At 66.6% G+C, this 214,376-nt stretch carries 240 protein-coding genes, 5 tRNA genes, 1 pseudogene and 2 riboswitches (2 of these 248 only partly in view); of the genes and pseudogenes, 124 read left to right on the forward strand and 122 right to left on the reverse strand.

What is annotated here, in order from left to right; all coding sequences use genetic code 11:
• Window positions 1-655, reverse strand: partial view of a M20/M25/M40 family metallo-hydrolase gene (locus ACFSCW_RS01525; RefSeq protein WP_380886174.1) — the 5' portion only. Its footprint begins 641 nt before the window's first position; the window shows 655 of its 1,296 coding nt (coding positions 1-655); it begins with the start codon at window positions 653-655; its stop codon lies beyond the left edge, outside the window.
• Window positions 656-758: 103 nt separating this feature from the next.
• On the opposite strand from ACFSCW_RS01525, the gene ACFSCW_RS01530 reads away from it, so the two are divergent.
• The 3 genes from ACFSCW_RS01530 to ACFSCW_RS01540 all read left to right on the forward strand — a co-directional run bounded on the left by ACFSCW_RS01530 (window position 759) and on the right by ACFSCW_RS01540 (window position 5,118).
• On the forward strand, window positions 759-1,580 hold the full coding sequence (locus ACFSCW_RS01530; RefSeq protein ID WP_380886176.1) for a tetratricopeptide repeat protein: 822 nt from the start codon (window positions 759-761) through the stop codon (window positions 1,578-1,580).
• Window positions 1,581-1,799: 219 nt separating this feature from the next.
• Window positions 1,800-3,101 (forward strand): DEAD/DEAH box helicase, encoded by a 1,302-nt coding sequence (locus ACFSCW_RS01535; RefSeq protein WP_380886178.1) that lies wholly within the window; start codon window positions 1,800-1,802, stop codon window positions 3,099-3,101.
• 94 nt (window positions 3,102-3,195) lie between these two features.
• The gene (locus tag ACFSCW_RS01540) at window positions 3,196-5,118 is read left to right on the forward strand and encodes a hybrid sensor histidine kinase/response regulator (RefSeq protein WP_380886180.1); all 1,923 of its coding nucleotides are present in this window, start codon (window positions 3,196-3,198) and stop codon (window positions 5,116-5,118) included.
• Here the strand turns inward: ACFSCW_RS01540 and ispH are convergent.
• Window positions 5,087-6,034 carry a 4-hydroxy-3-methylbut-2-enyl diphosphate reductase gene (ispH, locus tag ACFSCW_RS01545; protein WP_380886182.1) on the reverse strand — a complete coding sequence of 316 codons (948 nt, stop codon included), beginning with the start codon at window positions 6,032-6,034 and terminating at the stop codon, window positions 5,087-5,089. The genes ACFSCW_RS01540 and ispH overlap by 32 nt on opposite strands.
• A gap of 108 nt (window positions 6,035-6,142) precedes the next feature.
• On the opposite strand from ispH, the gene ACFSCW_RS01550 reads away from it, so the two are divergent.
• The 8 genes from ACFSCW_RS01550 to ACFSCW_RS01585 all read left to right on the forward strand — a co-directional run bounded on the left by ACFSCW_RS01550 (window position 6,143) and on the right by ACFSCW_RS01585 (window position 14,149).
• Window positions 6,143-6,790 carry a hypothetical protein gene (locus ACFSCW_RS01550; RefSeq protein ID WP_380886184.1) on the forward strand — a complete coding sequence of 216 codons (648 nt, stop codon included), beginning with the start codon at window positions 6,143-6,145 and terminating at the stop codon, window positions 6,788-6,790.
• A gap of 140 nt (window positions 6,791-6,930) precedes the next feature.
• A complete protein-coding gene (locus ACFSCW_RS01555) occupies window positions 6,931-7,404 on the forward strand; it encodes a DUF2231 domain-containing protein (protein WP_380886186.1) in 474 nt (157 codons plus the stop codon).
• A gap of 20 nt (window positions 7,405-7,424) precedes the next feature.
• Window positions 7,425-7,516, forward strand: a riboswitch (glycine riboswitch).
• Window positions 7,517-7,625, forward strand: a riboswitch (glycine riboswitch).
• A 42-nt stretch (window positions 7,626-7,667) separates the two neighbouring features.
• Window positions 7,668-8,798 carry a glycine cleavage system aminomethyltransferase GcvT gene (gcvT, locus tag ACFSCW_RS01560; RefSeq protein ID WP_380886188.1) on the forward strand — a complete coding sequence of 377 codons (1,131 nt, stop codon included), beginning with the start codon at window positions 7,668-7,670 and terminating at the stop codon, window positions 8,796-8,798.
• Window positions 8,798-9,169, forward strand: coding sequence for a glycine cleavage system protein GcvH (gcvH, locus tag ACFSCW_RS01565; RefSeq protein WP_380886190.1), 372 nt, complete (start codon window positions 8,798-8,800; stop codon window positions 9,167-9,169). Before gcvT ends, gcvH begins: the two co-directional genes overlap by 1 nt.
• 189 nt (window positions 9,170-9,358) lie before the next feature.
• Window positions 9,359-10,123: a class I SAM-dependent methyltransferase gene (locus ACFSCW_RS01570; protein WP_380886192.1), complete on the forward strand. Its 765-nt coding sequence runs from the start codon at window positions 9,359-9,361 to the stop codon at window positions 10,121-10,123.
• Window positions 10,124-11,482, forward strand: coding sequence for an aminomethyl-transferring glycine dehydrogenase subunit GcvPA (gcvPA, locus tag ACFSCW_RS01575; RefSeq protein ID WP_380886194.1), 1,359 nt, complete (start codon window positions 10,124-10,126; stop codon window positions 11,480-11,482).
• A 2-nt stretch (window positions 11,483-11,484) separates the two neighbouring features.
• Window positions 11,485-13,152: an aminomethyl-transferring glycine dehydrogenase subunit GcvPB gene (gene gcvPB, locus ACFSCW_RS01580; protein WP_417766390.1), complete on the forward strand. Its 1,668-nt coding sequence runs from the start codon at window positions 11,485-11,487 to the stop codon at window positions 13,150-13,152.
• A gap of 121 nt (window positions 13,153-13,273) precedes the next feature.
• Window positions 13,274-14,149 carry a Cif family virulence factor gene (locus tag ACFSCW_RS01585; protein WP_380886197.1) on the forward strand — a complete coding sequence of 292 codons (876 nt, stop codon included), beginning with the start codon at window positions 13,274-13,276 and terminating at the stop codon, window positions 14,147-14,149.
• A 58-nt stretch (window positions 14,150-14,207) separates the two neighbouring features.
• Here ACFSCW_RS01585 and ACFSCW_RS01590 read toward each other — a convergent pair whose 3' ends face one another.
• The 6 genes from ACFSCW_RS01590 to argH form a co-directional block, all read right to left on the reverse strand.
• Window positions 14,208-14,873 (reverse strand): hypothetical protein, encoded by a 666-nt coding sequence (locus ACFSCW_RS01590; protein WP_380886199.1) that lies wholly within the window; start codon window positions 14,871-14,873, stop codon window positions 14,208-14,210.
• An 89-nt stretch (window positions 14,874-14,962) separates the two neighbouring features.
• A complete protein-coding gene (locus tag ACFSCW_RS01595; protein ID WP_380886201.1) occupies window positions 14,963-15,919 on the reverse strand; it encodes a zinc transporter ZntB in 957 nt (318 codons plus the stop codon).
• A complete protein-coding gene (locus ACFSCW_RS01600) occupies window positions 15,916-16,674 on the reverse strand; it encodes a precorrin-2 dehydrogenase/sirohydrochlorin ferrochelatase family protein (RefSeq protein WP_380886203.1) in 759 nt (252 codons plus the stop codon). Before ACFSCW_RS01600 ends, ACFSCW_RS01595 begins: the two co-directional genes overlap by 4 nt.
• A 126-nt stretch (window positions 16,675-16,800) precedes the next feature.
• Window positions 16,801-18,063 carry a diaminopimelate decarboxylase gene (gene lysA / locus ACFSCW_RS01605; RefSeq protein WP_380886205.1) on the reverse strand — a complete coding sequence of 421 codons (1,263 nt, stop codon included), beginning with the start codon at window positions 18,061-18,063 and terminating at the stop codon, window positions 16,801-16,803.
• A 5-nt stretch (window positions 18,064-18,068) separates the two neighbouring features.
• Window positions 18,069-18,305, reverse strand: a complete 237-nt coding sequence (locus tag ACFSCW_RS01610) for a hypothetical protein (protein ID WP_380886207.1) — start codon at window positions 18,303-18,305, stop codon at window positions 18,069-18,071.
• Complete coding sequence (argH, locus tag ACFSCW_RS01615; protein WP_380886209.1) at window positions 18,302-19,681, reverse strand: argininosuccinate lyase; 1,380 nt, start codon at window positions 19,679-19,681, stop codon at window positions 18,302-18,304. Before argH ends, ACFSCW_RS01610 begins: the two co-directional genes overlap by 4 nt.
• A 16-nt stretch (window positions 19,682-19,697) precedes the next feature.
• Here argH and ACFSCW_RS01620 point away from each other — a divergent pair, with 16 nt between their 5' ends.
• Window positions 19,698-20,267, forward strand: a complete 570-nt coding sequence (locus ACFSCW_RS01620; protein WP_380886211.1) for a TlpA family protein disulfide reductase — start codon at window positions 19,698-19,700, stop codon at window positions 20,265-20,267.
• A gap of 50 nt (window positions 20,268-20,317) precedes the next feature.
• Here ACFSCW_RS01620 and ACFSCW_RS01625 read toward each other — a convergent pair whose 3' ends face one another.
• The 3 genes from ACFSCW_RS01625 to ACFSCW_RS01635 form a co-directional block, all read right to left on the reverse strand.
• Window positions 20,318-20,653 carry a DUF2185 domain-containing protein gene (locus ACFSCW_RS01625; RefSeq protein ID WP_380886213.1) on the reverse strand — a complete coding sequence of 112 codons (336 nt, stop codon included), beginning with the start codon at window positions 20,651-20,653 and terminating at the stop codon, window positions 20,318-20,320.
• Window positions 20,654-20,886: 233 nt separating this feature from the next.
• Window positions 20,887-21,735, reverse strand: a complete 849-nt coding sequence (gene dapD / locus ACFSCW_RS01630) for a 2,3,4,5-tetrahydropyridine-2,6-dicarboxylate N-succinyltransferase (protein ID WP_380886215.1) — start codon at window positions 21,733-21,735, stop codon at window positions 20,887-20,889.
• Window positions 21,732-22,403 (reverse strand): pyrimidine 5'-nucleotidase, encoded by a 672-nt coding sequence (locus tag ACFSCW_RS01635; RefSeq protein ID WP_380886216.1) that lies wholly within the window; start codon window positions 22,401-22,403, stop codon window positions 21,732-21,734. Before ACFSCW_RS01635 ends, dapD begins: the two co-directional genes overlap by 4 nt.
• A 158-nt stretch (window positions 22,404-22,561) precedes the next feature.
• Here ACFSCW_RS01635 and ACFSCW_RS01640 point away from each other — a divergent pair, with 158 nt between their 5' ends.
• Entirely contained in the window at window positions 22,562-24,811 is a 2,250-nt protein-coding gene (locus ACFSCW_RS01640; RefSeq protein ID WP_380886218.1) for a S8 family peptidase, read from the forward strand.
• Here ACFSCW_RS01640 and ACFSCW_RS01645 read toward each other — a convergent pair.
• From ACFSCW_RS01645 to ACFSCW_RS01670, 6 genes are all read right to left on the reverse strand, one after another.
• Window positions 24,808-25,257 (reverse strand): FKBP-type peptidyl-prolyl cis-trans isomerase, encoded by a 450-nt coding sequence (locus ACFSCW_RS01645; RefSeq protein ID WP_380886220.1) that lies wholly within the window; start codon window positions 25,255-25,257, stop codon window positions 24,808-24,810. The two genes, ACFSCW_RS01640 and ACFSCW_RS01645, sit on opposite strands and share 4 nt — an antisense overlap.
• Window positions 25,227-25,577, reverse strand: coding sequence for a HesB/IscA family protein (locus ACFSCW_RS01650; RefSeq protein ID WP_380886221.1), 351 nt, complete (start codon window positions 25,575-25,577; stop codon window positions 25,227-25,229). The genes ACFSCW_RS01645 and ACFSCW_RS01650 overlap by 31 nt, the downstream gene beginning before the upstream one ends.
• Window positions 25,577-26,041: an SUF system Fe-S cluster assembly protein gene (locus ACFSCW_RS01655; RefSeq protein WP_380886223.1), complete on the reverse strand. Its 465-nt coding sequence runs from the start codon at window positions 26,039-26,041 to the stop codon at window positions 25,577-25,579. Before ACFSCW_RS01655 ends, ACFSCW_RS01650 begins: the two co-directional genes overlap by 1 nt.
• The gene (locus ACFSCW_RS01660; protein WP_380886225.1) at window positions 26,038-27,252 is read right to left on the reverse strand and encodes a cysteine desulfurase; all 1,215 of its coding nucleotides are present in this window, start codon (window positions 27,250-27,252) and stop codon (window positions 26,038-26,040) included. Before ACFSCW_RS01660 ends, ACFSCW_RS01655 begins: the two co-directional genes overlap by 4 nt.
• A complete protein-coding gene (map, locus tag ACFSCW_RS01665; protein WP_380886227.1) occupies window positions 27,252-28,055 on the reverse strand; it encodes a type I methionyl aminopeptidase in 804 nt (267 codons plus the stop codon). Before map ends, ACFSCW_RS01660 begins: the two co-directional genes overlap by 1 nt.
• 59 nt (window positions 28,056-28,114) lie before the next feature.
• A tRNA-Gly gene (locus ACFSCW_RS01670) sits at window positions 28,115-28,188 on the reverse strand.
• A gap of 29 nt (window positions 28,189-28,217) precedes the next feature.
• On the opposite strand from ACFSCW_RS01670, the gene tilS reads away from it, so the two are divergent.
• Window positions 28,218-29,141, forward strand: a complete 924-nt coding sequence (gene tilS / locus ACFSCW_RS01675; RefSeq protein ID WP_380886229.1) for a tRNA lysidine(34) synthetase TilS — start codon at window positions 28,218-28,220, stop codon at window positions 29,139-29,141.
• Here the strand turns inward: tilS and ACFSCW_RS01680 are convergent.
• On the reverse strand, window positions 29,138-29,434 hold the full coding sequence (locus tag ACFSCW_RS01680; RefSeq protein WP_380886231.1) for a hypothetical protein: 297 nt from the start codon (window positions 29,432-29,434) through the stop codon (window positions 29,138-29,140). The two genes, tilS and ACFSCW_RS01680, sit on opposite strands and share 4 nt — an antisense overlap.
• Before the next feature lie 99 nt (window positions 29,435-29,533).
• Here ACFSCW_RS01680 and ACFSCW_RS01685 point away from each other — a divergent pair, with 99 nt between their 5' ends.
• Window positions 29,534-29,779, forward strand: coding sequence for a hypothetical protein (locus ACFSCW_RS01685; RefSeq protein WP_380886233.1), 246 nt, complete (start codon window positions 29,534-29,536; stop codon window positions 29,777-29,779).
• Here ACFSCW_RS01685 and ACFSCW_RS01690 read toward each other — a convergent pair.
• Window positions 29,776-30,711 (reverse strand): ribose-phosphate pyrophosphokinase, encoded by a 936-nt coding sequence (locus ACFSCW_RS01690; protein WP_380886235.1) that lies wholly within the window; start codon window positions 30,709-30,711, stop codon window positions 29,776-29,778. The two genes, ACFSCW_RS01685 and ACFSCW_RS01690, sit on opposite strands and share 4 nt — an antisense overlap.
• A gap of 97 nt (window positions 30,712-30,808) precedes the next feature.
• Between ACFSCW_RS01690 and ACFSCW_RS01695 the strand changes: the two genes are divergently transcribed.
• From ACFSCW_RS01695 to ACFSCW_RS01705, 3 genes are read left to right on the forward strand one after another with little or no spacing between them, the layout of a single operon-like run.
• Window positions 30,809-32,464, forward strand: a complete 1,656-nt coding sequence (locus ACFSCW_RS01695; RefSeq protein WP_380886237.1) for an NAD+ synthase — start codon at window positions 30,809-30,811, stop codon at window positions 32,462-32,464.
• Window positions 32,464-33,801 carry a glutamate--tRNA ligase gene (gene gltX, locus ACFSCW_RS01700; protein WP_380886239.1) on the forward strand — a complete coding sequence of 446 codons (1,338 nt, stop codon included), beginning with the start codon at window positions 32,464-32,466 and terminating at the stop codon, window positions 33,799-33,801. Before ACFSCW_RS01695 ends, gltX begins: the two co-directional genes overlap by 1 nt.
• Window positions 33,794-34,372 (forward strand): thymidine kinase, encoded by a 579-nt coding sequence (locus ACFSCW_RS01705; protein ID WP_380886241.1) that lies wholly within the window; start codon window positions 33,794-33,796, stop codon window positions 34,370-34,372. Before gltX ends, ACFSCW_RS01705 begins: the two co-directional genes overlap by 8 nt.
• Window positions 34,373-34,381: 9 nt before the next feature.
• Here ACFSCW_RS01705 and ACFSCW_RS01710 read toward each other — a convergent pair whose 3' ends face one another.
• Window positions 34,382-34,552, reverse strand: coding sequence for a hypothetical protein (locus ACFSCW_RS01710; protein WP_380886243.1), 171 nt, complete (start codon window positions 34,550-34,552; stop codon window positions 34,382-34,384).
• A gap of 200 nt (window positions 34,553-34,752) precedes the next feature.
• On the opposite strand from ACFSCW_RS01710, the gene ACFSCW_RS01715 reads away from it, so the two are divergent.
• Together ACFSCW_RS01715 and typA are read left to right on the forward strand one after the other, a co-directional pair.
• On the forward strand, window positions 34,753-35,109 hold the full coding sequence (locus ACFSCW_RS01715) for a hypothetical protein (protein WP_380886245.1): 357 nt from the start codon (window positions 34,753-34,755) through the stop codon (window positions 35,107-35,109).
• A gap of 103 nt (window positions 35,110-35,212) precedes the next feature.
• Entirely contained in the window at window positions 35,213-37,033 is a 1,821-nt protein-coding gene (typA, locus tag ACFSCW_RS01720; protein ID WP_380886247.1) for a translational GTPase TypA, read from the forward strand.
• Here typA and ACFSCW_RS01725 read toward each other — a convergent pair.
• The 5 genes from ACFSCW_RS01725 to ykgO all read right to left on the reverse strand — a co-directional run bounded on the left by ACFSCW_RS01725 (window position 37,030) and on the right by ykgO (window position 40,095).
• On the reverse strand, window positions 37,030-37,488 hold the full coding sequence (locus tag ACFSCW_RS01725; protein ID WP_380886249.1) for a DUF3828 domain-containing protein: 459 nt from the start codon (window positions 37,486-37,488) through the stop codon (window positions 37,030-37,032). The genes typA and ACFSCW_RS01725 overlap by 4 nt on opposite strands.
• Entirely contained in the window at window positions 37,485-37,886 is a 402-nt protein-coding gene (locus tag ACFSCW_RS01730) for an EVE domain-containing protein (RefSeq protein WP_380886251.1), read from the reverse strand. The genes ACFSCW_RS01725 and ACFSCW_RS01730 overlap by 4 nt, the downstream gene beginning before the upstream one ends.
• Before the next feature lie 5 nt (window positions 37,887-37,891).
• The gene (locus ACFSCW_RS01735; RefSeq protein ID WP_380886253.1) at window positions 37,892-39,259 is read right to left on the reverse strand and encodes a serine hydrolase domain-containing protein; all 1,368 of its coding nucleotides are present in this window, start codon (window positions 39,257-39,259) and stop codon (window positions 37,892-37,894) included.
• A 97-nt stretch (window positions 39,260-39,356) separates the two neighbouring features.
• On the reverse strand, window positions 39,357-39,965 hold the full coding sequence (locus tag ACFSCW_RS01740; RefSeq protein ID WP_380886255.1) for an HAD family hydrolase: 609 nt from the start codon (window positions 39,963-39,965) through the stop codon (window positions 39,357-39,359).
• 4 nt (window positions 39,966-39,969) lie between these two features.
• Window positions 39,970-40,095: a type B 50S ribosomal protein L36 gene (gene ykgO, locus ACFSCW_RS01745; protein ID WP_095998341.1), complete on the reverse strand. Its 126-nt coding sequence runs from the start codon at window positions 40,093-40,095 to the stop codon at window positions 39,970-39,972.
• Between the two features lie 142 nt (window positions 40,096-40,237).
• On the opposite strand from ykgO, the gene ACFSCW_RS01750 reads away from it, so the two are divergent.
• The 3 genes from ACFSCW_RS01750 to gpmA all read left to right on the forward strand — a co-directional run bounded on the left by ACFSCW_RS01750 (window position 40,238) and on the right by gpmA (window position 42,741).
• Entirely contained in the window at window positions 40,238-40,816 is a 579-nt protein-coding gene (locus tag ACFSCW_RS01750; protein WP_380886258.1) for a DUF4136 domain-containing protein, read from the forward strand.
• Entirely contained in the window at window positions 40,813-41,931 is a 1,119-nt protein-coding gene (locus ACFSCW_RS01755; RefSeq protein ID WP_380886260.1) for a M14 family metallopeptidase, read from the forward strand. The genes ACFSCW_RS01750 and ACFSCW_RS01755 overlap by 4 nt, the downstream gene beginning before the upstream one ends.
• Before the next feature lie 123 nt (window positions 41,932-42,054).
• Complete coding sequence (gene gpmA, locus ACFSCW_RS01760) at window positions 42,055-42,741, forward strand: 2,3-diphosphoglycerate-dependent phosphoglycerate mutase (RefSeq protein ID WP_380886263.1); 687 nt, start codon at window positions 42,055-42,057, stop codon at window positions 42,739-42,741.
• Between the two features lie 33 nt (window positions 42,742-42,774).
• Here gpmA and ACFSCW_RS01765 read toward each other — a convergent pair whose 3' ends face one another.
• Entirely contained in the window at window positions 42,775-43,281 is a 507-nt protein-coding gene (locus ACFSCW_RS01765) for a hypothetical protein (protein ID WP_380886265.1), read from the reverse strand.
• A gap of 3 nt (window positions 43,282-43,284) precedes the next feature.
• A complete protein-coding gene (purD, locus tag ACFSCW_RS01770; RefSeq protein ID WP_380886268.1) occupies window positions 43,285-44,544 on the reverse strand; it encodes a phosphoribosylamine--glycine ligase in 1,260 nt (419 codons plus the stop codon).
• On the opposite strand from purD, the gene xseA reads away from it, so the two are divergent.
• Genes xseA through ACFSCW_RS01785 form a run of 3 tightly spaced genes read left to right on the forward strand, consistent with a single transcriptional unit; the run spans window position 44,543 to window position 46,991 of the window.
• Window positions 44,543-45,925, forward strand: coding sequence for an exodeoxyribonuclease VII large subunit (gene xseA, locus ACFSCW_RS01775; RefSeq protein WP_380886270.1), 1,383 nt, complete (start codon window positions 44,543-44,545; stop codon window positions 45,923-45,925). The two genes, purD and xseA, sit on opposite strands and share 2 nt — an antisense overlap.
• Window positions 45,926-45,942: 17 nt before the next feature.
• Window positions 45,943-46,143 (forward strand): DUF2093 domain-containing protein, encoded by a 201-nt coding sequence (locus ACFSCW_RS01780; protein ID WP_380886272.1) that lies wholly within the window; start codon window positions 45,943-45,945, stop codon window positions 46,141-46,143.
• Entirely contained in the window at window positions 46,140-46,991 is an 852-nt protein-coding gene (locus ACFSCW_RS01785) for a M23 family metallopeptidase (protein ID WP_380886274.1), read from the forward strand. The genes ACFSCW_RS01780 and ACFSCW_RS01785 overlap by 4 nt, the downstream gene beginning before the upstream one ends.
• Here ACFSCW_RS01785 and ACFSCW_RS01790 read toward each other — a convergent pair.
• From ACFSCW_RS01790 to pyrE, 6 genes are read right to left on the reverse strand one after another with little or no spacing between them, the layout of a single operon-like run.
• Window positions 46,988-48,007, reverse strand: a complete 1,020-nt coding sequence (locus ACFSCW_RS01790) for an AI-2E family transporter (RefSeq protein WP_380889981.1) — start codon at window positions 48,005-48,007, stop codon at window positions 46,988-46,990. The two genes, ACFSCW_RS01785 and ACFSCW_RS01790, sit on opposite strands and share 4 nt — an antisense overlap.
• A 38-nt stretch (window positions 48,008-48,045) precedes the next feature.
• Window positions 48,046-48,933 (reverse strand): signal peptidase I, encoded by an 888-nt coding sequence (lepB, locus tag ACFSCW_RS01795; protein ID WP_380886276.1) that lies wholly within the window; start codon window positions 48,931-48,933, stop codon window positions 48,046-48,048.
• Entirely contained in the window at window positions 48,930-49,331 is a 402-nt protein-coding gene (gene acpS, locus ACFSCW_RS01800; RefSeq protein ID WP_380886278.1) for a holo-ACP synthase, read from the reverse strand. Before acpS ends, lepB begins: the two co-directional genes overlap by 4 nt.
• Complete coding sequence (locus ACFSCW_RS01805; RefSeq protein WP_380886281.1) at window positions 49,328-49,636, reverse strand: hypothetical protein; 309 nt, start codon at window positions 49,634-49,636, stop codon at window positions 49,328-49,330. Before ACFSCW_RS01805 ends, acpS begins: the two co-directional genes overlap by 4 nt.
• Window positions 49,633-50,352, reverse strand: coding sequence for a pyridoxine 5'-phosphate synthase (locus ACFSCW_RS01810; RefSeq protein WP_380886283.1), 720 nt, complete (start codon window positions 50,350-50,352; stop codon window positions 49,633-49,635). Before ACFSCW_RS01810 ends, ACFSCW_RS01805 begins: the two co-directional genes overlap by 4 nt.
• On the reverse strand, window positions 50,352-50,933 hold the full coding sequence (pyrE, locus tag ACFSCW_RS01815) for an orotate phosphoribosyltransferase (RefSeq protein ID WP_380886285.1): 582 nt from the start codon (window positions 50,931-50,933) through the stop codon (window positions 50,352-50,354). The genes ACFSCW_RS01810 and pyrE overlap by 1 nt, the downstream gene beginning before the upstream one ends.
• A gap of 164 nt (window positions 50,934-51,097) precedes the next feature.
• Here pyrE and coxB point away from each other — a divergent pair, with 164 nt between their 5' ends.
• The 11 genes from coxB (at window position 51,098) to ACFSCW_RS01870 (ending at window position 60,536) form a co-directional block, all read left to right on the forward strand.
• The gene (coxB, locus tag ACFSCW_RS01820; RefSeq protein ID WP_380886287.1) at window positions 51,098-52,180 is read left to right on the forward strand and encodes a cytochrome c oxidase subunit II; all 1,083 of its coding nucleotides are present in this window, start codon (window positions 51,098-51,100) and stop codon (window positions 52,178-52,180) included.
• A 4-nt stretch (window positions 52,181-52,184) separates the two neighbouring features.
• Window positions 52,185-53,858: a cytochrome c oxidase subunit I gene (gene ctaD / locus ACFSCW_RS01825; protein WP_380886289.1), complete on the forward strand. Its 1,674-nt coding sequence runs from the start codon at window positions 52,185-52,187 to the stop codon at window positions 53,856-53,858.
• Window positions 53,859-54,108: 250 nt separating this feature from the next.
• Window positions 54,109-54,552, forward strand: a complete 444-nt coding sequence (locus ACFSCW_RS01830; protein WP_380886291.1) for a response regulator — start codon at window positions 54,109-54,111, stop codon at window positions 54,550-54,552.
• A 58-nt stretch (window positions 54,553-54,610) separates the two neighbouring features.
• Window positions 54,611-55,144, forward strand: coding sequence for a manganese efflux pump MntP (locus ACFSCW_RS01835; RefSeq protein WP_380886293.1), 534 nt, complete (start codon window positions 54,611-54,613; stop codon window positions 55,142-55,144).
• A gap of 58 nt (window positions 55,145-55,202) precedes the next feature.
• Window positions 55,203-56,108: a heme o synthase gene (locus tag ACFSCW_RS01840; protein WP_380886295.1), complete on the forward strand. Its 906-nt coding sequence runs from the start codon at window positions 55,203-55,205 to the stop codon at window positions 56,106-56,108.
• Entirely contained in the window at window positions 56,105-56,245 is a 141-nt protein-coding gene (locus ACFSCW_RS01845; protein WP_380886297.1) for a hypothetical protein, read from the forward strand. The genes ACFSCW_RS01840 and ACFSCW_RS01845 overlap by 4 nt, the downstream gene beginning before the upstream one ends.
• Window positions 56,242-56,796, forward strand: a complete 555-nt coding sequence (locus ACFSCW_RS01850; protein WP_380886299.1) for a cytochrome c oxidase assembly protein — start codon at window positions 56,242-56,244, stop codon at window positions 56,794-56,796. The genes ACFSCW_RS01845 and ACFSCW_RS01850 overlap by 4 nt, the downstream gene beginning before the upstream one ends.
• A 32-nt stretch (window positions 56,797-56,828) precedes the next feature.
• Window positions 56,829-57,674 carry a cytochrome c oxidase subunit 3 gene (locus ACFSCW_RS01855; RefSeq protein ID WP_380886301.1) on the forward strand — a complete coding sequence of 282 codons (846 nt, stop codon included), beginning with the start codon at window positions 56,829-56,831 and terminating at the stop codon, window positions 57,672-57,674.
• 30 nt (window positions 57,675-57,704) lie between these two features.
• Entirely contained in the window at window positions 57,705-58,277 is a 573-nt protein-coding gene (locus ACFSCW_RS01860; protein WP_380886303.1) for an SURF1 family cytochrome oxidase biogenesis protein, read from the forward strand.
• A gap of 11 nt (window positions 58,278-58,288) precedes the next feature.
• A complete protein-coding gene (thrC, locus tag ACFSCW_RS01865) occupies window positions 58,289-59,680 on the forward strand; it encodes a threonine synthase (protein ID WP_380886305.1) in 1,392 nt (463 codons plus the stop codon).
• Complete coding sequence (locus tag ACFSCW_RS01870) at window positions 59,673-60,536, forward strand: class I SAM-dependent methyltransferase (RefSeq protein WP_380886307.1); 864 nt, start codon at window positions 59,673-59,675, stop codon at window positions 60,534-60,536. The genes thrC and ACFSCW_RS01870 overlap by 8 nt, the downstream gene beginning before the upstream one ends.
• On the opposite strand, the gene ACFSCW_RS01875 is transcribed toward ACFSCW_RS01870, so the two are convergent.
• The 3 genes from ACFSCW_RS01875 to ACFSCW_RS01885 are packed head-to-tail and all read right to left on the reverse strand — an operon-like array spanning window position 60,533 to window position 62,128.
• Window positions 60,533-61,171 carry a heme exporter protein CcmB gene (locus tag ACFSCW_RS01875; RefSeq protein WP_380886309.1) on the reverse strand — a complete coding sequence of 213 codons (639 nt, stop codon included), beginning with the start codon at window positions 61,169-61,171 and terminating at the stop codon, window positions 60,533-60,535. The two genes, ACFSCW_RS01870 and ACFSCW_RS01875, sit on opposite strands and share 4 nt — an antisense overlap.
• Window positions 61,164-61,730 (reverse strand): heme ABC exporter ATP-binding protein CcmA, encoded by a 567-nt coding sequence (ccmA, locus tag ACFSCW_RS01880; RefSeq protein WP_380886312.1) that lies wholly within the window; start codon window positions 61,728-61,730, stop codon window positions 61,164-61,166. The genes ACFSCW_RS01875 and ccmA overlap by 8 nt, the downstream gene beginning before the upstream one ends.
• The gene (locus ACFSCW_RS01885; protein WP_380886314.1) at window positions 61,727-62,128 is read right to left on the reverse strand and encodes a metallopeptidase family protein; all 402 of its coding nucleotides are present in this window, start codon (window positions 62,126-62,128) and stop codon (window positions 61,727-61,729) included. Before ACFSCW_RS01885 ends, ccmA begins: the two co-directional genes overlap by 4 nt.
• Before the next feature lie 35 nt (window positions 62,129-62,163).
• Between ACFSCW_RS01885 and ACFSCW_RS01890 the strand changes: the two genes are divergently transcribed.
• The 4 genes from ACFSCW_RS01890 (at window position 62,164) to ACFSCW_RS01905 (ending at window position 63,974) form a co-directional block, all read left to right on the forward strand.
• A complete protein-coding gene (locus ACFSCW_RS01890; RefSeq protein ID WP_380886316.1) occupies window positions 62,164-62,454 on the forward strand; it encodes a 4a-hydroxytetrahydrobiopterin dehydratase in 291 nt (96 codons plus the stop codon).
• 54 nt (window positions 62,455-62,508) lie between these two features.
• The gene (locus ACFSCW_RS01895) at window positions 62,509-62,910 is read left to right on the forward strand and encodes a hemerythrin domain-containing protein (protein ID WP_380886318.1); all 402 of its coding nucleotides are present in this window, start codon (window positions 62,509-62,511) and stop codon (window positions 62,908-62,910) included.
• A 295-nt stretch (window positions 62,911-63,205) separates the two neighbouring features.
• Window positions 63,206-63,382 (forward strand): PspC domain-containing protein, encoded by a 177-nt coding sequence (locus tag ACFSCW_RS01900; RefSeq protein ID WP_380886320.1) that lies wholly within the window; start codon window positions 63,206-63,208, stop codon window positions 63,380-63,382.
• Between the two features lie 64 nt (window positions 63,383-63,446).
• Complete coding sequence (locus ACFSCW_RS01905; RefSeq protein ID WP_380886322.1) at window positions 63,447-63,974, forward strand: peroxiredoxin; 528 nt, start codon at window positions 63,447-63,449, stop codon at window positions 63,972-63,974.
• Between the two features lie 151 nt (window positions 63,975-64,125).
• On the opposite strand, the gene ACFSCW_RS01910 is transcribed toward ACFSCW_RS01905, so the two are convergent.
• From ACFSCW_RS01910 to ACFSCW_RS01920, 3 genes are read right to left on the reverse strand one after another with little or no spacing between them, the layout of a single operon-like run.
• Window positions 64,126-64,584, reverse strand: coding sequence for a RidA family protein (locus ACFSCW_RS01910; protein WP_380886324.1), 459 nt, complete (start codon window positions 64,582-64,584; stop codon window positions 64,126-64,128).
• Complete coding sequence (locus tag ACFSCW_RS01915) at window positions 64,581-65,234, reverse strand: HAD family hydrolase (RefSeq protein ID WP_380886326.1); 654 nt, start codon at window positions 65,232-65,234, stop codon at window positions 64,581-64,583. The genes ACFSCW_RS01910 and ACFSCW_RS01915 overlap by 4 nt, the downstream gene beginning before the upstream one ends.
• Window positions 65,231-65,500, reverse strand: coding sequence for a DUF3572 domain-containing protein (locus ACFSCW_RS01920; RefSeq protein ID WP_380886329.1), 270 nt, complete (start codon window positions 65,498-65,500; stop codon window positions 65,231-65,233). Before ACFSCW_RS01920 ends, ACFSCW_RS01915 begins: the two co-directional genes overlap by 4 nt.
• Before the next feature lie 42 nt (window positions 65,501-65,542).
• Between ACFSCW_RS01920 and ACFSCW_RS01925 the strand changes: the two genes are divergently transcribed.
• Window positions 65,543-65,905 (forward strand): response regulator, encoded by a 363-nt coding sequence (locus tag ACFSCW_RS01925; RefSeq protein WP_380886331.1) that lies wholly within the window; start codon window positions 65,543-65,545, stop codon window positions 65,903-65,905.
• Window positions 65,906-66,013: 108 nt separating this feature from the next.
• On the opposite strand, the gene rpmG is transcribed toward ACFSCW_RS01925, so the two are convergent.
• On the reverse strand, window positions 66,014-66,181 hold the full coding sequence (gene rpmG, locus ACFSCW_RS01930) for a 50S ribosomal protein L33 (RefSeq protein ID WP_380886333.1): 168 nt from the start codon (window positions 66,179-66,181) through the stop codon (window positions 66,014-66,016).
• Window positions 66,182-66,362: 181 nt separating this feature from the next.
• Between rpmG and ACFSCW_RS01935 the strand changes: the two genes are divergently transcribed.
• The gene (locus ACFSCW_RS01935) at window positions 66,363-66,662 is read left to right on the forward strand and encodes a hypothetical protein (RefSeq protein WP_380886335.1); all 300 of its coding nucleotides are present in this window, start codon (window positions 66,363-66,365) and stop codon (window positions 66,660-66,662) included.
• Between the two features lie 36 nt (window positions 66,663-66,698).
• Here ACFSCW_RS01935 and ACFSCW_RS01940 read toward each other — a convergent pair whose 3' ends face one another.
• Window positions 66,699-67,397, reverse strand: coding sequence for a PEPxxWA-CTERM sorting domain-containing protein (locus tag ACFSCW_RS01940; protein ID WP_380886337.1), 699 nt, complete (start codon window positions 67,395-67,397; stop codon window positions 66,699-66,701).
• Window positions 67,398-67,468: 71 nt separating this feature from the next.
• Here ACFSCW_RS01940 and ACFSCW_RS01945 point away from each other — a divergent pair, with 71 nt between their 5' ends.
• On the forward strand, window positions 67,469-67,864 hold the full coding sequence (locus ACFSCW_RS01945; RefSeq protein ID WP_380886339.1) for a ribose-phosphate pyrophosphokinase: 396 nt from the start codon (window positions 67,469-67,471) through the stop codon (window positions 67,862-67,864).
• Entirely contained in the window at window positions 67,861-68,706 is an 846-nt protein-coding gene (locus tag ACFSCW_RS01950; protein ID WP_380886342.1) for an SDR family NAD(P)-dependent oxidoreductase, read from the forward strand. The genes ACFSCW_RS01945 and ACFSCW_RS01950 overlap by 4 nt, the downstream gene beginning before the upstream one ends.
• Before the next feature lie 10 nt (window positions 68,707-68,716).
• On the opposite strand, the gene ACFSCW_RS01955 is transcribed toward ACFSCW_RS01950, so the two are convergent.
• Window positions 68,717-68,869 carry a hypothetical protein gene (locus ACFSCW_RS01955; protein ID WP_380886344.1) on the reverse strand — a complete coding sequence of 51 codons (153 nt, stop codon included), beginning with the start codon at window positions 68,867-68,869 and terminating at the stop codon, window positions 68,717-68,719.
• 133 nt (window positions 68,870-69,002) lie between these two features.
• On the opposite strand from ACFSCW_RS01955, the gene ACFSCW_RS01960 reads away from it, so the two are divergent.
• Window positions 69,003-69,299, forward strand: coding sequence for a glycine zipper 2TM domain-containing protein (locus tag ACFSCW_RS01960; protein WP_380886346.1), 297 nt, complete (start codon window positions 69,003-69,005; stop codon window positions 69,297-69,299).
• A gap of 6 nt (window positions 69,300-69,305) precedes the next feature.
• Here ACFSCW_RS01960 and ACFSCW_RS01965 read toward each other — a convergent pair whose 3' ends face one another.
• The gene (locus tag ACFSCW_RS01965) at window positions 69,306-69,737 is read right to left on the reverse strand and encodes an MAPEG family protein (protein ID WP_380886348.1); all 432 of its coding nucleotides are present in this window, start codon (window positions 69,735-69,737) and stop codon (window positions 69,306-69,308) included.
• A gap of 185 nt (window positions 69,738-69,922) precedes the next feature.
• Here ACFSCW_RS01965 and rpmF point away from each other — a divergent pair, with 185 nt between their 5' ends.
• The 5 genes from rpmF to ACFSCW_RS01990 all read left to right on the forward strand — a co-directional run bounded on the left by rpmF (window position 69,923) and on the right by ACFSCW_RS01990 (window position 72,885).
• A complete protein-coding gene (rpmF, locus tag ACFSCW_RS01970) occupies window positions 69,923-70,102 on the forward strand; it encodes a 50S ribosomal protein L32 (RefSeq protein ID WP_380886350.1) in 180 nt (59 codons plus the stop codon).
• 28 nt (window positions 70,103-70,130) lie between these two features.
• Entirely contained in the window at window positions 70,131-71,180 is a 1,050-nt protein-coding gene (gene plsX, locus ACFSCW_RS01975) for a phosphate acyltransferase PlsX (RefSeq protein WP_380886352.1), read from the forward strand.
• Window positions 71,177-72,136, forward strand: coding sequence for a beta-ketoacyl-ACP synthase III (locus ACFSCW_RS01980; RefSeq protein WP_380886354.1), 960 nt, complete (start codon window positions 71,177-71,179; stop codon window positions 72,134-72,136). Before plsX ends, ACFSCW_RS01980 begins: the two co-directional genes overlap by 4 nt.
• 75 nt (window positions 72,137-72,211) lie before the next feature.
• Window positions 72,212-72,535 carry an integration host factor subunit alpha gene (locus ACFSCW_RS01985; RefSeq protein WP_380886356.1) on the forward strand — a complete coding sequence of 108 codons (324 nt, stop codon included), beginning with the start codon at window positions 72,212-72,214 and terminating at the stop codon, window positions 72,533-72,535.
• A gap of 2 nt (window positions 72,536-72,537) precedes the next feature.
• A complete protein-coding gene (locus ACFSCW_RS01990) occupies window positions 72,538-72,885 on the forward strand; it encodes a MerR family transcriptional regulator (protein WP_380886358.1) in 348 nt (115 codons plus the stop codon).
• Window positions 72,886-73,044: 159 nt separating this feature from the next.
• On the opposite strand, the gene ACFSCW_RS01995 is transcribed toward ACFSCW_RS01990, so the two are convergent.
• Both ACFSCW_RS01995 and ACFSCW_RS02000 read right to left on the reverse strand, forming a co-directional pair.
• A complete protein-coding gene (locus tag ACFSCW_RS01995; RefSeq protein ID WP_380886360.1) occupies window positions 73,045-73,581 on the reverse strand; it encodes a SixA phosphatase family protein in 537 nt (178 codons plus the stop codon).
• Window positions 73,578-76,298 (reverse strand): ATP-dependent DNA helicase, encoded by a 2,721-nt coding sequence (locus ACFSCW_RS02000; RefSeq protein ID WP_380886362.1) that lies wholly within the window; start codon window positions 76,296-76,298, stop codon window positions 73,578-73,580. Before ACFSCW_RS02000 ends, ACFSCW_RS01995 begins: the two co-directional genes overlap by 4 nt.
• 451 nt (window positions 76,299-76,749) lie before the next feature.
• Between ACFSCW_RS02000 and ACFSCW_RS02005 the strand changes: the two genes are divergently transcribed.
• Genes ACFSCW_RS02005 through ACFSCW_RS02015 form a run of 3 tightly spaced genes read left to right on the forward strand, consistent with a single transcriptional unit; the run spans window position 76,750 to window position 79,682 of the window.
• Window positions 76,750-78,327, forward strand: a complete 1,578-nt coding sequence (locus ACFSCW_RS02005) for a lysine--tRNA ligase (protein WP_380886364.1) — start codon at window positions 76,750-76,752, stop codon at window positions 78,325-78,327.
• A gap of 53 nt (window positions 78,328-78,380) precedes the next feature.
• A complete protein-coding gene (locus ACFSCW_RS02010) occupies window positions 78,381-78,827 on the forward strand; it encodes a DUF805 domain-containing protein (protein ID WP_380886366.1) in 447 nt (148 codons plus the stop codon).
• Window positions 78,828-78,881: 54 nt separating this feature from the next.
• Window positions 78,882-79,682, forward strand: a complete 801-nt coding sequence (locus tag ACFSCW_RS02015; protein ID WP_380886368.1) for a class I SAM-dependent methyltransferase — start codon at window positions 78,882-78,884, stop codon at window positions 79,680-79,682.
• Here ACFSCW_RS02015 and ACFSCW_RS02020 read toward each other — a convergent pair.
• Window positions 79,679-80,512: a TauD/TfdA dioxygenase family protein gene (locus tag ACFSCW_RS02020; protein WP_380886370.1), complete on the reverse strand. Its 834-nt coding sequence runs from the start codon at window positions 80,510-80,512 to the stop codon at window positions 79,679-79,681. The genes ACFSCW_RS02015 and ACFSCW_RS02020 overlap by 4 nt on opposite strands.
• Window positions 80,513-80,568: 56 nt before the next feature.
• On the opposite strand from ACFSCW_RS02020, the gene ACFSCW_RS02025 reads away from it, so the two are divergent.
• On the forward strand, window positions 80,569-81,234 hold the full coding sequence (locus ACFSCW_RS02025) for a Crp/Fnr family transcriptional regulator (protein ID WP_380886372.1): 666 nt from the start codon (window positions 80,569-80,571) through the stop codon (window positions 81,232-81,234).
• Here the strand turns inward: ACFSCW_RS02025 and ACFSCW_RS02030 are convergent.
• Window positions 81,220-81,816 carry an AraC-like ligand-binding domain-containing protein gene (locus tag ACFSCW_RS02030; RefSeq protein ID WP_380886374.1) on the reverse strand — a complete coding sequence of 199 codons (597 nt, stop codon included), beginning with the start codon at window positions 81,814-81,816 and terminating at the stop codon, window positions 81,220-81,222. The genes ACFSCW_RS02025 and ACFSCW_RS02030 overlap by 15 nt on opposite strands.
• A gap of 69 nt (window positions 81,817-81,885) precedes the next feature.
• A complete protein-coding gene (gene soxR, locus ACFSCW_RS02035) occupies window positions 81,886-82,338 on the reverse strand; it encodes a redox-sensitive transcriptional activator SoxR (RefSeq protein WP_380886375.1) in 453 nt (150 codons plus the stop codon).
• A gap of 70 nt (window positions 82,339-82,408) precedes the next feature.
• Here soxR and ACFSCW_RS02040 point away from each other — a divergent pair, with 70 nt between their 5' ends.
• On the forward strand, window positions 82,409-83,449 hold the full coding sequence (locus tag ACFSCW_RS02040) for a questin oxidase family protein (protein WP_380886377.1): 1,041 nt from the start codon (window positions 82,409-82,411) through the stop codon (window positions 83,447-83,449).
• A gap of 59 nt (window positions 83,450-83,508) precedes the next feature.
• Here ACFSCW_RS02040 and ACFSCW_RS02045 read toward each other — a convergent pair whose 3' ends face one another.
• From ACFSCW_RS02045 to ACFSCW_RS02055, 3 genes are all read right to left on the reverse strand, one after another.
• Window positions 83,509-84,138, reverse strand: coding sequence for a hypothetical protein (locus tag ACFSCW_RS02045; protein WP_380886379.1), 630 nt, complete (start codon window positions 84,136-84,138; stop codon window positions 83,509-83,511).
• Window positions 84,139-84,267: 129 nt separating this feature from the next.
• A complete protein-coding gene (locus ACFSCW_RS02050) occupies window positions 84,268-86,070 on the reverse strand; it encodes a DUF885 domain-containing protein (RefSeq protein WP_380886381.1) in 1,803 nt (600 codons plus the stop codon).
• A 107-nt stretch (window positions 86,071-86,177) separates the two neighbouring features.
• Window positions 86,178-86,657, reverse strand: a complete 480-nt coding sequence (locus ACFSCW_RS02055) for an RcnB family protein (RefSeq protein ID WP_380886383.1) — start codon at window positions 86,655-86,657, stop codon at window positions 86,178-86,180.
• Window positions 86,658-86,806: 149 nt separating this feature from the next.
• Between ACFSCW_RS02055 and pheS the strand changes: the two genes are divergently transcribed.
• The 6 genes from pheS (at window position 86,807) to ACFSCW_RS02085 (ending at window position 94,179) form a co-directional block, all read left to right on the forward strand.
• Complete coding sequence (pheS, locus tag ACFSCW_RS02060; protein ID WP_380886385.1) at window positions 86,807-87,889, forward strand: phenylalanine--tRNA ligase subunit alpha; 1,083 nt, start codon at window positions 86,807-86,809, stop codon at window positions 87,887-87,889.
• A complete protein-coding gene (gene pheT / locus ACFSCW_RS02065; protein ID WP_380886387.1) occupies window positions 87,886-90,270 on the forward strand; it encodes a phenylalanine--tRNA ligase subunit beta in 2,385 nt (794 codons plus the stop codon). The genes pheS and pheT overlap by 4 nt, the downstream gene beginning before the upstream one ends.
• A 181-nt stretch (window positions 90,271-90,451) precedes the next feature.
• Window positions 90,452-91,882 carry a S41 family peptidase gene (locus tag ACFSCW_RS02070; protein WP_380886389.1) on the forward strand — a complete coding sequence of 477 codons (1,431 nt, stop codon included), beginning with the start codon at window positions 90,452-90,454 and terminating at the stop codon, window positions 91,880-91,882.
• 48 nt (window positions 91,883-91,930) lie between these two features.
• Window positions 91,931-92,620: a ferritin-like domain-containing protein gene (locus tag ACFSCW_RS02075; RefSeq protein WP_380886391.1), complete on the forward strand. Its 690-nt coding sequence runs from the start codon at window positions 91,931-91,933 to the stop codon at window positions 92,618-92,620.
• Window positions 92,621-93,061, forward strand: a complete 441-nt coding sequence (locus tag ACFSCW_RS02080; RefSeq protein ID WP_380886393.1) for a GtrA family protein — start codon at window positions 92,621-92,623, stop codon at window positions 93,059-93,061.
• Window positions 93,061-94,179, forward strand: a complete 1,119-nt coding sequence (locus ACFSCW_RS02085; RefSeq protein WP_380886395.1) for a glycosyltransferase family 4 protein — start codon at window positions 93,061-93,063, stop codon at window positions 94,177-94,179. Before ACFSCW_RS02080 ends, ACFSCW_RS02085 begins: the two co-directional genes overlap by 1 nt.
• An 86-nt stretch (window positions 94,180-94,265) precedes the next feature.
• Here the strand turns inward: ACFSCW_RS02085 and ACFSCW_RS02090 are convergent, their stop codons facing one another.
• Window positions 94,266-96,701: a TonB-dependent receptor gene (locus ACFSCW_RS02090; RefSeq protein WP_380886396.1), complete on the reverse strand. Its 2,436-nt coding sequence runs from the start codon at window positions 96,699-96,701 to the stop codon at window positions 94,266-94,268.
• A 101-nt stretch (window positions 96,702-96,802) separates the two neighbouring features.
• On the opposite strand from ACFSCW_RS02090, the gene ACFSCW_RS02095 reads away from it, so the two are divergent.
• Window positions 96,803-97,429 (forward strand): TetR/AcrR family transcriptional regulator, encoded by a 627-nt coding sequence (locus tag ACFSCW_RS02095; RefSeq protein WP_380886399.1) that lies wholly within the window; start codon window positions 96,803-96,805, stop codon window positions 97,427-97,429.
• Here the strand turns inward: ACFSCW_RS02095 and metW are convergent.
• The 3 genes from metW to ACFSCW_RS02110 are packed head-to-tail and all read right to left on the reverse strand — an operon-like array spanning window position 97,415 to window position 100,215.
• Entirely contained in the window at window positions 97,415-98,002 is a 588-nt protein-coding gene (metW, locus tag ACFSCW_RS02100; RefSeq protein ID WP_380886401.1) for a methionine biosynthesis protein MetW, read from the reverse strand. The genes ACFSCW_RS02095 and metW overlap by 15 nt on opposite strands.
• Window positions 98,002-99,111 carry a homoserine O-acetyltransferase MetX gene (metX, locus tag ACFSCW_RS02105; RefSeq protein WP_380886403.1) on the reverse strand — a complete coding sequence of 370 codons (1,110 nt, stop codon included), beginning with the start codon at window positions 99,109-99,111 and terminating at the stop codon, window positions 98,002-98,004. The genes metW and metX overlap by 1 nt, the downstream gene beginning before the upstream one ends.
• The gene (locus ACFSCW_RS02110) at window positions 99,112-100,215 is read right to left on the reverse strand and encodes an alanine racemase (protein ID WP_380886405.1); all 1,104 of its coding nucleotides are present in this window, start codon (window positions 100,213-100,215) and stop codon (window positions 99,112-99,114) included.
• Between the two features lie 57 nt (window positions 100,216-100,272).
• Between ACFSCW_RS02110 and hisC the strand changes: the two genes are divergently transcribed.
• From hisC to ACFSCW_RS02125, 3 genes are all read left to right on the forward strand, one after another.
• Complete coding sequence (hisC, locus tag ACFSCW_RS02115; RefSeq protein WP_380886407.1) at window positions 100,273-101,373, forward strand: histidinol-phosphate transaminase; 1,101 nt, start codon at window positions 100,273-100,275, stop codon at window positions 101,371-101,373.
• Entirely contained in the window at window positions 101,373-102,281 is a 909-nt protein-coding gene (locus ACFSCW_RS02120; protein ID WP_380886409.1) for a prephenate/arogenate dehydrogenase family protein, read from the forward strand. Before hisC ends, ACFSCW_RS02120 begins: the two co-directional genes overlap by 1 nt.
• A 277-nt stretch (window positions 102,282-102,558) precedes the next feature.
• Window positions 102,559-103,080, forward strand: coding sequence for a PilZ domain-containing protein (locus ACFSCW_RS02125; RefSeq protein ID WP_380886412.1), 522 nt, complete (start codon window positions 102,559-102,561; stop codon window positions 103,078-103,080).
• 12 nt (window positions 103,081-103,092) lie between these two features.
• Here the strand turns inward: ACFSCW_RS02125 and ACFSCW_RS02130 are convergent, their stop codons facing one another.
• Window positions 103,093-103,836 carry a proteasome-type protease gene (locus ACFSCW_RS02130; protein WP_380886414.1) on the reverse strand — a complete coding sequence of 248 codons (744 nt, stop codon included), beginning with the start codon at window positions 103,834-103,836 and terminating at the stop codon, window positions 103,093-103,095.
• Between the two features lie 122 nt (window positions 103,837-103,958).
• Here ACFSCW_RS02130 and ACFSCW_RS02135 point away from each other — a divergent pair, with 122 nt between their 5' ends.
• A complete protein-coding gene (locus tag ACFSCW_RS02135; RefSeq protein WP_380886416.1) occupies window positions 103,959-104,120 on the forward strand; it encodes a hypothetical protein in 162 nt (53 codons plus the stop codon).
• Between the two features lie 49 nt (window positions 104,121-104,169).
• Here ACFSCW_RS02135 and ACFSCW_RS02140 read toward each other — a convergent pair whose 3' ends face one another.
• From ACFSCW_RS02140 to ftsE, 4 genes are read right to left on the reverse strand one after another with little or no spacing between them, the layout of a single operon-like run.
• Window positions 104,170-104,847 (reverse strand): lysophospholipid acyltransferase family protein, encoded by a 678-nt coding sequence (locus ACFSCW_RS02140; RefSeq protein ID WP_380886418.1) that lies wholly within the window; start codon window positions 104,845-104,847, stop codon window positions 104,170-104,172.
• A 2-nt stretch (window positions 104,848-104,849) separates the two neighbouring features.
• A complete protein-coding gene (locus ACFSCW_RS02145) occupies window positions 104,850-105,380 on the reverse strand; it encodes a YdcF family protein (protein ID WP_380886420.1) in 531 nt (176 codons plus the stop codon).
• A complete protein-coding gene (locus ACFSCW_RS02150) occupies window positions 105,377-106,258 on the reverse strand; it encodes a cell division protein FtsX (protein ID WP_380886422.1) in 882 nt (293 codons plus the stop codon). The genes ACFSCW_RS02145 and ACFSCW_RS02150 overlap by 4 nt, the downstream gene beginning before the upstream one ends.
• Window positions 106,255-106,959, reverse strand: a complete 705-nt coding sequence (ftsE, locus tag ACFSCW_RS02155) for a cell division ATP-binding protein FtsE (RefSeq protein WP_380886424.1) — start codon at window positions 106,957-106,959, stop codon at window positions 106,255-106,257. The genes ACFSCW_RS02150 and ftsE overlap by 4 nt, the downstream gene beginning before the upstream one ends.
• A gap of 134 nt (window positions 106,960-107,093) precedes the next feature.
• Here ftsE and ACFSCW_RS02160 point away from each other — a divergent pair, with 134 nt between their 5' ends.
• Window positions 107,094-107,789: an MJ0042-type zinc finger domain-containing protein gene (locus ACFSCW_RS02160; RefSeq protein WP_380886426.1), complete on the forward strand. Its 696-nt coding sequence runs from the start codon at window positions 107,094-107,096 to the stop codon at window positions 107,787-107,789.
• Window positions 107,790-107,869: 80 nt separating this feature from the next.
• Window positions 107,870-107,956, forward strand: a tRNA-Leu gene (locus ACFSCW_RS02165).
• An 18-nt stretch (window positions 107,957-107,974) separates the two neighbouring features.
• Here the strand turns inward: ACFSCW_RS02165 and ACFSCW_RS02170 are convergent.
• The 3 genes from ACFSCW_RS02170 to ACFSCW_RS02180 form a co-directional block, all read right to left on the reverse strand.
• Window positions 107,975-108,853 (reverse strand): ROK family protein, encoded by an 879-nt coding sequence (locus ACFSCW_RS02170; RefSeq protein WP_380886428.1) that lies wholly within the window; start codon window positions 108,851-108,853, stop codon window positions 107,975-107,977.
• Window positions 108,854-108,927: 74 nt separating this feature from the next.
• Window positions 108,928-109,003, reverse strand: a tRNA-Phe gene (locus ACFSCW_RS02175).
• 28 nt (window positions 109,004-109,031) lie between these two features.
• Window positions 109,032-109,214, reverse strand: a complete 183-nt coding sequence (locus tag ACFSCW_RS02180) for a DNA gyrase inhibitor YacG (RefSeq protein WP_380886430.1) — start codon at window positions 109,212-109,214, stop codon at window positions 109,032-109,034.
• 86 nt (window positions 109,215-109,300) lie between these two features.
• Between ACFSCW_RS02180 and ACFSCW_RS02185 the strand changes: the two genes are divergently transcribed.
• Window positions 109,301-111,049 carry a PHA/PHB synthase family protein gene (locus ACFSCW_RS02185; RefSeq protein WP_380886433.1) on the forward strand — a complete coding sequence of 583 codons (1,749 nt, stop codon included), beginning with the start codon at window positions 109,301-109,303 and terminating at the stop codon, window positions 111,047-111,049.
• Window position 111,050: 1 nt separating this feature from the next.
• Here the strand turns inward: ACFSCW_RS02185 and ACFSCW_RS02190 are convergent, their stop codons facing one another.
• Window positions 111,051-111,722 (reverse strand): DUF4893 domain-containing protein, encoded by a 672-nt coding sequence (locus tag ACFSCW_RS02190; protein ID WP_380886435.1) that lies wholly within the window; start codon window positions 111,720-111,722, stop codon window positions 111,051-111,053.
• A gap of 84 nt (window positions 111,723-111,806) precedes the next feature.
• Here ACFSCW_RS02190 and ACFSCW_RS02195 point away from each other — a divergent pair, with 84 nt between their 5' ends.
• Window positions 111,807-112,142, forward strand: coding sequence for a DMT family protein (locus ACFSCW_RS02195; RefSeq protein ID WP_380886437.1), 336 nt, complete (start codon window positions 111,807-111,809; stop codon window positions 112,140-112,142).
• A 31-nt stretch (window positions 112,143-112,173) separates the two neighbouring features.
• Here ACFSCW_RS02195 and ACFSCW_RS02200 read toward each other — a convergent pair whose 3' ends face one another.
• Window positions 112,174-112,575, reverse strand: coding sequence for a glycine zipper 2TM domain-containing protein (locus ACFSCW_RS02200; RefSeq protein WP_380886439.1), 402 nt, complete (start codon window positions 112,573-112,575; stop codon window positions 112,174-112,176).
• 102 nt (window positions 112,576-112,677) lie between these two features.
• Here ACFSCW_RS02200 and ACFSCW_RS02205 point away from each other — a divergent pair, with 102 nt between their 5' ends.
• Window positions 112,678-113,277 carry a YdeI/OmpD-associated family protein gene (locus ACFSCW_RS02205; protein ID WP_380886441.1) on the forward strand — a complete coding sequence of 200 codons (600 nt, stop codon included), beginning with the start codon at window positions 112,678-112,680 and terminating at the stop codon, window positions 113,275-113,277.
• A gap of 140 nt (window positions 113,278-113,417) precedes the next feature.
• On the opposite strand, the gene ACFSCW_RS02210 is transcribed toward ACFSCW_RS02205, so the two are convergent.
• Window positions 113,418-114,869, reverse strand: a complete 1,452-nt coding sequence (locus tag ACFSCW_RS02210) for a M23 family metallopeptidase (protein ID WP_380886443.1) — start codon at window positions 114,867-114,869, stop codon at window positions 113,418-113,420.
• A 181-nt stretch (window positions 114,870-115,050) separates the two neighbouring features.
• Here ACFSCW_RS02210 and ACFSCW_RS02215 point away from each other — a divergent pair, with 181 nt between their 5' ends.
• From ACFSCW_RS02215 to purH, 8 genes are all read left to right on the forward strand, one after another.
• Window positions 115,051-117,546, forward strand: a complete 2,496-nt coding sequence (locus ACFSCW_RS02215; RefSeq protein WP_380886445.1) for a helicase-related protein — start codon at window positions 115,051-115,053, stop codon at window positions 117,544-117,546.
• Window positions 117,543-117,836, forward strand: coding sequence for an RNA-binding S4 domain-containing protein (locus ACFSCW_RS02220; RefSeq protein WP_380886447.1), 294 nt, complete (start codon window positions 117,543-117,545; stop codon window positions 117,834-117,836). The genes ACFSCW_RS02215 and ACFSCW_RS02220 overlap by 4 nt, the downstream gene beginning before the upstream one ends.
• 35 nt (window positions 117,837-117,871) lie before the next feature.
• On the forward strand, window positions 117,872-118,210 hold the full coding sequence (fdxA, locus tag ACFSCW_RS02225) for a ferredoxin FdxA (RefSeq protein ID WP_380886449.1): 339 nt from the start codon (window positions 117,872-117,874) through the stop codon (window positions 118,208-118,210).
• Between the two features lie 377 nt (window positions 118,211-118,587).
• On the forward strand, window positions 118,588-119,133 hold the full coding sequence (locus ACFSCW_RS02230) for a CarD family transcriptional regulator (RefSeq protein ID WP_380886451.1): 546 nt from the start codon (window positions 118,588-118,590) through the stop codon (window positions 119,131-119,133).
• A gap of 153 nt (window positions 119,134-119,286) precedes the next feature.
• A complete protein-coding gene (locus ACFSCW_RS02235) occupies window positions 119,287-119,472 on the forward strand; it encodes a hypothetical protein (RefSeq protein WP_380886453.1) in 186 nt (61 codons plus the stop codon).
• 79 nt (window positions 119,473-119,551) lie between these two features.
• The gene (locus ACFSCW_RS02240; protein WP_380886454.1) at window positions 119,552-120,268 is read left to right on the forward strand and encodes a head GIN domain-containing protein; all 717 of its coding nucleotides are present in this window, start codon (window positions 119,552-119,554) and stop codon (window positions 120,266-120,268) included.
• Window positions 120,269-120,282: 14 nt separating this feature from the next.
• Complete coding sequence (locus ACFSCW_RS02245) at window positions 120,283-120,942, forward strand: GIN domain-containing protein (RefSeq protein ID WP_380886456.1); 660 nt, start codon at window positions 120,283-120,285, stop codon at window positions 120,940-120,942.
• A 39-nt stretch (window positions 120,943-120,981) separates the two neighbouring features.
• On the forward strand, window positions 120,982-122,547 hold the full coding sequence (gene purH / locus ACFSCW_RS02250; protein WP_380886458.1) for a bifunctional phosphoribosylaminoimidazolecarboxamide formyltransferase/IMP cyclohydrolase: 1,566 nt from the start codon (window positions 120,982-120,984) through the stop codon (window positions 122,545-122,547).
• A gap of 119 nt (window positions 122,548-122,666) precedes the next feature.
• Here purH and ACFSCW_RS02255 read toward each other — a convergent pair whose 3' ends face one another.
• From ACFSCW_RS02255 to ACFSCW_RS02270, 4 genes are read right to left on the reverse strand one after another with little or no spacing between them, the layout of a single operon-like run.
• The gene (locus ACFSCW_RS02255; protein WP_380886460.1) at window positions 122,667-124,205 is read right to left on the reverse strand and encodes a lipopolysaccharide biosynthesis protein; all 1,539 of its coding nucleotides are present in this window, start codon (window positions 124,203-124,205) and stop codon (window positions 122,667-122,669) included.
• Window positions 124,206-124,246: 41 nt separating this feature from the next.
• Window positions 124,247-126,994, reverse strand: coding sequence for a DNA polymerase I (gene polA / locus ACFSCW_RS02260; RefSeq protein WP_380886462.1), 2,748 nt, complete (start codon window positions 126,992-126,994; stop codon window positions 124,247-124,249).
• A gap of 43 nt (window positions 126,995-127,037) precedes the next feature.
• A complete protein-coding gene (locus tag ACFSCW_RS02265) occupies window positions 127,038-127,838 on the reverse strand; it encodes an agmatinase family protein (RefSeq protein WP_380886464.1) in 801 nt (266 codons plus the stop codon).
• A complete protein-coding gene (locus tag ACFSCW_RS02270; RefSeq protein WP_380886466.1) occupies window positions 127,820-128,872 on the reverse strand; it encodes a hypothetical protein in 1,053 nt (350 codons plus the stop codon). The genes ACFSCW_RS02265 and ACFSCW_RS02270 overlap by 19 nt, the downstream gene beginning before the upstream one ends.
• Before the next feature lie 163 nt (window positions 128,873-129,035).
• Between ACFSCW_RS02270 and ACFSCW_RS02275 the strand changes: the two genes are divergently transcribed.
• Entirely contained in the window at window positions 129,036-129,239 is a 204-nt protein-coding gene (locus ACFSCW_RS02275) for a hypothetical protein (RefSeq protein ID WP_380886468.1), read from the forward strand.
• A gap of 55 nt (window positions 129,240-129,294) precedes the next feature.
• Here the strand turns inward: ACFSCW_RS02275 and ACFSCW_RS02280 are convergent, their stop codons facing one another.
• Window positions 129,295-129,783 (reverse strand): PEPxxWA-CTERM sorting domain-containing protein, encoded by a 489-nt coding sequence (locus ACFSCW_RS02280; RefSeq protein ID WP_380886470.1) that lies wholly within the window; start codon window positions 129,781-129,783, stop codon window positions 129,295-129,297.
• Window positions 129,784-129,948: 165 nt separating this feature from the next.
• Here ACFSCW_RS02280 and ACFSCW_RS02285 point away from each other — a divergent pair, with 165 nt between their 5' ends.
• The 4 genes from ACFSCW_RS02285 to ACFSCW_RS02300 all read left to right on the forward strand — a co-directional run bounded on the left by ACFSCW_RS02285 (window position 129,949) and on the right by ACFSCW_RS02300 (window position 132,660).
• Window positions 129,949-130,239 (forward strand): hypothetical protein, encoded by a 291-nt coding sequence (locus ACFSCW_RS02285; RefSeq protein ID WP_380886472.1) that lies wholly within the window; start codon window positions 129,949-129,951, stop codon window positions 130,237-130,239.
• Window positions 130,240-130,333: 94 nt separating this feature from the next.
• Window positions 130,334-131,527, forward strand: coding sequence for a toxic anion resistance protein (locus ACFSCW_RS02290; RefSeq protein ID WP_380886474.1), 1,194 nt, complete (start codon window positions 130,334-130,336; stop codon window positions 131,525-131,527).
• A 25-nt stretch (window positions 131,528-131,552) separates the two neighbouring features.
• Window positions 131,553-132,239: a hypothetical protein gene (locus tag ACFSCW_RS02295; protein WP_380886476.1), complete on the forward strand. Its 687-nt coding sequence runs from the start codon at window positions 131,553-131,555 to the stop codon at window positions 132,237-132,239.
• Window positions 132,240-132,264: 25 nt separating this feature from the next.
• A complete protein-coding gene (locus ACFSCW_RS02300) occupies window positions 132,265-132,660 on the forward strand; it encodes a DoxX family protein (protein ID WP_380886478.1) in 396 nt (131 codons plus the stop codon).
• Here ACFSCW_RS02300 and ACFSCW_RS02305 read toward each other — a convergent pair.
• From ACFSCW_RS02305 to ACFSCW_RS02325, 5 genes are all read right to left on the reverse strand, one after another.
• A complete protein-coding gene (locus ACFSCW_RS02305) occupies window positions 132,657-132,863 on the reverse strand; it encodes a hypothetical protein (RefSeq protein WP_380886480.1) in 207 nt (68 codons plus the stop codon). The two genes, ACFSCW_RS02300 and ACFSCW_RS02305, sit on opposite strands and share 4 nt — an antisense overlap.
• 96 nt (window positions 132,864-132,959) lie before the next feature.
• Window positions 132,960-133,361 carry a hypothetical protein gene (locus ACFSCW_RS02310; RefSeq protein WP_380886482.1) on the reverse strand — a complete coding sequence of 134 codons (402 nt, stop codon included), beginning with the start codon at window positions 133,359-133,361 and terminating at the stop codon, window positions 132,960-132,962.
• 106 nt (window positions 133,362-133,467) lie between these two features.
• A tRNA-Gln gene (locus ACFSCW_RS02315) sits at window positions 133,468-133,541 on the reverse strand.
• Window positions 133,542-133,597: 56 nt separating this feature from the next.
• On the reverse strand, window positions 133,598-134,566 hold the full coding sequence (locus ACFSCW_RS02320; protein ID WP_380886484.1) for an isopenicillin N synthase family dioxygenase: 969 nt from the start codon (window positions 134,564-134,566) through the stop codon (window positions 133,598-133,600).
• A gap of 39 nt (window positions 134,567-134,605) precedes the next feature.
• Window positions 134,606-135,028 carry a DUF3597 domain-containing protein gene (locus tag ACFSCW_RS02325; protein ID WP_380886486.1) on the reverse strand — a complete coding sequence of 141 codons (423 nt, stop codon included), beginning with the start codon at window positions 135,026-135,028 and terminating at the stop codon, window positions 134,606-134,608.
• A gap of 109 nt (window positions 135,029-135,137) precedes the next feature.
• Between ACFSCW_RS02325 and ACFSCW_RS02330 the strand changes: the two genes are divergently transcribed.
• Window positions 135,138-136,358, forward strand: coding sequence for a multidrug effflux MFS transporter (locus ACFSCW_RS02330; RefSeq protein WP_380886489.1), 1,221 nt, complete (start codon window positions 135,138-135,140; stop codon window positions 136,356-136,358).
• Here the strand turns inward: ACFSCW_RS02330 and ACFSCW_RS02335 are convergent.
• Window positions 136,355-136,783, reverse strand: a complete 429-nt coding sequence (locus ACFSCW_RS02335; protein ID WP_380886491.1) for an OsmC family protein — start codon at window positions 136,781-136,783, stop codon at window positions 136,355-136,357. The two genes, ACFSCW_RS02330 and ACFSCW_RS02335, sit on opposite strands and share 4 nt — an antisense overlap.
• 72 nt (window positions 136,784-136,855) lie before the next feature.
• Here ACFSCW_RS02335 and ACFSCW_RS02340 point away from each other — a divergent pair, with 72 nt between their 5' ends.
• Entirely contained in the window at window positions 136,856-137,140 is a 285-nt protein-coding gene (locus ACFSCW_RS02340; RefSeq protein WP_380886493.1) for a DNA primase, read from the forward strand.
• Between the two features lie 3 nt (window positions 137,141-137,143).
• On the opposite strand, the gene ACFSCW_RS02345 is transcribed toward ACFSCW_RS02340, so the two are convergent.
• From ACFSCW_RS02345 to purE, 3 genes are read right to left on the reverse strand one after another with little or no spacing between them, the layout of a single operon-like run.
• The gene (locus ACFSCW_RS02345) at window positions 137,144-139,255 is read right to left on the reverse strand and encodes a PQQ-dependent dehydrogenase, methanol/ethanol family (RefSeq protein ID WP_380886496.1); all 2,112 of its coding nucleotides are present in this window, start codon (window positions 139,253-139,255) and stop codon (window positions 137,144-137,146) included.
• 51 nt (window positions 139,256-139,306) lie between these two features.
• Window positions 139,307-140,386, reverse strand: coding sequence for a 5-(carboxyamino)imidazole ribonucleotide synthase (locus ACFSCW_RS02350; protein WP_380886498.1), 1,080 nt, complete (start codon window positions 140,384-140,386; stop codon window positions 139,307-139,309).
• On the reverse strand, window positions 140,383-140,871 hold the full coding sequence (gene purE, locus ACFSCW_RS02355; protein WP_380886500.1) for a 5-(carboxyamino)imidazole ribonucleotide mutase: 489 nt from the start codon (window positions 140,869-140,871) through the stop codon (window positions 140,383-140,385). Before purE ends, ACFSCW_RS02350 begins: the two co-directional genes overlap by 4 nt.
• A 92-nt stretch (window positions 140,872-140,963) precedes the next feature.
• Between purE and ACFSCW_RS02360 the strand changes: the two genes are divergently transcribed.
• On the forward strand, window positions 140,964-141,515 hold the full coding sequence (locus ACFSCW_RS02360; RefSeq protein ID WP_380886502.1) for a GGDEF domain-containing protein: 552 nt from the start codon (window positions 140,964-140,966) through the stop codon (window positions 141,513-141,515).
• Window positions 141,516-141,519: 4 nt separating this feature from the next.
• Here ACFSCW_RS02360 and ACFSCW_RS02365 read toward each other — a convergent pair whose 3' ends face one another.
• The 6 genes from ACFSCW_RS02365 to ACFSCW_RS02390 all read right to left on the reverse strand — a co-directional run bounded on the left by ACFSCW_RS02365 (window position 141,520) and on the right by ACFSCW_RS02390 (window position 146,841).
• Window positions 141,520-141,681, reverse strand: coding sequence for a hypothetical protein (locus tag ACFSCW_RS02365; RefSeq protein WP_380886503.1), 162 nt, complete (start codon window positions 141,679-141,681; stop codon window positions 141,520-141,522).
• Between the two features lie 95 nt (window positions 141,682-141,776).
• Window positions 141,777-144,317 carry a bifunctional lysylphosphatidylglycerol flippase/synthetase MprF gene (gene mprF, locus ACFSCW_RS02370; RefSeq protein ID WP_380886505.1) on the reverse strand — a complete coding sequence of 847 codons (2,541 nt, stop codon included), beginning with the start codon at window positions 144,315-144,317 and terminating at the stop codon, window positions 141,777-141,779.
• Window positions 144,308-145,036 carry an AcvB/VirJ family lysyl-phosphatidylglycerol hydrolase gene (locus tag ACFSCW_RS02375; protein WP_380886506.1) on the reverse strand — a complete coding sequence of 243 codons (729 nt, stop codon included), beginning with the start codon at window positions 145,034-145,036 and terminating at the stop codon, window positions 144,308-144,310. The genes mprF and ACFSCW_RS02375 overlap by 10 nt, the downstream gene beginning before the upstream one ends.
• 34 nt (window positions 145,037-145,070) lie before the next feature.
• Window positions 145,071-146,018, reverse strand: coding sequence for a cation diffusion facilitator family transporter (locus ACFSCW_RS02380; RefSeq protein ID WP_380886508.1), 948 nt, complete (start codon window positions 146,016-146,018; stop codon window positions 145,071-145,073).
• A 24-nt stretch (window positions 146,019-146,042) separates the two neighbouring features.
• Window positions 146,043-146,576, reverse strand: a complete 534-nt coding sequence (locus tag ACFSCW_RS02385) for a hypothetical protein (protein WP_380886510.1) — start codon at window positions 146,574-146,576, stop codon at window positions 146,043-146,045.
• Between the two features lie 190 nt (window positions 146,577-146,766).
• Window positions 146,767-146,841, reverse strand: a tRNA-Gly gene (locus tag ACFSCW_RS02390).
• 142 nt (window positions 146,842-146,983) lie between these two features.
• Here ACFSCW_RS02390 and ACFSCW_RS02395 point away from each other — a divergent pair.
• From ACFSCW_RS02395 to ACFSCW_RS02405, 3 genes are read left to right on the forward strand one after another with little or no spacing between them, the layout of a single operon-like run.
• On the forward strand, window positions 146,984-147,880 hold the full coding sequence (locus ACFSCW_RS02395) for a tetratricopeptide repeat protein (RefSeq protein ID WP_380889984.1): 897 nt from the start codon (window positions 146,984-146,986) through the stop codon (window positions 147,878-147,880).
• Window positions 147,880-148,503, forward strand: a complete 624-nt coding sequence (locus ACFSCW_RS02400) for an LON peptidase substrate-binding domain-containing protein (RefSeq protein ID WP_380886512.1) — start codon at window positions 147,880-147,882, stop codon at window positions 148,501-148,503. Before ACFSCW_RS02395 ends, ACFSCW_RS02400 begins: the two co-directional genes overlap by 1 nt.
• Complete coding sequence (locus tag ACFSCW_RS02405) at window positions 148,500-148,691, forward strand: Trm112 family protein (RefSeq protein ID WP_380886514.1); 192 nt, start codon at window positions 148,500-148,502, stop codon at window positions 148,689-148,691. Before ACFSCW_RS02400 ends, ACFSCW_RS02405 begins: the two co-directional genes overlap by 4 nt.
• A 74-nt stretch (window positions 148,692-148,765) precedes the next feature.
• Here the strand turns inward: ACFSCW_RS02405 and ACFSCW_RS02410 are convergent, their stop codons facing one another.
• On the reverse strand, window positions 148,766-149,971 hold the full coding sequence (locus tag ACFSCW_RS02410) for a UbiH/UbiF/VisC/COQ6 family ubiquinone biosynthesis hydroxylase (protein WP_380886516.1): 1,206 nt from the start codon (window positions 149,969-149,971) through the stop codon (window positions 148,766-148,768).
• A 96-nt stretch (window positions 149,972-150,067) separates the two neighbouring features.
• Here ACFSCW_RS02410 and ACFSCW_RS02415 point away from each other — a divergent pair, with 96 nt between their 5' ends.
• From ACFSCW_RS02415 to ribA, 4 genes are all read left to right on the forward strand, one after another.
• Window positions 150,068-152,392, forward strand: coding sequence for an FtsK/SpoIIIE family DNA translocase (locus ACFSCW_RS02415; RefSeq protein WP_380886518.1), 2,325 nt, complete (start codon window positions 150,068-150,070; stop codon window positions 152,390-152,392).
• A gap of 64 nt (window positions 152,393-152,456) precedes the next feature.
• Window positions 152,457-153,068 carry a LolA family protein gene (locus ACFSCW_RS02420; RefSeq protein WP_380886520.1) on the forward strand — a complete coding sequence of 204 codons (612 nt, stop codon included), beginning with the start codon at window positions 152,457-152,459 and terminating at the stop codon, window positions 153,066-153,068.
• 192 nt (window positions 153,069-153,260) lie between these two features.
• On the forward strand, window positions 153,261-154,052 hold the full coding sequence (locus tag ACFSCW_RS02425) for an exodeoxyribonuclease III (RefSeq protein WP_380886522.1): 792 nt from the start codon (window positions 153,261-153,263) through the stop codon (window positions 154,050-154,052).
• A 2-nt stretch (window positions 154,053-154,054) separates the two neighbouring features.
• Window positions 154,055-155,092, forward strand: a complete 1,038-nt coding sequence (gene ribA, locus ACFSCW_RS02430) for a GTP cyclohydrolase II (RefSeq protein WP_380889986.1) — start codon at window positions 154,055-154,057, stop codon at window positions 155,090-155,092.
• A 747-nt stretch (window positions 155,093-155,839) separates the two neighbouring features.
• Here ribA and ACFSCW_RS02435 read toward each other — a convergent pair.
• The 3 genes from ACFSCW_RS02435 to ACFSCW_RS02445 are packed head-to-tail and all read right to left on the reverse strand — an operon-like array spanning window position 155,840 to window position 157,964.
• Window positions 155,840-156,631, reverse strand: coding sequence for a hypothetical protein (locus tag ACFSCW_RS02435; RefSeq protein WP_380886524.1), 792 nt, complete (start codon window positions 156,629-156,631; stop codon window positions 155,840-155,842).
• A gap of 23 nt (window positions 156,632-156,654) precedes the next feature.
• Window positions 156,655-157,317 carry an HAD family hydrolase gene (locus tag ACFSCW_RS02440; RefSeq protein WP_380886526.1) on the reverse strand — a complete coding sequence of 221 codons (663 nt, stop codon included), beginning with the start codon at window positions 157,315-157,317 and terminating at the stop codon, window positions 156,655-156,657.
• Complete coding sequence (locus ACFSCW_RS02445; RefSeq protein WP_380886529.1) at window positions 157,314-157,964, reverse strand: YggS family pyridoxal phosphate-dependent enzyme; 651 nt, start codon at window positions 157,962-157,964, stop codon at window positions 157,314-157,316. Before ACFSCW_RS02445 ends, ACFSCW_RS02440 begins: the two co-directional genes overlap by 4 nt.
• Window positions 157,965-157,986: 22 nt before the next feature.
• Between ACFSCW_RS02445 and ACFSCW_RS02450 the strand changes: the two genes are divergently transcribed.
• Complete coding sequence (locus tag ACFSCW_RS02450; RefSeq protein WP_380886531.1) at window positions 157,987-158,511, forward strand: thiamine phosphate synthase; 525 nt, start codon at window positions 157,987-157,989, stop codon at window positions 158,509-158,511.
• Here ACFSCW_RS02450 and ACFSCW_RS02455 read toward each other — a convergent pair.
• Both ACFSCW_RS02455 and ACFSCW_RS02460 read right to left on the reverse strand, forming a co-directional pair.
• Window positions 158,508-158,909, reverse strand: coding sequence for a DUF1801 domain-containing protein (locus ACFSCW_RS02455; RefSeq protein WP_380886533.1), 402 nt, complete (start codon window positions 158,907-158,909; stop codon window positions 158,508-158,510). The two genes, ACFSCW_RS02450 and ACFSCW_RS02455, sit on opposite strands and share 4 nt — an antisense overlap.
• Complete coding sequence (locus ACFSCW_RS02460) at window positions 158,909-159,634, reverse strand: hypothetical protein (protein WP_380886535.1); 726 nt, start codon at window positions 159,632-159,634, stop codon at window positions 158,909-158,911. The genes ACFSCW_RS02455 and ACFSCW_RS02460 overlap by 1 nt, the downstream gene beginning before the upstream one ends.
• Before the next feature lie 188 nt (window positions 159,635-159,822).
• Between ACFSCW_RS02460 and ACFSCW_RS02465 the strand changes: the two genes are divergently transcribed.
• From ACFSCW_RS02465 to holA, 4 genes are read left to right on the forward strand one after another with little or no spacing between them, the layout of a single operon-like run.
• Window positions 159,823-160,305: a DUF3576 domain-containing protein gene (locus tag ACFSCW_RS02465; RefSeq protein WP_380886537.1), complete on the forward strand. Its 483-nt coding sequence runs from the start codon at window positions 159,823-159,825 to the stop codon at window positions 160,303-160,305.
• Between the two features lie 9 nt (window positions 160,306-160,314).
• On the forward strand, window positions 160,315-162,900 hold the full coding sequence (gene leuS / locus ACFSCW_RS02470) for a leucine--tRNA ligase (RefSeq protein WP_380886539.1): 2,586 nt from the start codon (window positions 160,315-160,317) through the stop codon (window positions 162,898-162,900).
• Window positions 162,897-163,379 carry an LPS assembly lipoprotein LptE gene (lptE, locus tag ACFSCW_RS02475; RefSeq protein WP_380886541.1) on the forward strand — a complete coding sequence of 161 codons (483 nt, stop codon included), beginning with the start codon at window positions 162,897-162,899 and terminating at the stop codon, window positions 163,377-163,379. The genes leuS and lptE overlap by 4 nt, the downstream gene beginning before the upstream one ends.
• Window positions 163,376-164,386 (forward strand): DNA polymerase III subunit delta, encoded by a 1,011-nt coding sequence (gene holA / locus ACFSCW_RS02480; protein ID WP_380886543.1) that lies wholly within the window; start codon window positions 163,376-163,378, stop codon window positions 164,384-164,386. Before lptE ends, holA begins: the two co-directional genes overlap by 4 nt.
• Before the next feature lie 58 nt (window positions 164,387-164,444).
• Here holA and rpmB read toward each other — a convergent pair whose 3' ends face one another.
• Window positions 164,445-164,729: a 50S ribosomal protein L28 gene (rpmB, locus tag ACFSCW_RS02485; RefSeq protein ID WP_380886545.1), complete on the reverse strand. Its 285-nt coding sequence runs from the start codon at window positions 164,727-164,729 to the stop codon at window positions 164,445-164,447.
• Window positions 164,730-164,883: 154 nt separating this feature from the next.
• On the opposite strand from rpmB, the gene ACFSCW_RS02490 reads away from it, so the two are divergent.
• From ACFSCW_RS02490 to ACFSCW_RS02510, 5 genes are read left to right on the forward strand one after another with little or no spacing between them, the layout of a single operon-like run.
• Window positions 164,884-165,165 carry a hypothetical protein gene (locus tag ACFSCW_RS02490; RefSeq protein ID WP_380886548.1) on the forward strand — a complete coding sequence of 94 codons (282 nt, stop codon included), beginning with the start codon at window positions 164,884-164,886 and terminating at the stop codon, window positions 165,163-165,165.
• A gap of 13 nt (window positions 165,166-165,178) precedes the next feature.
• Window positions 165,179-165,319, forward strand: a complete 141-nt coding sequence (locus ACFSCW_RS02495) for a YqaE/Pmp3 family membrane protein (RefSeq protein ID WP_380886550.1) — start codon at window positions 165,179-165,181, stop codon at window positions 165,317-165,319.
• Window positions 165,320-165,357: 38 nt separating this feature from the next.
• Window positions 165,358-165,786, forward strand: a complete 429-nt coding sequence (locus tag ACFSCW_RS02500; RefSeq protein ID WP_380889988.1) for a nucleoside deaminase — start codon at window positions 165,358-165,360, stop codon at window positions 165,784-165,786.
• Between the two features lie 27 nt (window positions 165,787-165,813).
• Window positions 165,814-167,007 (forward strand): acyl-CoA dehydrogenase, encoded by a 1,194-nt coding sequence (locus ACFSCW_RS02505; protein ID WP_380886552.1) that lies wholly within the window; start codon window positions 165,814-165,816, stop codon window positions 167,005-167,007.
• Window positions 166,994-168,157, forward strand: a complete 1,164-nt coding sequence (locus ACFSCW_RS02510) for a CaiB/BaiF CoA transferase family protein (RefSeq protein WP_380886554.1) — start codon at window positions 166,994-166,996, stop codon at window positions 168,155-168,157. Before ACFSCW_RS02505 ends, ACFSCW_RS02510 begins: the two co-directional genes overlap by 14 nt.
• On the opposite strand, the gene ACFSCW_RS02515 is transcribed toward ACFSCW_RS02510, so the two are convergent.
• The 5 genes from ACFSCW_RS02515 to ACFSCW_RS02535 form a co-directional block, all read right to left on the reverse strand.
• Window positions 168,154-169,002: an acyl-CoA thioesterase gene (locus tag ACFSCW_RS02515; RefSeq protein WP_380889990.1), complete on the reverse strand. Its 849-nt coding sequence runs from the start codon at window positions 169,000-169,002 to the stop codon at window positions 168,154-168,156. The genes ACFSCW_RS02510 and ACFSCW_RS02515 overlap by 4 nt on opposite strands.
• A gap of 139 nt (window positions 169,003-169,141) precedes the next feature.
• A complete protein-coding gene (locus tag ACFSCW_RS02520) occupies window positions 169,142-170,278 on the reverse strand; it encodes an acyl-CoA dehydrogenase family protein (protein ID WP_380886556.1) in 1,137 nt (378 codons plus the stop codon).
• Between the two features lie 6 nt (window positions 170,279-170,284).
• Complete coding sequence (locus ACFSCW_RS02525; protein WP_380886558.1) at window positions 170,285-171,475, reverse strand: acyl-CoA dehydrogenase family protein; 1,191 nt, start codon at window positions 171,473-171,475, stop codon at window positions 170,285-170,287.
• A gap of 3 nt (window positions 171,476-171,478) precedes the next feature.
• Window positions 171,479-172,786 (reverse strand): amidase family protein, encoded by a 1,308-nt coding sequence (locus tag ACFSCW_RS02530; RefSeq protein WP_380886560.1) that lies wholly within the window; start codon window positions 172,784-172,786, stop codon window positions 171,479-171,481.
• On the reverse strand, window positions 172,780-174,012 hold the full coding sequence (locus tag ACFSCW_RS02535; protein WP_380886562.1) for a serine hydrolase domain-containing protein: 1,233 nt from the start codon (window positions 174,010-174,012) through the stop codon (window positions 172,780-172,782). Before ACFSCW_RS02535 ends, ACFSCW_RS02530 begins: the two co-directional genes overlap by 7 nt.
• A gap of 116 nt (window positions 174,013-174,128) precedes the next feature.
• On the opposite strand from ACFSCW_RS02535, the gene ACFSCW_RS02540 reads away from it, so the two are divergent.
• Window positions 174,129-175,844: a class I adenylate-forming enzyme family protein gene (locus tag ACFSCW_RS02540; protein WP_380886564.1), complete on the forward strand. Its 1,716-nt coding sequence runs from the start codon at window positions 174,129-174,131 to the stop codon at window positions 175,842-175,844.
• Between the two features lie 3 nt (window positions 175,845-175,847).
• Here ACFSCW_RS02540 and ACFSCW_RS02545 read toward each other — a convergent pair whose 3' ends face one another.
• A complete protein-coding gene (locus tag ACFSCW_RS02545; protein WP_380886566.1) occupies window positions 175,848-176,765 on the reverse strand; it encodes an ABC transporter ATP-binding protein in 918 nt (305 codons plus the stop codon).
• Between the two features lie 61 nt (window positions 176,766-176,826).
• Here ACFSCW_RS02545 and ACFSCW_RS02550 point away from each other — a divergent pair, with 61 nt between their 5' ends.
• Both ACFSCW_RS02550 and tldD read left to right on the forward strand, forming a co-directional pair.
• Entirely contained in the window at window positions 176,827-177,030 is a 204-nt protein-coding gene (locus tag ACFSCW_RS02550; protein ID WP_380886568.1) for a zinc-finger domain-containing protein, read from the forward strand.
• Between the two features lie 16 nt (window positions 177,031-177,046).
• Window positions 177,047-178,477, forward strand: coding sequence for a metalloprotease TldD (tldD, locus tag ACFSCW_RS02555; RefSeq protein WP_380886570.1), 1,431 nt, complete (start codon window positions 177,047-177,049; stop codon window positions 178,475-178,477).
• A 17-nt stretch (window positions 178,478-178,494) separates the two neighbouring features.
• Here the strand turns inward: tldD and ACFSCW_RS02560 are convergent, their stop codons facing one another.
• A complete protein-coding gene (locus tag ACFSCW_RS02560) occupies window positions 178,495-178,989 on the reverse strand; it encodes a hypothetical protein (protein WP_380886572.1) in 495 nt (164 codons plus the stop codon).
• Window positions 178,990-179,126: 137 nt separating this feature from the next.
• On the opposite strand from ACFSCW_RS02560, the pseudogene ACFSCW_RS02565 reads away from it, so the two are divergent.
• A pseudogene (locus ACFSCW_RS02565) lies at window positions 179,127-179,402 on the forward strand (metallopeptidase TldD-related protein); the annotation flags it as partial.
• Between the two features lie 138 nt (window positions 179,403-179,540).
• Window positions 179,541-180,176: a PEPxxWA-CTERM sorting domain-containing protein gene (locus ACFSCW_RS02570; protein WP_380886574.1), complete on the forward strand. Its 636-nt coding sequence runs from the start codon at window positions 179,541-179,543 to the stop codon at window positions 180,174-180,176.
• A gap of 51 nt (window positions 180,177-180,227) precedes the next feature.
• On the opposite strand, the gene ACFSCW_RS02575 is transcribed toward ACFSCW_RS02570, so the two are convergent.
• From ACFSCW_RS02575 to ACFSCW_RS02585, 3 genes are read right to left on the reverse strand one after another with little or no spacing between them, the layout of a single operon-like run.
• Window positions 180,228-183,569: a polysaccharide deacetylase family protein gene (locus tag ACFSCW_RS02575; protein ID WP_380886577.1), complete on the reverse strand. Its 3,342-nt coding sequence runs from the start codon at window positions 183,567-183,569 to the stop codon at window positions 180,228-180,230.
• A gap of 57 nt (window positions 183,570-183,626) precedes the next feature.
• Entirely contained in the window at window positions 183,627-185,147 is a 1,521-nt protein-coding gene (locus ACFSCW_RS02580) for an ABC transporter permease/substrate-binding protein (RefSeq protein WP_380886580.1), read from the reverse strand.
• Window positions 185,144-185,890 (reverse strand): ATP-binding cassette domain-containing protein, encoded by a 747-nt coding sequence (locus ACFSCW_RS02585; RefSeq protein ID WP_380886582.1) that lies wholly within the window; start codon window positions 185,888-185,890, stop codon window positions 185,144-185,146. Before ACFSCW_RS02585 ends, ACFSCW_RS02580 begins: the two co-directional genes overlap by 4 nt.
• A 27-nt stretch (window positions 185,891-185,917) precedes the next feature.
• Here ACFSCW_RS02585 and ACFSCW_RS02590 point away from each other — a divergent pair, with 27 nt between their 5' ends.
• Window positions 185,918-186,703, forward strand: coding sequence for an SDR family oxidoreductase (locus ACFSCW_RS02590; RefSeq protein ID WP_380886584.1), 786 nt, complete (start codon window positions 185,918-185,920; stop codon window positions 186,701-186,703).
• Between the two features lies 1 nt (window position 186,704).
• Here ACFSCW_RS02590 and pdeM read toward each other — a convergent pair whose 3' ends face one another.
• The 6 genes from pdeM to ACFSCW_RS02620 form a co-directional block, all read right to left on the reverse strand.
• Window positions 186,705-187,367 carry a ligase-associated DNA damage response endonuclease PdeM gene (gene pdeM, locus ACFSCW_RS02595; protein WP_380886586.1) on the reverse strand — a complete coding sequence of 221 codons (663 nt, stop codon included), beginning with the start codon at window positions 187,365-187,367 and terminating at the stop codon, window positions 186,705-186,707.
• A gap of 130 nt (window positions 187,368-187,497) precedes the next feature.
• The gene (locus ACFSCW_RS02600) at window positions 187,498-188,673 is read right to left on the reverse strand and encodes a dipeptidase (protein ID WP_380886588.1); all 1,176 of its coding nucleotides are present in this window, start codon (window positions 188,671-188,673) and stop codon (window positions 187,498-187,500) included.
• A complete protein-coding gene (locus ACFSCW_RS02605; RefSeq protein WP_380886589.1) occupies window positions 188,673-190,085 on the reverse strand; it encodes a M20/M25/M40 family metallo-hydrolase in 1,413 nt (470 codons plus the stop codon). The genes ACFSCW_RS02600 and ACFSCW_RS02605 overlap by 1 nt, the downstream gene beginning before the upstream one ends.
• A 109-nt stretch (window positions 190,086-190,194) precedes the next feature.
• Entirely contained in the window at window positions 190,195-191,100 is a 906-nt protein-coding gene (locus ACFSCW_RS02610; protein ID WP_380886591.1) for an aspartyl protease family protein, read from the reverse strand.
• Window positions 191,101-191,146: 46 nt separating this feature from the next.
• Window positions 191,147-193,561, reverse strand: a complete 2,415-nt coding sequence (locus ACFSCW_RS02615; RefSeq protein WP_380886593.1) for a ligase-associated DNA damage response DEXH box helicase — start codon at window positions 193,559-193,561, stop codon at window positions 191,147-191,149.
• Window positions 193,562-193,665: 104 nt separating this feature from the next.
• Window positions 193,666-193,851: a hypothetical protein gene (locus ACFSCW_RS02620; RefSeq protein ID WP_380886595.1), complete on the reverse strand. Its 186-nt coding sequence runs from the start codon at window positions 193,849-193,851 to the stop codon at window positions 193,666-193,668.
• Between the two features lie 83 nt (window positions 193,852-193,934).
• Here ACFSCW_RS02620 and ACFSCW_RS02625 point away from each other — a divergent pair, with 83 nt between their 5' ends.
• From ACFSCW_RS02625 to ACFSCW_RS02640, 4 genes are all read left to right on the forward strand, one after another.
• The gene (locus tag ACFSCW_RS02625) at window positions 193,935-194,375 is read left to right on the forward strand and encodes a hypothetical protein (protein WP_380886597.1); all 441 of its coding nucleotides are present in this window, start codon (window positions 193,935-193,937) and stop codon (window positions 194,373-194,375) included.
• Window positions 194,372-195,370: a ligase-associated DNA damage response exonuclease gene (locus ACFSCW_RS02630; protein WP_380886599.1), complete on the forward strand. Its 999-nt coding sequence runs from the start codon at window positions 194,372-194,374 to the stop codon at window positions 195,368-195,370. Before ACFSCW_RS02625 ends, ACFSCW_RS02630 begins: the two co-directional genes overlap by 4 nt.
• 132 nt (window positions 195,371-195,502) lie before the next feature.
• Entirely contained in the window at window positions 195,503-196,357 is an 855-nt protein-coding gene (gene thiL, locus ACFSCW_RS02635; protein ID WP_380886601.1) for a thiamine-phosphate kinase, read from the forward strand.
• Between the two features lie 99 nt (window positions 196,358-196,456).
• The gene (locus ACFSCW_RS02640) at window positions 196,457-198,628 is read left to right on the forward strand and encodes a sodium-translocating pyrophosphatase (RefSeq protein WP_380886603.1); all 2,172 of its coding nucleotides are present in this window, start codon (window positions 196,457-196,459) and stop codon (window positions 198,626-198,628) included.
• 57 nt (window positions 198,629-198,685) lie between these two features.
• Here ACFSCW_RS02640 and ACFSCW_RS02645 read toward each other — a convergent pair whose 3' ends face one another.
• A complete protein-coding gene (locus tag ACFSCW_RS02645; protein WP_380886604.1) occupies window positions 198,686-199,081 on the reverse strand; it encodes a PilZ domain-containing protein in 396 nt (131 codons plus the stop codon).
• Window positions 199,082-199,218: 137 nt separating this feature from the next.
• Here ACFSCW_RS02645 and infA point away from each other — a divergent pair, with 137 nt between their 5' ends.
• The 7 genes from infA (at window position 199,219) to ACFSCW_RS02680 (ending at window position 204,418) form a co-directional block, all read left to right on the forward strand.
• Window positions 199,219-199,437: a translation initiation factor IF-1 gene (infA, locus tag ACFSCW_RS02650; RefSeq protein ID WP_003049127.1), complete on the forward strand. Its 219-nt coding sequence runs from the start codon at window positions 199,219-199,221 to the stop codon at window positions 199,435-199,437.
• 56 nt (window positions 199,438-199,493) lie between these two features.
• Complete coding sequence (locus ACFSCW_RS02655; RefSeq protein ID WP_380886606.1) at window positions 199,494-200,069, forward strand: Maf family protein; 576 nt, start codon at window positions 199,494-199,496, stop codon at window positions 200,067-200,069.
• Complete coding sequence (locus ACFSCW_RS02660; protein ID WP_380886609.1) at window positions 200,062-200,997, forward strand: Rne/Rng family ribonuclease; 936 nt, start codon at window positions 200,062-200,064, stop codon at window positions 200,995-200,997. Before ACFSCW_RS02655 ends, ACFSCW_RS02660 begins: the two co-directional genes overlap by 8 nt.
• Before the next feature lie 68 nt (window positions 200,998-201,065).
• Complete coding sequence (locus tag ACFSCW_RS02665; RefSeq protein WP_380886611.1) at window positions 201,066-202,274, forward strand: LL-diaminopimelate aminotransferase; 1,209 nt, start codon at window positions 201,066-201,068, stop codon at window positions 202,272-202,274.
• 8 nt (window positions 202,275-202,282) lie between these two features.
• Window positions 202,283-203,059 (forward strand): sulfite exporter TauE/SafE family protein, encoded by a 777-nt coding sequence (locus ACFSCW_RS02670; protein ID WP_380886612.1) that lies wholly within the window; start codon window positions 202,283-202,285, stop codon window positions 203,057-203,059.
• 97 nt (window positions 203,060-203,156) lie between these two features.
• Window positions 203,157-203,897 carry a class I SAM-dependent methyltransferase gene (locus ACFSCW_RS02675; RefSeq protein ID WP_380886615.1) on the forward strand — a complete coding sequence of 247 codons (741 nt, stop codon included), beginning with the start codon at window positions 203,157-203,159 and terminating at the stop codon, window positions 203,895-203,897.
• 38 nt (window positions 203,898-203,935) lie between these two features.
• Complete coding sequence (locus ACFSCW_RS02680) at window positions 203,936-204,418, forward strand: DUF2721 domain-containing protein (RefSeq protein ID WP_380886618.1); 483 nt, start codon at window positions 203,936-203,938, stop codon at window positions 204,416-204,418.
• 286 nt (window positions 204,419-204,704) lie between these two features.
• Here ACFSCW_RS02680 and ACFSCW_RS02685 read toward each other — a convergent pair whose 3' ends face one another.
• From ACFSCW_RS02685 to uvrB, 5 genes are all read right to left on the reverse strand, one after another.
• Window positions 204,705-205,208 carry a hypothetical protein gene (locus ACFSCW_RS02685; protein ID WP_380886621.1) on the reverse strand — a complete coding sequence of 168 codons (504 nt, stop codon included), beginning with the start codon at window positions 205,206-205,208 and terminating at the stop codon, window positions 204,705-204,707.
• Between the two features lie 99 nt (window positions 205,209-205,307).
• On the reverse strand, window positions 205,308-205,982 hold the full coding sequence (locus ACFSCW_RS02690) for a 2OG-Fe(II) oxygenase (RefSeq protein ID WP_380886624.1): 675 nt from the start codon (window positions 205,980-205,982) through the stop codon (window positions 205,308-205,310).
• Window positions 205,983-206,177: 195 nt separating this feature from the next.
• Entirely contained in the window at window positions 206,178-206,411 is a 234-nt protein-coding gene (locus ACFSCW_RS02695; RefSeq protein ID WP_380886626.1) for a type II toxin-antitoxin system HicB family antitoxin, read from the reverse strand.
• Window positions 206,408-206,659, reverse strand: coding sequence for a type II toxin-antitoxin system HicA family toxin (locus ACFSCW_RS02700; RefSeq protein ID WP_380886628.1), 252 nt, complete (start codon window positions 206,657-206,659; stop codon window positions 206,408-206,410). Before ACFSCW_RS02700 ends, ACFSCW_RS02695 begins: the two co-directional genes overlap by 4 nt.
• A gap of 69 nt (window positions 206,660-206,728) precedes the next feature.
• Window positions 206,729-208,915 (reverse strand): excinuclease ABC subunit UvrB, encoded by a 2,187-nt coding sequence (gene uvrB / locus ACFSCW_RS02705; RefSeq protein WP_380886631.1) that lies wholly within the window; start codon window positions 208,913-208,915, stop codon window positions 206,729-206,731.
• Window positions 208,916-208,980: 65 nt separating this feature from the next.
• Between uvrB and ACFSCW_RS02710 the strand changes: the two genes are divergently transcribed.
• Window positions 208,981-209,541 (forward strand): DUF3617 domain-containing protein, encoded by a 561-nt coding sequence (locus tag ACFSCW_RS02710; RefSeq protein WP_380886633.1) that lies wholly within the window; start codon window positions 208,981-208,983, stop codon window positions 209,539-209,541.
• Window position 209,542: 1 nt separating this feature from the next.
• On the opposite strand, the gene ACFSCW_RS02715 is transcribed toward ACFSCW_RS02710, so the two are convergent.
• Both ACFSCW_RS02715 and ACFSCW_RS02720 read right to left on the reverse strand, forming a co-directional pair.
• Window positions 209,543-210,523: a serine hydrolase domain-containing protein gene (locus tag ACFSCW_RS02715; protein WP_380886635.1), complete on the reverse strand. Its 981-nt coding sequence runs from the start codon at window positions 210,521-210,523 to the stop codon at window positions 209,543-209,545.
• A 95-nt stretch (window positions 210,524-210,618) separates the two neighbouring features.
• Window positions 210,619-211,434, reverse strand: a complete 816-nt coding sequence (locus ACFSCW_RS02720) for a formate/nitrite transporter family protein (protein WP_380886637.1) — start codon at window positions 211,432-211,434, stop codon at window positions 210,619-210,621.
• Window positions 211,435-211,611: 177 nt separating this feature from the next.
• Here ACFSCW_RS02720 and ACFSCW_RS02725 point away from each other — a divergent pair, with 177 nt between their 5' ends.
• Window positions 211,612-211,956, forward strand: coding sequence for a hypothetical protein (locus tag ACFSCW_RS02725; RefSeq protein ID WP_380886639.1), 345 nt, complete (start codon window positions 211,612-211,614; stop codon window positions 211,954-211,956).
• Between the two features lie 281 nt (window positions 211,957-212,237).
• Here the strand turns inward: ACFSCW_RS02725 and ACFSCW_RS02730 are convergent, their stop codons facing one another.
• The 5 genes from ACFSCW_RS02730 to mnmA all read right to left on the reverse strand — a co-directional run.
• Window positions 212,238-212,465 carry a hypothetical protein gene (locus ACFSCW_RS02730; protein ID WP_380886641.1) on the reverse strand — a complete coding sequence of 76 codons (228 nt, stop codon included), beginning with the start codon at window positions 212,463-212,465 and terminating at the stop codon, window positions 212,238-212,240.
• Window positions 212,466-212,507: 42 nt separating this feature from the next.
• Window positions 212,508-212,894: a hypothetical protein gene (locus tag ACFSCW_RS02735; RefSeq protein WP_380886644.1), complete on the reverse strand. Its 387-nt coding sequence runs from the start codon at window positions 212,892-212,894 to the stop codon at window positions 212,508-212,510.
• A 586-nt stretch (window positions 212,895-213,480) separates the two neighbouring features.
• Complete coding sequence (locus tag ACFSCW_RS02740) at window positions 213,481-213,711, reverse strand: hypothetical protein (RefSeq protein ID WP_380886646.1); 231 nt, start codon at window positions 213,709-213,711, stop codon at window positions 213,481-213,483.
• 55 nt (window positions 213,712-213,766) lie between these two features.
• Window positions 213,767-214,066, reverse strand: coding sequence for a hypothetical protein (locus ACFSCW_RS02745; RefSeq protein WP_380886648.1), 300 nt, complete (start codon window positions 214,064-214,066; stop codon window positions 213,767-213,769).
• Between the two features lie 59 nt (window positions 214,067-214,125).
• Window positions 214,126-214,376, reverse strand: partial view of a tRNA 2-thiouridine(34) synthase MnmA gene (mnmA, locus tag ACFSCW_RS02750; protein ID WP_380886651.1) — the end only. 859 nt of this gene lie beyond the right edge of the window; the window shows 251 of its 1,110 coding nt (coding positions 860-1,110); the start codon falls outside the window, past its right edge; its stop codon occupies window positions 214,126-214,128.

Here is a 214,376-nt window from a genome sequence, read left to right on the forward strand (position 1 = left end):
AGCTCGTCGAGCTGCGCCGCGCGATCGAGCCCCAGTCCTGGCCGTCGATCACCGACAGGCCTTCGAAATCGAGCGCGGCGTCGGCGCGCTTGCCGGCGGCGATCAGGTCGCGGCGGGAAATGGTGTGCGGATCGCCCGAATCCTCTTCGTCGCCGGTCAGCACGATTTCGATGTCGGCGTCCTTCAGCGTGCCCGCCGCCTGCATCGCGCGCAGTGCCGCGACGATCACCACCATGCCGCCCTTGTCGTCGCCGGCGCCCGGCCCTTCCGCGCGCTCGCCCTTGCGCACGAAGCGCTGGAACGGCGAATCCTTCTCGAACACCGTGTCGAGATGGCCGATCAGCAGCATCCGCTTGCCGCGGCCATTGCCCTTGTGGACCGCGACGATGTGGCCGGCGCGCTTGACCTCGGCCATGGGGATCCAGCTCACCTGAAAGCCGAGCGGCTCCAGTTCGGCGCGCATCATCTCGCCGACCCTGGTCACGCCTTCGATATTGAGCGAGCCCGAGTTCTGGTTGACCAGCTTTTCGAGCAGGCCGACCGACCGCTCATATTCGGCGTCGACCGTCGCCGTCATCTTTTTCTCGGCCGGACTGAGGGCGGCAAAGGCGGGCGAGGCGGCGGCAAGCAGCAGGCCGGCAAGCAAGGTTTTCAAAGGGCTATCTCTCAACTGGGTTCGCGGCCCGTTTGCAGGAGCGCTCCTGGATCGACAAGCCCTGCCGCCAACCCTAACGGTTGCGTCGAAAGGGGAGGCGCGCATGCGCAAATTGGTCCTTGGCGTCGCCTTGCTGGTGCTGTCACAGCCGGCGGCTGCCGCTCGGCCACAGGATGACGCGCGGCAGATCGCGGCGGTTTGGACGGACGAGCAACGGGCCGCGTTCGATGCCGAGCAGCGCGGGGACGCTGCAGCCGCGCTTGCCGCTGCGGCCCGGCTGGAGGCGTTGGCAGCATCCTCGCGTCCGCGAGGACCGGCCTATGTCCAGGCTTTGCTGTCGACCGCGTGGCAGGTGCGGTCGCAATTCTCGACGCCGGCAGAGCTGCTCGCCCGCCCGGAGCCGACCTCGGACCAGCTTGCCGTGCACGCATTGTGGCGCGCGCTCAGGATCGAGGCGATGGCGCGGGGCGGCGAGACCGGGCAGGCCCACGACGAGCTGTTGCTGATGCGCAAGGAAGCGTTGCGCGACAAGCTGGCGGACAGCGACCTCCCGCTGCTCCGCATCGCCGAGCATGTCGCCGTCGCCCGGATCGAGTTGGCGAACAGGAATTACCGCGGGGCCGCGCAGCGCTTTTCGCGCGCGGCGGAGATAGAAGCGAAAGTCGGCGCCAGCGAGCCGCCCGTGTGGCACCAGCCTTTGGATTCTTCGCTAGGCGCCGCGCTGTTGAAGGCCGGCGACGCACGCCCGGCTTTAGAGGCGTTAACTCGTGCACTCGCGCGCCGGCCCGACAATGTGTGGGCGCTCTGGGGTCGCGGCCAGGCTCAAAAGGCGTCGGGCAATGTCGCCGGTGCTGACGCGAGCATGAGGGAAGTCGACAAGCGTTGGAGCGGCGACCGGAAATGGCTGACGCTCGACCGGCTTTGACGTCCGCCTTGCTTCCGCCGCATTCCATCGCCATATGGCCGCTGCGCACGGGGCTTGTCCCCGATGGTCCGGCAGCGTGAACAGCTCTCTAGAGCCCGGCCGCACCGCTTAGCGCTCCTGCCAACAGGCTTCCCTTTTCACGCGGGTTGTCAAACCAACCCCGCGTTTCCGCGGCCGCGCAAGGTGCGCGCCGTCGATCCGCATCTTTGCGAGTAATTCATGACGAAATTCACAGACCTCGGCCTGGCCGAGCCGATTCTCAAGGCTCTGTCGGCCAAGGGCTATAACGATCCCACGCCGATCCAGGTCAAAGCGATCCCGCCGGTGCTGGAAGGCCGCGACCTGTGCGGCATCGCGCAGACCGGCACCGGCAAGACGGCGGCGTTCGCGCTGCCCAGCCTCGACCATTTCGCCCGCCACCCGAAGCCGACCCCCATCGGCGGCTGCCGCATGCTCGTCCTCTCGCCGACCCGCGAGCTGGCCGCTCAGATCGCGCAGTCGTTCCGCGACTATGCCCGCTTCATGCGCTTGTCGGTCGAAACCGTGTTCGGCGGCGTGCCGATCGGCCGCCAGATCAACAAGATGCGCCCCGGCGTCGACATCGTCGTCGCGACGCCGGGCCGGCTGCTCGACCTGATCGACCAGCGCGCCCTCACTTTGCGTGACGTCGAAGTCTTCGTGCTCGACGAAGCCGACCAGATGCTGGACCTGGGCTTCATCCACGCGCTGAAGCGGATCAGCCAGATGCTGCCGAAGCAGCGCCAGACCCTGTTCTTCTCGGCGACCATGCCGAAGGCGATTGCGGAGCTGGGCGACCGCTTCCTGACCGATCCGGTCAAGGTCGCGGTGACGCCGGTCGCCTCGACCGCCGAGCGCGTCCGCCAGTTCGCGACCTTTGTAAACCAGGCCGAGAAGCAGGCACTGCTGACGCTGACGCTCAAGTCCGAGCCGATCGACCGCGCGCTCGTCTTCACCCGCACCAAGCATGGCGCCGACAAGGTCGTGCGCAACCTGCAGGCGGCGGGCATCGGCTGTGCGGCGATTCACGGCAACAAGTCGCAGCCGCAGCGTACCCAGGCGCTGCAGGCGTTCCGTTCGGGCGAGATCAAGATCCTCGTCGCGACCGACATCGCCGCGCGCGGCATCGACGTGTCGGGCGTCAGCCACGTCTTCAACTTCGAGCTGCCGAACGTGGCGGAGCAATATGTCCACCGCATCGGCCGCACCGCGCGCGCCGGGCGTGACGGCATCGCGATCAGCTTCGTCGATGGCGAGGAGCGCGCATACCTGAAGCAGATCGAGCGGCTGACGCGCGTGCAGCTCGAGCCGGTGCCGCTGCCTGAGAATTTCGAGAAGGCCAAGGCGTCGCTGCCTAAGCCGACCCAGGCCAAGCCGACCGCCCAGCGCCGTCACGAAGAGCAGCGCGCGCGGCCGGCGGGCGACCGCCCGCATCGTCCCTTTCGCCGCCGGTCGTCCGGGGTTGGGACACATAAGGGCGCGGTGCGGCGCGCGGGCGCATAAGCGCTTGATCTGGCGAGAGTAGGAGCTAGGAACGGCGTCTGGGCGGGGGGAACGTCCCGGCCGGGCGCGGTTCCGGCCCGTTAGAAGGTTTGCAATGCCCGAAACCGGCACCTCGTCTGCCGTTCCGATCGACGATCGTTTCCAGCTGCTCGTCAACGCTGTCACCGATTACGCGATCTACATGCTGGACGCCGACGGCCGGATCGCGACCTGGAACCCGGGCGCACGCCGGTTCAAGGGCTATGAAGCCGACGAGGTCATCGGCGAGCATTATTCGCGTTTCTTCACGCCCGAAGACCGCGAGGCGCGCCTACCCTGGCGCGCGCTCGAGATCGCGGCGGCGGAGGGACGGTTCGAATCGGAAGGGTGGCGTGTCCGCAAGGACGGCACGCGCTTCTGGGCGCATGTCGTGCTCGATCCGGTCCGCACGCACGATGGCGCGCTGATCGGCTTTGCCAAGATTACGCGCGACATCACCGAAAAGAAAAAGGCGGAGAGGGCGCTTTACGAGAGCGAGCAGCAGTTCCGCATGCTGGTCCAGGGCGTAAAGGACTATGCGATCTACATGCTCGACCGCGACGGGCGGGTGACCAACTGGAACGCGGGCGCGCAGGCGATCAAGGGCTATTCCGCCGACGAGATCGTCGGCGAGCATTTCTCGCGTTTCTACACCGAAGAAGACAAGGGCAATGGCGAGCCCGAACGTGCGCTCCAAACCGCGCTACGCGAAGGAAAATACGAGCGCGAAGCGCTGCGCGTCCGCAAGAATGGCGAGCGCTTCTGGGCCAATGTGACGATCGATCCGATCTATAACGAGGCCGGCGAACATGTCGGCTTTGCCAAGATCACGCGGGATGTGACCGACCGAAAGCGCCGGGAGGAGGAGCTTGAAGAAGCGCGTGCGGCGCTCGCCCAGTCGCAGAAGCTGCAAGCCCTGGGCGCGCTGACCGGCGGCATCGCGCACGACTTCAACAATCTGATGACGGTGATCCGCGGCTCGGCCGAGCTGCTGCAGCGTGGCGGCCTGAGCGAGGAGCGGCGCCTGCGCTATCTCGACGCGATCACCGATACGGCGGATCGCGCGGCGACGCTGACGAGCCAGCTGCTCGCCTTCAGCCGCCGCCAGCCGCTGACCCCCGAAGTGCTGGACGTGAATGTCCGACTCGACGCCTGGGCCGAAGTGCTCGGGCGCACGCTCGGCAGCACGATCGAGGTGAAACTGGACCTGGCTCCCGGCCTGTGGCGCGTGGAAGCCGACCCCACCCAGCTCGAGATTGCCTTGCTCAACGCCGCGATCAATGCGCGCGATGCGATGCCCGACGGCGGCCGGCTGACTATCGCCACGGCCAACAAGGAGGCGGAGGGCCTGGTCTGCATCGCGCTCACCGATACCGGCCAGGGCATGCCGCGTGAGATCATCGACCGCGCGTTCGAGCCGTTCTTCACGACCAAGCCGGTCGGCAAAGGCACAGGCCTGGGCCTTTCCCAGTTCCACGGCTTCGCGGCTCAGACCGGTGGTCGCGCCGAAATCGAATCGGAGCCGGGCAAGGGAACCACGCTGCGGCTGCTGCTGCCGCGCACGGACAAGCCTCTGTCCTCTAACGCCACCGGCAATCAGCAACACGAGCTGCCGCAGGGCCTGCGCGTGTTGCTGGTCGAGGATAATGAGCGGGTCCGCGACTTCGCGCGCCACTTGCTGGACGATCTCGGCTGCACGGTGCTGAACGCGGCCAATGGCGAGGAAGCGCTGGCGATCTTGCAGCAAGAGCGGGTCGATCTGGTCTTCACCGATGTCGTGATGCCGGGGCTGAGCGGCGTCGAGTTGGCGAAACGCCTGCGTGACACTCACCCGAACCTGCCGGTGATCCTGACCAGCGGCTATAGCGACGAAGTGGTGCAGGGCCGCGCCGGCAGCCTGGAAGTCGTCCGCAAGCCTTACCGGCGGGACACGATTGCCGCCGCCATTGCCCGCGCGGTCGGGCCGGTCACGCCGCCTGCAACGCGCGCGGAAGCTTGAAGACCATATTCTCCGCAGCCGTCGCGATCTGCTCCTCTTCGATCGCATAGCGCTCGGAAAGCTTCGCCACCACTTCGCGGACGAGCTGTTCGGGGGCCGAAGCTCCGGCGGTCAGTCCCAGGGTGCGCACGCCGTGCAGCCAGGCGAAATCCACATCCTCGCCGCGCTGCACCAGCATCGCTTTCGCGCCGGCACGTTCCGCCGCTTCCACCAGCCGCAGCGAGTTGGAGCTGTTCGGGGCGCCGATCACCAGCATTGCGTCGCACAGCGGCGCGATCGCCTTGACGGCCGCCTGTCGGTTCGAGGTCGCGTAGCAAATGTCCTCGCCGCGCGGACCTTGGATCGCTGGGAATCGATGCTTCAGCGCGCAGACGATCGCGGCAGTGTCGTCCACCGACAAGGTCGTCTGGGTCAGGAACGCCAGATTGTCAGGATCGGCAGGCGCAAGGGTTTCGACGTCGGCCAGCGTTTCGACCAAGGTGATCCGCCCATCCGGCACCTGACCGAACGTGCCGATCACTTCCGGATGGCCGCCATGCCCGACGAACAGGATGTGCTTGCCGGCATCGACCAGTTTCTCGGCCTGGCTGTGCACTTTGGAAACCAGCGGGCAGGTCGCGTCGAGATAATGCAGGCCCCGCGCTTCGGCTTCCGCGGGCACGGATTTCGGCACGCCGTGCGCGGAGAACACCACCGGGGCATCGTCCGGCACTTCGTCCAGCTCTTCGACGAACACCGCGCCTTTCGCCCTGAGCGCATCGACGACGAAACGGTTGTGCACGATCTCGTGGCGCACATAAACGGGCGCGCCATAGCGTTCGAGCGCGAGTTCGACGATCCGGATCGCCCGGTCGACGCCCGCGCAAAAGCCGCGGGGCGCCGCTATCAGCAGCTTCAGGACAGGCAACGATGTCATGTTGCCTGCGCAGATAGGCGATCGGTGTTCATGATACCAGCGTCGCTTGCCTGATTTGGGGCAGCTTCCTATGCTCCGCGCCTTCCTGCCCAGACCGAGGTTCCCGTCTTGTCGCTTCGCCTTGCCATTGCCGCCGCTGCCCTCGCTCTGACGCTCGGCGCCTGTTCCCGCGCCGGCGAGCTCGATCCGGCGGGCGGCATCCGCGTCGCGCGCTCGGCCTGCCCGGCGGCGGGCGTGCCTGCCTATACCGGCGACGTCACGCTGTTCGATCCGCCGCAGAGCCGCGACGCGCGCGCGATCGACGTTACGGCGACGATCACCAACCTGCGCCTGACCTGCGACGATACGGCGGAAGGACCGGAAGTGGCGGCGACCGTCACGTTCGACGTGCTCGCTCGCCGCCGCGATGCGACTGCGCCGCGTCAGGTGGTGCTGCCTTATTTCGTGACCGTGATGCGCGGCGGCAACGTCGTTTATTCGAAGCGCGTCAGCCGGGTCGCGATCGACTTCGCCGCTGGTCAGGACCGTGCCCAGACGTCGGCGCAGGGCTCGGCGACGATCACGCGTTCGGCGGCAACGCTCCCTGAAAACGTCCGCGCGCAAATCCTCAAGAAGCGCAAGGCGGGCCGCGAGGACGCCGCGGTCGATCCGATGTCGGAGCCGGGCGTCCGCTCGGCGGTGGCGCGCGCCAGCTTCGAACTGCTCGTGGGTTTTCAGCTCACGCCCGACCAGCTCCAGTACAACGCGACGCGGTAAAGGTGACGGTGCGTCCCTCGACTTCGCTCGGGATGGACGGGGTGGAGCAAGGCCGCTCTCAATCGTCCATGCCGAGCGAAGTCGAGGCACGCACTTTCTGATCAAAGGAACGGCCGCGTCCCCGCCCGCGTTTGCGGAGGATGGACGAGGACCATCCGCGCAGCACGGCGAAGATCGCTGGCCACCCCATCCACCCGATGGTGGTGATGTTCCCGATCGTGCTGTTCATCGCGTCCTGGGTTTGCGACCTGCTTTACTGGCATAGCCGCGATCTCACCTGGGCGACGTTCGGGCTGATCACCCTGGGGCTCGGCATCGTGACTGCTGCGATTGCTGCCATCTTCGGCATGATCGACTATTTCGGCGACGAACGCGTGCGGGCGATTCCGGCGGCAACCAAACACTTCGGCGCGAACGTCGCGGTCGTGCTGATCGAGATCGGCAGCTTCGCGTGGCGCATGAGCGGCGGTCCCGATTACGTCATGCGGATGGGCCTCGTGCTCTCGACCGTCGCGGTGGTGTTGCTCGGCTATTCCGGCTGGAAAGGCGCAACGCTTGTGTACGAATATGGCGTGGGCGTTGACTCGCGGCGCGGGCACGGTCAGAGCCGCTGACGTCGCCGGCGGGCAACCGTCGGGCGTTCGCGGGAGAGTTCCTGATCTCGATCAGGACGCCGAAGGAGCAACCGCCCCGGAATCTCTCAGGTCCAAGGACCGCGGACGCTTTAAGCGACACTCTGGAAAGAGTTCGCTCCGAAAGGGGCGGGCCACCGAAGGGGTAAGCCGGGCCAAGCGTCCGGCGAAAGCTCTCAGGTTCCCGTGACAGAGGGGGCAGCCGATGCGTTTCCGTGAGGGAATGCTGCTGCCAGTCACGGAGAATGCCGGTGAGCGACACGGACGATCTTCCCACCCAGACCCTCCCGCTCGACGGCTGGCATCGCGCGCGCGGCGCCCGGATGGTGCCGTTCGCCGGCTACCATATGCCGATCCAGTACGAAGGCATCATGGCCGAGCATCTCTGGACGCGTGAGAACGCCGGCCTGTTCGACGTCAGCCATATGGGTCAGCTTCTGATCAGCGGCCCGGACGCCGCGGGCGAGTTGGAGAAATTGCTGCCCGGCGACATCAAGGGGCTGGGCGAAGGCAAGGTCCGCTACTCGCTGCTGTTGAACGAGAGCGGCGGCATCCTCGACGACCTGATGGTGACGAACCTCGGCGGCGGCACTTATTACATGGTCGTCAACGGCGCGACCAAATGGGACGACATCGCGCACCTGCGCGAGCATCTGCCCGACGAGATCGTGCTCAATCATCTGGAGGATCAAGCGCTGCTCGCGGTGCAAGGGCCCAGGGCGGCCGACGCCGTGACGCGCCTCTTTCCGCAGGCGGGCAGCCTGTTCTTCATGGAAGGGACGGGGCTCGTCTGGGAGGGCGTGAAGCTCGGCATCGGCCGTTCGGGCTATACCGGCGAGGACGGGTTCGAGATTTCGGTGCCCGCCAGCCATGTCGACAAGCTGGCGGCCCTGCTTACGGAGCAGCCGGAAGTAAAGCCGATCGGCCTCGGCGCGCGCGATTCGCTGCGCCTCGAAGCGGGCCTGCCGCTCTACGGCCACGATCTCGATGAGGAGACGACGCCGGTGATGGCCGATCTCGGCTTCGCGCTGTCGAAGCGCCGGCGCGAGGAACGCAGTTTCCCGGGCGCCGCGCATATCCTGATGGAGCGCGAGCAAGGGCCGATCACCAAGCGCGTGGGCCTGCTGGTCGAAGGCCGCCAGCCGGTGCGCGAGGGCGCGGTCGTGGTGGACGCGGACGGCTCTGAGGTCGGCAAGGTGACGTCCGGCGGCTTCTCGCCCAGCCTCGAGCGGCCGATCGCGATGGCCTATGTGCCGCTCGCTGCCGCCCAGCCGGGCACGCGCGTGCGCCTCAACCAGCGCGCCAAGATTTTCGATGCCGAAGTCACGGCCATGCCGTTCGTCCCCCACCGCTATCACCGCAAGGGAGCCAAGTGATGCCGCGCTATTTCACCAAGGACCATGAGTGGATCGACGTTTTGGGCGACACCGCCACCGTCGGCATCACCGATTATGCGCAGAGCCAGCTCGGCGACGTCGTGTTCGTCGAAGTGCCGGAAGCCGGCCGCGCCCTGACCCAGGGCGGCGAGGCGGCGGTCGTCGAATCGGTGAAGGCTGCGTCCGACGTGTACGCGCCGGTCTCCGGCGAAGTGACCGAGGGCAACGCCGCCCTCGCCGACACCCCCGACCTGGTGAACACCGCGCCGGAAACCGACGGCTGGTTCTTCCGCATGCGCCTGAGCGACACGTCCCAGCTCGACAGCCTGATGGACGAAGGCGCGTACAAGGAGTTCGTGGCGGGGCTGTGAGGCAGCAAGCCCCTCCCCTTCAGGGGAGGGGTTGGGGTGGGGACGTGACCCGCTCCGATGCTTCTGACAGCCCCACCCCCACCCCTCCCCTGAAGGGGAGGGGTTGGGGTGGGGACGTGACCCGCTCCGATGCTTCTGACAGCCCCACCCCCACCCCTCCCCTGAAGGGGAGGGGCTTAAGGATCGCCAATGCTCAACCCCACATCCCGCTGGTCGCCGACCGACTACGCCAAGAACGCCGCCTTCGTGCCGGAGCTCGGCCGGGCGGTGGTGGAGCTGCTCGCCCCGCGCGCCGGCGAGCGCATCCTCGATCTCGGCTGCGGCGACGGCGTGCTGACCGAGGCGCTGGTCGCGGCCGGCGCCGAAGTGGTCGGCGTCGACGCCTCGCCCGAGATGATTGCCGCCGCGAAGGCGCGCGGGCTCGATGCGCGGGTAATGGACGGGCAGGCGCTCGATTTCGACGGCGAGTTCGATGCCGTCTTTTCGAATGCAGCGCTCCACTGGATGCTCGATCCGGCGGCCGTCGCGCGCGGGGTTTTCCGCGCGCTCAAGCCCGGCGGCCGCTTCGTCGGCGAGCAGGGCGGGGCGGGAAACATTGCCCAGCTACGCAGCGCGCTCCGCGAAGTGCTCAACGCGCGCGGCTATCCGGTCCCGGCCGAAGACCCGCAATGGTACGCCTCGCCTGAGGAGTTCACCGACGTTTATGCCGGTGCCGGCTTCGGCGACGTCGAGGCATGGCTGATCGACCGCCCGACGCCGCTGCCCGCCGGCGCCGCCGCCTGGTACAAGACCTTCCGCGCCGGCTTCCTCGACGCCGCGCACGTCCCCGAAACCGAGATCGACGCCGTCACCGCCGAGGCCGAGGAGCGCGCCGCCCCCGCGCTGCGCCAGCCAGACGGCCGCTGGATCGCCGATTACGTCCGCCTCCGCTTCACGATGAGAAAGCCCTCGTAAATGCGTTACTTGCCCCTCACCGACGCCGATCGCGGCGCGATGCTGCGCACCGTCGGCGCCGGCAGCATCGACGACCTGTTCGTCGATGTGCCTGCCGAAGCGCGGCTCTCCGGCCCGATCGCCGGCTTGCCCAACCATGCTTCCGAGCTTTCGGTCGAGCGCCAGCTCGCCGCGCTCGCCCGCCGGAACACCGTCGCCGGCGACGTGCCGTTCTTCCTCGGCTGCGGCGCCTATCGCCACCACGTTCCCGCGAGCGTCGACCACATCATCCAACGCGGCGAGTTCCTGACCGCCTACACGCCCTATCAGCCGGAAATCGCGCAGGGCACGCTGCAGATGCTGTTCGAGTTCCAGACGCAGGTCGCGCGGCTGCTCGGCTGCGATGTCGCCAATGCGTCGATGTACGACGGCTCGACCGCCTGCTGGGAAGCGATCGCGATGGCCGGCCGAGTCACGCGCCGGAAAAAGGCGCTACTCTCCGCCGGCCTCCACCCGCATTACGTCTCGGTCGCGAAAACAATGGCGCGCTTTACCGGCGACGAGCTGCACACGGCGCTGCCGAAACTGGAAGCCGCGACCGACGCCGCCACGCTGCTGAATCAGATCGACGGCGACACCTCGTGCGTCGTCGTCCAGTATCCCGACATTCTCGGCCGTGTCGGCGACCTGTCGCAGCTGGCTGCGCGGGCGCACGAGAAAGGCGCCCTGCTGGTCGCGGTGGTGACCGAGCCGGTCGCGCTCGGCCTGATCAAGTCGCCCGGCGAGATGGGCGCGGACATCGTCGTCGGCGAAGGCCAGTCATTGGGCGTCGGACTGCAGTTCGGCGGCCCTTATGTGGGCCTGTTCGCCTGCAAGGAGAAATTCGTCCGCCAGATGCCGGGCCGGCTCTGCGGCGAGACGCTGGACGCCGAAGGCAAGCGCGGCTTCGTCCTCACGCTGTCCACCCGTGAGCAGCATATCCGCCGCGAAAAGGCGACGTCCAATATCTGCACTAACTCGGGGCTGTGTGCGCTCGCCTTCTCGATCCACATGACGCTGCTCGGCGAAAAAGGCCTGCGCGGGCTGGCCGAGCTGAACCATGCCGGCGCCGGCGCCGCGGCCGAACGGCTGGCGCGGGTGCCGGGCGTCGAACTGGTCAACCAAAGCTTCTTCAACGAGTTCACGCTGAAGCTGTCGAAGGAAGCCCGGCCGCTGGTCCGCCGCCTCGCCGAGCGCGACATTCTCGCGGGCGTGTCGCTCGGCCGCCTCTATCCGGGCGTCGATGCGCTTGAGAACGGGCTCGTCGTCGCCGTCACCGAAACCACCACGCCGGAGGATGTCGAGGCTTTGGCCTCCGCCCTTCAGGAGGAACTCGCATGAGCATGAACCGCCAGGGCCGCGTCTCCCGCCCCGAGGGCGAAGCCGCCGCCAACACCGACACCTTCACCGGCAACCGCGCACTGATGCTCGAGGAACCGCTGATTTTCGAAATCGGCGACGAGCAGACGACGGGGGTGGACATTCCCGAAATCCTCCCCGGAACGGGGAGGGGGACCGCCGGCGAAGCCGGTGGTGGAGGGGGCCCGGTCGACTCTGCGCGGTTGGAGGGCCCCCTCCACCAGCCTTCGGCTGGTCCCCCTCCCCGTTCCGGGGAGGATTTGAAGGGTCTCCTCCGCACCCGCCCGATCGGCCTCCCCGGCCTCTCCGAGCCGGAAGCGGTCCGCCACTACACCCGCCTCAGCCGCCAGAATTACGCGATCGACCTCGGCCTCTTCCCGCTCGGCTCGTGCACGATGAAGCACAATCCGCGGTTGAACGAAAAGGCCGCGCGGCTGCCCGGTTTCGCCGACGTCCACCCGCTGCAACCGCAGGAGACGGTGCAGGGCGCCTATGCACTGATCGATCTGGTCGCGCATTGGCTGAAGACGCTGACCGGCATGCCCGCCGTCGCGATGAGCCCCAAGGCTGGCGCGCACGGCGAACTCTGCGGCCTGCTCGCCATCCGCTCGGCGCTAGAGGCGCGCGGTGATGCCCGGGCCGTTGTGCTCGTCCCTGAATCGGCACACGGCACCAATCCGGCCACCGCCGCTTTCGCCGGCTACCGGGTCGAGAACATCCCGGCGACGCCCGAAGGCCGAGTCGATTTCGAGGCGCTGAAGGCCCGGCTCGGCCCGGATGTTGCCGCGGTGATGATCACCAATCCCAACACCTGCGGCCTGTTCGAGCGCGACATGAAGCGCATCGCCGACGCCGTCCATGAGGCTGGCGCGTTCGTCTATTGCGATGGCGCGAACTTCAACGCGATCGTCGGCCGGGTCCGTCCCGGCGACCTCGGCGTCGACGCGATGCACATCAACCTGCACAAGACTTTCTCGACGCCGCATGGCGGTGGCGGCCCCGGCTCCGGCCCCGTCGTCTTCTCGGCCGCGCTCGCGCCCTTCGCGCCGCTGCCGTTCGTCGAAAAGCAGGGCGACCATTTCCATCTCGTCGAGGAGGAAACCGCGCAGGAGCATCACGCGCACAGCTTCGGCCGCATGGTTGCCTTCCATGGTCAAATGGGGATGTTCACCCGCGCCGCCGCGTACATGCTGAGCCACGGTGCCGATGGCCTGCGGCAAGTCAGCGAAGACGCCGTGCTCAACGCCAACTACATCCTGCGCAGCCTCGAGGATGTGCTCGATGCGCCGTTCGGGCCGAGCGGCCCGTGCATGCACGAAGCCCTGTTCTCCGATGACGGCATGGCCGAGGGCTTCACGACGTTGGACATCGCCAAGGGCCTGATCGACGAAGGCTTCCATCCGATGACGATGTATTTCCCGCTCGTCGTCCATGGCGCGATGCTCGTCGAGCCGACCGAGACCGAGTCGAAGGCCAACCTCGACCAGTTCATCGGCGCGCTCCGCTCGGTTGCCGAACGGGCCAAGGCGGGCGATCCGGCGCTGAAGGCCGCGCCGCATTTCGCCCCCCGCCGCCGTCTCGACGAGACCTTGGCTGCGCGCAAACCGGTGCTCGTCTGGAAAGACCCGGAGATCGCGCAAGCTGCCGAGTAGTTCGTCGACGCCTGTCAGCGGCTGGCGCGCCTTGGTCGAGCGTGCTCGGCCGTTGGCAGAAGCCACCCTTGCCCGAGCACGGCGCGGACGCTTTCACCTCTCCCGAACTAAGGGAGGATCAATGCGTCATCTGCTGTTCTGCGCGCTGGCGCTCGCCGTTCCCGCCGCGCCTGCGCTTGCCAGGCCCTCGCCCGCCGCGGCCGCCCAGTCGGCCTATCTGGACCTGATTGCGGCTGACCGCGGCTGGTCCGAACAGGCGCGTGGCAAGGATCTGGTCTCGGCGCTCGCCGCGATGATGGACAAGGATGCGGTGCTCGTCTCCGGCGGCGCGCCGGACCTGATCCGCGGCGCCGAAGCGATCCGCGCGCGCCTCGCCGCCAAGCCTGAGAACGCCACATCGGCCGTCGAATGGACGCCGCTCGGCGGCGGCATTTCAGCGGATGGCACGCACGGCTTCACTTACGGCGCGATGACGGTGCGGCCGAAAGACGGCGCGCCGCAGCCGCTCAAATATCTCGCTTATTGGGTGAAGCGGCCGGAGGGCTGGCGCGTGTTCGGCTACAAGCGTCTGGGCATGAAAGAAGGTCTTTCGCTCGCGCCCGGCAACCCCATCCTTGCCTGGGGCGGCAAGCGCGACGGCGACGCCGGCGCGACGCTCAAGGCGTCGGAAGGCGCGTTTTCCGCCGAGGCGCAGAAGATCGGGCTGCGCGCGGCATTCCAGAAATGGGGCCGCCCGGATTCTATCAATCTCGGCACGGGCGAAGGCATCACCATCGGCGCGCGGGCGATTGGCGAGGGCGTCGGGCCGGCCGAGCCGGTCAGCTCGGTCACCTGGGCCGCGGATGAAGTGATGGTCGCCCCATCGGGCGACATGGGCCTCAGCTACGGCCTGCTCCACGTCAACAACCCGAAGCCGGACGGCCCCAGGACCATCCCCTTCTTCACGATCTGGGCCCGGCCTGCACCGGGCGACCCGTGGCGCTACGTCGCTGAATAGAAAACGCCCGTCCGCTTCGTGGCGCAAAGCCTCGAAGCGGACGGGCGAGGAAGCGGGCTTACTGACCCGTCTTGACTGTCGTCGTCGTTGTCACTTTTGGGGTCGTGCGGGTGGTGTGCGTGGTCGTCACACGCTTGCGCACCGGCGCTTTGCGCACCGTCGCGCTCGAACCGGAAGTGACCGCGGTGCCCGACGTTTGTGTGGAGGTGGTCACCGTGGTCTGGGCAGGAGCCGGCGCAGGCGTCGCCGCGGCTGCAGCGGCCTGCGCGCGTGCGGCTTCGGCGGCAGCGGCGGCCTGTTGCGCCGCGTCCTGAGCGGCATCGGCACGCGCGTTGGCAGCGGCGGCCTGATCATGCGCTGCATCGACCGCAGCCTGGGTCTGGGCAGCGTTCACGGCAGCAGCGGCGCCGGCCGCCTGTTGCGACTTCTGCGCCTCGGCGAGCGCACGGTCGGCGAGTTCCGACGCCTTTAGCGCCGCGTTGATCGCCTGCCGCTCATGGCCGCGGCCGAGCTGTTCGCGTGCGGCCCGCAGCGAGGCCTGGGCCTCGGTTGACAGCGACGAGTCTGCTGTCGCGCCGCCCGCCGCAAGGGCGGCCGCGATCTTCGCGTCGGCCTCGGCGATCGACTGCCGGGCCCGATCCTTCTCGCCCGCCATCGCCGGCGCGGCGACCGCGAGCAGCAACCCCGAAAGCGCAAGATTGCGCGCATGGGCTCGAATGCTCATCGTTTCACTCCTGACTTGTTGAAGTCGGCCGCAAAACGATCCGCGGGGAGGCGAGTTCCTGATTCGGATCAGTTTGCCGGTCGTGTCGCTCAGCGGAGCCAGTGGGCGTAGCGGAACCAGGCGGCGATTCCGACCGCCATCAACACGCACACTCCGACCACGCCCCAGAACGCCCAGGGCTCATGGGCGAACGGTATGCCGTTGACATTCATGCCCAAAAGGCCGGTCAGGAAGGTCAGGGGCAGGAAGATCAGCGCGACGATCGAGATCAGCAGCGCGCGGGTGTCGATCACTTCGGCGCGCAAGTCGGTGATCTGCTCGTGCATCAGCGCGGCGCGCTCGCGGATGCTTTCCAGCTCCTCCGCCATGCGCGCGAAACGATCGGCCGATTCGCCGAGATGGAGCCGGTCGTCTTCCTCCAGCCAGTCGCAATCCAGCGCCGATAGCCGTTCGAGGGCCTGGCGCTGCGGCGCGACGAAGCGGCGATATTCGATCGCCTTGGCGCGGGTGCCTGCGATCTCGCGCCGCAGCCGGAAGGTGCGGCTCGCGTCCAGCATCAGTTCGCATTCATCAAGTTGATCACCAAGCTCCGCGACATCGGGGTCGAGATCGGCAGTGATGAGGTCGGCGAGCATCGCGACGAAATCGCCCGGATCCTTCACTTTCCCGGCCTTGAAGGCGTCGCACAGGGTCGGCAGCGGCCGCATCGTGTAGCGCGCGACCGAGACGATGCAGCCGCGGCCGATCCACATCCGGATCGAGACGAGCTCGTCCGCCTCCGGCTCGTCCTGAAGCGACAGGCCGCGCAGGTTGATCAGAGCACCTTCGCCCATTGCCTCGCAGCGCGGGCGCGTCTCGAGCGCAGTCAGGGCGCTCACGACGATGTGATTGAGCTTCAGCTTATCGGCCAGGAAAGCTTCAGTGGCGTCGTCCTTTTGGTCGAGGTGAATCCAGACCAGCTTCGCCGCGCCGTTCGCGTGCGCTGCTTCTTCGGGCGAGACCACCCTTCCGGTGGCGCCGTCGTCGACATAAGCGAATTGCTTCATGCGGTTTCCATGCTAATGTCGATCGACAGGCCGGGTGGAGGCGAAACGGGCGGATGATCGCAAGCGATCCGCGTCGCATCCGCGCGCGAGCGATCGAGGATGGCGGAGGGCACATCGGCGCGGTGATAGACGCGATCGGCTTTCCCGAGCAGCCGTGCCTGGCGGAGCGTGAGATCGTCAGGGTCGGGAGATGCGAGGCGGAAAGGGACGATCTGAGTCTCGGCAGGACCCGCCGCTTTGCCCAGCCAGTCCCCGACATCGGTGCGGCTGGAAAACGGATCGAGCAACCCGCCCGGCTCAAGCGCGGCGTCGATTGCATGCCGCCGCTCCGCCGCCTCGGGCCAGCGCGCGCGTATGGTCGCCCGCGCCTCCCGCAACCCCGTCGCCAGCGCGCCGAGCGATGCGGGAAGCAGAGACTCCAGCCGCTGCCGCAGCGCTTTCGCCAAGCCGGCCGATGCACCCCCGGTTCCGATCGCGATCAGCACCGGATCGCGATCGACGATGGCGGGCAGGGTGAAATCGCAAAGGTCCGGCCGGTCAGCGACATTGACGAGAATGCCCCGTGCTCTCAGCCGCGCAGCTGTCGCTTCCGGCTGCTCCATCGCGACGATGGCCAGAGCGGCGTCTTGATCCTCACCGACGATCACCGCTCCAGCGCGTTCCAGTAGGCGGCGCTTCGCCTCCGCGGCATCGCTATCGCCGGCCAGAATGACCGGCCGGCCCTGCAGGCGGACGAAGATCGGAAGACTGTGCACGACGCTTCCTAACCGGTTTGGCCTGAGCTTGTCGAAGGCCTCCCTTTCTTGGGGGCAACCGAAGAAACGAAGGGAGGGCTTCGACAAGCTCAGCCCGAACCGGTTTTGAGTTCACCCAATCGGCGCTCAATCGTTCAACCACTCCGGCACGCGCTCGGCCTGCATGATGGTTTCCGCGCTGATCCGATCGGCGACCACGGCATAGCGATCGCCGTCCACCATCACTTCGGGGACTAGCGAGCGGCTGTTGTAGGTCGAGGCCATCGTCGCGCCATAGGCGCCGGCGGTGCGGAAGATCGCGAGGTCGCCGCTCTGCACCCGATCGATGTCGCGACCCATCGCGAAGGTGTCGCCGGTTTCGCAGACCGGGCCGGCGATGTGCGCGGTCATGTGCTCGCCCGATGGGCGCACGGCCTCGAAATGGTGGTAGGCTCCATAGAGTGCGGGGCGGGCGAGGTCGTTCATCGCCGCGTCGACGATCACATAGGGATGGACGACGCCCGGCTTCACCCAGATCACCTTGGTCAGGAGCACGCCGGCGTTGCCCGCGATCACGCGGCCGGGCTCGAACATCAGCTCAACGTCCCAGCCCTTGGTCACGCGCGCGACCATTTCGCCGAGGTCGTTCGGCCAAGGCACGACGTCTTCCGGCCGGTAGCGCACGCCGAGCCCGCCGCCGAGATCGGCGCGATCGACCTTGCAGCCGGCCGCGCGCAGGTCGGCGATCAGCCGGCCGATGCGCGTATAGGCCGCTTCCAGCGGCGCGACGGTGCTGAGCTGGCTGCCGATATGGCACGCGACGCCGCGCATGTTGAGGCCGGGAAGCGCCGCCAGCCTGGCATACATCTCGGGCGCGGTGCCAATCGGCACGCCGAATTTGTTGTCCGCCTTGCCGGTCGAGATCTTCTCGTGCGTGCCGGCGTCGATGTCCGGATTGACGCGAAGCGTTGCTGAGACGCGCTGCCCGCGGGCTGCGGCGAGGGCGGAGAGGACGTGCCCTTCCTCCTCATGCTCAAGGTTGAACTGACCGATGCCCGCGTCGAGGCCCTGCGCAAGCTCGGCCGGCGTCTTGCCGACGCCTGAGAACACGATGCCCTCGGCCGGCATGCCTGCCGCAAGCGCGCGCTCCATTTCGCCGCCCGACACGATGTCGGCGCCATAACCCGCCCGCGCCAGCAAGCGCAGCACGGCAAGGTTCGGGTTCGCCTTGACCGCAAAGGCGAGGTGGACTCGCCCCAGGCCTTCCAGCGCCTCGCGGAACACGCGCGCATGCCGCTCGAACGTCGCTCGCGAATAGACATAGACGGGCGTGCCGACTTCCTCGGCGATGCGGGCCAGCGGCACGTCCTCGGCGTAAAGCTCGCCGTTTCTCAGTTGAAAATGGTCCATGATCTCTACTGTGGCGGCAGGTCGAAACGGTCGTCTCGGCGTTCCTGCGATTGTTTCAGCAGCTCGTCGGATCGCTGCGGCCGCGCCTGGACGGAGGGCGTGATCATCTGCGTCGGCGTGAGCGGCGTCGGCTCGGCGGCGGGCTTGGGCGGCAGACTCTGGCCGGTCTTGGGCCGCAGCTCCTCCTTGCCCCCGCACGCGGCGAGCGCGAGCAAAGCAGCTCCGATCAGGATGCGCTTCATTCCTCGTCTCCCATGATCGTCGCGCGTGCCTCCGCAATCCGCGCGCGGACCTGATCCGGCGCGGTGCCGCCGTGACTGGTCCGCGAGGCGACCGATGCGCCCACGCTCAGCACGCCGAACACCCGGTTGTCGATCCGCGGATCGATCGCTTTCAGTTGCTCGATGCTCAGCCGCTCCAAGGCGACGCCTTCGGTCTCCGCGAGCCTCACGGCGCTGCCGACGATGTGGTGCGCCTCGCGGAAGGGCACGCCCGCTTCGCGCACCAGCCAGTCGGCGAGGTCCGTGGCGGTGGCAAAGCCTGCCTCCGCCGCCTGCAGCATCCGGTCCGCGCGGAAGGCGATCGAGCCCATCATGCCCGTCATCGCGGCGATCGACAGCGCCAGCAGGTCGTGCGCCTCGAACACCGGCGGCTTGTCGTCCTGCATGTCCTTCGAATAGGCGAGCGGCAGGCCCTTCATCGTCGTCATCAGCGCGACGAGGCAGCCCTGGATGCGCCCGGCATGGCCGCGCACCAGCTCGGCCGCATCGGGATTGCGCTTCTGCGGCATGATCGAGCTGCCCGTCGACCAGGCATCGGAAAGCTGGACGAAGCCGAAAGGCTGGCTCGCCCACAGGATCACTTCCTCGGCCAGACGCGAGAGGTGAATCGAACAGGTGGCGCAAGCGAACAGGAATTCGAGCGCGAAGTCCCGGTCGGAGACAGCGTCGAGACTGTTGTCGGTCGGCCGGTCGAAGCCGAGTTCCTCCGCCACCGCGAACCGGTCGATGTCGAAGCCGGTCCCCGCCAGCGCTGCCGATCCCAACGGACACTCGTTCAGCCGCGCACGCGCATCCTCGAACCGCCCGCGGTCGCGGTGGACCATTTCGAAATAGGCCATCAAATGGTGGCCGAGCGTCACCGGTTGCGCGGACTGGAGGTGGGTGAAGCCCGGCATCACCGTCGCCGCATGTTCCTCGGCGCGGCCGATCAGCACCGACTGGAACGCGGCGAGCGCGGTGTCGATCTCGTCGATCGCATCGCGCACCCACAGGCGGAAGTCGGTCGCGACCTGGTCGTTGCGCGAGCGCGCCGTGTGCAGCCGCCCCGCCGCCGGGCCGATCAGTTCGGCGAGCCGTGCCTCGACATGCATATGGATGTCTTCGAGGCGCATATCCTCGGGCACGCCCGAATCGGCGTATTCGGCCGCGATCTGCTCGAGCCCGCGGTCGATCGCCTCGGCATCCTCCGCGGACACGATGCCTTGCCGCGCCAGCATCGCCGCATGCGCGCGCGATCCCTGGATGTCCTGCCGCCACATCCGCTTGTCGAAGCCGATCGAGGCATTTATCTCGCGCATCACCGCTGCGGGCCCTTCGGCGAAGCGCCCGCCCCACATGGCATTGGAGTTCTCCGTGCGGCCGTTGATTGCGCTTCTCCTTGGGTCTCTGCTGATCGCGGGCTGCGATAGGCAAAGCGGCGGACAGCCGCAAGCGAACGAGTCTGCCGCCGCTGTGCCGGAGGCGAAAGCGCCGGAGCTGACTGGCAAGCTCGACATATCGCAGCGCGGCAAGGCGATGCCCGCCGACAGCTTCCTCGATCCCGCAGGCAAGCCGGTGACGTTGGCGGCGTTCAAGGGCAAGCCGGTGCTCGTGAACCTCTGGGCGACCTGGTGCGGCCCGTGCGTGCGCGAAATGCCGACGCTGGACGGTATTGCCGCGCGCGCCGGCGACAAGCTCAAGGTCCTGACCGTCAGCCAGGACACGGCCAAGGTCGACATTGCGCCGACCTGGACGAAGGGCGGCTTTAAGCACCTCGAACGCTATCGCGACCCGGACAACAAGCTCGGCTTCGCGTTCAACACCGGCATGCTGCCGACGACCGTGCTCTACGACAAGGACGGCAAGGAAGTGTGGCGCGTCGTCGGCGGCATGGACTGGAACGGCCCCCGCGCCAACACACTGCTGGCGGAGTTTATTGGGTAGTCGCGAAGCCGACGACTAAATGTTCGCTTTGGGTGGGAAGCTGCCGCTCGCTATTCGTTGTCCCCGAGTAGGCGAAAGGTTCCCCCGGCTCGCTCAAGACGGCTTCCAACAGCGGCGTCGAGAAACGGCAGAATGTCGGGGTCGTAGTTCACGATGGTGTTCACATCGTAGACGCCATGCCGCTGACTATCCGACATGTATCCTGCGTCTTCATCCCCTGCGAAAAATCGCCAGCCGCTATCCTGCTCATTGTGGGGCGTTTCGCGATACATGTAGCCGACCGGCTTACCATCGACGACGATGCGGTCCGTAGAAAGGCATCCACCTCGACCCAGCGCAACTGGCGCAACCTGTTCGCGCTTCAGTTTGAAAATCTTCCCCAGCATGTCTGCCTGCCCCTATCGTTCGTCTCAGGGAGACTAAGGGGTGCTCGGCAAAGTCCGCAATGGGTCGAAAGCAGACTTTTCCGCTGTCCTACAGCTACCGGTCTTTGATACGGCCACCTCGCCCTCACCGGCCACGTCTTTGAACCGTCGAGACATTGCGTCGAATCGTCCCGGAGATCGATCGGGCAAAGTGAACGAATGACGCGCGTTTCCCTTCACTTTGGGCCTGTGCTCTAGTCGCGGAGCAGCTCGTTGATGCCGGTCTTGGCGCGGGTCTGGGCGTCGACGCGCTTCACGATCACCGCGCAATAGAGCGACGGGCCGGGCGTGCCGTCGGGGAGCGGCTTGCCGGGAAGCGAGCCCGGCACGACGACTGCATAGGGCGGCACCTTCCCGACAAATACCTCGCCGGTCGCGCGGTCGACGATCTTGGTCGAGGCGCCGAGGAACACGCCCATCGACAGCACTGCGCCTTCGCCAACGATCACGCCTTCGGCCACCTCGGAGCGTGCGCCGATAAAGGCGCCGTCTTCGATGATCACCGGACCGGCCTGCAGCGGCTCGAGCACGCCGCCAATGCCGGCGCCGCCCGAGATATGGACGTTCTTGCCGATCTGCGCGCAGCTTCCGACTGTCGCCCAAGTGTCGACCATCGTGCCCTCGCCCACATGGCCGCCGATATTGACGAAGCTCGGCATCAGCACCGCGCCCGGGGCGATATAGGCGCCGTGGCGGACGATCGCGCCGGGCACCGCGCGGAAGCCGGCCCTGCGGAAATCGGCCTCGCTCCAGCCGGAGAATTTGCTGGGCACCTTGTCCCACCAATGCGCGGTGCCGGGGCCGCCGGGGATCAGCTCCATGTCGTGCAGGCGGAAGGAGAGCAGCACCGCTTTTTTGAGCCACTGGTTGACGCGCCAGCCGCCCTGGCCATCGGGCTCGGCGACCCGCGCCTCGCCGCTGTCGAGCAGCTTCAGCGCTTCGGCGACGGCGGCGCGGGTTTCGCCCACGGTCTGCGTGCCGATCTTGTCGCGCGCTTCCCAGGCGGCTTCGATCGTGTCGGTCAGCGCGGCGCGGTCGGTCATCGTTCGTCTCCCATTATTTCGTGCAGCCAGGCGCCCAGGTCGGTCACTTCGTAATCGACATAGGCGCGGTCGTCGGGCTCGCGGGCTTGTTCGGATCCGTTGTTCACCCACACGGTCGTCATGCCGATTGCCTTGGCGGGCTTCAGGTTTCGGGCCATGTCTTCGACGAACAGCGACTCGGGCGGCTGGATGTCGAACGCTTCGGCCATCGCGTGATAGGCGTCCGGGTGCGGCTTCGGAGTGTAGGCGCAGGCGTGAATGTCGTGAATGGCCTCGAAGCTCTCGCCAAGGCCCAGCCGGGCAAGCACGCGCCGGGCATAGGCCTCGTCGCCATTGGTGAAGATGAGCTTGCGCCCGGGCAGCCGGGCGACCGCCTCGACCAGCCTCTTGTCCTCGCTGAGCGCATCCATCTCGATGTCGTGGACGTAATCGAGAAAGGTGCGGGGCTCGACGCCGTGTTCCGCCATCAGGCCGGAGAGCGTGGTGCCGTGAGCGTGGAAATAATCCTTCTGCAGCGCCCGCGCCGCGGTCCAGTCGAGGCCGAGCAGGTCCTGGATGAAGGCCGTCATGCGCTGGTCGATCAGCCCGAACAGGTCCGCCGACGCCGGGTAGAGCGTGTTGTCCAGATCGAAGATCCAGTTGCGGATGTGCGCCAGCGCGGGAAGCATCGGGCGCGCCCTAGCGGCGCGAAAGCCGGGCGGCAATGCAAGGCCTCGTTAACCATAATGCAAGTCCTGACGCGTTACCGCGAAGGGAATCGGGTCTGGGGTTTCGTCGTATGAGTAAGCGTTTTGTCTCAGGGTCTTCGGCTCTGGTTCTCGGTTTGTTGATTCTGGGCGGCTGCGGCGGTGGAGGCGGCGTCAACACCGTGCCGACACCGACGCCGGCCCCCGCTCCGACACCCACACCTACCCCGACGCCGGTCCCCACGCCGACGCCCACACCCACACCGACACCGAGCGTCAATTTCCGCACCGCCGAATATATTCGCTCGAACGGGCTGGAGCCTTCGAACGCGGTCCCGGCTTACCAGGCCGGCGCGACCGGTCAGGGCGTAACGGCGGCGGTGATCGACAGCGGCGTCAATCCGAACAGCCCGGAATTCGCCGGCCGCATTTCGTCCTTGTCGCAGGATATCGCAGGCAGCCGCGGCGTCGGCGACGATGGCGGGCACGGCACCGCCGTTTCCGCCGTACTGCTCGCCGCCAAGAACGACCGCCAGATTCACGGTATGGCGTTCAACGCGACTCTGCTGTCGCTGCGGACCGATACGCCCGGAAGCTGCACCTCGAACGGGGATTGCTCGCACAGCGACAGCAACATCGCGCGCGCGCTCGACGTGGCGGTGACGGCTGGGGCGAAAGTCGCGAATATCTCGCTGGGTGGCGCCGGTGCGGACCCCACGTTGCGCAACGCGATTTCGCGCGCGACGGCTGCGGGCATGGTGATCGTGCTGTCCGCCGGCAACGATGCCGGAGCCAATCCAGACGACCTGGCATTGGTCGCGACCGATCCGATCGCGCGCGGTCAGATCATCGTCGCAGGCTCGTACGACGCGTCGAAGACGATCTCCAGCTTCACCAACCGCGCCGGCACTGCGGCGAACGTCTATATCACCGCGCTTGGCGAGAGCGTTCGTTCGTTCGATCAGAATGGCACGGCGTTCCTCTACAGCGGCACGTCCTTTTCCGCGCCTCTTGTGTCGGGTGCGATCGCCTTGCTGGCCCAGGCTTTCCCGAACTTGACCGGCGCGCAGCTCGTGCAGTTGCTGCTCAACAGCGCCGACGATCTGGGGGCGGCGGGCACGGATGCCGTCTATGGCCGTGGCGGCCTGAACGTCGGCCGCGCCTTCGCTCCCCAAGGGGCGACGTCGCTGGCGGGAAGCCAAATCCCGGTTTCTCTTTCGGCGACAACGGCGAGCCTCTCTCCCGCGATGGGCGACGCCGTGCAGACCGGCATGGGCGCCGTGATCCTCGACGGCTTCAGCCGCGCCTATGCAGTCGATTTCGCGCGTGCGATCCACAATGCGCAGCCGCGCTCCAGCCTTGCCGGAACGCTTGGCCAGAGTTTCAGCAGCGCCAGTTTGAGCGCCGGCGGCACGACCGTCGCGGTGTCGATCGCCGATTCGCCGGACGGAAGCGCCGCGTTGCGGCGGCTGTCGCTGACCCGGGATGACGCGGTGCGCGCCCGCACCGCCGCGGGCATGATCGCCAGCCGCATCGATCCGAAGACCAGCATTGCGTTCGGCTTCGGCCAGAGCGGTAGCAGCGTCTCGGGCCAATTGAACGGCAGGTCCGAACCCGCTTTCCTCGTCGCCCGGGCGCCGGGTGATGCGCTCGGCTTCGATCGCACGCGTCAGAGCGCCGCGTCGTTCCGGCGCAGCGTCGGCCGGCTCGGCCTGACCGCAGTGGCCGAAAGCGGCGAAGGGCTGCTCTATCAGGGTACGCCCGGTGCTCGCGATCCGTATCTTCGCTCGCCCTATTCCTTGATGAGCCTGCAGGCCGATCGCCGTTTCGGCGCACTGAGCTTCAGCGGCGGCGTCACGCGATTGGACGAAAGTCGGAGCTTGCTCGGCGCGCATTTCGGGCCCTTGTTCGGCAGCGGCGGTTCGTCGAGCTGGTTCGGCGACATACGCGCCGACTGGAGCTTCGCGCCGGGCTGGTCCCTGTCGGCTGCGACGCGTCAGGGTTGGACGACGATGGCGCGCGGGGGAGCGCTCAGCGGAAACGCCACGGTCCGCAGCACCGCCTACAGCCTGGATCTCGCAAAATCGGGCCTTTTCGAGCGCGGCGATCAATTCGGTCTGCGCATCGCTCAGCCGCTGCGGGTGGAAAGCGGCGGCCTTGGCCTGCGTCTGCCCGCAAGCTGGGATTGGCAGACCGGCGCCGTCACCTATGCCGACCAGCGCCTCAACCTCGCCCCGACCGGCCGCGAGATCGACATGGAAGCGAGCTATGCGCGGATGCTGTTCGGTGGGCGGATGGACACCAATTTGTTCTGGCGTCGCGACCCGGGCAACTTTGCCGCCGCGCCCGACGATATCGGCGCTGCGTTCCGCTGGCGGGTGGGTTTCTAGCGCGCCGCCGGGCGAATCGCGACGAGCTCGATATCGAAGATCAGCGTCGCGTTCGGCGGAATGTCGCGCGACTGCATGGCGCTTGCCTGCGGGCCCATCGCGCGGCCGGGCGCGCCGTAGGCAAGATACGGCGGCAGCGTGACGCGCCAATGGTCGGCAGGACGCATCAGCAGCACGGCGGCCATGAAACCGGGGATCACGCGCTGCACCGGGAACGTGCTGACGCCCTTGCCGCCATCGGGCGAGGCGCTGAACACCTCGCCGTTGGTCAGTCGTCCGGTGTAATGGACGTCGACTTCATCGGTCCGGGTCGGGTGTGCACCCGAGGCGAGCCCGGATTGCAGCACCTGGTAGCTGATGCCGGGCAGCACGACCGGCTTGGGCGCGGCGGCTGCCAGCAGCAGGGCCGCGACGATCAAACCGTGAAGCTCTCGCCGCAGCCGCAACTGCCCTTGGCGTTCGGGTTCTGGAATACGAACCCGGCGGTGAAGTCGTCTTCCACCCAGTCCATGACCGAGCCAATCAGATAGAGGATCGAGCCGCCGTCGACGAACAGGGTGCCCCCCGGCGTGTCGATCCGCTCGTCGAGCGGCTTCGCGTCGGTGACATAATCGACCGAATAGGCGAGGCCCGAACAGCCGCGCCGCGGCGTCGAAAGTTTCACGCCGACGGCACCATCGGGTGCTTGCGCCATCAGCGAGGCGATCCGCGCTTCGGCGGCTGGCGTGAGATGCAGCGCTTGGGGGCGTTCCCGAACGGTGGCCATCACAGCATTCCCAGTTCGAGCTTTGCTTCGTCCGACATCTGCGCCGGATTCCAGGGCGGGTCCCAGACCAGGTTCACTTCCGCATCGCCGATCCCCGGCACGGCGCCGACCCGGAGCTCGACCTCGCCCGGCATCGACTCCGCGACCGGGCAGTGCGGCGTCGTCAGCGTCATCGTCACCAGGGCATGGCCGCCGTTGATCTCGACGCCGTAGATCAACCCCAGGTCGTAGATGTTGACCGGAATTTCGGGGTCGTAGATTTCCTTGAGCGCCGCGATCACCGCTTCATAGAGCTCGCCGCCGGGCTCTTCGCCTGATAGCTCCGACGGCTTCTCGCTCAGAAAGCCGGCGAGATAGTCCTTCTTGCGCTCCAATGTCTCGCGCGGTGCCTCTTCCACACGCGCCTTGGGCGGCGGAGCGACGCTCTCCACTTCTTCCACCCTGATGCGACTCTGCTCGTTCATCCGAAAATCCTCGTCACGCGCTCCACTCCGCGCGCCAGCGCCTCGACGTCCGCGGCGCTGTTGTGAACGCCAAAGCTTGCCCGGGCCGTCGCCGGCACCCCCAGCGCGTCCATCAGCGGCTGCGCGCAATGGTGGCCGGCGCGGATCGCGACCTGTTCCTCGTCCAATATGGTGCCGATGTCGTGCGGATGCACCCCTTCGACGGCAAAGCTGACGATGCCGGCCGAATCCTCGGGTCCGAACAGCCGCACCGAGTTGATCGCGCCCAGCCGTTCGCGTGAGAGCTTCACCAGCGCGGTCTCATGCGCGTGGATCGCGTCCAGCCCGATGGCGTCGACATAGTCGATAGCGGCGTGGAGCCCGAGCGCACCGACGATGTGCGGCGTCCCCGCCTCGAACCGCGCCGGCGGCGGTGCATAGGTGGTGCGCGCGAACGTCACCCGGTCGATCATCGCGCCGCCGCCCTGCCAAGGGGGCATCGCGTCGAGGATCTCGCCCTTGGCCCAGAGTACGCCGAAACCGGTCGGCCCATAAAGCTTGTGCGCCGAAAAGACGTAGAAGTCACAGTCGAGCGCGGCGACGTCGACCGCCATGCGCGGAACCGCCTGGCAGCCGTCGAGCAGCAATTTCGCGCCGACCCGATGCGCCATCGCCGCGGCGCGCTTCGCGTCGAGCACCGATCCAAGTACGTTCGAGACATGCGCGAGCGCGACAAGCTTGTGCCGCTCGGTCAGCATCGCGTCGGCCGCGTCGAGATCGATCCGTCCGTCCGCCGTCAGGGGCGCGACATCGATCTCGATGCCGGTGCGGTCGCGCAGCAACTGCCACGGCACGATGTTCGAATGATGCTCGAGCTGGCTAAGCAGGATGCGGTCGCCGGCCTTGAGCTGCGATCCACCCCAGCTATCGGCGACCAGGTTGATGCCCTCGGTCGCGCCGCGCACGAACACCACTTCATCGGCAGAGGCCGCGCCCATGAACCGCGCCACGCGCTTGCGCGCCGCCTCATAGGCCAGCGTCATGTCGGCGGAACGCTGATACACGCCGCGATGCACGGTCGCGTAGGTGGTATCGTAACCGCGTGTGATTGCGTCGATCACCGCCTGCGGCTTCTGCGCGGTCGCGGCGGTGTCGAGATAGGCCCAGCCCGCCGGAATGGCGGGAAAGTCGGCGACGCGGTCGAGCGGGCGGGAATCCAGCAGCGTCGCCATCAGCGTCCGGCAGCGCTCAGCGTGAAGATCTCGTGACCGGTCTCCGTGATCCCGATCGAATGTTCGTATTGGGCGGAGAGCGAGCGGTCGCGCGTCACTGCCGTCCAGCCGTCTTCCAGTACCTTGCAATCGGGGCGGCCGATATTGATCATCGGCTCGATCGTGAAGAACATGCCCGGCTTCAGCTCGGGACCCGTGCCCGGGCGGCCGGCATGGACGACTTCCGGTGCGTCATGGAACAGTCGGCCAAGCCCGTGGCCGCAGAAATCGCGCACCACGCCATAGCGGTGCTTTTCGGCAAAGGACTGGATTGCGTGCGCGATGTCGCCGAGCCGGTTGCCGGGCTTCGCCTGCTCGATGCCGCGCATCATCGCTTCGTAGGTGACTTCGACCAGCCGCTTCGCTTTCACGCCGACATTGCCGATCAAATACATGCGGCTGGTGTCGCCGTGCCAACCGCCGAGCAGCGGCGTCACGTCGACATTCACGATGTCGCCGTCCTTGAACGTGCGCTCCGACGGGATGCCGTGACAGACGACATGGTTGATCGAGATGCAGCAGCTATGGGCATAGCCGCGATAGCCGAGCGTCGCCGGCACCGCGCCGGCCCGCAGCATGTGCTCGCGCACCATGTCATCGATCGCCTCGGTCGAAACACCGGGCACCATGTGCGGCTCGATCGCATCGAGGATTTCGGCCGCCAGCTTGCCCGCCTTGCGCATGCCTTCGAAGCCGTCAGGCCCGTGCAGCTTGATGGCGTTGGTGCGCGTCGAAGCGGAATCGGCGTCGATGTAGCTGGTCATACAGGCGATATAGTCGTTTGCCCGTTAACGACCAACCCAGCGGAGACTAGCTTTTCTATTGGAGCGGGTAGCGGGAATCGAACCCGCGCGTTCAGCATGGGAAGCTGACAGGCTACCATTACATCATACCCGCCTGTGCAGTTGCGGTTGCCACAGCGCCCGGTGCAAGGTCAATCGGTGCCGCACGATCTCGCCGCAACTCTGGAAGCGCTTGGCGTCGGGCCCGGCGAACCGCTCGGACTGGCGGTGTCCGGCGGGCCGGACTCGCTGGCGCTGCTGATGTTGGCGAAGCACATTCGGCCGGTGCGTGTCGCGACCGTGGATCACCGCCTTCGTCCCGAAGCGCGAGCGGAAGCGGAAATGGTCGCGGATTTCTGCGCCCGGCTTGGTGTGCCGCACGATATCTTGGCTGTGCAGGTCCAGGGCAGCGTCCAGGCCGGCGCGCGCGAAGCACGCTATTCCGCGCTCGGCGATTGGTGCGCGCGGCATGCGCTCCGTTGGCTCGCGACCGCGCATCATGCGGACGACCAGGCCGAGACTTTGCTGATGCGCCTCTCGCGCGGCTCTGGCGTTTCCGGCCTTGCCGGGGTTCGCCGCAGCCGTGCGCTGCGTGATGGCGTGGAGCTGATCCGGCCGCTGCTCGACTGGCGCAAGGCCGAGCTGGAGGAAGTCGTCCGCGCGGCCGGCATTACGCCGGCGCTCGATCCGAGTAATTTCGATCCGGCTTATGACCGCACGGCCGCTCGCAGCTTGTTGGGGGCGGCGCCGTGGCTCGACGCGGCGCGGCTGGCGCAGAGCGCGGCGAACCTTGCCGATGCCGAGCAGGCGCTCGAATGGGCGGCGGAGCTAGCCTTCGTCGAGCGCTGGGATGGGGCGGGCCTCGATCCTCGCGAATTGCCAACTGAACTGCTGCGCCGATTGGTGCTGCGCATTCTTGCGGCTTTCGGTGAAACGCCGCGCGGCCCGGACCTCATGCGGCTGATCGAAGCCTTACGAGCCGGCCGAACCGCCACGCTCGCCGCCATCAAAGCGACGCCGGGCGAGCGTTGGACGTTCGCGCCAGCGCCGCCGCGCCGGTCGCGCTAGAACAGGCCGGCCAGCGCGAGACTCGTCGGCAGCGCCAGCGCAAGGCCGAGCGCCAGATCGAACAGCCGCGCCGGCAGGATGCGCCGGTCGCGCTCGACGGTCAGCAGGTCGACGACGCCCATCAGCAGAATCGAAATGCCGCACACAGCGGCAATCACTAATGCTGCCGCAAAAGCAGGTCGAATGGGCCGGCCGAATACGACGTGCATGGGCCACAGCAGCAGCGCCGTCGCTCCCGATGTCACCCCAACCCGCACCGCTCTTGGCAATGTCCAAAGTTCCGAAATCTTCATCAACCGACCCTGCTCAGCCGCTCGCTCCGCCGCAAGATGGGGAACCATGGCCATTCACAAAGGTTAGTCCGCCCGGCGTGTTGCCAAGGGAGGTAGCGTATGAAGTTGTTTGCTTCGGCTTTGGTCTCGATCGGCATGATGGCCGCCGTTCCCTCGACCGCGATCGCTCAGACAAGCTCTGCTTCCAAGCTGTCCGTCGTCAGCGCACGCGCCGGCGCCAGGGGCGGCGACAGCCGGCTTGAGGGCGGCTCGGGCGGCGTGATCGCTATTGCGCTGCTGGCCGGCATCGCCGCGATCGCCGTTCTCGCGGCCGTCAATAACGACGACTCGCCCAATAGCCCCTAGTCGAACAGGCTCGACACCGAGCTTTCGTCGGCGATCCGCTTGATCGCCTCGGCGAGCAGCGGCGCGATGGTCAGGGTGCGGATCCGCTTGGCCTGGGCGACGCTCTCGGTCGGGGCGATCGAGTCGGTGATGACCAGCTCGGTCAGCGCCGATCCGTCGACGCGCGCCACGGCTCCGCCCGACAGCACACCGTGGCTCACATAGGCGACGACGTCCTGCGCGCCCGCTTCGCGGAGAGCGGCGGCGGCGTTGCACAAAGTGCCCGCCGAATCGACGATGTCGTCGATCAGCACGCAGAAGCGGCCCTCGACGTCGCCGATGATGTTCATCACTTCCGACTCGCCGGCCCGTTCGCGGCGTTTGTCGACAATCGCCAGCGGGGCGTTGTTGAGGCGCTTGGCGAGCGCGCGCGCGCGGACCACCCCCCCGACGTCCGGTGAGACGACCGTGATGTTCTGCGCCGGGAAGCGCGCGAGGATGTCGGCCGACATCACCGGCGCCGCGTAGAGATTATCGGTCGGGATATCGAAGAAGCCCTGGATTTGCCCCGCATGAAGATCGACCGAGAGCACGCGGTTGGCGCCGGCGACCGTGATTAGGTTGGCGACAAGCTTGGCCGAAATCGGCGTGCGCGGACCGGGCTTCCGATCCTGTCTTGCATAGCCGAAATAGGGAATGACCGCCGTGATCCGCTTGGCCGAGGCGCGTTTCAGCGCGTCGATGCAGATCAGCAATTCCATCAGATTGTCGTTCGCCGGAAAGCCGGTCGGCTGGACGACGAACACGTCCTCGCCCCGGACATTTTCGTGGATCTCGACGAACACTTCCTCGTCGGCGAAGCGGCGGACGCTCGCGTCGGTCAGCGGGGTTTCCAGATAGTCCGCGATCGCCTGGGCGAGCGGCGTGTTCGCGTTGCCGGTGAGGATTTTCATGGATGCACGCCCCGATGTCACGATTCTGTCGCGGGCTTTAGAGCGCCGTGCTCCGCGCGCCTAGACCCGGCGTGAGCCGCACCCTAGATGCGCAATCATGACCGACCGGCTCCGTATCGCTCTCGTCCAGATCAGCCAGCGCATTGGCGACATCGCCGGCAATGCCGACAAGATGCTGGAATGGCGCGGCAAAGCCGAAGGCGCGGACCTGGTCGTGTTTCCCGAGCTCCAGCTGATCGGCTATCCACCCGAGGATCTGGTGCTCAAGCCCGCGCTCCACACGCGCGCCGCCGAGCATCTGCAGCGCCTCGCCGCGGCGACGGCCGATGGCGGCCCGGCGATGATCGTCGGGTCCGTGCTCGCCGAAGACGGCAAGCTCTTCAACACGCTGAACCTGCTCGACGGCGGCCGCATCGTTGCTTTCACGCGCAAGCACGAGCTGCCCAATTACGGCACTTTCGACGAAAAGCGCTGGTTCACGCCCGGTCCGCTGCCGCAGCCGATCGAATGGCGCGGCGTGAAGCTCGGCCTGCCGGTGTGCGAGGACATCTGGTTCTCGCCCGTGTGCACGCACCTGAAGGAACAGGGCGCCGAAATCCTGATCTCGCCGCACGGCAGCCCGTACGAGATCGACAAGGACGATCTGCGCACCGGCGAGGTTGCCGGCAAGCGCGTCGCCGAGACCGGCTTGCCGCTCGTCTTCCTGAACCGCGTCGGCGGCCAGGACGAAGTGGTGTTCGACGGCGCTTCCTTCGTACTGAACGGTGACGGCACTCTCGCTCACCAGCTTCCCGACTGGGAGGAAGCACTGGTGCTGACCGAGTGGGAGCGTGGGGCCGGGGGCTGGCGCTGCGCTTCAGGCGAGATCCACGCGCTCGATCCCTATCCGGCCGATGCCTATCACGCGATGGTGGTCGGCCTGCGCGATTACGTGAACGCCAACCGCTTTCCCGGGGTGGTGCTGGGCCTGTCGGGCGGCATCGACAGCGCGCTGTCCGCCGCAGTGGCCGTCGACGCGCTGGGCAAGGACCGGGTGTGGTGCGTGATGTTGCCGTCGCGCTTTACGTCGAAGGAGTCGCTGGACGATGCCGCCGCCTGCGCGCGCATGCTTGGCGTGCGGCTCGATACCGTGCCGATCGAGCCGGCCGTCGGCGCGTTCGGATCGATGCTTGCGAAGCTGTTCGCGGAACGCCAGCCGGACCTGACCGAAGAGAATGTGCAGTCACGCATCCGCGGCGTCACGCTGATGGCGCTCAGCAACAAGTTCGGCCACATGCTGCTCACCACCGGCAACAAGAGCGAGATGTCGGTCGGCTATGCGACCATCTATGGCGACATGGCCGGCGGCTATTCGGTGCTGAAGGACGCCTATAAGACGACGGTCTTCGAGCTCTGCCGCTGGCGCAACGCCAATCGCCCGGCTTTGGGGCTTGGGGGCGATGGGCCAGTGATGCCGCAGCGCGTGATCGACAAGCCACCCAGCGCCGAGCTCCGCGCCGACCAGAAGGATTCGGATTCGCTTCCGCCCTACGACGTGCTCGATCCGATCCTGCACGGGCTGGTCGAGGAGGAGTTGTCGGTCGATGCGGTCGCGTCGCGCGGCTTCGATCGCGACACGGTCGCCCGCATCGAGCGGCTGCTCTACGTCGCCGAATACAAGCGCCGCCAGGCTCCCCCGGGAGTGAAGCTCGGCAAGCGCAATTTCGGCCGGGACCGCCGCTATCCGATCACCAACGCGTTCCGGACGGCCTGATGAGCGTCGTCACGCGTTTCGCGCCGTCGCCGACCGGCCGCGTCCATGTCGGCAACTTGCGGACTGCGCTCCACAATTGGCTGTTCGCGCGGCAGCAGGGCGGCCGCTTTCTGCTTCGCATCGACGACACTGATCAGGCGCGGTCGGAGGAAAGGTTCGTCACCGCGATCCGGGCCGATCTTCAGTGGCTCGGTCTCGATTGGGACGGCGAGGTACGCCAGTCGGAACGGTTCGGGCTTTACGAAGAGCAATTCGCAAAGCTTCGTGCCACAGGGCGGGTCTATCCCTGCTACGAAACTCCGCAGGAGCTGGAGTTGAAGCGCAAGGTGCAGCTCGGCCGTGGGCTGCCGCCGGTTTACGACCGCGCCGCGCTGAATCTGACCGATGCCGATCGTGTGAAGCTGGAAGGCGAGGGCGTGCAGCCGCACTGGCGCTTCAAGCTCGACCATGACGCGCCGATCGTCTGGGACGATCTGATCCGCGGTCCCCAGCGCTTCGACCCTAAGCTGATGAGCGATCCGGTGGTGCGCCGGGCGGACGGGTCTTGGCTGTACCTACTGCCCTCGGTCATCGACGATATCGACATGGGCATCAGCCATGTCGTGCGCGGCGAGGACCATGTTTCCAACACCGCAGCGCAGGTGCAAATGTTTCAGGCCCTGGGAGCCTTGCCGCCAGCCTTCGCCCACGAGGCGCTGCTGACCGGCTCCGCAGGCAAGCTCTCGAAGCGGCTGGGCGCGACCGATGTCGATCACTGGCGCGAGACCGGCACCGAGCCGCTGGCGCTGGCGGCGAAGCTGGCGCGGATCGGCACCAGCCTGCCCGTCGAGCCAGTCACGACGATGACGCCGCTGCTCGAGCGTTTCGATTTCGCGAGCTTCGGCCGCGCGCCGGCGCGGTTCGACGAAGCGGAACTGGCGAAGCTCAACGCGCAGACCGTGCATCTGATGAACTACGATCAGGTTGCCGAGCGTCTCCCCGCCGGCATGGATGCGCGCGCCTGGGAGGCAGTCCGGCCCAATCTCGAGCGCGTGGCGGACGCTGCCGACTGGTGGCACGTCGTCGAAGGGCCGGTCGATGCCGAAACGGCGGAAGAGGATCGCGATTTCCTGCGAGCGGCAGTCGATGCGGCGCGGACAATTGATTGGGGGGGCGACCCATGGCACGCGCTCACCGGCGCGCTCAAGGAAAGCACCGGCCGCAAAGGCAAGCCCTTGTTTCTCCCCCTCCGCCGCGCGCTCACGGGACGCGAGCACGGCCCCGACATGGCCGCGCTCCTTCCCCTGATCGGCCGCGACCGCGCGCTTGCCCGGCTGGAGGCGGCTGCGCATGGCTAAGCTCTATTTCTACTACGCCTCGATGAATGCGGGGAAATCGACCACGCTGCTGCAGGCCGATTTCAATTATCGCGAGCGCGGCATGCACACGATGCTGTTCACCGCGGCAATCGACGACCGCTATGAGGCCGGCGTCATCACCTCGCGCATCGGCATCGAGGCTGAGGCAAACGGCTTCGATCCCGACACCGATATGCGCGCGGTAATCGACGCGCAGCACGCCGCCACACCGCTCGCCTGCGTGCTGATCGACGAGGCGCAGTTCCTCACCCGCGACCAGGTTCTGCAGCTCGCCAGCGTCGCCGACGAGATCGGCATCCCGGTCCTGGCCTATGGCCTTCGCACCGATTTCCGCGCCGAATTGTTCGAGGGAAGCAAATGCCTGCTCGCGCTCGCCGATGTGCTGGTCGAGCTGAAGGCTGTGTGCGCCTGCGGGCGCAAGGCGACGATGAACCTGCGCATCGATGCGAAAGGCGATGCCGTCCGCGAGGGCGCGCAGACGGAAATCGGCGGCAATGACCGCTATGTCGCGCTCTGCCGCCGCCACTTCATGGAGCAATGGCGGGGCTGAGGCGCCCCGTTATTTCGTCTTGCCGGCGTCGACGCGGACGAAATGGCAGACGGTTTGCTTTTTCGCGATCAGGCCGACGCGCGTGTCGAAAATCGAGCGGCAGACCCGCTTCTGCTCCGGCTGAGCCGGCGCCTCCTGGACCTGCGCCACCTCGACAGGCGCAACCGTGGCGCTTGCCATTTGCTGAGGGGCAACCGCCTGAAGACCAAAGAAGAGTGCTGCAATCATATACGACCTCCCTTGCTGCAATGCAGCAGATCATGCCGTAAAATGTTGTGCAAGTGCGAATTGGAGGTGCCAAATTGCACGTTTTGCACTTCTCCTATCGACAAAGGCACCTAAATGTTCTCGAATATTCCACACTGTTGGTGAGTGAGCGTATGCAGCAAAAATTGGGAGTCGGGGTGCGAAAGAGCCTGGGCGTGCAGCCCGGGCGTGCGGTCGTCGCCGCAGCCATGCGCAACCGCCGCTGCCTTCGTGGCCGCTACAATGGCGGCTCCGTCGTGCTGGCACCCTACCTGCTGTATGAGCGGCACGAGATCCCGCATCTCGCCGCGCTCACCGTCAGCCGCGACGGGAAGGTCGGTCGAGCCGAGAAACTGTCTGTGTACCGATTGCCGGGTTTGACGGATCTCGAACTGACCGGCGAGCTTTTCGAGCCGGTTCCCGAGATGCTGGAAACCCATCAGCACCCGATCGACGTGCTGCTTGGATCGGCGCTGGGCGCAAACGACTAGGCCCTGAAGGACGGCGCCGGAGGCGTCGTCACTCGACCCTTCCCGCATCGCGGCAATTGCGCTAAGGGCGCCGCCAACTCCCGCTTCGCTATCAGGATTTCCAATGAGCCTCCGCAACGTGGCCATCATCGCGCACGTCGATCATGGCAAGACCACGCTGGTCGACCAGCTTTTCCGCCAGTCCGGCACTTTCCGCGAGAATCAGCGCGTCGAGGAACGCGCGATGGATTCTAACGACCTGGAGAAAGAGCGCGGGATCACCATCCTCGCCAAGTGCACCTCGGTCGATTGGCATGGCACGCGGATCAACATCGTCGACACGCCCGGCCACGCCGATTTCGGCGGCGAGGTGGAGCGCATCCTGTCGATGGTCGATGGCGTCATCCTGCTGGTCGATTCGTCCGAAGGCGCGATGCCGCAGACCAAGTTCGTCACCGGCAAGGCGCTGGCGCTGGGCCTCCGCCCGATCGTCGTCGTCAACAAGATCGACCGCTCCGACGCCCGCGTGCAGGAAGTGCTCGACGAAGTGTTCGACCTGTTCGTGAGCTTGGAGGCTAGCGACGAGCAACTCGACTTCCCCGTCCTCTACGCCTCGGGCCGCAACGGCTATGCGTCGGAAGACCCCGAAGCGCGCGAAGGCACGCTGGAGCCGCTGTTCGAAAAGATCGTCGCACACGTCCCGCCGCCGTCGGCTGATCCGGACGGGCCGTTCAAATTCCTGGTCACGCTGCTCGACCGCGATAATTTCCTTGGCCGCATTCTGACCGGGCTGGTGTTCTCGGGGTCCGTGAAGACCAACATGCCGATCCACGCGCTCGACGCCGATGGCAACGTTGTGGAAACCGGGCGCGCGTCCAAGATCATGTCCTTCCGCGGCCTTGAGCGGGTGCCGGTCGAAGAGGCCAATGCCGGTGACATTATCTCGATCGCTGGCCTGACCGTAGCAACCGTCGCCAACACGATCGCCGATCCGTCGGTGAGCGAACCGCTGCACGCCCAGCCGATCGACCCGCCGACACTGTCGATGCGCTTTGCCGTGAACGACAGCCCGATGGCGGGCCGCGAAGGCACCAAGGTCACCAGCCGAATGATCCGCGACCGGCTGCTCCGCGAGGCGGAATCGAACGTCGCGATCAAGGTCACCGAAAGCGCCGACAAGGATTCGTTTGAAGTCGCCGGTCGCGGCGAGCTTCAGCTCGGCGTGCTGATCGAGACGATGCGTCGCGAAGGCTTCGAGCTCGGCATCAGCCGCCCGCGCGTGCTGTTCCGCGACGGTCCGAACGGCCGCGAGGAGCCGTATGAGACCGTCGTCATCGACGTCGACGAGGAGCATTCGGGCACCGTCGTCGAGAAGATGTCGATCCGCAAAGCCGAGATGACGGACATGCGTCCCTCAGGCGGCGGCAAGACCCGCATCACTTTCTCGGCGCCGTCGCGCGGCCTGATCGGCTATCATGGCGAGTTCCTGTCGGACACGCGCGGCACCGGCATCATGAACCGGCTCTTCGAGAAATACGGCCCGTACAAAGGCGCGATCGAGGGCCGCAAGAACGGCGTGCTGATCTCGAATGGTTCCGGCGAAGCGAATGCCTATGCGCTGAACGCGCTGGAGGAACGCGGCATCCTGATGGTCGCGCCGGGCGATCCGCTCTACGAAGGCATCATCATCGGCGAGAACGCGAAGCCGGACGACCTCGAGGTCAATCCGATGAAGGCGAAGCAGCTCACCAACTTCCGCGCGAGCGGAGGCAAGGACGACGCGATCCGCCTGACCCCGCCGCGCCGGCTGACGCTCGAACAGGCGATCGCCTATATCGACGACGACGAGCTGGTCGAAGTGACGCCGAAGAGCATCCGCCTCCGCAAGCGCCACCTCGACCCGCACGAACGCAAGCGCGCCAAGCGCGTGGCGGAGGCGGCCTAACGACGGACGCCGGCCTGGTTCGACCGGGTCAGTGCATTTAGGAGGCTCGGCTCGGAAGGGGAGGCGATGTCGTCGACCCGCCACACTCTTCCGGTCGGAACGAGCTTGAGACGCAGGCTGCGTGGTCGCGGTTCGCCTAAATCGATCGAAACGATGACGTCGGTCCCACCTCGGCCGCGCACCACTTTTGTAACGCGCGCCTTCAATCCACTCGCATCCTGGCAGTCGCAAAGCGGGTCGCCATCCAGATAACCCACTTCGCCCTGTGCGAGGCGAGCGTCCTCGGCGATGGCGGCGGACAGTCGTGGAGAGAAAATCGCAGCCTTGTGATCAAGCGGACTGAAGCGCGGGTCCGAGTAGCCGGCATAGACCCGAGTGACGAAGCGGATCGGCGTCTCGCGAGCAGCGGAGGGCGGGAGGAGCGCTGCCGCGGCAAGGAGGCCGGCGCGGATCATCCCCTCGCCATCTCCAAAATCACGGCCCACTCCTCCTCGCGCAGCGGCGTGACTGACAGGCGCGATTGTCGGAGCATTTCCAGCTTCGCCAAGCGCGGTTCGGCCTTCATTTCCGCAAGCGTCACCGGGCGCGGCAGTTTCTCCACCGGCTTGACCGCGACCGACGCCCAGTCGCCTTTCTCGCCGTCCGGGCGCCAGGCGCGGGTGATCTCCATAATCCCGATCGCGGCCTTCTCCGTGTTCGAATGATAGAAAAGGGCACGGTCGCCCACAGCCATGTCCTTCAGGAAGTTGCGCGCGGTGTAGTTGCGCACCCCGTCCCATTCGGTGGCGCTGTCGCGTACCAGATGGTCCCAACCGTAAACGTCGGGCTCGGATCGCAGCAGCCAATACGCCATGTTCTTCAGTCCGCCTCGGGATAGATCAGGAATTCCTCGACCTTGCCGCCATTCGGCACGGCCCGCATGCTGATGATGAGCTTCCGGTTCGGATAGCGCACCTCGTACACTTCGGACGTAAAGCCGCCGCGCAGCCGGGTCGGTCGCTTGGCGGCGAAGCTCTGCGGCTCGCCGAGCGGCATCAGGCTGGCGCGGTGATCGGCGAGCACCTGCGGCGTCAGGAACGCGTTGAAATTGTCGGTGAAGGTCGCGCGGTCGGCCTTGCCTTGGCGAAGCTGGTCGAAAATCGCCCGCGCCCGCGTCGTTTCGGGGTCACCGCCCAGGATCATCGCCTCGATGCCGTCGGCGATCGCGTTGTGCGCGTTGCCGAAATCGGCGTTGATCACGACCATCACTGCGGCATGGTCTTCGGGATAGACGCGATTGTCCGTCAAATAACCGACCGCGGCGCCGCCATGCTGCACCCGTTTATGGCCGCGCACGTCATCGAGCGTCACGCCCAGGCCGTAGCTCGAGCCCTTGCCGTTGGTCAGCACGACCTCGCGTTCCTGCTCGGCCCAGCTCGCCGGTTTCAGCAGCGTGCGGTTGATGCGGGCGATGTTCCATTTCGAATATTCGGACGGGGTCGTCAGCAACTGCCCGGCGGCGTAGAGCCAGCCCTCCGCCGGCGCCTTGGCAGGCCGTACCGGCCCCAGCGCAAAGCGCGTGAAAGGCTGCGCGTCGCTGGGTTTGAAGTCGGTGTCCATGTCGCCGACTTTCATGTGCAGCGGCTGGAAGATGCGCTGCTGCAGGAAGCGCATCAGCGGCTCGCCCGAGACTTTCTCGACGATGAGCCCGGCGGCAACGAAGCCGGTGTTCGAATATTGCCACTGGCTGCCCGGTGCGAAGTCGAGCGGCACCTTCGCCCAGCGATCGAGAATGCCATCCGGCGCGGTCGGCTTCAGCATCGCTGAGAACGCGTAATTCTGCGGCCAGAAATCGCGATAGCCGGAGGTGTGGCTGAGAAGCTGCCGGAGCGTGACCTTGTCTGCGTCGGTCAGCTCCGGAAGATATTTCGAGACCTTGTCGTCCAGCGACAGCTTGCCGTCCTCGGCGAGCAGCAGGATCGCGGCCGCCGTGATCTGCTTCGAGACGGAAGCGATCGGATAGGCGGCGGTCGTGGTGGGTGGGGAGGCATCGCCGCGCTGCCGACCATAAGCCTTGGCGAACTGGAGCTTGCCGTCCGTCACCACCGCCACCGATGCAGAGGGCGTGCCCGTGTCCTTCAGCGCCTGCGCGGCGATCCGGTCGATCTGGGCAAGCTGCGCAGGGGTGAGGGGAGTGGCGAGGGCGGGAGTGGCGAAAAGGGCGAGCAGGAGCAGGGCTGGGCGCATGGATTTTCCCGTTTCCCGGCGAAGGCCGGGATCCAGCTCTTCTTTGCAAGATGTGCTCGAGAAGAAAAGAGAGGTCCCGGCCTTCGCCGGGAAACGATCAGAGGAGGCCGAGCAACTCCAGCTCCATTCGCAGCGTCTCCGCATCCCGGAACAGGTGCCCGCGCATGCCGGCCGCCTCGGCGCCGGCCACATTTTCCGCCCGATCGTCGACGAAGATCAGTTCTTCCGCCTTCATGCCGAACCGCTTGAGCGCCAGCTCGTATATCGTGGGCTCGGGCTTCACCATCCGCTCGGTGCCCGACACGACCACGTCGCGGAAATGGTCGAACACCGTCTCGGTCTTGCGAAACGGCTCCCAGAATTCACCGCTGAAATTGGTGATCGCGAACAGCGGCACGCCGCGTGCGTCCAACTCCGCCACCAACTCGGCCATGCCCTCGACCGGACCGCCGACGCTCTCGTTGAAGCGCGGCCCCCAAGCCTCGATCAGCGCGCGATGCTGTGGATGTTCGGCGATCAGCTCCGCGCTGGTCTCGGCGAACGGCCGGCCGGCATCGTGCTGGAAATGCCATTCGTGCGTGACGACGTCGCGTAAGAATACGTCGAGCGCCCGATCGTCGTCGATCAGGCGCTCGTACAGGAACCGCGGGTCCCAGGTGAAGAGGACATTGCCGACGTCGAAAACGACGCCGCGCACTTCCCCCACGGCTTCAGCCCTGGCGGGCCTTGAAGCGGCGGTTCGTCTTGTTGATGACGTAGGTGCGGCCGCGACGGCGGATCACGCGGTTGTCCCGATGGCGGTCCTTCAGGGACTTGAGCGAGTTGACGATCTTCATGGTCTTTATAACCTGGTCCGAATCTGGGCTGAAAAGCGAGGCGCTCGCCTAGTCGAGAGGGGGACGAAGGTCAACCCAAAGCGCGCTTGCAGCTAATTACGCCTTCGATACGTTATGCGCAAAAGACTTGGAGGACAGTGACATGACGCTCCGTCCGCGCATCCTGTTGATGGCTTCGCTGCTGGGCCTGAGCGCCTGCATGACTGCGCCTGCGCCCGTCGAGGTGACACGATTTTCTCTCGGACCAGTAACCGAGCGTGGCACTGTCGCGATCGAACCCGGACCGGGCGCCCCCGCGGGCATGGAGTTCGACGCCTATGCCGGCGCCGTCGCGCGCGAGCTGACTGCTCTCGGTTTCGCGCCGGTGCAAGGCGTCGGCCAGAGTCTCTATGTGGCCGTGGTCAATGTCCGCTCCGGCGCGCGCGAACGGGCGGGCGGACGCTCGCCGGTCTCGATCGGCATCGGCGGCTCGACCGGCGGCTGGCACAGCGGCGTCGGCGGCGGCATCAGCTTTGGGCTGGGCGGCGGGCGTGGCGGCCTCGTCGTCGGCACCGAACTGTCTACGCAATTGAAACGTCGGTCGGATCAGAGCGTCGTCTGGGAAGGCCGCGCGCGCGGCGAAGCGTCGGAGCGCGATTCGGGCGCTTTGCCGGGCCGGCTGGCGAATGCCCTGTTCAAGGGCTTTCCGGGAGAGTCGGGCCGCACTATCAGCGTGCCATGACCTTCAGCATCACAAGCGCTTTTGACAGCGGTAACATACGCGTCGTCAAGATCGACGGGACCGAAGCGGATCTCGAGATCGAGACCGATCACGGCTCCGATTTTTACCAGTGGTTTCACTTCCGCGTCGGCAACGCCGCGGGCCGCGAGCTGACGCTGCGCATCACCAATGTGGCCGGCTCCGCCTATCCGCTGGGCTGGCCGAACTATCGCGCGCGCGTCTCCGAGGATCGCGACACCTGGGCGCTCGCCGACACCGATTTCATCGATCAGGTGCTGACGATTCGCGTGCGCCCCCAGGGCAATGCGCTGTGGGTCGCCTATTTCGCGCCTTATTCGATGGAGCGGCATTACGATCTGGTCGCGCGCATGGCGGCAAAGCCCGGGGTCACCCAGCGCGAGCTGACCAAGACGCTCGATGGCCGTCCGCTCGACTGCCTGACGATGGGCGAGGGGGCGAAGCAGGTTTGGCTCTACGCCCGCCAGCATCCGGGCGAGAGCATGGCCGAATGGTGGATGGAAGGCGCGCTCGAAAAGCTCACCGACCCGAACGATGCGACCGGGCAGAGCCTGCGCGAAAAGGCGACGCTCAACATCGTGCCGAACATGAACCCGGACGGCAGCTTTCGCGGTCATCTGCGCACCAACGCGGTCGGCGTGAACCTCAATCGCGAATGGCACGCGCCGTCGGAAGACCGCAGCCCGGAAGTGCTCGCGGTCCGCAACGCGATGGACGCCACCGGCGTCGACTTCGCGATGGACGTGCATGGCGACGAGGCGATCGCCGCCAATTTCCTCGCCGGCTTCGAAGGCATCCCGTCGTTCAGCGCCGACAAGGGGGCGCTCTACAACCGCTTCCGCGACACCCTCGCCGAGCGCACGCCCGATTTCCAGGTGGCCAAGGGCTATGAGGTCGCGCCGCCGGGCAAGGCGAACATGTCGATGTCGACCACCCAGCTTGCCGAGCGCTACGGCGCGGTGTCGATGACGCTCGAAATGCCGTTCAAGGATCACGACGACAATCCGGACCCCCAGTTCGGCTGGTCGCCCGAGCGCTGCAAGAAGCTCGCGCACGCCTGCCTCGACAATCTCGCCGCGATGATCGATCTGCTGTGAACTAATCTCCCGCACCGTTCGGCCTGAGCCTGTCGAAGGCCTCCCTTCTTTTTCCGCACCAGAAGAAAGGGAGGGCTTCGACAAGCTCAGCCCGAACGGAGTTTGGGGTCACCAGGAGCCCAAATGCCCACGCTCGTTCTGATCCGTCACGGCCAATCGGCCTGGAATCTCGAAAACCGCTTCACCGGCTGGTGGGACGTCGACCTGACCGAGAAAGGCGCGGCCGAAGCGAAAGCGGCAGGCGAGCTGCTTGCCGCGAAAGGCCTGGATTTCGACCGCTGCTTCACCAGCTATCAGACCCGCGCGATCAAGACGCTCAACATCGCGCTGGAAGCGATGGGCCGGCTTTGGCTGCCCGTCGATAAGCATTGGCGGCTGAACGAGCGCCATTATGGCGGGCTGACCGGGCTCGACAAGGCGGAGACGGCGGCGAAACATGGCGATGCCCAGGTGAAGATCTGGCGCCGCAGCTTCGACGTGCCGCCGCCGCCGATCGAGGCGGGCAGTGCGTTCGATCTGTCGGGCGACCGCCGCTATGCCGGCGTGCAGGTGCCCGCGACCGAGAGCCTGAAGGATACGATCGCCCGCGTCCTGCCCTATTGGGAACAGACGATCGCTCCCGCGCTTCTAGCCGGCGAACGGGTGCTGATCTCCGCCCACGGCAATTCGCTCCGCGCGCTGGTCAAGCACCTGTCGCACATCCCGGACAGCGAGATCACCGAGCTTGAGATCCCGACCGGCCAGCCGATCGTGTACGAGCTGAACGAAGCGCTGGAAGCACAGGATCGCTATTATCTGAGCGAGCGGTAGTTCAACCCTCTCCCCGTTGGGGCGAGGGTTATTTCACCCCAGCTTCCCGAACTTCGCTTCATACCCCGCCGTGTCGCCGGCCGCGAGCAGCCGTGCCTGCTCGACCCACTGGTCGCGGGCGATGCGGCCCTTGAACGCGCCGAGCTGCGCGTCGACCCGCTCCACATCGGCATCGGTCCACGCCGCGATCTGGTCGTAGCGGGTGACGCCCAGACCATTCAGAAGTGCTGCGACCTTGGGGCCGACGCCCTTCATGCGGGTTAGCTCATCGGCGGGTCCAGCCGGGATGGCGTGGATCGGCTCGACCAGTGCTTCCGGCTCGGGCGGCAGCGGCGCGGGTTCCATGACCGGAGGCGTATCGACCGGCGCTACGGCAGGGCCGACTACGACCGGCGAGACTTCCTCGCGTCGTTCGACCGGAGTCGCCGGCTTATTCGCTTCGACGCGCTTGCCGCTGTTGCCGACCAGCCACCAGAGCGCGATCAGCAGCACGACGATGCCGACGACGATCAGAACCCAATTCTGTTCGAGCCATTCCATGGTTCAGCCCCTCTCTTTCGTTTCGCGCGCGACTTCGCGCCAGCCTATGTCGCGGCGGCAAAAGCCGCTCGGGAAGCGGATGCGATCGACGGCTGTATAGGCCGCATGCTGTGCCCAGCGCACCGTCGGCCCCTCGGCCGTCACCGCCAGTACGCGCCCGCCCGATGCGACCAGCCTGCCGTCCTGCTCCTTGGTGCCCGCCTGGAACACGATCGTGCCCGCCGCTTCGGCATCGTCGATGTCGTCGATCTCGCCGCCCGTCTCCGGCGTGCCGGGATAGCCCCTGGCCGCCATCACCACCGTCAGCGCGACCCGGTCTGAGAAGCGCACGTCCGCGCCTTCGAGCTTGCCTTCGGCGCAGGCCAACAGCAGCTCCAGCAGATCGCTTTCCAGCCGCGGCATCAGCACCTGGCATTCGGGATCGCCGAAGCGAGCATTGTATTCGATCAGCTTGGGGCCCGTCGGTGTCAGCATGAGTCCGGCATAGAGTACGCCCACGAACGGCGTTCCCGCCTCGGCCATCGCCTTGACCGTCGGCTCGACGATCTCGCGCATCGCCTGCCGCTCCAGCGCCGGCGTCAGCACGCGAGCCGGCGAATAGGCGCCCATGCCGCCGGTGTTCGGCCCCACGTCGCCGTCGCCGACACGCTTGTGGTCCTGCGCCGATCCGAACGGCACGACCGTCGTGCCATCCGACAGCGCAAACAGGCTCGCTTCCTCGCCGTCGAGGAACTCCTCGATCACCATCGGCCCGTCGGCGGCACGGATCGCCTGCTCAGCTTCCTCGCGCGTGCTCGCGATCACGACGCCCTTGCCGGCCGCCAGTCCGTCCGCCTTGATCACCACCGGCAGCCCGAACGGCGCGAGCCGGGCGAGGCCGTCCTCCGCATGCTCCGCCCGCACATAGCCCGCGGTTGGAATGCCGGCGTTCGCGCAAAGGTCCTTGGTGAAACCCTTCGATCCTTCGAGCTGGGCCGCGGCCCTGCCCGGGCCGAACACCGGCACTCCGGCCGCGCGCAGATCGTCGGCCAGCCCGGCCACCAGCGGCGCTTCGGGACCGATCACCACCAGCCCGATCTGCTGCCGGCGGCAAAAGCCGATCACGGCCTCATGATCGGCCACATCCATCGCGACCAGCTCGGCGTGGCGCGCGATGCCCGGATTGCCGGGCGCGGCGAACAGCTTGCCCAGCCGCGCGCTTTGCGCCAATTTCCAGGCCAGCGCATGCTCGCGCCCTCCCGAACCGATCAGCAGGACGTTCATGGCTTCAGGATTCTCCCAAACGGCGGCGCCCGATACGGCGGACGCGCGGCTGTTAGCGGACAGTCAGCCGGGCGACAACGCGCCCGCGCTCAGCGTGTCGGAGCTGGCGTTTGCGCTGAAGCGCGTGGTCGAGGACAGCTTCGGCCTGGTGCGGCTGCGCGGCGAGATCAGCGGCTACAAGCGCGCCGCCTCGGGCCATGCCTATCTGACGTTGAAGGACGACAAGGCCTGCATCGACGCGGTGATGTGGAAAGCGGGCGTCGCCTCGCTCCCCTTCCGACCCGAGGACGGGATCGAGGTGATCGCGACCGGCAAGCTCACCACCTATCCCGGCCGCTCCAAATACCAGATCGTGATCGAGCGGCTGGAGCTCGCCGGCGAAGGCGCGCTGACGCTGCTTCTCGAAAAGCTGAAGGCAAAACTCGGCGCCGAGGGGCTGTTCGAGAGCGCGCGAAAGAAGAAGCTGCCGTTCCTGCCGCAGCGAATCGGCGTCGTGACATCACCGACGGGCGCGGTGATCCGCGACATCCTGCACCGGCTGGAAGATCGCTGCCCGACGCATGTGCTGGTCTGGCCTGTGCTGGTGCAGGGGCAAGGCGCGGCGGACCAGGTCGCGGCGGCGATCGGCGCCTTCTGCCGGATGCCGGACGGACAGCGGCCGGACCTCATCATCGTCGCGCGCGGCGGCGGCTCGATCGAGGACCTCTGGGCGTTCAACGAGGAAGTGGTCGTCCGCGCCGTTGCCGGCTGCACGATCCCGATCATCTCCGCGGTCGGACATGAAACCGACACCACGCTGTGCGACTATGCCGCCGACGTCCGCGCGCCGACGCCGACCGCCGCGGCCGAGATGGCGGTGCCGGTCCGGGCCGAGCTCCGCGCCTATGTCCGTGACCAGGGCGCGCGGATGGAACGCTGCGCGCGGCGCTATCATGAGCGCGGCGCCGAGCGGCTGAGCGGCCTCGCGCGGTTGCTGCCGACGCCGGCCTCGCTGCTCGACCCACAGCGCCAGCGCGTCGACGACTATGGCGAGCGGCTGCGGCGCGGGCTCGGCCGGCGCGTCGCCGATGCGCGCGGCGAACTGGCGCGGGCCGGCGGCGCGCTGCGCCCGACCTTGCTCGCGACCAAGCTCGACCGCGCCCGCGATCGGCTGCAGTCGGTGTGGCGGCTGGCGCAGTCGGTGAACCCTGAAAACCTGCTCGCCCGCGGCTATGCCTGGGTCGAGGGCCGGGCCGGCGGCGTCGTCACCAGCGCGGCGCAGGCGCGGACGGCCGCCGCCTTGCGCCTGCATTTCGCCGACGGCACGGTTGACGCGCGCATCGAACGCGCCACATCTGGCGCGAAGCGCGAGGCGCCGCCCAGCCAGCCCTCGCTATTGTAAGAAGGTCGTCCGTTCCGATGCTGATGTTCAACCGCAGCCAGCCCGCCCGGCTCCATTATATGGCGAACGGTTTCCGCGTGCTTTCGCAGGGCGATCACGTCGTCTGCGCGGTGTCGGGCGAAAAGATCCCGCTCGATGCGCTGCGTTACTGGTCGGTCGTTCGGCAGGAAGCCTATGCGACCGCCGAGATCGCCACTCAGGCGCTTGCCAAGAAGTGAAACGCGCGCTCCTGCCGCTCGCGGCGCTGGTTTCGATCGCTGCCGGGCCTGCCGATGATTTCCACCTCTTCGGAAAGATCGAGCAGGGCGGCGTCGCCTATGGCACCGCACCGACCGGAACAGTGAGCCTGACGCTGGCGGGCCAGCCGGTCCCGCTCGCGCCGAACGGCCGCTTCATGCTCGGCTTCGACCGCGACGCGCCGGCGAGCGCCACGCTGGAGGCGCGCAACGTCGCAGGCGCGGTCACGACGCAAACGCTGCAGATCGCGCCACACGCCTGGCGGCTCGAGAAAGTCGACGTGCCGAAGCGGCCGGGCGTCACCAACGAGGAATTCGAAAAGCTCCGCGCGCCGGAGATCGCGCGCATCAACGCCGCGCGCGCGGTGAATGCGCAAAGCGAGGGCTGGCACCAGCATTTCGTCTGGCCGGCGCAGGGCCGCATCAGCGGTGTGTTCGGATCGCAGCGTATCTATCGCGGCGGAGAGCGCGGCGACTATCATGCGGGCGTCGATATTGCAGGCGGGGCGGGGGCGCCGGTCACGGCGCCGGCGGACGGCGTGGTCGTGCTCGCGGCGGACAAGCCCTTCACGCTGGAAGGCAATCTGCTGATCATCGACCACGGCATGGGGCTGAACAGCGCGTTCCTGCACCTCTCGCGCATCGACGTAAAGCAGGGTGATCATGTGAAGAAGGGCCAGCTGATCGGCGCGATCGGCAGCTCCGGCCGCGCAACCGGTCCGCACCTTCACTGGGCGCTCAAATGGAAGGACGCGCGCATCGATCCGATGGCGCTCACCGGAGCGATGCCCGGCCAGGATCTGAGCAAAGTGCCGGTGGTGACGAACTAGCCGCTGGCCGCTGCCTTTTCCTCTTCGCGCTCCGATCCGCGTTCCAGCGCGACCTTGATCATCGCGGTCAGCGAATCGGCGAGCAGCAGGCCCATGAAACCGAGCAGCGAGCCCAGCAGGATCTGCGCGCCCAAGGTGATCGCGGGCGGCATGTCCACCGTCTTCCGTGCGACATAGGGCAGCATCACATAACCGTCGAAATTCTGGATCGCGAAATAGGTGACGATCGCCCAGACGCCGGTATCGACGCCGGCGCTGAAGCCCACCGCGACCATCAGCACGCCGCTCGTGAACGCGCCGATATTGGGAATGAAGGCGAGCAGACCTGTGAGGATGCCGAGCAGCAGCGCCATCGGCACGCCCCCCAGGCTCAGCGCGATCCAGGTCAGCGCCCCTTCGAACACCATGCCCGCCAGCCGCCCTGCCATGAGTCTCCGCAAGGTGTGCGCCATCCGCTCGATCGTGATCTGCGTATGAGCGCGGGCGCGAGTCGGGACGAGCCAGGCGAGCCCGCGCTGATAGAGGCGGGGCTCCAGCGCGATGAACAGGCCGAAGGCGACCACCAAGACGACGCTGGACACGACGCCGAACACCGTCCCGACATAGCCGGTCAGCTTTCCCACCGATCCGACGAGCTGGCGGCCGAACGTCATCAGGTCCGAATCGGCGGCAATGAAGCCCATGCCCGACAGCCAGTGCACGAAGCGCGTGCCTTGCACCTGCAGCGTCACTTGCAGCTGCGCCCATTGTGCTGCGATCTGGACGCCCGTCATGTAGAAGACGCCGGAGACGAAGGCGATCGCCAGGAGCAGCACGATCGCGATCCGCAGCCAGCGCGGTACGGGCAGCACGCGGCCGAGCAAGCGCGCCCCGCCGTCCAGCATCGCCGCAAAGACGAGCCCGGCGAACAACAGCATCAGCGGCTGGATCAGCAGCACGACCAAGGCGATGCCGATCGCGAGTCCGAACCAGACGCTCGCGCGCTTCAGCTCCGCCCGCACGAGCGGGTCGCGCATTTCATTGGGAGCGGCGGCCGTGACGGGCGCCGGCTCGATCACTTGGCGTCAGCTTCCTGCGGATGCAGCGACGTGCCGGCGCGGCCCGAGCGCAGCGCCTCGATCCAGCTCAGCGGATTGTACCACTGGGCCGTGCCGTCGAGCGAGAAAGTGATGAATTCGGCGCGGCCGCCGATATTTTCCCACGGCACCGGCCCGCCCAGGCCGCCTTCGATCAGCGGCACGCGGCTGTCGGCCGACCGGTCGCGATTGTCGCCCATCAGGAACAGGTGCTCGGGCGGAATGGTGAGCGGCGGGAAGTCGTCGGTGCGGCTCGCGCCCAACTCGATCGTGTCATAGCTCCGGCCGTTGGGAAGCGTCTCGCGCACGATCGGCAGTTCGCAATAGGGCTTGCCATCGGGGCCTGTGGTGAGCCGGCCCGGGAAGGTCATGTCGCTGCACGGGGCGTTCTCGTCGACCGCGACCAGCCGCGGCTTCGGCAGGGTGCGCTTCACCGGCACGCCGTTGATGATCACGGTGCCGTTGCGCATTTCCAGCCGGTCGCCCGGCAGGCCGATCACGCGCTTGATATAATCCTGCTTTTCGCCCGGCGGCGAGACGATGACGACGTCGCCGCGCTCCGGCATCCGCCCGAACAGCCGGCCGTGCATATAGGGCAGCAGATGGAAGGTCGGGGAGACGAACGACCAACCATAGGGGTATTTGGTGACGACCAGCCGGTCGCCGACCAGCAGGCCCGGCATCATCGATTCGGAGGGGATGTAGAAAGGCTTGGCGATGAAGCTGTGAAAGCCGAGCACGGCCAGAACCAGCCAGAAAATGCCTTTCGCTTCGGCTGCCCAGTCGGTGCCTTTCTTGGCTACCGGTTCGGTTGGGGGCGTCGCGCTCTCGACCTTGTCGCCTTCGTTCACGTCAATCCCTCTCACAACGGCACCGCCTCGATGATGACGAACGCCTGTGCCCAGGGATGATCGTCGGTCAATGTCAAATGTATGTGCGCCTTGTGCCCCGGCGGGACAAGCGCGTCGAGCGCGGCCTTGGCGCCGCCTTCCAGCTTTAGTGTCGGCGCCCCTGACGGCGCATTAACGACACCGATGTCCTTCATGAACACGCCGCGCCTGAAGCCGGTGCCGACCGCCTTGGAGAAAGCTTCCTTGGCGGCGAAGCGCTTGGCGTAGGTTCCCGCCCGCGTGAACGGCCGCCGCGCGGCCTTGGCGCGCTCAGTATCGGTGAACACGCGCTTCTCGAACCGTTCGCCGAATCGGTCGAGCGAGTTCTGGATCCGCTCGATATTGCAGAGATCGGAGCCAAGGCCGACGATCATAGGAAATGCGGACCAAGAAGCAGTGCAAACACCAATAGCAGGCTCGCGAGCGGGATGAGCAGCAGCAGGTTGGCAGCCCGAACAGCGCCTGCGCGCCATCTATCGCCGCTCGCTATCCAGGCAGTGAAGGCGATCAAAGGCTGTAATGCGGCTAAGGTCCAGACAATCAAAGAAATGTCGGGGTCCCAAAGCCCCATGAACGCATACAATCCCACATATAGCGCGATGAGACCTACAGGGATGTTGATCAGCCACAGGAGCAACCGAGACCAGCGGAAAGGGGTGCGTGCTTGGACGTAGCTCACCGCGCGCTCTCCATCAGCGCCTTCATCCGGCGGACGCTTTCTTCCAGGCCGATGAAGATCGCTTCGCCGATCAGGAAATGGCCGATGTTCAGCTCGGCGATCTGCGGAATGGCAGCGACGGGGACGACATTGTCGAAGGTGAGGCCGTGCCCCGCGTGGGGCTCGATGCCGTTCTTGGTCGCGAGCGCCGCGCAATCCGCGATGCGGCGCAATTCCTCGGCGCGGGCTTCGCCCTCGCGGTGGGCGTAGCGCCCGGTGTGGAACTCGACGACCGGCGCCTTCAGCTTGATCGCGGCGTCGACCTGGCGCGGGTCCGGCTCGATGAACAGGCTGACACGGATGCCGGCGGCGGACAGCCGCTCGATCATCGGACCCAGCGTGTCGCGATGCCCGTCGGCGTCGAGCCCGCCCTCGGTCGTCCGCTCCTCGCGCTTTTCGGGCACGATGCAGGCGGCGTGGGGCCGGTGACGCAGCGCGATGTCGAGCATCTCGGGCGTCGCCGCCATTTCGAGATTCAGCGGCAGCTCGATCGCCCCCATCAGCCGCGCGATATCGTCGTCTGTGATGTGCCGCCGATCCTCGCGCAGATGCGCGGTGATGCCGTCCGCGCCCGCCTCCGCCGCCAGCTTCGCCGCCGCGACCGGATCGGGGTGCGCGCCGCCGCGCGCGTTCCGGATCGTCGCGACATGGTCGATGTTGACGCCGAGCCTCAGCATTAGGCGGCGCGGCTCCCTGGCTTGATCGCAGGGATCGCGGCCAGCTCCGGCGGCAATTTGTCGGCCTCGTAGCTCGGCACGTCGATGCGGATCAGCGGATAAAAGGGGACGCCGAGGTCGGCCTTGCCGTTGGAGCGATCGACCAGCGCGGCCGCTGACACGACTTCTCCACCGGCTGCGCGAATCGCGGCGATCGCTTCACGCGACGACAGTCCGGTCGTGACCACATCCTCCATCATCAGCACTTTTTGTCCCGGCGACAGCCGAAAGCCGCGGCGCAGCTCGAACGTGCCGGTCGGGCGTTCGAGGAACATCGCGTCCACGCCCAGCGCACGGGCGACTTCCTGGCCCGCGATCACGCCGCCCATCGCCGGCGACACCACCGCTTCAATGGATTTGCGCACCGAATCGGGGAGCCTTGCCGCGAGCGCTTCCGCCAGCCGCGCACCGCGCGCCGGGTTCATCAGCACGCGCGCACATTGCAGGTATCGAGAGCTTCTGAGGCCCGAGGACAGAATGAAATGTCCTTCCAGCAGCGCTTCCGCCGCTCGGAATTCCGCCAGCACCTCGTCGTCGGTCATGGCCGTGCGCCCTAGGGGACAGGGCAGAAATAGGCAATCCGCACGCGCTGCCTTCAACCGCTTGAGAGAGCGGAAAGTCGCGCCTATAAGCCGCGCCAAATCGCACCCGCACGCTCGTTCTGGGCGCGCGCGCCTGCACCCGGGGAATGGAAAACAGGACGCCTATGAAGCTCGCAAAAACTCTTCTGCTTGCGTTGGGGCTGGCGCTCGCGCCCGCCGCCGTGCACGCGCAGGCCGCGCCCAAGCAGGATGCGAACACCACGGTCGCCGTCCCGCCGCAGACCAAGGAAAGCGCCGCCCAGCCGGACGTGGCAGCCACCGCGGCGTCTGTGAACATTCCCTCGGTCGAGCCCATCGCCGGCATCGGCATGCCGACCAACGAGCGCATCCACCTACAGGATCAGGTCACGCCCAACGGCCGCAAAGCGCTGTGGATGCACGACTATATTCTGGTGCCGATGATGCTGATCATCTCGGCGCTGGTGCTGTTCCTGCTGCTCTGGGTGATCCTGCGTTTCCGCCGTTCCGCCAACCCGACGCCGTCGCGCACGTCGCACAACACGGTGATCGAGGTGATCTGGACCTTGGTTCCGGTGCTGATCCTGGTCGCGATCGCGGTGCCGTCGATCAGCCTTCTCGCCGCGCAGTTCAAGCCCGCGGGCAAGGACGCGCTGACCGTCAAGGCGACCGGCAACCAATGGTATTGGACCTATAGCTATCCGGACAATGGCGGCTTCGAGATCGTCTCGAACATGCTGCAGGACAAGCCGGCGCCGGGCGGCCGTGCGCGGCAATATGCCGACGGGCCCCGCCTGCTCGCCGTCGACAACCGGCTGGTCATTCCGGTCAACCGCGAAATCCGGCTGATCACCACGTCGAACGACGTGATCCACAGCTTCGCCGTCCCCGCCTTCTGGGCCAAGATCGACGCGGTCCCCGGCCGCATCAACGAGATCAGCTTCAAGGTGGAAAAGGAAGGCGTGTATTTCGGCCAATGCTCCGAGCTGTGCGGCGCGCGCCATGGCTTCATGCCTATTTCGGTCGAGGTCGTCTCGCCCGAGAAATTCGCGGCTTGGGTGAAGTCGAAGGGCGGCACGATGCCTGGCGAAGCGAAGCCGATCGCGGCGGCTCCTCCGGCCACAGCGGCAACGCCCGTCGCTTCGACCACCGGCACCGACACGCCGACGCCCGGCACTGCAACGCCTCCCGCCACCAACCAGGCGGCTCCCACCAGCGGGACGAACTAAGACCATGACCGACATCGCAGCCACGCCGTCCGAGTTTCACGCGGACCACGCGCATCATCACGACGCCGACCATAAGCCGAGCTTCTTCGCTCGCTGGTTCATGTCGACCAATCACAAGGACATCGGCACGCTTTATCTGATCTTCGCGATCATCGCGGGGATCATCGGCGGCTCGATCTCGGGCCTGATGCGGGCCGAGCTCGCCAATCCGGGCATCCAGTATCTGCAGACCTGGGCGCAGATGATGGGCGAGAAAAACGCCACGATGGACCAGGCCTATCACCTGTGGAACGTGCTGATCACGGCGCACGGCCTGATCATGGTGTTCTTCATGGTCATGCCGGCGATGATCGGCGGCTTCGGCAACTGGTTCGTGCCGATCATGATCGGCGCGCCGGACATGGCGTTCCCGCGCATGAACAACATTTCGTTCTGGCTGCTCGTCCCGGCGTTCATCCTGCTTCTGGGCTCGACTTTCGTGCCCGGCGGCACCGGCAATGGCGCGGGCACCGGCTGGACGGTCTATCCGCCGCTTTCGACCACGGGCTCGCAAGGCCCGGCCGTCGACATGGCGATCCTGTCGCTCCACCTGGCGGGCGCGAGCTCGATCCTCGGCGCGATCAACTTCATCACGACCATCTTCAACATGCGCGCCCCGGGCATGACGCTGCACAAGATGCCGCTGTTCGTCTGGTCCGTGCTGGTGACCGCCTTCCTGCTGCTGCTGGCGCTGCCGGTGCTGGCCGCCGCGATCACGATGCTGCTGACCGACCGCAACTTCGGCACGACCTTCTATGATGCGTCGGGCGGCGGCGATCCGGTCCTCTACCAGCACCTGTTCTGGTTCTTCGGCCACCCCGAAGTGTACATCATGATCTTGCCGGGCTTCGGCATCATCAGCCAGATCATCGCGACGTTCAGCCGCAAGCCTGTTTTCGGCTATCTCGGCATGGCCTATGCCATGGTCGCAATCGGCGTGATCGGCTTCGTCGTGTGGGCGCACCACATGTTCACGACCGGCATGAGCGTGAACACCAAGATGTACTTCACCGCCGCGACGATGGTGATCGCGGTGCCGACCGGCATCAAGATCTTCTCGTGGATCGCGACCATGTGGGGCGGCTCGATCAGCTTCAAGACGCCGATGCTGTGGGCGCTGGGCTTCATCTTCATGTTCACCGTCGGCGGCGTCACCGGCGTGCTGCTCGCCAATGGCGGCATCGACGACGTGATGCACGACACATATTATGTGGTCGCTCACTTCCACTACGTGCTGTCGCTCGGTGCGGTGTTCGCGCTGTTCGCCGGCTTCTACTATTGGTTCGGGAAGATGAGCGGCCGCGAATATAACGAGCTGCTCGGCCAGATTCACTTCTGGGTGTTCTTCGTCGGCGTGAACGTGCTGTTCTTCCCGATGCACTTCCTGGGCATGCAGGGCATGCCGCGCCGCTACCCGGATTATCCGGACGCCTTCGCCTATTTCAACCATATGGCCTCGGTCGGCTATGTGATCATGGCGGCCAGCATGGGCGTGTTCTTCGTGAACGTGATCTGGTCGCTGTTCGCCGGCCGCAAGGCGGAAGCGAATCCGTGGGGCGAAGGCGCGACGACGCTCGAATGGACGCTGTCGAGCCCGCCGCCCTTCCACCAGTTCGAGACTTTGCCCAAGATCGATTGAGCCGGAGCGAGGGCCGCAGCGATGCGGCCCAGTTCGGCGGCGAAGCAAAGCCGAACGCGAACGGCCGGCCGGCGCGGCAAGAAGCCGCGGCCGACGACGAGATGGGACTTGCTCCCGCCTCGTTGCGTTTGGGCGCACGCTCCATCATTTTCATCGCTTCTATATGTCGAGAAGCCGACATAAAGGTTGACCGCGCGCCTGCGATGGCGTTGACGAGAACTCGTCATGCACATGAATCGAAAGTCGAATCGTGCTGCGCGCATCGCTCGACATTGAAATGGCCGGGCTGCTCGACGGTCTGTGCGTCCTTATTGCCGAGGACGAGCCGCTGATCGGTCTGTCGGTCGAAGAATCGATCCGCAACGCCGGGGGCGATACGGTACTCGTCCAGAATGATCGCGCCGCTTATGCGGAGCTCGAGGCCCGCGCCGGCAAGCTCCACATGCTCATTCTCGACGTGAACCTGGGCGAGGGCACCACCGGTTTCGACATCGCCCGCTTCGCTCGCCGCCTCGATCCCGACATCGCGGTCGTCTATCTGAGCGGCGGCCCGGAGGAATGGGCGGCCTGGTTCGGCGTCGAGGGTGCCGCGTTTCTCGGTAAGCCCATTTCCGAGATGAGGCTGCTCGAGACGATCGCGCGCTTGACGGGCCGAGGCGCTGCGCCGAATGCGCCAATGCCGCGTCCGGCCTGACCCTTCTTCCGCCGAGTCCTTCTTGTCGCCATTCGCCGTCCTCGCGCTCGCCTTGAGCATGTCGGCCGATGCCTGCGCGGCCGCGATCTGCCGCGGCGCTGCGCACCGGCCGAGCGTTCCGCAAGCATTGCGCGCAGGAGCCGTCTTCGGAATCATCGAGACGCTGACGCCTCTGATCGGCTGGGCCATCGGTCTCGTCGCGGCGGGCTATGTTGAATCGGTCGACCATTGGATCGCGTTCGGCCTGCTCGGCATCGTCGGCGGCAAGATGCTGCTCGAATCCTTCGGCGAGCGCGAAGACGATGCCGAACCGAAAGGTGGGCTGGTCACGTTGGTCATGACCGCGATCGGCACCAGCATCGATGCGGCGGCGGTGGGCGTCAGCTTGGCACTTCTCCACGTCAACATCGTCGCGATCGCGCTTGCGATCGGCATGGCGACGTTCGTGATGAGCACGCTCGGCATGTTGCTCGGCGCGCAGCTCGGCATGCGATTCGGCGCCTGGGTCGAGCGGTTGGGCGGCCTGACGCTGATCCTGATCGGCACTGCGATCCTGCTCCAGCACACCGGGTGGATTCCCGGCAACCTGTAAGGCCCCCCGCCCGCCGCTTCCCCTGGCGCGCAACCCCGCTTATAGGCGCGGTGTTTTCATGATCGTGGCCGATTCCTCCGTCCCGCTTCCCGCCGACTGGCGGGACCTGTTCGCGCTGACCAAGCCGCGGGTGATGTCGCTCGTCGTGTTCACGGCGCTATGCGGGCTGCTCGCGGCACGCAGCGGCATCGACCCGGTGCTGGGCTTCACCGCGATCCTGTGCATCGCGCTCGGCGCCGGCGCGTCGGGTGCGCTCAACCAGTGGTACGAAGCCGATCTCGACGCCAAGATGAAGCGCACCGCTGGCCGGCCGCTGCCCTCGGGCCGCGTCGACCGGCAGACCGCGCTGCATTTCGGCGTCGGTCTCGCGGTCTTCTCGGTGCTGATGCTGGGCCTGGCAACCAACTGGCTGGCGGCAGGTATCCTGGCCTTTTCGATCTTCTTCTACGCCGTCGTCTATACCGTCTGGCTGAAGCCCAACACGCCGCAGAATATCGTCATCGGCGGCGCGGCAGGCGCGTTTCCGCCGTTGCTCGGCTGGGCGGCAGCGAGCGGCTCCGTCTCCACGTTGCCGGCCTTGCTGTTCGCGATCATCTTTCTTTGGACGCCGCCGCATTTCTGGGCGCTCGCGTTGTTCGTGAAGACGGATTACGCCGCCGCCGGCATTCCGATGCTGCCCGTCACTGCCGGCGCGCGCGCGACGCGCCAGCAGATCCTCCTCTACAGCTTCGTGCTCGCTGCCGCCGCCGTCGCCCCCTGGGCGCTCGGTCTGACCGGCGCGATCTACGGGCTCGCCGCGGTAGCGCTCAACGCCGTGTTCGTGGCGCTTGCCGTCCGCGTCTGGCGCAACCAGGCCACCGAGCCGCAAGGCATGAAGCCCGAAAAGCGGCTATTCGCCTTCTCCATCCTCTATCTGTTCATTCTGTTCGGCGCGCTCGTCGCCGACCGATTGGTGCTCTCATGATCGAACCCGACCGTCAGGACGAAATCCGCGCCCGCCAGCAATCGCGCGCGCGCATGTTGGCGCTGCTGCTGGCGGCGCTTGCGGTGCTGTTCTTCTTCGTCACCATCGCCAAGATCAAATCGATGCACGGAGCATGACTGAGCTTGCCGTCCGCAACCGCCGCGCGGCTTTCGTCGCCGGGCTGATCGCGCTGGCAATGGTCGGCCTCGGCTACGCGTCGGTGCCGTTGTACCGCATCTTCTGCCAGGCGACCGGCCTCAACGGCACCACCAGCCGTGTGAGCGAGGCCGAGCTGCCCAGGCAGGCGACGGGCGAGACCGTGATGGTCCGCTTCGATGCGAACATTCAGCCCGGGCTGCCTTGGGTGTTCCGCCCGGAAAAGCCGCTCCAGCAGGTCCGCATCGGCGAGCGCAACATGGCGTTCTTCATCGCCGAGAATCTCGGCCACAAGCCGATCACCGGCCGCGCCTCCTACAACGTCCAGCCCGATCAGGCGGGAAGCTGGTTCAAGAAGATCCAGTGCTTCTGCTTCACCGAGCAGACGCTGCAGCCGGGCGAGCGCGTGCGCATGCCGGTCATCTTCTTCGTCGATCCCGGCATGCGCAAGGATGCGGACGCGAAGGACATTCAGCAGATCACGCTCAGCTATACCTTCTACCCGGTGGATTCCGCCGCGAAGGGAAGCTAGAGAGCAGCCAAAATCAGTTCAGGGAAGACTTCATGGCCGGCGCCAAGAACCACGAATACCACATCCTTCCGCCCAGCCCCTGGCCTCTGATCGGCGCGTTCACCGCGCTGACGATGGCGGCGGGCGCCATCATGTGGATGCATTCCTACGCCTATGGCGGCTGGGTGTTCTTCCTGGGCGTCGCCGGCGTGCTGTTCACGATGTACAGCTGGTGGTCGGACGTGATCCGCGAAGCGCATGCCGGCGATCACACGCCGGTCGTGTCGCTGCACCTGCGCTACGGCATGATCCTGTTCATCGCCTCGGAAGTGATGTTCTTCGTCGGCTGGTTCTGGGCGTGGTTCGATTTCTCGCTCTTCCCCTCGCCGGTCGAGTTCAAGGACGGCGCAGCGGCTCTGTACCAGGGCATCGCGCAATGGCCGCCCAAGGGGCTTGAGGTCATCGATCCCTTCGCCTTCCCGCTCCTGAACACTCTGATCCTGCTCTGCTCGGGCACCACGGTCACCTGGGCGCACCACGCGCTGATCCACGGCGACCGCGCCGGGCTGAAGAAGGGTCTGTGGCTGACGATCGGCCTCGGTCTGCTGTTCAGCTCGATCCAGGCCTATGAGTACATGCACGCGCCGTTCCCGTTCAAGGGACTGAACTATGGCGCGTCGTTCTTCATGGCGACCGGCTTCCACGGCTTCCACGTGATCGTCGGCACGATCTTCCTGACCGTGTGCCTGATCCGCGCTTATCGCGGCGACTTCACGCCCCGCCAGCATTTCGGCTTCGAAGCCGCCGCCTGGTACTGGCACTTCGTCGACGTGGTGTGGTTGTTCCTGTTCATCTCCATCTATGTGTGGGGCGGCTGGGGCGCACCGCACGCCGGCTGAGCGAATGACTGAGTTTGGGAAGGATCGGCCGTGAAAAGACTGCCGATCCTCCCGACCGTGATCGTCGCCGCAGCCGTCGCGGCGATGATCGGGCTGGGAATCTGGCAGCTCCAGCGCCTGCACTGGAAGGTAGCGCTGCTCGCCCGCTACGCCGCGGCGCAGGGCCAACCGCCGATCGCTTTTCCGACGACTCCCGATCCCAGGAACCCGCCACTGTTCCGCCGCGCCTCGGCGATGTGCGAGCACGTGATCGGCTGGCGCTCGCAAACCGGCTACAACCTCAAGGAGGAAGTCGGCTACGCGCACATCGCGTCGTGCCGCAGCGGCGCCGAGGGCCCGGGCTTCCAGGCGGTGATCGGCTGGTCGGCGACTCCCACCCATCCAGCATGGGCCGGCGGCATGGTTTCGGGCGTGATCGCGCCCGACCGCGACCATGTCGTGAAGCTCGTCGCCGCCAGCGCCGCGCCCGGCCTGCAGCCCGTCAAGCCGCCGTCGCTCGAAAACGTGCCCAACAACCACCTCGCCTACGCGATCCAGTGGTTCTTCTTCGCCGCCACCGCCGCGGTCATCTACCTGCTGGCTCTCCGCAGGCGCAGCCGCTAAGGCGGCGCGCCATGCACTATGTGAGCACAAGGGGGGCAGCGCCCCGGCTCGATTTCGAGCAGGTGACGCTGGCGGGGCTGGCCGCGGACGGCGGTCTTTACGTGCCGGAAAGCTGGCCGAGCTTTTCGCGCGACGAGATCGCGGCGCTCGCAGGCCTGTCCTATGTGGAGACCGCGGTGCGCGTCATGCGCCCGTTCGTCGGCGACGCGCTGGGCGAGGACGACCTGCGGGCGCTCTGCACCCAGGCGTATGGCCGTTTCGCGCATCTGGCGGTGACGCCGCTTGCCCAGCTCGACGAGCGGCACTGGCTGCTGGAGCTGTTTCACGGGCCGACGCTCGCCTTCAAGGATGTCGCGCTGCAGCTTCTCGGGCTATTGTTTGAGCGCTTCCTGAGCAGCCGCGACACGCATCTGACGGTGATCGGCGCGACCTCGGGCGACACTGGCTCCGCCGCGATCGACGCGCTCGCCGGGCGCGCCAAGGTCGACATCTTCATGCTCCACCCGCACGGCCGCGTGTCGGACGTTCAGCGGCGGCAGATGACGACGGTGCGCGCGCCCAACGTTCACAATATCGCGGTCGAAGGGACGTTCGACGACGCCCAGGCGCTGGTGAAGGCGATGTTCGCCGATGCGGGCTTCGCTGGCCGGTTCAGCCTGTCGGCGGTGAACTCGATCAACTGGGCGCGGCTGATGGCCCAGATCGTCTATTATTTCTACGCCGCCGTCCGCCTCGGCGCGCCGGAGCGGCCGGTCGCCTTCGCGGTGCCGACCGGCAATTTCGGCGACGTGTTCGCCGGCTATGTCGCGGCGAAGATGGGGCTGCCGATCGCGAAGCTGATCGTCGCCACCAACGTCAACGACATCCTGCACCGCGCATTGTCGGCCGGCGACTATTCGGCCGGCACGGTCACGCCGACCGCGACCCCGTCGATGGACATTCAGGTCAGCTCCAACTTCGAGCGGCTGCTGTTCGATCTCGATCCTGAGGCGGTGCCGGATCAGATGGCGGCGTTCGCGCGCGACAAGGCGATGCGATTGACCGAACGGCAGCGGGCCGGAGCGGCGTCGCTGTTCTCCAGCGCGCGCATCGACGCTGACGAAATGGCGCTGGCCATGCGTTGGGCCTGTGACGGTTCGGGGCAGATCCTGGATCCGCATACTGCGGTCGGACTGGCAGCCGCGCGAGCCGCGCAACTGCCGCAGGACGTTCCGATCGTCACGCTCGCAACCGCGCACCCCGCCAAATTCCGCGACGCGGTCGAGCGCGCCACGGGGGTGCGGCCGTCGCTGCCGTCGCGCGTTGGCGCATTGTTCGAGCGCGAGGAGAAGTTCGACGTGCTCCCCGCCGAGCTGAACCCGGTGATGACCTACATCGCGGAGCGCGCCACGCCTCGTGCCTGAGCTGCAGACGCTGATCGCCGAGCCGTGGGCGGAGTACGGCCTCCTCGATTGCGGGCACGGCCGCAAGCTCGAGCGCTACGGCCGTTTCCGCTTCGTCCGGCCCGAGCCACAAGCGATGTGGGCGCCGGCGTCGTCCGACTGGCGCGCCGACGCGGAGTTCGTGCCCGGATCGGACGAGGAAGGCGGTGGCCGCTGGCGGTTCGATGCGCCGGTCCCGCGCGATGGCTGGCCGCTGGCCTGGGAAGAGGTGCGTTTCACCGCTCAATGCACGCCGTTCCGCCACCTGGGCTTTTTCCCGGACATGGCGCCGGTGTGGAGCTGGATGCGGGCGCTTCAGCCCAAATCCGCGCTCAACCTGTTCGGCTATACCGGCGTCGGCACGCTGGCGCTCGCCGCGGCGGGCGCCGAAATGGTGCATGTCGATGCGTCCAAGAAATCGGTCGAGGCCGCGCGTGCCAATGCGGCGCTGTCGGGCATGGCCGATCGACCGGTGCGCTGGATCGTCGACGACGCCGCGAAATTCGTGTCGCGCGAAGTCCGGCGCGGGCGGCGCTATGACGGAATCATCCTCGATCCGCCGAAGTTCGGGCGGGGCCCCGAAGGCGAGGTGTGGCGGCTGGAAGAGCATCTCGCGCCCCTCATCGCCGATTGCCGCAAGCTGCTCGACGGCGACAGCCGCTTCCTGTTCCTGACCGTCTATGCCGTCCGCATGTCGGCACTCGCGATCGGCGAATTGGTCGCTCAGGCCTTTGCCGACTTGCCCGGCCGCGTCGAAATGGGCGAGCTCGCGGTGCGCGAGGAAGCGCGGGGCCTGCTGCTGCCCACCGCAATCTGGGCGCGCTGGCGGAACGACTAGGTCCGCGCGGCCCTCAGCGCCGCACCGGCCGCGAACGGTGCGCCTGCCGTCAGCAACAGCGACACCGCCGCCAGCAGCTTCAGCGCCGATCCGCTGCCGTCGTTCAGCGCGCCCGCGCCGAAGATCAGCACCGGCACTGCGATCGGCAGCATCAGCAATCCTCCAAGCGCGCCGGCGCCGCGCAAGCCCGCGGTCAACGCGCTGACGGTCAGTCCCAGTGCCGCCAGGGCAGGGGTGCCGATCGCCAGTCCCGCTTCGAGGCGGATCAGCGTGTCGGCGTTGATCCGCAGCAACGCGGCAGCGGGGAGGACCGACAGCATCAGCGGCGGCCCAAAGCTCAGCCAATGGGCGAGGAGCTTGGCGGCGGCGACGCCTTCGTCCGAAATCCCGCGCACGGCGAGCTGGTCGAGCACGCCGTTCAGCCGGTCCGGCTCGATCAGCCGATCGACCGGCAGCAGCGCGGCCAGCAACGCTGCCATCCACAGCACGCCGCCGCCCGTGCGGCCCAGCAATGGCGCGTCCGGCCCCACTGCAAAGGCGAACAGAGTCGCGACCAGCAGGAAGAACACGACCGGCAGGAACGCCCCGCCCGCGCGCCAGGCCTGCGCCACGTCGCGGCGGATCAGGCTAAGCAAGGGGCACCTGTCGAACCGAAGCCAGGTCGAGCGGCAGATGTGTGGCCGCGACCACGATGCCGCCTTCGGCCTGGTGAGCGGCGCAGGCGCGTTCGAGCCGGCCCACCGACTCCGTATCCAGGCCGTTGGTGGGTTCGTCGAGCAGCCAGATCGCCGCGCCGCTCGCGATCGTGCGGGTGAGCGCGGCACGCTTGCGCTGGCCGGTCGAGAGCATCCGCACCGGCACCGGCGCGAGATGGGCAATGTCCATCGCGTCCATCGCGCTGGCCAAGGCGTCCGCCTGCCGGTCGAGCCGCGCCCAGAAACGCAGCGCCGCCTCCAGGGTCAGCTCGCGATCCAGCGCCGCGTTCTCGTCGGCCAGGGCAACCGCACCGTCCCGCTCAACCGTGCCGGTCGCTTCCAGCAGCCCGGCCGCAACGCGGAGCAGGCTCGACTTGCCCGCGCCGTTTGGTCCAGTCACCAGCGCTGCTTCGCCGCCCCCGAGCGCGAACGAAACGCCTTCGAACAGCAGCCGTCCGCCGCGCACGCAGGCGACATCGTCAAAGCGGAGGCTGGTCACCCGGCGGCGTCTTCAAGCGCGTGCATGTCGGCATCGGACAGGCCGAAATGGTGCCCCACCTCGTGCACCAGCACATGAGTGACAAGCGCTTCCAGCGACACGCCGGTGTCCGCCCATTCGTCGAGGATCGGGCGGCGGTAGAGATAGATCATGTCGGGCAGCGTCCCGCTGTCGCTCGACGATTTCTCGCCGACGGGCCGGCCGAAATAGAGGCCGGTCAGCTCGAACGGATCCTCGATGCCCATCCGGTCGAGCAACTCGTCGTCGGCGAAATCCTCGACGCGGATCACTACGTCGCCCAGATGCGCGCGGAACGCGGCCGGCAGCCGCTCCAGCGCGGCCAGCGCAAGCTGTTCGATCTGCTCCAGGTCCGGCGCGTGGGTTGCCTGTTCCGACATGCGAGTGACATAGGGCGAGAAACGGGAGGCGGACAATGGTCGAGCAGTTGAACGAGGATCAGCGCGCGGCCGCGCTCGATCGGCTGGGCGAGTGGGACTATGACGAATCGCGCGACGCGCTCACGCGCAGCTTCCTGTTCGCCGATTTCTCGGAGGCCTTCGCGTTCATGGCGCGGGTCGCGCTGCTGGCGGAAAAGCACGACCATCACCCCGAATGGTCGAACGTCTGGAATCGCGTCGACATCCTGCTGACCACACACGACGCCGGCGGCCTCTCCGAACGGGATGTCCGCATGGCCGATGCGATCGACCGCCTCGCATCTTAACAGCTTGCTTACCTCTGCTGCCTGATTGAAGGCTTCAAAAGAGGTCGCCTTAAAATGAAAGAACAAGTCGAAAAGCTGACGCATCAGCATGACGAACTGCGTGCGCTTGCCGATAGCTACGAGCAGGCGCTCGCCAGGCCGGAACCCAATCTGACAACGCTAGCCAAGCATCGCTGGACGCTGGCGCGGCTGATCAGCGCGCATCTTGCCGTGGAGCGGCTGGCGTTCGGGCGGATCGCCAATGCGAGCGACAACGTCAACCGTGTCATGGAAGAGCAGCGCGCTCTTGCCGGACAGTTGGACGATCATGTCCGCAATTGGACAGTAGAAGCGATCGCGGGCGACTGGCCGGCCTATGGCCGCACCTGCCGCGCGATGATGGCGGTCATGCGCGCGCATTTGGACAAGGAAGAGCGCGAACTGTATCCGCTGCTCCTGCAGGCGGGAAGCGCCTGATATCGGCGTTTTTCACGAATCGAGTTGGCGCATTGGCCCAACTTTGATGACGTAGGGCCACATTTCCTCTCGGAAGCACGAATTGGCACGGGCTATGCAAAGCTCTTTGCGTCACCGGGCGGATGGTCCGACCGGTCACACAGGGAGATTTGAAATGACCCGCTTTGCTTCTTTGTTCGATACCGTCGCTTCGGTCGTCGCCGCTGTTGCCGTTGGCACGATGTTCATCGTCGCCGCCGTTGGCCCTGCCGGCCTGCCGATCGCGTAGCGCCGCATCTTTTCGGGAGTAACGACAATGTCTGCATTCCGTCTCGATCGCGGCAACGCCAAAGTCATGGGCGTCTGCGCGGGAGTAGGAAATGCAACCGGGATCGACCCATTGCTGGTCCGGCTCGCTTTCTTTCTTCTCACGCTGATGCTGGGGCCGGTGATGATCCTCGGCTATTTCGTCACCGCCTGGGCCGCGAACTGACGCTGGCACTCGGAGCAAGGGGCGCTTACTAAGCCCAAGCGCCCCAAGCCCGAGGAGCCCGTTGATGGTCCGCACCGCTGTCGTTCTTTCGCTTCTGTTCTCGACCGCACCCGCCTTCGCCGCGCTGCCGGTCGGAGCCACCGCCCCCGATTTCTCGACGCAAGGTGCGCTCGCCGGCAAGCCGTTCAGCTTCACGCTGAAACAGGCGCTCAAGAAAGGGCCGGTCGTCCTCTATTTCTATCCCAAGGCCTTCACGCAGGGCTGCACCATCGAGGCGCATGAGTTCGCCGAGGCGACGCCCGAGTTCAACAAGCTCGGCGCGACCGTGATCGGCATGTCCGGCGACGACGTCGATACACTGAAGAAGTTCTCGACCGAGGAATGCCGCAACAAATTCGCGGTCGCGACCGCCACGCCCGACGTCATCAAGAGCTACGACGTGACCTTGCCGGTGATGTCGAGCCGCTCGAATCGCACCAGCTACGTGATCGCGCCCAACGGCAAGATCGTCTTCGCCTATTCCGCGATGAGCCCCGAAGGCCATGTCTCCGGCACGCTCGACGCCGTGAAGAAGTGGAAGGCGAAGAAGTAACTCTCCCTTCTCCCCAAACGGGGAGAGGGCGACTCGGGCCGCAGGCCCGAGCGGGGAGAGGGGGACAGAGCGCAGCGCAGCGAGCGTGGAGAGGCACTGCCCCTCTCCCGGGCCGCTCCGCGGCCGTCCCTCTCCCCAGGGGCGAGAGGGTTTAACCCTTAACCGCCACCACGGCGTCCACCTCAACCGCCACGCCCAGCGGCAGGCTCGGCACGCCGACGGCGCTGCGGGCATGCTTGCCGGCGTCGCCGAACACATCGGCCATCAGCACCGAGCAGCCGTCGGCGACTTTCGGCTGATCGGTGAAATCGGCGGTCGAATTCACGAACACACCCAGCTTCACGACGCGCGCGACGCGGTCGAGCGAGCCGAGCGCAGCCTTCATCTGCGCAAGCAGCATGATTCCGCAGGTGCGCGCTGCCTCGCGGCCCGCGTCCAGATCCATCGTCTCGCCAAGCCGTCCCGTGATCCGGCCCTCAGCGGTCTGGCTGACTTGCCCCGAAATGTAGAGCAGCCCACCGGCTTCGACGGCAGGCACATAGGCGGCGACGGGAGCGGCGGGGGCGGGCAGTTCCAGCCCAAGCTCGGCGAGGCGTTGTTCGATGCTCATGACGCTTCCCCAATCACCGGCAGATCGCACCCGTCAAGCCCGGAGGCGAGTCGCTCTCGGATCCAGTCCTTGGCTACGGCCCAGTCGTCTATGCGGGCATGGGCGGAAGGCGCTGGCGGCATGATCGCGGCCAGTTCGGGCTCGGCGATCATGTGCAGGCGGAACACCTCCGGCGCGGACTTCTCTACCGAAGTATGATGCAGCGCCAGATCGTCGACGAACACCGCTGCGCTGGGAGCGTATTCGTCGAGCAATTGCGTAACCGGCGTTCCCTTGCCGCCCTGGTTGCACAGCACGCGGTGACGGATGCCGACCGCTTCCAGTTGCGCGATCCGCCGTTCCTGATGCTCGTCGAGCAGATTGGTCAGCACCACGACATCGGCGAGCTCGGCCAGCTCGCTCAGCGCCTCGCGGGCGTGCGGCACCAGGGTCTGGCGGTGCATTTCGGTTTCGAAGAAGCCGTTCAGCAGCGGCCAGGTCTCTTCGCGCGGCAGCACGTCCCCCGTCGCGCGGCGGCGGACGGCGCGCGAATAATCGCCCGCGGACAGATCGAAGTCGACGCCATGCGCTTCGCCCAGCCAGTCGCGGAAATGGCTGACCATGTGCAGCAGCACTTCGTCGCAATCGGTAATGACAAGCGGCCGGTTCATGCCTCCAGCTCCGCGCGCGCCCGCACGAGCACCTCGGGTTTCACGCCGAGATGCTCGGCGCAGGCGATCAGGTCAGGCTCGTGCGCTTCGAGGAAGCCCAGCACAGCCGACTGCAGCGCCGGCTCGGTCGCCCGCGCGCGCAGATCATTCGTGGTTAACCCGGTCAGGTCGAGCAACCTCCCGGCCCGTCGCGAGTCTTCCAGAGACCAGACGAGCGCCAGCAAGGCGAGCGTCTGGGCGTCGTGATTTGGTTCGAGGCGTTGCATGGGCTATGTGAACAGGTCAGGGGAGAAGAGTGCGAGGCGTTTGTGAGTAAAAAGGTGCTCGTTGTCGAGGACAACGAACTCAACCTCAAACTCTTCTGCGATTTGCTGCGTGCGCACAATTACGTCGCGGAGCCGGTTCGCGATGGCCGCGAGGCCGTCCAGCGCGCCCGCGAGTTCGAGCCCGATCTCGTCATCATGGACATTCAGTTGCCGAACGTCAGCGGTCTGGAGCTGATCGAGACGCTAAAGGCCGACGATCAGCTGAAGCCGATCCCGATCATGGCGGTGACGGCCTATGCGGCGAAAGGCGACGAGGAACGCATCCGCGCGGCAGGCGCCGAGGCGTACGTGTCGAAACCGATTTCGGTGATGCGATTCGTCGAAAGCGTCGAAGCTCTGGTCTGATTCCCCTCCCGCTTGCGGGAGGGGTTAGGGGAGGGAATGTCCTCACCCCTACCGGGCGTCCAACATGCCCTCTCCCCCGGCCCCTCCCGCGAGCGGGAGGGGAGAAGATCACTTGATCTTGGCTTCCTTGAAATCGACGTGCTTGCGCGCGACCGGGTCGTACTTGCGGAACGACAGCTTCTCGGTCTGGGTGCGCGGATTCTTCTTGGTCACGTAGAAAAAGCCGGTGTCGGCGGAGCTGACGAGCTTGATCTTGACGGTGGTCGGCTTGGCCATGGCCCGAACTCTCTTGGTATCGTGAAAAAATAAAGCGGCGTCGCCGCCGCTCGTTTCAGCCGCGCCCCATGCGCGAGGGAGGCGAAAGAGTCAAGCCGCGGCCGACTTTAACCGGGCTTTCACGCGCGAGGATTAGCTTTGCCCCGAAGAGACCGAAAGGGGCGATATGCAGCAGGATGGGATGTTGAAGGTTCGTGCAGAGCTGTGCGAGCGGATCGACGGGATCAAGGCCGCCATTCCCTATTCCTCGAACGCCGGACTGTGCGACAAGGCGTCCGATCTGCGCCACCTGGCCCAGCAATATCAGTTCCGCCCCGTAGCCGAACTGGCCTGGAAGCTCGAAGGGCGCCTGGCGCGCGGCGAGCGCGGCCCGAGCGTGATCAACGTGCTGTCTCTGATGCGCGAAGCGACAGAGTGCGGCCGCGCCGATACGCAGACGGCAAGCACCTGGGCGGCCGCCGCGTCCATCCGGTCGATGTGATCGAGGGGCGAGCGGCATCCGCTCGCCCCTTGTCGGTCAGGCAATCACATATTTGACGCGGGCACGGCGGCGGGCGGCCGCGCCGACCAGGCCGAAACCGCCGATCATCATCGCCCAGGTGGCGGGCTCGGGCACGCCGGCGATGATCTGGCTCTGGCTGGTCGCCGAATAGAGCAGCCGCAGCGTGCCGGTGGGCGAAGGCTGCCAGGCGCCGGTGGTGATCTGGTTTAGATAGGTCTGCGCCAGGCTGCGCGCGGCGTCGCTATTGCCGCCCGTCGAACGGAACGTGCCGGTCGCAAAACCATAGCTGCCCGAAGTCTCGTTGACGATCTCCCAGGTCGCGAGCTGGATCGCCGCAGACACCGTCGTTTTGTCGGATGCGTTGGCGAGCAGCGCGTCGGACTGGGTCATTAGCGTCAGCAATTGCGACTGCTTGGTCGCGTCCGGGATCAGCGTCGAGACGGGCGCGAAATCGAAGGTCGCGGGAATCGTCAGGTCGTGAAAGATGTCGACGCAATAGGTCAGGAACGATGCCGCCGCGCCGCCCGGCGTTTCGGTGCCTGTCAGGTTCAGACGGCCGATGCCGGCATTCACGTTGAGGCCCGTCGGCGTATATTGAACCGTGCCAACCAGCGCCCCCGGCGCGAAGGCATAATGGTCGATCTGATAGGCGGCCTGCGCCGCAGCGGGCATGGCGGATGCGGCCGCAATGGCCAGCGCGATCTTGAGCTTCACAACACGACTCCCCTTAAGCAACATGCGCGGGCTATGTCGCCGATCGTTGCAGGCGCGGGGAGAGAGGGCCGTTGGTTAACGCTGTCTCAATCAGGGACCGTGCCGAAGCGGGACAAACGCCTTTGTTCGACGTGGCCGCTGTCCGGGCGCTACTGATCGAAGCGGCGGCCGAGGGCAGGGCGGTTTCCTATTCCGAGGCGCTGGCGCAGCTCGGCCATCGCTTCACCCGGCCCAAGATGCGCGCTTTCTGCAAAACGCTCGATGCGGTCGACTCGGCTGGCGCAGCGGCGGGCGAGCCGGAGCTGGCCGTGCTGGTCGTGCGCGAATCGGATGGGTTGCCGGGCCAGGGCTGGTGGGTCGCCCGCGTCGATCCGCTCGGCCACGAAGGAGACTGGACAGGGCCGGAAGCGCGGGCTCTGGTCCGCGAATTGCAGCAGCAGGCCTTCGATTATTGGAGTGCGCGATGAGCTTTGAAGGGCAGCGGATCTGGATCACCGGCGCATCGTCGGGAATCGGCGCCGCTTTGGCGGAAGCGTTCGCGGCGCGGGGAGCGCGACTGGTCCTCTCGGGCCGCAGGCGCGAAGCTCTCGCCGAAGTCGCCGCGCGAGTGCAGCGCGACGCGCTGATCCTGCCGTTCGAAGCGACGGACTGGGCCGCGCTGCCGCACGCCGCCGCCCGGGCCGGCCCTGTCGATATGCTGGTCAACAATGCCGGGATCAGCCAGCGGAGCTTGGCTGTCGATACCCGGCCTGAAGTCTATCGCGCCCTGATTGAGACCGACCTGCTCGCGCCGGTCTGGCTGACCCAGCTTGTCCTGCCGGGAATGGTGGAACGCCGCGCGGGCCATATTGTCGGCATCAGCTCGGTGGCGGGACGCGTCGGAACCGTGCTGCGCACCGGCTATTGCGCGGCGAAGCACGGGCTGATCGGCTATCTCGATGCGCTCCGTGCCGAAGTCGAGCAGGCCTATGGCGTGCGGGTGACGACGGTGCTGCCGGGATCGGTCCGCACGCAGGTCGCGGCGAACGCCCTGCAGGCGGACGGCTCCGTGCGCGGCGACTCGGACGCGAATATCGACGCCGGGATGGATCCGGCGGAGTGCGCACGGCGGATCCTCAATGGGATCGAAGAAGAGGAACGCGAGATCATCGTCGCCGAAGGCGGAGAGGCGTTTGCGGCCGGGCTTCGCTTTACCGACCCGGAAAGGCTGTTCGACATGCTGTCGAAGGCCGGCGATCAATTGGCGAAAGAACGGGAAAAGGGCGGCCGGCCCGAGCCCGCGCGCGTATCCCAAACGCTCAGAAACTAACGAACCGGCGTCAGTCCTCGCGGACGCGACCGCTGAGCTTGCCGACCGCGCCTTCCCAGTCCGCGCGGCGCACCGCGCGACGGCGCGCGAGCAACGCGATCAGGCACAGGCCGGCAAACGCCTGCATCAGGCTGACTGCGTCGGGAAGCGGCAACTGGGTCATTCGCCGCTTCTCGCAGGCCAGGGTTAACGGACGGTGCATGGCTATAGTTAAGACTCGTTGTGAGCCGTTCATGAAACCGTAGGCAAGGGGCTGCGTTACGTATCGGGGTCGCAACAAAACGAAGGACGTTTTTATGCGTAAGATCATTATCGCCCTCAGTGCCGTGGCGCTCAGCGTGCCCACCGTCGTCGTGCCCACCAGCGCGGCGGATGCCGCCTACCGCACTTGGCGCGGCAAGGACGGCCGCATGTATTGCCGTCGCCCGAACGGCACTACCGGGCTGCTAGTCGGCGGCGCGGCCGGCGCTCTCATCGGCCGATCGCTCGACGGCGGGCGCAATCGCGCGACCGGAACGATTCTCGGCGCCGCGGGCGGCGCCTTGCTCGGTCGCGAGGTTCAGCGCAGCAGCGCGCGCCAGCGCTGCCGCTAAGAGTCGTCAGCCTTTCGCGACCGCTTCCGCGCCGCCGGCATGCGCCGACGGCGCGAGTTGCGGCAAGGCGACGGCATAAAGGCCGAGCCCGGCGAGCGTCAGCATCGTCACCATGATCCCGACCATGCGGAGCGGATTGGGCGCGGGACGGTCCATGCCGAGCGGATGGGCGATCCGGGCAAGCAGATAGATCGCCCCCACAGCCCATAGCCATATCGTCGTGCCGGCCGCCAGCTCGATCAGGCCGATCAGAATCACCACGAACGGCGTATATTCCGCGAAGTTGGCGTGCGCGCGCATCCGGCAGGTGAGCAGCTCGTTGCCGCCGTCGCCGATCGAGACCTTTTCCGACATGCGCCTCTGGCCGACGCGCCAGCCGAGCCAGACGTTGATGAGCGCGGCCGCACCAGCGACCGTCAGCGTAATCGGCAGGATCATGTGTTCGCCTCCCCGTTTCTTGGGCGAGGCTGCCACGCGCGGCGGACGCTTGCAACGGCGGGCGAATTCGATATATGCGCCCGCTCGCTCGCGACTGTTGCTGGTCTGCGGCTCGATGCGGCTTTGCTGCAAACGGCCGACCGTCGCGTATGTCAGATTGTTAGAAGATTGGAACAGGTGCCGTCATGGCAGTGCCGAAAAGAAAAACCTCGCCGTCGAAGCGGAACATGCGCCGCAGCCACGACGCGCTGAAGGTCACCGCTTTCCAGGAATGCCCGAATTGCGGCGAACTGAAGCTTCCGCACAATCTGTGCACGGCCTGCGGCCATTATAATGGTCGCGAGATCGTCTCGGTCGACGCCTGACCCGCGACGACACGCGGGAGCTGCCTGAATGACTGACACGCCGCGGATCGCCATCGACGCGATGGGCGGCGATGTCGGCGCCTCCGTGATGAGCGAAGGCGCCGCGCGCGCGCTTGCCATCGATCCGCGTCTTAAATTCCTGATGATCGGCGACGAGGCGGCGATCGCCTCGTGTCTTGCCGCGCACCCGGCGCTCAAGGCCGCGACGGAGATTCTCCACGCACCAGAGGTCATCGCCGGCACGGACAAGCCGAGCCAGGCGATTCGCCGCGCGAAGACGACCTCGATGGGCCTCGCCATCGATGCGGTGAAGCAGGGCAATGCCGTTGCCGCGCTTTCCGCCGGCAACACCGGCGCGCTGATGGCGATGTCGAAGCTCGCGCTGCGCACGCTCCCCGGCATCGACCGGCCGGCGCTCGCGGCGCTGCTGCCGACGCTCGGCGACAACGATCTCGTCATGCTCGACCTCGGCGCCAACACCGAGTGCGACGCCAACAATCTCGTCGAGTTCGCCGTTATGGGCGCGGTCTATGCGCGCATCGTCATGGGCCTGGAGCGCCCGCGCGTCCGCCTGCTCAACATCGGCGAGGAGGAGCTAAAGGGCACAGACGAAGTGAAGGCCGCGGCCGCCATGCTGCGCAGCGCGCCCGAGCTGCCGCTTTCGTTCGACGGCAATATCGAAGCGGACCGGATCGGCCGCGGCGAGGCGGACGTGATCGTCTCGGACGGCTTCACGGGCAATGTCGCGCTGAAATCGGTCGAGGGCACCGCGCGCTTCATCACCGATCTGCTGCGCCGCGCCTTCACCAGCTCGTTCCGCTCGAAGGCCGGCTTCCTGCTGTCGCGCCCCGCGTTCCACATGCTGAAGACCCATCTCGACCCGAACAACCATAACGGCGCGGTCTTCCTCGGCCTGAACGGCATCGTCGTGAAGAGTCACGGCGGCGCGGATGCGGGCGGCGTCGCCAATGCGATCGCCGTCGCCGCCAAGCTGGCGCGTGCGTCGCTGACCGGCCGGATCGCCGAAGATCTGGCGCGTTTCCATGCCGCTCACCCGATGCCGGCGGCCGCCAAGTGACTCGCCGCGCCGCCATCCTCGGCACCGGCTCGGCGCTGCCGAAGCGCGAAGTCACCAACGCGGAACTGGCGGCGCAGGTCGACACGTCCGACGAATGGATCGTCGAGCGCACCGGCATCCGCACCCGCTACATCGCCGGCGAAGGCGAAACGACGGTCACACTTGCGACCGATGCGTCGCGCGCCGCGCTTGAAGCGGCGGGCGTGGCTGCGGCCGATATCGACCTGATCGTGCTCGCGACTGCCACGCCCGACCAGACTTTCCCGTCCAGCGCCACGCAGGTCCAGGCGAAGCTCGGCATCGCCGATTGCGTGGCTTTCGACGTGGCGGCGGTGTGCTCCGGCTTTCTCTACGCTTTGTCGGTCGCCGAAAGCATGATTCGCGCGGGTTCCGCCAACAAGGCGCTGGTGATCGGCTCCGAGACGTTCAGCCGCATTCTCGATTGGGAAGACCGCGGCACTTGCGTGCTGTTCGGCGACGGCGCCGGCGCGATCGTGCTCGGCGCCGAACAGGGCGAGCGCGGCGTGCTCGCGACGCGGCTCCACGCCGACGGGCGGCACAACGACCTGCTCTATGTCGATGGCGGACCGTCCACCACCGGCACTGTCGGCAAGCTCCGCATGAAAGGGCGCGAGGTGTTCCGTCACGCGGTCGTCAATCTCGCAGCGGTGATGAACGAGGCGCTCGAAGCGGCGGGGCTGGCGGCGGAGGATGTCGACTGGGTGGTCCCGCACCAGGCCAATGCCCGCATCCTCGACGCGACCGCGAAGAAGCTGGGCCTTGCGCCCGAAAAGGTCGTCGTCACTGTCGACCGCCACGCCAACACCTCCGCGGCGTCGGTGCCGCTCGCCCTCGACACGGCGGTCAAGGATGGCCGGGTGAAGCCGGGCGATCTGCTTGTGCTGGAAGCGATGGGCGGCGGCTTCACTTGGGGTGCGTCGGTTGTCCGCTTCTAAAAACTGCCGCATTTGCGTTGATTTTGGGGCTGGAATCGGTTCTGTTAACGTTGGTGGTTGAGGGGGAGGACTCGCATGGCTGAAGCAGATCCGCGGATAGAAGCCGGAACCGGAACGCTCACCAGAGCCGATCTGGCCGAATCGCTGCACCGGCAGATCGGGCTGTCGCGCGCCGAATCGGCGAGCATTGTCGAGCGCATTCTCGCGCATATGTGCGAGTCGCTGGCGAAGGGCGAGAACGTCAAGATTTCGGGCTTCGGCAGCTTCGTGCTGCGCGACAAGGGCCAGCGCATCGGCCGCAATCCGAAGACCGGCGTCGAAGTGCCGATCGCGCCGCGCCGCGTGCTGACCTTCCGCGCCAGCCAGATGCTCCGCGATCATATCGTCGGCGCCGGCTGATCTTGGCGAAATCGGAAGACGCGTTTCGCACCATCGGCGAGCTGGCCGAGGAACTCGGCCTGCCGCAGCACATCCTGCGCTATTGGGAAACGCGCTTTCCCCAGCTCCGCCCGCTGCAACGCGCCGGTAACCGCCGCTACTACCGCCCCGCCGACGTGGCGCTGGTGAAGCGCATCGACGAGCTCCTCAACCGCGAAGGCTACACGATCAAGGGCGTCCAGAAGCTGCTGAATGAGAAGGCTGCCCCCGAACCGCCGCCCCAGGCGCCCAAACCCATCGCGCTCCCCCTCACGGAACTGAAACGCATCCGCGCGTTGCTGGCCGAGGCGCTGGACGCGGACGCGGCCTAAACGCCGCGTTGTCATTCCCGCGAAAGCGGAACCCAGTCCTGCCTTCTTCCTTCGTGGTCTTCGCGTCTTCGTGCGAACCCATTTCTTTTTGCCTCACACGAAGACACGAAGGCACGAAGAATCTGGGTTCCCGCTTGTGCGGGAACGAGGGGAAGGTAGCTAAGCCCGCTCCGGCCCCAGCGCCGGGTCCAGATCGCGCGGCCGGACGAACTTCACCAGCCGCGCCAGCCGCGCCGCCAGATCCTCCCATTCGCCGTCGAACTCCAGCACCGCGAGGCTCGCGGTCGGGAATTTTTCTTCCAGCTCGTCGCGGGTCGCGTCGCCGTCGTCGGGGGTGAGCATCAGCACCAGATCTTCGAGGCCCGGATTGTGGCCGCACATCAGCACGCGCTCCGCCTCGGCGGGCACTTCGTTCAGCACGTCCAGCAGCGTGACGCAGGAGGCGAGATAAATGCGGCGATCCCAGACTGGCTTCAGCGTCTTGCCGTAACCCTCCCAAAAGGCGTCGAGCGTTTCGATGCAGCGCACCGCGGGCGAAGACACCACGTGATCCCAGGCGAGCCCTTCGCGCCGGCAATGCTCGCCCATCGTCCGCGCGGCGCGCTTGCCTTTCGCGTTCAGCGCCCGATCGAAATCGCGCGCGGCAGGATCGTCCCACCCCGATTTCGCGTGGCGCAGCAGGGTGAGTGTTCTCATGAATCCCCCGTCAGCACATCCTCCGGCCTCGCATGCCCGGAAAGCGTGACGGATGAAAGACGGGATCGCACATGCTCTTGCGCCTCAGCGAGCGTGACGCGCCGGATCGGCGTGCCGGGCGGAAAGGCTGACAGCAGGCGAGACGGCATCGCGCTCGACAGGATGACGAATACGCCGCGATCGTCGGCGCGGCGGATCAGCCGCCCGAACGCCTGCGCTAGCCGCGCCCGCACGGCCCGGTCTTCGTAAGCCGAGCCGCCCTGCGCCAGCTTGCGCGCGGCGTGCAGCACGGTCGGCTTCGACCAGGGCACGCCTTCCATCACCGCCAGCCGCAGCGAATGGCCGGGCACGTCAACGCCGTCGCGCAGCGCGTCGGTGCCGAGCAGGCTGGCATGCGGATCGTCGCGGAAGATGTCGACCAGGGTCCCGGTGTCGATGGGATCGACATGCTGGGCATAGAGCGGCAGCCCGTCGCGCGCGAGCCGGTCGGCGATGCGGGCATGGACGGCGCGCAGCCGCCGGATGGCGGTGAACAGGCCCAGTGCGCCGCCGCCTGCCGCCCCGATCAGGCTGGCATAGGCGCCGGCCAATGACGGGATGTCGCCCTTCTTCACATCGGTGACGATCAGCACCTCGGCCTGGGCGGCATAGTCGAACGGACTCGGCGCTTCGAAGCGCAGCGGCGGGCGCGGGAGATGGTGCGCCCCCGATCGCGCCTCCGCCGCGCCCCAATCGCCGTTCGACAAGGTCGCGGACGTGACGATCACGCCATGCGCCGGCTTCAGCACCAGATCGGCGAGCGGCCGGGTCGGGTCGAGCCAATGGCGGTGCAGGCCGATATCGTATTCGCGGCCCTCGGCACGATCGACTGCCAGCCAGTCGACAAAGTCGGGATCGGCCGGCCCGCCGATCCGGCCCAAGAGCGCGATCCAGCCGGCGATCGTCTCCGTCCGCCAGCCGAGCGACATCACCGCGCCTTCGATCCGTGCCCGCGCCTGGCCGTCGAGCCAGTCCGGACCGTCGGTCAGCACCGCTTCCAGCCGCCGGCCGAGCTGGACCAAAGGCCGGTGCAGCGCGTCCAGCGCCGCCGCGGCATTGCCCGCCGCCTCGACCAGCGCGCCGTCGGGATCAACCAGCTCGGTCTCCAGCCCATAACCGGCATCCTCGCTGGCGGCGCGCGCGTAAACCGTACCGCGCACCGCCGCCAGCAGCGCCTCGATCGCGCCGAATGGCTGACCCTCGGCAAGCCGCTGGAGCCATCCGTCGGAGGATAATTGCTGCGCAGCAATTGCTGCAGCATTTATCGCTCGCCCGCCTTCGTCGTCATAGCTGGCGACGTCCGACAAACGCGCCGCCAGCCCTCGCCGGCGCCCGCGGGAATTGCCTTCGGGCCCGGCGATCCAGCGCCTCAGCTCGATCGCTTCCTGACCGGTCAGCGCGGTCGAGAACATCGAATCGGCCGCTTCGAACAGGTGATGGCCTTCGTCGAAGATCAGCCGCGTCGGCCGGTTCGCCGCCTCGCGACCGCGCGCGGCGTTGACCATCACCAGCGCGTGGTTCGCTACGACGATCTCCGCATCCGCGCTCGCCCGCGCCGCGCGCTCGATGAAGCATTTGCGGTAGTGCGGGCAGCCGGCGAACACGCATTCGCCGCGCCGATCGGTCAGCGCGGTCGAGCCGTTGCGGCGGAACAAAGTCGGCAGCCAGCCCGGCAAGTCGCCGCCGACCATGTCACCGTCCTTGGAGTAGGCCGCCCACCGCGCCACCAATTGCGCCAGGATCGCCGCCCGGCCGGCAAAGCCGCCCTGCAGCGCATCCTCCAGGTTCAGCAGGCAGAGATAATTCTCCCGCCCCTTGCGCACGACCATCTTGTCGCGGCGGGTGCGCGGATCGGGAAACAGCTTCTCGCCCTCGCGGTCGAGCTGGCGCTGCAGCGCCTTGGTGAAGGTCGAGACCCAGACCGCGCCGTCCGCCTCCCGCGCCCAGAGCGAGGCGGGGGCAAGATAGCCCAAGGTCTTGCCGATGCCCGTGCCCGCCTCCGCCAGCAACATCGCCGGCGAATCGGGCGATGCGCGCGGACCAAACGCGGCGGCGGCAGCCTCGGCATAGGCGCGCTGTCCGGGCCGTTCCTCGGCGCCATGCCCGGTCAGCTCATCGAGCCGGTCGACGGCAGCAGCGGGCGGCACATGGATCGTGCGCGGCGGAGAGCGCGGCGCTTTCTCCTCCCATTCGGGCAGCCGCGCGAACAGCCAGCGCTCCTGCCGCTCGGGCTTGGCAATGCGCTGGTTGACCGAAGCCGCCCAGGGCCAGCGCAGCCGCCCGAGCGATTGCGCCGACGTCCAAGCCCCTTCGCGTTCGTGCCAGTCGGAGACTTCCATGCGCGCCAGCAAAGTCTCCGTCGCGCACAGCAGGAACGCCGCCGCGCCCGCATCGTCGGCCGGCGGCGCAAGCCCGATCGCCCGCGCCAGCCCCTTCGGCGTCGGCACCGCGAACCGCGCCGGATGGACGAACGCGAACAGCTCCAGCAGGTCCAGGCCCGATAGTTCCGGATAACCCAGCCGCGCGGCGACCAAAGGCGCGTTCAATAGGATCATCGGTGTATCGGCCGCCCGCGCGATGGCCTCGCCCCGCCCCACTGCGCGCGCCTCGCCGTCGGGCGTCGCAATCCAGATGCCGGCATGGCTCGCGTGGAGCGCAGGATATAAAAGGGGCGTCACTGCCCGCCTTCGTACACGATCCGTTCCGCCATGCCAGCACTTAGCCCCTCTCCCCTCGGGAGAGGGCGACTCGCGCCTGCGGCGCGAGCGCGGTGAGGGGAGCAGACCTATCCGGATATGCTCGATCCCCCTCACCCGGTCAGCGCAAGCGCTGACTCGACCTCTCCCATCGGGACAGGTGACCTTGCGCTGTCCTACACCCCACCCGATCAGGCATCTCCTCGCAGATGACCCAGCCCAGCTCTCGCCTGCTTAATCCGTGCTCACCATCCGCGGCAGAATCTCCACCTTTCCGTATGTCCTATTTCCGGCCAAGCCTCTGTGACCAAAGGGAAATCCCGCATAAGTTCACGAAAAAGGCGGCTCACCCCTGGAAGTTTGTGAACTTAAGGGCCGCGCAGACGCCAAATGCTGGCACCTCGGCCTCCTCTTCGCTAGACGCCCCGGCGCTATGACCGACACGCAAGCCCTTCGCGCCGCCGCTCTCACCTCCAAGGCCTGGCCTTACGAAGAGGCGCGCAAGCTGCTGAAACGCTATCCGGAGGGGCAGGCGCCGGCGAAGGGCTATGTGCTGTTCGAAACCGGTTATGGCCCCTCGGGCCTGCCGCATATCGGCACGTTCAACGAAGTGCTGCGCACGACGATGGTGCGCAACGCCTTTCACGCGCTCAGCGATCTCCCGACCAAGCTGATCGCGTTTTCGGACGACATGGACGGGCTTCGCAAGGTGCCCGACAATGTGCCGAACCAGGAGATGCTGCGCGCGCATCTCGGCAAGCCGCTCACGCAGATTCCCGACCCGTTCGGCAAATTCCCGAGCTTCGCCGCGCACAACAACGCGATGCTCCGCGAGTTTCTCGACCGGTTCGGCTTCGATTACGAGTTCGCCAGCTCTACCGAATACTACGCCTCGGGCCGCTTCGATCCGATCCTGCGGACGGTGCTGGAACGCTATCAGGCGATCCTGGACGTGATGCTGTCGACGCTTCGCGCCGAGCGCCGCGCGACCTATTCGCCGGTGCTGCCGGTCAGCCCGAAGTCGGGCGTGGTGCTGCAGGTGCCGGTGGAGGTCGTCGATCCAGAGAACGGCGTGGTCCGCTTCGAGGACGAAGGCGAGACCATCGAGCAGTCCGTGTTCGGCGGCAAGGCCAAGCTGCAATGGAAAGTGGACTGGGCGGCGCGCTGGGTCGCGCTCGACGTCGATTACGAGATGTCCGGCAAGGACCTGATCGATTCGACGATCCAGTCCGGCAAGATCGCGCGCGTGCTCGGCGGCAAGCCGCCCGAGGGCTTCAATTATGAGATGTTCCTCGACGAGCATGGCGAGAAGATTTCGAAGTCCAAGGGCAATGGCCTGAGCCTGGAGCAATGGCTGACCTATGGCCCGGAGGAGAGCCTCGCCTTCTTCGCCTATCGCGAGCCCAAGAAAGCCAAGCAGCTTCACATGGGCGTGATCCCGCGGGCGGTGGACGAATATTGGCAGTTCCGCGGCAATTATCCCGCCCAGCCGATCGAGCAGAAGCTCGGCAATCCGGTCCACCACATCCATGACGGCAAGGTGCCGGCGGAAACGCTGCCGGTGACCTTCGGCCTGCTGCTGAACCTGGTGGGCGTGATGGGCGCCGACGCGACGCCGGAGCAGGTCTGGGGGTATCTGGGCAATTATGTCGAGGACGCCTCGGCGGAGCGCTACCCCGACCTCGACAAGCTGATCGGCCACGCGCTCGCCTACAACCGCGATTTCGTCGCCCCGACCTTGAAGCGCCGCAAGCCCGAGGGCGTCGAGACGGCGGCGCTGGAACGGCTCGACCGGGAGCTCGCCGCGCTCCCAGCCGACGCCAAGGCCGAGGATATCCAGAACATCGTCTATGCGATCGGCAACGAAGGCGGGTTCGCCCAGCTCCGCGACTGGTTCAAGGCGCTGTACGAAACCCTGCTCGGCTCCTCGCAGGGGCCGCGCATGGGCAGCTTCATCGCGCTCTACGGCGTCGACAACACCCGCAAGCTGATCGCGGAGGCGCTTGCGTAAGTTGCGTCAATATTCCGAAGCAATTACCTAACGCCTCAACAGGGGGGCGGGGCTTGCGCTATAATCCATTACTTTTTCATGGTCGGGTCAGACGGTGGGTATTCCTGCCGACCATTTTCGCGATAAACTTCTTGGGCAGAATTGCGGATCGAGCCGAGCCCGACAGCATCGGTCCAATCTCCATTCTATCGATAGCAATGATCTGGCCGGCTCTAACTCTGTCAGTTCAGCGCGCCCACGATAGTGGAAAGAGCGGCTGGCATGTCGCAGCGGCGTGGGGCTTTCTGATCTTCGGGACAGCCATATTATTATCTGGCGATCTGAGCGATGGCCTGAGCGCGCTCGGCTGGTTGGGCCTACTGCTGGCTATAGCCGGCGGCATCATCAGTCTCGTGATTACATTTGCCGCAGGGGATGTTGGCGCAAATCGCTATGGGCCGAACCCTCGCGACGATGACGATGGTGCGCTCGCTGAAGGCACACCCCAGGGGCGTGGTTAACGGCTCGGATACTTTCCGGGCGTAGGCAGGCGCGGTGACTTCGCCGGAGACGATATGGCCGACCTGCTGATCCACTCGATGGCCGAATTCGCGCCGATCATCACCGGCGTGCTGGAAATCTCGGGCAGCGGCAACATCGTCGAAATCGGCGCCGAGTTCGGCGGCACGACGCCGCTGCTGGCGGCGCACGCGGAGCTTCTGGGCGGCACGCTCACCAGCATCGACCCGACGCCGAAGCCCGAATTCCTCGAATGGGTCGCGGCGAACCCGCACGTCCGCCACATCGCCGCGCCCAGCCTGGACGCCATAGACTCCTGCCGGGACGTCGATGCCTGGCTGGTTGACGGCGACCACAATTGGTACACGGTCTTCCACGAGCTCGCCGCGATCGACGCCGTGTGCCGGCGCGACGATCGCCCGCTGCTTGTCCTGCTCCACGACATCGCCTGGCCATGCGCTCGGCGCGATTTCTACTATGCGCCGGAGCGCATCCCCGCCGAGTTCCGCCACCCCTACGACTATGACGGCGGCGCGATCCCCGGTCAGTGCGATCTCGTCGCGAATGCCGGCTTTCGCGGCATGGGCCAGTTCGCCTGGGCGACCCACGAAGGCGGCCCGCGCAACGGCGTGCTGACGGGAATCGAGGACTTCATCGCGCAATCCGGCCGCGACCTGGCCTTTGCGGAAATTCCCGGTGTGTTCGGGCTCGGCGTTCTTTTCGACCAAGCGATGCCGTGGAGCGAGGCACTTGGCCAGTTCGTGCTGCCGTATCACCAGCATCCGTTGCTGGCCTCGCTGGAGCGCAACCGGCTGGCCAATTATCTCCGGGTCCTCGACCTGCAGGACGCCGCCTAGTTCAGCGGCTCGCCCGAAATGGTGATGCGGTGCATCAGCCGGGCGTGGCCCTGATAGTCGTTCATCGCGAGATGCCAGGTCGAGCGGTTGTCCCAGATCGCCACTGACCCCGGCGACCATTGCAGCCGGCACTGGAACTCCGGCCGCATCGCCACACCGTAAAGATAGCCGAGCAAGGCCATGCTCTCCTCGCGCGACCATCCCTCGATGCCGAGCGTAAAGGCGGGATTGACGTAGAGGATCTCGCGCCCGCTGCGTGGGTGGCGGATCACCACGGGATGCACGGCGCGGGTGCGAACGTCATGGCCTTTTAGGTTCGCCGCCTGATCGGTCTGCGCATAGACGCCGTCAGCACTGTAGATATGGTCGGCCGAATGCACCGCGCGCAGGGTGCGGAGCGTTTGCTTCAGCCCTTCCGAGAGCGAGTCGAACGCCGCACCCATACCGGCAAACAGCGTGTCGCCGCCGCTCGGCGGCGTCTCGCGCGCGATCAGGATCGATCCCATCGCGGGCACCTGGTCGTAGCTGTGATCGGTGTGCCAGCCGCCGCCGATATTGGTGGTCTGGGTTTCCGACTTCCGCACCTCGGCGATCTCCGGATAGCCGGTGTTGGCGGGGAAGTAATTGTTCACGTCGATGTCGCCCCAGCGCCGCGCGAAGGCGATGTGCCCCTCCGGCGTCAGCGCCTGATCGCGCACGAACACCACGCCCTTGTCGTCCAGAGCCCTGCGCAGTGCCGCGAACGCGGTGTCGTCGATCCGGTTGAGGTCCACACCCGCTGCCTCGACACCGACATGCTCGCTCAAGGGCCGCAGTTCGATTCCGCTCATCGCTCTCTCCTTTGCCTGCCTTGTAAGCCGGGCAGAGGCGTGAGATTGTCACTTTGGTGACAAAGCTGGATTCATTTCGTGCGGCGCTGATGGCGAATGGCTGGTTCGCGGCCCGCTCGGCTTCGGTGCAGGAAGGTCTGATAGCGGCGGGCCGCGTCGTCGCTTTGGCACCCGGCCAATGGGTCTATAGCCAGGGCGATCCTGAGACCGGGTTGTGTGCCGTGCTCGAAGGAACGCTACGCCTCGAAGTCGCGATCGGCGACGACCGCGACGTGTTGATCGGGCTGGCTCGCCCCTCGACCATCATCGGCCAAAGCGCGCGTCGGGGCGGCGGCCCGCGGCTGCTGACGGTGAGGGCGAGCGGCGCGGCGCGCGTCCTGCTGATCTCCGACGCCGCGCTGGAACGCGTGGCGGCGCGGGAACCGTCGCTGTGGCGGGACCTGAACGAGCTGGTCTATGCCGAGCTTGAAACGCTCCTCCGCTTCAGCGCGCTCCTGCTCGCGCAGCGGCCAAAGGCGCGCTTGGCCTGGCAGCTCACGCAGCTCGCAACGGACGATGTCGTCACCGCGACCCAAGCCGATCTTGCCGAGCTGACCGGCGTCACGCGTAAGGCGGTCAACGCCCATCTGGCTGCCTTCGAAAGCGCCGGCTTGGTCAGCCGCGGCTATGCGCATATCCGCGTCCTGGCTCCCGATCGGCTGCGCGGATTAGCTGCGCGATGAACGCACCGCCTGGGCGAGCGCCTCGATCAGCGACTCGACGAACGCCGCCGCATCGGCGTCGGGACCCGCATCGCGCAGCGCCAACAGTTTGTCTCGAAACCCCGCCGTCGCGGCGGCTGGGACCACCAGGCCGTGCAGCCCCAGCACCGGCCCCAGCCGCGCTTCGGCGAGGGCACGCGGCACCGCCATCTGGACGGACCGCCCCGCCGACATCGTCATCGTGATCGGCTGCGCAAGGTCGAACAGTAGCCCTTCGCCCGCGCCGAGCTGGAATTCCTGCCGGCCCGCCGTTCCCTCCATTTCGCCTTCGAGCAGAAGGCCGGCGCCCAGCATGTCGATGCCGTCGGCGGCAATGCGTTCCGGCGAGCGCTCAAGCAGGCGCGCGGTGCCGGATGCGAAGGACACCGCCACTTCGCCCAGCTCGATCGTTTCCGCGGCGGTCGAGAATTCGCCAATGGCCGTCGACTTGAACAGCGCGGCGATGCTCGGCCATCCGCGCTCGGACCATAGTTCGTGCCGCTGCGCGGGCGGCAACGTGTCGGTCGAATAATGGCCGCGCCTGAACTTCTCACCCGCGTCCATCACTCGCTCCCACGCAACATACGCACAAAGATTTAACCTGGATCAATAATCCCCGGCGCAATCAACGGTTCAATAGCCCCCTGGTTCATCGCCGAGCAGATAACGCGGTCCCGCACCCCCGTGCGCGGCGCGGTCGGCGGGGTTGTAGAGCGCGCAGGTGTCCAGCGAAAGGCACCCGCAGCCGATGCAGCCGCCCAGCCTGTCGCGAGTGCGCTGGAGCAAGGCGATCCGCTCTTCCAGCCGGCCATGGATGCGGGTCGAGATACGCTGCCAATCGGCGCGCGTCGGGTTGCGGCTTTGGGGAAGGGCGACGAGCTCGGTCTCGATCTCGGCAAGGCTCAGCCCCACGCGCTGCGCGATCAGAATGAAGGACAGCCGCCGGATGTCGCCGCGCAGGAAGCGTCGCTGGTTGCCGCTGCTGCGCAGGCTCTGCACCAGCCCGCGCGCCTCGTAGAATCGGATCGCGGAGATCGACAGGCCCGTGCGCCGCGCCAGATCGCCGATCGTCAGCAGTTCGGCCATGCTTGACCTCAACTTAGGTTGAGGTTGCACGACTCGCACGCATCGGCCCCGTCCACAAGAGGAGACAACCATGCTGCAAGCCGTTCGCCCGATCGAACCCGTCGCCGACACGCTCGATTCCGCGCTGATCGACCTCGCCCGATATGGCCCGGAAATGACCAATGGCTTCACCACCCACGCGCCGATGGTCGCCGAGGCGTTGGACGTGCTTGGCCGTGGCGACGCGATTGCGGACTGGATCGAGCGCCATCGCGCTATGATGATGCTTTGGCCTGACGAGCGTGGGCCGATCCTCGACTGGCGTGCGGCACTCGGCCGGGCCGAGCGAGTCAGCGACTGGCGGGCGTTGTTCAGGGGCGAGCTGACGGAAAGGCACTGGCCGGAAGTGCTCGCGCGCTGGGTCCCGCGCTTGGCGCCCGGCGCGAGCGCCGCGGCGCTGCACGGGCTAATCCGCGTCGGCCACGCCGCGCGCGCCCTCAGCCGCGCCGAGACGCAGCCCCGCCTCGACGAACTCGCGTCCGCCCTGGCCAGTTGGGCATCGGAATATTCGGAGCTGCAGGTCGCAAGCAGCCTCGGTGCGCCGCAGTCCGCCGCCGAGACTGCCCTGTCGCGCCTGCCCTTCCTGCCGGCGGACCGGCGCCGGAACGGCGGCTCGATCGTCGCCGCGTTGCAGGCGCTGGACGAGCACCCGCCCTTCGCCCGCGCCTTTCACTGGCCCGCGATCGAAGACGCCGAAGCGAGCGCGCGCGAACTGGCCGATCTGTTCGCCCGCATCTTCCTCGCGAATGTCGATTCGCCGCTGCATGCGATCGTGTTTACCCACGCGATCACCGGCACGGCGGCGGTGATGCACCTGCTGCCGTTAGTGCGCGAGGCCGAGGGGGGCGCCCTGGTGCGCCATGTCTGGCACGCCGGATGCGGGCTGTATGCGGCTTACGGAACCCGGCCGCCCGCGTCGGCGCCCGAAGGCAGCCTGCCGCGCGACCTGATCGATCGCGCCGTCGCGAACGGCGACGACCATGTGATCAAGCTGACGGAGGCAGTCCTAGCGCTGGAGTTGGAACCCGCCTTGGCCGGCGCCGTAAGCGAGCGGGCAATGGCGTATTTGTGAACGGTTGGGCGCCCCCCCCCCCGCCGCGTGAAGCCGGCCGTGCGGCGCGCCCGAATGAGTCAGAATTGCAGATCTTCGCCGTTGCGCAGCCTGCGTGCGAGCGTGTCCCGCATCGACAGGGCCGGGGGCACGTGCTGCGGGACTGAGGCATGGGCGGGTCTTGCCGCCGCACCGCGTCGAAGCAACATGCCGCCGGCAAGGCCGAGCGCCGTGAGGCCGAGCATCGCCCAGACCGTTTGCGCGTCGGGACCGGCGTTCGCCGCTTCGTTCGCAGGAAAAGCAAAGGCGATCAGCGTCTGCTCGCCGGTCCGCCGGATCGAGATCGAGGCGTCGTCCGCAAAGCCGCGCCAGCGCGCAACATCGGCGGCGCGCTCGGGCAGGCCATAGCGGCCCTGCAGCATCTGTGCGGCCGTCTCATAGTCGCTCGCGTCGAGGGCGATGGTCAGCGAACGCGCCTTGCCCGCCGCGTTCAGCGCCAGCGTGCTGCGCTGGATCGGCAGGCCGCCGAACTCGGTGCGGGCGAGCGTGCACATCTTGCCGCTGCTCCCGCCGCTCATGTCCTTATCGCACGTCGCGACGCTCGCGGCGTTCGAAAGATCGTCGGTGCCGTTGATCGCGCCGAAGCTCAGTTTTGGGGATGCGGCCGCCAGCGCAGCCGCTGAAAAGGCGAGAACCACAACGCCGGTCACGCGAACATGCTTTCCCTTCGCGGTCAGCGCAACGCTGCCGCCCCGCAGCCACTACGCGCGGGCGTCGAAACGGCTGCATGGAAGCGTGTATTTTTTCAAAGCGTCCCGTTCGGCCGGGATCGCCCTGCCTCAGCCCTTCTTCTTTGCCGCGATCCAGGTGTCGATCTTCTTTTCGAGCACCGCCATCGGCAGCGCGCCGGTCATCAGCACCTGAGCGTGGAATTCGCGCGCGTCGAACTTCGGGCCCAGCTCCTGCATCGCCTTGGCCTTCAGCCGCTGGATGGTGAGCGCGCCGACCTTGTAGGCGAGCGCCTGGCCCGGAATGGCGATGTAGCGCTCGACTTCTGCTGTGGCTTCCGTGCGGCTCATGCCGGAGTTGGCGAGCATATAGTCGATCGCCTGATCGCGGCTCCAGCCCTTGGCGTGAATGCCCGAGTCGACGACGAGCCGCATCGCGCGCAGCATCTCGTCGTTCAGGCCGCCAAAGCGTTGATAGGGATCGGTCTCCATTCCGAGCGGCTTCCAGAGCGATTCGGCGTAGAGGCCCCAGCCCTCGGCATAGGCGGTGTTGCCGCCGAAGCGCATGAACGCGGGCAGCGCCGCATTTTCCTGGGCCAGCGCGATCTGGAAATGGTGTCCCGGCACGCCTTCATGCAGGAACAGGGTTTCCTCGCCCCACACGCGGCGGGACGGCAGGTCATAAGCATTGAAGTAGAACACGCCCGGCCGCTTGCCGTCCGGCGAGCCGGGTTCGTAGGAACCGCCGGCCTGGGTCTTTTCGCGGTAGGTTTCATACGGCCGAATCTCGAGCGGCGTCTTCGGGATCGTCGAGAATTGTTCGCGCACGCGGGCATCGACGCGCTTGCCGATCGCATAGAAGTCCTCGGCATAGGCCTCGCGGCTCTTCGGCTGGAACTTCGGGTCGGTGCGCAGATATTCGAAGAACTCGGCCAGCGTACCCTTGAAGCCGACCTGGTTTTTCACCGCCTCCATCTCGCCCCTGATACGCGCGACTTCGGACAGACCCAGATTGTGGACATAGTCCGCGGTCAGCGGCAGCGTCGTGTTGGTCTGGATCATATAGGCGTAGAGCTTGTCGCCACCGGGCATGAACTTAAGGCCGACGCCGTCGCGGGCGGCCGGCAGATATTCGTTCTTCAGGAAATCGCGCAGGCGAATGTCGGCGGGCAGGATGCCGTCGCGGATCGCCGCGGCATATGCGGTCTTCAGCCGCGCCTGGTCGGCGGCGGAGATGCCGGCCGGGAATTTGGTCACCGGCTGATAGAAGGTCGATCCTTCAACGCCCTGCTTGATCTGGGTGTCGAGCTGCTCGATCACATTGTTTACGATCAGCTTGGGCTGGACGACGCCCGTCTTCATGCCTTCGCGGAAGCGCGCGATCGAACGGTCGAGCAGCGCGATATAGTCGCGGTGCCGCTTCAGGTTGTTCTCATAGTCCGCGACCGTCTTGAACGGCGCCGCGCCCTGGCCCGAGGCGAAGGTCGGGTAGAAGACATGGAAGCCGAAGAAATGGTCGATCGGCCGCACCGCGGTCAGCGACAGGATTTCCGGGCTCAGGCCCTTCAGCGTGTCGAGCGTCTGCCACTCGAACACGTCATAGGCGATCTGGTTGGTGGGGGTGAGCTTCGCGCGCGGAATGGCGTGGAGGTTCTTGAGGTCGCTTTCGGCGGCGGCGCGCGAGGCGTTGAAATAGGCGTCGCTGCCGAAATCGCCCAGGCGGTCGGCGTAACGCATGTCGCCGCGGAAGATCGCGGAGATCGGGTTGAGCTTGAGCTGCGCTTCGTCGCTGTCGTGGAAAAGCTGGGTCAGCCGCTTGTTATAATCGACCGTCTGATGGGCGGCCTGCTTGGCGGGCGCGGCGAGCGCGGGGACGGCAAGGGCAACGGAAGCGAGCAAAAGGGCAAGGCGCATTGGGGTCTCCGAAAGCGGGAGTGTGTTGCGCCTTTAGAACAGTGAAAGCAGGATTGAAAAGGGGCGAAGCGGCTCGCCTGCACGACGAGCCGCTCCGTTTGAGCTCCTTAGTAGAAGAAGCCGTTGATGACCTGCAGCACGCGGCCATTGCGCACGTTGATCAGCAGCACGTCATTGCCATAACGCACCCAGCGCTGCGGGCCGACGGCGGCAGGCAGGCGATAGCGATACGGATCGGCGATCCAGTAGCGCTGGCCGTAAAAGGCCGGGTTCAGCGCGATGCCAACGCGAGCCGGGCGATAGGCGTAGCCACGGGGCGCGTAGTAGCGCGGCATCGTGTAGAGCTGGCGATTACGGGCACGATAGTCGCGCCAATCCTCGCGCGCTTCCTGGCGGGCGTCGCGGAGATTCTCGCGGGCCTCGCGCCGGTCGTGGCGGTCGCCATAGCGGTGCGCGTCCTGCAGGTCCTGCCGTGCATCGCGCGCACGTTCCTGGCTCTGCCGCGCTTCCTGATAGCTTTGCGCCATCGCGCCGGTCGCCGGCAGCACGGTCGCGGCCATCAGAGCCGAAATCACAAACTTACGCATCTACTTGTCCTCCTTGAAATACTGTGGACGGGAGCCCTGTTGCCCGAGTCGGACTGAACCGGCTCCGAATCGATCTGTCAGGTGACAGCAAGGTTCGCAGAGACGCTTGGGTTGCGCGGCCGGTTCCCATTTGCTTTGGGGAGCGCCGCATGACGGACATTGCACAGATGCAGAGCGACGCGCTGGGCGCGATCGGCGCGGCGGCGACGTTAGACGCCCTGGAAGCAGAGCGCGTGCGCCTGCTCGGCAAGCAGGGAGCGGTCACGGCGCTCCTGAAAACGCTGGGCGGCATGACCCCCGAACAACGCCAGACCGAAGGCCCGCGGATCAACGGCCTGCGCGAGGCGGTCTCCGCCGCGATCGCCGATCGCAAGGCAAGCCTCGAAGGCGCGGCGCTGGAAGCGCGGCTGGCCTCCGAGCGAATCGACCTTAGCCTGCCCGCGCCCGAGCAGCCGCGCGGATCGGTCCACCCCGTCAGCCAGGTGATGGACGAGCTCGCCGAGATCTTCGCCGACATGGGCTTCGCCGTCGCGACCGGTCCGGAGATCGAGGACGACTGGCATAACTTCACCGCGCTCAACATCCCGGAGACGCACCCGGCGCGCGCGATGCACGACACTTTCTATTTCCCCGACCAGATGGCCCGGGATGGCAAGAAGATGCTGCTGCGCACCCACACATCGCCGGTGCAGATCCGGACGATGCAGACCCAGCAGCCGCCTATCCGCATCATCGCGCCGGGCCGCGTCTATCGCTCCGACAGCGACGCGACCCACACGCCGATGTTCCACCAGATCGAGGGACTGGTGGTCGACAAAGGCATCCATCTCGGCCACCTCAAATGGACGCTGGAGACCTTCCTCAAGGCGTTTTTCGAGCGCGAGGATATCGTGCTGCGCCTGCGCCCCAGCTATTTCCCCTTCACCGAACCGTCCGTGGAAGTGGACGTCGGCTTCACTCGTGTGAACGGCCGTCGCGTGCTGGGCGGCGACGAAGGCTGGATGGAGCTGCTCGGCTCCGGAATGGTCCACCCGCGCGTGCTGAGGAACTGCGGCATCGATCCGGACGAATATTCGGGCTTCGCGTTCGGCGTCGGCGTCGACCGACTCGCCATGCTCAAATACGGAATGGACGATCTGCGCGCCTTTTTCGACGGCGACCTACGCTGGCTGCGCCATTACGGCTTCTCGGCGCTCGACGTGCCCACCTTGAGCGGAGGAGTGGGCGCATGAAGTTCACCCTGAGCTGGCTCAAGGAGCATTTGGAAACCGAAGCGACGCTCGAGCAGATCGTCGACACCCTGACCCGGATCGGCCTCGAAGTCGAAGGCGTCGAGAACGCCGCGGAAAAGCTCGCCCCCTTCCGCATCGCCAAGGTGCTGACGGCCGAGCGTCACCCCCAGGCCGACAAATTGCAGGTTCTCTCGGTCGATGCCGGCGAAGGCCCGGTGCAGGTCGTGTGCGGCGCGCCCAATGCCCGCGCGGGGCTGGTCGGCGTGTTCGGCGCGCCGGGCGCTTATGTGCCGGGCTCCGACCTGACCTTGAAGGTGGCGGCGATCCGCGGCGTCGAGAGCCGCGGCATGATGTGCTCGGCGCGCGAGCTGGAGCTCGGCCAGGATCATGACGGCATCATCGAACTCGCCGCCGACGCGCCGGTCGGCGCGAGCTACGCCGAATGGGCCGGGCTGAACGACCCCGTCATCGACGTCGCGATCACGCCCAACCGGCAGGACTGCATGGGCGTGCGCGGCATCGCCCGCGACCTCGCCGCGGCCGGGCTGGGCACGCTGAAGCCGCTCGGCGACGTTTATCGTATGGGAACGGTGCAGCCGGTCGACGGCAGCGAGCCCGCGCCCGACGTGCGCACCGACGATCCCGAAGGCTGCCCGGCCTTTTACGCGCAGGCGGTGTCCGGCGTCACCAACGGCGCCTCGCCCGAATGGATGCGCCAGAAGCTGAACGCGATCGGGCAAAAGCCCATCTCGGTGCTGGTCGACATTACCAATTTCGTGTCGATCGATCTCGGCCGGCCACTGCACGTCTATGACCGCGCCAAGCTCAAGGGCGCGCTGGTCGCCCGCCGCGCGAAGAACGGCGAGCAAGTGCTGGCGCTCAACGGCAAGACCTACACGCTCGACGACACGATGACGGTGATCGCCGACGATGCCGAGGTGCACGACATCGGCGGCATCATGGGCGGCGAGCATTCGGGCGTGTCGGAGACGACGACCGATGTGCTGATCGAATGCGCCTATTTCACGCCCGAGCATATCGCGCGCACCGGCCAGAAGCTGGGGCTGACCAGCGACGCCCGCCAACGCTTCGAGCGCGGCGTCGACCCGGCTTTTCTCGACGAGGGCCTCGCGATCGCGACCTGGCTGGTCACCGAACATTGCGGCGGGCGCCCAAGTGCCGTCACCCGCGCCGGCGCGCCGCCGACGGAGCGGAAGACGCTGCGCTACGATCCGGCGCTGGCGCTGAAGCTCGGCGGCATCGAGGTGGCAGCCGAGGAGCAGGCGGCCATTTTGAAGCGGCTCGGGTTTGAGGTTTCGCCCGACTGGACAGTCACCGTCCCCACCTGGCGGCGCGATATCGACGGGCCGGCCGATCTGGTCGAGGAAGTCGTGCGCATCACCGGCATGGACCATGTGCCCTCGACGCCGCTGCCGCGCGCGGACGGCGTCGCCCGGCCGACCGCCACGCCCGAGCAGCTCACCGAGCGCCGCGTGCGCCGGACGGCAGCGGCGCGCGGACTGAACGAAGCCGTCACCTGGAGCTTCATTTCCGAAAAGGAAGCCGCGGCCCTCGGCGGCGGCGCCTGGACGCTCGCCAATCCGATCAGCGAGGACATGAAAGTCATGCGCCCGTCGCTGCTCGCCGGGCTGTTGGCGGCGGCGCAGCGCAACATGGATCGCGGCGCCAGATCGGTGCGGCAGTTCGAGCTTGGGCGGCGCTACCTCGCCGATGCCGAGCGGCCGACGGTCGGCTTCGTGCTCGCCGGTGAGCGCAGTCCGCGCGATTGGCAGAGCGGCAAGGCCCAGCCCTTCGCCGCCTTCGACGGCAAGACCGAAGCGGTGGCCCTGCTGGAAGCGGCGGGCGCGCCGGTCGAAAATCTGCAGGTCATGGGCGACGCTTCGTCGGCCTATCATCCGGGTCAATCCGCGACGTTGCGGCTGGGACCGAAGGCCGTGCTGGCCGAATTCGGCGCGCTGCATCCGTTGCTGGTCAAGGCGTTCGGGCTGGAAGGCGCAGTGGTCGCGGGCGAAATCTTCCTCGACGCGATCCCGGCCAAACGCGCCAGCGGCCGCATGCGCCCGGCCCACACGCCGCCTGCGCTGCAGCCGGTCACGCGCGACTTCGCTTTCCTGGTGCCGGAGGCGCTCGCGGCCGGCGATCTGGTCCGTGCCGTCCGCAATGCCGACAAAGCGCTGATCGCATCGGCAAGGCTGTTCGACGTGTTCACGGGCGCGGGCGTGCTCGAGGGACAAAAGTCGCTCGCGATCGAAGTGACGCTGCAGCCGACGGACAAGACGCTCGCCGACGAGGATTTGGCGGCGGTGTCGGCGAAGATCGTAGCGGCGGCTACGAAGCTAGGGGCTACACTCAGGGGCTAACCCCATCTCCGTTCGGCCTGAGCTTGTCGAAGGCCTGTTCTTTCTTCCTTCCTGCGAGGGCAAAGAAGGGCAGGGTTTCGGCAGGCTCAGCCCGAACGGTGTTTAGGACTCAGCCCGAACCCGTTTGAGAGATCGAGCGAATCGCTGTATAACCCCCTGATCTGGCGGGGAGTTTTGCGTGGTGAAGCGCTGGCGTGATTTCGGCGCGCTGCTCGGTTTGGCAGCCATATTAAGTGCTTGCGGCGGCGGAGGCGGCGGTTCTTCCGGCGGCACCGCCACCACGACTCCAACGCCGGCCGGCTCGGGCAGCAGTTCGACCTGCTCGCTCCTGTCGCGCCAGCAATGGGCGTTCGGCGTGCTGCAGGAATGGTATCTCTTCCCTGAAACGCTGCCGGCCAGCCTCGACCCAAGTCCTTATGCGACGGTCGGCGACTATATCGACGCGCTGACCGCGACCGCGCGCAGTCAGGGTAAAGACCGCTATTTCACCTATCTGACCTCGATCAAGGAAGAGGACGCCTATTACAACTCGGGCTCGACCGCCGGCTTCGGCTTCCGCCTGTCCACCGACGCTGCGCAGAAGCGCGCGTTCGTCGCCGAGGTGTTCGAGACCGCGCCGGCCTTTGCCGGCGGCATGGACCGGGGCGACGAGATCCTCGCGATCGGCGACACGCCCGGCAATCTGCGTCTCGTCTCCGACATCATCGCGGCGAGCGGCACAAGCGCGGTGTCCGATGCGCTCGGCCCTTCGACCGCCGGCGTCACGCGCACGCTGCGGCTGAGCGGCCCCTCCGGCACGCGCGAAATCACGATCACCAAGGCCGATTATTCGCTGCAGCCGGTCTCCAACCGGTACGGCGCCAAGATCATCGACGAAGGCGGGCGCAAGATCGGCTATCTGAACCTTCGCACCTTCATCAGCACCGCCGATTCCCAGCTTCAGAGCGCGTTCGGGCAGTTCCGGGCGGCCGGCGTCACCGACGTGATCGTCGACCTGCGCTACAATGGCGGCGGCCTGGTCGCGAGCGCGCAGCTTCTGGGCGACCTGCTCGGACGGGCGCGATTCAGCTCCGACGTCCAGAACCGCACCGTCTATCGGCCGGAGAAATCCTCGAACAACGAGACGCGCTTCTTCAAGTCGCAAGCCCAGTCGATCGCGCCGATGCGGATCGCGTTCATCGGCACCGGCGCGACCGCGTCGGCCAGTGAGCTCGTGATCAACTCGCAGATTCCCTACTACCAGCAGAACATGGCGCTGGTCGGCGCCAACACCTACGGTAAGCCGGTGGGCCAGATCGCGATCGACAAGAGCCAGTGCGACGACCGGCTGCGCGTGATCGCCTTCGCGACGCAGAACGCGTCTGGCGGCGGCGCCTATTACACCGGCCTCGCCGGCACGGTGCCGGTGACTTGCCAGGCGGGCGACGATTTCAACCACCCGCTCGGCGACCCGCAGGAAGCCTCGACTCGCCAGGCGCTCGACTTCATCGAAGGCAAGAGCTGCACTGCGATCCCGACCGGCCAGGCCGGCCAGGCGCTGGCGAGCAAGCGCCAGCTCCTCGCGCCGCCGCGTCCGAACACGGCGCAGCGCGAAGTCCCCGGGTTGTTCTGACGAAGTTGCGCAGGCGGAACGTAACCCCTTAAGCCGGGTTCTGTCTTAATGCTTGCCTGGTTTCGCAGACGCTATCTGGATCTGCTCGGTTCGATCTACATCTACAACGAGCATCGCGGCTACACGGCGATCGACCGCGTGCTGGAGGCGGTGCGGGCGCGATCGCCCGACGACAAGGCGCTGATCGCCGCGATCGAAAAGCACCGGGCCGACGAGCGGAAGCATTACGTCATGTTCCGCCGCTGGTTCGAGTTGCGCGGCGTGATGCCGTTCGCGGTCGACCGGACGATCGGCCACATTGACCGTTTCGTGGAAATAATGTTCCGCCGGAAAATCGACGATCTCGACACCAAAGCGGTCATCGCCAGCGATGCGTTGTTCGAGCGGCTGTGCCGGGTAATTTCGCTAACGGAACGACGCGGGTACCGACAGGTCGAGGTTCTGCTGCGGCATCCGCTGGTGCGGGACGACAAGGCACTGATCCGGATCTTCCAGGTCATCGAGAAGGACGAGCCGAGCCATTGGGCGCCGTATGACGGCTGGCTTAGCGCGCACGGTAAGCGCGAGCCGCGCTGGTGGGAACGTGCGATCGACAGCTTCATCCATTCCGAGCTGTTGCTGGTGAAGCTGCCGCTGCTGTTCCTGACGCCGGGCCTGAAGCGCCGCACCGACTGGGCCGACGCGCATGAGCCCGCGTCGCGCGCCGCTTCCTTCGTGCCGCAGCCGATCAGCGCCTGAATGCTGGAGGTTCGCGACGCACGCCCGGCGGCGGGACTGTCGGCGCGGTTGCTTTCGCGCAAAGCGGCGGCGATGCTCGCGCGCAACACGGCGGTGAGCTGCGTCGCCTTCGTCTTCGACCTGGCGCTGCTGTGGGCGCTGGTGCGCTGGGCGGGCATGTCCAAGCTCATGGCCGCCGCGATCGGGTTCGTGGCCGCGAACACGCTGCACTATGCGCTGGGGCGGAGCTGGATCTTTCGCGGCACCGATCGCGGCGTCGCCAGCGGCTATGTCTATTTCCTGGTCAATGCCGGGATCGGACTGGCGGTTACGATGGCGCTGTATGCCGCATTCCTGCGCTACACCTCGATCAACTATCTCGTCGCGCGCGTCATCGTCTCGGTGTTCGCCGGCCTGACGGTGTTCGTCCTGAACGCCGTCCTCAATTTCCGCCGCCTCTAATGCGGATCGCCCTATTCTCAGGGAATTACAACTATTTGCGCGAAGGGGCGAACCAGGCCCTGAACCGCCTCGTCCACTATCTGGAACATCAAGCACACCATCAAGTACGGGTCTATTCCCCGGTCACCGCCACTCCTGCCTTCGAACCCGCCGGCACCCTCGTCCCGGTCCCTTCGGTGAAGCTGCCGGTCCGCGGCGAATTCCAGCTCGCGCTCGGCCTGCCGCGCGCGATCCGCCGCGACATTGAAGGGTTCGCGCCGGACCTAGTCCATGTCTCGACCCCGGATATCCTCGGCACCCGCGCCGAAAGCTTCGCAAAGCGCCTTGGGGTGCCGATCGTCGCGAGCCAGCACACCTTGTTCGAGACCTATCTCGAACATTACGGCCTCGGCTGGGCGCGCCCGCTCGCCGAGGCGCACCTCCGCCGCTTCTATCGCCGCGCCGATCATGTGCTCGCCCCGACCCCCGCGCTGGTTTCGGCAATGAAAGAGATGCGAGGCGATGAGCGGGCCAGCGTCTGGAGCCGCGGCGTCGACCGCGACTTGTTCAGCCCCGACCGGCGCGACATGGCGTGGCGTCGGGCGCAGGGCATCGCCGAGGACGAGATCGCAGTCCTGTTCTTCGGCCGGGTCGTGCTGGAAAAAGGCGTCGCGATCTTTGCCGAAGTCGTCGCCGAACTGCAGCGGCGCGGCCATCCTGTACGGCCGCTCATCGTCGGCGCAGGACCGGCGCTGGCGATGCTCGACGGTCTGGCGGGCGTGGTCGTCTGCGGACATCTGGAAGGCGAGGCGCTCGCGCGCGCCGTCGCATCCGCAGACATCATGCTGACGCCCAGCACCACCGAGACGTTCGGCAATGTCGTGCTGGAAGCGATGGCGTCCGGCTTGCCGGTGGTCAGCGCCGACGCACCGAGCGCTCGGGCGTTGATCGAAAGCGGCCGCACCGGACTGATCTGCAGTCCGCGCGACGTGGCGGATTATGTAGCGGCGATCGAGAAGCTGCTTGCCCCCGATGCGCGCCGGACGATGAGAGCCGCGGCGAGCGCGGCGAGCGCCGGCTATTCCTGGGACGCGGCTTCGGCCAGCGTCGAGCGAGTATACCGCACGCTCGTGCGATGACGGAGCGGGCCCTTCGTTCAGAAGGGGAGAGTTTGCGACAGGGCCCGCCCCCGCCCCTCCCGCGAGGGGCGGGAGGGGTATTGGGATCAGAACTTCACGCCGAACGACGCAAAAATCTGCCGCGGGTTGCCGTAATATGTCGTCACCACGCCTTCGCGGCCGAGCGACGGCGAAACGCCGGGCTTGGCAAAGTTGGGCGACGTGGTCGTCAGCGACAGCACCGGCACGCCGGTCACCGGGTTCACGTTCAGGAACTGATAGCCTGAAGTGATATAGCGCTTGTTGGTGATGTTCTTGGCGTGCAGCCCGATCGTGTAGCGCTGGTTATCGCTGGTCCACACCAGCGAGGCGTCCCAAAGCGCATAGCCGGGCTGATCGAGATACGGGCTCGGCGTTTCAAATTGGAAGGTCTTGCTGCGGTACGAAACGGTCGTGCTCAGATCGAGCAGGCCGGGACCGGCCGGCACGCCATAGTCGAGCGTGCCCGAAGCGGTCCATTTCGGCGTGTTCTGGATGCGCTTGAACTTGGCAACATCGACCGGGCGGGCGGCCGTTCCCGGTGCCGGATTGCCGTTCGCGTCGAAGTTGGCGACGTTGGTGACGAACTGATCATACTGCGCGTCGATATAGCCGAGCGTGCCGGAAAAATTCAGCCGGTCGCCAGTCGCCGCGAAGTCGCGGGCGAGGCTGGCCTGGGTCTCGAACTCCACGCCCTTGAACGTCGCCTTGCCGGCATTGGTGGTGACGCCGACGAAGGTCGGGATACCATTGACGACCGCGCCGACCGAGCCCGGCACCTGCACGTCCTTATAGTCGGCATAGAAGCCGGCGAGCGCAAAGCGCAGGCGATTGTCGAACAGCGACGCCTTGTAGCCGACTTCATAGCTGTCGACCTTTTCCGGATCGAACAGGAAGTAGTCGAAGATTTCTGCCGGCGAGCGCACGCCGTCGCCGTTGATGTCCGGCGCTGCGGTGGACAGGCCGCGCGGATCGAAGCCGCCGCCTTTGAAGCCCTTGGCATAGCTGGCGTAGAGCGTGTGGTCCGGCGTCGGCTTGAAAGTGATCGAGGCGCGCGGCGTGAACTGCTTGAATGTCTTCTCGCCGTCGAAGTTCGACGTGAGCGCACCCAGTTGCACGCCAGCGCCGCCGAGCGCGGGGGAGGCGCCTCCGATCAGATTCTTGCGGATGACGATCGCGTGGCGCTTGTCGACCGTGTAGCGGCCGCCGGCCGAGATCGAGAATTGATCGGTCAGATCGTAGGTGAGGTCGCCAAAGGCCGCCCAGGTCCGCGTCTTCACGTCACCGAAGGTCGAGGCCGTGAAGCCCGGCAGGTTCAGGAGCGCGCCGGTGGTGCCAAGTACAACGTCGAAGATGTTCCGGGCGCGGGCGTTCAGGTAATAAACGCCGGCGACGCCTTGCAGCTTGTCGCCCTCATAGACTGCCTGAAATTCCTCGGAGAACTGCCGATTACGGTAAATCGCCGGCACGTCGACGTCCTGCGCCGGCAGAGCGTCGAAGTCGATCGGCGTATCGCTGTGGTCCTTGCGGTAAGCGAGGATGTTCTTGAAGGTGAGCTGGTCGGTCGCCTTCCATTCGAGGCGGTTGGCGATGCCCCAGGAACGCACGTCCTGCTTCGGCGTCACCAGCGCACCCCGCGAATCATACACATCGCTCAGCACCGGCGCGCCGCTGAGCAGGCCGGGGATCAGGCGATGCCCGCCGCGCGCTTTCGATTTGTCATGGGTGTAATCGCCCGTCAGGCGGAAGAAGAAGCTGTCATGGCTGCCCGCTTCCGCGGTCGCCCGAACCGCCCAGACGTCCTTGTTGTAGTTTTCCTCACCGGTGGTCAGGTTCTTGCCGAAGCCGTCGCGGCTGAGTCGGGCAACGGCGGCGCCGAGGCGGAAATCGTCGTTCAGCGGCAGGCTGCCGCTCGCGATCACGTCGACCTGGTTATATTCACCGACATTGGCGCGCAGGTTCAACTCGGCATCGTCCGGGTTCAGGCTCTTCGTAACGTACTTGATCGCGCCGCCGATCGTGTTGCGGCCATAGAGCGTGCCCTGCGGCCCGCGCAGCACTTCGATCCGCTCAAGATCGTAGATGTCGAGCACGGCCGCTTGCGGGCGGTTCAGATAAACGTCGTCGAGATAGAGGCCCACGCCCGCTTCGAACCCGGCGACGGGATCCTGCTGGCCGACGCCGCGAATGAAGGCCGTGAGCGTCGAGTTGGTGCCGCGGCTGGTCTCGAACGTCACGTTCGGCGTGGTGTCGGATATCGCCGTGATATCGAGCGCACCGTGGCGTTCGAGCGAGTCGCCCGAATAGGCAGTGACGGCGATCGGCACGTCGAGCAGGCTTTCCTCGCGGCGGCGCGCGGTGACGACAATGTCGAAATCGTTGGTCGTGCTCTCTGCCTGCTGCCCAGCGGCCGGTGCATTGTCCTGCGCGAAGGCCGGCATGGCGGTCAGCGCGGCGGCGGCCACGCCCAGATTGAACAGCGCGCGTGCGGAAAACCCTTTCATCAACCCCTCCCCAAATGGCCCGGCCTTGAGCGGCTTGTGCCTGGTGTCGCGACGCGTATACTGAAACCTGAACCGGGTTTCAACTTCCGGGCGGAGGGGACATGCAAAAGGCGGCGGAGCGTAGCAGCGCTGCAACACTTGGGCATAAGGAGCCGCGCACCGAGCGCGGCCGGCGCACGCTGCGCGCGATCCTCGACGCCGCGGCGGTCGAGTTCGGCGATCGCGGCTTCTACGAGACCGGCATCACCCACATCACCCAGCGCGCAGGCGTCGCGATGGGGACGTTCTACACATACTTCGACAGCAAGGAGGATGTGTTCCGCGCCCTGGTTCGCGACTTTTCCAACAAGGTTCGCGAAGGCGCGGGAGGCGCCATCTCTGCCGCGACCGACCAGATCGATGCGGAGCGGCGCGGCCTCGACTGGTTCCTGCACTTCGCGCGAGAGCACAAGGAAATCTACCGGATCATCGATCAGGCCGAGTTCGTCGATCCCGAAGTGTTCCGCTATCACTATGAAAGCACGGTCGCCCGCATTCGCAAGCGCCTGGAAGAGGCGGCAGGGCGCGGCGAAGTGCGTGCCGATGTGGGCGAGGTCCATGCATGGGCGATCGGCGGCATGAACGTGTTCCTGGGCCTACGCTACGGGGTGTGGAGCGACGACGAGGGGCTGTCCGAGATCGCGAAGATCGCGAACGACATGCTCGCGAACGGACTAGCGCCGAAGTAGGAAGACGGCGTGCTCGGCGCGGAAATTCGCGGCAGCCGCACTGGTCAATTTGTCGCCAGAGAGGAACCAGGCGCCCTCCACCGTCAGCCCGCGCTCGCGCACGAAGGCGCGGAAATCGTCGACCGTTACATGGTGGATGTTGGGCGTTTCGTACCATTCGAGCGGCAACAGTCGCGTGACTGGCATCCGCCCGCCCCAAAGCAATGAGAGCCGCACGCGCCAATGCGCGAAGTTCGGGAAGGACACGAACGCCTTGCGCCCGATCCGCAGCAATTGCTCGAGCACCTGATCGGGGCGTCGCGTGGTCTGCAGCGTCTGGCTGAGGATCGCGTAGTCGAACGCGTCGGCGGGATAGTCGGCGAGGTCGGTATCGGCGTCGCCCTGGATGACCGAAAGCCCGCGCCCGACGGCTGCGGCGACATTGACCGGATCGAGCTCGAGCCCGCGCGCGTCCACCTGTTTTTCGGATTGAAGCGCCGCCATGAGCGCCCCGTCTCCACAGCCCACGTCGAGCGCGCGCGTGCCCGGCGCGACGTTGGCGGCGATGATCGCAAGATCGGGACGGAGAGACATTATGCGCCCAGGAATCCCGAGATCACGCGGTCCATTTCGGCATGCTCCAGCAGGAAGCTGTCATGGCCGAAAGGGCTGGATAGTTCGACAAAGCTGACGGGTGCGCCGGCCGCGTTCAGGGCGTGGACGATCGCGCGGCTTTCCGGCGTGGGATAAAGCCAGTCGCTGTCGAAGCTGATCAGGCAGAAGCGCGCCCTGGTGCTGCGGAAGGCAGCGGCGAGGCTGCCGCCATGTTCCTCCGCGATGTCCAGATAGTCCATCGCGCGGGTGATGTAGAGGTAGGAATTGGCGTCGAACCGGTCGGTGAAGCTCAGGCCCTGGTGGCGGAGATAGCTCTCGACCTGGAAATCCGCGTCGAAGCCGAAGCTCTTGGCGTCGCGGCCCTGCAGGCGGCGGCCGAATTTCTCGGTCAGGCCGGCTTCCGACAGATAGGTGATGTGCGCGGCCATCCGCGCGACGGCGAGGCCGCGAGCGGGGGCTTCGGCGTCGTAATATTCGCCGCCGCGCCAAGCGGGATCGGCCATGATCGCCTGTCGGCCGACTTCGTGGAAGGCGATGTTCTGCGCGGAGTGGCGGGCGGAGGATGCGATCACCAACGCGGCGTCGACGCGGTCGGGATAGGTCGCCGCCCATTCGAGCGCCTGCATGCCGCCCATCGATCCGCCGACCACCGCCTTCAGCCGCGCGATGCCGAGATGGTCGAGCAGCGCCGCCTGCGCGCGCACCATGTCGCGGATGGTGATGACCGGAAAGCGCATGGAGAAGGGTTTGCCCGTGGCGGGGTCGAGGCTGGCCGGGCCGCTCGACCCCATGCAGGAGCCGAGCACGTTGGCGCAGATGACGAGGTGTTTGTTCGTGTCGATCGGCTTGCCCGGGCCGACCACGCGCTGCCACCAGCCCGGCTTGCCGGTGCGCGGATGGGGCGAGGCGACATGGTGGTCGCCGGTCAGCGCGTGGCAGATCAGGATCGCGTTGGTGCCGTCGGCGTCCAGGGTGCCGTAGGTTTCGTAGGCGATCTCGACCTCGGGCAGCGCCGCGCCGGAGTCGAGCGGCAGCGGGCCCGCCAAGCGGACCTGCCGGTCGAGCCCGAAACGCGTGTCGTCCTTCACTCACCAGCCTCCAAAGCGCGGCCACACCTGCGCGATGGCGTCCGATCCGTCCAGCACATGATAGCGGTCGTGCTGCGCGGCGGTGGCGCAGACATGGTTGGGCAGGATGCGGAGGAGCGTGCCGATCGGGAAGCGGGCAAGGTCGAGCGGGCGGCCGTGGCGATCGGCAATGATGCCGTGCTCCTGATTGGCGGAGACGACGATCAGATCGTCATGGCCGGCGACGAGGCCGTAGCCGTTCGTGTCCAGTCCACGGTCGCGCGAGAGCGCCATCCAGCCGGCATCGACGATCAGCCAGCCGCGCTCCGGCTGGTGGCCGATGACGCTGGTGAGGACCGACGCGGCGATGTCGTCCACCGCGCAGACGCCGAGCGCCGCCATGACGAGGTCCATGAACACATAGACGCCGACCCGCACTTCGGTGACGCCGGTCAGGTCGCGCGCGAAGAGCGCCGTGGGCGTCGAGCCGACGCTGATGACGGGGCAAGCATGGCCCGCGGCGCGGAGCGCTTCGGCCGCAGTCATCGCGCCCGACCGTTCGAGCTCGGCATGAGCGGCGAGCTCTTCGGCGCTGGTCGCGCCATAGGAGCCGCCGCCATGCGTCATTACGCCGCGCAGTTCCGCGCCTTCTGCGAGAGCGTCCGCGATCGCGGTCAGCAGCGCCGTATCATTCGGTGCGACGCCGGCGCGGTGACGGTCGCTGTCGATCTCGATCAGGACCGGGAGGCGCAAACCCTCCGCGCGCCCTAACGCCGCCACCGCTTCGGCAGCCGCCACGCTGTCGAGGATCAACGTCAACGTGGCTCCGCGCCGCACCAGTTCGGCGGCATGGGCGAGCTTGTTGGGCGCGATGCCGACCGCATAGAGGATGTCGCGATAGCCGGCTGCGAAGAACTGCTCGGCTTCCTTCAGCGTCGAGACGGTCACCGCGCCGGACCAGCCCGCCGTCATCTCGCGCGCCACTTCGGCGGACTTGGCGGTCTTCAGATGCGGCCTGAGCGCAACGCCGTGCCGTTTCATCGCCGCGTTCATCCGCGCGATGTTGGCGCGCATCTTCGGGGCATCGAGGAGCAGGGCAGGCGTTTCCAGATCGGCGAGGCGCATGGCACGGCCTTACCGGCGCGCTTGCGTCCCCGGCAATCTGCTTTAGACGCCCCGGCCATGCTCGCGCCCGCTCCCAAGCCCTGGATCATGGATATCGCGCCTTACGTGCCCGGGCGCTCGACCACCGACGATGGGCGCAAGGTCGCGAAGCTCTCGTCGAACGAGAACCCGCTCGGCACCAGCGCGGAGGCCAGAGAAGCCTTCCGCTCGGCCGCCGACAGCCTCGATCGCTATCCCGACGCCAGCGGGGCTGTCGTTCGCGAGGCGATCGCCGCGAAATACGGGCTCGACCCGATGCGCGTGATCTATGGCAACGGATCGGACGAGATCCTGCACCTTGCCGCCGGTGCGTTCGCGGGACCGGGCGACGAAGTGATCTTCGTGCGCTACGGCTTCGCGGTGTACGAGATCGCGGCGCGGCGCGTGGGCGCGGTGCCGGTGGTTGCGCCGGACAAGGATTATGCCACCGACGTCGACGCGATCCTAGCCGCGGTCACCGAGCGGACGCGCGTCGTCTATATCGCCAATCCGAACAACCCGACCGGTACCTACGCGCCGCGCGAGGAGATTGCGCGCCTGCACGCGGGGTTGCCCGGCAACGTGTTGCTGGTGCTCGACCACGCTTATGCCGAGTATCTGGACGACGGCGCGGACGATGGCGGGTTGGAGCTGGCGAAGTTTGCGCCGAACGTGCTCGTCACGCGCACCTTCTCCAAAATCTACGGTCTGGCGGCGGAGCGGATCGGCTGGGGCTATGCCTCGGCCGAGATCGTGACGGCGATGCACCGCATTCGCCTGCCCTTCAACATGACGATCGCAGGCCAGCGCGCCGCCGTCGCCGCGCTGCACGACGAAGCCTTCGTGGCCCATTCGAAAGCGCACAATGCGAAATGGCGCGCCTGGTTCGCCGAGCAGGTCGCAAGCCTTGGCAATGCCGGCATCCGCGCGGTGCCGAGCAAGGCGAATTTCCTGCTGGTGCTGTTCGAAGGCCGGCTGACCGCGGAGCAAGCCTATAAAGGGCTGATGGACACCGGTTACGCCACGCGCTGGCTTCCCGGCCAGCAGCTGCCGCATGGCCTGCGCATCTCGATCGGCACCGACGAGCAAATGCTGGGCATGACGGCGGCGCTGCGGCGGCTGGTGGAGCAGGCGGGCTGATGCTGCCCTTTTCCCGCGTCGCGATCATCGGCCTGGGGCTGATCGGCTCGTCGGTGGCGCGCGCAGTGCGGCAGCACATGCCGACCGTGCGGCTGACCGGGCACGATGCCGACCCGCAAGTGCGTGGCGTCGCCGACCGGCTCCAGCTCTGCGACGATATCGCCGACAGCGCCGGTGCGGCGGTGACCGACGCCGATCTGGTCATCCTCTGCGTGCCGGTGGGCGCGGTGGGCGCGGTGGCGAGCGAAATCGCCGACGACCTGCCGGCCGACGCGATCGTCAGCGATGTCGGATCGTCCAAGGCGAGCGTCGCGGCGGCGCTGAGCGCGGCCTTGCCGAACAATCAGATCGTCCCCGCACATCCCGTTGCCGGCACCGAGAATAGCGGGCCGGAAGCGGGCTTTTCGACGCTGTTCCACGGCCGCTGGTGCATCCTGACGCCGGTGGAAGGCACCGATCCGACCGCCGTCGCGCGGGTGCAGGCATTCTGGCGTGCGCTGGGCGCCGAGGTCGAGACGATGACGCCCGAGCATCACGATCTGGTGCTTGCCGTCACCAGCCATTTGCCGCACCTGATCGCCTATACGATCGTCGGCACGGCCTCCGACCTAGAGCAGGTGACGCGCTCGGAAGTCATCAAATTCTCGGCCGGCGGTTTCCGCGACTTCACCCGCATCGCGGCATCCGACCCGACCATGTGGCGCGACGTGTTCCTTGCCAACAAGGATGCGGTGCTGGAGATGCTGCAGCGCTTCACCGAAGACCTGACTGCCTTGCAGCGCGCGATCCGCTGGGGCGACGGTGACGCATTGTTCGACCTGTTCACCCGCACCCGCGCCGTTCGCCGCTCGATCGTCGAGCAAGGCCAGGACGATGCCCGCCCCGATTTCGGACGCGCGCACGATTGATCGTATCGCGATATTGTGACGCAAGCGATACGTTAGGGTTTTCAGCCGATTAGCCATCCGGTCCGTTCAGTCCGGATCAGTTGACAGAGCGGGGGCGGCTCTCGCCGTCCCCGCGATTGCGGGCTGACGGACGCATCATTTTCGCTGGGTCGCCCCAAAAGTGGAGCAAAGGCACGTCATGCTTGCGTCTCGTTTGAAGTCATTTTTCGGAATGGAAGACGACACGGTTGCGCCGGATCCGACGGAGCGTCGGGTCGATACACGGCGAAAGGTCCTGATGTGGGCCGAGATATTCCCCATCGATGGCTTCGTGCCGCTCGTCGTCAGAAACGTCTCGCGAACCGGCATGGCCGGCGAAGCGGACGTTCCGCTCAGCACCGGCCAGCGGCTCGTGTTCAGCATTTCCGAAAACGCGTTTCACGTCGGGACCATTCGCTGGGCACGCGGGCGGCGTTTCGGGATGGATCTGGAGAACGCGCTCGCGATCTTCGGCATCGAGAATGAGACGGACCGCGGCAGCTCACCCTCCCATCGTCCGCGCGCGAAGCGCTACGATATCGAGGTCGAAGGGCGTGTCGTCGTCGGTGCGGCGCCGTTCCGTTCGACGGTGCGTGATGTTTCGCAATCGGGCCTCCGGCTTGATTCGGTGCCGGACATGCCGCTTGGGCAGCAAGTGCTCGTCCAGGTTCGGGATCGCCCGCTGATGCTGGCGGAAATACGCTGGGCGCTGAACGGTGCGGCTGGCGTCAAGACGGCAGACCGGATGAACACGCTCCGCCTCGCCTACGCTTACGAATAAAGCGGGGCGCGCTCACTTCATCCAGCGCGGTGTGGGCAGGCTGGCCGCGGTCTTGCGCAGCCCTTGCTGCCATCTTTCCTGCAATTCTACGAAATAAGGGTCGTGGCGCTCGATCCGATGACTGATCGGAGCGAGCGCGCGGTCCGCCGGGATCACCAGCACATCGATCGGCTGCGCCACGCCCAGGTTCGACTTCATTGTCGCGTCAAACGACAGGCAGCCGAGTTTGACCGCGTCGGCCAGCGGCGTGTCGTATCGAAGCGTGCGGTCGAGAATCGGCCGGCCATATTTGGTCTCGCCGATCTGGAGGAACGGCACGTCCTGGGTGCATTCGATGAAATTGCCGACGCTATAGACTTCGAACAATTTCAGCGGCCCGTCGCCGACCCGTCCGCCGACGAGCACATCGACATGGCTTTCGATATGCGCGCGGTCGAGTGCGGCGCCGACGCTGGCGCCGGCATGCTCCACCGCTTCGCCGACGAGCTGCGCCACGCGAAACATGGTCGGCGCTTCGCCGAGGCAAGGCTTGGGCTCGCCCGAATCGGAGGCGAGCTGGTCTTCGCGTAGCGTGCCGATCACCGTCTGGCTGACCGACAGGCTGCCCGCCGTCGCCGCGTAGATCTGGCGGTCGGGGCCGTCCGCCAGCACGTGCAGCTTTCGGAAGGTCGAAAAATTATCGACGCCTGCATTGGTGCGCGTGTCGGCCATCAGAACCAGGCCCGATTCCAACAGCATGCCAAGGCAATAGGTCATATCGCTCCCTTCTCGGCTGGGCGCGCATCGAGGCCGGCCCACCCCTTGTTCACGAAACTGTGCGCCAGCCCCCGGCGTTTTGTTACTGCGTCGATCGACGCGGATGCGTAAGGAGCGTGACCATGAAGAACAAGAACAACGATCGCAGCGGCAATCGCCAGCAGAGCGGTTCCGGGAGCGACCGCAGCCGTCAGCAATCGCAGCAGAGCAGCGACAATAACCGGCAGCAGAGCGGAAGCGGCAGCCATAAGGGCAGCAGCGGCCATCGCAGCAGCGACCGCTGACACATCCCCAAGCAATCCTAGACGGCGGCCACCCCTTTCCGGGTGGCCGTCAGTCGTTGAGCGCATTGATCGCGCCGTGGACCCGCGCTTCGATCTCTTCGCGGGAAAGGCCCGGCGGGATCGTCTCACCGACCCGGAACGTGATCGTGCCGGGCCGCTTGGGGCCATGTTTCGGCAGAAAGCGGCCGCTATCGCAGGCGATCGGCACCACCGGCAGCCCCAGCATGCGGTAGAGCCCGGCGAGACCGGACTTGAGCTCGGGCGCTTCTCCGTGCGGCACGCGCGTCCCTTCCGGGAAGATCAGGATCGGACGGCCGTCGGCGATCAGGTCCTTCGCTTCGGCAAGCATCGCCCGCAGGGCCTTGGCGCCCGCCTCGCGATCGACGACGATGCCGCCGTAACTGAGCAGCGCGCGGCCCCAGATGGGGATTTTCAGCAGCTCCTGCTTGAAGACGGGTGCCGGCGCGTTGAGCAGCAGCACGGAATGCAGCGTCTCGTACATCGCCTCGTGCTTCATCGCGACCAGCACCGGCGTGCGCGGCAGCTCGCCTTCGACGCGCCAATCGATGCCGAGCAGCTTGCGGCAGCACCAGTCGTGGAACACGGTCCAGCGGCGCACATGCGGGATCAGTGCGTGGCGGCCGGCCGCGGCGTACAGAAATGCCGTCACCACGAAGAACAGGCTGCCGCCGTAGAAAACGACCTTGAACGCCAGCCCCCGCAGCATCGTCAGAAGCCGATCAGAGCCGCGGCGCGGCGGAGCATGTATTTGTGATATTCGGTGAGGAGGATCGGCAGATCCGGCTCGCTCCGCACCGCGTCGGTGACGATCGCGACGTCCTTGGGCAGCGCCTGACCGAGTTCGAAGCGGGCGCGGCGCATGTGCCAGTCGGTCGTGACGAGCCGCACGCTGCGGACTTGGTATTTCTTGACCCAGGCGGCGGATTCGGCGCCGTTCGAACGCGTGTCGACGGCGTCGTTGCCGAGATCCACGCAGCAATCGAACAACGCCCGCGGCGGGCGGAACATGACCAGGAAGTCGCGGCGCCCGACCGCCAGATTGACGCCGGACACCAGCATCCGCTTTGCCTTGTGCTGTTCCATCAGCGCCAGGCCGCGTTCGATGCGGCCGGGGCCTCCGGTCAGCACGATGATGCCGTCCGTGGTCGCGTCGCCGGCCGGCCGCGGCAGCAAGCCGACGAACAGCACGAAGCCGACGACCCAGACAATGACGAGGGCGGAGATCAAGCGGCGGATCACAGGATGCGCCTCAACGCGCGCTCGACTGTCAGACGCGCCGCGGCGGTTGCGAGCAGCGCGCCCGCAACGGGCACCGCGATCAGCGCGAGCCAGCTTGCCGGGGCGAGCTGGACCGAGCCGACCAGCTCCGATCCGACGGCCCCGATCCGTCCGGCCAGCACCAGGATCATCAGCGTCCCGGCGGCAAAGCCGAGCCCGCCGCCGAACAGCGCATCGAGCGCGATACGGCGCTGGAACAGGCGGGCGATCTGGATGTCCGTCGCACCGAGCAGATGAAGCACGTCGATCGTCTCATGATGGGTGTTGAGGGCGGCGCGGGCTGCGAGCACCACGCAGGCAGCCGTAGCGACTCCCATCAGGAACACCAAGCCAAGCGACAGCCAGCGCAATGTTCCGATCAGGTCGCGCAGCGGCGCCAAGGCCTGGGCATGCGCGTCGATCCGCGCAGACGGCGCGATCCGCGCCACTGCCGTCTTGAGATTTCGGAGTTGGGCCGGGTTCGCAAGGTCGACATCCACCAGTGCCGGCACGGGCAGCTCCAATCCGCCGGACCCGAGCCAGGGCTCGAGGAGATTTGCGATTTCGGCATCCGGCACGCGGCGGACATCCGCGATGCCGGGCAGGGCGCGCACGCGCCGCGCCACCGCTTCGGCCTGGGCCTCGCGCGCGACCCGGTCGGCCTCGACGATCTGGATCGTCACCCGTCCGGCGATCTGGTCGCCCAGCGCTCGCGCCGAACCGGCCAGCGCGAGACCGGCGGCGGCAGCGAGCACCGTCAGGAACACCATGATCGCGATCACCCACGGCATTGGGCCCGCCGCTCGCCCCTCGGGCAGGAGCTGGCGATCGGCGCGCGTGAAGGCGAAAGGCAGGTTCATGCAAGCACCCGCGGCGGATAACGAAGCGCACCGGTGGGATCATCCAGCCGTCCGCGCTCCAGCCGCATGATCGCGGCGTTCGGCACGCGCGAGACGAGGTGCATGTCGTGGGTCGCGACCACCACTGTGGTGCCGAGCTTGTTGAGCGCGTCGAACAGGTGGAGGAGGCGCGTCGCCATGTCGGGGTCGACGTTGCCGGTCGGCTCGTCGGCGACCAGCATTTCGGGCCGCGCGATCACCGCGCGGGCGATCGCGACCCGCTGCTGCTCGCCGCCCGACAATGTCGCCGGCCGCGCGCTCGCCCGGCCCGACAGGCCGACCCAGGCAATCATCTCGCTCACCCGCTCCTGGATTTCGCCATCGTCGACCCCGCCGACGCGGAGCGGCAGCGCGACATTGTCGTAGGCGGAGAGGTGCGGGACGAGCCGGAAATCCTGGAACACCACGCCGATCCGCCGTCTCAGCGCCGGCAGCCGCTCGCGTGGCATGTCGACCACATCCTCGTCGAACAGGCGGATCAGCCCGCGGCTCGGGCGCTGCGCGAGATACAGCAGCTTGAGCAGCGACGTCTTGCCCGCACCTGAGGCGCCGGTCAGGAAATAAAAGGCGCCCGGCGCCAGGCTGAAACTGACGTCGGACAGGGTTTCCGCGCCCATGCCATAGCGCAGACCTACATTTTCGAATTGCACGATGCTGGCCATCGCGCCCGCGCCCTCGCTCGCTTTCACCCCGTTTCATGACGCCATGGCACGAGCGCGGCATTTCCGTAAAGCACTGTGCTTGCGCTGCGAGTCGCGAGACGTTTAGAAGACGTTAGCTGAGGGGCCCGCGCCGCATGATCCTTGAATGTCCAGCGTGCCATACGCGCTACACCGTTCCCGACGGTGCGATCGGCGTGAACGGGCGCGCCGTGCGTTGCGCCAAGTGCGGCAATAGCTGGCACCAGTGGCCTGCCGGCTCGGATGTCGAGCAGACCGCGCCGGTGCAGATCGACAAGCCGCCGGTGCCGGAAGCTGTCGCTCCCCAGCAGACGCCCGAACCGGAGGCGGTCGCAGAGCCCCAGGCCGATCCCTACGATTATGAGGACGAAGGCCCATCGCGCGCCAATCCCGCCCGGCGCTGGACGATCGTCGCCGCCGTGGTGGGCGTGCTGCTGCTCGCCGCCATTGCCGCGCTGCAATTCGTCGGTTTCGACAAGGTGCGTGCCCAATTCGGATTGAATGGTGGCAGTGGGACTGTCGCGCTCCTCATCGAAGTGCCGAGCAAGCCGGAGCGCCGTGCGCTGGCCAGCGGCAACGAACTGTTCGCGCTCACCGGCCGCGTGGTGAACCCGACCCGCGAGCGCCAGAACGTGCCCGACATCCAGGCCGAGCTCCAGGATGCGCAGGGCCGCGTGGTCTATAACTGGATCATCACGCCGCCGCAGCGCACGCTCGGCCCCGGCGACGCGGCGCAGTTCGACGCCGCCGTCTATGACGTGCCGAAGGGTGCGCGCGAACTGAAGCTCAGCTTCGTCGGCTCGAAGACTTGAAAGGCCTGTTGCGAGGCGGAAAAGGCTCTGCTAGGGGCAGCCGCCTTGCCAGCGCCGGCCTGTCCGGCGGGATGTCTCGTGCGGTCGTGGCGGAACTGGTAGACGCGCAACGTTGAGGTCGTTGTGTCCGAAAGGACGTGGAAGTTCGAGTCTTCTCGACCGCACCATTCTTGTCAGGTGAAGAGCTAAATGGCCGTCTGGGCCAGCGCGATCGCGCCCAGCGGTCCGGCGCGCGCGCCGAGGCGCGGCGGCTGCACGAAACTGTCGATCATCGTGGCGATTTGGGGACCCGTGGCATAGCCGGCCAGGCTGGCGATAAGGGCGGATCGGATTAGCCCGATCAGTTGCGGACGCTTCGTCGGGATGCCGCCGCCGATCAGGATGCGCTCCGGGCATGTCGTCAGCACCAGATTGTGGCACAGGCGCGCAAGCGCTTCGGCGACCAGATTCCAGACCGGATCGCCATCGGAAAGCGAGCCGCCGGCCTTGCCCGTTCGCGCTTCGATCGCCGGGCCGCTCGCCAGTCCCTCCGCGCAATCGCCATGGAACGGGCAGGCGCCCGGCCAGGAATCGCTGCTGCCGACGTGCATATGGCCGGCTTCGGCATGCCCCAGCCCGCGAACCGGCGCGCCGGACACGATCGGCCCGACGCCGATGCCCGTGCCGACGGTGATATAGCTCCAGCTTGTCAGTCCCTGGGCGCCGCCCCATCGGCCTTCGGCGAGCGCTGCGCCGTTGACGTCAGTGTCGATCGCGAACGGCACGTCGAGAACGCGAGTCAGCGGCAGCAGCGAAGCGCCGGTCCAGCCGGGCTTCGGCGTGTTGGGCATCGAACCATAAGTGGGACTTGCCGGATCGAGGTCGAGCGGGCCGAAGCTGGCGATGCCGAGCGCCCGCGCCGTCTCCCAGCCGCGAAGAATCGCCGCCAGCGCGTCCAGCGTCTCGGCCGGCGCAAGCGTCGGCAGTTCGACCTGTTCGCGGATATCGTCAGGCCCGGCGGCAAGAATGGCGATGCACTTGGTGCCGCCCAGCTCAAGACCCGCATAGAGTGGGGAACCGCTCATGCAGGTCGAAACGAAAGGCGCATCATCCGGCGATCGTTAGCGGAAGCGGGCGGGTTCGCAAGCCGGTCGGAAAATGGTGCCCAGGGGCGGAATCGAACCACCGACACTGCGATTTTCAGTCGCATGCTCTACCAACTGAGCTACCTGGGCACGGCGCTGCGTTTGAGCGAGGGGCGGCCTATAGCGGCGGCTCGGAGCCGGTGTCCAGAGGATTGTCATGCGCTGCCGGCCCCGGCACGCGATAGGCGTCGCCCAACCAGTTCAGCAGGTCGCGATCCTTGCAGCCGCGGCTGCAGAACGGCGTGTGCGCGGAGTCTGTGGGCTTGCCGCAGAGCGGGCATTTCTCTGACCTGTCCGTCATCGCACCGAAATGGGAGCATTTGCGTTTCGCGCAAGTTGCTGACGAACACCGCCAAGTCGCATAGAGTGAGGGCAAAGGAGAGGATCATGGCCAGCCAGACCAGCGACACCGTCCTGCCGAACACGCCGACGCTCGAGGACATGCAGCGCTGGACCTGGGTGATCGGCCGCGCCCAGCAGCTGATGATGGAACATGGCGTCGAGCTGGCGATGAAGGCGGGGGACGGTCCGGCCCCAACGCCGATGCCGGCTCTGATGGGAACCTCCGCAATCGCGCAGGCCGCGACCAATTTCTGGTCGGACAGCATGAAGCTCTGGCAGCGCTTTCTGACGCCCGGGGAAGCGGCAGCGCCGGAGGAGCCCAAGTCGAAGGACCGGCGATTCGCTGCGCCTGAATGGCGGGAGCACCCGCTGTTCGACCTGATCCGCCAATCCTACCAGCTCATTGCCCAGCACATGCTGAAATCCGTCGATCTGGTCGAAGGCGTGGACGAAGCGGAGAAAGAGAGGATCCGCTTCGCGACGCGCACGGTGGTCGACGCGATGAGTCCGTCCAACTTCGCCTTCACGAACCCGGAGGTGATGAAGAAGACGCTGGAGACCGGCGGCGAGAATCTGCTGAAAGGTCTGGAGCACATGCTGCGCGATATGCGGCAGGGCCAGCTCACCCATGTTCGGGAAGGCGCATTCGAGCTCGGGCGCAATCTCGCCACCACTCCGGGCAAGGTCGTGAAGCGCGCCCCGCTCTACGAGCTGATCCAGTATTCGCCGACGACCGACGAAGTGTTCGAGACGCCGCTCGTCATCTTCCCGCCCTGGATCAACCGCTTCTACATTCTCGACCTGACGCCGGAGAAAAGCTTCATCCGCTGGGCGGTGGACCAGGGGCTGACCGTGTTCATGGTGAGCTGGAAGTCCGCCGACGCCAGCATGAAAGACGTGGTGTGGGACGACTATGTCGCCGCGCAGATCGACGCGATCGACACGATCCGCGAACTGCTCGACGTGCCGTCCGCTCACGCGATCGGCTATTGCGTGGCGGGCACCACACTCGCGGCGACGCTGGCCGTGCTTGCCGGGCGCGGAGAGGCGGAGAAGGTCAAAAGCGCCACGTTCTTCACGGCGCAGGTCGATTTCGAGAGCGCGGGCGAGCTCAAGAACTTCGTCGACGACGAGCAATTGAAGCTGCTGGAAAGCCTGGCGCCGGAAGGGTTTTTCGACGGCCGCTATATGGCGGCGACCTTCAACATGCTGCGCGGCCGCGACCTGATCTGGAACTATGTCGTCGGCAATTATCTGCTCGGGCAGGATTATCCCGCGTTCGACCTGCTGCATTGGAACGGCGACACGACGAACCTGCCGGCCAAATGGCATCGTTCCTATCTGGCCGACCTCTACCGCGACAACAAATTGGCCGTGCCCAAGGCGATGACGGTGCTGGGCGTGCCGCTCGACCTGCGCCATGTGACGACGCCCGCCTATGTGCAGGCGGGGCGCGAAGACCATATCGCGCCGCCGGAAAGCGTCTGGAAGATCACCGACCATTTCGACGGGCCGCTGCGCTTCGTGCTCGCCGGTTCCGGGCATATCGCCGGCGTGGTCAACCCGCCGTCCGCCGGCAAATACCAGTATTGGACCAACGAGAAGCCGGCCGACAGCCTCGCCGAGTTCACCGAAGGCGCGACCGAGCACAAGGGAAGCTGGTGGCCCGACTGGATCGGCTGGATCGAGCGTCAGTCGTCCGAAAAGGTGCCGGCGACCGGCGCGCGCGTCCCCGGCGAAGGGAAATTGCCGGCGATCGAGGATGCGCCCGGCAGCTACGTTCGGGCGCGCTGACTTAAGGGCGCGCCGGGACTGGCGTCGCCGGGATCAACGGCGAGAGCTCATAGACATCGAGCGTGCCGCCGCCGCGCGGGTAAGGCACGGCCAGCCGCCAGCGGAACGCGGCCACGCGCTCCAGAACGCCGGCGACGTTGTGGGCGTCGTCGTCGCTATAGGGGGCGGGCTTCTGGCCCGGTTCTGCAAGGCCGCCCAGAAAGATCATCCGCGTGTCGCTGTCGGTCCAGAGCCGGCCTGCCGGACGAAGCGTGCCGTTCGACTTCACCATCGTCAGCAGCTCGCCTTCCGCGTCGACGAAGCAATTGAACGGCTTGAACGATTCGAGGGCGGGGCGAGCGCCCAGCTTGATCACGCGGCAGAGATAGGCTCCGGGGCTGGGCGCTGCACGGGGCAGCGCCGCCGCCGGATCGAGCAGTGGACCTTCGGCGGAGATCGCCGTCTTGAAGCGCGCCGCTGCGCCAAGGCCGCTCGTCCAGGCATCGCGCAGATGATCGAGGCGCTCCTGGTCGGCGGGTTTCGCGACTTCGCGCCAGGCGACCGGCACCTTGTCCTCGATCACCTCGACGACAGGCTTCGGCGGAGGAGGCGCAGGCTTATGGCGCAGCAGAGCGCAACCGCTGGTCAGCAGCAGCGACAGGGACACCAAACGCAACGCAACCGCGCCGGTCATTGGGATACTCCATGAACGGGCTGGCGCGGCACCTTAACCTGCCGCAAGGGGCAAAGGCCATGCTTTCCGCTGCGGGAACCACGAATGCCGACTTTGCTTCTGCTCCTTGCCTCCAACGTCTTCATGACGATCGCCTGGTATTGGCACCTGAAGGGCGGGATGGCGAAGCCGCTGCTGCTCGTCATCCTGATCAGTTGGGGCATCGCGCTGATCGAATATTGCCTCGCCGTTCCGGCAAACCGGATCGGTTATGCGCATGGCTGGAGCGGCGCGCAGCTCAAGGTGGCGCAGGAAGCGATCGCGCTGACCGTGTTCGGCGCGTTCATGGTGCTTTATCTGGGCGAGCCGCTGCATTGGCGCCACCTCGGCGCCTTTGTCTGCCTGATGGGCGCGGTCGGTTTCCTGTTTGCGGGGAAATAAGGGTCTCCCTCTGCAGGGAGACCCCTAAGACTTAGCGGCAGCGCACGTTGCCGCGTTCGACTTCGCGGCCCAGCGCGCCGCCCGCGCCCGCGCCGATCAGCGTTCCGAGCACGCTCGAACGGCCGCCATCCAGCGCGTTGCCGAGCAGACCGCCCAGCGCCGCGCCGACGATCAGGCCCGTGGTGCCGTCGCTGCGGCGGCAATAGTAACGCCCGTCATTGCCGCGATAGATGCGGTCGTTCCGCGCCAGCCGGCGCTCGCGATAATAGCGGCCGTCGCGATAATATTTGTCGGCGTAATAATATTGCTGACCAGGCGGCAGCCGGTTGTAGTCGTAACGGCGATAGTCGCGCCAGTTTTGCGCATTCGCCGGGGCGGGCATCAGCGACGGCAGCGTGACCGCCACCATCAGCCCGAAAATGGTCTTTTTCATCGTCGTCTCCTTCAACCACCCCGACCCGAACGGTTCGGACCCGTTCTGGTTGCGCGGACGCCTGGATCGCGCGATCTTGCGGGGAGGAAGGGGAAGCGGGACATGCCGAAGACCGATCCGCGTGTGGATGCGTTCATCGAAAAGAAGGCGGCGTTCGCGCAGCCGATCCTCCGCCACATCCGCGCCGCCGTTCACCGCGCCTGCCCCGACGTCGAGGAGACGATGAAGTGGAGCATGCCCTCTTTCACCTACAAAGGGCAGATCCTCGCGGGGATGGCGGCCTTCAAGGAGCATGCGACGCTTGGTTTCTGGCGCTCGAGCGAGGTGACCGGCACCAAGGAGCCGGAATCGGGCATGGGCCAATTCGGCCGGCTGACCAGCATTGCCGACCTTCCCGATGATGCCGCGCTGGAAGCGATGGTGAAGAAAGCGGCGGCGCTGATCGATTCGGGCGAGAAGAAGCCAAGACCGGTCAAGCACCCCAAGGCCGAGATCGCGATGCCCGACGATCTGGCGGATGCGCTCGCCGGTAGCCCGGCCGCGCAGGCGACTTACGAAGGCTTTCCGCCCGGCCAGAAGCGGGAATATCTCGAATGGGTGACCGAGGCGAAACGCCCCGAGACACGCGCCAAGCGCGTCGCCCAGGCCGTCGAATGGATGGCCGAGGGCAAGCGCCGGAATTGGAAATACGAGAATTGCTGATCCCTGCCCTCTCCCCATTGGGGAGAGGGACGGCTGCGAAGCAGCCAGGGAGAGGGGCCGACACCCTGCGTGCGGACTCGGCCCCTCTCCCGGCCTCGCTGCGCTCGTCCACCCTCTCCCCGGTGGGGAGAGGGTAAGTGTCACCGCACCGGCGTTGCCAGCAGTCCCGCCAGCTTCGCCCGGAATGCGCGGAGCTGCTCGCCGCTCAAGAGCGAGGTGGTGACGAAGTTGACCGCCTTCGGGTTGATCGCCGCGCCGCCCTTGTACACTTCGAAGTGCAGGTGCGGGCCGGTCGACAGTCCGGTCGAGCCGACATAGCCGATCACTTGCCCCTGCCGCACATGCTGGCCGGCGGAAACCGCGATCCGGCTCATATGCGCGTAGCCGGTGCCCATGTTGCCGCCGTGGCGGAGCTGGACGAAATTGCCGTGGCCGCCATGCCGCCCGGCGAAGTTCACGACGCCATCGGCCACCGCGTAGATCGGCGAGCCATAGCCCGCGCCGAAGTCGATGCCCTTGTGGAAGCGGTTATAGCCGAGCAGCGGATGGAAGCGCATGCCGAAGCCGCTGGTCTGATAGCCGGCAACCGGCCGGGTCAGTCCGGCACGCTTCTCGCCGACGCCGGCGGCGTCGAACCATTCGGTGCGGCCGCCCGCATTCCATTCGAGAAGCTGCAGCTTCTTCCCGCCCTGTTGCAGACCGGCAAAGAGCAGTTTGCCTGTTTCGACTTCGCCGGTTTCGGCGCGGCGCTGCTCGACGATCAGGTCGAAGTGCGCGCCGGATCCGATCGTGCTCACCGACATCTTGCTGCCGATCGCGCGCAGATAGGTTTCGACCGCATGTGCCGGAGCACCCGCCGCCCGTGCCGCGCGATAGAGGCTGCCGCCAGCTTCGCCTTCCACGCGCAGCGGCGTGTAGTCGACATGGATCGGGATAGATTTGAGCTGCAGTGCGCCGTTCACCCGCGCCAGTTCGATGCGCAGGTCGAAGCGGGCGCGGAAGGCGAGCGCGTCCAGCGGGCGCGGCATGTGCTTGTTGGCGCGGCGGCCGAGTCGGAGGTCGAGCCGCGTGCCGGGTGCAATGCCCGCGAGCGGCGTCGCCGAGGCCACCATCTGCGCAACCTGGTCCGCCTCATTGGACGCGACGCCGGCGCGTTCCAATGCGTCGGCGAAATCGCTGCCGTCGCCGATCGCGGCGCTCAGCTCGATCATCGGCCGCTCGGGCGCTTCGGCGAGGGGACGGACGAGATCGGTCGCGGCCATGCGTCGGCCGGAGTTTGCGCCATAGGCCAGCGGCGTGAAGGATTGCGAGCGCGCCTGTTCGGCTTGCGCGCCGGTCAGCGCCTGCGGAACGGCGCCTGGCATCGGCCGCATCAGGCCGGGCGAGAGTGCCCACGTCGCAGCGCACAATGCGCCCAGCGTCGCCAGCCCCCGCCACCATTCGCGCGAGCCGATGCGCGCGCCAAGATCGACGGTGAGGTCGAGATCGGCGAAGCGGCCCGCATTGACGCCGCGCTGCCCGAAGCCGGGGGCGAGCGCGACTGCGCCGGCTCCGCCGCCCAGGCTGAATTCTTGACTGCCGTGTTGATACAAGAAGCTGCCCCCCGGCATGGCGCCACGATGATCGCGGCGAGGTGGGAGGACTGTGGACAAGCAGGGTTAACGTCAACCTAAGTTGCTGGCTTATCCCGCGGCGCTGCGGCGAACCGCGCTTCGTGTGCGTTCAACCGCACAAGTGCTTGTGTTTGGTCAGGGAACCCCCAAGGTTAGCGTCATGTCCAGCTTTGCCTCTTCGCCCGTCGCGGCGGTTCTGGGGCCGACCAATACCGGCAAGACGCACCTCGCGGTCGAGCGGATGTGCGCGCATTCCAGCGGCATGATCGGCTTTCCGCTGCGGCTGCTGGCGCGCGAAGTCTATGACCGGGTGGTCGCAATCAAGGGCCCGAACGAAGTCGCGCTGATCACCGGCGAGGAGAAGATCGTGCCTAAGGCCTCGCGCTGGTTCCTCTGCACGGCGGAGTCGATGCCGCTGGACAGGGATGTCGCTTTCGTCGCGATCGACGAGGCGCAGTTGGGCGCCGATCCCGAGCGCGGCCATGTCTTCACCGACCGGCTGCTCCGCGCCCGGGGACGCGAGGAGACGCTGATCCTCGGCTCCGAGGCGCTGCGGCCGATGGTGAAGGCGCTGCTGCCGAAGACCGATATCGTCAACCGCCCGCGCTTTTCGACGCTCAGCTTCGCCGGAGCGAAGAAGCTGTCCCGCCTGCCCAAGCGCTCTGCGATCGTCGCCTTCTCGGCCGAGGAAGTTTACGCTGTCGCCGAGACGCTGCGGCGGCTGCGCGGCGGTGCGGCGGTGGTGATGGGCGCGCTTTCGCCCCGCACCCGCAATGCCCAGGTCGCGATGTTCCAGGCCGGCGAAGTCGATTACCTGGTCGCGACCGACGCGATCGGCATGGGCCTCAACATGGACGTGGCGCACGTCGCTTTCGCGTCGCTCAGCAAGTTCGACGGGCGGCGGCAGCGGCGGCTGACGGTTGCCGAAATGGCCCAGATCGCCGGCCGCGCCGGCCGCCACCAGCGCGACGGCACCTTCGGCTCGTTGGGCAGCGAAGATGGCCCCGGCGCGTTCACGCCTGAAGAGATCGAGGCAATCGAGGACCACCATTTTCCGCCGCTCGATCATCTCTATTGGCGCGACGGCGATCCGGATATGGCGAGCCTCGACGCGCTGATCGGCTCGCTGGAGGCGCGGCCCGAAAATCCGGTGCTGCGCCCCGCTCCGCAGGCGATCGACCTGGCGGTGCTGAAACGCCTCGCCGACGAGGACTGGGTGCGCGATCGAACGCGCAGCCCCCAGGCGGTGAAACGTCTCTGGGCCGCTTGCGGTCTCCCCGACTTCCGCAAGACCGGTCCCGAGCATCACGCGCGTTTCGTCGGCCGCATCTACCAGCATCTGTCCGAGGGGAACGGGCACGTCCCGCACACCTGGTTCTCCGAAGAGATTGCGCGGCTTGACCGCACCGGCGGGGACGTCGACACCATCGCCGATCGTATCGCCTCGATCCGGAGCTGGTCCTACATCGCGCACCGCGCCGATTGGCTGGAGAATCCGGCGCATTGGGCCGAGCGCACCCGCGCGATCGAGGAGAAATTGTCGGACGCCCTCCACGCCGCGCTTACCCAGCGCTTCGTCGATCGGCGCACGTCGGTGCTGCTGCGCGAGATCGGCGCGGGCCTGTCCGAGCTGCCGGTCGCAATCGCCGAAGACGGGGCCGTCACTGTCGATGACGAGCCGATCGGCAAGCTCGACGGCTTTGCGTTTACGCCCGACGCAGGCGCGCGCCATGGCGATGCGCGCCGTCTGATCGCTGCTGCCGACCGCCGCCTTGCCGGCGAGCGCGCCAACCGCGCCCGCGCGCTTGCGGCGAGCGAGGATGCGGCGTTTGCGCTGTTCGCCGAGCCGGGCAAGCCGCCCGCAATCCTGTGGAACGGCCGCGAGATCGCGACGTTCGAGCCGACGCGCGAACTGCTTCGCCCCAAGCTCCGCCTCGAGCGGGCCGCCAGGGCGCTGGAGCAAAACAGCCGCGACATCATCTTCGCCCGCCTCCACCGCTGGCTGGAGGAGCGCACCGAAAAGCTGCTCGACCCGCTGGAGAAGCTCACCGCCGCCACGGCTGATCCGGCGACGCCGCGGACCTTGCGCGCGCTGCTCGCTCCGCTTGGAGAGGCCGGTGGCATCCTTGAACGGCGCGCGGTTGAAACCGTCCTCGCCGGATTGTCCCGCGAAGATCGTGCCGCTGCGCGCAAGCTCGGTCTCATCATTGGCGCACTCGACGTGTTTGCGCCGGCACTGCTGAAGCCCGAGCCGCTCAAATGGCGTACGGCGCTGCTTGCTGTGCGCACTCGCGCGGCCATGTCGGCCGTACCACCCGCCGGCGCAGTGCTCGCCCCGGCTGGCCCGGCGATGCCCGGCTTCCGCCGCATCGGCCGCCAGCAGGTCCGCATCGACATGGTCGAGCGCATCGCCCGTGCCGCCCACGACGCCCGCGAAGGCAAGCGCCCGTTCGTGCCCGATCCGTCGCTCGCGACATCCGTTGGCCTGGAAGCGGCGACGCTGAAGCGCCTGATGCTCTCGCTCGGCTTCCGGGCGATGCCGCAGGCCGAGGGCACGCCGGCCTCGTGGCGCTGGCACGGCCGCCGCCGCCAGGAGGAGAGCGTCGCCATCAATCCCAACAACCCGTTCGCTGCCCTGGCCGGTCTGGCGCGGTGAGCGCGGAGACGCTTCGCCTCGACAAATTCCTCTGGTTCGCGCGGCTCGCGAAGACCCGCAGCTTCGCGCAGGAGGTCGCCGAGGCCGGGCACATGCGGATCAGCGGCCGCGTGATCGACCGCGCCCATGCCTCGGTCCGCATCGGCGATGTGCTGAGTTTTCCGTTGCACGGCCGCGTGCGCGTCATTCGGATCGAGGCGCTCCCCGGCCGCCGGGGGCCGGCATCGGAAGCGCGGCTCTGCTACACCGATCTCTCGCCCGGTGTTGACGCGACTCCGTCAGCGACTTAGCGAGTCCCGAGGAACGCCATGAGGGGCCTGAGCACATGACCTACGTCGTCACCGACGCCTGCATCCGCTGCAAGTATATGGACTGCGTCGAGGTCTGCCCGGTCGATTGCTTCTACGAAGGCGACAACATGCTGGTGATCAATCCCAGCGAGTGCATCGACTGCGGCGTGTGCGAGCCCGAATGCCCGGCCGAGGCGATCCTGCCGGATACCGAGAGCGGCCTCGAAAAATGGCTGGAGCTGAACGCCACTTTCTCCGCGCAATGGCCGAACATCACCCGCAGCCGCGGCGCCCCCGCCGACGCCGACGAGCACAAGGGCGAGGAAGGCAAATACGACAAGTATTTCTCGCCGGAGCCGGGGCAGGGGGACTAAGCGCCCCGCGTCATCCCGAACTCGTTTCGGGATAAGGCTTCCGTCGCTCAACGGGGTCGAGATTATCGTCAGACCGTCCGCGGCTCCAACCCGTGTCCCGAAACAAGTTCGGGATGACGTTCGGGGCTGTGCGTCAGTCCGATCCGTTAACTATCTAAGTGCCATCGTCGCGCTTTCTGACAGCGCTGGTAATTTTATTTCGAATCTGTTAAATGGATCAGGACCGGGCTTGGCTCGGCCCAGATGTCCATTACATCTGCAAGAAAGGTCCAACTCCTCCTTTAATTGCCTGTTCCCGATGAGGTCGCTTTGCCCCGCGGTGTCGCGGGCGCGTGTATCGGGTCCGGGCCAAAAGACTGAAGACAGAAAGGTCACTCATGGCTGCCAAGGCGCTCAGCTTCGATGTTGGCGATTACGTTGTCTATCCCAAGCACGGTGTCGGCCGTGTCGTCGAACTCCAGCGGCAGGAAATCGCGGGCGCGAGCCTCGAGCTTTACGTGCTTCGCTTTGAAAAGGAGCGGATGACGCTCCGCGTTCCCACCAACAAGGCCGAAAGCGTCGGCATGCGCAAGCTGTCCTCGGACAAGACGATGCGCGAGGCGATGGAAACGCTGAAGGGTAAGCCCAAGGTTAAGCGCACCATGTGGTCGCGCCGCGCCCAGGAATATGAAGCCAAGATCAACTCGGGCGACCTGGTTTCGATCGCGGAAGTGACGCGCGACCTGTTCCGCGCCGACGACCAGCCGGAGCAGAGCTATTCCGAGCGCCAGATTTTCGAAGCGGCCGCCAGCCGCCTCGCCCGCGAGCTCGCCGCGATGGAGCAGACCGACGAGCCCGGCGCGATGAAGAAGATTTTGGAAGTGCTGAACAAGGCCGCCGCCATCTACAACAAGGCGAAGGCCGAGCTCGCCGCTGCCGAATAAGCGGCGCGGTTTTGCGAATGAAAAGGGGCGGTTCCGGCGACGGAGCCGCCCTTTTTCGTCGGGCGCAGCGTTGTCCCGATTCGTAACGGACCCAGGACTCGTTGGAACCCGATATCCCCGGGCCGGTTTTGAGCGGCGTCAGGGAGAAACGATTTGATCCACCGCGCGCTTCTTTTGATCACGGCCGCCATGCTTTTCGTGCTGGGCGCGCTGTTTACGTTCGTGTCGCTGGGCGTCGCCCTATTCATCGGAATGCTGGTCGGCGTGTTTTTTCTCGCCTTCGTGCACAACCTCTCCGCCAGCGCGGTCGGGAAGCCCATCGAACGCGCGGATACATAGCACCGGCGCTTTCAAATCCGGGCTGGACAAGCCTCTCCCAAGCTGTATTATACGTGCAACACAGCTTGGGAGGCCGTCGATGCGCAAGTCTCTGATCCTCGCCGGAATGGTGCTGCTCGCCGGGTGCGGGGTGGTCCATGCCGAAAGCCATGATGGCGGCCCAGCCGGCAGCCGAAGCTTCAATGTGCATGGCTTCGACCGCGTGGCGCTGCGCGGATCCGACAATGTCGTGGTGCGCGTCGGCGGCGCCGAGTCCGTTACCGCGACCGGGCCGCAAGAAGTGCTCGACCGGCTGGAGATCAAGGTCGTCGATGGCGAGCTCCGCATCGGGCGCGAGAAGCATTGGAGCTGGGGCTGGTCGCGCGATCATGGCGAGACCGTCGTCACTGTTACCCTGCCGCGGCTGCGCGGCGCGGCGGTCGCCGGTTCGGGCGACATGAAAGTCGACACGGTGCAGGCGCCGTCGTTCGAAGGATCGGTCGCGGGCTCGGGCAATCTCTCGATCGGCACGCTGATGGCGGACGCGGCGTCACTGAACATCGCCGGGTCGGGCGACACGGTGGTCGCGGGCGCGGCCAAGAGCATCGACGTGTCGATCGCCGGATCGGGCAATCTCGACGCGCGGGGGCTGAAGTCGGAACGCGCCAAGATCAGCATCGCGGGCTCGGGCGATGTCCGCGCGGCGGTCAGCAGTGAGGCCGATGTGTCGATCGTCGGTTCGGGCGATGTGGACATCGCCGGCACGCCGCGCTGCAAGGTCAGCAAGCTCGGCTCGGGAGAGGTCCGCTGCGGCTGATCCTGCTCGCCGCCTTGCTGGGCACGCCCGCCGTCGCGGCCGAGCGCGGGTATAGCGTGACCAGCTTCAACCGCATCCGCGTCGAGGGGCCGTTCATCGTGACGATCGCGACCGGCAAGCCGGTTTCGGCGCGGGCGAGCGGGAGCGAAGCTTCGATCGAGCGCGTCACCATCCGCGTCGAAGGGCAGACGATGCTGATCCGCCCGAACGTGTCCGGATGGGGCGGCTATCCGGGCAAGGCGGACGCGACGGTGACGATCGCGCTGACTACGCCTGCGCTCGACACCGCGATCCTGCTTGGCTCCGGCAGCCTTGCGGTGGACCGGATGAAGGGGGCGCGCGTGATCGTCACGTCGGAAGGCTCCGGCAGCATATCGGTCCGGCGGATCGAGGCGGACAATGCGAGCCTCGCCATTTCCGGTTCGGGCACGATCGAAGCGGCAGGCCGCGCCGCCCAGGCTGCCGCGCTCGCGCGCGGCTCGGCGGAAATCCGCACGCCCGATCTCGCCGTATCCGATCTGACGCTGACCAGCGAAAGCGCCGGCGCGGTCACGATGCAGGCGAGCCGTAGCGCCAAGGTCAATGCGATGGGCATCGGCGCGATCCGGGTCGAGGGCTCGGCGGCCTGCGAAGTGAAGAAGGTCGGCGCCGGGCCGCTCGTCTGCGGCCACTAAGGGTTTCGATCCGCGCCCGCGCTCGTTAAGGGGCGCGGCATGACCGACATCACCATTCGCCGCGCGCTGCTTTCCGTTTCCGACAAGACCGGGCTGGCAGACCTCGGCCGCGCTCTTGCCGACAAGAGCGTAGAGCTGGTCTCGACCGGCGGCACGGCCAAGGCGCTGCGCGACGCGGGGCTGACGGTCCGCGACATTTCAGACCTGACCGGTTTTCCCGAGATGATGGACGGAAGGGTGAAGACGCTGCACCCGAAGGTCCATGGCGGCCTGCTCAGCGTGCGCGACAATCCCGAGCACGCCGCCGCGATGGAAGCGCACGGTATCGGCGCGATAGATCTGGTAGTCGTCAATCTCTACCCCTTCGCGCAGACCGTCGCGCGCGGTGCGGGCCGCGACGAAGTGATCGAGAATATCGATATTGGCGGGCCGTCGATGGTGCGCTCGGCGGCGAAGAACCACGGTTTTGTCGCGATCGTCACCGACCCGGCCGATTACGACATGGTGGCGAAGGGCACCACCACGCTCGACGAGCGCAAGCGGCTTGCCGCCAGGGCGTTCGCGCTGACCGCGCAGTACGATGCGACGATCGCTTCCTGGTTTGCCTTTGCCGATCAGGGGCAAATGTTCCCCGACACGCTCTCGGTGCCGTTAAAGCACGGTCAGGCGCTCCGCTATGGCGAGAACCCGCACCAGAGCGCGGCTCTCTATCTGCCGACCGGCCCCGCCGCGCGGGGCATCGCCCAAGCGCAGCAGCTTCAGGGCAAGGAGCTCAGCTACAATAATTTCAACGACGCCGACGCGGCGCTGGAGCTCGTGTCCGAGTTTCGCGACGGGCCGCCGACCGTCGTCATCGTCAAGCACGCCAATCCGTGCGGCGTCGCGACCGGCGAGACACTGCTCGAGGCCTACAAGGCAGCGTTCGCCTGTGACACCGTCTCGGCGTTCGGCGGGATCATCGCCTGCAACCGTCCGTTGGACGGCCCCACCGCGGAAGCGATCGCCGAGATTTTCACAGAGGTGGTGGTCGCACCCGATGCCGACGAGGCGGCGCGGGCAGTCTTCGCGCGCAAGAAGAATCTCCGGCTGCTGCTTTCCGGCGCGTTGCCCGATCCGAAGCGGCCGGGGCTTATGCTGAAGTCGATCGCAGGCGGCATGCTTGTCCAGTCGCGCGACAATGGCGTGCTCGGCGATTTGAAGGTTGTGACCAGGCGCCAGCCGACTGAGCAGGAACTGAGCGATTGCCGCTTTGCCTGGACGGTCGCCAAGCATGTGAAGTCGAACGCCATTGTGTATGCGAAGGGCGGCTCCACGGCGGGCATCGGCGCGGGCCAGATGAACCGTCTCGAATCGGCGCGCATTGCGGCATGGAAGGCGAAGGACGCGGCGGAGAAAGCTGGTTGGGCCGAGCCGAGGACGATCGGGTCGGCGGTTGCGTCGGATGCGTTCTTTCCGTTCGCGGATGGGCTGCTCGCTGCGGTGGAAGCGGGCGCGACGGCGGTGATCCAGCCTGGTGGCTCGATCCGGGACGAGGAAGTCATCGCTGCGGCGGATGAGGCGGGGCTGGCGATGGTGTTCACCGGGATGCGGCACTTCCGGCATTGAGTGCTCAAGCCCCTCCCCTTCAGGGGAGGGGTAAGGGGTGGGGGCGAGCGTCTGCTCGCCCAAAAGACTCCTGCGCGATTGACAGCCCCACCCCAACCCCTCCCCTGAAGGGGAGGGGCTTATCGCCGTGCCTGCCTTGTCGTGCCTGGCGCCGGCAGTTCCGGCTCCTCGCCTCGCTTGCGCCGGAACAGCACCCGGTCTTCCTTGGTGAAGCCCTTCACCCAGATCACCGCGCCATAGCTGATCAGGATCGCGGGCAGGCCGACGATCAGCTCCAGCCATTCGGGCACGCGGGTCGCGATCACGCCGACGATCACGCCGGCGGCGACCGCCCAGCCGAGCGCCCAGCGCCAGGGCGAGACCGGCGCGCCGAGCAGCTTCGAGAGCAGCCGCGCCTTCAGGATCGCGGCAAAGCCGAGCGCGATCGGCAGCGCCATTGCCGGTCCGGCGGCCGCGATCTTGTCCTCGCGCAGCGGGATGTCGGGATGCAACCAGTCGAGCCCGAAGATCAGCACGAAGCTGAGCACGATCTGGAGCCCGATCGTCGCCAGCGAGATCATCAGGTTCCGGTGCCGCGCCACGTAAACCAGCGCCGATTCGGAGACGACGGCGGTCGCCGCGACCACTTCGGCGATCATCAGGAACGCGAGCGCGCCGGTGCCGCTGACGAACTGCGGCCCGGCCAAGCCCATGATCGCTTCGCCGGGGATCGTCAGCGCCAGCGCGATGCCGGCCTGTGCGGCGATGATCCAGAAGCCGACCTGCCGCACCTGCGCTGCCACCGCCGCCTTGTCGCCGTCGGCCAGGCTCTGGGTGATGACGGGGCCGAGAATCGGGTCGAAGCTCGTCTTCAGCTTTTGCGGCAATGTCGCGATCTGCTGCGCGACCCAATAGATGCCGACGATCGCGGGCGGGAAGAACAGGCCGATGATCGCCCGGTCGACGTTGCGCGTGCCCCACTCAATCGCGTCTGCTGCGGCGAGCGGGGCGTTTCTCCGCGCGATTGCGAACAGTGCCACGGGTTGCGGCGACCAGCCGCGCGGCCAGCCATAGCTGCGGATCAGCGGCACGATCGACGCGATCAGCGCCGCGATCAGAGACAGCGCATAGGCCAGAATCAACCCGTCCCGCGTCGAATAGAAATAAAGCGCGCCGGCGGCGATGCTGATCGTCCAGGGCTCGATCACCGCGCGCGCGCGCACGGTCGCTGCCACATTGTGGCGATAGGCCAGCGCCGCCAGCGCCACGTCCGACCAGGCCAGCGCGAAGATCACCAGCGGCAGCAGTTGGTCGAGACCGTTGATCTGGCTGTTCGGAAACATGATCCGCGGCACGGCCGCGAGGAAGCCGGCGGCGATTGCGGAGGCGACTCCCGCGACCAGCAGCCCGTCCCAGACGACGCAGACATGCGGCCGCTCGGCGGAGGAAAGCTGCTGCGCCAGCCCGCGCTTCAGGCCCAGGGTCGCAAGCTGCGCCGCGAATTCTATGACCAGGATCGCATAGGCAAAGCGACCGAGCGCGTCCGGGCCGTAGAGGCGGCCGGCGATGAACAGGAACGGGATGCGCGCCGCCAACCGCAGCAGGAAGCCGAACATGTTCGTCCGGCCGCCCTTGGCGAGGTCCGCAATGTCGCTGGCCGGAGCCTCGCTGTCCCCCATCGGGCCGTGCTTAGCTGCGTTCTCGGTCAGAACCTATAACCCTAATGCGCCGCGCCCCAGCTTGGGCCGTGGCCGATCTCGACGCCCAAGGGAACGCTGAGCTTCACCGCCGGCTCCGCCGCCGACGCCATGACGTCGCGGATCACGGCGCGGGCGGCCTCGACATCGCTGTCCGGCAGCTCGAACACCAGTTCGTCATGCACCTGCAGCAGCATGCGGACATTGGGCAGCCCGGCCTTCTGGAGCGCCGGGCCCATCTTCACCATTGCGCGCTTGATGATGTCGGCGCTGGTGCCCTGGATCGGCGCGTTGATCGCGGCGCGCTCGGCGCCTTGCCGTTCGTGCTGCACCTTGGACTTGATGCGCGGAAAGTGCGTCTTCCGCCCGAACAGCGTCTGCGTGTAGCCGCGCTCGCGCACCTGGGTCAGCGTCTCGGCGATATAGCGGTTGATGCCGGGGAAGCGCTCGAAATAGCGGTCGATCATCGCCTGGGCCTCGTCGGCGGTGACGCTCAGCCGGCCGGCCAGACCCCAGCGCGAAATGCCGTAGAGAATCGCGAAGTTGATCGTCTTGGCGCGCCCGCGGGTGTCGCGGTTGACCTCGCCGAACAGTTCCGTCGCGGTCATCGCGTGAATATCCTGCCCGGCCGCGAATGCCTCGCGGAGCTGCGGCACGTCGGCCATGTGCGCGGCGATGCGCAGCTCGATCTGGCTATAATCGGCCGACAGGATGACGTTGCCCGGCTCCGCCACGAACGCGTCCCTGATCTGCCGTCCGGTCTCGGAGCGGATCGGGATGTTCTGCAGGTTCGGCTCGGTAGAGGAGAGGCGTCCGGTCTGCGCGCCGGTCAGCGAGTAGCAGGTGTGGACGCGCCCGTCCTCGGGGCTGATTTCCTGCTGCAAGGCGTCCGTGTAGGTCGACTTCAGCTTGGTGAGCTGCCGCCAGTCGAGCACGCGCTTGGCGATCTCGACGCCGTCGGCGGCCAGCCGCTCCAGCTCGTTGACGTCGGTCGAATAGACTCCAGACTTGCCCTTGCGGCCGCCCTTCAGGCCCATTTGCTCGAACAAGATGTCGCCGAGCTGCTTGGGGCTGCCGATCGTGAACGGCGTGCCGACGATGGCGAAAATGTCCGCTTCGATGCCGGCGATCTGCTGGGCGAAGTCGCCGGAGAGGCGCGACAGCCGCTCGCGGTCGACCTTGATGCCGGCGCGCTCCATCGCGCCGACGACCGGGATCAGCGGCCGGTCGACCAGTTCGTACACGCTGGTCGCGCCTTCCGCCGAAAGACGCGGTTTCAGCCGCCGCCAGAGGCGGAGTGTCACGTCCGCATCCTCGGCGGCGTAGCGGGTGGCGGCGTTCAGATCGACCTGGTGGAAGCCGAGCTGGTTCTTGCCGGTCCCGACCACGTCCTTGAAAGCGATGCAGCTATGGCTGAGGTGCGTCGCCGCCAGCTCGTCCATGCCGTGGCCGTGCAGGCCGGCGTCGAGATCGAAGCTGATGACGATCGTGTCGTCATAGGGCGCGACCGCCACGCCGTGGCGGGCGAGCACGCACATGTCGAACTTGATATTGTGGCCGATCTTCAGGACCGACGGGTCCTCGAGCAGCGGCTTCAGCCTGGCGATCGCAGTGTTCAGCGGGATTTGCGCCGGGAAGTCGGCGCCGAGCAGGTCGCCGCCGCCATGCGCGAGGGGGATGTAGCAGGCCCTGTTCGGCTCCAGCGCGAGGCTGACGCCGACGAGGCCGGCGTGCATCGAATCCTTGCTGTCGGTCTCGGTGTCGACGGCGACGAAACCCTGGCGCGTGGCCGATTCGATCCAGCGGTCGAGGTCCTCGACCGTCAGTACCGTCTCATAGCCGTCATGGTTGCAGGGCGGGTCGGGCGGCAGCTCGACGCGCGACTGCGGCTCGGGCACTTCGTCGGCGACCTGGCCCAACCGCATCAGCAGCGACTTGAAGCCGTGATGCTCCAGGAACGCGCGGAGCGACGGCTCGGGAATGCCCTGCAGCTCCATTTCTTCCAGTGGATGGGCGAGCGGCACGTCGCATTTCAGCTCGACGAGCTGGCGCGACAGCCGCGCCATTTCGGCATGCTCGATCAGATTGTCGCGCAGCTTGCCCGGCTTCATCGACGGCGCGGCGGCGAGCACCGTTTCGACGTCGCCATATTCCAGGATCAGCTTCGATGCGGTCTTGGGCCCGACGCCCGGCACGCCCGGCACATTGTCGACGCTGTCGCCCATCAGCGCCAGCACTTCGCCGAGCTTGTCCGGCCCCACGCCGAATTTCTCGACCGTGGCGTCGGGGCCGAGCCGGCGGTTGTTCATCGTGTCGAGCATGTCGACCGACGGCTCGGTCATCAGCTGCATCAGGTCCTTGTCGGAACTGACGATCGTCACCGACCAACCCTGCGCCAGCGCCGCCTTGGTGTAGGAGGCGATCAGGTCATCCGCCTCGACTCCCGGCTCTTCGAGGCACGGCAGCGAGAAGGCGCGCGTCGCATCGCGGATCATCGGGAATTGCGGGACGAGGTCTTCGGGCGGCGGGGGGCGGTGCGCCTTGTACTGATCGTACATGTCGTTGCGGAACGACTTGGCCGAATGGTCGAAAATGACGGCGAGGTGCGTCGGCCCGTCGGCCTTGTCCAGCTCCTCGGCGAGCTTCCAGAGCATTGTCGTATAGCCGTAAACGGCGCCAACGGGCTCGCCATGCTTGTTCGTCAGCGGCGGCAACCGATGATAGGCGCGGAAGATATAGCCGGACCCGTCGACGAGATAGAGATGAGGCATGCCGGCGAGATAGCGGCTGGCCGGGCGCTGCGCCAGCCATGGGTCAGGCGGGACGCGCCGCCAACCCGCACAGCTCCTTCACCAGCTTGGCTGCGACCATCGCCGTCATGCCATTGATGTCGCGGTCCGGATTGAGCTCGACCACGTCCCCGCCGACGATCGGCGTCTCGATCCGGGCGAGCACGTCGAGCAATTGCCGCACGCTCAGACCGCCCGGCTCGTGGTGCGACACCCCCGGCGCGAAGGCGGGGTCGAGCCCGTCGAGATCGATCGAGACGTAGAGCGGCGCCGGCGGGATCGGCACGGCGCCGGCTGCGAAGTCGCGCATGCCGACGATCTCGACCCCGAAGCGCCGCGCCTGTTCTCGCTGGTGGGCGTTCAGCGTGCGGATGCCGACCTGCACCAATCGGGTTGCCAGCCCTTCCTCCATGATCCGGGCGAAGGGCGAGGCATGCGAACGGCGATTGCCGTCCAACGCGTCGTAAAGGTCGGGATGGGCGTCGAAGTGGAGGATGTTGACCGGCCCGTGCACGGCGGCGATCCCGCGCAGCACCGGATAGGTCACGGCATGGTCGCCGCCGAGCAGGATCGGCACCGCGTCCGCCTCGGCCGCCTCGCGCACCGCCGCCTCGATTCGCGCATCGTCGGCCACCGTCTCGTCGAGCGGCAGATCGCCGGTATCGTCGAGGGCGATGTCCGTCCCCAGCTCCAGCCCGCTTTCGGTCGCCGGATTCCCGGAATCCGAGAACAGGGCTGCGCGGATATGCGCCGGCGCTTTCGCCGGGCCGCGCAGGAAGCTGGAGTTGATGTCGGTCGGCAGGCCGATCAGTCGGACGCGGGGCATTCCTCCTGCTTGCCGACCCAGGCCGGCGCGTCCACCCCGAAATGGCGCAGCAGCGCACCCAGCTCTCCGCGATAGGCGTTTTGCAGGTCCCGCAGCGCGGCCGCACGGTCGGGCAGGACCGCGTAGCCGGCCTCGGTCAGCCGTTCCGCGGCGCGGGCGATCTCGGCATCCGTCAGCGGCGGCTCGGCTCTCGGATCGAGCCGGAAGGCGTGACAGAGCTGGCGGATGGTGCGCGTTCCGCTGTGGTGCATCAGCCGCGCATTGCCTTGCGGGGCGTCGTCCAGCATCGACAGCGTCACCGACGCCGCGTCGAGCACGGCACCCAGCGACGTCAGCCAGTCGATCACGCCTTCGTCCGAGCGGAAATAGGCGAGCACCGGGTGCGCGGCGTGGGTGTAGAGCACTTCCGCCGACCAGTCCTCCCAGCGGTCGAACAATTGCGGCAGCCCACCGCGCGCATCCAGCTCGCGCGTCGTCACCAGCAAGGCGATGCCGGACGGTGGCGTGCCGGCCCGGCTTGCGAGCTTCAGCACCAGCGAATCGCGGTCGCGCAGCGCGGTCTGGATCTGCACGATGAACGACAGGGTCAGCGTAATGACCTGAAAGCCGCAAAACCCTGCGATGACCACCAGCGCCCGCGCCCAGCCCGAGGCCGTCTGGCTGCTGAGCCCGAGCGTCATCATCGCCGACCCGATCTGGAAGGCGGCATCGCCAAGCCCGTCGATTCGCGGCACGAAGTCCGCCCGTAAGCCCCAAGCGGCCAGGCTCAGCCCGAACAGGGTCAGCGCCACCCAGACGATCAGCACGAGCAGCAGCAGCATCGCGCCGAACACGCTGTCCATGCGCGGCCGCGCCTTGCCGGAGCAGAGCTTCAGCACGCCCCGCCAAAAGCGGAACATGAACGTCCTGAGCAGCCGGGCGGCATTGATCGGGCCGGAAACGCGGCCGGGCACGACAACGGTCGCGAACACGTCGAACAGGGTCGCCGCGCTGATTGCGACGCCGACGATCAGCGCGGCCAAATTCCAACCCATGTAAGCCCAACGCGCGAGCCCGGAGTCCCGCCCAATCACGCGTCGTTAACCTTGTTCCGCCAAAAGGGCTCGGCTCGCCGCAAATCGGTGCGGGACCGGCTTGTCCGCCCCGCCGCCGCTGCGTAGGGCAAACCCGTTCGAGTCCGGGGGGATTCTGGTCATTATGTTCGAGTTCGCGGCTTTCACTTACGGCATCCTGGCCAGCTTCGTGCTCGCCAGCATCAGCAACAATTCACGCGCCAACCGCGCCAACCCGCGCGTCGTGACGCTGTTCGGCTGGGGCCTGATGGCCTTTTCGCTGACCCTGTCGCTGCTGCTCTCCGGCTGGGTCGTCTACAAGACGATCGGCGGCGGAACCGCGCTCTGAAATAAGCCTCCTCCTCGTGGGGGAGGTTGGTCGGGCCTAGTCGGCTTCGACGTGCTTAACGCAGCGCGAGGCGCACCGTCGAAGATCGGCGCCGTAGCGCAGCGCCTGCCATCCCAAAGCCCGCTATCATCATCGTCCAGGTCGCCGGCTCGGGTACTGGCGGCTCGTCGATCGTTAGATTGTCGAGGTCAACGCTGCCAGTGATTGCGTGAAGGGCGAATGAGCCGCCACTATAGCCGCCATATGAAACGAAGTCCGACGTCAGAGTGATGTTCTGAAAAGTGTTCCCGATCTGAAGCTGGGCCGTCCCCGTGCCGCGGAGATCGAACGACAAAATCTGAGCGATCGGATTAAGCTGGCCAACAGAGAGTTCGCCCAGCGACCCGTCCGCCTTGGTCGACGCATGGGCAACACCGTTACCGATCGAGCCGGTGAGCCCAATGTTCGCGCGGTGCTCGAGATCATAGATCGCAAACCCGTCGCTTATATTGTCGAGCTGGAACGTGCCTGGCTCGAATGTCAGCGTGAAAACTTCCGCCTTCACCGGCGCACACGCAAAAAACGCGGCCGCCGCAGCAACCGCCACACCCCTGGTGAACATACTGCCGCACTCCCTGTTTATTCGGGGGCGGGAATGTGCGCCTCTTCGCTCTGATTCGCCACGCCAATTCATTAAGAAACCCCCGGCCTTCGTCAGCGTTCACCTCGGATGAGGTACGCTCTTCCCGCGCTCGCTCTGGCGCTCGCCGCCTGCTCCGGCCATTCGTCCAATGACGCGACCGAGCAGCAAGCCGACACGCTCGATAACGCTGCCGACCAGAGCACGGCGCCGGCTGCGGACGTGCTCCACAACGAAGCCGACGCGATTCGCGAAAACGGCGCGAGCGGCGCGCCGGGCGCGCCCAATTCCTCGGTGCAGCAGGCGATGAACAAGGCCGCCGCCGCGCAGAGCGGCGACGCGCGTCAGGCGCCCGTCCCCGGCCCCAAACCGACGCGCTGACTAAGCGTATTAGCGATATAAAACACGAAAGCGCTTGAATGCGGCTCCAGCGCCTCTAATCTTCGGTTCGCCAAGGGGCAGGAGATTGGAAGCAATGGCAAGCACAGCCACGGTCGAAGAGAGCGGTCTTACCCTGACGCCGCCCGATCCGGTCCCGCCGGTCGCGCCCGAAAAGGCCGCCGGCCTCGTCCCGCTCGAAGACAAGCAGAAGACCGAGCTCGAAAAGCGCGTCGACCAGTTCGTCGACGATTTGATCGCGCAAGACGTGAACAGCCCCGAGTTCGGCAAGCGCGTTGATTCGATCACCGCGCTCGGTCAGAAGGAAATCCGCGCGGCAGCGGGCGAGAGCAACCGCTTCCTCGACCGGCCGATCCGCGCGATGGACCAGGAATCGGGCGTCGGCGCCGACCTTGCCGAGCTGCGCCGCACGATCGAAGACCTCGATCCCTCCAGCCGCGGCGACCTGTTCACCAAGCGCAAGCTGTTCGGCATCATCCCGTTCGGCAACAAACTGCGCAATTATTTCGACAGCTACAGCTCGGCCCAGGGCCATATCGCCGCGATCCTCGGCAAGCTCGCCAAGGGCAAGGACGAGCTGCTGATGGACAATGCCGCAATCTCGGTCGAGCGGCAGAAGCTCTGGGCGGCGATGGGCCGGCTCGAGCAGATGATCCATATGTCCAAGACGCTCGACCAGAAGCTCGAGGACAAGGCGAACGAACTCGATGCGACCGATCCGGCCAAGGCCAAGGCGGTGCGCGAAGGCGCGCTGTTTTACGTCCGCCAACGCACCCAGGATTTGCTGACGCAAATGGCGGTGACGGTGCAGGGCTATCTGGCGCTCGATCTCGTCAAGAAGAACAATGTCGAGCTGATCAAGGGCGTCGATCGCGCCTCCACCACCACCGTCTCGGCGCTGCGCACGGCGGTGACGGTCGCGCAGGCGCTCACCAACCAACGGCTGGTGCTGGAGCAGATCACCGCGCTCAACACGACCACCGCGAACATCATCGATTCGACCGGCAAGCTCTTGAAGACGCAGACCGCGCAGATCCACGAGCAGGCGGCGTCCTCGACGATCCCATTGGAAGTGCTCAGCCGCGCCTTCCAGAACGTCTACGACACGATGGATTCGATCGACACGTTCAAGGTGAAGGCGCTCGAATCGATGAAGACCACGGTCAACGCGCTTTCCAGCGAGGTCGAGAAGTCGAAAGGCTATATCGCCCGGGCCGAAGGGGCGGAGCAGAGCGCGAGCTCGCCGCTCCAGGCACTGGATGCGGGGTGAGCGCATCCCCTATATTGATGGCTGAATGATCGACTCCGACCTCATCATCTCCAAGGCCGAAGAGCTGATCCGCCGCGCCTCGCCCGAAGGCCGGGCGGCGGCCCGTCGCCGGCGCGAGCGGCGCAAGCAGCGCGCGGTCCGCATGATGCGGCGCGTGTTCTTCGTGACGCTCGCCATCCTGGTCGGCGCGGTCGTGTGGGGACTGATCAGCCCGATCGGCGGCACGGGCGTGATGGCGGTGGCGCTCGGCATCATCCTCGCTTGGGTCGGCGTGCTGCTGTTCACCGCCGAGCCGGACGCGCGCGTCGAGGATTTGCCGCAGGTGCCGCTGAAGGCATTGCCGTCGCGCACTGAGACCTGGCTCGAAAGCCAGCGCCCGGCGCTGCCCGCGCCCGCCAACCGGCTGATCGACCAGATCGGCGTGCGCCTCGAGGGACTGGCGCCCTGCATCCAGCAGCTCGACGAACGCGAGCCGGCCGCGATGGAAGTGCGCCGCCTCGTCGGTGAGGAACTGCCCGAGCTGGTCCGCGGCTATCAGCGCGTGCCGCAGCAGCTCCGCCGGCAAGGCCCCGACGCGCAGCTCGTCGAAGGGCTGCGCGTCGTCGAGAGTGAGCTCGGCCGGATGACGCAGGAGCTGGCCGCCGGCAATCTCGACCGGCTCGCCACGCAAGGCAAATATCTCGAGCTGAAATACAAGGGCGCGGAGGAGTAGCGCCCGCAACGAGGGGAGGGGCAAAGTGGAAAATTGGTCAGTTTGGGCGCCGCGCTTGCTGTCGGTGCTGCGCATCATCGCCGCGCTTTTGTTCATGGAGCATGGGCTGATGAAGCTGTTCCACTTTCCCGCGCCCCAGCCAGGCGCTCCCGATCCGTTGCCGACATTGCTGATGGCCGCAGCGGTGATCGAAGTCGTCGGCGGCGCGCTGCTCGTCCTGGGCCTGTTCACGCGGCCGGTCGCTTTCATCTGCGCCGGCGAAATGGCGGTCGCCTATTTCATCGGCCATGCGACGCGCGGCTTCTGGCCCGCGCTCAACATGGGCGACGCGGCGATCCTGTTCTGCTTCGTCTTCCTGTATCTGTCCGCGGCGGGCGGCGGCGCGTGGAGCGTGGACGCGATGCGGAAACGCTCGGCCTAGTCCTGACCGATCGCCTGGCGGATGCGGTCGCGCACCGCCCGGATCCGGTCGGCCGCTTCGGTGAAGGTCGCGACTTCGGCGCGGCGGTTGTTGCCGCGCGCTTCCTTCGCGGCTTCCTCATAGCCTTCCAGGTCCGAATCGAGCGCGTCGACCAGGATTTCGGCTTCGTCCTCGGTGAAGGTCAGTTTGATCGTGTTCGCCATGCCCGCGCTATGGCCGGGGCAGGGGGGCAATGTCGATGAGGAATTCGCCGAGCTGCGCCGCCGGCCCGTCAAAACCGGCGGCGGCGCCCGATCCGATCAGGGCTTCCTGACCCGGCTCAGCCACTCGGCCGCCGTCGTCGGTCCCGCGGCGAAAGTGTCGGTGTGCTCGGCGATGTGCTGGCGCAGTTCGAGGCTCCGGCGCGGGCCGACGGTCATTCCCATTTTCGCGGCGGCGGCATCGACGGCCCGGTCCTGCTCGGCCGTGGTTTGGGGCGCGATCAGCAGCAAGTCCCAGCTCGCGCCGTCCTGATGGACATAGAGCTGCGACGCGCCGAGCCCGGCCGCCTTTGATGCTTCGTCCTGCTTGGCGAGCCAGTCGAGCAAAGCTTCCAGATGCCCCGGCGCCGCGCGGTAGATCGAGACGACTTTCCCGGCCGGTTGCGCGATCGCCGGCGATGCGGTCGCGAGTAAGAGTGCAGCCAATGTAAGAATGCGCATTGTGTCCCTCCCGCTTGAGATAACGCGAGCGCAACACACGGGCGGGCCAGCCGCCGGACCGGAACTTACGTAGGTTAGGCGGGGGCGGCAATGGTCTGGGGAAAACTGGATGCCCCGCGAGGATTCGAACCTCGATAGACGGAGTCAGAGTCCGTAGTCTTACCATTAGACGACGGGGCACCGAGAGGCGGGCGACTTAGGATTGCGCCGCCCGCCTGTCAATGTTCGCCAGGGCCTTAGCCGGCGACCCCATCGTCCTTCAGCAGGCCGAGCGTGCGCAGGCGCTGGTTCAGATATTCCTGGCTGCTCAAGGGCTCGGGATAGCGATTCGGGTTCTCGGCCGTGATGCAGCCGGGCAGCGTCTCGATCACGAAATCGGGCGCCGGGTGCAGGAAGAAAGGCATCGAATAGCGCGGGGTCCCGCGGCGCTCGGGCGGCGGGTTGACGACGCGGTGCGTGGTCGACGGCAGCACATGGTTGGTCAGGCGCTGCAGCATGTCGCCGACGTTCACGACCAGCGCGCCTTCGGGCGGCGCCACCGCCAGCCAGCGGCCGTCGCGGTCGAGCAATTGCAGCCCGGCCTCCTCGGCGCCGAGCAGCAGGGTGATCAGGTTGATGTCCTCATGCGCCCCGGCGCGCACGCCCGGCGCTTCCGGCGAGACCGGCGGGTAGTGGAGCAGCCGCATCACGCTGTTGCCGTCCTTGACCGGGTTGACGAACCAGTCCGACGCCAAGCCCAAGTAGCGAGCGATCGCCGACAGCAATTTCGCGCCGACGCGGTCGAACTCGGCATAGAGGGCGAGGAAGGTTTCCTTGAAGCCCGGCACTTCGCTCGGCCACAGATTGGGCGGCATCACGTCGGCATAGCGGTGGCCTTCCGGCAGTTCGCGGCCGACGTGCCAGAATTCCTTCAGGTCGTTCTCGGTCGCGCCCTTGGCGGTCTCGATGCCGAACGGCGTATAGCCGCGCGCGCCAGCCTTGCCGGCAAGGTGGTATTTGTCCTTCACTTGCGTCGGCAGGTCGAAGAACGCCTTGGTCAGCGCCCAGGCGCGGTCGACCAATTGCTGGTCGATGCCGTGATCCTTGATAATGCCGAAGCCGAAGCGTTGGAACGAGGCGCCGAACGCCTGGGCGAAGCCGTCGGGATCGCCGGCCTGATCGGCAAGCGACAGCGGCGGGATAGTGGGAGCAGGTGTGTCAAGCATGGCTCGCCTTTACCGCTCCCGGCCATTCTTCGGAAGCCGCTAACCCTTCATCGAGTCCGGGACCTTGCCGCCGTTCTTTTCCAGCTCTTCCATCACGCGCTTGTGCAGCCAGATGTTCATTTCGGCGCTGCCATTCTTCTCGCCCTGATAGCGGAGTTCGGTGGCCAGCTCCTGACGGTTGGCCAGCGACGGGTCGAGATCGAGCAGCTTCATCAGGTCGACGATCGAGCTTTGCCAATTGAGCTGCTGCCCCTTGGTCCGGGCAATGTCTGACAGCACCGCCTCCACATCGACCGGCTGCTGCGCCGCGGGCTGGGGCTGGGCGGCGGCCGCCTGGGCCTGCGTCGTGTTCATCTGCGGCATGGCGGGCTGCTCGGCTGCGGCGGCGGGAGCGGCGCTCGCGGGCTGCTGCACCTTGGGGTGGCCGAAGATCGCATCCCTGATCTTGCCGAAAATGCTCATCTGCTCCTCCTTCGATGCTTCTCCGCAACAACCCCCGAAGGGCCGGAGTGTTCAGGAAAATCGCAACTGACCCCTTTCGCTGCGCTGCAGCAAAGTCCATGTGGGGCCGATGCACGCACCGGCAGCCCCGTCGCGGCCCGAAGTGGGTTTCCGCGAGTTCGTCGCCATTGTCGCCGCGTTGATGGCGATGGCTGCGCTGCAGATCGACACGATGCTGCCGGCGCTGCCTGCGATCGGGCATAGCCTGCGCGTCGCCAATCCGAACGACCGGCAATGGGTGATATCCGCATTCATGGTCGGTTTCGGCGCGGCGCAGATCGTGCACGGACCGCTGTCGGACCGATTCGGCCGGCGGCCGGTGCTGCTGACCAGCCTGGCGGTCGGCGTTCTCTGCAATCTCGTCGCGGCGATTGCAGCGACGTTCCCGCTGCTGCTTGCCGCCCGCGTCGCCGCCGGCGCCGCCACGGCATCGTCGCGCGTGCTCTCGACCTCAATCGTGCGCGACCGGTTCGCTGGCGACGCGATGGCGCGGGTGATGAGCCTCATCACCATCGTGTTCATGGTCGTTCCGATCGCTGCGCCCAATCTCGGTCAGCTGATCCTCTGGCTCGCGCCCTGGCGGTGGATTTTCTACGTGCTGACCGCGGCCGGTCTGCTGACGTTCCTGTGGGTTGCGCTGCGACTGCCGGAAACGCTCGATCCCACCAATCGCCTGCCGCTGAGCGCGCGCCGCATCGGCGCGGGATTCCGGTTCGTGCTCACCGATCGGCTGGCGCTGGGCTACACCGCCGGTTCCACCGCATTGCAGGGCGGGCTGTACGGCTTCCTGCTTTCGGTCCAGCAGATCTTCGAAAGCGAATTCCACGCCGCCAATCTCTTTGCGCCCGTATTCTCCGTGATGGCGGGCAGCATGGCGGTCGCCGCTTTCCTGAACTCGCAGATCGTGATGCGCTTCGGCGCACGGGCCGTCTCCCACCGCGCCGTGATCGGTTATTCGATTATCGCGGCCGCCCATCTCGCCTTGGCACTCACGGGCCGTGAAACGGTGCTGACTTTCGCCGTGCTGCAGGCGCTGATGATGAGCTGCTTTGGCCTTGCCGCCGCGAACTTCAATGCGATCGCCATGGAGCATATGGGCAGGCTAGCCGGCACCGCGTCCAGTGTGCAGGGCCTGATCCAGACGATCGGCGGCATCGCCATCGGCGCGACCGTTGGCGCCGCGTTCAACGGCACCACCGTTCCGCTCTACACCGGATTCACGGTCTGCGGCCTCGCCGCTATCGCCGCAGTCGCCTTCGCTGAACCGGCTCGACTGTTCGGCCGGAGCTAACGCTCGAGCCGGTGCTCCAGCGTGATTTCGGTGTTGAACAGCTTCGAGATCGGACAGTTGGCCTTCGCATCGGCGGCGATCCGGGCAAACTCCGCTTCCTCGATGCCGTCCACCTGCGCGGTGAGCGTCAGCGCCGATTTGGTGATCTTGAAACCGTTGCCGTCCTTGTCGAGCGTAACGGCGGCCTTGGTCTCCAGCCGGCCGGCGGTGTAGCCGGCGCCGGCGAGCGCAAAGCTGAGCGCCATCGTGAAGCAGCCGGCATGAGCGGCGGCGGCCAGCTCTTCCGGGTTTGTGCCGGGCTCGTCGCCGAAGCGAGTGTTGAAGCCATAGGGCTGATCGTTCAGCACGCCCGACTGGGTGGTGAGATGGCCTTTCCCGTCTCTGCCGAAGCCGTCGTAGCGCGCGGTTGCCGTGCGTGTCGTCATGCTCTTCCTCCTCAAGCGGAACTTCGGTTCGGGGCGCCTCGTTTCCCACAAGCAAGTGACGGAGGAAAGACGATGGACGGGCGGGTAGAGCCGAAATCTTCGGACGGGGACATTGAGGGACTGGACGATTCGCAGCGCGCCGAGGTCCATGCCTATGAAGGCGGCGGCCCGACCGACGGCGAAGTGCTGACCGATATGACGCGCGACCGCGGCGAGGACTTCGTCGAGGACGACCGCCCGGCCGAGATCATGCCGGAGGAAGTCGACGCGCTCGGCATGTCGATCATCACGCCCGAAGACCTGGGCGACGCGGTGCTCGACGGCGACATCGACGCCGAGCTGGACGACGACCAGTAACCGCTACTTCATTCCCATGATCGTCAGATCGTGCGTCTTGGCCCAATTGGCCTCGTCGATCACATAGGCGCGGGCGGCCTCTGCACCTGTCGCATCGATCACCTTGGCGAAGCTCACCATGCCGCGCTCGTGCAGCGCGCCGCCGATGACGATGCTTTGCCACGTCTGGGCGTCGCCAAGCACGGGCGAATGGCGGAGGTCGGGCGTTACGCCGCCACTGACGGCATTGGCGCCGTGGCAGACCTGGCAATAGCGGCCGAACACCGCCTTGCCTTGCGCGACCTGAGCGGCAGATGCCGTCGCCGCCGGCGGATTGAACGGTTCGGGCACTTGCGCGGGGAAAGGCGGCAGTGCGGCTTTCCCGCCGAGCTTCAGCACGATCAGGCGCGGGATGCTCGGCACCTTGTTGGCCGCGCCACCGGCATATCCTGAGGTCAGCGCCCAGGCGCCGCCGCGGCTGGTGGTGAACGCGATATACTGGATGCCGCCGATGCTGTAACTCGAAGGCGCCGCAAGCACGCCCGATTGGACCGGCAGCGCCCAGAGCTGCTTGCCGCTGTCCGCCGCATAGGCGCGGAACTCGCCGAGCGCCGTGCCCTGAAAGACAAGATTGCCGGCCGTTGCGAGCGTGCCGCCGTTCCAGGGCGTGGGATAGTCGACGCGCCACCGCGCTTTGCGCGCGACCGGGTCCCAGGCGACCAGCCCGCCTTTGGTTGCGGCGACCGCGGCTTTGATGAAGGCTGGATCGGCCGGGAGCATCCCTTCGGCCATATTCGCGGCGACGTTGAAGCCGACGCTTTTCCGGCTGGCGTCTTCGGTGGAGAGCGGCGGGATATAGCCGAAGCCGATATCGTTGACGGGCAAGTAAACGAGGCCGGTGGTGGGCGAGAAGCTCATCGGCTGCCAGCTATGCGCACCGATCGGGGCAGGGGCGGCGAGGAACGGCTTGCCCTTGCTGCCATAGCGCGCGTCGGGGTTCTCGATCGGCCGCCAGGTCGTGGGGTCATAGCCGGTGGCCCAATTGACCGGCGTGAACATGTCGACGCTGATCGGCTTGCCGGTGGTACGGTCGAGCACGAAGAAGAAGCCGTTCTTGGGCGCGTGCAGCAGCACTTTTCTGCCAGCCAGTTCGGCGAGGATGATCGGCTGGGTGGCGGTATAGTCCCAGCTCTCGGCCGGCGTTTCCTGATAGTGCCATTTGTACGCGCCGGTGTTCGGGTCGAGCGCGACGATCGAGGACAGGAACAGATTGTCGCCCTGGCCTTCGCTCCTGACCTGGTGGTTCCACGGGCTGCCGTTGCCGACGCCGAGATAAAGCTGGTCGAGATCCGGGTCGTAGACGATCGCGTCCCACGCGGTGCCGCCGCCGCCGGACTGCTTCCATTGGCCGTTCGCGCTCCAGCTTGCGAACGCCTTCGCCATGATCGGGTCGGAAATCTCGCCGTCCGGCTGGCCTGTCGGGTTGGGCACGGTGTAGAAGCGCCATCGTTTCTTGCCGGTCGCCGCGTCATAGGCAGTGACGTAGCCGCGCACCCCGAACTCCGCGCCGCCATTGCCGATGATCACCATGTCCTTCACGACGCGCGGTGCGCCGGTGATGGTGTAGGGCTTGGCCGGATCGGTGGTCTGCACGCTCCAGATTTGCCGCCCCGTCCCGGCGTCGAGCGCGATCAGCCGCCCGTCGAGCGTGCCGAGATAGAGCTTGCCCTTCCACATCGCGACGCCGCGATTGACGACGTCGCAACAGGCCTGGACGCCCTTGTCCCCCATGACTTTCGGATCGAAGCTCCAGAGCGGCTTGCCGCTGACGGCGTCGAATGCGAACACCTTGGACCAGGGACCGGTGACGTAAAGGGTGCCGTCCACCACGACGGGCGTCGCTTCCAGCCCGCGTGCGTCCGGCAGGTCGGCGAACCATGCGATGCCGAGCTGGCTGACGGTCCTGTCGTTGATCTGGACGAGCGGGCTGAACCGCTGTTCCTTGTAGTCGCGCCCGACCGAGGGCCAGTCCGTGCCGCTGCCGCCCTTGGTCAGATAGGCGCCGTCGACCACCACTCCTGGCTTTGCATAAGCCGCAACACCCAGCACCAGTGCCGCCGCAACCACCGCCCGCATCCCGCTCTCCCTTTATTTTCAGGCGAGTGTGCGTCAGTCCGTTGCGATTTGCTACGGCTTTTCGGCGGCGCGGATCACGCGCGTGACATGGCCCATCTTGCGGCCGGGCCGGACGTGCTTGCCGTAGAGGTGCAGCTTGGCACCCGGATCGTCGACGATCTCGCGCCAATCGTTCGCCGCCTCGCCGATCAGGTTCCGCATCTCGGCCCGCACGCCCGTGCGCGCGGTCGAGCCGAGCGGCAGGCCGCAGACGGCGCGGATGTGGTTCTCGAACTGCGACGTCACCGCGCCTTCGATCGTCCAGTGGCCGCTATTGTGCACGCGTGGCGCCATTTCGTTGAACACCGGGCCATGTGCCGTCGCAAAGAACTCCAGCGTCAGCAGCCCGATATGATCGAGCGCGTCGGCGACCTTGCGCGCCAGCGCGATCGCTTCCGGCGCCTGCGCCAGCACGAGACTGCGTGCCGGCACGGTAGACGTGTCGAGAATGCCGTTGGTGTGGACATTGTCGGGCGTGTCCCACACCGCCGTCTCGCCGCCCGCGCCGCGGCAGAGGAGCACCGAAAACTCGGCGTCGAACTCGACGAAACCTTCCAGCACCGACGGCGCGCCGCCGATCTCCCGCCACGCCTCGCCCAGATCGGAGCCGTCGCGAAGCCGGACCTGGCCCTTGCCGTCATAGCCGAGGCTGGAGGTCTTCAGGATCGAGGGCGCGCCGATCTCCTCGAACGCTTCGCGAAGCTGGTCGAGCGTCGCGACGGCGCGGAACGGCGCGGTGTGGCCGCCAAGCTTGCGCACCAAGCTCTTCTCGCGCTCGCGGACGCGCGAGATTTCGAGCGACCGCTTGCCCGGCCGGATCGGCACCAGCGCTTCCAGCTGGTCGAGCGCTTCGGGTGGCACGTTCTCGAACTCGTAAGTGACGACGCCTACCCGCTCGGCGAAACGCGTGAGCGCCTGCTCGTCGTCATAGCCGGCCTGGGTCCATTCTGCGCTGACTTCCGTCGCCGGGCCGCTCGCCTCGGGCGCGTAGATGTGCGTGCGATAGCCAAGCTGCGCCGCGGCTATGGCAAGCATGCGGCCGAGCTGCCCGCCGCCCAATATGCCGATCGTCGAACCGGGCGGCAGAATCATTCGGGCTCGGCCGCGACCGAGTCGCTCTGCCGCTTGCGCCACGCCTCGAGCCGGCCGGCGAGCGCATCGTCCTCGTTGGCAAGGATTGCCGCGGCGAAGAGGGCAGCGTTGACGGCGCCCGGCTTGCCGATGGCAAAGGTCGCGACCGGGATGCCCCCCGGCATCTGCACGATCGAGAGCAGGCTATCGAGGCCGTTCAGTGCCTTGGATTCGATCGGCACGCCCAGCACCGGCACCGGCGTCATCGAAGCGGTCATGCCTGGCAAATGTGCGGCGCCGCCGGCCCCGGCGATAATCGCTTTCAGTCCACGATCGGCCGCCGATTTCGCATATTCGTAAAGCCGCTCGGGCGTGCGGTGGGCGGAGACGATGCGCGCTTCGTGGCTGATGCCGAGCGACCCCAGAATTTCGGCGGCGTGGCGCATCGTCGGCCAATCCGACTGGCTGCCCATGATGATGCCGACGAGCGGCTGAGAGTCGGCCATCTGACGCCCCGCTTTTGGAGCGCCGCGCTGTAACGGCGTGGTGTCGCTTTTTCAACGTTTCGCGATATGACTAAGGCTCAACGGGGAAATGGATGCAGAGCGATATCGACCAGAGCGCGGAAAATGAGGCGCTGAAGGCGCGGATTGCAGAGCTCGAAGCGAAGATCGAGAAGCTGGAGCGGCTGGCCGACAGCGACACGCTGACGCCGCTGCCCAATCGGCGCTTCTTCTTCCGTGCGGTCGAGCGGGCGATCGCGCAACGCGGGCGTCACGGAACGCCGGCGGCGGTGCTGTTCATCGACGTCGACGGGCTCAAGCACATCAACGATGCGCATGGGCACGGCGTCGGCGATCAGGCGCTGATCCACACGGCCTGGGTGCTGCGCGAGAAGATCCGGTCCAGCGACGTCGTCGCGCGGATCGGCGGCGACGAATATGGCGTGCTTTTGGAATATGCCGATGAGGCCGGCGCGCACGAGAAAGCGAGCGCGCTGGAAGCGGCGGTCGCGGGGTCACCCCTGCACGGGCGCATTGCTTTGACGGCGTCGATCGGTGTGACGGCGCTTGAACCGGGGGACACGCCGGAAACCGCGCTCGCGCGCGCCGATTCGAGCATGTACGACGCGAAACGGCGGCGCGGCTGACGCGCTAGAGGCGGAACTCCGCCCCTTCGCGGATGCGGCGCTCGAGCGCCTTCTTCATCGGCTCGACCTCGTCCCGGGCTGGAATAGCCTCCGACCTCATCAGCAGCATCGCGCAAGCGACCGCAAGCGCGATGAAGGCGATGAGCATGAACGAAATCCAAAACATCCGAAAACTCCCCGGCGGCCAATCGCTTCGTAAGCGAAATGGTTCCGCCGGCCTGTGCTATACCGCACAGGCGCGCGAACAAGGCGAATAGGTGGTTAACCTCCAATCAGTCCGGCGACGTCGATCAACGCGCGCCAGCCTGCGAGCCCGTCGGGCGTGGCGATGTAGCGCGGCACCCAGACCGGATCGAATTTCTGCTTGTAGGAGCGCAGGCCCGAAAAGCCGTAGAAGCGCTCGCCATGCTCGAACAGCGTCGCGCCCGCGCGCGACCAGAGTGGCGCGAGGGGACTGTCAGTCAGGCCGGACAGCGGGGCAAGGCCGAGGTTGAACCGTTCGAAGCCTTGGTGCGCTCCCCACTGCATCAGGCTGACGAACAGCAGGTCCATCGTTCCATAAGGCGCGTCGGGCGGGTGGCGCATCAGGTCGACCGACAGCTCGCGGCCGTCCTGGGTCTTCCAGAGGTTGGCGAAGGCGACGATGTGTTCGCCCTGCCGAAGCACCGCGCAATCGAAGCGCAAGAGATAAGCGGCATCGAACCGGCCGAGGCTGAAGTTCTTTTCCCGCTTCTTCTTGTCCTCGAGCCAGAGATCGGAAACCGATCGCAGTTCGTCCAGATGTGCGGGAACATCCGCGCGGGGTAGGATCTCGAACCGGAGCCCCGCCGCCGCCGCGCGGTTGACCGAATAGCGCAGCGACTTGCGCGCGCTACCCCCCAAGCTGAAGCCCGAGCGGAGATCGATCAGCGCTTCCTCGCCATATTTGATCGGCCGCAGCCCGAGCTCTACCAAGATCGGCAGCATGTCCGCGCTTGCCTGATAGAAGCAGAGCCGGGCGTGGAATCGATCGGCCAGCGCACGCGCCATCCATGCCAGTTCGGACCAATCGCGTCGCGGCCCGACCGGATCGCCCATAACTACGAGACTGCGCCCGCGCTGGCGGTACATCAGAAAAGCTTCGCGAGAGCGAGCGATCAGGAACGCCTTGTCGCCCGTGTAGGCGAGCATCGCGTCCGAGCGGGCGGCTTGGCGGAACGCGGCCTCGGCTACGTCCGCGGGAAGAACAGAATCGCCTTTGTCCACCGCGGGCGCGGCGGTCAGGCGCCACACGGAAAAGCCGATGACGACCAGTGTCGAGGCCAGTGCCGCGCGCAGAAAGCGCGGCGCGCTGCCATGATGCCAGGCGAAGCTCAGCCAGAGCTCGTTCGAATAGGGCACGTGCTTATAGGCGAGAAACCCGACCCAAACGCTGAGCACGATCGCGCCGAGCGCTGCCGCCCACCACCAGTCGCCCGGCGGCGCGCCGGCCAACCCACCGCGCCGGTAGAAGATGCGCCGGCCAAGATGCAGCACGCCGAGCGCGAGCAGCATCAGGCTCGCTTCTTCATAGTCGAAGCCCTTGAGCAGCGAAAACACCGCACCGGCGAGGAGCAGGATGCGGGCGAGGATCAGCCCGCTTTTGAGCCGCGCCTGCAGCGCCGGGGCGAGCAGGATCAAGGCCACGCCGGTTATGCTGGCGGAGAGGTGCGCGGCTTCGACCAAAGAGAGCGGCAACAGCTCGCGCAAAGCCTGCATCCGGTCCTTGACCGCCGGCAGCGCGCCGGAAAGCAGCAGAACCAGCCCCGCGCCGAACATTGCGAGCGCCAGGAACGACGGCGCCGCGGCGCGGGCGATGCCGCGGAGCGGGAAGCGTCCGGCGGACAGTGGCGCGGCGATCCGATGCCGCTCCAGATAAACGGTCAGTCCGCCGGCGACGACCAGAGGAAGCACATAATAAATGAGCCGGTAGAGCAGCAGCGCGGCGAACACGCGCTCGGGCGGGCCGGGCGCGATCGCCAGCATGGTCGCCTCGAACACGCCCACGCCGCCGGGCACATGCGTCACCAGCCCGGCGATGATCGCCAGCGTGTAGGCAAGGAAAAAGCCGGGGAGGCTGCCGATCGATTGCCCCGGCACGAGCACGAACAGCGCCGCCGCGGCGCATAACAGGTCGAGCATCGAGACGAGCAATTGCGCGGCGATTTCGGGCAGCGACGGCAGCGGCACCGTCAGCCGGCCCCAGCCAAGTGAGCGCCGTCCTGCGGCGCGCAGCAAGACCGGCAGCAGCGCCGCGGCGATCAGCCATGCGCCGAGCAGCGGGCCGGCGCTCGCTTTGCCGCCGGTCAGTAGCAGCGCGAGGCCCGACAGCGCGAACACGCCGCCCCAGAAATTGCCCGAGGCCAGCGCGGTGATCCGCGCGACGTCGGACAGGCTGAGCCCTGCAGCCGAATAGGTCCGCCAGCGTGCGGAGCCCCCGGTCAGCAACGAGAAGCCGAGATTATGGCTGAGCGTGTAGCTGGTGAATGACGCAAGCGCCGCCGTGCGCCACGGCAGCGGGCGACCGATCGTGCGGAGCGCGAACCAGTCGTAGAGCGTCAGCGCGAGGTAGCTGGCGGCCGTCAGCGCGACCGCGCGCGCGATCTGCGCCGAGTCCACTTCGGCGACGGCTGCCCTGATGTCCTTCAGATGCACCGTCGCAAGCAGGCGATGGATCGCGAACAGCGCGAGCAGCGCGATGGCGAGGGCGGCCGCCGGCGCGAGATAGCTCGCGCGCTTGCGAAGCCAGGCGTGCATCGCCCCAAGGGCATCGGTCAACGCCATTGCGGTCCCAGCATCTCGTCCAGCGACTTCATGATCGTGCGAGTGAGCAACTCATGGTTTCGCTGCAGAAAATGGCCGCCCGGCAGCACCGCCCGCCGCGCATTGCGTTGGGTGAGGACCGGGCACAGGCTGTCGCGTTCCGCGGAGCCCTGCACGCAGACGATCGGAAGCCAGTCGATCCGCGCCGCTTCTTCCGACCCGGCATCGGGAGCCGTGTGATATGTCAGATTGCTCGGATCGGCGCGGAAGAACGCATCCGATCCCGGCACCACCAGTACGGCCGCCGCGACCTTGGGTCGCAGGACGGGTGGCAGATCCCGTAGGCCGACCCGCGCGATATCGGCGCCGAAAGACTGGCCCATCAGCAGCACTTGCGATGCGCCCGTCCGCTTGAGTGCGTCGCGGATCGCATGCGCCACGATCCGATCGGTCTCGGCGCGCGTCTTGCGCGTCGGAAAAGCGGCGGGCGAGCTGATGCCGAGCACCGGCACGCCCTTGTCCTTCAGCGCCACTGCGATGTGCGAGCTCATGCCATAGCGCAGGCCTAGATCGCCGGAGAATAGCACTGCGGCGTATTTCGGGCGGCGCGGCCCCGCATCGAAGAACCGGTCCGGATCGCGGTCGAAGAAACCGACCGACCATGCGAGCGCGGCCAGTCCCGCCGCCACGAGAGCGAGCGTGGCCCACAACCACCGCCGGTACCGCCTTGCCATGATCATGTGCGTCGGTCGCGCCGGCCCCTCTCGGCAGACGCTAGTCCTGCACGCGGCCCGCTGCAATCGCCTGAACTTGATCGCGCCGTGACTGGGGGCGAATGAACACCCGGAACAGCTCGGCATGGCGCGCGCGGATCGTCTGTTCGAGCCGTTCGATCAGGTCCTCGACGTCCGGCACCCGCAATTTGTCGTCGATCTCGATGCCGATGGTCGCGATCACCTGATCGGGCGCAAGCTGCGACGTCGTCACGTCGACCACGTCCAGCACGCACGGGTCCGCCACGGCGGCCTCGCGGATCGAGGCGCTGAGCTCCGGCGCGGCGCGCTCGCCGATCAGCAGCGCCTTGCTCTCGCGCGCGAGCAGCACGGCCACCACCGCGAGCACCAGACCAATCAGGATCGAGGCGGTGCCGTCGATCCAGGGTGCGTCGAGCGCGAGCGCCAGCCAGGTGCCGATCGCCGCGATCACGATGCCGAGCAGGGCGGCCGAATCCTCGAACAGCACCATGAAGGTGGTCGGATCCTTGCTGATCTTGAACGCTTTCCAGAACCGCTCGCCGCCTTTCGCGCCCTGGAAGCTTTTCCAGCCGAACCACCAGGATATGCTCTCGAACACGAAGGACGCGCCCAGCACCGCGAAATTGATCCAGGGACGCGTCATCGCTTCCGGATCGCGGATATGAACCACGCCTTCATAGGCGGACACGCCCGCGCCGACCGCGAAAATCAACAGTGCAACGACGAAGCACCAGAAATAGAGCTCGCGCCCATAGCCGAACGGGTGCTTGGCGTCGGGAGGTTTGGAAGCGCGGTGCTGGCCGTAGAGCAGCAGCACTTCATTCCCCGAATCGACGAGCGAATGCACCGCTTCGCTGAGCATCGCGGAGCTGCCTGTGATCGCCGCCGCCACGCCTTTGGTGGCTGCGATCAGCAAATTGCCGGCCAGCGCCGCGATGATCGCCGTTCGCGACGATGTTTCCGCCATAGGGGCGACAACCGGCGCCCGCGCCTAAGGTTGCCGCGCAAGCTCCCGCCGGGCGATCAGCGCGATCGGCAGGCCGACCAGCGCCATATGCGTGAACAGCGTGCCGATCAGCAGCGGCATATTGTTCTTGGGCCTGATCGCGCTGAAGCTCTCGCAGAGCCGCGCGGCGATCTCGCCAAAGCTGCCCGCGAAATGGCCGGACGTATGTGCCGCCGACAAGGGCGCGACGACATAGTTCATCGCGACGTAGAGGCCGAAGCCATAGAGCAGGCCCCCGATCACCGGATGCGCGATCAGTGTCGGCCAACGCCGTGCGGCAGCGACGAACACCGCGGCCATGCAGGTCGCGATGCCGAAATGGGTGGCGAGGCCGAGCAAAGCCGTCAGCGCCCCGCCCGCCATCGAATTCTCACGCCCGACCCAACCGGCCGCGACGGACTGCAGCACGTTCTCGGGTGTCAGGTTGAACGGCGCCATGCCGTAGACGATGAAGGCGTAGAGAATGTCGAGCGTGCCGCCTGCAAGCCCGCCTTTGACGATTGCCGATTTGGTGCTCATGCGCCTCCCCCGTTTTGCGGCGAGGATTAGCATTGTGGGGGACAGCCGCACGCAGCGTTCGACGAACGACATCGGGTGGAGGGTGGATGCGCGTCGTGGCGAAGCCACGCCGTCGGTCCTCGCTTGTGCGAGGCCGGCCGAGCGCGCTGCGATTTCTTGAAATAGCTGCCGCTATTTCGCGGCGGCGCGCTGGAGCGGGCGAAGGGATTCGAACCCTCGACCCCGACCTTGGCAAGGTCGTGCTCTACCCCTGAGCTACGCCCGCTCTGGCGTCTTGCCCCGGCGAGGCGGGGCGGGTGAGGCGGGGCTGATAGCGGGCGAATCCCCCCCGCGCAAGCCCCTTGGCAGCGCAAGGCTTTCCCCCACATAGAGCCTGCGATAACGGAGAAAACATGGCCAGTTTGGGATTGAGCGCTGCCGAGCGCGAAGCGGTCGAGGCTTTCAAGCGCGACGTGGTCGAGCCGTCGATGACGCAGCTCGTCATCCTCGATTTCTGGGCGGAATGGTGCGGCCCCTGCAAGGCGCTGACGCCGGTGTTGGAGAAAGTCGCCGCCGACTATGCCGATCGCGGCGTCGTGCTCAAAAAGATCAACGTCGACGAGAACAAGATGATCGCGGCGCAATTCCGTGTCCAGTCGATCCCGACCGTCTATGCGCTGTTCCAGAGCCAGCTCGTCGCCGACCTGACGCCGGCGCGCACCGAAAAGCAGCTTGCTCAGTATCTCGACCAGATCCTGAAGCAGTTGCCCGTGCAGGGCGAAGCGCAGGCGCTGGAAGCCGAGCTCGAGCCGCTGATCGCGATGGGCGAGCAGGTGCTGTCCGAAGGCGATTCGGAACGCGCGCTCGGCATCTTCTCGCAACTGCAGGAAATGGCGCCGGAGGACCCGGCCGTGATCTCCGGCCTGGCGCGCGCGCTGGTCGGGACCGGCCAGGTCGACGATGCCGCCGGGCTGATCGAGGCGCTGCCCGAAGCGGTGCGCAAGGATCCTGCCGTGGCGCGTGCCGAAAGCGCGATCGCGCTTGCTCGCGAGGCGCAGCCGGTGGACGATTTGTCGGCACTGCAGCAGCGGATCGCCGCCAATCCCGACGATCTCGATGCTCGCTACGAGCTGGCGGGCGGGCTGATGGCCTCCGGTGACCGCGATGGTGCGGCCGACCAGCTTCTCGCGATCATCCAGGCCGACCGGGGGTGGAACGAGGGCGCAGCGCGCTCGCGGCTGCTGAAGCTGATGGAAGTCGTTGGTCTCGAAGACCCTTGGACGTCGGCGACGCGGCGGCGCCTCTCGGCGCTGCTGTTTACCTGATGAGCACGGTCTCGCGGCTGTCGATCTTTCCGCTGGGCGGGGCGCTGCTGTTTCCGCGCATGCAGTTGCCGCTCCACATCTTCGAGCCGCGCTACCGGGCGCTGGTCAGCGATGCGATGGCGCGCGACCGGCGCATCGGGATGATCCAGCCGCTGCCCGGCGCGGGCGAGCCGCCGGCCTTGTTCGATGTCGGCTGCGTCGGGCGCATCGCCCATGTCGAGGCGCTGGACGATGGCCGCTACAACATCGTGCTGGAGGGACTTGCCCGGTTCCGTGTGGTCTCCGAACTGGACGTCACGACACCGTTTCGCCAGGTCGAAGCGGAGCTCGAAGAGGACATTCCGGCCGATCCGCTATCGCTCCTGCAGCGTGCCTCGCTGGAAACCGAATCGCGCCGCTATGCCGAGGCGCAGGGATATGCCGTCGACTGGAACGCGGTCTCGCGCCTGGACGACGAGTCGCTGGTCAACGGCATTGCCCAGATCGCCCCTTTCGACGTCGCTGCCAAGCAGGCGCTGCTGGAAGCGGACAATCTGGAAGACCGCGCCGAGCTGATCATCCAGCTCATGCAGTTCTTCAGCCGGCACAGCGGCGACCAGGACGATCCGGTGACGCTGCAATGATCGATCCGAAGCTGCTTGACATACTGGTATGCCCGATCACGCGCACCAAGCTGCGCTATGACGAGGCGGCGCAGGAGCTGGTCTCGGAAGCCGCGGGCCTCGCCTACCCGATCCGCGACGGCGTGCCGGTCATGCTACCGGAGGAGGCGCGAGCCCTCGATTCCCCTCCCGCTCGCGGGAGGGGTTAGGGGAGGGCTTGTCCCGCCCGCTCCAAATTTTAAGACAGGCCCTTCCCAGCCCCTCCCGCAAGCGGGAGGGGAGTTCAAACCGTCAATCCCGCCAACAGCTTCGGCTTGTCGCCATATTCGCCGCGCGCTTCGGCCATGAAGAAGCTCTTCAAGGGGGCGATGCGCTGCACGGCGGAAAGGCCGAAGCGGCGGACCGCGGAGGCGGTCTCGCCTGGAAGGCCGAACAGGCGCGCAAGGCCGTCCGTGGAGGCGGCGACCAGTAAAGTGTCGAGGCTCCGCCAGCGCTCGTAGCGCTTCAGCAATTGTGCGTCGCCGAGATCGAGGCCCAGCCGCGCACCTTCGACCAGCACTTCGGTGAGCGCCGCGGCGTCGCGTAGGCCGAGGTTCAGACCCTGACCCGCGATCGGGTGGATGCCGTGGGCGGCGTCGCCGACCAGCGCCAGCCGCTGATCCGTGATCCTGCCGGCATGGTGGAAGCCGAGCGGGTAGGAGGAGAGCGGCGCGATCACGGTCAGCTCGCCGAGCAGCCCGCCCATCTTCGCCTTTAGCTCCGCCGCGAAGCCGCGCGGGCCGAGCTTCAGATAGCCGGGCGCATCCGCCCTCGCGACCGACCACACCAGCGCCGAACGATTCCCCGGCAGCATCGGCAGGATCGCGAACGGGCCTTCGGGATAGAAGATTTCATAGGCGATATTGTCGTGCGGCTTCTCGTGCTCGACCGCGGCGATGATCGCGCTGTGCTCATACTGCCAGCGCGCAACGTTGATGCCGGCGGCGGCGCGGGTGGGCGAGTTTCGGCCCTCGGCGGCGATCAGCAGCGGCGCTTTCAGCTCGCGCCCGTCCTCCAGCATCACGCTGACGCCATGCTCGCCGCGGTCGGTCGCGACCGGCCGCGCCGGCATCAGCAGCATGACGTTCTTCGCCTCGCCCGCCGCCGCGTGCAGCGTCTGACGCAGCAGCCGGTTCTCGAACATGATGCCGAGTGGCTCGTCGTCGGCATCCGGCGCGAAATCGAGCGCGCCGGGCCTCAGGCCGTCGCTGACGCGGATCGCGGCGATCGGACAGCCCTTGCCCTCCAGCCGATCGCCCAGCCCGATCGCCTGCAGCATGTTCCAGCTCGCGCTCGCAATTGCCGAGGCGCGGCCGTCAAAGCCGGGCGCCAGCACCGTTTCCGGATTGGCGGGATCGACCACAATGCTGCTCAACCCGTGCGCGTCGAGCGCGAAGGCGAGCGTCAGTCCGACCAGCCCGCCGCCAAGGATAATCACGTCGCTCTGCATATTGAGGCCTTTAGACGCAGCACGGCTTGACGGGGAGTCCGCGGTCGGCGAATTGTTCGCGCGGAACATTTGGCGGACAAAGCCGGGGGAGTTCGGGTGGCAACGCGGGTCGCAGAGCAGGAGAGCCCAGGCTGGCGCGAGGCGATCGCGCGCGGCTTCGCGCGGAGCTGGGCCTTGGCCGGGGCGATCGCGCTTGCCGGATTCACGTTCCTGATCGGCCTGTCGCTGGTCAGCTATCATCCGAGCGATGCGGCGCTGAACACGGCCGCGGGCGGCGTGCCGCAGAACTGGGTGGGCGATGCCGGCGCCTGGATGTCCGACGTGCTGCTGTCGCTGTTCGGCCCCGCGGTCGGTCTGTTGCTGCCGCTGCTGCTGATCATGGCGCTGCGGCTGTGGCACGATCGCTTCGTCGGCCGCTGGAAGCGCAACCTACCGCTGGCTTTGCTCGGCGTGCTGCTAGTCGGGAGCGCGCTCGCGCTGCTCAGCGACACCGCGATTGCGGGCCTTCCCGCCGGGCTCGGGGGTGCGCTCGGCTATTTGGGTGCCAAGCTCTACGGGCTTGGGCTCCACGCGATTCCGGATTCCGCGATTCGCTGGTGGGTGCAGACGGCGGTGATCCTGCTGAGCGGGCTCGCCGGCGTCATCGTCTGGGCGATCAGCCTGGAGCTCGACGAGATCGAACGGGACTGGCTGTTCCGTCGCCGCGAAGCCGGATTCGACGACGATTATGACGGCGAAGTCTTCCGCCCGGCCAAGGTCGCGAAGACGCCGAAGCTGCCGCCGGTCAAGCGCCCGCAGGTCGAAGCGGACGATCGGCCGCCGCCGGTCATCTCCGTTCCCGAAAAGGCGAAAGCGGAGAAAAAGCCGGCTGCTACCGCGCCCGTCCAGACCAGTTTCGATCTCCGCGACCGCTATACGCTGCCGCCGCTCGATCTGCTGAAAGCCGCGCCGCCCTCAACCGGCGGCCCGCTGGACAAGGCAGCGCTGGAGCGCAATGCGCGGCTGCTCGAAAGCGTGCTCGACGATTTCCATGTAAAGGGCTCGATCGTCGAGGTCCGTCCCGGTCCGGTGGTCACGATGTACGAGCTGGAACCGGCCGCCGGCATCAAGGCCAGCCGCGTCATCCAGCTTGCCGACGACATTGCCCGCAACATGTCGGCGCTGTCGGCCCGCGTCGCGACCATCCCCGGCCGCAGCGTGATCGGCATCGAGCTGCCCAACCAGAAGCGCGAATCGGTGGTGCTGCACGAGCTGGTCGGGAGCGGTGCGTTCGAAGAGCAGGGCGGGGCGCTGCCGATCATTCTGGGCAAGAACATCGCCGGCGATCCGGTGATCGCGGACCTGGCGCCGATGCCGCACCTGCTCGTCGCCGGCACCACCGGATCGGGCAAGTCGGTCGGCCTCAATGCGATGATCCTGTCGCTGCTCTACCGGCTGACCCCGGATCAGTGCCGGATGATCATGATCGATCCGAAGATGCTGGAGCTCAGCATCTACGACGACATTCCGCACCTGCTGTCCCCGGTCGTGACCGAGCCGCCCAAGGCGATCCGCGCGCTGCGCTGGGCGGTCGAGCAGATGGAGGAGCGGTACCGGATGATGGCCTCCGTCAGCGTCCGCAGCCTGGCCAGCTTCAACGACAAGGTGCGGGTCGCCAAGGCCAAGGGCCAGCCGCTCGGCCGCCGCGTCCAGACCGGATACGACGCCGAGACCGGCCAGCCGATCTACGAGGAAGAGCAGCTCAGCTTCGAGCCGCTGCCGCAGATCGTCGTGATCGTCGACGAGCTCGCCGACCTTATGATGACGGCCGGCAAGGAAGTCGAGTTCCTGATTCAACGCCTCGCGCAAAAGGCGCGCGCCGCCGGCATCCACCTGATCATGGCGACGCAGCGCCCCTCGGTCGACGTCATCACCGGCGTTATCAAGGCGAACTTGCCGACGCGTATCAGTTTCCAGGTCACGTCGAAGATCGACAGCCGCACGATCCTGGGCGAGCAGGGCGCCGAGCAGCTCCTCGGCAAGGGCGACATGCTCTATATGCCCGGCGGCAAGCAGATCGTGCGCGTGCATGGCCCCTTCGTGTCCGACGACGAGGTCCGCGCGGTCGCCGACCATTGGCGCGCGCAAGGCACGCCCGATTACATCCAGGCGGTCACCGAAGAGCCGGAAGACGGCCAGTTCGAGTTCGATGGCGCGCCCAAGGGCGACGACAGCCCGGAGGATGCGCTCTACCGCAAGGCGGTGCAGATCGTGGCCGAGAGCCAGAAGGCCTCGACCAGCTACGTCCAGCGCCAGCTCCGCGTCGGCTACAACAGCGCGGCGCGACTGATCGAGCGCATGGAACAGGAAGGCAAGGTGAGCCGCCCCGACCATGTCGGCCGCCGCGAAGTGCTGATCGACACGACCGGCGAACCGATCTGAGGATCGTTCCGGGTTCAGTTCGCGTTCAAGGCGGAATTCCTACCGCCGCCGCCCGGAGATTTTGATGCGCTTTCGACCTGCCCTTGCCGCTTTCGCTTCGCTCGCGCTGACGGCGCCGGCCGTCGCCCAGCCGAACGTCATCGCGAAGGTGCAGCAGCATCTGCGCGGCGTGCAGACGATGACGGCGGATTTCGTGCAGACCGACCGCAAGGGCAAGGCGCTGACCGGCAAGGTCACGCTGAAGCAGCCGGGCAAGATCCGCTTCCAATATGGCGACGGCGTGCCGATCCTGATCGTGGGCGACGGGCGGGTGCTGCACTTCATTGATTACCAGGTTCGCCAAGTCTCCAAATACCCGATCGGGGGCTCGCCGCTCGACATTCTGCTCAACCCGAAGCGCGACCTGTCGCGGATCGCACGGGTCGTTCCATCAGCCGCACCGGGCGTGATCACGATCCTCGCCCGCGATCCGCAGCGCCCCCAATTCGGGTCGATCACGCTGGCCTTCACCGAGAATGCGAGCGCTCCGGGCGGCATCATGCTGGAAGGCTGGGTCGCGCTCGATGCGCAAAACAACCGCACCACGGTCCGGCTTTCGAACCAGCGGCTGAACGGCCCCGTCGCCGATACGGTATTTCTGTGGGACGATCCGCGTCCGAAGAAGAAAGCTGGCTAACCGTTCATCTTTGGGACAGGTTTGCAGGACTAGGCGTCCACACGCGGAGAGGGGCTTTTGGCGGGATTTCCCCCTGTTGCCCGCCCGGAGAGCCCCCTCCCACCAGCGTGACGAACGCTCGGTCGGCCCCCGCTCCAAGCCCCCGGAGCGGGGGTCTTTCCTTGTCGGGGCCCGCTCCCTAAGTCGAAGCCCGTGAACAGTCTCAAGCTTGCCTCCTGGAACATCAACTCGGTCCGCTTCCGGATCGAGATCGTCGAGCAATTTTTGCGCGAAGAAGCGCCAGACATCCTGTGCCTGCAGGAAACCAAGGTCGAGAATACTAGCTTCCCGCTCGCCGCCTTCCATGCGCTCGGTTACGACCATGTGCTGCTGAACGGCCAGCGGATGCACCACGGCGTCGCCATCATCTCCAAGCTGCCGCTGGTCGAGGAGGTGCGCAACGACTGGCAGGCGAACGGCGAAGCGCGCCATCTGGGCGTGCGCCTGCCGAACGGGGTGCGGCTGGAGAATGTCTATGTGCCCGCCGGCGGCGACATTCCGAACCGCGATCTCAATCCGAAATTCGGCCAAAAGCTCGACTTCCTCCAGCGGATGACCGACTGGTCGGAAACGGTGCGGGTGCCGACGATCATGGTCGGCGATTTCAACGTGGCGCCGCTGGAATGCGACGTGTGGAGCCACAAGCAATTGCTCGACGTGGTCAGCCACACGCCGATCGAGGTCGAGACGCTGGGCAAGCTGCAGGCCGCGCACGACTGGGTCGATCTCGGCCGCCGCTTCGTGCCGGCGCCGGAGCGCTGCTTCACATGGTGGAGCTACCGCGCGAAGGACTGGGCGGCCTCGGACCGCGGACGCCGGCTCGATCATATGTGGGCAAGTCCCGAACTGGCCGGCAGCGCGACGGGGCATATGGTGCACGAGCCGTGCCGGAGCTGGCTGAAGCCCTCCGACCATGTGCCGCTGGTGACGGAGTTTTCTTTTTGAGCATGCCGGCGGTCGCGCGCGCGATCGACGCGTTGCGCCGCGGCTGGCCGGTGGCGATCGGGCCGTTTTCGTTGCTCGCGATCGATACGGCGGATGCGGGGCAGCTCGCGGCATTCGATCCCGATAGCCAAGCCGATGTGCTGCTTTCCGCCAGCCGGGCGGAGACGCTGAAGCTCGCGAACCAGCGCGAGGCGGCCAATCCCGGCCATGCCGTGCGGATCGAGCGCGCGCCCTGGCTCGATTTCGACGCCGCGACGGCGCTGGCCGATCCGGCGCTCGACCTCGCCACGCCGTTCAAGGGGCCATTCCGCGCGATTGCAGCCGGGGACCAGCAAGCAGCCGATGCTGCGCTGGAGCTGGCGCGGATCGCCGGAGTGCTGCCGGCTTTTTTCGTGCTGGAGCGCGTCGGCGCGGATGCGCTGAGCCCGGCGGACATCGACGTTTTTTCCGACCCCGCCAATCTTCGGCTCGCGACGCGGGCGCGGCTGCCGGTCGAGGCGGACGAAGGCGCGGAGATCGTCGCTTTCCGCACGGCGGACGGCGGCGACATGCACGTCGCACTGATCCTTGGGGGGCCCGACGGCACGCCGCCTCTGGTGCGGCTGCACAGCGAGTGCCTGACAGGCGACGTGCTCGGCTCGCTGAAGTGCGATTGCGGGCCGCAGCTCCACGCCGCGCTCAAGGAGATCAGCGGCGCCGGCTGGGGCATCCTTCTGTATCTCAGGCAGGAAGGGCGCGGCATCGGGCTGGTCAACAAGCTGCGCGCCTATGCGCTGCAGGATCAGGGTTTCGACACGGTCGACGCCAATACGCGCCTCGGCTTCCGCATCGACGCCCGCGACTTCCGCGTTGCCGCGCGCATGCTGGAGCTGCTCGGCCAACGCCGCATCCGCCTGCTCACCAACAATCCGATGAAAGTCGCCGAGCTTGAAAAAGCCGGCATCGAAGTGACCGAACGCGTGCCGCACCGCGTCGCCGCCAACCCGCACAACGAAAAATACCTCGCCACCAAACGCGACCGCACCGGCCACCAGCTTTGAGGTTCGTCGACAACGGGTGGTTGGCGGACGTTCCAGTGGTAAGGATGACGCATGTATCAACCGTGGCCAGATCGAGACCACCCGCCGAAATGGCGGGTTGCTCTTGCTTTCCTTTTGGCACCGGGCGTCGCCGCGCTGGTGATGGCAATCGCTTCGCCCGCCTATGAGGGCCTTCCGAGTTGGTTCGAGCGGGTATGGCGCTCGGCAGAAGCATACAGCTTGCTCGGAGCTTACCCGGCTGCGTTCGTTTTTGGGGTGCCAGCATATCATGCTCAGGCGGCACCTAAGGGGCCGGCTCGTTGGCTGCGTGGTGACTGGTGCTGTGGTGGCCTCACTGCCTTGGATCCTCCTCGTCTTGGCTGGCTCTGGCGCGTCCGAGGCGAGCGTCAACGGACGTGCGACGGTTATTAACGGTCACACCACCGCGTTTGGCTGGCTGCAGAATGCTGAGTTTGTCCTCGCCATAGGACTATTCGGGGCCGTGGGCGGCTTAGTGTTCTGGATCGTTGCTGTGGCAGGTCCTCGCACTTAAGAGGCAACTGCAACCTAATGTCGGCAACGTGTCGAACCTGACATTTCGCTGTCCTACAGGCCCCGCCGCTAATAGGCACTGAGTCGGCCACATTCGCCGGCCTCTTTGAACCGTCGAATGGTCGCGCAGGGGCGCGGACGAGACCAAGGCAAAGGTGACGAACAGAACGCGGTGCCGTGCACCTTTGTTACCTTTGGGGCGCTAATTGACTCCGGCTATTGCTTGCGTGCCGTGATCCGGAAAACGGCGCCGCCATCGGGATTGCGGGTCGCGATCTCCATTGTTCGGCCGTCCGGCGCCACGGTGAAGGTGCGGACCGCGACCAGCTTTCCGTCCTGCTTCACGCTTTCCTCGATCTGCCGGTCGCCGACGCGGCGCACGGCGGCGAGGAGAGCGCTTTTGTAGCTGGTGCGGATCGGCACATAATCGCCGCCGAGCCGGGCGATGAACGAAGTGCCGAGCGGCGTGCGATAGGTAAACATGCCGCCGTCCACCCGCAGCTCCGTCGTCCGTACTTCGGCCGGGACCGCGACATAGCGCACGCCCTGCCACGTCCCCGACACCGGGTGGGCTCCGGGCGGGGCAGGCGCGGTGCGGCGCGCGAGATATTCGGTGCGCAAGGCGGTCTTGATGCCGGGGCGGTGATCGATCGAGACGTAGGTGGCGCTTTGGTCGTCCGGCGCGACCGTCATCGTCGTGGTGCGGTCAAGGGCCGGGCTGACGATGTGGGTGACGATGGTCCGGGGGCCGGCGATCGTCACCGCTTCCGAGATCACGTCAGGAGCGCCGGGTATCGCGTGAGGCTGGCCGTCGGCCGGATAGGCGCGGGGCGGCGTGCAGCTTTTGCAGGCATAGCTGCCGTCCGCGACTAGGTAGATGTCCGTCGCGAGGCCGCTCTGGGTGTCGAGGTCCGCCACCCATTTGCCGTCGAAGGGGCTCTTCGCCGCGGCGGGCATGCTGGCCGGCAGCGTGATCGCCGCCGTTAAGATCAGCCTTGCTGCAGCCATTCCTTCTCCTCCAAGCGCCCGGTTCAGGCGATCAGCCGCGCCACCTCTTCGAAGCTGGTCGCGATGTCGTGGACGCCGAGCGCCCGGAGCTGTTCGACATGGCCCGGCAGGATGTGGGATCCGGCGACGAGGCCAATGACGTGGGCGCCCGAGGCCACCGCGCCGGTGACGCCGACGACCGAATCCTCGATGATCACGGCGCGGGCGATGTCGATGCCGATCGCTTGTGCGGCGTGGTGGTAGAGATCGGGCGCGGGCTTGCCGCGGGCGACATGCTCCTTGCCGCTGAAGACTTTGTCGCCGAACGCGTCCTCCAGGCCCAGATGCCGCAGATGGGCGTAGAGCCATTCGGTGCTGCTCGACGAGGCGACCGCCTTCGGCCAGTCCCGGGGCAGCGAGCGTACGAAGGCGACGGCGCCCGCCACTTCGTCCAGCCCTTGCGCCAGCATGCGTGCGTCTTCCTCGGCGCGGGCGTCGAAAAAGGCGGCAGGCAAGGCATGGCCGACCCGCTGCTCGATCGCGCCGATGAAATCAGGGCCGCTGAGGCCGGTATAGTGGGTCAGCGCTTCCTCACGGCTGTGCGGGAAGCCGAGTTCGGTCAGCAGTTCGGCGAGATGCTCGTTGCCGGCGGCCTCGCTTTCCAGCAGCACACCATCGAAATCGAAGATGATGCCGTCGAACCTCATGCGCGCGCGCCGAACAGCGCCGAGCCGACGCGGACATAGGTGGCGCCGAGCGTCACCGCGGTCTCGAAATCGTCGGACATGCCCATGCTGAGCTGGCTGAGCCCGTGGTCGCGGGCGAGCTTTGCGAGCAGCGCAAAATAGGGCGCGGCTTCCACTTCGGCGGGCGGCACGCACATCAGGCCGGCGATGGAAAGGCCGGCGTCGCGCGCCTGTTTGAGCAGGGCGGGCAGGTCGCCGACCGCGCAGCCGCCCTTTTGCGGCTCGTCGCCGATATTGACCTGCGCGAACAGCGTCGGACTGCGGCCGAGCTTGCCGCAGGCGCGAGCTAGCGCTTCGACCAGCGAGGGGCGGTCGACTGAGTGGATGGCATCGAACAGCGCGACCGCCGCCTCGGCCTTGTTGGACTGGAGCTGGCCGACAAGGTGCAGGTCGACGCCGGTCCGCATCGCCGGCCATTTGGCTTCCGCCTCCTGCACCCGGTTTTCGCCGAAGCTGCGCTGCCCGGCCTCGATGAGCGGCGCGATGGCCTCTGGCGGATGGGTCTTGGAGACGGCGATCAGCGTGACCTCGGCGGGGTCGCGCTGTGCGAGTTTGGCGGCGCGGGCGATCCGTTCGCGGACGGACAAGAGGCGTTCGGCGGGAGACATCGGCGCTGCTATAGGCAGGCCGATGAACCGCCGCCACCTCGCTCTGCCGCGCGTCTGGATGCTGACCGACGAACGGCAGGGGGTGGCGCTGTGGGACGCCGCGGCGCGCCTGCCGCGCGGTGCGGGCGTGGTGGTGCGGCATTATTCGCTGCCGTTTGTCGAGCGGGCGGTGATGGTGCGCCGGCTGCGGCGGCAAGGGTTATTCGTGGCGCTGAGCGGGACGGACGCGGAAGCGCGACGGGCTGGCGCGGATGCGGTTTATGGACGCGCGGCGGGAGCGCTGCCGCTTCTTTATCCGGTGCATAATCGGCGCGAGATCGCTGCTGCCGAGCGCGCCCGAGCGTCGCTGCTGCTGCTGTCGCCGGTTTTCCCGACGCGCTCGCACCCTGGCGGGCGGACTTTGGGGCCGCTCCGTTTCGGATTGCTGGTGCGGGCTACGCAAAAGCCGGTGATTGCGCTCGGTGGAATGACGGCGGTCCAATACCGCCGCTTGCGCGGCCTGGGCGCGCAGGGCTGGGCGGCGATCGATGCGTGGACGAGCAACTAGGCGCGGCGGGTCTTGGCCGGCTTTTCCATGTTAAGCGCCACTGCCGCTTTGATGAGGGCCTTCAGCGCCTTTTCGTCGATCTTCTCGCCTTCGCGAATGTCGATCGCGCGGCGTGTGTTGCCTTCCAGGCTGGAGTTGAACAGCTTCGCCGGGTCGTCGAGCGACGCGCCCTTGGCGAAGGTCATCTTGACCACGGCCTTGTAGGTCTCGCCGGTGCAGATGATGCCGGCGTGCGACCAGACCGGCACGCCGCGCCATTTCCATTCCTCGACGACCTCAGGATCGGCCTCATGAATCAGTTTGCGGATGCGAGCGAGCGTCTCGCCGCGCCAATCGTTCAGCTCCGCGATGCGGCCGTCGATCAGGTCCGATGGAGACGCGTCCGCCTTGTCGGCCATCAGAACTTGAAGGCGGTTCCGATATAGACGGCCTGGCTGTCGCGGCGTCCGTCGTCGACGATCTGCAGGCGGTCGCGCTGCTCGGCCTTGTAGCGGACGCCTGCGGTCAGATCGAGGTTGCGCGATACGGCGAGCGAGCCGCCGAGATCGAAGTTCAGCGCGCGGCCACCGGTCAGGTTCGCGGAAGCCACGTCGGTCGGCCGGTCCTGCCCGACTTGCAGGCGACCGCTCCACTTGGGCGCGTTATAGCTCACGCCCACGTCCATCTTCTCGCGGCTTCCGGGCATGCCGGCCATGTCGATCTTGGCGACGTCGCCGGACAGGGCGAAACGGCGCCAGCCGACCGCCATACCGAGATTATAGGCGACCGGCGTGATGCTGACCGCCGGCGATGCGGCGCTGCTGCGGAGCGCATCGGGCTTGGCGTTCTGGCTCGAAATCGCACGGACTGCGACCGTGACAGCATGGCTGCCGGCCTGGGTGGTCGAAGCGGGCGTGAAGCGGAAGCCGTTATCGGCAAGCCGGGCGCGCGCGAACAAGGCAGCGACACGCGGATCGGCAGAGGCGGGCGTGAAGGAGCCGATTCCACCGCGCGCGCTGAGCGAAACCGGGCGCTTCAGAATGGCGCGGGTAAGGTCGGAGGATGCGCCGATCGCGGGCACGGCAAAGGCCGCAACGGCAGCCGCCGCTACGCCCAAAGCCAGAATGGAGCGCCCGTTGCGCATCGTTCGACTCGTTCCTCCCCGCTATCGAACGTCTCAGTTAGCGATTCCGGCACCCCACCGCCACTGGCGAGAGTCGAATCTTTTCTTGGTGTTGCACAACATCCACAGCATGTGCGCGCGCCTCCTTGCGGGCGAGCGGCCAGCCCCTATAACGACGCGCGATCAAGACCTCGCCCGTTGCCCAAGGAATGTCCATGCGCTCGTCCCGTTTCGTCGTGCTTATATCGTCGATGCTCGCTCTGTCGGCGTGCGAATGGGTGAAGGAAGATCTGTCCAAGGGCCTCAACTACGGCAAGCGTCCCGATCGCACCCGCGAAGCCGACATCGCCGCATCCAAGGTGACGACGATCGGCGTGAACTCCTATCTGTGGCGGGCGGCGCTCGACACCGTGTCGTTCATGCCATTGCTGCAGACCGATTCGAACGGCGGCGTGATCGTCACCGACTGGTATGTGAACCCGAACTCGCCCGGCGAGCGGATGAAGCTGACCGTGTCGGTGCTCGACCAGGATCTGCGTGCGGACGCGCTGCGTGTCGCCGCATCGCGCCAGATCAATCAGAACGGCCAGTGGGTCGACGCGCCGGTCCAGGCCGCGACGGTCCAGAAGCTGGAAGACATCATCCTGACCCGCGCGCGGGACCTGAGGCGCGCCGCGTCCGGCATCAAGTAAGGATCGGCGGTGGCCGAGAGATTTAATCCAAAAGCGGCGGACGCGCGCTGGCAGCGCGTGTGGGCGGAGCAAGGCACGTTCCATGCCCGCGACGACAGCCCCAAGCCCAAGAGCTACGTGCTGGAGATGTTCCCCTATCCGTCGGGTCGCATCCATATGGGGCACGTGCGCAACTACACGATGGGCGACGTGCTCGCGCGGTTCCGGCGGATGAAGGGCATGGAAGTGCTCCACCCGATGGGGTGGGACGCGTTCGGCATGCCGGCCGAGAACGCCGCGATGGAAAAGGGCGTGCATCCGGGCACCTGGACTCGCGCCAACATCGCGACGATGCGCGACCAGTTGAAGTCGCTCGGCTTCGCCCTCGACTGGTCCAGAGAGCTCGCGACGTGCGAGCCGGACTATTACGGGCAGGAACAGGCGCTGTTCCTCGACCTGTTCGAAGCCGGTCTCGTCTATCGCAAGGAATCGGCGGTCAATTGGGACCCGGTCGACATGACCGTGCTCGCCAACGAGCAGGTCATCGACGGCCGCGGCTGGCGCTCCGGTGCGCTGGTCGAGAAGCGCAAGCTCAGCCAGTGGTTCCTGAAGATCACCGACTTCGCCGAGGACCTGCTCCACGGGCTGGATAAGCTCGACCAATGGCCCGAAAAGGTTCGGGTTATGCAGGAGAACTGGATCGGCAAGAGCCAGGGCCTGCAGTTTCGGTTCAGGCTCTCTCCCCTCCCGCTTGCGGGAGGGGCCGGGGGAGGGACTGAAGGCGCGAGCCCACCCCTAACCCCTCCCGCAGGCGGGAGGGGAATCGAAGAAGTCGAGGTCTTTACCACCCGGCCGGACACGATTTTCGGGTCGAGCTTCGTCGCAGTTGCGGCCGACCATCCGCTGGCGGCGAAGGTTGCCGAGGGGAATCCGGCCGCGGCTGCTTTTATCGACGAATGTCGCGCGGGTGGGACCACGGCGGCGGAGCTGGAGACTGCGGAGAAGAAGGGTTTTGCAACGGGCCTGACCGCGACGCACCCGTTCGATCCCGACTGGCAATTGCCCGTCTACATCGCGAACTTCGTGCTGATGGATTACGGCACCGGCGCGGTGTTCGGCGTGCCGGCGCATGACCAGCGCGACCTCGATTTCGCGCGGAAATACGGGTTACCGGTGCGCCGCGTGGTCTCGGACGGGGAGCTCACCGATCCGGTATTCGAAGGCGACGAAGCTTACACCGGGCCCGGTAAGCTGGTGAACTCGCGCTTCCTGGACGGCATGGACGTCGAGGAGGCGAAGCGGGCGGTAATCGGCCGCGCCGAGGCCGAAGGCTGGGGCCACGGCACGACCGTCTGGCGGCTGCGCGACTGGGGCGTGTCGCGTCAGCGCTACTGGGGCACGCCGATCCCGATCATCCATTGCGACGCTTGCGGCGTGGTGCCGGTGCCGAAGAATCAGCTTCCAGTCGTGCTGCCGGAGGACGTGAGCTTCGACGTGCCCGGCAATCCGCTCGACCGGCATCCGACATGGAAGCATGTCGATTGTCCCAAGTGCGGAGCGAAGGCGCGACGCGAGACCGACACGCTCGATACCTTCGTCGATTCGAGCTGGTATTTCATCCGCTTCGCCAGCCAACCTTCGACCAAGCCGTTCGATCGCGCCGTCGCCGAAAGCTGGCTGCCGGTCGGCCAATATATCGGCGGCGTCGAGCACGCGATCCTGCACTTGCTCTACGCCCGCTTCTGGACGCGCGCGCTCAACCGCCTCGGCAAGATAGACGTGCGCGAGCCGTTCACCGGCCTGTTCACCCAGGGCATGGTGACGCACGAGACTTATCAGGCCGGCGACGGGAGCTGGCTCAGCCCCGACGAAGTCACCAAACAGGGCGACGACTGGATCCATATCGAGAGCGGCAAGCCGGCGATCGCCGGCCGCGTCGAGAAAATGTCCAAGTCGAAGAAGAATGTGGTCGATCCCGCGCCCATTCTCGACGCTTACGGCGCCGACGCGGTGCGCTGGTTCATGCTGTCCGACTCGCCGCCCGAGCGTGACCTTGCCTGGTCGGAAGCCGGCATCGAAGGTGCGTGGCGCTTCGTGAACCGGGTCTGGCGGCTGGTGCAGAGCGTCGATGTGGCGGAAGGCTCCGATCCGGCGCTGGAGCGGCGGCGGCACAAGACGATCGCCGGTGTCGCCGACGACATCGAGGCGCTGTCGTTCAACAAGGCGGTCGCCAAGCTCTACGAATTGGTCGGCGCGATCGAGAAAGCGAAGCCGTCGGCCGACCGGTCGGATGCGATCCGGACGCTGGTGCGTCTCGTCGCACCGATGATCCCGCATCTGGCCGAAGAGGCTTGGGCGGGGCTGGGCAAACAGGGGCTGGTCGCGAACGCCGACTGGCCGCGCCACGATCCGGCGCTGCTGGTCGAGGACGAAGTGACGATCGCAGTGCAGGTGAACGGCAAGCTGCGCGACACGCTCACCGTGCCGCGCGGCGAATCGCGCGAGGCGCTGGAGGCCAAGGCGCTGGAAGCGCCGAACGTCGTGCGCATCCTCGATGGCGCCAAACCGAAAAAAGTGATTGTCGTGCCAGACCGGCTGGTCAATCTGGTCGCATGAAGCGCGCCGCCGCCTTCGCCTTGCTGCTCCTGCCCGGCTGCGGGCTGCAGCCGCTCTATTCGGGCGGATCGGGCGGGCAGGTCGCGCAGGCACTGGCCGGTGTCGAGGTCGCGCCGATCCCCGGCAAGAACGGCTGGCTAGTCTCGAACGCGCTGAAGGACCGCATCGCGGCGGTGCCCGATGCCGCGCCGCGTTACCGGCTCGAGGTCGAGCTCGACGACAAGATCGAAGGCTTCGGCATTCGCCGCGACGATGCGATCACCCGCGAGCGGCGAACGCTTCGGGCGCGTTACCGACTGAAGGACACGACCGGCGCGGTGCTGGTCGACGCGACCGCGGGCTCGGACGCCGGCATCGACGTGGTCAACTCCGAATATGCGACGATCGCGGCCGAGAACACGGCGCTGGAGCGGCTGGCGGGCGAAGTCGCCGACCAGATCGTCGCGCGCATCGCTCTCTACGCCAAGCGGACTCAGTGAAGGCCGACAAGCGCCCGGCGATCGAGCGCGCGCTCGACAAGCCGGAGGTCCGCTGCTTCCTGCTCTACGGCCCGGACGAGGCCAGCTCGCGGATGCTGGCGGACCGGCTGGGCCGGGCCGTCGGGGCCGATGCCGAGCGGATCGACATGGAGGGCGGAACGCTCGCCAAGGATCCGGCGCTGCTGGCAGACGAAGCGGCATCCAGTTCCCTGTTCGGCGGGGCGCGCTGGATTCGAGTGCGCGCGAATGGCGACGAAGTCACCGAAGCGGTCGAGGCGCTGCTCTCCGCTCCTCAGGCCGGCAACCCTGTCGCGATCATCGCCGGCGCGCTGAAGCCCGCGTCAAAGCTGCTGAAGCTGGTGCTGGCGTCGCAGGACGCGCTCGCCTTTGCGAGCTATCCGCCCGATGCGCGCGACGCCGGGCCGCTGGTCCAGGCGCTCGCCCAGCCGCTGGGCCTGCGGGTACGCTCGGAGGCGGCGCAGCGAATATTCGAGGCGGCCGCCGGCGATCGTGCGATCATCGCGCGCGAGCTTGAGAAGCTCTCGGTGTTCCTCGACGCGAGCGAGGATAGCGTGCGCGAGCTGGACGGCACTGCGCTGGATGCGCTCGGGGCTGGCGAAGGCGAGAGCAGCTCGGGCGTATTGATCGATGCGGTGCTGACCGGTCAGGGCAGGACGGCGGTCGAGGAGCTGAAAGCGCTGAGCGAGGGCGGCGAGGACGGCATCCCCCTCGTTCGCGCGGCGCTCCGGCGGCTACTCCAGCTTGCGGCCCTGCGATCCGATGCCGACCGGACCAGCATCGGCGAGGCGACCAAGGCGGTGTTCTTCAAGGAGAAGGACGTCGTCGCGGCCGAACTGCGCCGCTGGAACTCGCCCGACCTGGCGATGCTCGTCGATCGAATCACCGCCGTGCAGGCCAAGCTCCTCGAGAGCGGCGGAGCAGGCGCCGTGATCGCGTCGCAGGAATTGCTGACGATCGCGCGCGCGGCCGCCGCGCGCGGGCGCTAGACACGACAAAGCCGGCCGAGTCGCCCCGGCCGGCCTTCATCGATTCGGCAACCGCAGCTTACGCCGCGAGCTTCTTGGCGATCTCGCGCTTCAGCTTACGGGCGGTCGGCCCGAGCTTGTCTTCGCTGGTCTTGATCAGCCAATTGTCGAGGCCGCCGACGTGCTCGACGGAGCGCAGGCCGTGCGTCGAGACGCGCAGCTTCACGCTCTTGCCCAGCGAATCGCTGATCAGCGTCACGTTCTGCAGGTTCGGCAGGAACGTCCGCTTGGTCTTGTTGTTGGCGTGGGAAACATTGTGACCCACCTGCCGGCCCTTGCCGGTCAGCTCGCAAATGCGCGACATTGCTCGTCTCTCAATCAGGTTTCGGGGATGCCCGGAAAGCCCGGCCGCATAACGGGCTTGAGGCTTCGCGTCAACGTGAGTCGCACGCCCATGAAACCGTAACGGGTCCGGATCGTTTAGACCCGTGATCTGATATTCAAGGGAGAATGGTCGCATGCGTGGTTTTCTGGCTTTGATCGCCGTCGTCGTCTTGTTGCTGATCGTCGCGGTTGCGACCGGCTTCCTCAACCTCCGGCAGACCCAGACCGCGGCATTGCCTGAGGTGAAGGTCGAAGGCGGTCAGGCACCGAAGTTCGACGCCAATGTCGGCGCAGTCGATGTGGGCAGCAAGAACGAGACGGTAAAGGTGCCGAAGGTCGAGGTCGGCACCAAGGACGCCACCGTCAAGCTTCCGACCGTGGACGTGAAGACGGCCAATGAAACCAGCAACCACTAAAGCCGGACAGGCGGTGGCAGCTCTGTTGCTGCCGCCGCTTGGCGTTTTTCTTGACCGAGGGCTTGGCCGCGATTTCTGGATCGCGGTCGTCCTCACGTGCTTCGCCTGGATTCCGGGCATGATCTTCGCCTTGTGGACGGTGCTCGCCCGCTGACCTAAGCGGGCGCAATGTCGTTTCCTCTGCCCGATCCGATGCGGCGCGCGCTGGCGCTGGCCGAGGCCGCGGCGGTGGCGGGCGAAGTGCCGGTGGGCGCCGTCGTCGTGCGGGACGGCGAAGTGATCGGCGAAGGCGGCAATGCCCCCCGCCGGCTCAACGATCCGACCGCACATGCCGAAATGCTCGCGATTCGCGCTGCCGCCGAGCGAATCGGAGGTGATCGGCTGCAGGATTGCGAGCTGTGGGTGACGCTGGAGCCGTGCGCGATGTGCGCCGGCGCGATCGCCCTCGCTCGAATTTCCCGTCTCTATTACGCGGCGCCCGATCCGAAGGGCGGCGGCGTCGAGCATGGCGCCCGCGTCTTCGCGCAGCCGACCTGCCACCACCGGCCCGAGGTGTATGCGGGCATGGGCGAGGCGGATGCGGCAGCGCTCCTCCGCTCCTTCTTTTCCGCCAAACGCTAGGCTAGGTAGGGCGCAAGGAGCTTTACCATGAACGCCACCACCATCGCGCGCTTGCGCTGGGACGATCCGTTGCTGTTGGAAGACCAGCTCACCGACGAGGAGCGCGCGATCCGCGATGTCGCGCATTCCTATGCGCAGGAGAAATTGCAGCCGCGGGTGATCGAGGCCTTCGCCAAGGAAAAGACCGATCGCGCGATCTTCAACGAGATGGGGGAACTGGGGCTGCTCGGGGTGACGCTGCCCGAGGATTATGGCTGTGCCGGCGCGTCCTATGTCGCTTACGGCCTGGTCGCGCGCGAAGTCGAGCGGGTGGACAGCGGCTATCGATCGATGATGAGCGTGCAGTCGTCGCTCGTGATGTACCCGATCTACGCCTACGGTAGCGAAGACCAGCGGCGGAAGTATCTGCCGAAGCTCGCGACGGGGGAATGGGTCGGCTGTTTCGGCCTGACCGAGCCCGATGCAGGCTCCGATCCCGGCGGGATGCGCACGCGGGCCGAGAAGGTCGACGGCGGCTATCGCATTTCCGGCTCCAAGACCTGGATATCCAACGCGCCGATCGCCGACGTATTCGTGATCTGGGCGAAGTCCGACGCGCATGGCGGCGCGATCCGCGGCTTTGTGCTCGAAAAGGGCGCGAAGGGCCTCGACACGCCGAAGATCGAAGGCAAGCTCAGCTTGCGCGCCTCGATCACCGGAATGCTGATGATGGACGGCGTCGAGGTCGGTGAAGACGCGCTGCTGCCGGAAGTCGAAGGGCTGAAAGGGCCGTTTGGCTGTCTCAACCGCGCGCGCTACGGCATTTCATGGGGCGCGATGGGCGCGGCCGAAGATTGCTGGCACCGCGCCCGCGCCTACACGATGGAGCGCAAGCAATTCGGCCGCCCGCTCGCTCAGACTCAGCTCGTCCAGAAGAAGCTCGCCGACATGCAGACCGAGATCGCGCTGGGCCTGCAGGCGTCGCTGCGTGTCGGGCGGCTGTTCGACGAAGGGCGGATGGCGCCGGAGATGGTCAGCCTGATCAAGCGCAACAATTGCGGCAAGGCGCTCGATATCGCCCGCACCGCGCGCGACATGCACGGCGGCAACGGCATTTCCGAGGAATATCACGTGATGCGTCACCTGATGAACCTGGAGACGGTGAACACCTATGAAGGCGCGCACGACGTCCACGCGCTGATTCTGGGCCGCGCGCAGACGGGGCTGAATGCCTTCTTCTAAGCCGCCGCTCGCCGGCCTTCGCGTCCTTGAACTCGCGCGCATCCTTGCCGGACCCTGGGCCGGGCAGATGCTCGCCGACCTGGGCGCGGACGTGATTAAGGTGGAACGGCGCGGGTCGGGGGACGACACCCGCGGCTGGGGCCCGCCGTTCGTCGAGGGTGCCGACGGCGAAAAGCTGAGCGCGGCCTATTATCATAGCTGCAACCGCGGCAAGCGATCGATCACTGCCGATTTCGAGAACGCGGACGACATGGACCGGGTGCGCGCGCTTGCCGCCGAAGCGGACATCGTCATCGAGAATTTCAAGACCGGCGGACTGAAACGCTACGGCCTCGACTATGAGAGCCTGAAGGCGCTGAACCCCAAGCTTATCTATTGCTCGATCACCGGTTTCGGCCAGACCGGGCCCTACGCCCAGCGCGCCGGCTACGACTATCTGATCCAGGCGATGGGCGGGATGATGAGCATCACCGGCATCGACGAGCCGGTGCGGACCGGCGTTGCCATCGCGGACCTGTTCACCGGCGTCTATTCGGCAGGCGCGATCCTGGCGGCGCTCCATCGACAGCACGAGACCGGCGAGGGCGCGTGGATCGACATGGCATTGCTGGACGTGCAGACCTCGGTGCTCGCCAACCAGGCGATGAACTATCTCGTCTCGGGCAAGCCGCCGGGGCTGATGGGGAACGCGCATCCGAACGTTGTGCCGTATCAGCCCTTCGAGACCAGTGACGGTCGCGTGATCGTAGCGGTGGGCAATGACGGTCAGTTTGCGCGCTTCGCGGCAATCCTCGGCCGGCCCGAACTCGCCGACGATCCCGATTACAAGACCAACGCTGCGCGCATCCACAATCGCGAGCGGCTGATTCCGTTGCTCGCCGAGCGGACGAAGCGGATGACGCGCGAGGACCTGCTCGCGGCGCTCGAGCGCGAAGGCGTGCCTGGCGGGCCGATCAACGACATCGCCCAAGCGCTGGCCGACCCGCAGGTGCGCGCGCGCGGAATGCAAGTGACGCTCGATGCGCCGCATGTCGCGGATGGCGCGCTCGCGCAGGTGCGCAGCCCGATCGTGATGGATGGGACGCCGATGGTCGCCGAGAAGGCGCCCCCCGCGCTCGGCGCCGACGATGCGGATTGGCGCTGGCGCTAGCGGACGCGCATCAAACCTTCTTGCGCCACGCTTGCCACCAGCCTTCCGTCGCGCGCGAAGATCATGCCGCGGTTGAAGCCGCGTCCACGGCTGCTCCAGGGCGCATCCATCGCGTAGAGCAGCCAGTCGTCAACGCGCACGTCGTCATGGAACCACAGCGCGTGGTCCAGGCTGGCGCTTTGCACGTTGGGCCTGATCCAGCTGAGCCCATGCGGGCGCATCGTGGTGCCGAGCAGATACATGTCGCTCGCCCAGGCAAGCATCGCGCGGTGCATCTCCGGTCCGCTGCTCACCGGCGCCACGGCCTTGAACCAGATATTCTGAACCGGCTCTTGCGGCTTGTCCTCCAAGGGGGCCCAGGGGCTGGCATGCCGCGTCTCGAACGGGCGCGGGCGGATGAAGAACTCACGCAGGCGCTCGGGCACCTTGTCTGCAACCTTGCGACGTTCTTCCGCTTCGGGCGGCAAATCCTCGGGGCTGGGAACGTTGGGCATATCGAACTGGTGGGACAGGCCTTGCTCCAATTTCTGGAACGATGCCGCCATGTTCAGGATCGGCTCGCCGCGCTGGAAAGCGACGATGCGCCGCGTCGAGAAGCTGCCGCCGTCATGGTCGCGGTTGACGCGGTAGATGATCGGAATGTCCTCATCACCCGGACGCATGAAATAGGCGTGGAGCGAGTGCGGCACGCGCTCCGCATCGGCCGAGCGCGCCGCCGCCATCAGCGCCTGCGCAATCACCTGTCCGCCGAACACGCGTCCCCGGCCCTCGGGCTGGCGCGCGCCGCGATAAAGGTCGCGGTCCAGCTCCTCGACCGTGAGCAACGTCTCGAGCTGCGCGATCATACCGGCCGCATCGGTCGCTCTTTTGGGGAAATCTGTCACCCTAAACTCCGTTCAGGCTGAGCTTGTCGAAGCCCTGCTTTTCTCTGGCAGCCCTAAGAAGAAGAACAGGCCTTCGACAAGCTCAGGCCGAACGGGTGGGTTAATAGCCGCTCATCGTTGCGAGCTGGTCGGCCGCCCAATTGGCGTCGCCGAACATTTCCGCCAGCACGCGCTGACGCTTCATGTAGAAGCCGATGTCGTATTCGTCGGTCATGCCGATGCCGCCGTGCATCTGCACGCCTTCCTGCACGGCAAGCGTGGAGGCAAGGCCGGTCATCGCCTTGGCGACCAGCGCCGCGCGCTCGGCATTGGCATCGTCGGCATCGAGAAGCTGCTGGGCCTTGAGCACGGCGGCCCGCGCGACTTCCATCTCGGAATAGAGATGCGCGGCGCGATGCTGGAGCGCCTGGAAGCTGCCGATCGGCACGCCGAATTGCTTGCGCTCCTTCAGATAGCCGAGCGTCATGTCCATCGCGCCGCCGCCGACGCCGAGCATCTCGGCCGACGCGCCCGCGCGCGTGGCAGAGAGGATGCGGGTGAGTGTCGTCCAGCCTTCATCGACTTCGCCGATCACGGCGTCGGCATCGACCTCCACGCCGTCGAGTTGCAGCCGCGCAGCGATACTGGCGTCCGTCAGGCGCTCGGGATTCGCGCTCAGGCCTGCCGCGCCCGTCTCGACCGCGAACAGCGTCAGGCCCTTTTCCTCGCCTGCGCTGCCGGCAGTGCGCGCGGCGACGACGATCAGGTCCGCGACATGGCCCAGGGGCACGAACGTCTTGGCGCCAGTCAGTTTGAAGCCATTGCCGGAGCGCTCGGCTTTGAACGCGATCTGCGTAGGGCGGTGTTTTGCCCCTTCGTCGATCGCCAGGGTTGCGACCGCGTCGCCGGCTGCGATTTTCGGGAACCATGCCTGGCGCAGCGTTGCGTCGCTGGCGTTCAGCGCCGACACAGCGCCGACGGAGGTAGAGAGAAACGGCGATGGCGTCAGGTTGCGCCCGATTTCCTCAAGCACCACGCCCGCCTCGACATGGCCGAGGCCCAGACCGCCATCGCTTTCGGGGATCAGGATCGAGGTGAAGCCCATTTCGGCGAACTGCTTCCACAGGTCGCGGCTGAAGCCGGTCGCGTCCCTGGCGTCGCGCAAGCCGCGCATGTGGCTGACGGGGGCGGTTTCGCTCACGAACTGACGCGCGGTGTCTCGGAGCATCGTCTGTTCGTCGGTCAGGAACAAAGGCATTGGTGATCAGGCCCCCGGCAGTTCGAGAATGCGTTTGGCGATGATGTTGAGCTGGATTTCGCTGGTGCCGCCTTCGATCGAATTGGCTTTGGTGCGGAGCCATGCCCGCGGCTTGGCGCCATTGGCGGAGCCGTCGCTTTCCCATTCGAGCGCGTCCGAGCCGCCCGCCGCCATCACCAGCTCGTAGCGGGCCTTGTTCAGCTCCGTGCCATAATATTTCATCATCGACGGCTGGGCGGGATGCGCCTTGCCGTTCTTCAGCTCGTCCATGAATTTCTCGGACATGGTACGGAAGGCGCGCTCGCGGACTTCGAACAATGCGATCTGGGCGCGCAGCAGCGGATCGGCGAGGCGTCCTTCCGCATCGGTGCCGATCACGCGCTTCGCTTCCTCGGCCAGCGCCGCGGGGCCGCCCGAGCCAAGCCCGCCGCCGCCCAGACCCATGCCGGAGATCATCTCGCGCTCATGGCCGAGCAGGTATTTGGCGACATCCCAACCCTTGTTGAGCTCGCCGACGAGCTGGTCCTTCGGCACTTCGACATTGTCGAAGAAAGTCTCGCAGAAAGGCGAATAGCCGGAGATCAGCAGGATCGGCTTGGTCGAGACGCCCGGGCTGTCCATGTCGAACAGCAGGAAACTGATGCCGTTGTGCTTCGATTCCTTCGACGTGCGGACCAGGCAGAAAATCCAGTCGGCCTTGTCGGCATAGGAGGTCCAGACTTTCTGGCCGTTGATCAGGAAGTGATCGCCTTTGTCCTCGGCGGTGGTCTGCAGCCCGGCGAGGTCGGAGCCGGCGTTCGGCTCGGAATAGCCCTGGCACCAGCGGATCTCGCCGCGCGCGATCGGGGGCAGGAAGCGGAGCTTCTGCTCCTCGGTCCCATATTTCAGCAGCGCCGGCCCGAGCATCGAAATACCGAAGCTGTTCAGCGGATTGCGGCATCCCATCCGCGCCATTTCCTGGCGCAGGATTTTGGTTTCCTCAGGACTGAGGCCGCCGCCGCCATAGGCTTGCGGCCAGTCGGGCACCGTCCAGCCGCGTGACGCCATGGCGTCGAGCCACTTCTTCTGGTCGGGCGAAAGCTGCGCCTTGCGGCCGCCCCAGACGATGTCCTGCTCGCCACGCACCGGCTGGCGCATCGCGGGCGGGCAGTGCGCTTCCAGCCACTCCCGAACATCGGCACGAAAACTGTCCATCATGATTCAGCTCCAGACGAGGTCGTGCGCCGCGCGCGCGGCGGCGATAGCGGTGTGGTCGCGGTAACGGTCGGCGATCACCTGCACCCCGATCGGCAGGCCGTCCGCGCCTTTGCCGACCGGCACGCTGGTCGCCGGCAGCATCGGGAAGGTGGCGAGGCCGGGCCAGGCGAATTGCGTGGCGAAATGCGTGTCCTCTCCGTCGATAAGCAACCGACGGTCGGCGAGAGGCGTGTCGTCGTGCGGGAAAGCGGTGGTCGCGAAATTGTGCGCGATCACGGCGTCGAACTGTTCGAACAGCGCCTGCCACTGTCGCAGGTTACGCGCCTGGGCGTCGCCGAGCTCGAACCATTCGGCAAGCGTCGGCACCGGGCGGCCGCCCATCGCCGCGCCGCGCGACATGGCGATGTTCAGCATGTGCATGTAATTGCGGTGCTGGCGCGACAGGTCGGGGAGCAGGTCGCTGCCATGCTCGACTTTGGCGCCTGCGTTCGCGAAGGCATCGCCGACTTTCGTCAGCGCACCCCGCACTTCCGACGAAATCTTCGCTTCCGGATGATCCGCAAGGATCAGGACGCGCCATTCGTCAGGCCCGCGCTTCGGAGCGGGAAGAACCGGATGATCGGCGAGCAGCTCCAGCGCCGCTGCAAGGTCGTCGGGCTCGCGCGCCAGCGGCCCGCAGACGCCGAGCGCCACCCGCGCGCCGTCGGTGCCGGGGAAATGATGTCCGGTCGAGGACAGCAGGTCGTAGGTCGGCTTATGGCCCCAGACCCCGTTGAAGGCGGCAGGCGTGCGGATCGAGCCGCCGATGTCGGAGCCCAGTTCCAGCGGCACCATCCCGCTGGCCAGCGCGACGGCGGAGCCGCCCGACGATCCCCCTGCCGATCGGCTCTGATCGTGTGAGTTGAGCGTCCGGCCATAGATCGGGTTGTTCGATTGCAGGTCCGCCAGGCCAACGGGCACGTTGGTCTTGCCGAGAATGACCGCGCCGGCGCGCTTCAGCCGCTGGACGAGCACGGCATCGCGCTTCGGCATGAAGTCGCGATGCTCGACGAAGCCCCAGCTGGTCGGCAGGCCGACGACGTCGTAGCTTTCCTTGACCGTCATCGGCACGCCGAGCAGTGGCGCATCCTTTGGCGCCGCGCCGGCATCGATCGCCCGCGCCTGCTCGCGGGCCCGGTCGAAATCCTTGACCACCACCGCATTGAGCGACGGGTTGAGCTCCTCGATCCGCGCGATCGCCGCTTCGGCCTGTTCGAGCGCGCTGGTCTGGCCCGCGCGCACCGTCGCGGCGGTTTGAAGCGCGCTCAACATGCCCGGCTTTCCGTGATCGCCGAATAGATCATCGTCTTCAGTTCGCGGCGGACGGGATAAGTGTTGGAGGGGCTGAGCTGGGTCATGAAAATGAAGATCAGCCGTTCGACCGGATCGATGTGGAAGGCTGTCGAGAACATGCCGCCCCAATAGAATTCGCCGACCGAGCCCGGCACCAGCGTCGGCGCGACGTTGATCGTCACCGCGAAGCCGAGCCCGAAGCCGACGCCCGCATTGGTCGCCTCGCTGAACAGCGAGCGCGACATGGAGGCGAGGTCCGCGCCGCCCGGCAGATGATTGGTCGTCATCAGCGCGATCGTCTTCGGTCCAAGGATGCGGACGCCGTCCAGTTCACCCTTGTTCATCAGCATTGTGCAGAAACGGTGATAGTCGGCCGCAGTCGAGACCAGTCCGCCGCCGCCGGAGAATTGCGTCGGGGCTTTCGACCAGGCGCTCGCCTCGCCCCGATCGTACATCACTGTGCCCTTTTCCGGGTGCATGGTGTAGCAATCGGCGAGGCGGTCGGTCTTGCTGCCTGGCACTTGGAAGAAAGTGTCCTCCATGCCGAGCGGCGCGAAGATGCGCTCGCGCAACACCTGGTCGAGCCCCTTGCCCTCGATGCGCTGCACGATCAGGCCGAGAATGTCGGTCGCGACCGAGTAATTCCACGCTTCGCCGGGCGAGAATTCGAGCGGTATGCCGGCGAGCGTCTTCACAACGCTGTCGAGGTCGTGCTGGCCGTACCAGTCCTCGATCTTAGTGGCGCGATAGGCGGCATCGATGTTGCCGCGATTCTGGAAGCTGTAGGTGAGGCCGGCGGTGTGGCGGAGCAGGTCCACCATCCGCATTGGCGCGGCGGTCGGTTTGCTCATGAACGGCGCCGAGCCGCCGCCGCCGTCATAGACGCCAAGGCCCTTCCATTCGGGAATGATCCGATGGACGGGATCGTCGAGCGCGACTTTGCCTTCCTCGACAAGCTGCATGAACGCGACCGAAGTGACCGGCTTGGTCATCGAGGCGATGCGGAACAGCGTGTCGTTCTGCACGGCGCGGCCGTCGCGCATCTCGCCGAAGTTCGCGAAATGCACAGGCTGGCCCTCGCGGCTGACGAGAAGTTGCATGCCCTTGAACCGGCCGGGCTTCAGATAGCGTTCCTCGAGAAAACGATCGATCCGCTGCAGCCGTCCGGCGTCCATGCCAAGCGTGGCGGGATCGACGGTCTGCATGGGGCTCGCTCTCCTTGTTTTCGAGGGCCGGCTTATCGCCTTGAGGTATCCCCAAATCAACAATATCCCGCAGAAAAGCGCGGTTTTTGGAAGGCCGCGGGGCAGGAGAGAGACTGATGGCCGACGCGGACGCTACGGCATGGCCGCGCATGTCGTTGAGCGAGGCTCAGGCGCTTTTGTGCGCGCCGGGCCAGCGATTCGAAATGGAGACGGTTTCCGTTCGGGGCGTGCCGACTCGCGCGTGGAAAAATGCGCCGCCGAACCTGCGCGCGCTGGTCGAACTGAGCCGCGCGCATGGCGATCGGCTGGCGACGATTCTGGAAGAGGACCGGGTCAGTTTCGAAGCGCAGTATCGCGCCATCGCGGCGCTGGCGCGGGCGCTGGAAGCGCGCGGGATCGGCAAGGGCGATCGGGTCGCGACCGCGATGCGGAACCTGCCGGAATGGGTGGTGAGCTTCTTCGCGATCACCAGCCTGGGCGCAATCGCAGTGCCGCTGAATGCCTGGTGGACGGGGCCGGAGCTTGAGTACGGTCTGAAGGACTCCGGCGCGACGCTGTTGATCGCCGACGCCCCGCGCTGGGAACGGATCGCGCCGTTCCGCGGCGCCTTACCCGATCTCGAAACCGTCATCGTCGCTCGTGCGGACTCGGCGCCTGAGGGCACCGAAGCGCTGGAAGCGATCATCGGCACGCCGAACGATTGGACGAGCCTGCCTGACGATTCCCTACCCGCCGTGCCGCTCGACACCGACGACGACGCGACGATCTTCTACACCAGTGGCACGACCGGCGCGCCGAAGGGCGCGCTCGGCACGCATCGCAACCTCGTCACCAACATCCTGTCCGGAGGCTACAACGCCGCGCGTTCTTTCTTGCGCCGCGGCGAGGCGCCGCCCGCGCCCGAGCCCAAGGTGTTCCTGACCGTCATCCCGCTGTTCCACGTCACCGCCTGCTCGGCGACGCTGATGGGCGCGATGGCCACCGGCCACACGCTGATCTTCATGCGCAAATGGGATGCGGTGGAGGCAATGGGGATCATCGAGCGCGAGCGGGTGAACATCACCGGCGGCGTGCCCACGATCGCGTGGCAATTGCTCGAACATCCCGATCGCGCGAAGTTCGATCTCTCCAGCCTGGAAGCGATCGCCTATGGCGGCGCGCCCTCCGCGCCCGAGCTGGTGCGGCGCATTCGCGAGGAGTTCGGTGCGCTGCCCGGCAACGGCTGGGGCATGACCGAGACGATGGCGACCGTCACCGGCATTTCCGCCGAGGATTATCTGCACCGCCCCGACAGCGCCGGACCCGCTGTGCCGGTCGCCGATCTGGAAATCCGCGCCGATGACGGTGTGACCGTGCTGCCGGTGGGCACGGTCGGCGAGCTCTGGTCGCGCGGGCCGATGATCGTGCGCGGATACTGGAACAAGCCCGAGGCAACGGCGCAGACCTTTATCGACGGCTGGGTCCGCACCGGCGACCTCGCCCGGCTAGATGACGAAGGCTTCCTGTTCATCGTCGATCGCGCCAAGGACGTTATCATCCGCGGCGGCGAGAACATCTATTCGGCCGAGGTCGAGAACGTCCTCTACGCCCACCCGGCGGTCACCGACGCTGCGCTGATCGGCCTGCCGCACAAGACCTTGGGGGAAGAGCCGGCAGCGGTCGTGCATCTCGCGCCCGGCGAGCGGGCGACCGAAGCCGAGCTTCAGGACTGGGTGCGCGCGCGGCTTGCGCCCTTCAAGGTGCCGGTGCGGATCGCGTTCGTGCCCGAGACCTTGCCGCGCAACGCCAACGGCAAGATCCTGAAGCGCGAGCTGAAAGCGCTGTTCGCCTGACGCTCAGGCGGCGCGGGTCAGCGACAGGAACACGTCCTCCAGGTCCGCTTCCTTGGTGGAAACGTCGACGATGCCGAGTCCGGCTTCGGTGACGGCCGCCAGCACTTCGCCCGCGTTCACCTTGGCTTTGGAATAGGTGATCTGAAGGACGCGGCTGCCTTTCAGCACGATCTTTTCGAAGCAGGCCGCGGCGGGCGGCACGTCGAGGTCGCGGTCGACGGTCACTTCGACCAATTTCTCTTGGGCCTTGTTGACCAGCTCGCGCGTCGGCTCGTTGGCGATCAGCCGGCCGTGATTGATGATCGCGATCCGGTCGCACAGCTCCTCGGCTTCTTCCAGATAGTGGGTGGTAAGCACCACCGTCACGCCCTGCTCGTTCAGCTCGCGCACATAGGCCCAGAGCTGTTGGCGGAGCTCGATGTCGACGCCGGCGGTCGGCTCGTCGAGCACGAGCACGGGCGGCGAGTGAACCATTGCCTTGGCGACCAGCAGCCGCCGCTTCATGCCGCCCGAAAGCGTGCGCGCATAAGCGTCCTTCTTGTCCTCCAGATGGACGGCCCGCAGCAATTCGAGCGACTTCCGTTCCGGCTTCGGCACGCCATAGAGCCCGGCGAACAATTCGAGCGTCTCGAAGGGGGTGAAGAAGGGGTCGAACACGATCTCCTGCGGCACGATGCCGATCGAAGCCTTGGCGTTCCGCGGACGTTCGTCGATGTCGAAGCCCCAGATCGACGCGCTGCCGCTGGTCTTCATCACCATGCCGGACAGGATATTGATCAGTGTCGACTTGCCGGCGCCGTTGGGCCCGAGCAGCCCGAAAATCTGCCCGCGCGGCACGTCGAACGTGACGCCGTCGAGCGCGCGCTTGCCTCCCTTGTACGTCTTGGCGAGCTCGCGGATCGAAATGGCGGCGTCGGTCATGTCTTCGCGTTAGCCGGGAAGGGCTGGAAAGGGCAACGCACCATTGCTAACAGCCCGCACCATGATCCCGCCGCCCGAGACTTTCCGCGTATCTTCCCGCCGTGTCGCCTGTGACGGCTCGGGGCACGGCATCGACCCGGCGCTGGGCCATCCGCGCGTCTATATCGAGATTGACGAGCGCGGGTTCGGCGAATGCGGCTATTGCGACCGGCGCTTCGTGCTCGCGGGCGGCCCGGCGGATGGGCCTTCCCTGGCCGACTACTAGTTCTATATCGGAGGGGATGACTCTCCCCGCCGATCCGCGCGCCTGGCTCTACCGGGCCGATCTCGATCCCGACACCGCCCTGAAACTCACCGCCGACGCGCTGAAAAGCTGCGACGATGGCGAGCTGTATCTTCAGTATCAGACATCGGAGAGCTTCGGCTTCGACGATGGCCGGCTGAAGACGGCCGACTACAACACCACGGCCGGTTTCGGCCTGCGCGGCGTGTCGGGTGAGATGACCGCCTTCGCGCACGCGAACGAGATTAGCGCCGCCGCGATTCGGCGGGCGGCTGGGACGATGCAGTTGCTGGATCCCGCCATGGGCCAGCTCGCGCCGCCGCCGCAACGGAGCAATCGCCACCTCTATACCGCCGACGATCCGCTGGCCTTGGTTCCGTTCGCCGAGAAAGTGGCGCTGTGCCAGACGATCGACGCCGCCGCCCGCGCGCGTGATCCGCGCGTGGCGCAGGTCTCGGTTAGCCTGTCGGGCTCATGGAGCGTGATCGAGATCGTGCGTCCCGATGGCTTCGTCGCGCAGGATATCCGGCCGCTCGTCCGCTTGAACATTTCGATCGTGGTCGAGCAGAACGGCCGGCGCGAGACCGGCTCCTACGGCATGGGCGGTCGGTATCTCTATGGCCGGTTGTTCGAAGACGCCGCGTGGCAGCGGGGCATCGACATCGCGCTCAATCAAGCGCTGGTGAACCTTGAATCCGTCGCGGCGCCCGCCGGCGAAATGACGGTTGTGTGCGGCCCAGGCTGGCCGGGCGTGCTGCTGCACGAAGCGATCGGGCACGGCCTGGAAGGCGATTTCAACCGCAAGGGCACGTCCGCTTTCTCCGGCCGCATCGGCGAGCGTGTTGCCGCACCGGGCGTGACCGTGGTGGACGACGGCTCCATTCTGGACCGCCGCGGTTCGCTCAGCATCGATGACGAGGGCACGCCAACGCGCGAGACCGTGCTGATCGAGGATGGCATCCTGAAAGGCTATATGCAGGACCGGCTGAACGCCCGGCTGATGGGCGTTGCGCCCACCGGCAATGGCCGCCGCCAGTCCTATGCCCATGCGCCGATGCCGCGTATGACGAACACCTTCATGAAGGCCGGCAACGACAATCCCGACGAGATGATCGCGCGTGCCGGCACCGGCATCTACGCCAAGAGCTTCGGCGGCGGGCAGGTCGATATCGTCTCGGGCAAGTTCGTCTTTTCGTGCACCGAGGCCTACCGGATCGAGAACGGCAAGCTCGGCGCCCCGATCAAGGGCGCGACGCTGATCGGCGACGGCCCGACCGTGCTGACCAAGGTGCGCGCGGTCGGCACCGATTTTGCGCTCGACGAAGGCGTCGGCATGTGCGGCAAGGGCGGGCAGAGTGTCCCAGCCGGCGTCGGCCAGCCGAGCCTGCTGATCGAGGGACTGACGGTCGGCGGAACGGCGACCGCCTGACGCGGCTGCCGAGCGGCTTAGTGTTCCAAAGCTGCCCGCGCCGGGCGCAGCACACGCCAGCCGGTGAACAGCACCGCAAGCAGCACCACGGCCTGGGTGGCGAGGACGGCCGGCTCGGCGCCGGTCGGCGCAATGGCTTGGAGCGGCGGGATCTTCTGATAGCTCTGCACCACCAGCACGACCATGTTTAGATATTGGGCCGCGAGCGCCGTCAGCAGGTAGACAGCGCGCAAGCGACCGCCGAGCTTCCGGCCGTAAAGTGCATAGAGTGCCACTGCGAGCAGCAGCAGCGAGACGACGCCGAAGAGGAAGGGCGGCCCGATCGGCTTCGGTGGGAACATGAAGCCGGTGACGCTGGTCAGGATCGTGAAGACCAGGAACAGCGTGTTCACGCCTCCCAGCCAACGGCCGCCGAGCAGGCCTGCGAAGAAGATCACACCCGCGGCGATGCCGATCAGGCTGATACCGGTGTGAAGCGCCGTGAACGCGGCAAGCGAAAGTCCGAGAAGCATGGCTCGTCCCCCGTTGTTCGCCCGATCAGAGGATTGTCTGCGGGCCGCCGCTAGTCCGTTGATGAGCCGTAACGAGGCTAGGTCGCCTTGACCCGTCCGCTGCGTTCCAGCTTGCCCCAGCCGACGCGTGGGCCGCGAATGGCGGCGGCGGGCAGGTGGATATCGTCTCGGGCAAGTTCGTGTTTTCCTGCACCGAGGCCTATCGGATCGAGAACGGCAAGCTCGGTGCGCCGATAAAGGGCGCAACCCTGATCGGCGACGGCCCGACCGTGCTGACCAAAGTCCGCGCGATCGGCACCGACTTTGCGCTCGACGAAGGCGTGGGCATGTGCGGACAGAGCGTGCCGGCCGGCGTGGGCCAGCCTAGCCTGCTGATCGAAGGGCTGACGGTTGGCGGAACCGCGACGGCCTGACATCCGTCCCACTTCGATACACGTAATATATGGCCATATGTGACGCTACGGAAACGTGCTAAATAGCCTATCAGGGTCGTCATATAAGAAATTATATTTCTTGTGCCTGAGGGGGTTATAATGGTCAGACGAGTCGGAATGGCCGCGTTGGCGGCCGCTCTTGCGTCGGCTCCGTTACCTGCAGCCGCCGCCACTTACGCGCCAGTCGGTCCGCAACAGAACGTCGCGCTGGCGACTGTGCTGGGCGGCGGATGGACGCTGTGCTACCAGAAAACGATGAGCGTTGGGCTTGGCGCCAGCGCGCTCGATGAGCTCGCAGCATGCGGCGCGCCGGGCAAAAACGTGATGCTGGCCGGCCGTCAGACCGGCAGCGACACGCTGTTGCTTCTCGCGCAGGCGCCCTATGCGGACGTGACGTTCAACACCGGTGCGGCCGATAACGGCGTCACTCACGCGGCCAACGGCTCCGAATGGTATTATTCGGACAATTGGAGCTGGGGCTATGCCGGAGCCGGCCAGGCGGTTCGCAAATTCGAGTGCGACACCAATGCCGGGCCGCTGCGCATGTGCCTGCACACGCTGGCGAGCGGCGTCGGCGGCTTTCGGATCGGCGACAATACCGGGCTGAACAACAGCGTCGATTTCGAGAAGCTGATCTTCGTCGACAATGGTGGCGGGGGCGTTCCGGAACCGGCGACCTGGGCCATGATGCTAGCGGGCTTCGGCCTGCTCGGCTTCGCCGCACGGCGTCGCATTTCGGTCGCTTACGCCTGATCCAAGGCTTTGCGGGAGGCGTTGCCGGAGTTTCCGGCCACGCCTTCTTGTTTACGCGGCCTTGACCCGTCCGCTCCGTTCCAGCTTGCCCCAGCCGACGCGCGGGCCGCGAATGGCGGCGGCGAGCGCTTTCAGCACGACATAATACATGATCTGCCGGTAGCCGATGCGCTGCGGGATCAGCAGCCACATCAAGCCCCAGCGCTCGCGCGTCGACAGCGCGAAGGCGATCGCCGCGGCGAGCACGTCGATCGCCGTGAAGGCGAGCCAGTAAGCGCCCATCACGACCAGATCGGTGTGGGTCTGTGCCCAGCCATGCGCCTGCACGCGCATCACGGTCGAGATGATGCTGAATATGAGCGCCAAGTCGATGACCGGCGAGATCGCAGCGAAACCGACTTGGAACAGCGCCGCTTGCGGCAATCCGACCAGCGCGAGGCCGCGCGGCTTGCCGGATCGCAGCACCGGGCCGCCATGCTTCCAGAGGCATTGCAACGTGCCATAGGCCCAGCGGAAGCGTTGCTTTGCGAGCGCGCGGAAGCTTTCCGGCGCTTCGGTAAAGGCGACGGCGTCCTGATCGTAGCGGACTTTCCAGCCGGCGCGCTGGATCGCGATGGTCAGGTCCTGATCTTCGGCGAGCGTGTCGGGGGGATAGCCGCCGACCTGGCGCAGCGCCTCGGCGCGCCAGGCGCCGACTGCGCCCGGCACCACGGTCATCGCGTCCAGCCGCGCCAGGGCGCGCCGCTCCAGATTCTGGGCGGTAATATATTCGAGCGCCTGCCAACGCGTGACCAGATTGACGCGGTTGCCGACCTTGGCGTTGCCCGCAACCGCGCCGATCCGCTCGTCCTCGAACCAGCGCACCAGCCGCGCGATCGTCTTTTTCGGGAATTGCGTATCCGCGTCCAGCGCGACGATGAATTCGCCGCCTGCAACGGCGAGGGCCTGGTTCAGCGCCCGTGCCTTGCCGCCATTTTCCAGCCGCAGCAATTTCACGCGCGGTTCGTCGCCGAAAGCGCGTTCGACGATATCCCCGGTGCCGTCCTTCGATCCGTCGTCGATCACGATCACTTCCAGCTTCACCGCGACACTCTGCAGCACGCGGCGCACGGAAGTCTCGATCACCCTCGCCTCGTTGAATGCCGGGATCAGCACCGAGACGAAGCGGTCGGCCTGGATTGCAGGCGCTTCCTCGGTCTGCTCGCGTCGCGCCTGCCAGACGGCGAGGCCGGACAGCATCACCGCGCGCGCGATGCCCAGGGTGATCGCGATCCCGAACAGCCATTTGAGTGTCGTCTGAAGCGCACCCAAGGCAGTGAACAGGTACAGATCGGTGCGCGCCGCCGCCCGCTCCTCGGGTGTGAGCGGCGGCATGACCTGCGCGCGCGTCAGTCCGACCAGTCCGGACACCGGCACGAAACGATAGCCTCGCGCGCGGAGCTGATCGATGATGATCGGCAGCGCCTGCACGGTCTGGTCGCGATTGCCGCCGGCGTCATGGAGCAGCACGATATTGCCGCTGCGGTCTTCGTTCGACGCGAGCACACCCGAGATCGTGCCGTTGACGATCGCCGGCACGCCCGGCCGCTTCCAGTCGCCCGGGTCGACATGCAGGCCGACAGAGAGATAGCCCAGATCCTGCGCGATCTGCACGGGCACGATTTCGTCGGCGGTGGTCGGCTCGGCGTCGCCGAAGAACGGCGCGCGGAACAGGCGGATTGCCCGCCCGGTGAATGCCTGCACCAGCCGCTCGACCGCATTCACTTCGATCCGCGTGACCGTATCGCTGGTCTGGCCGAGATTGGGGTGGGTGTAGGTGTGATTGCCGATCTCGTGCCCCTCGCGCACTTCGCGCTCCAGCAGGTCGCGATAGGTGAGCGCGTTCTCGCCGACGATGAAGAAGGTCGCAGGCACCTGCTTCGCCTTCAGGATGTCGAGGATCTTGGGCGTCCAGTCCGGATCGGGACCGTCATCGAAAGTGAGCGCGACAAGGCCCGGTTTGTATCCGGCGCGCTCGATCGAGAACGGCAGCGGGAGCTGGGTGAACTCCTCGTTCGTCACCAGGCCGTTGCCGGCGATGGTGAGCTTGCGGTGCCCGGCAACCGGCGTCGAGCCGACGCGCAGCACCTCGCCGGTGCCTTCGATGTCCACGTCGGTGCCCGGCGGGATGTTCTCGATCGTGCGGACGTCGGCACCGGCGCGGTGCGAACGGCCGAAAATCTGCCAGACCGACGGGTCTTCGGTTCCCAGCCGCCAGAGCGCCACGGCGCTGACACCTGCCGCGCGCGCCGCCAGCATCTGGTTGTGGAAGGAAGCCGCGTCGAGCATCCACAGCTCGTGCTCCTTGCCGCCTTCCTCGTAGGAGAAAGTGAGATTTCCACTGACCGGATCGAAGCGCGGCATCGTGCCCGAATCGTGCGCGACCAGCATCGCTTCTTCGAGCGAAGGCGTGTCGGCCGGATGCTCGCCCTTGGTCCAGTTATAGGCGTAGGAGCCGATCGCGACGACGACCTTGTCGAGCGGCAGGCCCTTCAGATCGGCGGCAAGCGTCGAGGCGAACCAGGCCTGCGAGGCGATCGGACCCGGATCGCCGTCCGGATCATGCTCGTCATAGGCCATCAGGAACATGCGATCGACCAGCGCCGCATAGACCGGCAGCCGCCACGCCGGATCGCCGACCGGCACGGCCATCGCCATCAACCAGCCATGCGGGGCAAAGCGCGCGTGCACTTCGCGCAGGAAGACCTGGTAGTCGCGCTGGGAGGATGGCGGCAGATTCTCGATGTCGAAAAAGGCGCCGTCGGCCTTGTTGGTCTGCAGGAATTGCTCCAGCCGATCGAGCATCGCCTTACGCGCCAGGGGCGAACGCAGCATCGCCGCCGCGCCTGCCGAGTCCCAATTTCCATTCAGCGCATTCTGCACCATCGGCAGGATCTTCGGCCGATGCACGGCGCGCGACAGGATCTGGCGGCCGGCGCGATCGTCGAACACGGTCCAGTGATGATCCGGCCCGGTGATCGAGACCCAGCCGGGCACGACCCAGTCCAGATCCTCGACATGCCGCTGCAGCGATGCCGCGCTGGAGCTGTCCCAAGGTGCATGGAAAGCGACGGTCAATGCGGTCTGGCGCGCGGGGCGCCCGTTCAACAGCCACTTGCCGCGCCGCACGATCGACCGTTCGAGCCTTCGTGCGCCGCGTTCGATCGCGTTGGGCTGGGTGTCGCCGGCCCGCTCGACCTGGAACGGCAGGGAGGGGGAAGGCGTGGTCGCTATAATGGTCGCAGCAAACAGCGTCCCGGCCAGCAGTACGAGCGCGACGAACGCGATCACCGCCAGCGTAAATTGGCGGCGGCGGCGGCCGGTTGCGTCGTAAAATACGGGGTTAGCGTCCATGGACCTCTCTGACGACGCCGCCCCCATAATCCCGCAGCATGGAACGAGCCATGGCTTTCACCGGAGCTGTGCGTCGAGCCAGGCCGCTGCCTGATCGGGCGTGCGCTTGTTTCTGTCGCGATCGACGCTGTAGTTGGCCGCGCGCATGGCCTCGACGCCGGTCCGGCCGGTCAGCGGGCGAAGCACGTCGATGAATCGTCGATCGTTTGCGTGGGCGGGAGCGACGAGGAGCAGCGCGTCGTAGCTCGGGATCGCGTGGCGCGGATCGGCGAGCACCACCAGCTTTTGCGCTGCGATCCTGCCGTCAGAAGAGAAGGCCGAAATCGCGTCCGCCGCTCCGCTGTCGATCGCGCGGTACATGAAGGTCGGGCTGTAACCGCGGGTCGCGGCGAAGCGCAGGCCATAGGCATCGCGCACCGCCGCCCATTCGGGCCGCTCGAGAAACTCGAGGTCGCTGCCCAGCACCATATGCGGCGCTTCTCGGGCGAGATCGTCGAGGCTGCGGAGTTTGAGCCGCTGCGCGTCCGAGCCGCGCACCGCGATCGCATAGGCGTTCTCAAACCCGAGCGCGCCGATCAGCTTCACGTGATGCTCGCGCGTGGCCCAGCGTCCGATCTCCTCGGCCATGCGCGCCGGCTCGGGGATGTCGCGCCGCTTCATCTCATTGGTCCAGAGCGTGCCGGCATAATCGACGTAAACGTCGACATCGCCGCTCGCCAGCGCACGAAAGATCACCGCCGAGCCCAGGCCTTCGCGATAGCGCACCTGATAGCCCGCCGCTTCCAGCCGCCGCCCGATCAAACGCGCAAGGATGTACTGCTCGGAGAAATTCTTGGCGCCGATCGTAACCACCGGCCGCTGCGGCACGAGCCTGGGTGCGAGCGCGGTCGCGCTGCCGATGAGCAGCAGGGCCGTGCCGAGCCACACGAGCGCCTTCCGGCGCAGCTTGATGCCACGCTCGACCAAGCCGAGCAGCGCATCGGCCAGCAAGGCGAGCGCTGCGGCGGCGAGGCACCCGGCAGTGACCAGCGTCCAGTCCTGCGTCTGCAGGCCGGCGAAGATCAAGTCGCCCAAACTCGGATAGCCGACGGTGGTCGAGAGCGTGGCTGCGCCGATTGTCCACACCGCGGCGGTGCGGATGCCCGCCATCACCACCGGCGCGGCAAGCGGCGCCTCGACGATGCGGAGCTTCTGGCCTGCGGTCATGCCGACACCATCCGCGGCCTCGCGCACCGCCGGGTCGATGCCGGTGAGGCCCGCAACGCCGTTTCGCAGGATCGGCAGCAGGGCATAGAGGGCAAGCGCGAGGAGCGACGGCAGGAAGCCGAGCGCCGGAATACCACCGCCGACCAGCGCGGAGATTGCGAGCAGCACGGGATAGAAAAGCGCGAGCAGCGCCAGCGCCGGGATGGTCTGGACCAGGCTCGCAAGGCCGAGCGCGATCCGCGCCACATGCCGGTTCCGCGCCGCCCAAACCGAAAGCGGCAGAGCGACGGCAAGGCCGAGCAGCAGCGCCGCCGCGGCCAGCAAGACATGGCTCGCGAGCAATTCCGGAACGCGGGACCAGGCGCCGCTCATGCGCCCAATGCTTTCAGCCGTTCGGCCTGATCGCGCGGCACCTCGACCAATGCCGCCGCCTCCGGCCCGGCACGCCCCGCGAGCAGATCGGCGGGCGAGCCGTCGCCGACGATCCGCCCCGCCGCCATCACCAGCACGCGGTCCGCGAGCAGCAGCGCCTCGGCCATGTCGTGCGTGACCATGATCGTGGTAAGGCCTAGGCGATCGTGCAGGGCACGATAGGCGCGGCCGAGCGCATCGCGCGTGACGGGATCGAGCGCGCCGAACGGCTCGTCCATCAACATCAGCCTGGGGCCAAGCGCGAGCGCACGGGCGACGCCGACCCGCTGTTTCTGCCCGCCCGAAAGCTGGTTCGGCATGCGTGAGGCCATGTCCGGGAGCAGTCCGACGAGATCGAGCAACTCCGCCACGCGATCTCCAGCCGGCTGTCCCTCCAGCCGGAACCCGATCGTCACATTCTCCGCGACGCTCAGGTGCGGGAACAGGCCGATATTCTGGAAGACATAGCCGATCTGGCGCCGCAGCGCGTGCGGCTCCTCGTCCGCCACATCCGCGTCGTCGAGCAGCACGCGGCCGGAGTCCGGCACAATCAGGCGATTGACCGCCTTCAGCAGCGTCGACTTGCCTGAGCCGGAGCTGCCGACCAGCGCGACGAAGCTGCCCGACGCCACCTCCGCCGTCACCCCATCGACAGCGGACACGTCATCGAAGCGCTTGCAAACGGCGTCGAAGCGGACTTGCATGGGTAAAGGTTGAAAGAAGGGGCGGGCATGCGCAAGGCGATCTTCATTACCGGCGGCGGATCGGGCATCGGCCGCGCGACTGCGGAGCTGTTCGCGAAGCGCGGCTGGTTCGTCGGATTGGCCGATCTCAACCCGACCGGCCTCGACGAGACGGCGCGTCTGATCGCTCCCGAAAAAGCCTTCACGGTGAAGATGGATGTCCGCGACCGCTCCCAATGGCGAAAGGCGCTTGCCGATTTCGTCGTGGCGAGCGGCGGGCGGCTCGACGTGCTGTTCAACAATGCCGGCGTTGGACATGGCGGCCCGTTCGCGCTGATGGACGAGGACAAGCGCGATCTCGTCATCGACGTGAACCTGAAGGGGGTGATCAACGGCGCCGAGGCCGGACTGCCGCATCTGAAGGCGACGCTGGGATCGTGCCTGGTCAACACCTGTTCGGCGGCGGGGCTTTATGCGGGGCCACGCATGTCCGTCTATGCGGCGAGCAAATTCGGCGTGCGCGCGCTGACCGATTCGCTCGATGCCGAGTGGGAGGACGAAGGCGTGAAGGTCCGGTCGATCATGCCGAGCTTCATCGACACGCCGTTGCTCGACAATGTCGCCGCCGGTTCGAACCTGTCGGGCCGCGAGCATGTAAAAGCGATGGGGTTGGAGTTCACGCCGGTCGAAACGGTCGCCGAGGCGGTGTGGGACGCAGTGCACGGCAAGAAGCGCCACGTCGTGGTCGGCAAGACCGCCAAGCGGCTCGCCTTTCTGCTCCGCTGGGCGCCGAGCCTCGTCAGCCGTATCCGGCCGAAGCAGCCCGTCGAATAGCTCAGGCGACCAGAGGGAAGCGCAGCAGCCGATCGGAAACCGGAACCAGCGCCTCGGCCCGGGGGCCGACGGCGCGGACGATCTCGGGGTGATGCGCGTCGAGGCCGCCGGTCAGTGCGCCGAAGGCCGGCAGGATCAGCTTGGTGCTGGTCAACACGAAGCAGCGGCGGGCGACGTTGCGGCCGCGGTGGTGGAGGCGGAGCTTCGGGTGGAAATGGCCAGAGAGCTCGGGGCGGGTCTCGCCCGGCTCGGCCTCGTGGCGGAGGATCAGCCCTTCGACTTCCGCCTCGACCATGACCCCGCCGCCGCAATGATCGACCAGACCCGCGTCGTGGTTGCCGGTGATCCACACGAAGCGGAGCTTGGCCGTAAGCTCGGTCAGCATTCGCCGCGGCTCGGCGGGCAGCCGCTCGCAGCCATCCCGGTCGTGGAAGCTGTCGCCCAGGCACCAGAGTTCGCGCGCCTCGGTTCGACGCGCGAGCGCCGTCAGCTCGGTCAGCGTGGCCTGCGAATCATAGGGCGGCAGCATCTGGCCGGCGCGCGCGAACCAGCTCGCTTTTTCCAGATGCAGGTCGGCGACGATCAGCGCCTGGCGCGCCGGCCAGAACAGCGCGCCTTCGGGACGCGCGACCAGCTCATGTCCGGCGAACGAAAAGGGAACCATGCAAGGCCAGTAGCAGAAGAGGCGTCGAAGTCGAGCACCTCGCAGCCGTCACCCCGGACTTGATCCGGGGTCCACCTTCTTACTCCAGCGCACGGAAGAAGGTGGATGCCGGATCAAGTCCGGCATGACGTTACTTGGTGGCCAGCCGTTGCGCCTCGCCAAGCGCGCGGAGCAGGTTGCCGCTCCAGATCTTGGCAACGTCCGCGTCCGAATAGCCCGCCTTCTTCAGCGCAGCCGTGATGCGAGGCAGGCCGGAGATATCGTTCATCCCGATCAGCCCGCCGCCGCCGTCCCAGTCCATGCCGATGCCGACATGGTCGGGACCGACCAGCTTCAGCACATAGAGCAGGCTTTCCATGAAGCGGTCGAAAGTCACCGGATTGGCGGTCTTGGTCGCTTCCAGCCGTGCCCAGGCCTGACCCGCCTCCCGGGCTTCCCTCGGGCTCGCGTCTTCTAGCGACTCCCACTGGCCCGAAAGCTTGTCGCGCTCCGGCCGATCGTCCATCGGCGCCAGGAACACCGAGTTGACCTGGATCACGCCGCCCTTGGCCGCGATCTTCTTGATCCGCGCATCGTCCAGATTGCGGGGACTGTCGTAGAGCGCACGCGGGCCGGAATGCGACAGGATCACCGGCGCCTTCGACAGCTCCAGCACCTGGTCGACCGTCTCGTCCGACGAATGGCTGAGATCGACCAGGATGCCGAGGCGATTCGCTTCCTTGACCCACTCGCGGCCGAGCGAGCTGAGGCCGCCCCAGGTCCGCTTGCCGCCCTTGGTTGCATCGGCGAACTGGTTGTCGCCATTATGCACCGGGCCGGCGAGCCGGACGCCGACGTCGTAAAAGTCCTTCATCGTCGCGACCGTCGGTCCCAGCGGATAGCTGTTCTCTATCGACTGAAAGACGGCGCGCTTGCCCTTGGCGGCAATCCGCCGTGCGTCATCCGGCGTGAAGGCCAGTTCCATCTCGTTCGGAAGCTGGCGCACCATCGCGCGGATCCAGGCCTCGCGTCGCCAGGCGTGCGCCTTGGCTGCCGCATAGCCTTCGGCCGTCAGAGGACCCTGCTGCGTGTAGATGACGAAGAAGCCACCATCGAGGCCGCCTTCCTTCATCCGCGGCAGGTCGATCTGGCTGATGTCGTCGGTGAAGCTGTGGCGCTGGGCGAAATTCCATCCCGGCCGGCCGAGATTGACCGGCGTGTCGAGATGGGTGTCGAGCACCAGCAGCCGCTCATGCAGCGCACGGATCGCGGGCGAAACGGCGGGCTGCTGCGCGGCGGCGGCAGCCCCGAGAAGGAATGCCAGCATCACGAGGCGTTCGCGTACAGCTTGACGAGGTCGTAGAGATAATCCCGGCCTTCGTAGAGCGAGTGGACGCGGATGCGCTCGTTGAGGCCGTGCGCGCCGTTGCCGTCGGACTCGCCGAAGATGCCGGGCACGCCGTAAACCGGGATGCCGATCGCCTCGAGGAAGATGCCGTCCGTCGCGCCGGTCGACATCACCGGCGTCATCGGCACGCCGGGGAAATATTTCTTCGCGAGCGTCTGCGACGGGCCGATGATCTTCGGGTCGAGCGGCGGGGTGACGGCGAGCGGCCGGATCGGCGGGACGGCGGTGACTTTCACCTTCGGGTCGCCGATCGCCTTTTCGAGCGCGGCTTGCGTGGTCTCGACGGTTTCGCCGGGCGCAATGCGACAGTTCACATTGGCGCCGGCGCGCTGGGGCAGTGCGTTGTTGGCGTGACCGCCGTCCAGCAAAGTCGCGACGCAGGTGGTGCGCAGCATCGAATGGAAGGTCGGGTCTGCTGAGACGATCTTGTCCGCCGCGGCGTCGTTGGGATTGGCGATCAACGCCGTCATCGCCGCGCCCGTCTCGCCGCCCAGCATCTTGGACGTGTTGGTGAAAAAGGCGCGGTTGACGTCGTTGAAATGGACCGGGAACTCATAGGCCCGGACCTTTTCGAGGGCATCGGCGAGCTCGTAGATCGCGTTGTCCGGAACCGGCCGCGAGCTGTGGCCGCCCGGATTGGTGGTCTCCAGCCGGTAATTCTGTGTCGCCTTCTCGCCGATCTGGGTGACCAGCATCTGGCGATTGCCCTGCGGGTCGAGCCGGCCGCCCCCGCCTTCGTTGAGCGCGAAACCCGCCGCGATCAGCTCGGGCTTGTTCTTGGCGATCCATTCGGCGCCGTTGAACGCGTAGGTGGTTTCCTCGCCGCAGGTCAGCGCCATCTTGATCGTGCGCTTGGGGCGGAAGCCCTCATGCTTGAAGCGGATCAGGCTGTCGGTCCAGATCGCCGCCATCGACTTGTCGTCGGCCGAGCCGCGGGCGTAGAAAAAGCCGTTCTCCTCGACGAGCTTGAACGGGTCGCGGGTCCAGTCCTCGCGCTTCGCCTCGACCACGTCGATATGGGCGAGCAGCAGCATCGGCTTGGCCTTGGCGTCGGTGCCTTTCAGCACGGCGACGACCCCGCCTTCCTTCGGATGCTCGGGCGTCGCGAAATAGGTGATATCGCTGTCAGAAAAGCCCGCGGCTTTGAGGCGCGCGCCCATCTTGTGCGCGGCTTCGGTGCAGCTTCCGGCCGAGAGCGTCGTGTTGGTCTCGACCAGCTCCTGATACAGTTCGCGGAACTGGGCCTGGTCGGGCCTGAGGGTCTGGGCGGCGAGCGGCTGGGCAAGCAGGGCGGCGGCGCTGGCAGCGCCGAGCAGGTTCTTCAGATGCAATGTTCTCTCCCGTCACCCCCGGATCGATCCGGGGCCCGCCGTTCTTGTTCTCCATCGCCGCGAGAAAGAAAAGGTGGATTCCCGCTTTCGCGGGAATGACGCGATCAGATTATCTGGCCGCCATCAGTGTGCGGCCGGTGAGCGATGCGCCGTCGGGCATGATGAAGCGGACTTGCTTGTTCGCGAAATCGACCGAGACGCGTTCGAACAGGCGGAGCGCGTCCATGCCGAGCAGCAGCGCCGGCTTGTTGGCGAGGCCGAAGCGCTTGAACGGTTCGGCGTCGGTGAAGGCCACCGGGATGTTGTTCATGTCGACGCCGCCGATCTGGATACGCTCGATCTGGGCGAATTGCGCCTCCAGCGTCTGGCCGGTCACGCTGGTGACGGTGACCGTCCGGGTTACCGGCGCCTTCTTGCGCTGAGTAATTCTTTTCAGAAGGGCCAGATTGCCGATGCTGGTCTGCGCGCCGGTGTCGATGATCACCTGCACCTTTTCGCCGAGGAAGCGCGAATCGACGAGGATGAGCTGGCCGTATTTGCTGCGCGCGGTGACGACGATCGTGTCCGGATCGGTGTCGCCCGCATAGCGCGACGGAACCACTTTCATCTCGTTCTTCTTGAAGTCGAGCAGCACGCGGCGGGTCTGCAGGCTGTCGATGCCGAGCATGCCGCTGGCCCCGATATGCGCCTGATCGAGCGCGGGCGCTTCGATTTCCTTCACTTTCGAGCCCGACAGCTCGAGCGACGGCACCAGCACGGTGTTGACCTTGCCGGCGCCGGTGACGGTCACGAGGTTGCGGACAGGCCCCTGAGCGAGCCCCAGACGATCGGCGAGCTGGCGCGAGATCACGGTGCGCTCGGCGCCGGTGTCGATGACAAAGGGAAAGGCCTCGGAGCCGGCGATCCTGACCGGAACGGTCATCCGGGCGTGGCGGTCGGCGCCCAGCGCGACGTTCGCGGAATCGGGCGGAGGCGTTTCGCTCGCTGCCGCCAGCGCCAACAACATCGCGAACATTGCAGTCTCTCCTTTGATCGGAGGCTCTGCCTGTTCCGGGAAAGTGTCAATCGGTCGACATCGCTTCGGCGACGAGCGCTTCCGCTTCGATCAACAGCAAGTCGTCGACCGTGCCTTGCGCGACCCGCTCGCGCCCGATCAGCACCAGCACCGGCACCGCCAGCGGGCTGACGCGGTCGAGGCTGACATGCAGCATCGTATCGTTCGCGCGGTCGAGCAGGTTCGCCAAGCGGCCGACATCGGTCATCTTGGCGCGGGCATCCTCCCAGGCGGCGCGCAGCAGCAAATGGTCGGGCTCGTAGCGGCGGAGCACGTCGTAGATCAGATCGGTCGAGAAGCTGACCTGCTTGCCGGTCTTGCGCTTGCCTGGGTGCTGGCGCTCGACCAGGCCGCCGATCACGGCGACTTCGCGAAAGGCGCGCTTGAGCAGCGAGGATTGCTGCACCCAGTCAACGAACTCGTGCTCCAATATGTCGGGCGAGAAGAGCGCGCGGGGATCGCTGACCGGCTCAAGGCTGTAGGTGGCGATCGCATAATCGCTGGCGACGAAGCCGAGCGGCTTGATGCCGAGCGTCTCCATTCGCCGCGTGACCAGCATGCCGAGCGACTGGTGCGCGTTCCAGCCTTCGAAGCTGTACACGACCATGTAGTGGCGGCCTTCGCGCGGGAAGGTCTCGATCAGGAGCTGGTCGGGGCCGGGCAGCGCCGAGCGGCGGGCCTGCATTTCCAGCCATTCGCGCACGTCGTCGGGAAAACGCGGCCATTCTTGCGGCGAGGCGAGGAAGGCGCGGACGCGGTCGGCCAAGTGCGTCGAGATCGGCATGCGCGCGCCGCCATAGGTGGGAATGCGCGCGGGTTTTGAGGTGGCGCGCACGATCAGGTCCTCGACCTCGATCTTCTCCACTTCCAGGACCAGCCCGGCGAAGAAGAACGTGTCCTTGGGCGAGAGCGTGGCGGCGAAGCTCTCCTCGACCTTGCCGACGGTGCGGCCATTGCGGAAGCGGACGTTCAGCATCGTCGCCTCGACGATGATGCCGGCGTTCAGACGGTGCTGCGTCACGAACCTGGGGTGGCTGACGCGCCACGTTCCGTCGGGATCGCGCGTCAGCCGCTTGAACCGGTCATAGGCCTTCAGCGCATAGCCGCCCGACTGGATATAGCTCAGCACCTGGCCGAAGCGCTCGTCGGTCAGCGCCGAATAGGGGAGGGCGGAGCGGATTTCGTCGAGCAGTCCCGCTTCCTCGAACGGCGCGGCGCAGGCGCAGGCCATGATATGCTGGGCAAGCACGTCCAGCGCGCCGGTGCGGAAGACATCGTTGTCGAGCTCGCCCGCGGTGACGGCGTCGAGCGCCGCGCGCGCTTCCAGATATTCGAAGCGGTTGCCGGGGACGAGGATCGCTTCGGAGGGCTCGTCCAGCCGGTGATTGGCGCGGCCGACACGCTGCACCAGCCGGGATGCGCCCTTGGGCGCGCCCATCTGGATCACGCAATCGACATCGCCCCAATCGACGCCGAGATCGAGCGAAGCGGTCGCGACCAGGGCGCGCAGCCGGCTGTCCGCCATCGCTTGCTCGACCTTGCGGCGCGCGTCTACCGAGAGGCTGCCATGGTGGATGCCGATCGGCAGCTTCAGCTCATTGACCGCCCATAGGTCCTGAAAGATCAGCTCGGCGAGGCTGCGCGTGTTGCAGAAGACGATCGTCGTCTTGTGCGTCTCGATCTCCGCCATCACTTGCGCCGCGGCGTAGCGCCCCGAATGGCCCGCCCAAGGGATGCGGTCCTCGGGAATCAGGATCGAGATGTGCGGGTCGGCGCCTTTCTCGCCCTGGACTAGCGTGACCGCGTCGATATCGCCGTCGGGGGCGAGCCAGGCGCGGTAGCCGTCGGGATCGGCGACGGTGGCGGAGAGCGCGACGCGGCGGAGATTGGGCGCGATCCGCTGCAGCCGGGCCATCGACAGCGCGAGCAGGTCGCCGCGCTTGCCGGTGGCAAAGGCGTGGACCTCGTCGACGACAATCGTCTTGAGGCTCGCGAACATCGTGAAGCTGTCGGGATAGGAGAGTAGCAGGCTCAGGGACTCCGGCGTCGTCAGCAGCATTTGCGGTGGGCGCACCCGCTGCCGCGCCTTGCGGTCGGACGGCGTGTCGCCAGTGCGGGTCTCGACGCGGATGTCGAGGCCCATTTCGGCGATCGGCGTCAGCAGGTTGCGCTGCACGTCGACCGCGAGCGCCTTCAGCGGCGAGACGTAGAGGGTGTGGAGGCCATCGGCCGGCTGCTCGATGAGCTCGGCGAGGCTGGCCATGAAGCCGGCGAGCGTCTTGCCGGCGCCGGTGGGCGCAACCAGCAGCGCATGCTCCCCGCGCCGCGCCGCCTCCAGCATTTCGAGCTGATGCCGCCGCGGGCTCCAGCGCTTGGCGGCGAACCACTCGGCGAGTTGCGTCGGGAGAGAATTCAAAAACACCTCGTCACCCCGGACTTGATCCGGGGTCCACCTTCTTCTTTCCGTAAGCTCGCAAAAGGCAAGGCAGATGCCGGATCAAGTCCGGCATGACAGACCTAGCGTGTCTACCGCTCCACCCGATCCTCGGGTGCATTGTCGGCGCCGCGTTCGCGGAACTCGCGGGTCGCCTGCTCGGTGCGGGCGATTTCAGACGGGCTGTTGTGCTTGCGATTGCGGATCATGCCGGTGAACATGACAAGCCCGAGCGCGATGGTGGCGAGCGCCAGAAAGATGATCCAGACGGAGCCCATTACTCTCTCCTCCGATAACGGTTCGGCTCGTCAACGAAGCGGAACGGTTTGCGATCCAGCCGGGTTGGGCTAGCCAGACGCACATGACACAGCCTTTCATCCGCGCCGCGGCCTTCGCGGTCCTGTCCCTCATTCTGCTCGCCGTGCTCAGCGTGCTCGTGTTCCTCGTCATGATCGGCGTGCCCAAGGGCGCGGACGCGATGGCGAGCTTCCAGGCGCAGGCGGCCCAGATGGCGCCGACCGTTGACTTGGTGCTGGGCGGGCTGATCCTGCTCGTCTGCGGCTGGCTGGCCGCGCGGCCTTTCGCCGGGCGCGACGCGATCATCACCGCAGGGACGATGGCCGTGCTCTACATCGTGCTCGACGTGCTGATCGTGCTGACCGTCGGCGACGTGCGGCAAATGAGCTTCGCGACAACGGGCCTTTCCTATGCGGTGAAGGTCGCCGGCGCGCTGATCGGCGGCTGGCTGGCGAGCCGGACGCCGGCGCGCTCCGTCGACACGGTCCTGCCCGAAACCGAATGAACGCGCTCGGCGCCTGGATCGAGCCGCATCCGGAAGGCATCTATGTGCCGCCCGCCGATGCCTGGATCGATCCGTCGCAGCCCAAGGCGCGCGCTCTCGTCACCCACGGCCATAGCGACCATGCCCGAGGCGGCCACGGCGCGGTGTGGGCCACGCCGGAGACGCTCGCGATCATGGACGCGCGCTATGGCGAGCAGGCGGCGCACCCGGTCGCCTATGGCGAGACCATCCGGATGGGGGACGTGCAGGTGAGCTTCGTGCCGGCGGGCCATGTGCTCGGCTCCGCGCAGATCGTGCTGGAGCATGGCGGCGAGCGCGTCGTCGTCTCCGGCGACTACAAGCGCCGGCCGGACCCGACCTGCCCGCCGTTCGAGCCGCAGCCGTGCGACATCTTCATCACCGAGGCGACGTTCGGCCTTCCCGTGTTCGTCCATCCCGACACCGGCGACGAGATCGACAAATTGCTGGAGGCTCTCCGCGCCAATCCGGAGCGGTGCGTGCTGGTCGGGGCCTATGCGCTCGGCAAGGCTCAGCGAGTCATCTCGGAGCTGCGGCTGCGCGGGCATGACGATCCGATCTACATCCACGGCGCGCTGCAGCGGCTGTGCGACCTTTATGCGGCGCATGGCGTGCCGCTCGGCGAGCTTCGGCCGGCGACCGGCGTGGCGAAGGCGGAGATCGCAGGGCAAATCGTGCTCGCCCCGCCGGGGGCATTGAACGATCGCTGGAGCCGACGTTTGCCCGATCCGATCACGGCGATGGCCTCCGGCTGGATGCGCATCCGCCAGCGCGCGGTGCAGCGCAACGTCGAACTGCCGCTGATCCTCTCCGATCATGCCGATTGGAACGAGCTGACCGACACGATCCTGGAGATCGCGCCGAAGGAAGTGTGGGTCACGCACGGCCGCGAGGATGCGCTGATCCACTGGTGCATGACGCGCCAGATCAAGGCGCGCGCGCTCGATCTCACCGGCTATGAAGACGAGGATGACTAGCTCCCCTCTCCCGGGGGGAGAGGGCGACTCGCGAAGCGAGCGGGGTGAGGGGGTACGGTGCCCGTCGTCGCGCAGCCGATCCCCTCACCCGGACGGCTTCGCCGCCTCGACCTCTCCCGACGGGAGAGGTGTGTGAACGAGGCCGAGTTCATCGATGCGCTGAGAGGCCTGGCGCGCGATCCGGCGGCGCGGGGGTTGCTGGACGATGTGGCGGTGCTGGGCGATCTGGTGTTCACCCACGACATGATCGTCGAGGGCGTCCATTTCCTTCCAAACGATCCGCCCGAGGATGTAGCGTGGAAGCTGGTGGCGGTGAATTTGTCCGACCTTGCCGCGAAGGGAGCGGAGCCGGTGGGGTGCTTGCTGGGCTACACTTTGGGGCCGGCGGAGTGGAACGCCGCGTTCATCGCCGGGTTGGGCGCCGTACTTGAGCACTACTCAATGCCGTTGCTCGGCGGGGATACAGTGAAGGCGAACGGGCCGCGTAGTTTCGGCCTGACTGCGATTGGACGCTCCGCGCATGCGCCGGCACGCGAGGGCGCACAGGCTGGTGATGCACTTTATGTGACCGGCGTCATTGGTCGCGCCGGTGTCGGGCTGGAGTTGCTCAAGACCGGCCGAACGGGTCCCGAGATCGAGGCTTATCGCCGCCCGCAGCCGCGGCTGGCGGAGGGGCGGGCGCTCGCGCCGGTCGTGCACGCCATGATGGACGTGTCGGACGGGCTGCTGATCGACGCGGCGCGGATGGCCGAGGCGAGCGGACTGGCGGTCGAGACCGACCTCGATGACGTTCCCGTCGCCGGCGATCCGATGCGCGCGGTGACGGCGGGGGACGATTACGAGCTGCTGTTCGCTGCGCCTGCGGACCTGCCGCTTCCCGTCGCCGCCACAAGGATCGGGCGGTTCGCGGCGGGGGGTGGGCTCAGCCTGACACGCGGCGGACAGGCTATCGCGTTGCCTTCGTCGCTCGGCTGGGTGCACGACTAACCTGTTTCGCTTGCCCTTTGCGAAAACCCGACTCATAACCCCGCCCCGACAAAGCGGCCGGGGCATAAGAGCCGCATTTCTCTAGGGGAAAGGGTTTCGATGAACGTCGTACTCATCGCCATCGCCTGCGGATTGCTTGCGGTGGTCTATGGTTTCGTGACCAGCCGCCAGGTGCTGTCGCAGCCCGCGGGCAACGAACGCATGCAGGAAATCGCCGGCGCCATCCAGGAAGGCGCCAAGGCCTATCTGGGCCGCCAATACACGACGATCGCGGTCGTCGGCGTCGTCGTCGCCGTGCTGGTCGCGGTATTCCTGGGCCTTGTCTCTGCGGTCGGCTTCGTGGTCGGCGCGGTGCTCTCGGGCGTCGCCGGCTATATCGGCATGAACATCTCGGTGCGCGCAAACGTCCGCACGGCGGAAGCGGCGCGGACCTCGCTGCAGGGTGGTCTCACCACCGCGTTCCGCTCGGGCGCGATCACCGGCATGCTCGTGGCGGGCCTGGGTCTGCTCGCGATCGCCAGCTTCTTCTACGTGCTGACCGACGTGCAGGGTCATGCGCCCGATGACCGCGTCGTCATCAACGCGCTGGTCGCGCTTTCCTTCGGCGCCTCGCTGATCTCGATCTTCGCGCGCTTGGGCGGCGGTATCTTCACCAAGGCCGCCGACGTCGGCGCCGACCTGGTCGGCAAGGTCGAGGCCGGTATCCCCGAGGACGATCCCCGCAACCCGGCCGTGATCGCCGACAACGTCGGCGACAATGTCGGCGACTGTGCCGGCATGGCCGCCGACCTGTTCGAAACCTATGTCGTGACTTTGGGCGTGACGATGGTCTCGGTCGCCCTGCTCGTGCAGGCGAGCTCGGCCGAGCTGCTGCGCCTGATGGCGCTGCCGCTCGTCATCGGCGGCGTCTGCATCATCGCCTCGATCATTGGCACTTACATGGTGCGTCTCGGCGGCAAGCAGTCGATCATGGGCGCGCTCTACAAGGGCTTCTGGACCACGGCGATCCTGTCGGTTCCGCTGCTGTATGCCGCCACCAAATACACCCTCGGCGATCTCGACACGCCGATCGGCGGCGCGGCGCAGCTCGACGCCGGCCCGGATCCGTTCACGACCGGCACCGACGTTGCGACGGCGGCGGCAAGCGGCCCGAGCTTCACCGGCATGGACTTGTTCTGGTGCATGCTGATCGGCCTGGCCGTCACCGGCCTGATCGTGTGGATCACCGAATATTACACCGGCACCAACTACCGTCCGGTCAAGTCGATCGCCAAGGCATCGGAAACAGGCCACGGCACCAACGTGATTCAGGGCCTTGCCGTCTCGCTCGAATCGACTGCGCTGCCGACGCTGGTGATCGTCGTCGCGGTGATCGCGACCTTCCAGATCGCCGGCATCATCGGCATCGCCTTTGCCGCGACCGCGATGCTGGCGCTCGCCGGTATGGTCGTCGCATTGGACGCTTATGGCCCGGTGACGGACAATGCCGGCGGCATCGCCGAAATGGCGGGGCTGGAAGGCGAAGTCCGCAACCGCACCGACGCGCTCGACGCGGTCGGCAATACTACCAAGGCAGTGACCAAGGGTTATGCGATCGGCTCGGCCGGCCTTGCCGCGCTGGTGCTGTTCGGTGCCTACACGACCGACCTGAAGGAGTTCTTCCCTGACCTGACCGTCGATTTCTCGCTGTCCAACCCGTACGTGATCGTCGGCCTGCTGCTGGGGGCTTTGCTCCCCTATCTGTTCGGCGCGATGGGCATGACGGCGGTCGGCCGCGCGGCCGGCGCCGTGGTCGAGGAAGTGCGTGGCCAGTTCCGCGACAACAAGGGCATCATGGAAGGGACCAGCCGTCCCAATTACGCCCGAACGGTCGACCTGGTCACCCGCGCCGCGATCAAGGAGATGATCGTCCCCAGCCTGTTGCCGGTGCTGGCGCCGATCGTCGTCTATTTCGTGATCAAGCAGGTGGGCGGCCCCGCAAACGGCTTCGCCGCGTTGGGCGCGCTGCTGCTGGGCGTGATCGTATCCGGCCTGTTCGTCGCCATCTCGATGACCTCGGGCGGCGGCGCGTGGGACAATGCGAAAAAGTATATCGAGGACGGCAATTACGGCGGCAAGGGCTCCGAAGCCCATAAGGCGGCCGTGACCGGCGACACGGTCGGCGATCCCTACAAGGACACCGCCGGCCCGGCCGTCAATCCGATGATCAAGATCACCAACATCGTCGCGCTGCTGCTGCTCGCGGCCCTCGCAGGCCACGCCGTCGGCTGATCTTCGATACTGGAAAAGAAAGGCCCGTCCGGAGCGATCCGGGCGGGCTTTTTCTTGTCAGTCCTTCCGCAGGCCCTCGACATATTTGAGCGAGCGGCTCGGCACGACGATCGGCTTTATGTGATCGGGCGTGCGCTGGCCGTTGCCGACCGGCTTGATCGCCTTTTCGGGTTTGATCGGCCGCGCGAATTTCAGGCCGTACCAGTTGCTGCGCCGCCAGGCGATTTCCGCCTTCACCGCGCCAATCCCGCGCACGTCCACGGTCACGTTCTCGCCGCGCTTCATCGGCTCGACCGGCACTGCGTTCAGCTCGATCTTGATGCCGACCGCCGAAAGGTCGCGCACGCGGCCGGAATAGGCCTCGCCCGCGTCCGTCCCGATAGTGGCGCGAATCATGAAATTCTGCCGCCGCGCGGCGCGCCGGGTTTCTCCGACCGAAATCGTCTTGAGCATCGTTGGGCCCTCCAGCGCGGCACATTAGCCGGGAAATGGTTTTCAGCTCGTTAGCCTCGCGCCCGTTCGCTTCCCTTTTGCGCCGCGGTTCGTTAAGGCGGCGCGATTTTTTCGCCCTCAGAGACAAAGGCAGCTGCTTGGCCAAGGAAGAACTTCTGGAAATGCGGGGACAAGTCGTCGAACTTCTCCCCAATGCAATGTTCCGCGTGCGCCTGGAGAATGATCACGAGATTCTCGGCCACACCGCGGGCAAGATGCGCAAGAACCGCATCCGCGTGCTGGTCGGCGACGAAGTGCTCGTCGAACTCACGCCCTACGACCTCACCAAGGGCCGGATTACCTACCGGTTCAAGTGACGGCCCCGACAGGCCGTCATCCCGGCGAAGGCCGGGATCCATCAAGGGGTCACACGGTGACGCGCCCCAAGCTCATCCTCGCATCCGCTTCCCCGCGCCGTCTCGACCTGCTGGCGCGGATCGGCGTCGTGCCGGACGCGGTGGTGCCGGCCGATATCGACGAGTCGGTGCGGGCGGGCGAGCTTCCTGTGCGGCATGCCGAGCGGTTGGCGGCGGAGAAGGCTTTGGCGGTCGCCGAGGCGGGCGCGCTGGTGCTGGCGGCCGACACCGTGGTGGCGGCTGGGCGGCGGATTTTGCCCAAGGCCGAGGATGAAGCGACCGCGCGCAAGTGCCTGGAGCTGCTGTCCGGGCGACGGCACCGCGTGCATAGCGCGGTCACGCTGATCGATGCGGGAGGCCGTGCGCGGCACCGGCTTTCGACCAGCATCGTCACGTTCAAGCGGCTGACGGCGGCGGAGATCAACGCCTATCTCGCCAGCGGCGAATGGCACGGCAAGGCGAGCGGCTACGCGATCCAAGGCCGCGCCGAAGCGTTCGTGCGCTTCCTCGCGGGCAGTCATTCGGGCGTCGTGGGCCTGCCGCTGTTCGAGACGCGGGCGCTGCTGGTCGCCTCAGGCTACCCGTTTGGCTGAGTGGCTGGTCGAAGCCGGCATCGGCGAGACGCGCGCCGCGCTGGTCGAGGACGGCCATATCCTCGAGGCGCGGATCGACCGGGACGACGGGCATTTGCGGGCCGGGGCGATCTGCGCTGCGCGGCTGACGCGGAAGGCCGGCAGAGCGGGGCGCGGCGAAGTGACGCTCGAAGGCGGGGAGGTGGCGCTGCTGGCGTCGGTGCCGGCTTGCCTGACAGAAGGCGCGCCGCTCACCGTCGAGATCGTGCGCGAGGCGATTCCGGAGCGCGGGAATCCCAAGCTGCCGCTCGCCCGTGCGACGGATGAGGCGCCGCAGGCTGCGCCGGGATTGCTGGAAGAGCTCGGCGGGCGGGCGGCTCCGGCGCACGGCCCCGATCTGCTGGAGCAGGCGGGTTGGTCGGAGCTACTGGAGCAAGCCGAGACGGGGCTCGTGCCCTTTTCTGGCGGCCTGCTGCGGATCGCTCTGACGCCGGCGATGACCGTGATCGATGTGGACGGGGACTTGTCGCCGGTGGAGCTCGCTATCGCCGGCGCAGGAGCGGCGGGCGGGGCGATCCGCCGGTTCAATATCGGCGGCTCGATCGGGATCGACCTGCCGACCTTGCCGGACAAGCGCGGGCGGCAGGCTGCTGCGGAAGCGATCGACGCCGCCCTTCCGCAGCCGTTCGAACGGACGGCGGTCAATGGCTTCGGCTTTCTCCAGATCGTCCGCCGCCGGGTGCGGCCGTCGCTGCTGGAGCTGGTGCAAGCCGATCCGGCGCGCGCGGCGGCCTTGGCGCTGCTGCGCCGGCTCGAGCGCGAACCGCTGCCCGGACCCGATCCCATTTCAGCGCGGCCTGCCGTCGCGCGCCTGATCGCCGCACACCCCGATTGGACCGGCGAACTCGCCCGCCGGCGTGGCCGTGCGATCCGAATCGAGGCCGCCTAGTTCAGCTTCGCCGCGAAACAAGCGGAGTTGGGTGGAGAGAAGCCGCGCTATTCTGTAAGGCTGTCGGCATGGACAACGATTTTTACCGCATCAAGCGGCTGCCGCCCTATGTCATCGCCGAAGTGAATGCGATGCGCGCGGCAGCACGCGCGGGCGGTGAAGACATCATCGATCTCGGCATGGGCAATCCTGATCTGCCGCCGCCGCCGCACGTGATCGACAAGCTCTGCGAGGTGGCGCGCAAGCCGGACGCGCACGGCTATTCGGCGTCGAAGGGCATTCCCGGCCTGCGCCGCGCCCAGGCCGGCTACTACGCCCGCCGCTTCGGCGTCGAGGTCGATCCCGAGCGCGAGGTTGTGGTGACGCTTGGCTCCAAGGAAGGGCTCGCCAATCTTGCGCAGGCGATCACCGCGCCCGGCGACGTGGTGCTGGCGCCCAATCCCAGCTATCCGATCCATACCTTCGGCTTCATCATCGCCGGCGCGACGATCCGCTCGGTGCCGACCACGCCCGACGAGCGCTATTTCGAGAGCCTGGAGCGGGCGGTCCGCTTCACGGTGCCCAAGCCGTCGGTGCTGGTGATGGGCTATCCGTCGAACCCCACCGCCGAAGTCGTCGACCTCGCTTTCTACGAGCGCGTCGTCGCGTTCGCGAAGGAGCATGGGCTCTGGATCCTGTCGGACCTCGCTTATTCCGAAATCTATTTCGACGATTGCCCGACGCCGTCGATCCTGCAGGTGCCGGGTGCGAAGGACGTGGCGGTCGAGTTCACGTCGATGTCCAAGACCTATTCGATGGCGGGCTGGCGCATGGGCTTCGCTGTCGGCAACCCGACGCTGATCGCGGCGCTGACGCGGGTGAAATCGTACCTCGATTACGGCGCCTTCACCCCCATCCAGGCGGCGGCAGTCGCGGCGATCAACGGGCCGCAGGATATCGTCGAGCAGAACCGTCAGCTCTACAAGAAACGCCGCGACGTGCTGGTCGAAAGCTTCGGCCGTGCCGGGTGGGAAATCCCGCCGCCGCGCGCCTCGATGTTCGCCTGGGCGCCGCTGCCGCCGGCGCTCGCGCATTTAGGTAGCCTTGAGTTCTCCAAACAATTGCTCACCCATGCAGGCGTCGCCGTCGCCCCCGGCGTCGGCTATGGCGAGGAAGGGGAGGGCTTCGTTCGCATCGCCATGGTCGAGAATGAGCAACGCATCCGTCAGGCGGCGCGCAACGTGAAGCGCTACCTTGCCAGCATGGGCGTCAACACGCCTGCGCGGAACTCGGCCTGACGCCTTTCGTGCACGTCGACCTGCTCTATTCGATCGCGGGCGTGCTGGTCGGCCTGCTCGTCGGCATGACCGGCGTCGGCGGCGGCTCGCTGATGACGCCGATCCTGGTGCTGATCTTCTCGTTCCATCCGGCGACCGCCGTCGGCACCGACCTGCTCTATGCCTCGGCGACCAAGCTGGTCGGCACCGGCGTACATGGCTGGCGCGGCACGGTCGACTGGAAAGTCGTGCGGCGGCTGGCGACCGGCAGCGTGCCGGCGACGCTGATCACGCTCGCGGCCCTCAGCATCGCGAAGATGAAGGCGGAGGATGTCGGCTTCGTCATCACCAAGCTGCTGGGCGTGGCGCTGGTGCTGACCGGAGTGATGACGATCTTCCGCAAGCGCATCGTCGAGCGGCTGAGCGGACGATTCGAACGCTATGACGACCGGCGGATTGCCTGGCTCACCGTTCTGCTGGGCGTCCTGCTCGGCGCCTTGGTGACGCTGACGTCGGTCGGCGCCGGCGCGCTCGGCATGACGGCGCTGCTGGTGCTCTATCCGCGTTTTCCCGTCGCGCGGCTGGTGGGATCGGACATCGCCCATGCCGTGCCGCTGACTCTTATCGCGGGCCTTGGCCATCTGGCGCTCGGGTCGGTCAACCTCTCGCTGCTGGTATCGCTGCTGATTGGCTCCGTGCCCGGCATCATCGTCGGCAGCCTGATCGCGACCCGCATTTCGGATCGCGCGCTCACGCCGATCCTGGCCGTGACGCTTGCCGTCGTGGGAGCCCGGCTGGTCGCCTGACCGGTCGACCAACCGCCGAAAGCGCTCGACGGCGGGGGGTTGAGCGGCATCGCGAACAGGCAGATTGTGCGCCCCTCAACGATACGGGGGAACACCCATGCGCCTGCCCTTGCTGCTTGCTTCGATCGCGCTCGCCAGCGCGTCCGCCGCCATCGCACGACCTGCCGACTACCAGCCTGCCGTTGCGTTCAAGGGCCGGCCCGCCGACGCGGTGGAGATGGACGCCGGCCGGCACCCTGCCGAAGTGCTGGACTTCATGGGCCTGAAGAAAGGTATGCACGCGGTCGATGTGCTGACCGGCGGCGGCTATTATGCCGAGATCATGGCGCAGGCGGTCGGCCCGAAGGGTAGCGTCGTCGCCTGGGAGCCGCAGGGCTTCGCCGACCGCGCCAAGGACAAGCTCGACCCGCTGCTCGCCCGCGAGCCGAACGTAAAGCTCGTCACCGACTTCCGCACTGCGATGCCGGCAAACAGCTATGACTTCGCGATGATCCACCTGAACTATCACGATTTCTATTGGGAGAGCGAGAAATACGGGGTGCCGCGCACCGATCCCGACAAGGTGCTGGCGGTGCTCTATGCGGCGATGAAGCCCGGCGGCACCGTTGCCGTAGTCGACCATGTCGGACCGGCCGGCGACACCCGCGCCGTCGTGGACAAACTCCACCGCATCGATCCGGAAACGGTGAAGGCAGACTTCAAGCGCGCCGGCTTCGTGCTCGACGGCGAGAGCGACATGCTGCGCGTCTCGGCCGACGATCACACAAAGAACGTGTTCGACCCCGCCGTGCGCGGCAAGACCGACCGCTTCGTGTACCGGTTCAAGAAGCCGCGATGACTTGACCGGGCAGGCCGGGCCGCGCCATCGCGGCGCCAATGCACGACCTGCCCGCCATTTCCTCGATCGCGCAGACGATCCAGCTCGCGATCGCGCCGGTCTTCCTGCTGGCGGGGATCGGATCGATCCTGAACGTCCTCGCCGGCCGTCTGGCACGCGTGGTCGATCGCTCACGCGTCCTGGAGGAATTGCACGCCAACAGCGAAGGCGAAGAGCATCAGCGCTATGTCGAGGAGCTCAGGATCGTCGACCGGCGCATGCGGCTGACCAACACGGCGATCGCTTTGATCGTCGCCAGCGCGATCGTGGTGTGCGCGCTGGTCGCTTTGCTGTTCATCACCCAGCTTGCCGGCCTGCCGTTCCGCGTCGCGGTCGCGATCGCCTTCGTGCTTGGCATGAGCTTGCTCGTCGCCGGGCTGGTGCTGTTCCTGATCGAGATCAACCTGGCGCTCAGCTACGTGCACGTGCGCGAGGAATTGCTGGAGCGCGACGAGCGGCGGCGGCGCTGGCGCACAAAATGAAAAAGGTTGCCGGACCCGAAGACCCGGCAACCCCTTACATGGTCAGCGGCCGGAAGGCCGCCCGGAAGCCTTAAGGCTGCAGCCCGTTAGGCGCGCAGCTCCCGAACGGACAGAACCGACCTCTCTGCTGAACCATGAGACATCGGATCACCTCCTTTCGCTTGTTGAAGCCATGCGAACCGGTTGGCCCGCATCGGGAATGTGAATCGGCGCGAGTCGCCGATCAAGTCTTGCAAATAATATTTTTTCGAACGATTCTGGTCGGGTTGCGCCGGTTCGCACCGGCCTAGCGGCAATCCTCGATCACTCGCGAAATTTCAGGCCAGCTCGGCACGATCAGCTCCTGCGCGCTCGCCTGCAGCATGAAGCGTCCGCGGCTATAGGCGATGCGGTCGAGCATCGGGTCGCGCGCGGCGAATACGATCAGCAGGCCGGCGTCGCTGGCGGCGGCCTGAAGAGTCATGTCGCCGTCGCTGGTGCGGACGATCAAGGGGCCGGCAGGCGCGCCCGGCCAGGTCATTCGGACCTGGGCGGCACGCGGATCGCAGGTCAGCGCCAGACGGGGAAGCGCGCCGGTCTCGCCATAGCGCGCCTCGCTCTGACCGCCGCTCCGGGCGTAGCTCCAATCGCCGGACGTATAGGCCCGGTCTCGCCAGTCGGCGGGCGGCGGAGGAGGGAGCGGCGTGGGGGTGGGCGTCGGTGTCGGGCGGGGAAGCGGCGGCGGCGCGGCCTGTTGCGGCGCGACGCAGGCGGAGAGCATCAGAAGAGAAAAGCCGATCGCCCGCCGCATGCACGCTCCTGTTCCGGTTGGACGGAACGCATGGCGGGAGCCGCCGCGCGTTGCAAGCATGGGGCGCGACGGCCGGAGGGGTTCGGCCGACCAGCGGCGTCAGGGTGCGTCGTGGAAGATGATGCCGAGCGTGAAGCGCAATCCGGAGCGAAGGCGGCTCACGCCATGCCGCATCTGCACGCGGTAATCGCCGCGCGTGCCGCGGACCGGGCGCTCGCGGACAGGGAAGACGACGGCATCGCCTTGGCGGAGCGGCACGACTTCGGCACGCGACTGCATCCGCGGCCGCTGCTCGGTCAGCACGAACTCGCCGCCTGCGAAGTCACGCTGCGGCTCCGACAGCAGGATCGCGACCTGCAATGGAAAGATGTGCGGGCCGTACACGTCCTGATGCAGCGCGTTCCAGTCGCCGGGCTGGTAGCGCAGGATCAGCGGCGTCGGCCGCACCTGGCCCTCGACATGGCAGCGATCGAGGAACTCGGCGTGCGTCTCGGGAAAACGCGACCTCTGCCCAAACCGCTCCGCCCACATGTTCGCGATTGTCGCGAGCGGCGGATAGAGCTCGTTCCGCAACCGCGCGACCGGCTCCGGCAACGGATAGGAGAAATAGCGATACTCGCCCCGCCCAAACCCATGCCGCGCCATGTGAATGCGGCTGCGAAAGCAGGTTTCGTCGCCCCAAAGCGCGCGGAGTTCGGCGCAGGTCTCGGTGGAAAGCACGCGAGGCATGATCGCACAGCCATACGCATCGAGATCAGCTTCGATATGGTTCATGGAGCGAGGTTAGGCGCGCTGCGCCTTAATCCCCGTCCCATCCTTTGCGCTCAAACTCGCTACTCGGCGACGCGTCTGGCTGCGTCGGTTCGGCCAGCCTTCCGCTCGGCCTTCCAGAACACGCGCTTCCAGTCGCGCAGATGCTTCCACAATTGCGGCGAGGGCGTGAGTTGTCCTTTGCGGACATGCGCCATTCTACGCCGCGAATCGAGCTGCGTAGATGGCAGGGCGGTAGTGCGGCTTCGGAATTGGAATGCCACGATCTCGCGCGACCGCCAGCCAGCCGCTCATAGCGTCCTGTACGTTCGTCAACGCTTCTTGCGGAGAGTCGCCGTGTGAGGTGCAATGCCGCAAATCAGGTACGTCGGCGATCCAGCACTCGTCCTCGGCCGACCAAAACAGATTGATGTGATAGGGAGGCGCGCTCATTCGTCAAAGCCCAGACCATACTCGTCGACCATAGCAAGAAGACGTCGCACTAGATAGGGTTTCACCTCCTTGCCATGCGGAAGCACGGTAAGGATATCGGGCACGTCGGGATGCACATAGTGCCGATGGCTTCCGACCGTCCTTTCGTTGGCAAAGCCAAACGCCGCCAAGAGCCTCTCGAACTCACGAAACGAGAGCCCGCGAGGGTTCGCGCGAGCGCGACTATAAAGCTTGGCGAGGCGAGTCATGATGTTGTCCCCCTAACAACATCATTTTGATCGAGGAAATGACAGAGGTCCGGTCCGTTCCGGTAGCCTTCACCGCCGCCCCCCAAACTTCCGTTGCGTCTTTCCATACCGCATCTTCCGCGTGCCCGGCTTGCCCTCGTTTGACCGCCCCATCATCGGCGCCTTGTGCTCTTCGACGGGCAGGCCGAGTTCCTGTTGTTCCAGCGTGCGGATTTCGTCGCGAATGCGGGCGGCTTCCTCGAACTCCAGGTTCGCGGCGGCGTCGCGCATCTTCTTTTCGAGATCCTCGATGTATGCGCGGAGGTTGTGGCCGACCATGTGCGGCCGGTCCTCGTCGATCTCGACCAGCACCGAGTCCTTGTTCGCCACATGCTGGATGATGTCGCCGATGTTGCGGCGGATCGTGGTCGGCGTGATGCCGTGCTCGCGGTTGTACGCTTCCTGCTTCTCGCGGCGCCGCTCGGTCTCGCGCATCGCGCGTTCCATCGATCCGGTGACGGTGTCGGCGTAGAGGATCACCCGGCCGTCCACGTTGCGCGCGGCGCGGCCGATGGTCTGGATCAGCGAGGTTTCGGAGCGGAGGAACCCTTCCTTGTCGGCGTCGAGGATCGCGACCAGCCCGCATTCGGGGATGTCGAGCCCCTCGCGCAGCAGGTTGATGCCGACCAGCACGTCATAGACGCCGAGCCTGAGGTCGCGGATCAGCTCGATCCGCTCTAGCGTCTCGACGTCCGAGTGCATGTAGCGGACCTTGAGGCCGGCTTCGTGGAGATACTCGGTCAAATCCTCGGCCATGCGCTTGGTGAGCGTCGTCACCAGCGTGCGATAGCCCTTGGCCGCGGTCTGCCGGCATTCGTTGACGAGGTCGTCCACCTGGTCCTCGATCGGCCGCACCTCGACCGGCGGGTCGATCAGGCCGGTCGGGCGGATGACCTGTTCGGAAAAAACGCCGCCGGTCTGCTCCATTTCCCAGCCGCCCGGCGTCGCGGAGACATAGACGGTCTGCGGCCGCATCGCGTCCCATTCGTTGAAGCGCAGCGGCCGGTTGTCGATCGCGCTGGGCAGGCGGAAGCCATATTCGGCGAGCGTCAGTTTCCGCCGATGGTCGCCCCGGCTCATGCCGTTCACCTGGCCGATGGTGACATGGCTCTCATCGACGAACAGCAAGGCGTTTTCGGGGAGATATTCGAACAGGGTCGGCGGCGGCTCGCCGGGGAGTCGGCCGGTCAGGAAGCGCGAATAATTCTCGATGCCCGCGCACGATCCTGTCGCGGCGATCATTTCCAGGTCGAAATTGGTGCGCTGCTCCAGCCTTTGCGCTTCGAGCAGCCGGCCTTCCGCGACCAGCTCCTTCAGCCGCTCGGCGAGTTCGAACTTGATGGCCTCGGTGGCCTGCTTCAAGGTCGGGCCCGGTGTCACATAGTGCGAGTTAGCATAGACGCGGACGTAATCGAGGCTCGCCGCCTTCTTGCCGGTCAGGGGATCGAACTCGACGATTTCCTCGATCTCGTCGCCGAAGAAGCTGACGCGCCAGGCGCTGTCCTCATAGTGCGACGGGAAAATCTCCAGATTGTCGCCGCGCACCCGGAAATTGCCGCGCGCGAAGGCCTGGTCGTTGCGCTTGTACTGGAGCGCGACGAGCTTCCTGATGATCTCCGACTGATCGACCGTCTGGCCCTTCTTCAGGTCGAAGATCATCGCCGAATAGGTCTCGACCGAGCCGATGCCGTAGAGACAGGAGACCGAGGCGACGATCAAAACGTCGTCCCGCTCCAAGAGCGCCCGGGTGGCCGAATGGCGCATCCGGTCGATCGCCTCGTTCACCGAGCTTTCCTTCTCGATGTACGTGTCGGACCGGGGGACGTAGGCCTCGGGCTGGTAGTAATCGTAATAGCTGACGAAATACTCGACCGCGTTCTCGGGGAAGAAGCTCTTGAACTCGCCATAGAGCTGGGCGGCGAGAATCTTGTTGGGCGCGAGCACCAGCGCCGGGCGCTGCAGCGTCTCGACCACCTTCGCCATTGTGAAGGTCTTGCCGGACCCGGTGACGCCCAGCAGCACCTGGTCGCGCTCGCCCGCCTGCGCGGCCTCGACCAGTTCCGCGATCGCGGTCGGCTGGTCGCCCGCCGGCTCATAGTCGGACACGATCTTGAAGCGCTTGCCGCCTTCCGACTTTTCGGGGCGGTTGGGCTTGTGCGGAACGAATGTGTCGCCGGTCTCGGGCTCGGCCAGCGAAGTGCGGATTTGAATCGCCATCGCTTGCCGATATGGTCCTCCGATGCCGCGCCCGCAACGCAGGGCGCAACAGGGGAGTGAATGGCATGAGGATGACGATCGCGCTTGCACTGCTGGCGCTCACAGCCTGCAACAAGGGACCCACCGTGAAGGTCAAGGACGCGACGCCGGCCGAAGTCGCGCAGCAGGTGAAGAAGAGCGGCGTGGTCAGCGACGTGCGGCTGCAGCCCGGCCAGTGGCAGGTGGTGACGCAGGCGAAGCTGCAGGACGCATCCGGCATGCCGCCGCAGGTCGCCGAGCAGATGAAGGCGGCGATGGCGCGCACCTCCACCGAAACCCAGTGCCTGACGCCCGAACAGGTTGCGAAGCCCAATTCGGACATGTTCGCCGGCAAGCAGAACAGCCAGTGCAAGTACGACAAATTCGAAATGGGCGGCGGCAAGATCAAGGCCGAGATGCACTGCCCGGGCGGCGCGGGCGCGCAGATGGCGATGACGATGGACGGCAGCTATTCGCCGACCAGCTATACGATGGACGCGGCGATGGACATGCAGACGCCGGGCAACGGCGGCATGAAGATGGCGGTCCACACCGAAGGCAAGCGCATCGGCGAATGCGTCGGCGGCGGCGCGACCAGCGGGAAATAGATCAGGCCGGCGGCAGTGCGGCGCCCGCAATCCGCTCGAACGTCGGCACGATCGCATCCAGCCGGTCCTCGCGCGTGTTGCCGAGGCGGATGAGGACGACCGAATGGCCGCCCCGCGCTCCCGTGAACACGAACTGGCCGAGATGGCCGCGCATCGAAACGAGGCCGTTGGGCGACAGCCAGACATGGCCGCCGTAACGCGGATTGGTCGGCGCCGGCGTCTTCAGGAAGGCGAGCCATTCGGGGCTGACGATCTGCCGCCCGTCCGCGCCTTTGCCGTCGAGCAGCACGCGGCCCATCCGGCCCCAATCGTCGAGGCTCATATGGATGAGCGAGCCGCCGATCTGCGTGCCCGACCCGTCGAACTCCAGGAAGGCGGTCTTCACCCCGGCGGGTCCGAACAGCCGTTCCTCCGCGAAGCGGCGATAGGCTTCGGCGCGGGCGCGCGGATCGCGGCTGGGGGTGAGGGTGCGCGTGACGATCTCGGCTAGGATGATCGACGTCAGCGAATCGTAATTGAAGTGCGTGCCCGGCCTGAACGCCAGCGGCCGCGCGATCGCCCGCGCCGCCATGTCGCGCGTGCCGGAGACGAACAGGGTCTGGTTGGTGTCGCTGTTCTCGACCGGCTGCCCGACCTCGATATGGCGAAGGCCCGAAGACATGTTCAGCAACTGGCGCAGCGTGATGGTCCGGCGCGCATCGTTCCGCCATTCGGGCAGCGGCGCGGGCGCGTCGAGCTGTAGCCGCCCATCCGTCATCAGCATGCCGACGAGCAAGGCGGTCACGCTCTTCGCCATCGACCAGCTTATGAACCGGTTCGCGTCGGAATAGCCGGCGGCGTAGCGCTTCTGCGCCACCTTGCCGTCGACCAGCATCAGCACCGCACGCGTGTCGCCCTGGTCGGCGCCGAACAGCGGATCGGCTGGGGCAGCGGCACCCGGCACGGCGAGGAGAAGCAGCGAAGCGAATGCGGCGCGGATCATGGGCACGATCCTATCGCAATTGGCGAAACTCTAAACCCCGTTCGGCCTGAGCTTGTCGAAGGCCTGTTTTCCTTTTCATCCGACACCGACGCGCCTCAAATCTCCTGACTCACCTGCGCGTGGGCGAGCACCGCGAACAGGCCGGTGCCGCCGATGATGTTCCCGACAAGCGCTGGCAGAACGAACGTGCCGAACGTCCAGCCGAGATCGGCATGGCCGGTCCATAGCAGCAGGAACGCCTCGGCCGCGCCGGCGATCACATGGGTGAAGCCGCCGAGTGCAATCGCCAGCGTCAGCGCGAAGACGATCGGGAAAGCGGCCTGGCTTTCCGCGGACCGGACCCAGGCGACGGCGGCGATGATGAAGCCGGCGGGGATCGCCTGCATCATCGTCTCGAACGCGCCGCGCTCCTGCAGCTTGGCCGAAACCGCGACCATGCCGGCGAGCATCTCGTCCGACTGGACATGGCCATAGGCAGCCAGCGCGGCGACCGCGGCGGTGCCGATCAGGTTGCCGGTGAAAACCAGCGCCCAGAGCCGCGCGACGCGGCCCAGATTGCGGGCGGTGAATTCGCGCGCCAGCGGCAGGATCGCGACCACCGTCTGTTCGGTGAAGAGCTGCATCCGGCCGAGCACGACGATCAGGAAGCCGATCGGGTAGCCGAGCGCGACCACCGCTTCCCGCCACGGCGCGTCCGGCAGGAAGCTGTGCAGCGCGCCGCTCACCGAAACCGACGCCATGATCGCGATGCCCGCCGCGATCGCCGACCAGAAGAGCGAGGATGTAGGGCGGTCCAGCTCCTCATCGCCATGCTCTGACACGGCGGCGTGCACGACTTTGGCGGGCGGCGGCCGATGCTCGTCGAGCTGCGCTTCCTCGCGTTCGTTCAGCGTGTCGCGCACATCGTCCACCGGCGATCTCCTCAGCGCGAGGAGCGAGCGAGGAGCGCGAGAGTTCCGGCGGTGCTGCCCGGCGATTTCCCGGCTTCCCATTTGCCTCGGACGGCGACACCAGGGCAGAAAGAAGAAAGCGATGCCGGATCATCCTGAACCTGCTCCAGGACTGGCACGGCGAGGAGGGGGAGGCGAATGGCGCGACGGCGGACAATAATCTGGTCGGCACTGGCGATCCTTGCCGCCCTCATCATCGCGGCCTTGCTCTTCGCGCGCTCCATGCGGCCCCAGCTCGAGCTCGGCACCGGCTATGCCGCGCGGGTCGCCTGCGCCTGCCGCTACATCGGCAACCGCCCGCTCGCCCAATGCTACAAGGATTTCGAGCCCGGCATGGAGCAGATCCGCCTCTCCGAGAACCCGGCGGAAAAGAGCGTCACCGCCAGCGTCCCCCTCCTCGCAAGCCGCACCGCCCGCTTCGACCCGCTGCTCGGCTGCCAGGCGGAGCCGTTCCGGGGGAAGGCGTATGAGATCAAGCGGTAAGCGGACGTCCGCTATGTGTGGTTTGCGGGCGTTCAGTCGACGGGACGCACCGACGGGATTGTCTCGCTGCTAGTCGCCCAGTGTTCAAGTGCCGATGCCAGCCAGCGCGCTTCTGAAGCGCTAAGCCTAACCGTCACGGCGGTGCGGCCAACGGGAAGCACCAACTGAATGTGATTAGTGTCGGTTGCACCGATCTCAAGACCGTCCAGTGATGCCAATAGGTTCTTTTTCCTGAACATGCTGGTGGTTTAGCCGGCACCACTTACGTCCGCCATGGGTCGTTAGCGGACCTTCGAAGCGGCTACATTGACCGCTTCTAGCCAGTCGGACCACATTGCTCGGTCAACAGGCATCCCATCATTCTCGATGCGTTGAAGGGCTCCAAGCAGGGCTGCGAGGTCGTCAGAAGTGCAGCCACCCCGCTGCCAATACGCCTCCAAAAAGATGCGCATCGCGTCATAGCCGATGGATACATCAAGGTGCGGAAGGGACATGGACTGGTCGTTCATAAACGAAGGTTCCCATCCCACCCTAACGTCCGCAATGGGCGGTTAGCGGATATTCGGCACTCGGCGAGCCAGTCGGATCGTGTCCTGCTCAATGCCAGCGTCGTTGCATTGATAGAGGTCAACCACATCCGGCGCATTGAAGACCCTCTTGAACGTCCCTGTCACAATAACGAAGCGGTGGTTCAACTCACCCCTGCGCTGGAGCAAGTGGTCGCCGCCGGAAAGCGTCACAACCCTCGCCCCGTCTCCCTTCCGTTCTGCGATTGCCGCCGTTGAGTCATACAGGCAACGCGAGTTGGTCCCCAAATCGACGACGCCACCTATGCTTATCCTCTTCCCGTCGAGTTCTGCTGCCCTTTGCAGGGCTTCGGAAGGTGTGAGGAAAGCGGTTGATCCGTCCAATGTGGTGCAGGCGGTCAGCGCGGTCATTGAAAACACTAGCAAACGGGTGGGCGTCATTAGGCCAGAGTAGATAGTCCGCGAACGTCCGCAATGGGTGGAAAGGCGACGTGAGCGTGATAGGGCTGCGGAAATGGCGCACTTCTTTCCAAGCATGCTGCTCGCCCTAAATGCTTGGACAAGCCCTCATGCGACCTCAACCGAAAACAGCTATCCGAAGTGGGCTGACGGATGGGATCGGAGATGCCGGCCGTTCGCTAACGGTTGGCAACGCCACGGGTGCGAAAACGGTGAGCTTGCAGTTTACAATTTACTTGAGGTTCGTGGACGGGAGCTCCTCTGGAATCGCAGTCCGATAAGCACTGACACGTTCCAACGCTATTTAAGGCGTGTTCGTCAAATGAGCCCTTCGCCCGGCATAGTTATTGTAGTTTATCCGCGTTCAGACCCATCCTTAGTCCGGGCGGCTCGGCTCGCGATAACGAAGCGACTACGCTGCGGAGTTGTTCAAGCCTGTGTGGAATATTCCGCTGCTGAGTGGAAGGGCGCCCGCCGTCGCTGAGACGCGCTCGCCAACTGTTGCGAGCGCATTAACGTGAATGTCGACAATGGGTGGTTAGCTGCCGCTTCGGCGGAAGAGGTCCACGATAGTTCTGACCATCCAGAAAATCGTCCCACCTGCTGCCAGCGTGGGCAGCAATACCTCCCGCACAAAGCTTCCTTTTGGCGGGCGAAAGTCCGGAAGGAACAATGAGAACAGCCCGAGGAAAATCACGGGAGTTAGAAGGACGGCAGCAAAGCAGCCCACCCGATCACCAAGCGAAAGCCCACCATACCGTTCGGTCACGGGACGATGATAGTCGCAATGGGGATGTCTGCAACGGGTGGAAAACGGACATCGCTTATTGCGTGCGGAGGGCGCTGATCACTGTCATATCGTGTTTGCGGACCAGAACCTGCAGGCCGTCGCCCATGTAGCCAACGGGTTGAACGTCTATTTTCCAAGTCGCGCCAGAGTCCTCGACATAATACCCTAGCCTTGCGCCATCCGGCTGAAACGTCCCTTTCGGATAGTGTGCATTGGCATAGCTGATCGCGATTTGCAGCGCCGCGGCTGCTGCATGTTGATCTGTGGTGTCCGCCGACTTCGAACAGCCCGCCGTAAGGAAGGCGGCGATTACAATGGAACGGAATGCAACCATACTGATAGGCTACAAAGGGCTTAGGATGTCCGCAATGGGCCGAAAGCGGACGCGCCCGCTTACGCCGCCGCCATCACCTCCACCGCCTCAGTCTCCTCGATCCATCCCCCGCCGAGCACGCGGTCGCCGGCGTAGAGCACCGCCGCCTGGCCGGGGCTGACCCCGTATTCGGGGTGGACGAAGATCACGCGGTCGCCGTCGAGGCGGGCGGGGACGGGCTTGGCGAGGGAACGGACCTTGGCCGTCATCTCGCCCGCATAGCCTCCGCCGAGCCAGTTGATTTCGCTCAGCCGCGCTGCCGCGACGGCGA

Source organism: Sphingomonas tabacisoli (assembly GCF_042678385.1).
Taxonomy (GTDB): domain Bacteria; phylum Pseudomonadota; class Alphaproteobacteria; order Sphingomonadales; family Sphingomonadaceae; genus Sphingomonas_B; species Sphingomonas_B tabacisoli.

What these genes read in the sequence shown, in the direction of transcription:
- ACFSCW_RS01710 (WP_380886243.1), bottom strand. Translation starts at nt 34,552, where the DNA reads ATGGCAAGCGCCACGGTTGCGCCTGTCGAGGTGGCGCAGGTCCAGGAG.
- ACFSCW_RS01595 (WP_380886201.1), bottom strand. Translation starts at nt 15,919, where the DNA reads ATGAAGCAATTCGCTTATGTCGACGACGGCGCCACCGGAAGGGTGGTC.
- ACFSCW_RS01885 (WP_380886314.1), bottom strand. Translation starts at nt 62,128, where the DNA reads ATGTCGGAACAGGCAACCCACGCGCCGGACCTGGAGCAGATCGAACAG.
- ACFSCW_RS02460 (WP_380886535.1), bottom strand. Translation starts at nt 159,634, where the DNA reads ATGCGCAACGGGCGCTCCATTCTGGCTTTGGGCGTAGCGGCGGCTGCC.
- ykgO (WP_095998341.1), bottom strand. Translation starts at nt 40,095, where the DNA reads ATGAAGATCGTCAACTCGCTCAAGTCCCTGAAGGACCGCCATCGGGAC.
- ACFSCW_RS02610 (WP_380886591.1), bottom strand. Translation starts at nt 191,100, where the DNA reads ATGTTCGCGATGTTGTTGGCGCTGGCGGCAGCGAGCGAAACGCCTCCG.
- ribA (WP_380889986.1), top strand. Translation starts at nt 154,055, where the DNA reads ATGCCGGCGGTCGCGCGCGCGATCGACGCGTTGCGCCGCGGCTGGCCG.
- map (WP_380886227.1), bottom strand. Translation starts at nt 28,055, where the DNA reads ATGACCAGCTACATCGACGCCGATTCCGCTTCGACGCGCACCAACGCC.
- ACFSCW_RS01735 (WP_380886253.1), bottom strand. Translation starts at nt 39,259, where the DNA reads ATGCGCCCAGCCCTGCTCCTGCTCGCCCTTTTCGCCACTCCCGCCCTC.
- gcvPB (WP_417766390.1), top strand. Translation starts at nt 11,485, where the DNA reads ATGAACCGCCAGGGCCGCGTCTCCCGCCCCGAGGGCGAAGCCGCCGCC.
- ACFSCW_RS01585 (WP_380886197.1), top strand. Translation starts at nt 13,274, where the DNA reads ATGCGTCATCTGCTGTTCTGCGCGCTGGCGCTCGCCGTTCCCGCCGCG.
- mprF (WP_380886505.1), bottom strand. Translation starts at nt 144,317, where the DNA reads ATGGCGTTGACCGATGCCCTTGGGGCGATGCACGCCTGGCTTCGCAAG.
- ACFSCW_RS01635 (WP_380886216.1), bottom strand. Translation starts at nt 22,403, where the DNA reads ATGCTTCCCGCGCTGGCGCACATCCGCAACTGGATCTTCGATCTGGAC.
- ACFSCW_RS01850 (WP_380886299.1), top strand. Translation starts at nt 56,242, where the DNA reads ATGACTGAGCTTGCCGTCCGCAACCGCCGCGCGGCTTTCGTCGCCGGG.
- ACFSCW_RS01625 (WP_380886213.1), bottom strand. Translation starts at nt 20,653, where the DNA reads ATGCTGGGGAAGATTTTCAAACTGAAGCGCGAACAGGTTGCGCCAGTT.
- ACFSCW_RS02125 (WP_380886412.1), top strand. Translation starts at nt 102,559, where the DNA reads ATGTGGGCCGAGATATTCCCCATCGATGGCTTCGTGCCGCTCGTCGTC.
- ACFSCW_RS02200 (WP_380886439.1), bottom strand. Translation starts at nt 112,575, where the DNA reads ATGAAAAAGACCATTTTCGGGCTGATGGTGGCGGTCACGCTGCCGTCG.
- ACFSCW_RS01995 (WP_380886360.1), bottom strand. Translation starts at nt 73,581, where the DNA reads ATGAGAACACTCACCCTGCTGCGCCACGCGAAATCGGGGTGGGACGAT.
- ACFSCW_RS02265 (WP_380886464.1), bottom strand. Translation starts at nt 127,838, where the DNA reads ATGCCCCGCGTCCGACTGATCGGCCTGCCGACCGACATCAACTCCAGC.
- ACFSCW_RS02645 (WP_380886604.1), bottom strand. Translation starts at nt 199,081, where the DNA reads ATGCTCAAGACGATTTCGGTCGGAGAAACCCGGCGCGCCGCGCGGCGG.
- ACFSCW_RS02505 (WP_380886552.1), top strand. Translation starts at nt 165,814, where the DNA reads ATGAACGCCACCACCATCGCGCGCTTGCGCTGGGACGATCCGTTGCTG.
- ACFSCW_RS02195 (WP_380886437.1), top strand. Translation starts at nt 111,807, where the DNA reads ATGCCGACTTTGCTTCTGCTCCTTGCCTCCAACGTCTTCATGACGATC.
- coxB (WP_380886287.1), top strand. Translation starts at nt 51,098, where the DNA reads ATGAAGCTCGCAAAAACTCTTCTGCTTGCGTTGGGGCTGGCGCTCGCG.
- ACFSCW_RS01650 (WP_380886221.1), bottom strand. Translation starts at nt 25,577, where the DNA reads ATGGCCACCGTTCGGGAACGCCCCCAAGCGCTGCATCTCACGCCAGCC.
- ACFSCW_RS01540 (WP_380886180.1), top strand. Translation starts at nt 3,196, where the DNA reads ATGCCCGAAACCGGCACCTCGTCTGCCGTTCCGATCGACGATCGTTTC.
- ACFSCW_RS01755 (WP_380886260.1), top strand. Translation starts at nt 40,813, where the DNA reads ATGACCTTCAGCATCACAAGCGCTTTTGACAGCGGTAACATACGCGTC.
- ACFSCW_RS02350 (WP_380886498.1), bottom strand. Translation starts at nt 140,386, where the DNA reads ATGATTCTGCCGCCCGGTTCGACGATCGGCATATTGGGCGGCGGGCAG.
- ACFSCW_RS01915 (WP_380886326.1), bottom strand. Translation starts at nt 65,234, where the DNA reads ATGAACCGGCCGCTTGTCATTACCGATTGCGACGAAGTGCTGCTGCAC.
- ACFSCW_RS01790 (WP_380889981.1), bottom strand. Translation starts at nt 48,007, where the DNA reads ATGCGCGACCCGCTCGTGCGGGCGGAGCTGAAGCGCGCGAGCGTCTGG.
- ACFSCW_RS02400 (WP_380886512.1), top strand. Translation starts at nt 147,880, where the DNA reads ATGAGCACGGTCTCGCGGCTGTCGATCTTTCCGCTGGGCGGGGCGCTG.
- ACFSCW_RS01910 (WP_380886324.1), bottom strand. Translation starts at nt 64,584, where the DNA reads ATGAGCATCGAACAACGCCTCGCCGAGCTTGGGCTGGAACTGCCCGCC.
- ACFSCW_RS01660 (WP_380886225.1), bottom strand. Translation starts at nt 27,252, where the DNA reads ATGGCGACGCTGCTGGATTCCCGCCCGCTCGACCGCGTCGCCGACTTT.
- plsX (WP_380886352.1), top strand. Translation starts at nt 70,131, where the DNA reads ATGACTGACACGCCGCGGATCGCCATCGACGCGATGGGCGGCGATGTC.
- hisC (WP_380886407.1), top strand. Translation starts at nt 100,273, where the DNA reads ATGCTCGCGCCCGCTCCCAAGCCCTGGATCATGGATATCGCGCCTTAC.
- ACFSCW_RS02020 (WP_380886370.1), bottom strand. Translation starts at nt 80,512, where the DNA reads ATGAGCGGAATCGAACTGCGGCCCTTGAGCGAGCATGTCGGTGTCGAG.
- typA (WP_380886247.1), top strand. Translation starts at nt 35,213, where the DNA reads ATGAGCCTCCGCAACGTGGCCATCATCGCGCACGTCGATCATGGCAAG.
- ACFSCW_RS02085 (WP_380886395.1), top strand. Translation starts at nt 93,061, where the DNA reads ATGCGGATCGCCCTATTCTCAGGGAATTACAACTATTTGCGCGAAGGG.
- ACFSCW_RS02625 (WP_380886597.1), top strand. Translation starts at nt 193,935, where the DNA reads ATGACACAGCCTTTCATCCGCGCCGCGGCCTTCGCGGTCCTGTCCCTC.
- ACFSCW_RS01840 (WP_380886295.1), top strand. Translation starts at nt 55,203, where the DNA reads ATGATCGTGGCCGATTCCTCCGTCCCGCTTCCCGCCGACTGGCGGGAC.
- tldD (WP_380886570.1), top strand. Translation starts at nt 177,047, where the DNA reads ATGACTCTCCCCGCCGATCCGCGCGCCTGGCTCTACCGGGCCGATCTC.
- gpmA (WP_380886263.1), top strand. Translation starts at nt 42,055, where the DNA reads ATGCCCACGCTCGTTCTGATCCGTCACGGCCAATCGGCCTGGAATCTC.
- ACFSCW_RS02540 (WP_380886564.1), top strand. Translation starts at nt 174,129, where the DNA reads ATGGCCGACGCGGACGCTACGGCATGGCCGCGCATGTCGTTGAGCGAG.
- ACFSCW_RS02190 (WP_380886435.1), bottom strand. Translation starts at nt 111,722, where the DNA reads ATGACCGGCGCGGTTGCGTTGCGTTTGGTGTCCCTGTCGCTGCTGCTG.
- rpmF (WP_380886350.1), top strand. Translation starts at nt 69,923, where the DNA reads ATGGCAGTGCCGAAAAGAAAAACCTCGCCGTCGAAGCGGAACATGCGC.
- gcvH (WP_380886190.1), top strand. Translation starts at nt 8,798, where the DNA reads ATGCCGCGCTATTTCACCAAGGACCATGAGTGGATCGACGTTTTGGGC.
- ACFSCW_RS02130 (WP_380886414.1), bottom strand. Translation starts at nt 103,836, where the DNA reads ATGACCTATTGCCTTGGCATGCTGTTGGAATCGGGCCTGGTTCTGATG.
- ACFSCW_RS02255 (WP_380886460.1), bottom strand. Translation starts at nt 124,205, where the DNA reads ATGGGGGACAGCGAGGCTCCGGCCAGCGACATTGCGGACCTCGCCAAG.
- ACFSCW_RS02695 (WP_380886626.1), bottom strand. Translation starts at nt 206,411, where the DNA reads ATGAGCGCGCCTCCCTATCACATCAATCTGTTTTGGTCGGCCGAGGAC.
- ACFSCW_RS02185 (WP_380886433.1), top strand. Translation starts at nt 109,301, where the DNA reads ATGGCCAGCCAGACCAGCGACACCGTCCTGCCGAACACGCCGACGCTC.
- ACFSCW_RS02620 (WP_380886595.1), bottom strand. Translation starts at nt 193,851, where the DNA reads ATGGGCTCCGTCTGGATCATCTTTCTGGCGCTCGCCACCATCGCGCTC.
- ACFSCW_RS02005 (WP_380886364.1), top strand. Translation starts at nt 76,750, where the DNA reads ATGACCGACACGCAAGCCCTTCGCGCCGCCGCTCTCACCTCCAAGGCC.
- purD (WP_380886268.1), bottom strand. Translation starts at nt 44,544, where the DNA reads ATGAACGTCCTGCTGATCGGTTCGGGAGGGCGCGAGCATGCGCTGGCC.
- ACFSCW_RS01845 (WP_380886297.1), top strand. Translation starts at nt 56,105, where the DNA reads ATGATCGAACCCGACCGTCAGGACGAAATCCGCGCCCGCCAGCAATCG.
- ACFSCW_RS01725 (WP_380886249.1), bottom strand. Translation starts at nt 37,488, where the DNA reads ATGATCCGCGCCGGCCTCCTTGCCGCGGCAGCGCTCCTCCCGCCCTCC.
- ACFSCW_RS01655 (WP_380886223.1), bottom strand. Translation starts at nt 26,041, where the DNA reads ATGAACGAGCAGAGTCGCATCAGGGTGGAAGAAGTGGAGAGCGTCGCT.
- ACFSCW_RS02050 (WP_380886381.1), bottom strand. Translation starts at nt 86,070, where the DNA reads ATGCGCCTTGCCCTTTTGCTCGCTTCCGTTGCCCTTGCCGTCCCCGCG.
- ACFSCW_RS02545 (WP_380886566.1), bottom strand. Translation starts at nt 176,765, where the DNA reads ATGACCGACGCCGCCATTTCGATCCGCGAGCTCGCCAAGACGTACAAG.
- pdeM (WP_380886586.1), bottom strand. Translation starts at nt 187,367, where the DNA reads ATGGTTCCCTTTTCGTTCGCCGGACATGAGCTGGTCGCGCGTCCCGAA.
- ACFSCW_RS01920 (WP_380886329.1), bottom strand. Translation starts at nt 65,500, where the DNA reads ATGCAACGCCTCGAACCAAATCACGACGCCCAGACGCTCGCCTTGCTG.
- ACFSCW_RS01960 (WP_380886346.1), top strand. Translation starts at nt 69,003, where the DNA reads ATGCGTAAGATCATTATCGCCCTCAGTGCCGTGGCGCTCAGCGTGCCC.
- ACFSCW_RS02285 (WP_380886472.1), top strand. Translation starts at nt 129,949, where the DNA reads ATGAGGTACGCTCTTCCCGCGCTCGCTCTGGCGCTCGCCGCCTGCTCC.
- ACFSCW_RS02580 (WP_380886580.1), bottom strand. Translation starts at nt 185,147, where the DNA reads ATGAGCGGCGCCTGGTCCCGCGTTCCGGAATTGCTCGCGAGCCATGTC.
- uvrB (WP_380886631.1), bottom strand. Translation starts at nt 208,915, where the DNA reads ATGGCGATTCAAATCCGCACTTCGCTGGCCGAGCCCGAGACCGGCGAC.
- fdxA (WP_380886449.1), top strand. Translation starts at nt 117,872, where the DNA reads ATGACCTACGTCGTCACCGACGCCTGCATCCGCTGCAAGTATATGGAC.
- ACFSCW_RS02150 (WP_380886422.1), bottom strand. Translation starts at nt 106,258, where the DNA reads ATGAACCTGCCTTTCGCCTTCACGCGCGCCGATCGCCAGCTCCTGCCC.
- ACFSCW_RS02710 (WP_380886633.1), top strand. Translation starts at nt 208,981, where the DNA reads ATGAGGATGACGATCGCGCTTGCACTGCTGGCGCTCACAGCCTGCAAC.
- ACFSCW_RS01610 (WP_380886207.1), bottom strand. Translation starts at nt 18,305, where the DNA reads ATGAAGCGCATCCTGATCGGAGCTGCTTTGCTCGCGCTCGCCGCGTGC.
- gltX (WP_380886239.1), top strand. Translation starts at nt 32,464, where the DNA reads ATGAGCGTCGTCACGCGTTTCGCGCCGTCGCCGACCGGCCGCGTCCAT.
- ACFSCW_RS02420 (WP_380886520.1), top strand. Translation starts at nt 152,457, where the DNA reads ATGCGCTTTCGACCTGCCCTTGCCGCTTTCGCTTCGCTCGCGCTGACG.
- ACFSCW_RS02535 (WP_380886562.1), bottom strand. Translation starts at nt 174,012, where the DNA reads ATGCAGACCGTCGATCCCGCCACGCTTGGCATGGACGCCGGACGGCTG.
- ctaD (WP_380886289.1), top strand. Translation starts at nt 52,185, where the DNA reads ATGACCGACATCGCAGCCACGCCGTCCGAGTTTCACGCGGACCACGCG.
- ACFSCW_RS01690 (WP_380886235.1), bottom strand. Translation starts at nt 30,711, where the DNA reads ATGAAAATCCTCACCGGCAACGCGAACACGCCGCTCGCCCAGGCGATC.
- purH (WP_380886458.1), top strand. Translation starts at nt 120,982, where the DNA reads ATGACCGACATCACCATTCGCCGCGCGCTGCTTTCCGTTTCCGACAAG.
- ACFSCW_RS02410 (WP_380886516.1), bottom strand. Translation starts at nt 149,971, where the DNA reads ATGCAGAGCGACGTGATTATCCTTGGCGGCGGGCTGGTCGGACTGACG.
- gcvPA (WP_380886194.1), top strand. Translation starts at nt 10,124, where the DNA reads ATGCGTTACTTGCCCCTCACCGACGCCGATCGCGGCGCGATGCTGCGC.
- ACFSCW_RS02135 (WP_380886416.1), top strand. Translation starts at nt 103,959, where the DNA reads ATGAAGAACAAGAACAACGATCGCAGCGGCAATCGCCAGCAGAGCGGT.
- ACFSCW_RS02730 (WP_380886641.1), bottom strand. Translation starts at nt 212,465, where the DNA reads ATGAACGACCAGTCCATGTCCCTTCCGCACCTTGATGTATCCATCGGC.
- ACFSCW_RS02095 (WP_380886399.1), top strand. Translation starts at nt 96,803, where the DNA reads ATGCAAAAGGCGGCGGAGCGTAGCAGCGCTGCAACACTTGGGCATAAG.
- ACFSCW_RS02330 (WP_380886489.1), top strand. Translation starts at nt 135,138, where the DNA reads ATGCACGCACCGGCAGCCCCGTCGCGGCCCGAAGTGGGTTTCCGCGAG.
- soxR (WP_380886375.1), bottom strand. Translation starts at nt 82,338, where the DNA reads ATGGCCGAACTGCTGACGATCGGCGATCTGGCGCGGCGCACGGGCCTG.
- ACFSCW_RS01890 (WP_380886316.1), top strand. Translation starts at nt 62,164, where the DNA reads ATGGTCGAGCAGTTGAACGAGGATCAGCGCGCGGCCGCGCTCGATCGG.
- ACFSCW_RS02275 (WP_380886468.1), top strand. Translation starts at nt 129,036, where the DNA reads ATGTTCGAGTTCGCGGCTTTCACTTACGGCATCCTGGCCAGCTTCGTG.
- ACFSCW_RS02205 (WP_380886441.1), top strand. Translation starts at nt 112,678, where the DNA reads ATGCCGAAGACCGATCCGCGTGTGGATGCGTTCATCGAAAAGAAGGCG.
- ACFSCW_RS01965 (WP_380886348.1), bottom strand. Translation starts at nt 69,737, where the DNA reads ATGATCCTGCCGATTACGCTGACGGTCGCTGGTGCGGCCGCGCTCATC.
- polA (WP_380886462.1), bottom strand. Translation starts at nt 126,994, where the DNA reads ATGCCTCATCTCTATCTCGTCGACGGGTCCGGCTATATCTTCCGCGCC.
- ACFSCW_RS02080 (WP_380886393.1), top strand. Translation starts at nt 92,621, where the DNA reads ATGCTGGAGGTTCGCGACGCACGCCCGGCGGCGGGACTGTCGGCGCGG.
- ACFSCW_RS02440 (WP_380886526.1), bottom strand. Translation starts at nt 157,317, where the DNA reads ATGAGGTTCGACGGCATCATCTTCGATTTCGATGGTGTGCTGCTGGAA.
- pyrE (WP_380886285.1), bottom strand. Translation starts at nt 50,933, where the DNA reads ATGACCGACGACGAGGTGCTGGCGGAATTCCGAGCGGCGGAAGCGCTG.
- ACFSCW_RS02490 (WP_380886548.1), top strand. Translation starts at nt 164,884, where the DNA reads ATGCGTGGTTTTCTGGCTTTGATCGCCGTCGTCGTCTTGTTGCTGATC.
- ACFSCW_RS01590 (WP_380886199.1), bottom strand. Translation starts at nt 14,873, where the DNA reads ATGAGCATTCGAGCCCATGCGCGCAATCTTGCGCTTTCGGGGTTGCTG.
- purE (WP_380886500.1), bottom strand. Translation starts at nt 140,871, where the DNA reads ATGGCCGACTCTCAGCCGCTCGTCGGCATCATCATGGGCAGCCAGTCG.
- ACFSCW_RS01810 (WP_380886283.1), bottom strand. Translation starts at nt 50,352, where the DNA reads ATGCTGAGGCTCGGCGTCAACATCGACCATGTCGCGACGATCCGGAAC.
- ACFSCW_RS01895 (WP_380886318.1), top strand. Translation starts at nt 62,509, where the DNA reads ATGAAAGAACAAGTCGAAAAGCTGACGCATCAGCATGACGAACTGCGT.
- ACFSCW_RS02465 (WP_380886537.1), top strand. Translation starts at nt 159,823, where the DNA reads ATGTCCATGCGCTCGTCCCGTTTCGTCGTGCTTATATCGTCGATGCTC.
- ACFSCW_RS02240 (WP_380886454.1), top strand. Translation starts at nt 119,552, where the DNA reads ATGCGCAAGTCTCTGATCCTCGCCGGAATGGTGCTGCTCGCCGGGTGC.
- ACFSCW_RS02375 (WP_380886506.1), bottom strand. Translation starts at nt 145,036, where the DNA reads ATGATCATGGCAAGGCGGTACCGGCGGTGGTTGTGGGCCACGCTCGCT.
- ACFSCW_RS02110 (WP_380886405.1), bottom strand. Translation starts at nt 100,215, where the DNA reads ATGCGCCTCGCCGATCTGGAAACGCCTGCCCTGCTCCTCGATGCCCCG.
- ACFSCW_RS02640 (WP_380886603.1), top strand. Translation starts at nt 196,457, where the DNA reads ATGAACGTCGTACTCATCGCCATCGCCTGCGGATTGCTTGCGGTGGTC.
- ACFSCW_RS01955 (WP_380886344.1), bottom strand. Translation starts at nt 68,869, where the DNA reads ATGACCCAGTTGCCGCTTCCCGACGCAGTCAGCCTGATGCAGGCGTTT.
- ACFSCW_RS01900 (WP_380886320.1), top strand. Translation starts at nt 63,206, where the DNA reads ATGTCTGCATTCCGTCTCGATCGCGGCAACGCCAAAGTCATGGGCGTC.
- ACFSCW_RS02450 (WP_380886531.1), top strand. Translation starts at nt 157,987, where the DNA reads ATGAACCGCCGCCACCTCGCTCTGCCGCGCGTCTGGATGCTGACCGAC.
- pheS (WP_380886385.1), top strand. Translation starts at nt 86,807, where the DNA reads ATGACGGACATTGCACAGATGCAGAGCGACGCGCTGGGCGCGATCGGC.
- ACFSCW_RS02700 (WP_380886628.1), bottom strand. Translation starts at nt 206,659, where the DNA reads ATGACTCGCCTCGCCAAGCTTTATAGTCGCGCTCGCGCGAACCCTCGC.
- ACFSCW_RS02015 (WP_380886368.1), top strand. Translation starts at nt 78,882, where the DNA reads ATGGCCGACCTGCTGATCCACTCGATGGCCGAATTCGCGCCGATCATC.
- ACFSCW_RS02405 (WP_380886514.1), top strand. Translation starts at nt 148,500, where the DNA reads ATGATCGATCCGAAGCTGCTTGACATACTGGTATGCCCGATCACGCGC.
- xseA (WP_380886270.1), top strand. Translation starts at nt 44,543, where the DNA reads ATGGCTTCAGGATTCTCCCAAACGGCGGCGCCCGATACGGCGGACGCG.
- ACFSCW_RS02335 (WP_380886491.1), bottom strand. Translation starts at nt 136,783, where the DNA reads ATGACGACACGCACGGCAACCGCGCGCTACGACGGCTTCGGCAGAGAC.
- gcvT (WP_380886188.1), top strand. Translation starts at nt 7,668, where the DNA reads ATGCCGGTGAGCGACACGGACGATCTTCCCACCCAGACCCTCCCGCTC.
- ACFSCW_RS02120 (WP_380886409.1), top strand. Translation starts at nt 101,373, where the DNA reads ATGCTGCCCTTTTCCCGCGTCGCGATCATCGGCCTGGGGCTGATCGGC.
- ACFSCW_RS01705 (WP_380886241.1), top strand. Translation starts at nt 33,794, where the DNA reads ATGGCTAAGCTCTATTTCTACTACGCCTCGATGAATGCGGGGAAATCG.
- ACFSCW_RS01535 (WP_380886178.1), top strand. Translation starts at nt 1,800, where the DNA reads ATGACGAAATTCACAGACCTCGGCCTGGCCGAGCCGATTCTCAAGGCT.
- ACFSCW_RS02510 (WP_380886554.1), top strand. Translation starts at nt 166,994, where the DNA reads ATGCCTTCTTCTAAGCCGCCGCTCGCCGGCCTTCGCGTCCTTGAACTC.
- ACFSCW_RS02435 (WP_380886524.1), bottom strand. Translation starts at nt 156,631, where the DNA reads ATGGCTGCAGCAAGGCTGATCTTAACGGCGGCGATCACGCTGCCGGCC.
- ACFSCW_RS02325 (WP_380886486.1), bottom strand. Translation starts at nt 135,028, where the DNA reads ATGAGCATTTTCGGCAAGATCAGGGATGCGATCTTCGGCCACCCCAAG.
- ACFSCW_RS02600 (WP_380886588.1), bottom strand. Translation starts at nt 188,673, where the DNA reads ATGCTGGCATTCCTTCTCGGGGCTGCCGCCGCCGCGCAGCAGCCCGCC.
- lysA (WP_380886205.1), bottom strand. Translation starts at nt 18,063, where the DNA reads ATGGACCATTTTCAACTGAGAAACGGCGAGCTTTACGCCGAGGACGTG.
- ACFSCW_RS01530 (WP_380886176.1), top strand. Translation starts at nt 759, where the DNA reads ATGCGCAAATTGGTCCTTGGCGTCGCCTTGCTGGTGCTGTCACAGCCG.
- ACFSCW_RS02160 (WP_380886426.1), top strand. Translation starts at nt 107,094, where the DNA reads ATGATCCTTGAATGTCCAGCGTGCCATACGCGCTACACCGTTCCCGAC.
- ACFSCW_RS01780 (WP_380886272.1), top strand. Translation starts at nt 45,943, where the DNA reads ATGCTGATGTTCAACCGCAGCCAGCCCGCCCGGCTCCATTATATGGCG.
- ACFSCW_RS02665 (WP_380886611.1), top strand. Translation starts at nt 201,066, where the DNA reads ATGGACAACGATTTTTACCGCATCAAGCGGCTGCCGCCCTATGTCATC.
- ACFSCW_RS01855 (WP_380886301.1), top strand. Translation starts at nt 56,829, where the DNA reads ATGGCCGGCGCCAAGAACCACGAATACCACATCCTTCCGCCCAGCCCC.
- ACFSCW_RS02180 (WP_380886430.1), bottom strand. Translation starts at nt 109,214, where the DNA reads ATGACGGACAGGTCAGAGAAATGCCCGCTCTGCGGCAAGCCCACAGAC.
- ACFSCW_RS02140 (WP_380886418.1), bottom strand. Translation starts at nt 104,847, where the DNA reads ATGCTGCGGGGGCTGGCGTTCAAGGTCGTTTTCTACGGCGGCAGCCTG.
- ACFSCW_RS01570 (WP_380886192.1), top strand. Translation starts at nt 9,359, where the DNA reads ATGCTCAACCCCACATCCCGCTGGTCGCCGACCGACTACGCCAAGAAC.
- ACFSCW_RS02295 (WP_380886476.1), top strand. Translation starts at nt 131,553, where the DNA reads ATGATCGACTCCGACCTCATCATCTCCAAGGCCGAAGAGCTGATCCGC.
- ACFSCW_RS02675 (WP_380886615.1), top strand. Translation starts at nt 203,157, where the DNA reads ATGCGCCTGCCCTTGCTGCTTGCTTCGATCGCGCTCGCCAGCGCGTCC.
- dapD (WP_380886215.1), bottom strand. Translation starts at nt 21,735, where the DNA reads ATGACCGACCGCGCCGCGCTGACCGACACGATCGAAGCCGCCTGGGAA.
- ACFSCW_RS02550 (WP_380886568.1), top strand. Translation starts at nt 176,827, where the DNA reads ATGATCCCGCCGCCCGAGACTTTCCGCGTATCTTCCCGCCGTGTCGCC.
- ACFSCW_RS02040 (WP_380886377.1), top strand. Translation starts at nt 82,409, where the DNA reads ATGCTGCAAGCCGTTCGCCCGATCGAACCCGTCGCCGACACGCTCGAT.
- ACFSCW_RS02320 (WP_380886484.1), bottom strand. Translation starts at nt 134,566, where the DNA reads ATGCTTGACACACCTGCTCCCACTATCCCGCCGCTGTCGCTTGCCGAT.
- ACFSCW_RS02380 (WP_380886508.1), bottom strand. Translation starts at nt 146,018, where the DNA reads ATGGCGGAAACATCGTCGCGAACGGCGATCATCGCGGCGCTGGCCGGC.
- ACFSCW_RS02735 (WP_380886644.1), bottom strand. Translation starts at nt 212,894, where the DNA reads ATGACCGCGCTGACCGCCTGCACCACATTGGACGGATCAACCGCTTTC.
- thrC (WP_380886305.1), top strand. Translation starts at nt 58,289, where the DNA reads ATGCACTATGTGAGCACAAGGGGGGCAGCGCCCCGGCTCGATTTCGAG.
- ACFSCW_RS02725 (WP_380886639.1), top strand. Translation starts at nt 211,612, where the DNA reads ATGGCGCGACGGCGGACAATAATCTGGTCGGCACTGGCGATCCTTGCC.
- metW (WP_380886401.1), bottom strand. Translation starts at nt 98,002, where the DNA reads ATGTCTCTCCGTCCCGATCTTGCGATCATCGCCGCCAACGTCGCGCCG.
- ACFSCW_RS02590 (WP_380886584.1), top strand. Translation starts at nt 185,918, where the DNA reads ATGCGCAAGGCGATCTTCATTACCGGCGGCGGATCGGGCATCGGCCGC.
- ACFSCW_RS02570 (WP_380886574.1), top strand. Translation starts at nt 179,541, where the DNA reads ATGGCCGCGTTGGCGGCCGCTCTTGCGTCGGCTCCGTTACCTGCAGCC.
- ACFSCW_RS01555 (WP_380886186.1), top strand. Translation starts at nt 6,931, where the DNA reads ATGGACGAGGACCATCCGCGCAGCACGGCGAAGATCGCTGGCCACCCC.
- ACFSCW_RS02525 (WP_380886558.1), bottom strand. Translation starts at nt 171,475, where the DNA reads ATGATGGACAGTTTTCGTGCCGATGTTCGGGAGTGGCTGGAAGCGCAC.
- ACFSCW_RS02360 (WP_380886502.1), top strand. Translation starts at nt 140,964, where the DNA reads ATGCAGAGCGATATCGACCAGAGCGCGGAAAATGAGGCGCTGAAGGCG.
- ACFSCW_RS02520 (WP_380886556.1), bottom strand. Translation starts at nt 170,278, where the DNA reads ATGCCTTTGTTCCTGACCGACGAACAGACGATGCTCCGAGACACCGCG.
- ACFSCW_RS01835 (WP_380886293.1), top strand. Translation starts at nt 54,611, where the DNA reads ATGTCGGCCGATGCCTGCGCGGCCGCGATCTGCCGCGGCGCTGCGCAC.
- ACFSCW_RS02715 (WP_380886635.1), bottom strand. Translation starts at nt 210,523, where the DNA reads ATGATCCGCGCCGCATTCGCTTCGCTGCTTCTCCTCGCCGTGCCGGGT.
- rpmG (WP_380886333.1), bottom strand. Translation starts at nt 66,181, where the DNA reads ATGGCCAAGCCGACCACCGTCAAGATCAAGCTCGTCAGCTCCGCCGAC.
- ACFSCW_RS02690 (WP_380886624.1), bottom strand. Translation starts at nt 205,982, where the DNA reads ATGAACCATATCGAAGCTGATCTCGATGCGTATGGCTGTGCGATCATG.
- ACFSCW_RS02385 (WP_380886510.1), bottom strand. Translation starts at nt 146,576, where the DNA reads ATGAGCACCAAATCGGCAATCGTCAAAGGCGGGCTTGCAGGCGGCACG.
- ispH (WP_380886182.1), bottom strand. Translation starts at nt 6,034, where the DNA reads ATGACATCGTTGCCTGTCCTGAAGCTGCTGATAGCGGCGCCCCGCGGC.
- ACFSCW_RS02455 (WP_380886533.1), bottom strand. Translation starts at nt 158,909, where the DNA reads ATGGCCGACAAGGCGGACGCGTCTCCATCGGACCTGATCGACGGCCGC.
- ACFSCW_RS01715 (WP_380886245.1), top strand. Translation starts at nt 34,753, where the DNA reads ATGCAGCAAAAATTGGGAGTCGGGGTGCGAAAGAGCCTGGGCGTGCAG.
- acpS (WP_380886278.1), bottom strand. Translation starts at nt 49,331, where the DNA reads ATGATCGTCGGCCTTGGCTCCGATCTCTGCAATATCGAGCGGATCCAG.
- ACFSCW_RS01905 (WP_380886322.1), top strand. Translation starts at nt 63,447, where the DNA reads ATGGTCCGCACCGCTGTCGTTCTTTCGCTTCTGTTCTCGACCGCACCC.
- ACFSCW_RS01750 (WP_380886258.1), top strand. Translation starts at nt 40,238, where the DNA reads ATGACGCTCCGTCCGCGCATCCTGTTGATGGCTTCGCTGCTGGGCCTG.
- ACFSCW_RS01680 (WP_380886231.1), bottom strand. Translation starts at nt 29,434, where the DNA reads ATGAAGATTTCGGAACTTTGGACATTGCCAAGAGCGGTGCGGGTTGGG.
- ACFSCW_RS02075 (WP_380886391.1), top strand. Translation starts at nt 91,931, where the DNA reads ATGCTTGCCTGGTTTCGCAGACGCTATCTGGATCTGCTCGGTTCGATC.
- argH (WP_380886209.1), bottom strand. Translation starts at nt 19,681, where the DNA reads ATGTGGGGCGGGCGCTTCGCCGAAGGGCCCGCAGCGGTGATGCGCGAG.
- ACFSCW_RS02365 (WP_380886503.1), bottom strand. Translation starts at nt 141,681, where the DNA reads ATGTTTTGGATTTCGTTCATGCTCATCGCCTTCATCGCGCTTGCGGTC.
- ACFSCW_RS02630 (WP_380886599.1), top strand. Translation starts at nt 194,372, where the DNA reads ATGAACGCGCTCGGCGCCTGGATCGAGCCGCATCCGGAAGGCATCTAT.
- ftsE (WP_380886424.1), bottom strand. Translation starts at nt 106,959, where the DNA reads ATGGCCAGCATCGTGCAATTCGAAAATGTAGGTCTGCGCTATGGCATG.
- ACFSCW_RS02055 (WP_380886383.1), bottom strand. Translation starts at nt 86,657, where the DNA reads ATGCGTAAGTTTGTGATTTCGGCTCTGATGGCCGCGACCGTGCTGCCG.
- ACFSCW_RS01985 (WP_380886356.1), top strand. Translation starts at nt 72,212, where the DNA reads ATGGCTGAAGCAGATCCGCGGATAGAAGCCGGAACCGGAACGCTCACC.
- pheT (WP_380886387.1), top strand. Translation starts at nt 87,886, where the DNA reads ATGAAGTTCACCCTGAGCTGGCTCAAGGAGCATTTGGAAACCGAAGCG.
- rpmB (WP_380886545.1), bottom strand. Translation starts at nt 164,729, where the DNA reads ATGTCGCGCATTTGCGAGCTGACCGGCAAGGGCCGGCAGGTGGGTCAC.
- ACFSCW_RS02345 (WP_380886496.1), bottom strand. Translation starts at nt 139,255, where the DNA reads ATGCGGGCGGTGGTTGCGGCGGCACTGGTGCTGGGTGTTGCGGCTTAT.
- ACFSCW_RS02560 (WP_380886572.1), bottom strand. Translation starts at nt 178,989, where the DNA reads ATGCTTCTCGGACTTTCGCTTGCCGCGTTCACGGCGCTTCACACCGGT.
- ACFSCW_RS01730 (WP_380886251.1), bottom strand. Translation starts at nt 37,886, where the DNA reads ATGGCGTATTGGCTGCTGCGATCCGAGCCCGACGTTTACGGTTGGGAC.
- ACFSCW_RS02230 (WP_380886451.1), top strand. Translation starts at nt 118,588, where the DNA reads ATGGCTGCCAAGGCGCTCAGCTTCGATGTTGGCGATTACGTTGTCTAT.
- ACFSCW_RS02500 (WP_380889988.1), top strand. Translation starts at nt 165,358, where the DNA reads ATGCGGCGCGCGCTGGCGCTGGCCGAGGCCGCGGCGGTGGCGGGCGAA.
- lptE (WP_380886541.1), top strand. Translation starts at nt 162,897, where the DNA reads ATGAAGCGCGCCGCCGCCTTCGCCTTGCTGCTCCTGCCCGGCTGCGGG.
- ACFSCW_RS02515 (WP_380889990.1), bottom strand. Translation starts at nt 169,002, where the DNA reads ATGATCGCGCAGCTCGAGACGTTGCTCACGGTCGAGGAGCTGGACCGC.
- ACFSCW_RS02090 (WP_380886396.1), bottom strand. Translation starts at nt 96,701, where the DNA reads ATGAAAGGGTTTTCCGCACGCGCGCTGTTCAATCTGGGCGTGGCCGCC.
- ACFSCW_RS02310 (WP_380886482.1), bottom strand. Translation starts at nt 133,361, where the DNA reads ATGCGCATTCTTACATTGGCTGCACTCTTACTCGCGACCGCATCGCCG.
- ACFSCW_RS01935 (WP_380886335.1), top strand. Translation starts at nt 66,363, where the DNA reads ATGTTGAAGGTTCGTGCAGAGCTGTGCGAGCGGATCGACGGGATCAAG.
- ACFSCW_RS01765 (WP_380886265.1), bottom strand. Translation starts at nt 43,281, where the DNA reads ATGGAATGGCTCGAACAGAATTGGGTTCTGATCGTCGTCGGCATCGTC.
- ACFSCW_RS01950 (WP_380886342.1), top strand. Translation starts at nt 67,861, where the DNA reads ATGAGCTTTGAAGGGCAGCGGATCTGGATCACCGGCGCATCGTCGGGA.
- ACFSCW_RS02585 (WP_380886582.1), bottom strand. Translation starts at nt 185,890, where the DNA reads ATGCAAGTCCGCTTCGACGCCGTTTGCAAGCGCTTCGATGACGTGTCC.
- ACFSCW_RS02030 (WP_380886374.1), bottom strand. Translation starts at nt 81,816, where the DNA reads ATGGACGCGGGTGAGAAGTTCAGGCGCGGCCATTATTCGACCGACACG.
- ACFSCW_RS02575 (WP_380886577.1), bottom strand. Translation starts at nt 183,569, where the DNA reads ATGGACGCTAACCCCGTATTTTACGACGCAACCGGCCGCCGCCGCCGC.
- ACFSCW_RS02685 (WP_380886621.1), bottom strand. Translation starts at nt 205,208, where the DNA reads ATGCGGCGGGCGATCGGCTTTTCTCTTCTGATGCTCTCCGCCTGCGTC.
- ACFSCW_RS01685 (WP_380886233.1), top strand. Translation starts at nt 29,534, where the DNA reads ATGAAGTTGTTTGCTTCGGCTTTGGTCTCGATCGGCATGATGGCCGCC.
- ACFSCW_RS02170 (WP_380886428.1), bottom strand. Translation starts at nt 108,853, where the DNA reads ATGAGCGGTTCCCCACTCTATGCGGGTCTTGAGCTGGGCGGCACCAAG.
- ACFSCW_RS02290 (WP_380886474.1), top strand. Translation starts at nt 130,334, where the DNA reads ATGGCAAGCACAGCCACGGTCGAAGAGAGCGGTCTTACCCTGACGCCG.
- ACFSCW_RS02530 (WP_380886560.1), bottom strand. Translation starts at nt 172,786, where the DNA reads ATGTTGAGCGCGCTTCAAACCGCCGCGACGGTGCGCGCGGGCCAGACC.
- ACFSCW_RS01695 (WP_380886237.1), top strand. Translation starts at nt 30,809, where the DNA reads ATGACCGACCGGCTCCGTATCGCTCTCGTCCAGATCAGCCAGCGCATT.
- ACFSCW_RS02215 (WP_380886445.1), top strand. Translation starts at nt 115,051, where the DNA reads ATGTCCAGCTTTGCCTCTTCGCCCGTCGCGGCGGTTCTGGGGCCGACC.
- ACFSCW_RS02305 (WP_380886480.1), bottom strand. Translation starts at nt 132,863, where the DNA reads ATGGCGAACACGATCAAACTGACCTTCACCGAGGACGAAGCCGAAATC.
- ACFSCW_RS02680 (WP_380886618.1), top strand. Translation starts at nt 203,936, where the DNA reads ATGCACGACCTGCCCGCCATTTCCTCGATCGCGCAGACGATCCAGCTC.
- ACFSCW_RS02445 (WP_380886529.1), bottom strand. Translation starts at nt 157,964, where the DNA reads ATGTCTCCCGCCGAACGCCTCTTGTCCGTCCGCGAACGGATCGCCCGC.
- ACFSCW_RS02270 (WP_380886466.1), bottom strand. Translation starts at nt 128,872, where the DNA reads ATGGGTTGGAATTTGGCCGCGCTGATCGTCGGCGTCGCAATCAGCGCG.
- ACFSCW_RS02745 (WP_380886648.1), bottom strand. Translation starts at nt 214,066, where the DNA reads ATGGTTGCATTCCGTTCCATTGTAATCGCCGCCTTCCTTACGGCGGGC.
- ACFSCW_RS02340 (WP_380886493.1), top strand. Translation starts at nt 136,856, where the DNA reads ATGGACGGGCGGGTAGAGCCGAAATCTTCGGACGGGGACATTGAGGGA.